Source organism: Novosphingobium gossypii, assembly GCF_050433305.1.
GTDB lineage: Bacteria > Pseudomonadota > Alphaproteobacteria > Sphingomonadales > Sphingomonadaceae > Novosphingobium > Novosphingobium gossypii.
Genome location: NZ_JBNPXM010000004.1, coordinates 1 through 230686 on the forward strand (window position 1 = coordinate 1; position 230686 = coordinate 230686).

Below are 230686 nucleotides of genomic sequence, written 5' to 3' on the forward strand. Positions count from 1 at the left end.
TGGACCACGGGCAGCGGCACCAGCTTCGAGCTGGCCGAGGGCACCTATACCGGCGTGCAGGTGCGCAGCACCGATGTGGCAGGCAACGTCAGCGCGCCCGCAGCGCTGGGTCCGGTGACGATCGATGTGACCATCATATCGCCCACCATAGAGCTTGCCAGCGACACTGGCGGTTCGGGCACCGATGGGGTGACGAGCGACGGCACGGTGACGGTCGGCGGGCTCGAACCGGGTGCGACGTTCGAATACAGCACTGACGGCGGAACTACGTGGACGGCGGGTAGCGGCGGCAGCTTCGAGCTGGCCGAGGGCACTTACACCGACGTGCAGGTGCGCAGCATCGACGGGGCAGGCAATGTCAGCACGCCAGCCGCGCTGGGGCCGGTCACGGTGGACACGAGTGTCGCGGCGCTTTCCGCAAGTCTGGCGACCGACAGCGGCGCTTCCCCAAGCGACCGCGTCACCAACGATGCGACCATCGTCATCGGCAATCTGGAAGCCGGGGCGACCTGGCAGTACAGCCTTGATGGCGGCACGACGTGGGCGACCGGTACGGGGACCAGCTTCGAGCTTGTCGATGGGGTCTATACCGGCGTTCAGGTGCGGCAGACCGACCTTGCAGGCAACGTCAGCACAGCGACGACGCTTGCGCCGTTCACGATCGATACGGCGATCGTGCCGCTGAGCGCGGTTCTGGTGAACGACACCGGAGCCAGCGGCAGCGATGGCGTGACCAGCGACGGCACCATTCTTGTCGGCGATCTGGAACCGGGCGCGACATGGCAGTACAGCACGGATGGCGGGGTGACGTGGGTGGCCGGCACCGGTAACAGCTTTGCGCTGGCCGAGGGTGTCTACACCGATGTGCAGGTGCGCCAGACGGATGTCGCGGGCAATGTGAGCACGCCCTTCTCGCTGGGCGCGGTGACGGTGGACAACACCGTGCCGGGGCCGCTGACCATCGCCCTTGTCAACGACACTGGCATCTCGGGAAGTGACCAGATAACCAGCGACGGGCGGGTTACGGTTGGCGGCCTGGAAGATGACGCGAGCTTTGAATACAGTCTTGATGGCGGCGTGACCTGGCAGGTCGGCACCGGCGATGGCTTCACGCTGGCCGAGGGTACATATGCCGATGTGCGGGTGCGCCAGATCGATCTGGCGGGTAACGGCGGCGGCGATGCATCACTGGGGGCGACCCGGGTGGACGCAAGTGCCGCAACTCCTGCAGTGGCGCTGGTGGCGGACACCGGAGCTTCGGGCAGCGATGGCGTGACCAACAACGGCGCAGTCGCGGTCAGCGGGCTGGAGGCCGGAGCGCGGTTCGAATACAGCCTCAACGGCGGCACCACCTGGCTTGCGGGAAGCGGAACCGGCTTCACCCTGGCTGCCGGAACTTACACGGGCGTGCAGGTGCGCCAGATCGATGTGGCCGGCAATGTCAGCGCGGTGGCGCAGCTGGGAACGGTCACGGTGGACACCACCGTCTCGGCTCCGACGCTGGCGCTGGCGGCGGACACGGGTACGTCACCTACGGACCTTGTCACCAGTGACGGCACCGTTGTGGTCGGTGCGCTGGAGGCCGGAGCCAGCTGGGAATACAGCATCGATGGTGGCACGACCTGGCTGGCAGGCACCGGCACGAGCTTCGAGCTTACCGACGGCACCTATGCCAGCGTGCAGGTGCGCCAGACCGACGTCGCAGGCAACGTCAGCACCACGACCTCGCTCGGCCCGATCGTGGTGGAAACGATGGCCGGCGACCTGACGGTCAGCCTGGAGAACGACACCGGCGCGTCTGCGGCGGACGGCGTGACCAACGACGGTACGGTTCTGGTCGGCGCGATCGAGGCTGGCGCGACGTTCCAGTACAGTCTTGATGGCGGCGCCACCTGGCAGGCGGGGACCGGCAGCAGCTTCGAGCTGGCGCCGGGCACTTACACCGACGTGCAGGTGCGACAGGTGGACGGCGCAGGCAACATCGGCGCAGCGACCTCGCTGGGCCGCGTCACGGTCGATACGACGTTGCCGGGCGCCCTGACACCGACGCTGGCGAACGACACCGGCGTTTCGGGCAGCGATCGCATCACCAGCAACGGCGCGGTGACCGTAGGCGGCATCGAGCCCGGTGCCCGCTTCGAATACAGCACCAATGGCGGCGTCACCTGGCAGGCGGGTACCGGGAACGGCTTCACGCTGACGCCGGGAACCTACACCGACGTGCAGGTGCGCCAGACCGATCTCGCGGGCAACCTTGGTCCCGCAACCTCGCTGGGTGCAGTGACGGTGGATGTGACCGTGGCGCCGCTGACGGTGGCGCTGGTCGCGGACACCGGGGTTTCCGGTACAGACCGGATCACCAGCGACGCCACCGTGGCGATCGGCAACCTGGAGGCCGGAGCCACCTGGCAGTACAGCCTGAACGGCGGTGCCAGCTGGGTCAGCGGTACCGGCGGCAGCTTCGAGCTGGCGGACGGCACTTACGCCAACGTGCAGGTGCGCCAGATCGACCGTGCCGGCAACGTCAGCAGCGCGACTGCGCTGGCACCGGTCACGGTCGATACCACGATCGTCGCGCCGACGATCGGGCTGGTCGCCGATACCGGCACGTCCCCGACAGACCGCGTGACGAACGACGCGACGGTGACGGTCGGCGGCATAGAGGCTGGCGCCACATGGCAGTACAGCCTCAATGGCGGCGCGACCTGGCTCGCGGGCAGCGGCGGCAGCTTTGAACTGCCAGAAGGCGTCAATGCCAGCGTGCAGGTGCGCCAGACCGACCTTGCGGGCAACGTCAGCGCCGTGGCGGTGCTGGCCCCGGTCACGGTGGACACCATCATAGCCGCGCCCACCCTGGGTCTGGTGACCGATACCGGCACGTCTGCGACCGATCGCATCACCAGCGACGGCACGGTCGTCATCGGCAATCTGGAAGCGGGCGCCACCTGGCAGTACAGCACTAACGGCGGCACGACCTGGATCAACGGCACCGGCACCAGCTTCGAACTGGCCGAGGGTACGTATTCCAACGTGCAGGTGCGCCAGACGGACCGTGCCGGCAACGTCAGCGCGGTGACATCCATCGGCGCGGTGACGATCGACTTCCCCGATGCGGTCAACGATGTCGCCAGCCTCAACATGGGGGCGCAGACCAGCGTCACCCGCCCGAGCGCGACCGACGGCAGCGTGACGGTGGTGGGCCTGCTGGAATCCGACATCGGCGCGGATGAAACCACCACGATCACCGTGCCGACCGACCGCACCGGATCGGTCCGTATCGAGGTCAGCCAGGCGGCCCTTGTCGCTGTGGCCGATGCGTTCCGCCTCGATGTGATCGATGCGCAGGGCAACGTGGTCTACTCGGCCGTGACGCAGAACTCGCTTGTGGGCGACGTCGCCGGGCTGAACGTGCTTGGCCTGACCGGGGACAACCGGCTTGTCGCTATCGTGGAGGGGCTGCCTCCGGGCGATTACCGCGTCGTCGTGCGCAACGATGAAAGCACGCTGGCGCGGCTGCTGGATACCGATGGCGGCGGCGTGTCCCTGACCGAACTGGGCCAGGCGGGCGTGGTGCTTGGGCCGCAGAATCAGACGCTGGTGCTGGATGCGGTGGAGCAGGCGCTGGGCGGCGGTGTGCTGGGTGCGACTGCGCGTGGCCTGCTGTCGACCACGCTGGGGCTGACGACCAATCTGGGCGTCGGCGGACTGGTGGGGATCCTCACCACCCTGCTCAGCAACCCGCTGATTGGCGCCCCGCAACTGCTTAACTCCGTGCTGGGTGCAGTGTCGAACACGTTGCTCAGCAACACGCTGACCCTGCTGCAGTCGACTTCGGTGACGACGCAGGTCACCGAGTATGAGTACGCCAACGAAACGCTGAGCGGCAACGCCATCCTCGGCAACGCGGCGGGCGGGCGCGATGATCTTGGCGGCGGCGCGGTGATCACGCAGATCACCAACAGCGACGGCACCACGATCGGCCTGCCGGGCAGCGGCACCATCTCCATTGCCGGCGAATACGGCGTCCTCACGATCTCTTCCAGCGGAGCGTACAGCTACGAAGCTTACGGCAACCCCAACTCCGTCGGACGCTCAGACGTCTTCACCTACACGCTGTCCGACGGTGTGGTGTCGGATACGGCGACGATCACCATCGGCCTTCAGGGCACGGCGGTGAGCGCCGGGGACGATGTGGCGTCGGCAGCGGTACGGTGGGTCAACGCGGCCAATAACGAGTTCTTCAACGCCAGCGGCACCATCGTCGGTGTCGTCCTGCCTACGACCTACGACAGCGCCCGGTTCGTCATCGGCAACAATCAGGCGGTGACGGGTTCGGCTACGATCGTGTCCACCGCCACCGTAGCGGGCAACGGCACGCTGCTGGTTCAGGAACTTGTCGGCACCACATGGACCACGGTCAGGAGCGTGAACTACACCGTGCTGGCCGGCGTGCTTGGCGAAGTGGCGCGCATTGACTTGTCCACCCTCGGCCTCGACGCGGGGACGTACAGGGTTCAGGCGACGTTGCGCGGGGTGCTGTCGGCAGTCACCGTCAACACCGACGTCAACGTCACGTATCTGGACCAGTTCGTCCACAACGGGTCCACCAACGCCACAGGCAACATCCTCACCAACGACCACCCCGGTTCGCTGCTGACGGAACTGGAGGTCTATAACCGCGCCACCGGCACATACCGCGATGTCGATATCGGCAACCCCGTCACGGTGAACGGGCTTTACGGCGCGCTTACGCTGAATGCGGACGGCAGCTATGTCTATCGGCCCTTCGACACGTTGCCGTACTTCAACACGCCGCGGGTCGACTCCTTCGATTATCATCTGGTCCATCCGTCGGGCCAGGTGGCCGAGGGAACGCTGGACGTCACGGTGCGGCCGAACGGAGCGGGCGTGACCAGCACGTTCCAGGCTTCGGCCTTCAGTGCCGAAACCGGCGGACTGGAAACCGACAGCGTGCACATCGACAGCCTGCTGGCGACGGCATCTGCCGATGAGCATGCCGCGCCGACCGCAAGAAGCGCCCCTGAACCGACGGGCATTACCGTCTACGACATGTTCGAAGGTCAGGGCACGCTTGAAAGCGTTCTCGACAACTACCTGAAAACCAGCCAGTCGCATGAAGATCACGGCACAAGTGCGGTGCCTAACCCAGCTAACGACGCATCGGACACGAGTATCGCTGCGGTACCCGAAGCAGATCCGCTGGGGTATCTCGTCCTACATCCGAATGATCCCAACGCAGATCAGTGGCATAACCAGTCTTTAATTTAGTAGAGGCTGACTGGAATATAGGGGTTTACCTTTAAGGTAAGCCCCTGCATTCTAGGGAAATTGATCGATCGTCCGGTATCGGGCGGCAGGAGGATTATGCGGCGGCAAGGGCGGGGCCGAGGAGCCACGTACTGGTTCTCATGTCTGATGCTGGTCGCGGGGGCCGGGGTGCCTTACATCGTCGGGGCGCAGACCATCGCCCCGAACGGGCCGCTGACGCTGGAAGATGCGGCACGCCGCGCGGTGGAATGGCACCCTTCGGTGCAGCAAGCGATAGCCCAGCTCAAGGCGCGCGGGTCCGACGTCGATGTTGCCAAAGCCGGCTATCGGCCCGAGATCAACGTCGGCACAAGCGCCGGTTATGACAACCTGACCGGATCGCGCTGGCGGCCACGCGCCAACATCTCCGCCACCCAGATGCTCTACGATTTCGGCAAGGTGTCCAGCACCGTGGCGATTGCCAAGGCGGGCACGCGGATCAGCGCCGCCGAAGTGCTGCTGGCCGTCGACGGTCTGGTGCGCGACACCAGCTATGCCATCATCGAGATCCAGCGTAACGCGGCGCTGCACCAGATCGCGATGGAGCAGATCGAGACCATCCGCGGCATCAGCCAGCTGGTCGATCAGCGGTTCCAGCGCGGCGCCGCCACACGCTCGGATGCGATCCAGGCGGTCGCCCGCGTGCAGTCCGCGCAGGCCACGATGGAGCAGATCGAGGCCGAGCAGCGGCGGTGGAACAGCAATCTTGCCCACCTTCTGGGGCAGGTCACGGCTCCAGCGGTTTCGACGGACATGCCCGAGCGGCTGCTTCACGCCTGCGAACAGGGCGAGCCGGACTGGGACAACATTCCTGCGATGATGCAGATCGCCGGTGCACGGGATCAGGCGAAGGCTGAACTGGACCTCAGCCGCGCGGAAGGGCTGCCTACCGTTTCGGTCGGCGCAGGGGCTTCCGGCGACGTCAACGATCCGTTCTCCCGCCGGGCCGAATACAACTTCGGCCTCAACGTCTCTCATTCGCTTTACCGTGGCGGGGCCAACCGGGCGCGCACGCAGGGAGCGGCCTATTCGCTGGGCGCGGCGGATGCCGCCGAAGCGGGCGTCCGCAATGAAGTCAGCCGGCAACTGTCGGAAGCGCAGCGGCAGGTGGACAGCCTGGGACAGGTCGTCACCACTTTGTCGGCGCGGCAGGACAGCATGCAGGAGACCGGAATGCTCTATCGCCTCCAGTACCTCGAAATGGGTACGCGCACTCTGGTGGACCTGCTCAACGCCCAGCAGGAACTGCATCAGGTGCGTTTTCAGCTTGCCAACGTCCGGCATGACCTGCGCCGGCTGAACATCGATTGCCTGTTCACCGCCGGGCAGGAGCGCGACGCCTTCCGCCTCAGCGGCATGGTCGTGGAAGGGGTGGCCCTGTGAGCGGCGCGGATAAAGCCGGCTTGAGCGAAGCGAATGGAACAGGCGCAAGCGAAGCGGATGAAATAGTCCTTAGCGAAGCGGATAAGAAGGACGCCGACTTCCGCGTCGATGCCTGGCTTGAGGCGTTCCGGCATGTCGCGCAGCATTACCGTATCCCCGTGTCGGCGCAGAACGCGCGTATCGCCGGGCTATGGGCCACGGACAAGGGCGACGAGGAGCGCATCCGCAATCTGGCGCGCGGCACGGGCCTGCGCGTGCGGATCGCGGCGGTGGACGGCTTTGCGATGACCAGCGGGCGGCTGCCCGTAATCGCCCAGCTGGCCAGCGGCGACCTGGCTGTCATCACCGCGATCAGTCTGGAGAACGACGCGGCGGTGATCGTCACGGGCGAGGGTGGGCTGCCCAACGCACTGTCGCTCGACGAGGTCGTCCGGCAGGCGGTGCGCTTCGTGATTGCGCGTCCCTCGCGCGCGGCGCCCGATGCCCGCGTCGATACCTACATCCGGCCCTATCAGGAACACTGGCTGCGTCGCACCCTGCTCAAGGATGCGCGTTCCTACACGCACGTCGCGCTGGCGTCGCTCATCACCAACCTGCTGGGTCTGGGCACCGTGCTGTTCTCCATGCAGGTCTACGACCGGGTGGTCCCGGCGGAATCCTACCCTACGCTCTACGTTCTGTTCATCGGCGTGATGATGGCGATCGTGTTCGATTTCATCCTGCGTCGCCTGCGCATGAGCATCATCGACGTGCTGGGCAAGCGCGCTGACCTGCGCGTGTCCGATCAGGTGTTCGGCCACGCCATTCGCGTCCGCAACCGCGACCGCCCGGCGTCCACCGGCACCTTCATTGCCCAGCTGCGCGATCTGGAGCAGGTGCGCGAACTGCTGACCTCCACCACGGTAGCGGCGCTGGTGGACCTGCCGTTCTTCTTCCTGTTCCTGGTGATCTTCTGGTTCATCGCCGGTTCGCTGATGCTGGTGCCGCTCGCGGGCCTGTTCCTGCTGATCGTGCCAGGCGTGCTGGCGCAGTCCCGCCTGCGCAGCTACGCCACCGAAGCCATGCGCGAATCCTCGCTGCGCAACGCCATGCTGGTGGAGGCGGTGCAGCGCTTGGGCGACATAAAAACGCTGCAGGCCGAAAGCCGGTTCCAGCAGCAGTGGAACCACTTCAACGCGGTGGCTGGTGAAGCGCAGCTCAAGCTGCGGGGCCTGACCAACGGGCTGACCGTATGGACCCAGAATGTCCAGAACATCGCCTATGCCGCCGTGATCTTCTTCGGTGCGCCGATGGTCATGAATGGAGACATGACAACCGGCGCGCTCGTCGCGGCCTCCATCCTCGGTTCGCGGATGATGGCACCGCTGTCGCAGATCACGCAGGTGCTCAGCCGGTTCCAGCAGGCAAAGGTCGGGATGAAGAGCATCGACCAGATCATGGCGCTGCCGGTCGACAACCCGGATGACGAACACCGCATCCAGGTGCCCTCGATTGCGGGCAACTTCGCACTGCGCTCCGCCGTGTTCCGCTATGGCGACGCCAATTCGGCGCCGGCGCTCAGCGTCAACGACCTGCAGATCGCCGCCGGTGAGAAGGTGGCGCTGCTGGGCCGGAACGGAGCCGGAAAGTCCACGCTGTTGCAAGGCCTGTCGGGCCTTCTCCATCCCGCATCGGGCGAAGTGCTGCTGGACGATCTGGCGCTTCACCAGATCGACCCCGGCGACGTTCGGCGCGACGTTGGCCTACTGACGCAGAACAGCCGCCTTTTTCACGGCACCCTGCGCGACAATCTGACGCTGGGCGCGCCGCAGGCCTCTACCGACGAACTGGTGGAGGTACTGACCATGGTCGGCGCCGACGAGTTCATCCGCCGCACGCAGGCTGGGCTGGAATACGTTGTGCAGGAAGGGGGAGAGGGGCTGTCAGGCGGGCAGGTCCAGTCGCTGCTGCTGGCGCGGCTGCTGATCCGCCAGCCCTCTGTCGTCTTGCTGGACGAGCCGACCGCGTCGATGGACGATGCCACCGAGCGCCAGTTCATTGACCGCTTCAAGACGTGGAGCGCCGATCGCACGGTCGTCATCGCCACGCACCGGCTGCGCGTCCTTGACCTCGTGGACCGGGTGATCGTGATCCACAATGGGCTCGTCACGCTGGATCAAAGCAAGGAGGAGGCGCTGCGAACCATGCAGGGCAAGGGGAGAGCAGCGTGAGCACCTGGGCGGACAGCGAGGACTGGCTCTTCGGCGAAGAAAAGGACAAGCGTTTCACGCTGGCCACGCGGATGATCTGGGCGGTCGCCGCGCTGTTCGTGGCGGGGTTCGTCTGGGCATGGTTCGGCGAACTGGACGAAGTGGCGAGCGGCACCGGCCGCGTCGTTCCGACATCGCGCGAACAGGTGATCCAGTCGCTGGAGGGCGGCATCCTGGCCAAGATGTTCGTGCGCCAGGACGACATCGTGGAGCCGGGACAGGTGATCGCGCAACTCGATCCCACGCAGGCCGGATCGACGGTGGAGGAAAGTGCCGCCAAGTATCACGCGGGGCTTGCCGCCGCCGCCCGCCTGCGCGCCGAGATCAACCGCACGCCCATCACTTTCCCCTCGGAACTGGACGATTATCCCGAGTTGAAGGCCAACGAAACCCGGCTTTACGAGGACCGGCGGCGAAGCCTTTCCAGCGCGCTCGCGCTTGTCGAGGAATCGCTGGCGCTCATCCAGAAGGAAGTCACGATCGGCGAATCGCTCATCGAAGTGGGCGCCGCCAGCAGCGTCGAGGTCATCCGCCTCAAGCGCCAGCGCGCCGATCTGGAGCTGAAGAAGAACGAACTGCGCTCTCAATATGTGGTTGAGGCGCAGCAGGATCTGGCGAAGGTCAACGAGGAAGTGACGGCGCTGGCACCGGTTGTGCGCGGTCGGTCCGATACCCTGAAACGCCTGACGCTGCATTCGCCGGTGCACGGCGTCGTCAAGAGCATCGAGGTGTCCACCGTCGGCGGCGTCATCCCGCCCAACGGCGAAGTCATGCAGATCATCCCGCTGGGCGACCAGTTGCTGATAGAGGCGCGCATGTCGCCTCGCGACATCGCGTTCATCCACCCCGGCCAGAGGGCCACCGTAAAGGTGACTGCCTACGACTATGCCATCTATGGCGGCCTGGAAGGCAAGGTCGCGACGATCTCTCCCGACACCATCCGTGACGAAGTGAAGCCTGAAATCTACTACTACCGGGTGTTCATTCGCACCACTTCGGACTCGCTCGTCAACAAGGCTGGCAAGCGGTTGCCCATCGTGCCGGGCATGATCGCCACGGTCGATGTGCATACGGGTTCGAAAACGGTGATGGAGTATCTGCTGAAGCCCTTCAACCGGGCACGCGAAGCCCTGCGAGAACGGTGAGTTCGAACGTGATATTCTTTCCGGTCAACGCAAATACATTCTAAATGGTTGTTTTTACTTAGGGGAAAATCCTGAAAAATAAATATGTTGTTAACGCCTGAAGCACAGGCTGAACCTTCGACGAAACGAAAGTGGCGTAACCCCCCTATGCCCTCCGCCAAGTCAAACGACCTCGATTTCAATGTTTCGCCCTCATCCCTGAGGACGGTGAAATCCCTTGCATCGGCCGCTCATGGCCGCAGCATCGAAGACCGCCAGCTCGTGGAATATGCGCGGCAGCTTCTGCAGGCCCGCAAGAAATTTGCCGCGCTCAGTCCCAAGGGGCTGTTCCGCGATTCCGCCTGGGACATGATGCTTGAGTTGTTCATCTCGGGCGAGGAGGGCGGCATCCTCTACGTCAAGCAGATGATGATCGCTTCGGGCGAATCCCCTGCTGCTGCGATGCGCCGGATCGACCGTCTGGACGATGCGGAATTCATCCGGCGCACTCCCGATGCGCTGGACCAGCGCCGGGTGATCGTCCGCCTGACGGAGCGGGGGCGCAGCGCCATGCTGGCGATGCTCAAGCACGTCTACGACCCGCCGCCGGCTGCCACACCGATCGCGTTCAATCCCCGCCGCTGATCAGATAGAACCGCTTCGGTGCCTTATCCGGCGGGCTGATGCCACGCGGCCAGCGCCTGTTCCAGATCGGCGATGAGGTCGCCCGGATCTTCCAGTCCTATCGACAGGCGCACGCCGTGCTGGCTCCCTTCGTGCGAGGGGGCGGGCGGCCATTTCATCGTGCTGCGATGGATGGACGGGTTGATGGGGATGGCCAGACTTTCGAACCCACCCCACGAATAGCCGATGCCGAACAGCGTCAGCGCATCGATGAAGCGGTTTCGCGCGGCGGCGTCGCTCCCCTTGAACACGAAGCTGAACAGCCCGCAGCCGCCGGTGAAGTCCCGCTTCCACAAGTCGTGGCCGGGGGCGCCGGGCAGCATCGGGCACAGCACCTGTGCGATCTCGGGCCGGGCGGACAGCCACTGCGCCACGGCCAGCGCGCTTTGCGCTTCGTGCGCCAGCCGCAGATGCAGCGTGCGCAGTCCACGCAGGGCCAGCGCGGCATCGTCAGGCGAGATGACGTTGCCCAGCTGCTGCGCCCGGTCGCGCAGCCTGGCATAGAGTTCTGGGCCGGCGCTGGCGCTGCCCATCATCAGGTCGGAATGGCCGCCGACGTGCTTGGTCAGGGCCATCAGCGTGATGTCGATCCCGTGCGTCAGTCCGGCAAAGCCCAGCGGACTGGCCCAAGTGTTGTCGAGCATCGACACGGCGCCCTTTTCGCCCGCGATGCGGGCAAGGGCGGGCAGGTCGCATACTTCCATCGACAGGCTGCCCGGCGCCTCCAGCAGCACCGCGCGGGTGCGCTCGCAGAAGGCGGCTTCGTAGGCCGCAATGTCCAGCGGGTCGAAGAAGCGCGGTTCGATGCCGAAGTCGCGCAGCAAGCCCGTGCCCATGGAGCGCGTCGGGTCATAGGCGTTGTCGCTGATGAGCACGACGTCGCCAGGCCGCAGAACCGTCAGCATGGCCCCGGCGATTGCGGCCACGCCCGAAGGATAGAGCACCGTACCCGCTGCGCCCGGTTCAAGCGCCGTCAGGGCATCGGCCAGCGCCCACTGCGTCGGCGCGCCCCGGCGGCCGTAGAAAAACCGCCCGTCCTCGTTGGTGCGCGGCCCCTGCGCCAGTGCGGCAGTGTCTGCGTAGAGGTGAGTGCTGGCGCGCCAGACGGGCGGATTGACCACTGGCCCCGTCCACTCCGGCCGCCGCCCGGCCCCTACGATGCGGGTTGCGGATTGAAGGTCTTCGGGGGACTTGCTGCTGGTCAATGTCATCTCCGCGCGGATCGTTTGGGCCTTGCGCAGGATGCTTTAGGCGATCCGGGCGCGGTAGGGGAAGAGGCCCTGAGGCGGGTTCAGCCCGCGCGTTGCAACGGGGCCGGGCTGACGGGATAGGCGCGTGCTGCCTCCACCTCGCGGGCGCCAAGGTCACGATGTTCGCGCGGGCCGGTATCGAGCCGCAGCGGTGCCAGCGCCTCTCCGCCTGTAAGACCCACGGTGAACACGCGGCGCACGGCAATGTCGCCCGCGAGCAGGCAGATGCGGACAAGCGGGACGAACAGCGAGGCAGTGGCCTGCCGCACGGGCCGAATGGCGCTGAGCGGCAACTGGATTTCGCCGCTCAGGGTGATGCTTTCACCGGCTGCCAGCGCAGGCAGGGGCTTGAGATGGGTCAGGGCTTCCAACGCGGGCGCAAGCTGGTCTTCCGGTGCGATTGCACCATGTGCGCCTATCATGTCGCCCACCAGGTGGCCGGCGGGCAGATCTTCGGTTGCGGTCACGGTCAGCCGGTACTGCAGCGTCGCATAGACCAGCGACAGACGCAGGCCCACCGGCTCGAACGCCAGATGGGCCGTTTCCGGTGCGGGAGCGGGTGTCGGGGCGGGGCCGGGGGGCGTCGCAACTGCAGGGACTGGGGCGGGTTCCTCCGCGCGATCCGCCTTTGCCGGTGTGACTTCGAGGGGAGCCTCCACGTCCTCGGCATGGCGGCGGCGAAGCAGCGCGATTGCGCCTGCGGCAAGGACGAGCAGAGCAACCGGAACAGCCCACCACCAGGTCGGCCAGCCGCTCGCATCGACTTGCGCCGCAGGAGCGGCCGCGACGGGAGGGGTCACAGTCGGAAGCGCTGCCGGGGGCACGGCGGAAACCGTCGGTTCCGGCGTTGGCGGGGTAGTCTCCTGCACCGGCGGCGTCGTATTGGCAGACGGCTGCGCCGCTGGCGATGCAATCGGACGCGGCGTTGGCGATGGGGCTGTGACCGGCGGCGTCGCGGATCGCGCTGGCGTGGGCCGTGGAGACGGTGCTGATGTCGGAGCCGGGGAAGGGCGCTGGCGGGCTGGCGACGCGCTCATCGAAGGGGCTGCAGTCGGGGGAGGGGGCGCAGGCACGATCACCGGCGGCGGCGTCGCTCTGCGCGGTTGCACTACCGGGTTCTGTGCGTCGACTGGTCCCTGATTGCGGGGCGTCGCGGTCGTCGTCGGCTCAGGCAGGCTCCAGGTGCCGCCGCCCTGCGCTGATTGCGCGTGCGCCGGAACGGCGGCCAAGAACAGCGCCACCGCAATGACGCGCGCCGGAATGATGTCGTAGCCCCTCATGATCTTCCAGATTTCGCCCTGCTTCGTGTGAACAGCGCGTTAATGCTTATCCCGCGCTTGGCAAGGGCGCGACGAGGCGTGGTGTGCCTGCGTTGCGGATGGGGTTGTCGTTCCTGCACTTGCATCGATGCGATTGTGAAGGCATGGCCGGGGCCATGACCGATACCCCCAACTCCCCTTCGATGCCCCTGCACCTGGGCCAGCAGAGTGCTCTGCCGGCTTCGCCCGAACAGGCGGTGCTGGATTACGTGCCCAACCCGCGCGTCGGATCGCTGTATCTGGTGCGCTTTGCCGCGCCCGAGTTCACATCGCTTTGCCCTGTCACAGGGCAGCCGGATTTCGCACATCTGGTGATCGACTATGCGCCGGGCGAGAGCATCGTCGAATCGAAAAGCCTCAAGCTGTTCCTTGGTTCGTTCCGCAACCACGCGGGCTTCCACGAGGATGTGACGGTCGGCATCGGCCAGCGCCTGTTCGACGAGATGAAGCCGAGGTGGCTGCGCATCGGCGGTTACTGGTATCCGCGCGGCGGTATCCCGATCGACGTGTTCTGGCAGTCCGATGCGCCGCCGGCGGGGCTATGGGTGCCCGATCAGGGCGTCCAGAGCTACCGCGGCCGGGGCTGATCTAGAAGCCCGCGCTGGCGAACTGGGCGCCGTTAACGCGGGTAAGATCGATGGTGCTCTTGCCGATGGAGGCCATCTGCCGGCTCGTCAGGCACTGGGCATAGACGGTCGGCGCCTCTGCCTTGCGTGCGGCTTCGGTGTCCAGCGCCTGGTCCAGCCCGGCGTTGCACTGATTACGCGTATCATAGGTCTGCACCGGCGTCTCCAGACGCTGGCAGGCCGTGCCGTCGTCCGAACAGGCGAACAGGGCAAGGGCGTAAAGGGTTGCGCTCATGGTGGCAGTCTCCTTTCAGTAAGAGAACGGCCCGGCGCAGGCATGTATCCCGGATTTCCGGCAGAAAAACAAATCCGCGCCGATTGAATCCGCGCTGGAACCAATCCCGCCGCAATGCGTAGTATGCGGCTCATGGACCAGACCAAAGCCAAGCTCATCATCCGCGAGGCGACTGTCGCCGACGCTGCCGCGATCGCCCGCCTGTCCGTCAAGGTCTATGGCAAGGCCGACGCTTTCACCCGGGCGGAAATCCGCGGGCAGGTGATCAACTTCCCCGAAGGCCAGTTCGTGGCCGAGTACGAAGGCAAGGTCGTCGGCCATTGCGCGACGATGATTGTCACCTCGGATCTGGCGTTCAAGCCGCACACCTGGGAAGAAATCAGCAATGGCGGTTATGGCCGCCCGCCCGCGCCCGAGGGCGACGTGCTGTACGGGTTCGAGGTCTGCGTGGACCCGGAATACCGCCGGCTGCGCATCGGCCAGCGCCTGTACCGCAAGCGGCGCGAGGTGTGCCAGTATTTCGAGCTGAAGGGCATCGCCTTCGCCGGCCGGATGCCCGGGTATTACCGCCGCAAGCGCGCCTACCCCGATCCGGCGGACTACGTGCAGGCAGTGCGCGAGAAGAAGATCCGCGATCAGGTCATCAACTTCCAGATGAACGAGGGCTACGAGCCGCGCGGCATCCTGCCCGACTACATCCCAACCGACCGCGAAAGCGGCGGCAACGCGGTCCTGATGTACTGGACCAACCCGTTGGCGCCGCTCGACACCGGCAAGGCCGTGCCCGGCCTGAAGGAGCGGGTGCCTTCCACCGTGCGCGTGGCGACGGTGCAGTTCCAGATGCGCAAGATTTCCACCATCGACGAGTTCGAGGCTCAGGTGGAATACTGGATCGACGTCGCCGCCGATTACGAGAGCGACTTCGTGGCGTTTCCCGAACTGTTCACGCTTGAACTGCTCTCCATCGAAGAGACGAAGCTGCAGCCGGTCGAGGCGATCGAGAAGATCGCCGAATACACCGAACGCTTCGTGGAGTTCATGCAGCGCATGGCGGTCAGCTACAATGTCAACATCATCGGCGGATCGCACCCCACCCGCGTGAAGCTGCGCGGCGGCAAGAGCGAAATTCGCAACATCGCCTATACCTTCCTGCGCGACGGAGCCGTGCACGAAACGCAGAAGCTGCATCCCACCCCGTCGGAACGGCGCTGGTGGAACATCAAGGGCGGTTTTGGCGCCAACGTCATCCCTACCGACTGCGGGCCGATCGGGGTGATGATCTGCTACGACAGCGAGTTTCCCGAACTGGCCCGCCACCTCGTCAACCAGGGCGCGCTGATGCTGTTCGTGCCGTTCTGCACCGACGAGCGGCGCGGGTATTTGCGGGTTCGTTATTGCGCGCAGGCCCGCGCGGTGGAGAACCAGTGCTACGTCGTTACGTCCGGCGTCGTGGGCAACCTGCCCAATGTCGAGAACATGGACGTCCACTACGCCGAAAGTGCGATCCTGACGCCGTCCGACTTCCCCTTCGCGCGCGATGGCGTGGCAGCGGATACGGCGCCCAACACCGAGACGATCGCAATTTCCGACCTCAGTCTGGATGCGCTGCTTACGGCACGCCAGTCAGGCGCGGTGCAGAACCTCAAAGACCGCCGCTTCGACCTCTACCGCGTCGAGTGGGCGCAGCACTGAGGGATCAGGCCGCTTCCGCCAACGGTTCGGAAGCGGCAGTTCGGCAATGTTCGGACAGGCGGTCGCGCAGCCAGACGGCGGCAGGGTCGCGGTGGCTGCGTTCGTGCCACAACAGCCAGTAGTCGAGGTGGCCCAGCGCATCAGGCGCGGCGCGCACGGCAAGACCCTGGGCATTGTCGCCGTGAGCCATCAGGCGCGAAGGCACGGCCATCACCATGTCGCCCGCCCGCAGCATGTCGGGGGCCAGCCCGAAATAGGGCACGCTGGCGGCGATCCGGCGCTTCCTGCCACCGTAGAGCGTCACCCGGTCGAGTTCCGCATCGCTGACGGTCAGGCTGAGGTGCTCATGTTCGAGGAACCGTTCGAGCGACAGGTCTTCCACTTGCGTCAGCGGATGATCGGGCCGGGTGACGCAGACGAACCGGTCGCGGAACAGGTGCAAGCCGTGTAGTTGCGACGGGTCGTGCTCCAGCCCGGAAACGGCAAGGTCGATGTCGCCCTGCGCCAGTGCGCGGTGCGCGGCGTGAGTGAGCGGCAGGATGTCGATCGAGATGCCCGGCGCCGCTTTGCGCAAGGCAGGCAAAGCGGGCAGCAGCACCGCAAGAACACCGAAATCGGTGGAGGCGACGCGGAACCGGCGCTCCACGTCTTTGGGGTCGAAGGTGTTCTCCACCAGCAACGCGGATGTGGAGGCGACCCATTCCGCCAGCTTGCCGACCAGTTCGTCGCCGCGCCGGGTCCGCACCATGCCCGCGCCCGAACGCAGCAGCAGCGGATCGTTCAGCGCATTACGCAGCTTGGCTAGCGAACGGCTGACGCTGGGCTGGCTGATACCCAGCACCAGCGCAGTGCTGCTGACGCTCTTGGTCTTGAGGAGGAAGGCCAGGACGAGCAGGAGGTTGGGGGACAGTGGTGGTAACATTGCGATGCAGTCGCAATATCAACAATCCTGCAACTGCGCCACGAGCCAATCCTTACAAAGTGTTGCCTGAAACGGGTTTGGCTCTCCGATCAGGTTGTTCCATCCACCGCCGTGCGCCCAAGGCTCGGGTCATCGGTGAAGAAGGAGTCGATGCCGGTCGCCACCAGACGGCGAATCAGTTCGACGCAGCCCCGGTCATGGCGCGCATTCTCGCCGCCCGGCCCCTGCAGGTCGGTCGGCAGAAAGCGGTTTTCCGGCCGCACCGTCCAGGTGGAGACGAGCAGTCCGGCCGCATGCGCATCGCGCACCAGCGTGGTCGGCTTGCCCAGCGCACCGGGCTTTCCGGCGGCATCGACGAACGGAATGATCCCCTGCATCGAGGGGGAAATCCAGTCGGCGTAGGTCTTCACCTCGGCAAGACCTGCCGGGGTGTGCATCCGGTTGTAAGTCAGCGTTCCCCCCGCTGCCGCCACGTCGGGCGGGATCATCTCGGTCGGTTCGGTCAACTGCAGAAGCTGCAGCTTGGGGTAAGCGCCGATGCGAGGCCGCAGCCACTTGAGGTTGGCCACTTCGAAGCTCTGCACGATGACGGCGGCGGTGGACAGGTAATGGCTCTTCGCCACCCGATCCAGAAAGCGCTGCTCCTGCGGCAGGCCGATTTTTGTGAAATAAGTGGAGTGCTTGATCTCGGGGATCAGGCCGATGGTCCGTCCGCGCGCGGCGGATTCGGCGGCGACGAAATCGGCGATCTCCTCCAGCGTGAGCAGCTGGAACTGCCCGTCGTAGCCACGGCTTTCGGGCCGCATCACACCAAGGCGTTCGATGGCGCGCAGGGTCTTGATCTCTGCCAGCGTGAAGTCTTCGGTGAACCATCCGGTGACGGTTTCTCCGTCGATCACCTTGGTGGTGCGCCGATCTGCGAACTCGGCGTGGTGGGCGACGTCCGTGGTGTCGGCGATGTTGTTCTCATGCCGGGCGATGAGCGCGCCGTCCCGCGTCGAGACGAGGTCGGGCTCCACGAAATCCGCACCCTGCTGGATCGCCTTGGCGTAGGAAGCGAGGGTATGTTCGGGCCGTAGCGCAGAGCAGCCGCGATGACCGATGACGAGCGGTTTCCTGAGCCCGGCTTGCCCGCCCGGCGCAGCCACGGCCTGGGGGGCAGTGGCAACGGACACTCCTGCTGCGGCAGCCGAAATCCCTCCGGCGCGGATCACGCCGCGGCGGGAAAGGGACGTATTCATCATGCTCGCAGCCTCGGTCATGGCTCATCTTTCAATATGTTGATCGCTAAAGAAAATTGCTCGTCGCCGGTAAGAAATCTTGATGACAGTATGGAGGCGCCTGCGGTGGCATCGGCAGGCCTTCGCCTGAATTGCGATCACTGCAAAGATTGCACGCAGCGAATGAGGGTTGATCCTATTGATACCGGTGTCATAAAGGTGGGGAACAGGTAATCAACAGGTTGCAAGGCGACGGGTAGGCATGATCCTCCCGCGTCTGGGAAGAGGAATGGACGTGAGGCACTCCCACCAGCGTATCGGGACGAAACTGGCGGCATCGCGGGTTGCACTGGCGATCGCCGGGCTGACGACGGCACTCTGGCTGGGCGGCGCGGGCGCGGCGCTGGCGCAAGATGGTGCGGCTTCGGCACAGAATAGTGGCCTGCTGTTCCACGCTGCGCTCGACAGCGGGTTCGATGCAGAGGTGGCGGGCGGCGCGGCCACGCCAAACTTCCGCAGCGACGTGTCCATCGTCAGCGACGGCGCCATTGGCGGGGCCGGGCGCTGGAGCGATGGCGGCTACGTGGCGTGGCAGGCGCCCGGCAACATGCTGGCCCAGCGCGGCACGCTGTCGTTCTTCTGGCGCAGCCACACGCCGGTGGGTGAGGCGCCCTTCGTGATCTTCCGCGCCAGTGCCGGGGACCATTCCAGCTGGGACATGGCGTTCCTGCGGATCGACTGGAACGGCCACGGCTTCGACGCCTTCGTCACCGATGCCAACCTTTCGCGCGTGCGCGTCAGCTGGAAACTGCCGGAAACGCTGTCCCCCGACGCCTGGCACCACATCGCCTTCGCCTGGGACGAGAGCCGGGGCGTGACGCTGTTCTGGGACGGGCGCGAAGTGGCGGCGAAGCGGCAGGCGGCTGACCTCGACATGGCACTGGACCAGTTCGGGCTGGCGGGCCGAGTCATCGCCCCGCATCAGGTGCAGAGCCGCTACAACTTCATGCGCGGCTCCGACCTCGACGACATCCGCGTCTACGACCACATGCTGGAAAGCGCGCAAGTGGCCTCGCTTGCGGCGCGGCAGCAAGTCTCCACCACGGCAGGCGGGTCGAATGCGCGGGCCGATCTGCGCGCTGCTTGGCTCCACCGATTTGGCTGGGACACGCAGAGCCCGCCGGTACTTGCCGATCCCGTCACCGTCGTGCGCAAGGTGGAGTTCGCGGACGCGAAGGATCTCAAGGAATGGATGTGGAAGGGCGTCGACGGCATCGCCGAAACGACCTGGCCCGGCGTCTACAACCGATCCCGCCTGCCGGGCCGCAACGACTATTTCGAGCTTCCAGACTGGAACGTCTACGTGGAGGGCGGCAAGACCTATGAACTGACCGTTCCGCAGAACGTCGCCTTCAACCGCGTGGAAATCCGCGGGGCGGCCTATGGCGCGCTGGAATGGTCGGCGGATGGCAAGTCGTCATGGCGCAAGGTGGCGAACCGGCCGCAGGGCATCGTGCGTTCCGTCAACGATACGCCGACGAAGACCGGCGGTACCCTGCGCTTCACCAACGTGATGCAGGAACAGCCGATCCAGGAAATCTGGGCCTATGACATTCATCCCGGCGAAGTGCCGAAGGGCACGTTCCAGCTAAGCTATACCGTCCGCGCCGACGCCGCATCCGATCTCGGCGCGCTGGAGCGGCTGAACGCACACATCGCCGGGCGCTACCCGGCGTCCGAACGCGCCACGGTGGTGGCCCTTCCCACGGGCGGGGTGAAGGCTGCGGTGGGCGCGGGCAGTGCCGGCACTTCGGGCACCGCGCGGCGCAGCGTGGACGATCTGCCGCTGGTCCATGTCCTGATCCCCTCCAACTTCGGCGATGCTCCTGCTGACCGGCCGCTGGCACGCGCTTGGAACTATGGGTGGGAGAACGCGCACGATGGGCTGGATGGTCTTGCCATCGACCTTCCCGCGATCGCCGCGAAGCCGGACGCCAAGGGGCTGATCCCGCTCGACATCCGGGTGAAGGATCCGATCTGGCCCGATCGCGACATGATCGACGTGCAGGTCTCCGTGCGGCCCGGACAGGCCCACACCCTGTGGCTTGACCTGCGTGACCGCATCCTGACCGCGGACAGCCTGTACCTGACCGTAGCCTCAGCTGCGCCCGACTTCGGGGCAAAGTCGCTGGACGGGATGACCGTGCGGCTGGTCTTCAAGGACCGCGCGGCGGCCAAGGCCGAACATGTCGCCGACCGCTTCAATCAGGTGAAGGACAACTGGGCCTTCCTGGTTGAGGAACACACGGCGTCGAAGCGGGCGGGCCTCTACCGCCGCCTCTACGGCGACATAACCGACCTGCTGCGCGTCGATCCCGACAATCTGGAGGCGCGCCGCTACTGGGCGGATATCGGCTATTCCGAAGACCAGCTGCCGCCCTTCGTCCAGCCTGAGCCGCCGGCAGGCCAGTCTCCGGCGATGCCGCTCTGGGCGTTCCGCCAGCTGGAAGATCTCAAGCTGACGCGCCAGTTCGTGAACTGGTGGATCGACAACCGGCAGGTGCCTTACGGCGATTTCGGCGGCGGCATATCGGACGATACCGACCTGACGCAACAGTGGCCGGGGCTGGCGCTGATGGGCGTCGATCCGGACAAGATCAACGTATCGCTGCGGGCGCTTTCGGACGCGGTCTACAAGAACGGCATGATCGTCGACGGGCTGAGCGCGATCACCACCGACGAACTTCACGTTTATGAGGAAGGCATCAATTCCGATGCCGAGCGGCTTTATCTGAACTGGGGAGAGCCCAAGGCGGTGGAGCGGATGATGGCCACCGTCAAGGCGCTGGGCCGGGTGATCCGCACCAATCCGGCGGGGCACATGCACATCTCCTCCAGCTGGTACGGCGGTAAGAAGATCTACAGCGACGAACCCTGGGCGTGGCAGAAACCCTATGGCTTCGTCATCATGCATACGCCCGTGCTGCTGGGCACGTTCAATGCGGACCCGACGGCACGCGGGCTGGTGACAGGCGTGATCGACGGCCTGCTGGCGCACGGCAAACAGGGAGCGGACGGGCTCTGGACGTTCCCCAACGACATCAGCTTCCCCCACGATACCGAGCGCGCGGGCGATGGCGGCGGCGCTTCGCTGCCGATGCAGTCGGCATGGGCGGCATGGCGCTTCACCGGCGACGACAAGTATCTGCGCCCGATCCTGGGCCGTGTGGGCAAGGACAACTTCGGCGCCCTGACCGAGATCAACGAGAACGCGTTGACCGTGCTCGGCAAGCGCGAAGCGGCGCGCGCCACGATGCTGCGCAGGGCTGCCGGGGGGGACGACTTCGCCCGGTTCGAAGCGTGGAACACCACCGGCGACAAGGCCTGGCTGGAGGCGCTGAACGCGCACGGCATCTCCGACAAGGCGCAGCACATGTATATGTATACGGAAGGCCACTGGTGGACCGACCGCGTCGATGCGCCTAACGAGCACCTTCAGCGTGAACGGCTGGGCGGCATCGCCCTAAAACGCAACCAGACCTACCCCGGCAACGCGGTCAGCTGGAACTTCGCTGACCCTGAAAGCGCGGTGAAGGTGGCGATCCTTGTGCGCGACGCTACGCCCGAGCGCTTTACCGTAGAAGCGTGGAACACCACCGCCGTCGAACAGCGCGCCGACATGGGCACATGGAACGTCGTTGCGGGCACATGGGAGATGACGCAAGGCGGCGTGACGCGCGATGTCGTGCTGGAGCGCAGCGGATCGCTGCCCGTTACCTTCGCGCCCGGCACCGCCACGCAGATGACCTTCCGCCTGAAGGAGAAGGCCCCCGTCCAGCCCGAGCACCGCCCTGACCTAGGCATCGGCACCGACGATGTGGTGCGCAAGGGCAACCGCCTGTCCGTCACCGTGCACAGCCTGGGTTCGGTCGCTGCGCCGGCTGGCACCGTCACGCTCGAAACGGCGGAGGGACGGGTGCTTGCCACTGCCGCCGTCCCGCCGCTGCCCGCGGCCGCCGACCTTGAGGCGAAGACCGCGACGGTATCCCTCACCGTTCCTTCCGGCGCGCCCGAGGTGCTACATGTGCGCGTTTCCACCGGCCAGCCTGAGGTGACGCGCCGCAACGACGTTGTGGTGCTGGGCGGAGGGGGCCGCTGATGCGCGCGCTGGCCACGATCGTTGCGCTGCTGGCGCTGCCTTTAGCAGCGCAGGCGCGCTCGGTGACGTGGACCTTCGACCGGCTCGATCGCGTTGGCGGATTGCCCACGCAAGTCATCGGCCAGCCCCTTGTCGAGGATGGCGCAACGGTGTTCGACGGGGTGGACGATGCCCTCTACCTCCCGCGCCATCCGCTGGCCGGAGCAAAGGCATTTACGGTGGAGGCGGTGTTCCGCCCGGACGGCGGCGCGTTCGAACAGCGCTGGCTGCACCTTGCCTCCAACGATCTGGCAAACCAGACGCGGCTGCTGTTCGAAATCCGGGTGGTAGGGCAATCCTGGTATCTCGACAGCTTCATCAAGGGGAAGGGCTATTCGCAGGTGCTGATCGACCCCGGCAAGCTGCACCCCGTGGGCCGCTGGTATCATGTGGCTCAGACCTTCGACGGCACGACGTATCGCAGCTACGTCAATGGCGTGCTGGAAGGGGAGGCGCAGGTGTCGGGCTTCGTCCCCCAGGGGCCGGGCAATGCCTCCGTCGGGGTGCGCTACAACCGCGTCAACTTCTTCCACGGCGCGGTGCGCGCGGCGCGCTTTACCGACCGCGCGCTGCCGCCCTCGAAGTTCCGGCTCGCACGATAATAGGCCATATTGCGTCATTGACACCGGTGACATAAATGGTAGCGCTAGCGTAAAGAAGATGTGGAGAGAGGCATGAAGTTGGACCGTCGAGAGGCTATGGTCGCAGGGATCGGTGTCCTGTCGTTTGCCAGCACGGGGGCTGCCACTGCGCAGGCCGCCGTTCCGGGCACGGCACCGGCCCACAAGGATGCCGCACCGGCGCAGTACCGCCGCGGGTTCGACAACCAGCGCATCGCCGATCTGGGCGACAGTCGCTATCTCAACCCGCTGATGGCGGGTGACCACCCGGACCCGACGATCGTCAGGCACGGGAAGGACTATTACATGACCTTCTCGACCTTCGATTCCTATCCGGGGCTGGTGGTCTGGCACTCGCGCGATCTGGTCAACTGGCGCCCGCTCACGGCCGCGCTGACGAAGAACCTGGGCTCAGTCTGGGCGCCGGACATCAGCTGGCATGGCGGGCGTTTCTTCATCTACTTCACGGTCAAGGCCAGCCCCAACGCGCAGTACGTAGTCTGGGCGGAGAAGGCAGAAGGGCCGTGGAGCGAGCCGGTCAGCCTGGGCCTCCCGGACCATATCGACCCCGGCCACGCAGTGGGCGAGGACGGTTCGCGCTGGCTGTTCCTGTCCGGCGGCGACCGTATCCGGCTGGCGGAGGACGGCCTTTCCACCGTCGGCACGGTGGAGCACGTCTACGACCCCTGGCATTACCCGGACGACTGGGACGTCGAGGGGTTCTCCCCTGAAGGCCCCAAGATCGTGCGGCATGGTGAATACTTCTACCTCGTCACCGCAGTGGGCGGCACGGCGGGGCCGCCGACGGGACACATGGTGATCGCAGCGCGCTCGAAGTCCATCCATGGCCCTTGGGAAAACTGCCCGCACAACCCCATAGTGCGCACCACCGACCTGTCCGAAGCATGGTGGTCGCGCGGGCATGCCACCCTGTTCGAGGGGCCGGGCGGGGACTGGTGGTCGGTCTATCACGGCTACGAAAAGGACTTCTGGACGCTGGGCCGCCAGACCCTGCTGGACCCGGTGACGTGGACGGCGGACGGCTGGTTCCGCATGGAAGGCGGCGACCTGTCGCGCCCGCTGGCAGCGCCCAAGGGTGGGAGCAAGGCCGGGCCGCATGGCATGCCACTGTCCGACGATTTCTCCACGCTGGAAATTGGCCGCCGCTGGAACTTCTTCAAGCCCGCCCCCGATGAGGCGAAGCGCGCGCGCGTGGCCGACCGGACCCTGCACCTGACCGCCAGCGGCACCGCACCGGTCAATTCCTCTCCTTTGCTGCTGATCGCAGGCGACCCGGCTTACGAATTCCAGTGCGAAATCGAGATCGACCCGGGCACCACGGCGGGCCTGCTGCTGTTTTACGATCAGCAGCTCTACTGCGGACTGGGCTTCGACGCGGACAAGTTCGTGACGCACCAGTACGGCATCGAACGGGGCCGCCCCGCCAATCCCCATGGCCGCCGCATGCTGATGCGCGTGCGCAACGACCGCCACATCGTATCCTTCCACACCAGCGCCGACGGCGGAAAGACGTGGAAGCGTTTCGACCGGGGAATGGAAGTATCCGGCTACCACCACAATGTGCGCGGCGGCTTCCTGATGCTGCGCCCCGGCCTCTACGCCGCCGGAAAAGGCGAAGCGCGGTTCCGCAACTTCCGGTTCCGGGCATTGTAGAGAGGCAAAAGCCCACCGTGTCGGATCACGTTCGCACGGTGGGTTTACCTCCGAAGTTATCCCAGCCGTACCAGCCGCTCCGCCGTCAGCAGATCGCAGCGGGGGCAGCCGAGTTGGGCCATGGCCGCTTCCAGTTCGGTGCGCAGCAGGTGGATGGCATGCGCCACGCCGGCCATTCCCGCCACCGCCAGCGCATGCATCACGGGGCGGCCCAGCAGCACGGCGCTTGCTCCCAGCGCCAACGCCTTGACCACATCGGTGCCAGTGCGGATGCCGCCGTCCAGCAACAGCGGCACACGGGCAGACGTCGCTTCCGCCACACTCTGGATCAGTTCCACCGGGCTGGGAAGACCGTCCAGAACCCGCCCGCCATGGTTGGAAACGATCAGCGCGTCGGCACCTTCGTCCACTGCGCGGGCGGCGTCCTCGCCCAGGAGCAGCCCTTTGACAAGGATCGGCAGAGTGGTGGTCTTCCGCAGCCATGCCAGATCGTGCCAGCCGGGCGCTGCTGCGGCCAGCGGGGTGCCCAGCAGGATCCGCCCGCCGGGCACCGCCGTCTGGCGGGGGCGCGGCATTCCGGCAAGGTTCACCGCCTCCACGCCCGGCGGCAACGCGATCCCGGCCGGCTTCAGCGCTGCGTCTACGGTCAGCACGATCGCCTCGTACCCGGCACTTTCGGCTCGGCGCACTAGTTGCAGGCTGTGTTCGCGATCGGGCTGGAGATAAAGCTGGAACCACAGCGGCGGCGGGGTGCCAAGGCTTTGGGCGGCGACGGCGATCTCCTCCAGCGACACGCTCGACAGGGTGCTGGCGATGAAGCCGGTGCCCAGCGCCGTCGCCGCGCGAACGCTGGCCAATTCGCCGTCGCAATGGGCAAGCCGCTGGTAGGCGAGCGGCGCCAGCAGCAGCGGCGCGGCATGGCGGCGCCCCAGCAGTTCGATCTCGGTGCTGCCGTCAAGGTCCGCCAGCGCGCGGGGCAGCAGGCCGATGCGCGCGAAGGCGGTGCGGTTTTCCGCGAGCGTAATTTCTGCCCCGGACCCTTCCTGGATGTGCCGCCAGACTTCGGGCGTAAGGTGCGCCTGGGCCCGACGCTCGTAGTCGGCCAGCGTGCGCAGGTCTGGCGGGATGGCCGGAAGCGGGGGCAGGTGGGTCACGTCGCCGACCATTGCCGCAGCAGGTTGTGGTAGACCTGCGTCAGCGTATCGACCGAGGCGTGATCGGGGTGGTCGGTGGCGATCTGCTGGATCGCGCCGTCCAACTCGAACATCAGCCGCCGCTTCTCGGCGGAGGCGACGAAGCTCTGCGTCCAGAAGAACGAGACGAAGCGCACGCCGCGCGTCACCGGCATGACCCGGTGCAGGCTGGAGCCGGGATAGACCACCAGGTTGCCCGCCGCCAGCTTCACGCTGTGAGTGCCGAACATGTCCTCGATGACCAGTTCGCCGCCGTCGTAATCGGCGGGATCGGAGAGAAACAGCGTGCCTGACAAGTCGGAGCGCAGGTGCTCCCCGGTGCCGGGTATCGGGAAGATCGCGTTGTCTACGTGGTTGCCGTAGTGTCCACGCCCGTCATAGCGTGAAAAGCGCGGCTGGAGCACTCTGGCAGGCAGGGCGGCGGCGATAAACAGCGGCGATTGCGACAGGCGCGCGAGCACGCGGTCGGCCAGCTGCTTCGCCAGTGGATGATCGAGCGCCAGTTGCTCGTTCTCCTTGACGCGCGCGGCGCGGTGGCCGGCGGTGGCACGGCCATCCGTCCAGTCTGCGGTTTCCAGCGCCGCGCGGATTTCGGCCACTTCCGCAGCGTCGAACAGTTCGGGGATTTCGATGACCATGCGGTCTCTATGCGCGCAATGATGCGCGACTGACAATGATTTGCAGCAGGTGGCGACCCGGCGGATGCACTCGGTTGGGCATCCGCCGGGTCGCAGCGTCCCTTACATCTTCGCGGTCAGCGTCAGGACCGCCGAGCGGGCATCGCCCGGAGTGGCCCAGCCGTTGTTGCGGATGCGCTGGAAGTAGAGCTTGTCGCCGATGTTCTTGACGTTGAGTTGCGCCGAGAAATTGGGCGAGAAGTCATACGACAGGAAGCCATTGTGAACGATGTAGTCCTTGGAATAGAGGACGGTCGGCACCGTGGCGCTCGGCGTGTTGAACGCGAACTTGCCCTGATAAGTGGCACCATACCCGATCGTCAGGCCGAACGGCAGGCGGTAGGTGGTGAACAGGCTGCCCGAATGCTTCGGCGTCTGGGTCAGCTGCGAACCGGCGGCATAGTCGATCGCGGTCGAATCCCGGTCGATAGAGCGGATGACCTTGCCCTTCAGGTAGGTGTAGTTCGCCGTGATCGACCAGTCCGGCGTGATCTTGCCGGTGGCGCCCAGGGCGATGCCATCCACACGCGACTTGCCGTCAAGCTGCTGGTCCGGCTCCACGGCGGGATTGGCCGAGGCGACCGCGTACTTGTTGCGCTCGTTGCGGAAGGCGGCGGCGGTCAGCAGCAGGCCGCCGTCGAACAGTTCGGCCTTGCCGCCCACTTCGTAGTTGCGCGCCGATTCCGGATCGATGCTGCAGGTGCCACCGACGACGCCGGGCGCCGACGTGACGCAGGCGCCGTTGACCGAGTTCTTCGATGGCGTCCGCGAATTGCCGTATGCGACATAGAGGCTGACTGCCTCGACCGGCTTGTAGTTCAGACCCACACGGTACGAGAACAGCGTGTTGGCGATCGTCGATCGTGCGAAGGTGGTCTGCTCGCCCAGACCATAGCGGACACCCGTGACGGTGCAGCCGCCGGCGGTCGCGCACAGCGTGTGCGTGTTGAACGAGCCGGTGTTGCGCTCAAGCCGCGCCCCGCCGCTCAGCTCGATCTTGCCCAGCTTCATCGTATCGAAGATATAGCCGGCGATGTTGGTCTGCTCGCCCGCCTGGTGCGATCCGGGGATGAAGTTCACCGGGCCGACGTATACGTTGCTGCCGTAGACCCGGCCTGCGGCGCCGGTGATGACCTCGTTCGGGTTGTCGATGTTGATGAGCGGGTATGTGCTGTAGACCACCGAGCCATCGGCGTTGCGCAGCGAGTTGCCGGTGTAGAGGTCGTACTTTTCCCAGGTGGCCGCGCCGCCGATCGTCACCGTGTGCTCGATCGCGCCGGTGTTGAACACCGCCTTGATGTCGAGCTGGTCGAACATCAGCTGGTTGCGGATGTCGCGGGTGTTGCCGCGCGGTCCGCCCGCCAGATAGTAGCCTGCCGGAACGGTCGCGGGGCAGGCGGCGCCGGTGGGCGTCAGGCCGGTGCTGAGGCAGTAGGTGCCCTGCGGCGGGCTGACGCGGGTGAGCTGGCGCGAATCCTGCCAGCGGGCGAGGTTGCGGATCGACACGGTGTCGCTGATGTCATGCTCGAAGATGCCGGTCAGCTGGTCGATGTTGATCTTCTGGCGGTCGAAGTTGCGATAGCCGAAGTAATCGCTGCGATGCACACCCTGAAGGAGACCCGAGTAGTACGGCACGCCGTACTGCGGGATGTTGTCGTCCTCCTGATGGACATACTGCAGCGTCAGGCGGGTGGGGCTGTCGATGCCCACGGTGATCGACGGTGCGACGCCCCAGCGCTTGTAGTTGTCGACATCGCGGCCCGGCACGTCGTTGCGGTGCCACATGGCATTCAGGCGAACGGCGACGAGGTCGCTGACGCGCTTGTTCACGTCGGCGGTGGCGCGGTAATATTCGTCCGTGCCGATCCCGGCCGTCGCGACGTAGGCGTCGTCGGCCTTCGGGCGCTTGGTGATGATGTTGATGTTGCCGCCCACCGAACCGGCGCCGGAAATCACCGAGTTCGCACCGTTGGTAATCTCGATCTGCTCAAGGTTGAACGGATCGGTTCTGGTGATCTGCGCGCTGTCGCGCACGCCGTCGATGGTGATGTCGTTGCTGGCGCTGTAACCGCGGAAGGTGATGTTGTCGCCGGGGCCGGTGCCGCCTTCGCCCGCGCCGAAAGTGACGCCCGGCACGGTCGAAAGAACATCGCGCAGCGTCAGCAGGTTCTGCTGCTCGATCACTTCGTTGGTGAGGACGGTGATCGTCTGCGGCGTATCGCGGACGGGGCGGGTGCGCTTGGGCGATTCAAGCCTGCGACCGGGTTCCTCGACGATGGCGCTGTCGCTGACGGTCACGCCGCCGAGGCTGCGCTCTTCGTCAGCCTGCTGGGCCAGCGCGTTGGTGGCGGCCATGGGCGCGAAGGCCGGCGCGATGCAGGACAGCGCCAGGAACGTGCGGCGGGCAGCCGACTTTTGTGACTTGATTGACATATCTTCCCCTCATGAAGCGTGACGACGCGGCTGATATTGAGAATAAGTCGCATTATCAAGTGACAATCTACAAATGTTGCATGCGAATTTCACATTTGATGCTGGATAGACAGTTCCAGGGTCAATCGGCGGCGGTCATGGATGCCAGCGCAGGGCTGATCCATTCCTCCACTTTGCCATCCAGCCGCGTGAGAGCGCGTACTTTCAGGTTTTCGCGTAAGGCGGCGGCCTGCATTGCAATCGGAGGAAGCACGCTCAGCGCAGTGGCCCATGCGTCCGCGAGCATTGCCGACGTATGCACCACGCTGACCGCCATCGCGTGCTCTACCGGCAGGCCGCTGCGGGGATCGATCGTGTGCAGCCCGCGCACATAGTCGCCTGACGTTGCAACGGCCAGCTGGTGCAATGCGATGCGAAATGGAGCGGCGGTCGCGTCGGGTGTTTCCAGATCCACCCACCATGGTTCGCCGTCCGGCTTCAGGCCGCGTCCGGCCAGTTCGCCGCCGATCTCGACCAGCGCGTGCTCGGAGCCTCGCTCGGCAAGCAGGGCCGCCACCGCATCGACCGCAAAGCCTTTTGCGATGCCCGACAGGTCCAGCCTCACCCCGCCGGGCTGGCACAAACGCGCGGTGTTGGCGTCATAGGCAAGCCTGACGAATCCCGATGCGGTGCGTGCCTGCACGATCTGCGCGCTTGTCGGGGGGGCTGTGGCAGGCACCGGTCCGTGCCCCCAGATGTCGACGAGCGCACCCGCAGCGGGGTCGAACGCCCCCGCCGATCGCTCTGCCACGTCAAGCGCGGCTTCCATGACTTGCGCGAAATCGGGGGGGAGGGTGAACCATTCCCCGCCCGGCGCGCGATTGAAGCGCCCGAGAAGCGAATCCGCGCGCCAGTGACTCATCTGGGCGAGAATGTCTTCCAGGCGGGCTTCGATGGCGCGCTGAACCGCAGCCCGGTCGAATCCCGGCGGCGCGCCCAGACGGACGCGCCAGCTAGTGCCCATCGTCTGGCCGCCCAGCTCGATTACGGGCAAGCCCTGCCGCCAGGTGGCGAAGCAGGCGGCGTCGATCTCGAGTGGAACGGCAAGGCGCATGGTATGTGGAAGGATCAGGGCGCGACGACTTCCACCGTGGTGGTGAAGGTCATGCGGCGGCCTGAAGCCTTCGCATCGGACGGCTTGGCGTCCTGGGCGCCGGCGCTCAGCCAGTACCAGCCGGCGACCGGCCACCTGACCTTGAGCACGCCGTCCGCACCCGTGGTCAGTTCCTGGGCATCTTCGGCCGCGCGGTACTTCTTGCCACCGGGGACTACGGTGACCTTGACGCCTGCAGCGGGCTTGCCGTCGATCAGGAAGCGGAACTGGCCTTCCTCGTCCGAAACGAGTTCGTCGGGATGCGTGATCGGATCGAACTCAAGCCCCTTGCCCGTCAGCGCCACCTTGGAAGGTTCGCCGGCGGTCAGATAGACGAAGTTGCGCGTGACCGATTCGGTCAGCTTCACATCAGTGGCGTTGGCCGGAATATCGGCGACCGTGGCCACCATCCGCATCGGCGGACGGGGTGCGCCTCCTGCTGCAGGAGCAGGTCCACCCGATGGAGCCTTGCCGCCCGGAGCACCGGCGCCCGGCCCCATCGGACGACCGCGCCCGCCCACGCGCCATTCCTCTCCATCGACCTTGAAGGTGCCCTGCAGGCCCGTGCGTTCCATGCCGACCTTCCACGTCCCGGCCTTGTTCAGCGCGACGTCGAAGGTGCCGCGATGGCGGCCCTTTGCGGCGTTCTCCACCTTGCCTTCGGTGCCGTCGGGCGCCCAGACGGTGACTTGCGCCGGGTCCAGCGCGACGTGGTCGGGGTAGAACAGGTCGTTCGACACCGCCGCGTCCACGGTGATGTATTCGTTGGTGCTGGCGACGTTGCTGGTCGACGGCAGCAGCCACATGCGGTGCGCAAGCGCAGGCGTTGCCAGCATGCTGGATGCCACGGCGGCGGTCAGGATGGAGCGGAAGCGCATTGATGTTCCCCTGTATGATTAAGAAGGTGGCGTAAGAAGTTACTTGACGGTGACGGTGCCCAGTTCGGTCCTGCCCGAGGCCGATCCGCCCTTGCCGCCAACGGTGAAGGGGACGGACACCAGTTCGCGTCCGCCCGTTTCGCGCGCGGCTTCCACCTTGAGGACGTAATCGCCCCTGGGCAGATTGGCCGGGATTGCGACGGTGTAGCTGCCGGGTGCCCGCGTCGCGCCGCTGAGGCCGTCAGCGGGCAGCTTGAGCGAACGGCCGCCCTTGCGCCACCAGGTGCGCAGGTCCGCCAGCCACTTGGTGCCCGGCTCCGCGCCGCGCTTCTTGAAGTCGTACCACACGAACAGGGTGCGCGCGTCGCCGCCCGCCGCCGGCTCCACCCAGCCTGCGACATAGGGCCGGTGGTATTCGGCCACCTTGACCTGCGGCACGGTGACCGTGACGGACGCGGCAAGGGCGGGCGTTGCGCTCAGAGTGACGGCAGTGCTGGCGGCCAGCAGCGGCAGCGCGGGGATGATCTTGGATCGTGTCATCGCGGGCTTTCTTGTCAGTGGATGAAAAGGAGAGCGAGCAGCAGCGGGATCAGCAGGCTGAGGCCCACCATCGGCCAGGTCATCGGCCGGTGCTTTGCGTGCAGCTGAAGAAGGAACAGGCCGGTGATGGTGAAGACCAGGCAGGCCACGGCGAACAGATCGATGAACCAGCTCCATGCGCCGCCGGTGTTGCGGCCCTTGTGCAGGTCGTTGAGGTAGGAGATCCAGCCCCGGTCGGTGACTTCCGCCTGCACTTCGCCCGTGGCGCGGTCTATGCTGACCCAGGCATCGCGGCCGGGGCCAGGCATGGCGACATAGACTTCGTCCTCAGCCGACCAGTCCGCCGCGTGGCTGGACGGGTCGAGCGGAACGGCGCCGGCCACTGCCGATGCGACATCGGCGGGCAGGGGATCGGTGCGGTCGCTCGCCGCCGGCAGTCTGGCCAGCAGAGCGACGGGCACTTTGCCCTGGCTACGGGTGACGGCAGGTTCGGCGCCGATGGAGGCGGCATGGTTCAGCGTGATGCCGGTCGCGGCGAAAAGCAGCATTCCGACGAGCGAGACTGCGGCGCTGACCCAGTGCCAGGTGTGCAGCTGCTTGAGCCAGAAGGCACGGGCCTTCTTGTTCTTCTTTTTCTTCGGCGCGGGCCGCGCGCGGGGCTGCGGGTTGGATTCCGAATCGGCGCCTGCCTTCCGGGCAAGATCGCGGGAAGCGCCATCGGGTCGGTCTATGATGTCGGCAGCTTCCAACGAGTCGCACCCCAAAATTTCAAGAAACAGGAGCAATCGTGCCGAAACCTGCCGCAGCAGGCGTTTCGGCACGCCGCTCCCTCTGGACGACCAGCTGCTTAGTGTATATGCAAATGCCTCGCAATAGAGGCTGGGCGGAGAACACAATTGGCGACAGTTGCCGTGCTGATGCCGGACGAAATGCGGTCTTCCCCGCGAGAAGAAGCGCGCGACGCGTACCTGGTTCACGATGGCGGTCCGCGTGCGAACGGCGGGGCTTCCGACGTGAGCGGAACGGCGGAACGCGCCGTCTATAGCCCCGCGCGCGCCAACCCCGCTGCCATGCTCGCTTCCGTGGCGATGATCCTGGGCATGGGCGCATGCCTGGCCACGCTCAACATCGTGTCCGCCCACAAGCAGCGCGCGCGCCTTACCGCCGTGGAGCTGCGCGATCTTGATGTGACACCGCCCCCGCCGCCCGAATTCACCAGGCTGGAGACCCCGCAAGCCGCAGTGTCGCACACCGTTGCGCCAAGGCCGATGATCGAGTTGCCCGGCCCCGGACCGCAGCAGGTGATGATCGATGCACCACTGCCGCCGCCGGAAGCGCCAGCCATGGTAAGCGTGGGCACCAAGGTCACTGCTCCGGCAGTCGTCGCTCCCCCGCCGTCCGCAACGCCGGTGGAGGGCGGGGATCTTGCCAGCAAGGTGATTTCAGCAAAGCCGCCGACCTATCCGATCGACGCGCGCCGCGCGCACGAGCAGGGCGTTGTAAAGCTGCTGTTGCTGGTGGGCACCGACGGACTGGTGAAGGACATCCAGGTCGCGTCAAGCAGCGGCAGCGCCCGTCTGGATGGCGCCGCCCTGCGTGCCGTCCGCCATTGGCGCTGGCAACCCACGATGAGCAACGGCACGGCCATGGCCGTGCGCGGCTATGTGACGATCCCGTTCGTGCTGACCGGCAAGGCGTAACGCCGCCGCCCTCAGGCGCCGTTCTGCAGCGCCGCCTGCAGGCTTGCCATAGCCTGTTCCAGCTGGGCGGCGCTGTAGGGCTTGTCGAGCCGTACCGTGGGCTGCTGTCCCGGCACAGGCTCGAACCCGCCGCTCGCTATGGCGACAGGAACGGAACGTGCCTTCAGTTCGGCAATGACCGGATCGGCCTTCTGACCGGCCAGATTCAGATCGACCACCGCGACGTCGAACTCTCCGGTACGGACGCCTTCCAGTGCGCCGTCAAGCGTTGCAAAGGGGCCGACCACTTCGCAGCCCAGGTCGATCAGCATTTCTTCGAGCAGCATTGAGACGAGGAATTCGTCCTCTGCAACCAGCACTCGCATGCCTTCGAACTGCGTCGTCACATCAGGCATTGGCGATCCTCGGGGAAAATACACGCATTGCGGCGCATTGCATGGCACACGCTATTGGCACCGGCATGCGCGTTGGGCAAGCGCCGGAAGCAGGCGGACGGCGGCATCAGCCTTCGATGATCTCGCGGATACGCCCGGCGAGAAGGTCCATGGCGAAGGGCTTGGTTATCATCGCCATGCCAGGCTCAAGGAAGCCGGCGGCAAGTGCGGCATTCTCCGCATAGCCGGTCATGAACAGGACTTTCAGCCCTGGGCGGCACGCGCGCCCTCCATCGGCGACCTGGCGACCGTTGAGGCCGGGCAGGCCGATGTCGGTCACCAGCAGGTCTATGCGGCGGTCCGACTGCAGGATGGCAAGGCCGGATGGCCCATCGCTTGCCTCGATTGCGGCATAGCCCAGTTCGTCCAGCGCCTCCAGGATCAGGCCGCGCACGACCGGTTCGTCCTCCACCACCAGCACCACTTCGCCGTGGCGCGCGGGGGGAGCGGCAAGGGCGTGCTGCGCATCCTCGGCGGCATCGTCCTCTCCATGGTGACGGGGCAGGTAGAGCTTGAGCGTAGTGCCGACGCCTTCCTCGGAATAGATGCGGGCATAGCCTTCGGATTGGCGCGCGAAACCGTAGATCATCGACAGGCCAAGGCCGGTCCCCTGGCCGATCGGCTTGGTGGTGAAGAACGGCTCGAACGCGCGCGCCGCCGTTTCGCGATCCATGCCAACCCCTGTGTCGGTGATCGCGATGCACACGTACTGGCCCGGCTTCACGTCACGCTCACGCGCGGCATAACGGCTGTCGAGGTGGGCGTTGCAGGTCTCGATCGTCAGCTTGCCGCCGCCGGGCATCGCATCGCGCGCGTTGATGACGAGGTTGAGGATCGCGCTTTCGAGCTGGTTGGCATCGCACCGCGTCAGCCACATTCCACCGGCCAGCACGAACTCCAGTTCGATATGTTCGCCCAGCGTGCGCCGCAGCATGTCCTCCATCGAGGCGATCAGCGGGTTGGCGCGCACCGGACGCGGGTCCAGCGGCTGGCGGCGCGAAAACGCCAGCAGCCGGTGCGTCAGCGCCGCTGCCCGTTCGGCGGAAGTCCGCGCGCCGGTCAGCCAGCGGTCGAGATCCTGGGTCCGGCCTTGCGCCAGCCGGTTGTGCATCACTTCAAGGCTGCCGGTGATCCCCTGCAGCAGGTTGTTGAAATCATGGGCGATGCCGCCTGTAAGCTGGCCGACCGCTTCCATCTTCTGGCTTTGCCGCAGGGCATCCTCGACCGCGCGCTGGTCGGTGATGTCGCGGCCAATGGCGTGGATGCGCCGCTCGTCCGGCACGGCGGTCCAGGCGATCAGACGATAGTCGCCGTCGCGCGTGCGATAACGGTTCTCGAAGGCGATGGTACGGCGCCCACCCGCCAGCTTGGCAACTTCGGCGGCGGTTGCGGCCAGATCGTCGGGATGGACGAAGGAGGCGATGCGGCGGCCCAGCATCTCGCCCTCGTGCCAGCCCAGCAGCCGCTCGGCGGAAGGGTTTACGGCGGTGATCGTGCCCTGGAAATCACAGACCAGCATCAGGTCGCGGCTGATCGTCCACAGGCGGTCGCGGTCCTGGGCATAGGCGGCTTCGGCCTGCTTCTGCGCCTCGATCTCTGTCAGGGTGCCGACCCAGGCCGTGATCGCCCCCTGCGTGCCGGTAAGCGGCAGAGCCCGCGCCAGATGCCAGCAATAGCTACCATGCCCGTCGCGCAGGCGCATCTCGGCTTCGAAGGTCTGCCCGGTCGCCAGCGCTTCGGACCACTTGGCCACGGCACTGTCGCGGTCGTCCGGATGGACCACGCGCGTCCACCCGTCTCCTTCCAGCGCGCCGCGCGGCTCTCCGGAATAGGCATAGGCGCGGTCGTTCAGCCAGTCGAAGGCACCGTCCGCGCGCGCGGTCCAGACTTGCGTGGGCATGTTCTGCGCCAGCGCGCTGAACTGTGCCTCGCTCTTTTCCAAGGCCTGCTTGGTGCGGGTGCGGTCGGTCACGTCGAGGACGGCACCGATCATGCGGATCGCGTTGCCTGCGGCGTCGAACTCGAAGCTGGACTTGCGCGAGACGATACGTTCCTCGCCGGTGTCGGCACGGTTGATGCGATATTCGACGTCGAGCGCCGTCTCGCCCGCATCGCGGCGCAAACGGGTGGATGACAAGTGCCGATCTTCGGGGATCACCAACTGTTCGAACAGTCCCGGGTCCATGGCTCCGCCCTGCGCCACGCCGAAGATGCGGCAGAACTCGTCAGTGCCTGAAACGGTGTTGCGGGCAATGTCGACAGAGAACAGGCCCACGCCGCCCACCACTTGCGCCCGGCTGAGCTGTTCTGCGCTCAGCCTGAGCGCTTCCTGCGCTTCATGCTCGAACGTGCGGTCGCGCATCATCTTGACGAGGCCGATGGCACTGCCGCCCGCATCGCGCAGCGGCGTCATTTCGCTCAGGCCCCAGAACCGCTCTCCGTCCTTGCGCAGGTGCCAGCGGGCATCGTGGGCGTGGCCGGTTTCCAAAGCCTCGCGGCGCTTGGCGGCGGGGCGGCCGGCGGCGCGGTCTTCAGGCGTGAAGAAGACGTCGATGGGGCGGCCTAGCATCTCCTCCTCGTCCCAGCCCAGCATGGCCGCAGCGCCTGAATTCCAGAGGGTGATGCGGCCTTCAAGGTCCGCAGCGACGATGCCGTAGTCGCTGGCGCCGTCCAGGATCTGGCGGTTGTAGTCCTCCCTCTCGCGCAGCAATCCCTCTGCACCGACGCGCTGGACATGGGCCCAGGATCGCTCGGTAACCTCGCGGATCAGGCTGAGTTCGTAGCCCGTCCAATGGTGCGGGACGCTGTCGTGGATGGCCATGAGCGCGGTCAGGCGGCCTTCCTTGATCAGCGGCATGCAGATCGTGGCGGCGATGCCGATGTCCTGAAACGTCCTGGCCTCTTCCGGGGCTATTTCGGTGGCATTGTCGTTGATGATCAGCGGGCGCCCGGCGGTAAGTTCCTGCACCGCCAGCTTCCCGAAATCCGCCAGCCGATAATGCCCGACGATCGACGGAGCGTCCGGTGCATGCCAATTGCCGCGGATGGTGAAACCATCCTGATCGGGGTCCATGTCGGCATAGGCGCAGTTCGACAGTCCCAGATGCTGCGCCGTCATCCGTGTGGTGATGGAAAGAATTTCTTCCGCGCGGCGGGAATCGGCCAGCGCGCTGGCCAATTCGTCAAGGAACCGCAGCCGGGCTTCGCGATCCTGCAGCGCCTGCCGGTCTTTGTAGGCATCCGTGATCTCGACGACGAAGGCGATAACGCCTGCGGGCGTTCCGTCGTCTCCGGGCACCGGGGAATAATCAAGGTTCAGCCAGACCTGTTCGGGCTGCCCGTTACGCCACAGCGTGAGCATGTAGTCGCGGTAGCTCAAGGTGCCGCCGGCAAGGCCCACTTTCATCACGTTGGCGTTGAATTCGGCGACTTCCTCCCACCCGTCGAGCACGTTGGAGCCGAGCAGGTGGCTGTTGCGGCCTCCCGCGAACTCGGCATAGGCGTCGTTGTAGATCATCACGCCTTCGGGCCCCCACAGGAGCACGATAGGGACCGGCGAAGGCAGCATCATCGCCACGGTATGACGCAGGCTGACAGGCCAGTCGGAGATCGGCCCGATGGGAGTGGCGGCCCAGTCGAACGTGGCGATCCGGCGCGACAGTTCTCCTGCGAGTCCCATGAACCCGTCACTGCCACCGTCACTGCGCGTCATGTTCCGACCGGTTTCCCTATACCCGCTGGCCACCCGCCAGCCGGGTCGGCTCGCAGCTACGCCGACCAACCCGCCAAACGCATCGCGCGCCGAACGGTTCCGCGTCAATCTCTTTAGTTGAAGGTTTCCCTTTCAGGATCAGCCCGCAGCGGCGCGTGGCACCACGGACAATCTGGCCGGATCCTGATTTTCCCACGGCTGCACCGCAAGGCGGGCGCGGTTGCGGCCCGCGCGCTTGGCATCATAGAGCGCGCGGTCGGCAAGGCTCTCTGCCATGAACAGGTCGCGCGTTTGGGGCGCAAAGGCGGCACAACCGATGCTGAGGGTGCCACTTCTATCCGCGCCCCGCCGGGCAGCGAACCCGGTGCACAGCGTTTCCGCCACACAAAGCCCTCGCGTGCTGCCAATGGACGGCAGCAGGACGGCGAACTCATCCCCGCCAAGGCGCGCGGCGATGGCACCGGCAGGCAGGTCGGTGCGCAGGAAATCGGCCAGCGTCACCAGCAGGCGGTCGCCCTCCTGGTGGCCGAAGCCATCGTTGATGGTCTTGAAGTTGTCGACGTCGATCAGCAGCAGCGTGCCGCCGCCCGGCAATGCGGCGGCGGTGCGCGCCTCGAAGCCGCGACGGTTGAGCAGGCCGGTCAGCGGGTCGCTTTCGGCAATGCGGTTCGCCCGGTCCTCGCGGCGGCGGCGCAGGGCACCGGCGATGGACATGGCCAGCGCCACTTCCACCAGAATGCCCTCGAACAAAGAAAGCGGGATGATCGCGCCGGAATAGCTCGACAGGTCGATGAAGGCACCGGGCGCGAACGCGCACAGCGCCTTGATCGTGTAGAACGATCCATGCGCGATGAAGGTGGACAGCAGCATCCGCGTTTCGGACGAGGCCTCGTGCCGCGCTTCGTACAGCAGCATCGCCGCGCGAAGCGAAAGCAGCGCGACGCAGGCCGCATTGAGGAACGACATGATCTGGTCGCGATCGCCCGGCAGCGGCAGCGGCATCGCCATCAGCAACGAACAGACCAGCGGCGAAAGCACCCAGGGCAGGCTCAGCCGCCGTCCTACAAATGCCGCAGTGCCATGCAGGAACAGCATGTGCGCCAGCGGCACCATGGAGTTGGACAGCCACACGCCGATGACGAAATCGCCCTGCATGCGCAGCGGCGCCAGCGTACAGCCGATCACGATCGACAGGAATCCCAAGGCGAAACTGCACAGGAAATCCTCGCGCAGGGACCGCCATTCTATCAGCAGAAACGCGGCCGCCACGAACGCGATCGCGTTCGACAGCAACAGCATCGTTTGTGAATCCACCGACATAGAACAGCAAGAACCCCTTCGCTGGTCCGCGTCTACGCGAATCTCCTAAACAAATGGTGCATTGGAACCGCCCGCAATCGGCATGACAGGCTGTTCGATCGCCATGGGCTTGCAACCATCGCGTGCGAAGGCCATTGCAAGCAATCATCCGGTCGAACGCACCTGCGCAGGCCAATCTGTCGGTAACCTATCCGGGGGACTCATCGCCTTGCGCGGCTGGATTCTTTTTCAGAACGAACTCGACCCGGCCATCCCCGAGGTGCCGGAGGTCTTCCGCTTTCAGGAAGCGGCGGGTGCACTGGGCATCGACCTGCAGGTGCTGCAGCCTCACCGCTTCGAACTGGTCGTCGGCAAAGAGGGCGACTGGGCGATGCAGTACGCGGGCCGCGCGATAGAGAAGCCGGATTTCGTGATCTGCCGCACCGGGGCGGAAACGGACTACTTCACGCTGGCACTGCTGCGCCATTTTCAGCGCCGGGGCGTGCGGCTGGTCAACGGACCCGCCACCATCGAGACGGTATCCGACAAGCTGCATACCTTGCAGACGCTCAACCGCGCCGGGCTGCCCATTCCGCGCACGATGCTGGGGACGTTCCCCATCGACATCGATCTGGTGGAGCGGGAACTGGGCTTTCCGGTCATCGTCAAGACGCTGAAGGGCACGCGCGGCGCCGGCGTCCTCAAGTGCGAGGATCGCAGCCAGTTCGAGGATCTGGCCGGCCTGCTGGAAAGCGCGGAGGCCAAGGCTGACTTCATCCTGCAGCACTACGTCCGCGCCAGCCATGGCCGGGACGTGCGTGTGCTGGTGGTCGGCGGGCGCGTCATCGCGGCGATGGAGCGTCGTTCGCTGACGGGCGGCTTCAAGTCCAACGTCTCGCTCGGCGGGGTGGGCGTCGCCTACAACCCGCCGCCGGAAATGGCCGAACTGGCGGTGCAGGCTGCCGATGTCCTCGAACTCGACATCACGGGGATCGACATCCTGTTCGACGAGGACGGCTATCGCATCTGCGAGGCAAATTCTGCCCCCGGCTTCCAGGGGCTGGAGCGCGCAACGGGTCTGGACGTGCCGACGGCGATCCTGGAATGGGTGCTTTCCACGCAGACCGACGTGCAGGAAAAGCGGCCCAAGCCGGCCGAAAGCACAGCGCTGGCCGACATGGTCTTCGGCGGCCGCTCCGGCCTGCGCGCGCTGACCGATCGGAATGCGGAGTTCCGCCCCTTTGCCAGCGCCGTTGGCGTGCGGATGCTGGCGGCGGGGATCGGGTGCCTGATGCAGGGCACGTTCCCGCGTCCGCTGGTCGATCGCCGCAGTCCGACGGGCATCGGCCTGCGCTCCCTGTTCGAAGGGCGCGCCAAGGTCGATCTCAGCGGCCTCAGCGACCGGGCGCAGGAACGCACTTTGCTGATCGTTCTGGCGGTGGCCATCTGGGCGGCGGTGTTGCCCTGGCTGGCCGGTGCCGAAGCGGTGATCAGCGGCGTGCTGTCGGTGCTGGCACTGACTTTCCCGGCGCTGTTCCTGCTGACATCGCCTGCGGGCCGGTTTGGTCGCGGAGGAGGACGCTGATGGACTGGACCGCAATTCCATGGCAGGCGCTTGCGCCGTTCATCGTCGCCGGGTTTCTTGCCGAACTGATCGACAGCGCGGTGGGGATGGGCTTCGGTGTCATCGGCAATTCGATGCTGCTGCTGCTCGGCCTGCCGCCTGCCGCCGCATCGTCGGTGACGCACATGGTCGAAGGTTTCACCAGCGGCGTTTCGGGCGCATCCCACGCCTTGCAGCGCAACATCGACTGGACTCTGTTCGGACGGCTGGTCATCCCCGGCATCGCCGGCGGGCTTCTGGGCGTCTGGGCGCTGTCGCACCTGAGCCTGTCCGTCCTTCGGCCGATCCTTCTGGTCTATCTGGCGGCGGTCGGCACGTACCTGATCTGGCGCGGTGCGCGGCGGGCACAGGCGTATCGCCGCATGCGCGGCGTCGGCGCGCTGGGCTTCTTCGCCGGGTTCCTCGATGCGTTCGGCGGCGCATGGGGCCCGGTGACTACCGGCAGCCTGATCGCGCAGGGCATGACCCCACGCATGGCCGTCGGCACCGTCAATGCAGCGGAGTTCTTCGTGACGGTGACGGTGCTTTCGGCCTTCATCGGCAGCCTGGGCCTGCAATCGGTGACGTTCGCCGCGCTGGGACTGTTCATCGGCGGCATAGTCGCTGCGCCGATCGGGGCCCTGATCACGCGCAGGGCACCTTCGCGCAGCCTGACGCAGTGGATCGGCGGCCTGATGATCGTACTCAGCCTGTGGGGCTTCGTCTCGCTGATCTTTGCGCCGTTGCCCCTTTTCGCGCGGATGTAAGGCGCCCCCCGCTCAGCACCACGGCAAGGCCGGGCGCCACTTTCAGCAGAGCCTGTGCCAGCACTACCACCGCGCCCAGGATCAGAAACGGCTGGACCACCAGATAGATCGGGTAGAGCGGCGATCCCAGCTTCCCGCTCAGCTTGCCCAGCATCGGTCCGAACAGCCAGATCAGGATCAGGTGGGCGCAGAAATAGAAGAACATGTAAGGTTCGATCCGGCGCAGCAGCGGCATGGCGCGGGTCTTTACCAGACGCCAGGCCAGCCACCACACCGCCAGCGACGCAGCCACACGCGCCACCAGATCGACGGCCGCGGTGGAGGCATCGTCAAAGGGACGTGCATCGCCCAGCGACACGTAGAGATGCAGGGGCATCATCACAGCGAACGGCAGCAGCGCGGCCACGGCGGGCCACTGCGCCGTCCGCTCTGCCCAATGGCCGCGCCGGGCGACGATGCCGATGGTGAAGAACATCAGGATCGATGCGCGTAGGATCACCGGCGGGCCAAGGCCCAGCACATGGCAGGCTCCCGCTGTCAGCGCGATCGCAGCCAGTACGGAAGACGGCAGGCGCACCAGCAGCGGCGCCAGCACCATGCACAGGAACAGGTCGCGCAGGAACGGCATCTGGACGTTGATGTCCGGCGGGTGCGTGACGATGAACAGCTCCTCCATCACCCAGCGGACCGACTGCGGCAAAGGCGCTGCCAGCCCGAACAGCCATGCCGCGCCCGATACCAGCAGGATCGCCAGCGCGTTCCACAGCACCATCGGCAGCAGGATCGTGCGCGCCTTGCGCGCAACGTGCGGCCCGAATTCGCGCGTGCGCGAAGAACCGGCGACCAGCCAGCCCGATATCAGCCCCAGCAGCGGCACCGCGCTGCGTCCGAACCCTTCCATCAGGATCCAGCGGAAGGTTTCCTGCGGCGTACCCCGCGCCAGTTCCAGATCGTGCCCCGCAAGCCCGGTCCAGGCATGGACGTAGACGATCCCGGCTATGCACAGCACCCGCGCCACGCGGATGGCGTCCGACCGGCGGCTCTGCATTTCGTTCAACGATTCAGGCAAGCAGCGTCCCGCCCATGATCATCCATCCTCCATGTGTGCACTTTTCATCATGGAAAAGTCGCGACAGGGAAAGTGGTTGCCTTGCGGCTAGAGTAGGGGACGCGAAGAGCCGGGGGGTCAGCCGCCGCGCGGTTCCACAACGCGACACAGCCCTTCCTGCGCGACGCTGGCGACAAGGGTGCCCGCCCGATCGTAGACGGCGCCGCGCGCGAATCCACGGGCATGACCCGCCCAGGGGCTGTCCATCGCATAGAGCAGCCAGTCGTCCACGCGCGGCGTTGAATGAAACCACACCGCGTGGTCGAGGCTGGCGACCTGGATGCCGGGCTGGAAGATGCCCTTGCCATGGGGAAGGATCGCCGTCGCCAGCAGCGCGAAGTCGCTGGCATAGGCCAGCACGATGCGCCGCAGGGCGTCGTCCGCCTCCATTGGCTCGATCAGCCGGAACCACAGGAACTGCCCGGGCGTCTCTGTCTTCTGCGATGCCGGAGGTCCGGGACGGATCTCGAACGGGGCAAGTCGGTCAAGCATGGTCTGCGGGAACTTCTGCCCGGCGGCGGCAAGTGCGGCCACCATTTCGGGGCACTGTTCGGGGCCGGGCACCTGCGGCATGGGGGCAGCATGGGCAAAGCCGCTCTCTCGCCGATGGAAAGAGGCCGCAAGGTTCAGGATCGGCCTGCCGCCCTGAAGTGCCACCACACGGCGGTTGGCGAAGCTGCCGCCGTCGAAGTCGCGCAGCACCTGATAGATGATCGGTCGGGTCGTATCCCCGGCCCGCAGGAAGTAGGCATGGAGCGAATGGCACTGTCGCTCTGCCCGTTCGCCCCCACCGCCGTTTATGTCGCGCGCGGCGGCGGCCAGTGCCTGCGCCACCACCTGCCCGCCGAACACGCGGCCCGGCCCTTCGGCTGCAGGAGCGCCCCGGAACAGGTCGGTGTCTATCTCCTCGACTTCGAGGAGGGCGCGCAGGTCGGATACGGGGTCAGTCATCGACGGCCTTTACCGGCGAACCTTCCAGCCAGGCAAGCGCCTGCCGTTCGATGGAGATGAGTTCATCCAGCGTCTGTTCGATCGCGCGCTTCTGCTTGCGCAGGTTGGCGATGCGTTCGTTCACCCGGCCCCGCAGCGCGCGGACCTGTTCGTGGTGTTCGGGATCGACGTCGTAAAGGTCGAGGAACTCCTTGATCTCGCGGATGGTGAAGCCCAGCCGCTTGCCGCGCAGGATCAGCTGCATGCGGCCCATTTCCCGCCGCGAATAGATGCGCGTCGTCCCCACCCGCTGTGGCGCGATCAGGCCCTTGTCTTCGTAGAAGCGCAAGGTCCGCATCGTCACGCCGAGCAGCGTGGCGGCTTCCTGGATGCCGAGCATCTGCGGAAGCTCAGGGGCGGCGGTGGCGTTCAAGCGGTGGTTCCTGCTTCGCGTTTTGCGGTTTCCTCGGCGACGAGGTCTTTCTTGGACAGCTTGCCGACCATCGTCTTGGGCAGCGAATCGCGAAACTCGATGGAGGCCGGGATCTCGATCTTGTTCAACCTTTCGCGCAGGAACGCCAGCAGGGTTTCCTGATCCAGAATGTCGCCCCCATGGAGCACCACGAACGCCTTGGGGGCCTGCCCGCGATAGGCGTCGGGGATGCCGATGACGACCGCCTCAGCCACCATGGGATGTTCGTAGAGCGCCTCTTCGATCACGCGGGGATAGACGTTGTAGCCGCCGCACAGGATCACGTCCTTGATCCGATCCACGAGGAACAGATAGCCGTCTTCGTCCAGATAGCCGATGTCGCCAGTCCGCAAGGCGCCGTAGATGAAGGTCTTCTCGGTATCCTCCGGACGGCCCCAGTAGCCCTGCATGATCTGCGGGCCACGAGCGCAGACCTCGCCCTTTTCACCGGGCGCGCAGACGCGGGTGGCGTCGGCGGGGTCGCGTATTTCCAGAGCGGTGCCGGGGAAGGCGGGGCCGCACGAGTTGTCCTTGACCAGCCCTTCCAGCGGGTTACAGGCGATGATCGGGCTGGCTTCGGACAGGCCGTAGCCTTCCACCACATTGACCCCGGTCTTCTCCTCGAACTCGCGCCGGACTTCCAGCGGCAGCGGGGCGCCGCCGGAAATGCACACGCGCACGTTGTCGAACTCGCCATGCAGCTGCTGGTGGTTGAGCGCGGTGTAGAGCGTGGGCACCCCGAAGAACTGCGTCGGCTTCGTGCGCTTGGCGGTGGCGAGGAAGGACTTCATCTCGAACCGGGGGAGCAGGATCATCTCCGCCGCGGTGTCGACCGAATAGTTCAGCACCGTGGTCAGCGCGAAGACGTGGAACAGCGGCAACACGCCTAGGGTGCGTTCCTGCTGTTCGGGCATGTGGCCGACATGGGCGATCATCTGCGCCGAGTTGGCGGCAAGGTTGGCATGAGACAGCATCGCGCCCTTGGGCACGCCCGTGGTGCCGCCGGTATATTGCAGCACCGCCAGATCGTTGGGCGAGCGGTCCACCGGGTCAGGCTGTGCATCGCGGGCGATGAGGTTTGCCCAGCGCGCATAGCGCAGGTCATGCGGTTCATGCGCGATGTCGTGGCGCTTGAACAACAGGAACGCGCGCCGCTTGATCGCGGGCAGGGCATCGGCAAAGGGGCAGACGACCACGCGCTTGAGGCAGGTCTTGCCGACCAGCGGCTCCAGCTTGGGCAGGCACAGGGCAAGGTCGGTGGCGATCATCACCTCGCAGCCGGAATCGGTGACCTGGTGCGCCATCTCGCGCTCGGTGTAGAGCGGGTTGAAGTTCACCACGACCGCGCCGATCCGCAGCACCGCGAAATAGGCGATGACGTAGTACGGCGTGTTGGGCAGGCACAGGCCCACGCGCGTGCCCTTGACCACGCCCAGATCCTGCAGCCCGCGCGCGGCGCGCCGGGACAGCGCGCCGATCTCCGCATAAGTCCACTTGCGGCCCATGAAATCGACCGCCGGCCAAGCGCCGTGGGCATCCACGGCATGGTCGAGCAGATCGGTCAGGAGACGCGGCGCGATCGGCGGCATCTCGTCCGTCGTTACAGGGGGGGTAGTGGCGGGAGCGACCCCGCCGATCGTCGCCGCGTGGATCATTAGAAGTGCATCCTTGCGCCAAGCGAGAAGACGAGGGCGGAAGCGTCGGTAAGCCGGCCATCGGTCACGATCGGCGTCTGCACCGGAGTGCCTGCGTACGCGGCGGTGATGCGGTCGATCGGGGCGTCCTTGAACGTGATGTACGAGGCCGCCGCATCGATGGTGAAGGCCGGGCTGGGCGAGTAGCTGGTGCCCGCCGAGAAGTTCCAGCGGTTGCTGTCAGGCACGCGCGCATCGCGGTTGCCGGTCTGCGTCGGAGTGATGCCGCGCTGGAAACCGGTGCGCAGAACCCACTGGGGATTGACCTGGTAATCGGCGCCGATGGCCCAGGTCCAGCTGTTGCGGTAGTTCTCGGGGATCGACTGGTTGAGCGGGGCACCAAGGTCGATCGAGTCGAACTCGCTCCAGCCCATGCGGACCACCTGTGCGTTTAGGGTCAGGCTCTTGCTCATCTGGGCGCGGGCGCTGCCGATGATCATCCACGGCGTGCTGAACGATGCCTTGGCGTCGATCACGCCGTTCTGTGCGGCAAGCGGGCCCTGCAGCCCTTCCAGCGTCACCGTGCCGTCCAGCTTGTGCTTGATCGACGACTTGTACGCGAAGCCGAGCGAGACGGGGCCTTCATGGTACTGCACGCCGGCCGACCAGCCCACATCCCAGCCGTTGCCCTTGAGCGTCTGGTGCCCGTCCGCCAGCAGCGGCGAGAGGTTGGGCAGGTAGTTGCCCAGCGTGGCATCGACATATTCGATGTTGGCCGCGCCGCCGATGTAGAGGCCCTTGGCCAGTTCCACCGCGATGGAGGGCTGAATGTCGTACGTGCGCAGCTTGGTCTTGTCCGCGCTGTAGCGCGCCCAGCTGTCGGCATCGTAATCCGTGGTGAACGAATAGGGCGCCGTCAGCGACAGGCCCACCGCCACGCGACCGAACCCGTAGGCGATCGCGCCCGACGGCAGGTAGCCGTTGTCGATCGGGTTCTTCGCAACCGGGTTGCCCCCGACCGATGCCGGGGCCCGCAGCGGGCGGACGATCACGGTCCCGTCATCGACGACCTTGCCGCGCGGCAGGATCGCGCTGGCCCGGATCGACGCTTCGCCGCCCTGCATGCCTGCGATCGACGCAGGGTTCCACCACAGGGAATCGACGCCGGTGTCGGCAGCTTCACCCGAGAAGGCGCGGCCCTGTCCACGGACGGATTGTTCCTGAAGATAGAAGGCCTGCGCGCTCGCCGATCCGCTCCACGCGAACGCGACGACGCTGGCCGCGCTGGCAAGAAGGATGCGGTTGGTGGTGCTGTTCATTCAATACTCTCCCTAAGCGACTGTTTTCGCGCTTTTACAACTCACGCGATGCTTACTTGATCCGGGTCCAGGTCTGCGTCTTGCACAAGGGCCACACGATGCAGCCCTTCAGCTTGAGCGTGTCGGCGCCTGCCGGAGTGATCGTGGCCTTGTAGGTGCCGCCGTCTTCCGGGTTGTAGATGGTGCCGCCCGTCCACTGCGCCCCGTCCTGCTTGAAGCCGCCCAGGATCTGCAGTCCCTTGAGGCGACGGTCGCGCTTGGACGCGTCCTTGTTCTTCACGTCCTTGAGGTCGGGGTTCTTCTGGATGTTTTCCGAATTGATCAGCTTGCCGCAGATCGAACCGCCGCAGCGTTCGATGTCCACCACGCCATGTTTCGATGGGGTACGCCACGAACCGGCCAGCGAACCGGCATCGGCTGCAAGGGCCGGGGCAGTGCCGGCAAGGGCGATGGAACCCAACGCCAGAATCGTAAGTTTAGTGAAGTGCATCTGCGACCTCTCCATCTCTCTCGCCCGGATTGTGATGGAATCCATGCCCCTGGCTTCGCAGGTGACGACCGATCCCTACCGGATGGACTCGGCATATCCCAAAAATTTCTTGACGTATAGGGAAAGATTCGCACCTTTAGGGAAGACGTTCGCGAGGACGAGGATCTTAATGGATTCGGCGCTCAAGCCGCACCGGTCCGCCCATGGAGAGAATGCATGCAAAGCGTCGTGATTGCGGGTTACGCCCGCTCGCCGTTCCATCTGGCAAACAAGGGCGCACTGGCCCGCGTTCGTCCCGATGACCTTGCCGCGCAGGTCATCGGCGGCCTGATCGCCCGCACCGGCGTTGAGCCTGCCGACATCGAGGACCTGATCGTGGGCTGCGCCTTTCCCGAAGGGGAACAGGGCCTCAACGTGGCGCGCCTGATCGGCCAGATCGCGGGCTTGCCTCAGTCGGTCGGCGGGATAACGGTAAACCGCTTCTGCGGTTCTTCGATGAGCGCGATCCACATCGCGATGGGCCAGATCGCGGTAGGCGCGGGCGAGGTGTTCATCTGCGCAGGCATCGAATCGATGAGCCGGGTGCCGATGAGCGGCTTCAACCCGCTGCCCAACCCGGCGCTTGCCAAGGCGACCGCCGCCTACATCGGCATGGGCGACACGGCCGAGAACGTCGCGACGCAGTACCAGATTTCGCGCGGCGAACAGGAAGCGCTGGCCGTGGGAAGCCAGAAGAAGGCCGCTGCCGCACGCGACTCGGGCAAGCTGTCTGACGAGATCGTCCCCATCGAGACAAAGGGCGGCACCGTCAGCGAAGACGGCACCATCCGCGCTGAAACCACCGCGGAAGGTCTCGCCGGTCTCAAGCCTGCCTTCGACGCCAACGGCACGGTGACGGCGGGCACGTCCTCCCCCCTGACCGATGGCGCCAGCGCGGTGCTGGTCACGACCGAGGACTATGCACGCGCGCACGGCTTGCCTATCCTCGCCCGCATCAAGTCGGTGGCGATCTCCGGCTGTGCGCCCGAGACGATGGGCCTTGGTCCGATCCTCTCCAGCCAGAAGGCATTGGAACGGGCTGGGATCTCTGCCGCCGACCTCGACGTGGTGGAACTGAACGAAGCCTTCGCGTCGCAGGCGCTGGCCTGCATCAGGGATCTGGGCCTTGATACCGCCAAGGTGAACATCGATGGCGGCGCCATCGCCATCGGCCACCCGCTGGGCGCCACCGGTGCGCGCATCGTCGGCAAGGCCGCGTCGCTGCTCAAGCGCGAGGGCGGCAGGTACGCGCTCGCCAGCCAGTGCATCGGCGGCGGGCAGGGCATCGCCACGGTCCTGGAGGCAGTGGAATGAGCGATCCTATCAAGAAAGTCTGCGTGATCGGTGCCGGCACCATGGGCGCCGGAATCGCCGCGCAGGTCGCCAATGCGGGCGTGCCGGTGCTGCTGCTCGACATCGTTCCCAAGGACGGCGCAAATCGCAATACGGTGGCTGAAGGCGCGGTGGCGAAGATGCTCAAGACCGAGCCTGCGCCCTTCATGAGCAAGGCGGCGGCGAAGCTGGTGGAAACCGGCAACATCGAGGATCACCTCGACAAGGTTGCGGAATGCGACTGGGTGATCGAGGCGGTGATCGAACGCCTCGACATCAAGCAGGGTCTCTACGCCAAGCTGGAAGCGGTGAAGCGTGACGGGACAGCCGTATCCTCCAACACCTCGACCATTCCGCTGGCGCAGCTGGTGGACGGGCGTTCGGACGCATTCAAGCGCGACTTCCTGATCACGCACTTCTTCAATCCGCCGCGCTATATGCGCCTGCTGGAGATCGTTACCGGCCCGGCCACCGATGCTGGTGTTGCGGGGAAGGTCGAGCGCTTTGCCGACGTGGCGATGGGCAAGACGGTGGTGAAGGCCAAGGACACCCCCGGCTTCATCGCCAACCGCATCGGCACGTACTGGATCCAGCTTGGCCTCAACGCCGCCTTCGATCAGGGTCTGAGCGTGGAACTGGCCGACGCCATCGCCGGCAAGCCGATGGGCGTGCCCAAGACCGGCATCTTCGGCCTTGTCGACCTTGTCGGCATCGACCTCATGCCGCACCTTCAGGCCAGCCTGACGTCCACCCTGCCCAAGGACGATCCGTACCACGCCATCGCTCGCAGCCACCCGCTGATCGAGAAGATGATCGGTGACGGCTACACGGGCCGCAAGGGCAAGGGCGGCTTCTATCGCCTGAACAAGGAGGCCGGTCGCCGCAAGGAGACGATCGACCTGGCGACCGGCGAATACCGTGAGACGATCCGCGCCGCCGGGCCATCCGGGAAGGCGGCCAAGGGCGATCTGCGCGCGCTGGTGGAAAGCAAGGGGCCGGTCGGCGATTATGCCTGGGCCGTGCTGGGCGGCACGCTCGCCTATGCCGCGTCGCTGGTGCCCTCGGCGGCGGACGACATCGTCGCCATCGATGACGCGATGAAGCTGGGCTACAACTGGAAGGCCGGCCCGTTCGAGATGATCGACAAGCTGGGCGCTGCCTGGCTGGCATCGAAGCTGGAGGCCGAAGGCGCTCCGGTGCCGGAAATCCTCAGGATAGCTGGCGATCGTACCTTCTACCGCGTGGAAAACGGCAGGCGCCAGTTCCTTGGCCTTGATGGCGAATATCGCGACATCGTGCGCCCCGAAGGCGTGCTCAACCTTGCCGACGTCAAGCTGGCGTCGAAACCCATCCTGAAGAACGCCTCTGCCGCGCTGTGGGATGTGGGCGACGGCGTGGTCTGCCTTGAATTCACCGGCAAGATGAACGCGCTGGACGGCGAGGTGATGAAGCTGATCGTCGAGGCGATCCCGCTTGTCGCGTCGAAGTTCAAGGCGCTGGTCGTCTACAACGATGCCGGTAACTTCTCGGCAGGCGCGAACCTGGGCCTGGCGATCTTCGCCGTCAACATCGCCGCGTGGAGCGAGATCGAGAAGCTCGTGGCGGGCGGACAGATGGCTTACAAGGGCCTGAAGTACGCGCCGTTCCCGGTGGTCGGCGCGCCTGCGGGCATCGCGCTGGGCGGCGGCTGCGAAATCCTGCTGCACTGCGACGCGATTCAGGCCCACGCCGAACTCTACATGGGTCTTGTCGAATGCGGTGTCGGCCTTGTCCCCGGCTGGGGCGGCAACGGCGAACTGCTCGACCGCTGGCAGAGCAATCCGGCGGTCCCCAAAGGTCCGATGCCTGCAGTGGCCAAGGTGTTCGAGACGGTGTCCACCGCCACCGTTTCGCGCTCGGCAGCGCAGGCGAAGGAACTGCTGTTCCTGCGCCGCGACGATGCCATCACCATGAACCGCGACCGCCTGCTCTACGATGCCAAGCAGAAGGCGCTCTCGCTGGTCGACGGTTACAAGGCGCCGGAGCCGCCGCACTTCCGCCTGCCCGGCGAAAGTGGCCGCACGGCGCTGTCGATGGCGGCGCAGGGCTTCCACAAGCAGGGCAAGGCGACTGACTACGATCTGGTGGTTTCGGACGAACTGGCGGGTGTGCTCACCGGCGGCGAGGCCGATCTGGTGGACGTCGTCAGCGAACAGGAACTGCTGAAGCTGGAACGCGAGGCTTTCATGCGGCTGGTGCGCAGCCCGCGCTCCGTAGCGCGGGTCGAGCACATGCTGGAGACCGGCAAGCCGTTGCGGAACTGACGATGGGGGAGGGTGGTATGCAGTACAAAGCGATCGTCCTCCCGCACCGTCACCCTGAACTTGTTTCAGGGTCCATCGGGCCGCTTGCTCGGCCGCCGGGGATCGCAAACCGCCGGGGCGGTTGGTGAAGCGACCTTCCGGGACAGACCGAAAAATGGACACTGAAACAAGTTCAGGGTGACGACGGATTTAAACGCAAGGTACGGTGCGATGGCCAAGACCATCACCGACCCGCGAGGAGAGTGACACATGCAAGTCTATGAGGCGCCCCTGCGCGACATGCGGTTCGTGATCCACGAACTCCATCAGGATGACGGCTTCGGCGATCTGGAGGCGCTGGAGGAATTCAGCCCCGATCTCGTCGATGCCGTGCTGGAAGAAGCCGCGAAGGTGGCGCAGGAGGTGCTGCTGCCGCTCAACCGGTCCGGTGACATCGAAGGCTGCACGCTGGAGAACGGCGTCGTTCGCACCCCCAAGGGCTTCAAGGAAGCCTACGACATGTTCCGCGAAGGCGGCTGGTGCGCGTTGGCATCCGACCCCGAATGGGGCGGGCAGGGCCTGCCCGAAGCGGTCAACAAGATGACCGAGGAGATGATCTGTTCGACCAACCTGTCGTTCAGCCTCTACCCCGGCCTGACGCACGGGGGCACCACCGCGATCGAGGCCTACGCCAGCGACGAGCTTAAGCAGTTCTACCTGCCGAAGATGGTATCGGGCGAATGGTCCGGCACGATGTGCCTGACCGAACCGCACTGCGGCACTGACCTCGGCATGCTGCGCACCAAGGCGGTGCCGCAGGCCGACGGTTCGTACAAGCTGAGCGGCGCGAAGATCTTCATCTCTGCGGGCGACCACGACCTTACCGAGAACATCGTCCATCTGGTGCTGGCGCGTCTGCCCGATGCTCCGGCAGGCGTGAAGGGGATCAGCCTGTTCCTCGTGCCCAAATACCTGCCGAAGGAGGATGGCACGCCCGGCCCGTCCAACGGTGTGTCGGTCGCTGCGATCGAGCACAAGATGGGACTCAAGGCATCGGCCACCTGCCAGCTGAACTTCGACGACTCCACCGGCTGGCTGGTCGGCAAGCCCAACAAGGGCATGGAGGCCATGTTCAAGATGATGAACACCGAGCGCGTCTCGGTGGGCGTCCAGGGCCTTGGCGTGGGAGAGGCGGCGTACCAGTCGGCGGTTTATTACGCGCGCGAACGTCTGCAGGGCCGCTCGCTTTCGGGCGTGAAGAACCCGAACGGCCCGGCGGACCCGATCATCGTCCACCCCGACGTGCGCCGGATGCTGATGACCATGCGCGCCTACAACGAGGGGTGCCGCGCGCTGGGCGGCTGGGTCAGCCGGGCGCTCGATGCTGAAAAGCACGCCACCGACCCTGCCGTGAAGCAGAACGCCGAGGATTTCATCGCCCTGATGACACCGGTAGTGAAGGCGCTGTTCACCGATCTTGGCCATGAAAGTGCGAACCTTGCGGTGCAGGTCTACGGCGGCCATGGCTACATCGCCGAAAGCGGCGTGGAGCAGTATGCCCGCGATGCCCGCATCGCGATGATCTACGAAGGCACCAACGGCATTCAGGCGCTCGATCTGGTGGGCCGCAAGATGCCTGCGCACATGGGCCGCTATCTGCGCAGCTTCTTCCACCCGGTGTCCAGCTTCGTCGAAGCCCACAAGGCGGACGAACAGTTCGGCCCGATGATCGCAGGCCTGGAAAAGGCGTTCGGCGCGTTGCAGCTGTCCACCGGCACCATCGCGCAGAAGGGCATGAAGGATCCGGAGGAAGCAGGCGCCGCCGCCACCGACTACCTTCGGCTGATGGGGCTGGTGGCGATGGCCTACTGCTTCGCCAAGTCGGCGCTGATCGCACGCGACCGGCTGGGTGAGGGCACCGAGGAGGCCGGGTTCTACAAGGCGAAACTGGCTACTGCACAGTTCTACTTCGACCGCATCCTGCCGCAGGCCACCGCCGCGTTCCTGGCGATAAAGGCGGGTAAGGCGTCGATGATGGCGCTGGACGACGCGGCGTTCTGAAGACGCCGTGACGCAGCGAACAATCCTCTCCGGGCTTGGCTCGGGGAGGATTTTTGCGTGAATGACGAATGCGTGTAAGAACGTCCCGGATGTCCGAACTCGCGATCGAACCCACCCCCGCCGCCCCACAACTTACCGACGCGATGCGCCTCAAGGCCATCGTTGCGGGATCGGCGGGTAACCTGATCGAGTGGTACGACTTCTACGTCTACGCCTTCACCGCGCTCTATTTCTCGTCAGAGTTCTTCCCCAAGAGCGATCCGCTGGTGCAGGTCATGGCGACCAGCGGCATCTTCGCCGTCGGCTTCCTGATGCGGCCGATCGGCGGGTGGTTCTTCGGGCGGTACGCGGATCGGCACGGCCGGCAGAATGCGATGGTAGTGTCGGTGCTGATGATGGGCGCTGGTGCGCTGCTGATCGCCCTGTTGCCGACGTATGCCACCATCGGCGCGGCGGCTCCGGCGCTGCTGCTGGTGGGACGCATGTTGCAGGGGTTCTCCACCGGCGGGCAGTACGGCACCGCCGCCACGTACCTGTCAGAGATCGCCGGGCCAAAGCGGCGCGGGTTCTGGTCCTCTTTCCAGTACGTGACGCTGATCGGCGGGCAACTGACGGCGACGCTGGTGATCCTGCTGCTGCAACAGCTATTGGGCGATGCGGGCATGAAGGCGTGGGGCTGGCGCATCGGCTTCCTGATCGGCGCCGCTGCTGCCGCGACCATCGTCGTTCTGCGCAACCACATGCACGAGACAGCCGGGGCGAAGGGCGCCAGGGAAGCCGGCAGCCTGACCGAACTGTTCCGCCATTCGACCCGCGCCTTCCTGATCGTGGCCGCGCTGACGGCGGGCGGCAGCCTGATGTTCTATTCGTTCACCACCTACATGCAGAAATTCCTGGTTCTGACGGTGGGCATGGCTAAGGAAACGGCGACGCTGCTGATGACGGCGGTGCTGATCGTGTTCATGATCCAGCAGCCGCTGATGGGCCTGCTGTCCGACAGGATCGGGCGCCGCAACAACATGATCGTGTTCGCGGTACTGGGCGTGCTGTGCACCGTGCCGCTGTTCAGCGCGCTGGAGGAGGTGCGCAGTCCCTTCGCCGCCTTCCTGCTGATAGCAGCGGGCATGACGATCTGCAGCTTCTACACGTCGATCAGCGGCCTGTTCAAGGCGGAGCTGTTCCCCGTCCATGTCCGCGCGCTGGGCGTGGGGCTGGCCTATGGCGTCGCCAATGCCATCTTCGGTGGCACGGCGGAGAATGTGGCGCTGGCCTTCAAGCAGGGCGGGCTGGAGCACGGCTTTTATTGGTACGTGACGGCATTCTGCGTCGTATCGCTGGTCGCTGCGCTGATGTTGCCCGATACGCGGCGTGACAATCCGCTGGGCAAGTGAGCCTGCTGTATACGCAGATGCATAGTTCTGCGCGCAGCGTTGAGCGCTGTTCATCAACGCGTGCAACGCCGGCATGATGGCGTAACGCAACTTAACGCGGCAATATGGGTTGAAGGTCACATAGGGCGCGTCCTGGGCAAGGAGGGCGCGAACCGGCTATGGCATACCCATAGTCGACCCTTATCAGGATGGTTCACCATGACAGAAGGATACGGAGCGATTTCCAGGCGCGACGTTCTCAAGACCAGCGCGACCGGTGCGGCTATCGCCGGCTCGCTCGGCCCGGGCAACATTGCCGTGGCGCAAGGCCAGGCCGATGCCCCGCCGCAGGCCACGGTCAGCCTCAAGATCAACGGCAAGCCTACCCGGCTTACGCTGGACACGCGCACCACGCTGCTCGACGCGCTGCGCGAACATGTCCGGCTGACAGGCACCAAGAAGGGCTGCGACCACGGCCAGTGCGGGGCCTGTACGGTCATCGTCAACGGGCGCCGCATCAATTCATGCTTGACCCTGGCGGTCATGCACGAAGGGGACGAGGTGACCACGATCGAAGGTCTCGGCGGTCCCGACAACCTGCATCCGATGCAGGCCGCCTTCGTGGAGCATGACGGCTACCAGTGCGGCTACTGCACGCCGGGCCAGATCTGCTCGGCGATCGCCGTGCTCGACGAAATCCGCGCCGGCATTCCCAGCCACGTCACCGAAGACGTATCGAAGGCCCCCGCCATGACGACGCTGGAAATGCGCGAGCGCATGAGCGGCAACATCTGCCGCTGCGGTGCCTATTCCAACATCGCCGAAGCCATGGCGCAGGTTGCCGGGCAGAAGTCGAAGGGGGACAAGGCGTGAAGCCCTTCACCTACGAACGCGCCACCAGCGCGCGCGACGCCGCTGCAAAGGCCGCCGCAACGCCGGGCGCGCGCTTCATCGCCGGTGGCACCAACCTGCTCGACCTGATGAAGCTGGAGATCGAGACGCCGACGCACCTGATCGACGTCAACGGTCTTGGCATGGACAGGATCGAGGCGATGGACGGCGGCGGCCTGCGCATCGGTGCGCTCGTGCGCAACACCGATCTTGCCGCCGATGCCCGTGTCCGCAAGGACTACGGCGTGCTGACCCGCGCGCTGGTGGCCGGTGCATCGGGCCAGTTGCGCAACAAGGCGACGACGGCGGGCAACCTGCTCCAGCGCACGCGCTGCCCCTACTTCTACGACGTCAACATGCCCTGCAACAAGCGTAAGCCCGGATCGGGTTGCGCCGCCATCGGCGGGTTCGCGCGGCAGCTCGGCGTGATCGGCACCAGCGAGGCCTGCATCGCCACGCACCCCAGCGACATGGCGGTGGCGATGCGCGTGCTGGACGCCTCGGTAGAGACGATCCGCCCCGATGGCACCACCCGCGCCATCCCGATCGCCAACTTCCACAAGCTGCCGGGCCAGACCCCGCATGTCGAAACGGCGCTGGAAAAGGGCGAGATGATCATCTCCGTCGCTCTGCCCAAGCCGGTCGGCGGCACGCACATCTACCGCAAGGTCCGCGACCGCGCGTCCTATGCCTTCGCTCTGGTGTCGGTCGCTGCGGTAATCGGGCGTGACGGCAAGGGGGCGGTGGCGCTCGGCGGCGTCGCTCCCAAACCGTGGCGTGTGGAGGAAGCTGACGCACTGCTGCCCAAGGGTTCGAAGGCCGTCGCCGACCGCCTCTTCGCCGGGGCCGCTCCGCATGAAGACAACGCGTTCAAGCTGACGCTGGCCCAGCGCACCATCGCCTCGGTCATCGCGGAAGCGCAAGGCGACAAGGGGATGGGCGCATGAAGTTCGATACTCCCGCAGGGACCAACCCGATCGACCGCATGACCGTGGTCGGCAAGCCCACCGCGCGCATCGATGGCCCGCTGAAGGTGTCCGGCCACGCGCCTTATGCGTATGAGCATCAGGACGTACCGGGCAAGCCAGCGTATGGCTACGTCGTCGGCTCTGCCATCGCCAAGGGTGCCATCCGTTCCATCGATACCGCGCGCGCGGAACGTGCGTCGGGCGTGCTGGCGGTGGTGACGCATCGCAACGCAGGCAAGATAACGAAGGGCAACTTCAACACCGCGATGCTGCTGGGTGGACCCAGGATCCAGCACTACCATCAAGCCATCGCCGTAGTCGTGGCCGAGACGTTCGAGCAGGCACGCTCCGCCGCTGCGCTGATCGACGTCGATTACGCGCGTGACGGTGGCGCCTTCGATCTGGCCGCCGCCAAGGTCGATGCGCCGGACGCCACCGGTTCGGACGCGCCGACTTCGGTAGGCGATTTCGCAGGCGCCTTCGCAGCGGCCCCGGTGCAGCTAGACCAGACCTACACCACGCCCGACCAGAGCCACGCGATGATGGAGCCGCACGCTACCATTGCAGCGTGGGAGGGAGAAAAGCTGACCGTCTGGAGTTCGAACCAGATGGTCGCCTGGGGCGCGGGCGACCTTGCCCGCACGCTGAACATACCCGCGCAGAACGTGCGCCTGATCTCGCCTTACGTGGGCGGCGGCTTCGGCGGCAAGCTGTTCCTGCGCTCGGACGTGCTCATGGCCTCGCTAGGCGCCCGTGCGGCGAAGCGACCCGTCAAGGTGGGGCTGCCCCGCCCGTTCATGGGTAACAACACCACGCACCGCCCCGCCACGATCCAGCGCATCCGGCTTGGTGCCGGACAGGACGGCAAGCTGACCGCGATCGGCCACGAAAGCTGGTCTGGCGATCTGGAAGGCGGCGGTCCCGAAACCGCGACGCAGCAGACCAAGCTGCTTTATGCGGGCGCCAACCGCATGACCGCGCTGCGCCTTGCCGTGCTGGACCTGCCCGAAGGCAATGCCATGCGCGCGCCGGGTGAGGCGCCGGGGCTCATGGCGCTGGAAATCGCCGTTGATGAGATCGCCGAGAAGCTGGGCATGGACCCGGTCAGGTTCCGCGTCATCAACGATACCCAGGTCGATCCCGAACACCCCGAGCGCCCCTTCTCCCAGCGCAATCTGGTGCGCTGTCTGGAAGAAGGTGCCGAGCGTTTCGGCTGGAGCCGGCGCAAGGCTCCGGGTCAGGTGCGCGAAGGGCGCTGGCTGATCGGCATGGGCGTGGCCGCGGCGTTCCGCAACAACCTCAACATGAAATCGGGCGCGCGCGTCCGCCTCAGCCCCTCAGGCCAGGTCACGGTCGAAACCGACATGACCGACATCGGCACCGGCACTTACACCATCATCGCGCAGACCGCTGCCGAGATGATGGGCGTGCCGCTGGCCAAGGTGACGGTGAAGCTGGGCGATTCCTCGTTCCCGGTCTCCGCCGGTTCGGGCGGCCAGTGGGGTGCCAACAGCTCCACCGCCGGCGTCTATGCAGCCTGCGTCAAGCTGCGCGAGGCGATCGTCGCCAAGCTTGGCCTCGGTCAGGGCGAAGCCACGTTCGAAAACGGCCAGGTCCGCGTCGGCAACCGCGCGGCAGACATCGCCGAAGCGGCCAAGGGCGGCGAGATCGTGGTGCAGGATTCAATCGAATTCGGCGACCTTGCCAAGAAGTTCCAGCAGTCCACCTTCGGGGCGCATTTCGTCGAAGTCGCGGTGGACCGTTATACCGGCGAAACGCGGGTGCGGCGGATGCTGGCGGTCTGCGCCGCGGGCCGCATCCTCAATCCCACCTCGGCGCGCAGTCAGGTGATCGGCGCGATGACGATGGGCGTCGGGGGTGCGCTGATGGAGGAACTGGCGGTCGACAAGCGCTTCGGCTTCTTCGTGAACCACGATCTGGCCGGATACGAAGTGCCCGTCCATGCCGACATTCCCCATCAGGACGTCGTCTTCCTCGACGAAGCCGACGACAAGGTCTCACCGATGAAGGCCAAGGGCGTGGGCGAACTGGGCCTTTGCGGCGTCGGTGCGGCGGTTGCCAACGCCATCTACAACGCCACCGGCGTGCGCGTGCGAGACTATCCGATCACGCTGGACAAGCACCTCGACCAGCTGGGCGAAGTGGTGTGATCTGATCTGTGTGTTCTCCCCATTTCTCCCGTAGCAAGTCATCGGGAGGAATGGGGAGGTAGCGCCAAACTCTGTCCCTGCATCCCGTCACCTTGAACTTGTTTCAGGGTCTGTCAGATCATCGGCACCGCAGCGCGGGATCGTCAGCGGCCCTTACGGCCCATTACTCCGTATACGCTTGCGCTATGGGCCCTGAAACAAGTTCAGGCAGACGGGCGTGAGGGCTAAGGGTTGCGCCTTAGCCATATCACCCTCAACCCGCCATCAGGACAGCATCCTGGGCACCGACATCGTGCGGATGGAGAACCGCGCGTCCGGATGTTCCACGCCTTGACGATGCGCCGAACGGTGCTGGACGACACCGTTCTTGCCGAAGCCTTCCACAACCGGGCGGTCGGTCTTGCTGGACAGCCACAGGCGCAGGAGGTGGCGCTTGCGCTGGGGTTCGGGCCAGTCGAAGAACTCGGTCCGCGAATGGAGCGCGGCATAATTCGACAGCCACTGAATATCGCCCGGACGAAAATCCATGGCGATCGCCATGCCGGGTTCGTAAGTGATCTCGTCGAAGAGGCGCAGCACCTCGATCTGGTCCGCGCTCAGCGTCGGCACTCCGGGATATTCCTGCGCAGTCAGGATGTAGAGCGAGCCGGCGTACATCGAGAACACGCCGTCCTTCACACTCACCACCGGTGAAGTATACGTGTCGGCGGGGGCCTCGGCGTCCTGCCGCCGCCAGTCCCAGTGGAACGGCTCCAGCAGCAGATGGGCAAGGTCGGGACGGCGGCGCAGGATTTCGTTGTAGATCTCCGCGCCCGACACCAGGCAGGACAGGCCACCTTCGCGCGCGCCGCGCAGGCACATCAGCGCCACGATGTCGGAACTGTCCGAATGGTAAACCAGCTTGTCCCGCACCTTGGACGATTTGGCAGTGGGGTCGTCCATGGTCTTGTCGCTGGTGGCATAGACATGATCGAGCAGGTCGCCCAACTCGTTCTGGCGGATCGGGTCGCCCATGTGCAGCCCCAGCACATAATAGATCGCGCTGGACAAGGCGTCTGAATAGAGGTCCGATCGAAGCCCCCGCACCAGCACGAACCCGCGCCCGAAATCGACATCGTGGCGCCAGACCTTCACCGCTTCTGCGCAGGCATCCAGCGGATAATCTGTCGCCTGCACGAAGCGCAGGTCGGGGTCTTCTTCAATGAAGCGCTTGCCAAGCGCTTCAAGCTCGGAGAGCTGCGCAAAATCCAGCACATAGACCCAGTCGTTCCCTTCCATGAGGCGATCTCCACGCCAGGCGGCGGCGGTGAGGACGGGACCAAGGGCAGCGGCTGGAACTTCGGCGACGGTCATGCGGCATCTCCTCTGGCGCTTGACCGTCTTCTAGCGACGTGGATGCGTCAGGTCTTGATGCTGGGCGCACGGTGACCTGCGCGTATCTTCACGCCGCGTGAATGTGATGCGGATTCTGGTGCAGTCGGTGTTTGACGGGCTTGGGCTGCAGATGGCGGCGCGGGCGTGCCGGGCGGCGTCCTTCGCGGGTGTCCAGCGTCGCGACGTGGATGGCGTGCCCGTTCATTTCGGCCGAAAGATCGCGGTGCAGGGTGCACACGGCGGGCAGGGCGGTGGTCAGCGTCTTCCAGATCGTCACGAGGGCGGCGATCCCGGCGAAAGCGAATAGAAACGATGCTACGATAGTCATGGCGAGCGACCTTGTTGTTCGTTTCGCGCCCCTGCCCTATGTCCTCCAATGTTCCCCTTGGGCACGAAACTTCAATGAAAACCGATGCTTGCTGCGTTAACAACTTATCACCAGCTTTGCCTTGAGAATACATCTGGGTACGACGGAGTTCCTCGACAAGGCCCCGAATCGCGCGGATTTGCCAATTTCGACGGTGAAATGACAAACCTTTGCGGTGAATTGGGACTGGATTTTATCCTGCGACAAGTCTAAGGGCGCCCCGTTCGCGTCAGATCGTCCGGAATCCTCCAGCGACTCGATGCGGCAATCCACATGGAAGGCGCACATACCGGTGCCGCTTGCGCGGTTCCTGCCTTCCAGAGGTTCAACCGGAAAGGAATTCTATTATGGCGGCTCCCGTCGTCACCATGTCGCAGCTGATCGAGGCCGGTGCCCACTTCGGACACCAGACCCACCGCTGGAACCCGCGCATGAAGCCGTACATCTTCGGTGCGCGCAACGGCATCCACATCATCGACCTGTCGCAGACCGTGCCGCTTTTTGCGCGCGCTCTCGAATTCGTCCAGTCGACCGTTCAGGCCGGCGGCAAGGTTCTGTTCGTCGGCACCAAGCGCCAGGCGCAGGAGCCGATCGCCCAGGCAGCGCGCGCCTGCGGCCAGCACTACGTCAACCACCGCTGGCTGGGCGGCATGCTCACCAACTGGAAGACCATCTCGGGTTCGATCAAGCGCTTCAAGGCTCTTGAAGAGCAGCTGGCTGGCGACACCGCCGGTCTGACCAAGAAGGAAGTCCTCCAGCTGACGCGTGAGCGTGACAAGCTGGAACTGTCGCTCGGCGGTATCCGTGACATGGGCGGCATCCCGGACGTGATGTTCGTGATCGACGCCAACAAGGAAGAGCTGGCGATCAAGGAAGCCAACGTCCTCGGTATCCCGGTCGTCGCCGTGCTCGACACCAACGTGAACCCCAACGGCATCTCGTTCCCGATCCCCGGCAACGACGACGCCAGCCGCGCCGTGCGCCTGTACTGCGAAGCGATCGCTCAGGCTGCGACCAAGGGTGGCCGCGCCGCCGTGGTCGACAGCGGTGCCGACATCGGTTCGTTCGACGAGCCGGTCGCCGAAGAGGCTGCTGTCGAGGCCTGATAGCCCGGCACGACGACTTTTTCGTCACGGAATTGTCGCGCGCCGGGTCCATTGGATCCGGCGCGCACCTGTTTCAAGCATCTGATTCAAGGAGCCTCCACAGGCTCCCCACCCAACAAGAGGATTTGAGCGATGGCTTACACCGCCGCTGACGTGAAGAACCTGCGCGAGCGCTCGGGCGCCGGCATGATGGACTGCAAGAAGGCTCTCGACGAGACGAACGGGGACATCGAAGCCGCGATCGACGCACTGCGTGCCAAGGGCCTTGCCGCCGTTGCCAAGAAGTCCAGCCGCACCGCGGCAGAGGGCCTCGTCGGCATCGCCGTGACCGGCACGAAGGGCGTCGCCGTCGAAGTCAACTCGGAGACGGACTTCGTCGCCAAGAACGACCAGTTCCAGGACTTCGTGCGCAAGACCACCGAAGCTGCCCTGAACGTGACCGGTGACGACATCGAAGCGCTCAAGGCAGCGGCCTATCCGGGCGGCGGCACGGTGACCGACGCGCTGACCAACAACGTCGCGACCATCGGCGAGAACCAGCAGGTTCGCCGCATGAAGACCGTCGAAGTGTCGGCCGGTCTCGTCGTTCCCTACATGCACAACGCCGCGGCGCCGAACCTCGGCAAGATCGGCGTGCTCGTCGCTCTGGAATCGGAAGCACCTGCTGCCGTTCTCGAAGGTCTGGGCAAGCAGATCGCGATGCACATCGCCGCAGCCTTCCCGCTGGCCCTCAACGCCGACGACCTCGATGCCGAGCTGATCGAGCGCGAGCGCAAGATCGCCCAGGAAAAGGCCGCTGAGTCGGGCAAGCCCGAAGCCGTGCAGGCCAAGATGGTCGAAGGCGCCGTGGCCAAGTACGCCAAGGAAAACGCCCTGCTGTCGCAGGTCTTCGTCATGGACAACAAGACCCCGATCCAGCAGGTCGTCGACCAGGCCGGCAAGGAAGCAGGCGCGAAGATCGTCCTCAAGGACTACGTGCGCTTCCAGCTGGGCGAAGGCATCGAGAAGGAAGTCACCGACTTCGCAGCCGAGGTGGCCGCAGCGGTTGCTGGCTGACCTCAGCCCTTCTTTGCTGAATAACGGACGGGCCGCAGAAGCATTGCTTCTGCGGCCCGTTTCGGTTTCGAGGCCCGGGCGTGGTGCCATGCGCCCACGCCTTCCATGATCCGGCCGCATCCGGGGATATGTGGATGGGCAAGGCCTATCTCACATAAAAAACATTCATGATTGACTCGTATCACCGTAGGCGTAGCCTGCTTCCTCGACCCGGCCAGAACCGGGCATAACCGGAGGCATCATGCGCGTAGAACTCGCACCACAGCCACAGAACCCGATCCCCGATCTGTCAGTCCAGTATTCGCCCGAACTCGTAAGGGCCGGAGGCGCCTTTGCCATGGCGCCCTACCAGCATTCGAAGCTGCCGCTGCGCCTGTTTGAGGCCTGCCGCATCGCCACCGCCGTCATCAACGGCTGCACCGTCTGTATGAACTGGCGGGCCCAGCGTGATCTGCGCATCCTCGGCTACGATGGCGGCGTGATCCTGCAGGACAATGCTCCCGGTGAAGCCCCGAACGAAGCAATGTATCAGGCCGTCCTGAACGACGATCTCTCTGCGCTTTCGGAGAAGGAGCGGCTCGCCGTGCGCTTTGCGCAGAAGATGGGCACCGATCCACGCGGACTCGGAGACGACGAAGCATTCTGGGCGCAGCTTAAAAGCGTGATGACCGATGCCGAGATCGTGGACCTGACGCACTGCGTCGCCGCATGGATGGCGATGGGCCGCGTGGCGCATGTTCTGGGCGTGGATGGGGTCTGTTCCATCGGCGGGCCTCTGGCGGAAGCAGCCTGAAGTTAAGGGAGAAGCAGGGGTTTACCACCCCTGCACCCCGTATATCGTCGATGTCGCGCGTGCAGCGGCGTTAGGCACTCGCTCTGCGTCGGGAGACATGAAAGCCTGCGGCACATTCTTCCTCGACAGCGCTGCGCGCACGACGACGACAGTTAAGGGGCCTGGGGCGATGGCCCCAGGACTTCCCTTTTCTTCTACTCAATAAGCCGCCGTAAACCTGCTTTTGGAATGCTTGTGCGCTTCCAGTTCATCCACCATCGCAATCGCGTAATCCGCAAAGCTGATCTTGCTTTCGCCAGCGTCGTCCGTGACCAGCTGGTCGCCGCCGGTGCGATAGTGGCCGGTGCGCGGACCGTCGAAGATCAGCGCGGCGGGGGAGAAGAACGTCCAGTCCACGTCGTCCACCGTGCGCAGGGTTTCCAGGAAGGCAACGCCGCCGACGGCAAAGGGCTTCCACTCGTCCGGGAAGGCGGGCGTATCGATCAGCTTGGTCCCGGGCGCGACTTCGAGGCTGGCGGCGCCCCCGGTCACAAGCATGCGCGGCACGCCAGCTTTGCGCACTGCAGCGAGAAGCGTATCGGTGGTATCGAAATGAAGGGCACTGATGACGGCATCTTTCCCGGTGATCAAGGCGGCTATTTCATCGACTTTGGATGCGTCTCCCGCGCTGACGGTGATGCCATCGCCGGTGGCGATGCGCTCGGGGTGGCGGGCAACGGCCAGCACGTCATGACCGCGCGCGGCGGCTTCACGGACGATCTGCGAACCAACATTGCCGCTGGCGCCGATGACTGCAATCTTCATTTCGATTCTCCACCAGGTATCTAATGGTGACCAGATGTGATAGAGGCCGACGTCATGCAAGAAGGCACTTTCACCGCACCCGGTTACCGCCGGGGAACCGTCTGTCCCGAGCCCGACGTCTTCGCGGCTGACTGCCCTACGCGGCTTCTGCTGGATCGCATCGCCGATAAATGGTCCGTTCTGGTGCTTACCGTGCTGGGGGAGGGAGAAGTTCGCTTCAACGGTCTGAAGCGCAGGATCGGCGGTATTTCGCAGAAGATGTTGAGCCAGACCCTGCGCTCGCTGGAGCGGGACGGGCTGGTGGTGCGGACAGTGACGCCGACGGTGCCGGTCTCGGTCAGCTATGCAACCACCGCGCTGGGGTGCGAACTGCTGCGGACCTTGCGCGGCATGGTGGATTGGGCCGAACGGCGCATGGATGCGGTGGCGCAGGCGCAGACCGCCTATGACGAGCGCGAGAGGCGATTGGCGCAGGCTGCCGGGTAAACCCCCGTTGCCAATTGGCGCGTGCGCTCCTAAAGCCGGGGCCATTCACGCCCACAGGAGACCCAGCGGCATGTCATCCCCCTACAAACGCGTCCTGCTCAAACTGTCGGGCGAGGTGCTGATGGGGAGCCAGCAGTTCGGGATCGATCCGGACTTCGTTGCCGAACTGGCAAAGGAAGTGAAGGCGGCCAAGGAAACCGGTCTTGAGGTGTGCCTCGTCATCGGCGGCGGCAACATCTTCCGGGGCATGGCCGGCGCCGCGCGTGGCATGGACCGGGCGCAGGCCGACTACATGGGCATGCTGGCGACCGTGATGAACGCGCTGGCGATGCAGAACGCGCTGGAGCAGCTGGGCGTCGAAACGCGCGTGCAGTCCGCCGTGCAGATGGACACGGTCTGCGAGCCGGTGATCCGCCGCCGGGCCGAGCGTCACCTTGAGAAAGGCCGCGTGGTCATCTTCGCCGCGGGCGTGGGCGCGCCGTACTTCACCACCGATTCCGGCGCCGCGCTGCGCGCTGCCGAAATGCGTTGCGATGCCCTGCTCAAGGGCACCAGCGTCGACGGCGTCTACGACAGCGATCCGAAGCGCAACCCGGACGCCAAGCGTTACGATTCCGTCGATTACGACACCGTCCTTGCCGACAACCTGCAGGTGATGGACGCCTCCGCCGTGGCCCTGTGCCGCGACAACTCGATTCCGATCGTCGTGTTCTCGATCCGCGAGAAGGGCAACCTTGCCACCGTTCTCGCGGGTGGTGGCACCAAGACGATCGTCCAGAAAGGAGCCTGACATATGGCCAAGTACGACAAGGCGGATCTCGAACGCCGCATGAAGGGCGCGATCGACGCGCTCAAGCACGACCTTTCAGGTCTGCGCACGGGCCGCGCTAACACCGCGCTGCTCGAACCGATCACCGTGACCGTCTATGGCAGCGCGATGCCGATCACCTCGGTCGCTACCATTTCGGCTCCGGAGCCGCGCATGTTGTCGGTGCAGGTGTGGGACAAGTCCAACATCGGGCCGGTGGAAAAGGCGATCCGTTCGGCGGGTTTGGGCCTCAACCCGATCAATGACGGCAACACCCTGCGTCTGCCGATTCCCGATCTGACCGAGGAGCGCCGCAAGGAACTGGCCAAGCTCGCCAGCTCCTACGCGGAAAAGGCGCGCGTCGCCGTGCGCAACGTGCGCCGCGACGGGATCGAGAACCTGAAGGCCGACGAGAAGAAGAAGGAAATCTCGGAAGACGACCGCAAGCGCGGCGAAACCGAAGTCCAGAAGCTGACCGACGAAATGGTGAAGGCTCTCGACGAAGTCTTCGCCGCCAAAGAAAAGGAAATCCTGGGCAAGTGAGGCGCGACCCGATCCGGGTGCGCCTCGCGACGAAGGGAGCCTGATGGCCAGCGACGAAACTCTGCGCGCCCGCCATGTCGCCATCATCATGGATGGTAACGGGCGCTGGGCGAAGAAGCGCCTGCTTCCCCGCGCGGTGGGTCACCAGCGCGGGGTTGAGGCGGTGCGCCGCGTCGTGCGCGGCGCGCGGGAGATGGGGCTGGAGGCACTGACGCTCTACGCCTTCTCTACCGAGAACTGGCGCCGTCCCGAGGACGAGATCTCGGACCTGATGAGCCTGATGAAGCGGTTCATCCTCTCCGACCTCGACGAATTCGCGTTGGCGGGCGTCCGGCTCAAGATCATCGGCGACTACAAGGCGTTCAAGCCTGACGTGGTCGAGCTGGTGGAGGGCGCGATGGCTCGCACCGCGCAGAATACCGGCACGACGCTGGCAGTGGCGCTGAACTACGGCTCGCAGGACGAGATCGCCCGCGCCGCCACCCGGGCCGCGGCCAAGGGCGCGATCACGCCCGAAACCATTGCCGCCGAACTCGACACCGCAGACCTGCCGCCGCTGGACCTGCTCATCCGTACCTCCGGCGAAGTGCGGCTTTCGAACTTCCTGCTGTGGCAGGCAGCTTATGCCGAGATGCTGTTCACCGATGTGCTCTGGCCGGACTTCACCGCCGATCATTTGCGTGACGCTCTGACGACCTTCACCACACGGGAGCGTCGCTATGGCGGGCGCTGAACCTCCGGCGAAGGGTACGTCCGACCTCAAGGTGCGGACCCGGTCGGCGATCGTCATGGTGCTGGTCGCGGGGGCTGCGCTCTGGTTCGGCGGGCCGGTATGGATCGCCTTCGTGGGCGCGGTATCGGTGGGCGTGCTGTGGGAATGGATCCGGCTGGCACGGCGCATCTCGCCGGGGCCAGGCGCGCGGGCGGCGTGGAATTTCGCGGGGATGCTCTATGTGGGCATTGGCGCGGCGATGCTGATGTTCCTGCACAACGCGGCCTTCACCGCTGCTCCGATCCTGACGGTGCTGGCAACGGTGATCGCGGTGGACGTCGGCGCCTATTTCACCGGACGCACCCTGCGGGGTCCGAAGATCGCGCCGTCGATCAGCCCGTCCAAGACCTGGTCCGGCCTGATGGGCGGCGTGTTCGGGGCGACCCTGGCGCTCTTCGCAGCTGCCCGGTTGTGGCAGGAAGGCGCGATACGCCTGACGCCGGACGTCTCTGCCGCCGATGCGGTATCGTGCTTTGGGACGCAGCCATGCTGGTATGCCCAGGCCGGCCTCCTGCCGCTGCTGGGCGTGTGCCTGGGGATGGGCGTGCTGATTGCCGTTTGCGCACAGGCGGGCGATTTCTTCGAAAGCTGGATGAAGCGCCGCGCGGGGTTCAAGGACTCGGGCAATCTCATTCCGGGGCATGGCGGTTTCTTCGACCGGGTTGACGGATTGCTGGCCGTGCTGTTCCTACTGGCTGTGACCATCGTGATCCTGTCCTGACCATGCGTACCCTGACCGTTCTGGGCGCCACCGGCTCCATCGGCGCATCGACGCTGGACCTCATCCGCCGCAACCGCGCGCAGTGGCGCGTCGTCGCCCTGACGGCGCATTCCAATGCCGTCGAACTGGCGAAGCTGGCGCGCGAGTTCGATGCCGAGGTCGCTGTCGTCGCGGACGAGGCGCACCTGCCCACCCTGCGCGAGGCTCTGTCCGGATCGGGCATTGAGGCGGCGGGCGGTCCTGCGGCTCTGGTCGAGGCTGCGGCGCGGCGCGCGCAAGTCACTCTGGCCGCTATCGTCGGCTGTGCGGGGCTGGCCCCCACGATGGCCGCGATCGAGCAGGGCGGCGTCATCGCGCTCGCCAACAAGGAAGCACTGGTTTCCGCCGGAGAGGTGATGATGGCCGCCGTGGCGCGGCATGGCGCCACGCTGCTGCCTGTCGACTCGGAGCACAACGCGATCTTCCAGTGCCTGAATGGCAACGACCGGGAAGACGTGCGCTGGATCACCCTGACGGCCAGCGGCGGTCCGTTCCGCGACTGGTCGATGGAGCGCCTTGCCGCCGCCACCCCGGCTGAGGCCGTGCGCCACCCCAACTGGGACATGGGCGCGAAGATCAGTGTCGATTCGGCGACCATGTTCAACAAGGGCCTCGAACTGATCGAGGCACACCACCTGTTCCCGGTTGGCCTGGATAAGTTGCGCATCATCGTTCACCCGCAGTCCGTGGTGCATTCGATGGTAGAATACCGCGACGGATCGACGCTGGCGCAGCTTGGCCCGTCGGACATGCGGGTGCCCATCGCTTCCGCGCTGGCGTGGCCGGCGCGCATGGAAACGCCGTGCGACCCGCTGGATCTGGCGGAAGTCGGTGAACTGACCTTCCGCAAGCCCGATGAAGTACGCTTCCCCGCAACGCGTCTGGCGCGGGAAGCGGCTCAGGCAGGCGGAGCGATTCCGGCAGTGCTCAATGCCGCCAACGAGATCGCCGTCGCGGCTTTCCTCGGCGGTCAGATTTCGTTCACGCATATCGCGGCACAAGTCGAAGATGTGCTATTGTCTTACGCACCGCCACCGCCGGGCTGCCTGTCTGACGTCCTCGACGTCGATGGAGAAGCACGGGCAAGGGCGCGGCTGCTCGTGAGCAGCACCTGAAGAAAGGCCAAGCTTGACTGGTTCCCCAGGACTATTGACGACGATCTTCGCCTTTCTCCTGGTGCTGGGGCCGCTGGTCCTGATTCATGAGCTGGGCCATTATCTGGTCGGCCGTCTTTTCGGGGTGAAGGCGGATGCCTTTTCCATCGGCTTCGGCAAGGAAATCGCAGGGTGGACCGACCGGCGTGGCACTCGCTGGAAGCTGTCGCTGCTGCCTTTGGGCGGTTATGTGCAGTTCGCGGGCGACATGAACCCATCAAGCGCGCCTAACCCCAACGATGCGCGCCTTTCGCCTGAAGAGCGGGCGCAGACCTTCCACTCCAAGCCGCTGTGGCAGCGCGCGCTGATCGTGCTGGCCGGCCCGATGACCAACTTGCTGCTGTGCGTGATCATCTTTGCCGGGTTCTATGCGATCTATGGCCGGATGATCGCAGACCCGGAAATCAGCGGCTTTGCGGATAATTCGCCCGCCGCGCAGGCCGGGCTTCGCCTAGGCGACCGGATCGTCGCCATCGATGGCGAAAAGGTGGAAACCGCGCAGGACGTGCCCGCCATCGTCCTCTACTACCCCGGCAAGACCCTGAATATCGCCGTCGAGCGTGATGGACAGACCATCGTGCGTCCGGTCAAGGCGGCGTCGCGCGAGTTGACCGATCAATTCGGCAACAAGGCACGCATCGGCGATCTGGGCGTGGAACTCATCCCGCCGATGGTGGGCGGCTTCTTCGGCGAATCGACTGCAGAGAAGGCGGGCCTCAAGGTCGGCGACCGGATCGTGTCGGTCGGCGGCACTTCCGTGGATGGATTCGACGACATTCCGCGCCTGATCCGCCCCAACGCGGGGCGCACGATCGACATAGCCGTGCGACGCGACGGCAGGCTCATCACCGTGCCCGTTCCGATCGGCCAGGGGAAGGCGCCGGACGAGCAGGGCCGTCTACAGTCGGTTGGGCAGATCGGCGTGATTCCGGGCCGTCTCGACAAGCCCGGCGTGATGCGTGCGATCGTGCTCGGCTTCGACCAGAGCATGAATGCGATCGGCAACATCGTGACGGGCCTCAAGCAGATCGTCACCGGCGATCGTTCGGTTCGCGAACTGGGCGGACCGATCAAGATCGCGCAGTATTCGGGACAGAGTCTGAGCCTGGGCTGGGCCTCTTTCGTCGAATTCGTCGCCTTCATCTCGATTAACTTGGCATTCATCAACCTCCTGCCAATCCCTGGCCTCGACGGCGGACATCTGGCTTTCTACGCGGCAGAACTGGTCCGACGCAGGCCTCTGGGTGTCCGCAGCCAGGAATGGGCCATCAGGACGGGCGTAGTGCTGGTGCTGGCACTGATGGTGTTCGTCACGGTCAACGATCTTGCCTCGTTGCCGATTTTCGCCCGGTAGGTGATTATCGGCGGTAAGCGGTTTTTGGGGGATAGCCCGCAGGGATTCAGTGGCGATCACAAAGTTGCCGGATTTTGTCTGCTTGATTGGACGCGCTCCATCGGGCAGATGGCTGCGATTGCCTGCGGGGCCGGGTGCTTCCCCTTAGGTAATCGTTCCAGGCCGGGTGGTCTGTTTTTCATCGCGAAAGCGAATACGGGATTTTGCGTAGAATGATCGGACGGGAATTGGTTCGCAGCACTGGAAGGCGCAGCGCCGGCGGCCTCTTGGGTTCGCAAGTCGCAGCAGTTCTTCTTGGAACCACCATCCTCTCGGTGATGCCGGTTGAGGCTTTTGCCCAGGCTGCGCCATCTTCGGGCAAGGCGGCCAGGCCTGCCGGCAAGCCGGGCAAGCGCACGCCGGTCCCGGCTGCGGCACCTGCCGCGCCTGCGCCTGCGGTCGTTGCGCCGGCCGAGCAGGGCCAGCCCATTCAGACCATCGTGGTCAAGGGTTCGGAGCGTCTCGAAGGGCAGACGGTGCTGTCCTACATCACCCTGCGTGCGGGCCAGCTCTATACCAAGGTGGCGGCTGACACTGCGCTCAAGGATCTCTACGCGACCGAACTGTTCAAGGACGTGCAGGTCGGCTTTGCCGACGGCGTCGTAACGATCACCGTTCAGGAAAACCCGGTCGTCAACCGCATCATTCTTGAAGGCAACAAGCGCATCAAGGACGACAAGATCCTGCCCGAGATCAAGGTCGCCCCGCGCCAGATCTTTACCCGCTCCAAGATCCGCGCCGACGTGGCCCGCATCATCGAGCTTTACAAGCGCCAGGGCCGCTATGCCGCTACGGTCGAGCCGAAGATGGTTGCGCTCGATCAGAACCGCGTCGACATCGTTTTCGAGATCACCGAGGGCGACAAGTCCAAGGTCCGCCAGATCAACATCATCGGCAACGAGCATTTCTCCGCAGGCGAACTGCGCGGCCAGATGGTGACCAAGCAGGCGCGCTTCACTCGTCTGTTCAGCTCGGGCACCAGCTACGATCCCGATCGCATGGCCTTCGACCAGCAGAAGCTTCGCCAGTTCTACCTGACGCAGGGCTATGCCGATTTCCGCGTGGTGTCGGCAGTGGCCGAACTCACCCCGGACAAGAAGGACTTCATCATCACGTATGTGGTGGAGGAAGGGAAGCGCTACAAGTTCGGCGACGTGAAGGTGGAAAGCCAGCTTCGCGAATTCGATGGCGACAAGCTGGCCGCCAGCCTGCCTATGCACAAGGGCGACTGGTACAACGCCAAGCAGGTCGAAGACACGATCGAGAGCCTGAACGAGACCGCCGGCGCCTTCGGTTACGCCTTCGCGGATGTGCGTCCGCAGTATGACCGCGACAAGGAAAACCTCACCATGGGGTTGACCTTCGTGATCCAGGAAGCGCCGCGCGTCTACGTTGAGAGGATCGACATCAACGGCAACACGCTGACCCAGGACAAGGTCGTGCGCCGTGAATTCCGCCTGGCGGAAGGTGACGCGTTCAACTCGGTTCAGGTCAAGCGTTCGACCAACCGCATCAAGTCGCTGGGCTACTTCCAGGAAAAGTTCGAGGTCGAGCAGAAGCCCGGCAGCGCCGAAGACCGCATTCTGCTGGAAGCCAACGTCGAAGAAAAGCCGACCGGCGAACTGCAGCTCTCGGCCGGTTTCTCCAGCCTCGAAAGTTTCATCTTCCAGGCATCGATCCGCCAGCGCAACTTCCGCGGGCGTGGCCAGACGGTGGGCCTTTCGGGCAGCATCTCGCGCTATTCCAAGAGCGTGGAGGCCAGCTTCGTCGAGCCTTACCTGTTCGACAAGAACGTGTCGCTGGGCGTGAACATCTATCGCCGCGACTTCAACAGCTTCAATTATTACAACACTAACCGCAACACGACCTACGAACAGTCGACCACCGGTTTCAGCGTTCGTGCGGGCGTGCCGCTGACGGAATATCTGACCGCCGTGGGCAGCTATACGCTGAACTATGACGACATCAGCCTGGGCAGCGAATACAACGACGCCAATGGCAATTGTGATCCGCTGATCGCTAGCCGTTATCTTTGCGATGCAGTCGGCAAGCGGCTCAGCTCCATCATCGGCGGATCGCTGATCTACGATACGCTGGACAACCGCATGCGCCCGACGCGCGGCATCACCGCTTCGGTCAATGTCGATTTTGCGGGCCTTGGCGGCGATGTGAAGTATGCGCGCATCCGCGCCAATGCATCCAAGTTCACCAACCTGGGCAAGGGCTTCATCTTCTCGCTCTCCGCAGAAGGTGGCGCGATCAAGGGCCTGTCCGGTCAGGACATCCGCATCAACGACCGCTTCTATCTCGGTCAGCCCCAGTTCCGTGGCTTCGCGATCCGCGGCGTCGGCCCGCGCGTGCTGCGCAAGTACATCACCGACGGTGTTGTCTCGACCGACCGCGACAACTGGCAGGACGACGCGCTGGGCGGCAAATACTACTACATGGGCCGCGCCGAGCTGGAGATTCCGCTGGGCTCCGGCGCGCGTGAGATGGGCCTGCGCCCGTCGATCTTCGCCGACGTCGGTGCCGTGTGGAGTGTCAAGCGTCCGGACCTGCTGAATTGCCAAAATGGGTGCGTTCCGACGTATTTCATCAAGGACGCCAACGGCGTAGATACCACCACGACCACGACATCGGCGACGGACACCAGTGGTCGCCAACTCACCGCCACCGGCAGCTATGCATACAACTTCGTCGAGGAATTCGTCGGTGATACGTGGAAGCCGCGTGTCGCCGTCGGTATCGGCGTGAACTGGAACTCGCCCTTCGGGCCGTTCCGCATCGACTTCTCGCGCGTGCTGCTCAAGCAGAACGGCGACGATCCCAAGGCATTCAACTTCAACGTGGGAACCCAGTTCTGATGACTACCAAGACCAAGTTCGTCGCGTTGGCCGCCGGCCTCGCGCTCGCCGCTGCTGCCAACCCCGCGCTGGCCGCCAAGAAGGACGCGGCTCCGGCTGCATCCGCCGCTTCGGGCGGCACCATCGTGCAGGGCCTGGGTGTTGCCAGCTTCGATGCGGTGATCGCCAACTCGAACGCGTACAAGACGGCTGAAACCCAGCGCCAGACCACGTTCAAGGCGCAGTTCGACCAGGCGCAGACCCGCCAGAACGCGCTCAACACCCAGATCAAGCCGCTGATCGACAAGTTCAACGCCGATCGCCAGGGCGGCAAGGCCACGCAGGCCTCGCTTGAGCAGCAGGCCGGCAGCATCCAGCAGATCCAGGAGAACGGCAAGGCCGAACTCCAGCGCATCCTGCAGCCGGTCGGCCTGTCGCAGGCCTATGTCAACGAGCAGATCGAAGACAAGCTGAACGACGCGGTGAAGGCGGCGATGACCAAGAAGGGCGTGTCGATCCTGATCTCGCCCGATGCAATCCTGGCTGTCAACGGCGGCGCCTACAACCTCAATCAGGACATCCTGAACGAGCTGAACACCGCGCTGCCTTCGGCGCAGCTGGTACCGCCCGCAGGCTGGGAACCGCGCCAGGTTCGCGAACAGCGCGCGCAGCAGGCCGCCGCTCAGGGTCAGGCCGCTCCGGCAGCCGCACCCGCCGCAGCACCCTCGGGTCGCTGATCGGAACCGCACGGGCATGAGTGACAAGACAGAAGTCGTGTACGATACCGCGAAGATCCTGGCGGCGCTTCCGCACCGCTATCCGATGCTGCTCGTCGACCGCGTCGTCTCGATTTCCGAGGAGGAAATCGAGGCGGTCAAGGCGGTGAGCTTCAACGAGGACTTCTTCCAGGGACACTTCCCCGGTCGTCCGATTATGCCCGGCGTCCTCCAGATCGAAGCGCTGGCACAGGCCGCGGGCATCCTCGCGATCGAGAGCCTCGGCCTCGCCGGTACCGGCAAGCTGGTCTATTTCATGGCCATCGAGGACGCGAAGTTCCGCGCGCCCGTCACCCCCGGCCACCTGCTGACGCTGCGCACGGGCTTCGTCCAGAAGCGTTCGCGCGTGTGCAAGTTCTGGGGCAAGGCTTCCATCGACGAAAAGGTGACCTGCGAGGTCAATTTCACGGCGATGATCGCAGACGCCTGATCGCTGGGCGCGGGGCCGGCTCCCAGCGTCACCCGTGATACCTGTTGCATTCCGGCGCGCTTCGCTGTAAGCGCGCCGCTTTCCAAGCCAGGCCGGTCGGAACCGGCCACATGCGAAAGAGACATACCATGAAGGCCGATACGCATCCCGACTATCACACCATCACGGTGCAGATGACCGACGGCAGCACCTTCCAGACCCGCTCGACCTGGGGCAAGGAAGGCGACACGCTGGTTCTGGACATCGATCCGACCTCGCACCCGGCGTGGACCGGCGGCAAGGCCCAGCTTCAGGACGGTGGCCGCGTGGCCCAGTTCAACAAGCGTTTCGGCGGTCTCTCGCTCAAGAAGAACTGATTGCGCGGGGCGCGATCGCCCCATGCATCAGTTCACGAAGAAGGCGGTCCTCGGGCCGCCTTTTTTGTTGCCTGCAACGCTCGGAAATTTCCCGACGAGTTGCGATTGCCTTTCATGTGCATGGCTTTAGGGTCGCTTGCAGACCACGCGGGACGGGGGAACGTCAATGCGTGCGGCTGCGTTCTGCAGCCATGCCGAAGAACCGGAGACATGAAATGAAGCGATCCTCCCGCATTCTCGCCGCCTCGGTGACCTTCATCACCATCGCTGGCGTGGCTCACGCCGCCGACAAGCATGCCGGCCATTCGGCAACGACGGCGGCTGCGGCGCCGATGGTTCACGCCGACCTGATCGGGCTGGACGGCAAGAAGATCGGCATGGTCATGTTGCAGGAAACGCCCGCAGGCGTTCTCGTCAACGCCGAGGCCAGGGGGCTTCCCGCCGGCGAACACGGCTTCCATTTCCACCAGAAGGGCCTGTGCGACACTGCGACCAAGTTCGACAGTTCGGGCGGTCACTTCACCGGTGGCGATCATCAGCACGGCTACATGGTCGCCACCGGCCCGCATGGCGGCGACATGCCCAACCAGACGGTCGGCGCGGACGGCGCGCTGAAGACACAGGTGCTCAATACGGGCGTTACCCTTTCAGGCGGCCCCAAGTCGCTGCTGGATGCGGACGGCTCGGCCTTGGTGATCCACGCTGGCATCGATGACTACACCAGCCAGCCTTCGGGCAATGCTGGCGGGCGCATTGCCTGTGCGGTGATCCCTGCGGCGAAGTAAGAACTGTTGCGACTGAGTTTCGACAGGCTCGGCCTGAGTCTGTCGAAACCCCACTGCTCAAACCCTCACCCCCAGGGTCGCTCACGATACCACTGCGTGATGACGTATTTGCGCCCCTTGCGTACTTTCATCGCGTGGTGGAGGGTGGCGGCATTGCCGCTGCCATCGGGGCGGCGGTTGTTCCAGCCGACCAGCTTCCCGACCTCGGGCTGGATCATCTTGTCGATGACCTTGAACCGCGTCGCGCCACCGGCCTCGACCTCGTTGAGGTAGATCATGAAGGTCCAGGTGCGTTGCCCCGCGACCGCGCAGTATTTCTGGAAGTCGGCGCTGTTCGGCTCGAAATAGTCGGTATGTGCCTTGAATTCCTGCCCCACCTCATAGCGTTGACCCTGCAGCGGTTCCGCATGGCTGAGCGGTATTCCCGAGAGGTCGGAAAGCGCCCGCGCAAGGGCGCCCACTATCGGATTATCGGTCGACAGGTCGCAGGTGGTGCTGGTGCGAAACGCGTCGTCGCCGTTGTAATCGGCAAGAGTGGAAGGGCGGTTGTTTCCCTCGATCAGCGCGACCAACTGCGCGCAGCGTTCCACGCTGAGGAACTCGCGCAGGATGAACAGTTCCAGCCGCGAAGAAGGGAAGCGGGCCGCGCCGGGATGAGCGAGCAATCTTGCCGCCGATGATTCGCCTGATCCGTCCATGCACGCACTCTAGCCACTGGCGCGGAAGAGGAAAATCGGCGCTGGGACGCGTCTGGCGAATATCCCCGAACGACAATTTCGCCGTGCATTCATTTTTGTTTTGCAAGAATCTCCATGCTGTGCAAAAGGCGCGCTCCCGCACCGGAACGCTTGATGTTCGGGTTTGCAGGACGCGGTGCTCTTCGGAGCGCGCTTGTGGCGATCGTAGCTCAGTTGGTTAGAGCGCCGGTTTGTGGTACCGGAGGTCGTGGGTTCGAACCCCATCGATCGCCCCATCTTTTCTCACCACACGTTGACTGTCCATCCGATTTCAGGCCGGACGCCGCACCGGGCGGGTATGAAATCCCCGATTGGCGAGGAAAAGCGCGGTGCTTTGATTTGAGCCACTTGCTCCTTTCAACCCGCACTATAGAACGCCCTTGTCATGCACGGCTTTGCCAATCCTGCCCGGTTCTTGCGCATCGCGCGCTGGCTCATGCCGCTTTGTATGGGGCCGGGGCTCGTCATCGCGGCGCTGGCGCTGGGATGGGGCCTTTTCATTGCCCCGGCAGAGCAGTTGCAGGGTGAGACCGTTCGAATCGTGTACCTGCACGTGCCCGCCGCGTGGCTGGGCATGGCGGGCTGGATGGGTATCGCCGCTGCCAGCTTTACCGAGCTCGTCTGGCGCCATCCGCTGGCGGGGATCGCCGCGCGCGCCTGTGCGGTGCCGGGGGCGGTGTTCACCGCCGTATGCCTGCTGACCGGATCGCTGTGGGGCCGTCCAGCCTGGGGCACCTGGTGGGTGTGGGACGGGCGGCTGACGTCGATGCTGGTGCTGCTCTTCCTCTATTTCGGGTGGATGGCGCTGTCGCAGGCGAGCGAGGCTGTCGACGGGGGGGCTAACCGCGCTCCGGCAATTTTCGGGCTGGTGGGCGCGGTGAACGTGCCGATCATCCACTATTCGGTGATCTGGTGGAACAGCCAGCACCAGCCGCCGAGCATCACCATGGGCAAGTCGGCCATGTCGGGCGATTTCCTCTGGCCGCTGCTGGCTGCGATGCTGGGCTTTACCCTGATCTTCGCAGGCTGCGTGCTGGCGCGCATGCGCGCGATCCTGGCGAACCAGCAGGCTGAGGCCCGTTTGCGGCGCAAGGCCCGCGCCGAAGTGGAAGCGTTCTGATGCGCGAGATGATGGATCCCTGGGCCTTCGTGATCGCAGCCTATGTAGTGGGCGTTGGCGCGACGCTAGGCATGGTGGCATGGTCGCTCGTGTCGATGCGCCGGGCCGAAAAGCGCCGCGATGCGGTGAAGGGGCGCTGATGGCGGGCGCACTCAAAGCCAAGCACCAGCGTCTGGTGCTGCTGATCGTGGCGCTGGTCGTCCTGATCGGCGCGGGGCTGCTGGCAGCCTGGGCGCTGCGCAATCAGGCAAGCTATTTCTACGTGCCGAGCGAGATCGTCGCCAACCCGCCGGAGGCCGACCGGGCGGTGCGCCTTGGCGGCATGGTGGAGAAGGGCTCGCTCAGGACCGAGGCGGACGGCGTTACCATCGATTTCGCCGTGCAGGACGGCAAGGCACGGGTGCCGGTGACTTTCAGGGGCATCGTGCCTTCCCTGTTCGTCGAAGGTTCGGGCGTCGTTGCAGAGGGCCGGATGCGGGCGGACGGCACGTTCGTGGCCGACAATCTGCTGGCCAAGCATGACGAGAACTACGTGCCCCGCGAAATGCAGAACATGACGAAGGAGCAGGCCAGGCAAGTGGTCGCCGAGACGAAATGATCGCGGAACTGGGTCTTGCCGCCTTGTGGCTGGCCGCCGCGCTGGCGGCGTTGCAACTGGTTTCCGGCGCCCTTGGCCTGACCGAGCGCGGCGCAGTGCTGGGCGGCGCGACGCGGCCTGTCGCCATGGTGCAGGGCATGCTGGCGCTGCTGGCGTTCGCGTGCCTGATCTACGTCTTCGCCGTAACCGACCTGTCGGTGAAGCTGGTCGCGCTCAATTCGCATGCGATGAAGCCGCTGATCTTCAAGATCGCGGCGGCCTGGGGCAACCACGAAGGCTCGATGCTGCTGTGGGTGACCGTGATGGGACTTGGCGGCGGCTTCGTGGCATTGGTGGAACGGCGGCTGCCCGAACGTACGATACTGGCGACCCTGGCGGGGCAGGCCTTTGTGAGCCTGGGCTTTTATGCGTTCCTGCTGATCGCCTCCAACCCGTTCGAGCGGCTTTCGCCCGCTCCGGCACAGGGCAACGGGCTCAATCCGCTGTTGCAGGATCTGGGCCTCGCGTTCCATCCGCCTACGCTGTACCTGGGTTATGTCGGCTTATCCATCGCGTTCAGCTTTGCCATCGGTGCGCTGGTGACGCGCGAGGTTGGGCCGGCCTTCGCCAAGGCCATGCGTCCGTGGGTGCTGGGGGCGTGGATTTTCCTGACGGTGGGCATAACCGCCGGATCGTACTGGGCCTACTACGAACTGGGCTGGGGCGGCTGGTGGTTCTGGGATCCGGTGGAGAACGCCTCGCTGATGCCATGGCTGGCCGCCACGGCGCTGCTGCATTCTGTCAGCGTGCTTGCATCGCGCAACGCCCTGCGCGCTTGGACGATCATGCTGGGCGTGGTGGCGTTCTCGATGTCGATGATCGGGACGTTCCTCGTGCGCTCCGGCATCCTGACGAGCGTGCATGCCTTTGCCGTCGATCCGCAGCGCGGCACTTTCATCCTGGCGCTGCTGGCGATCTACATCGGCGGGGCGCTGGTACTGTTCGGCCTCCGCGCAGCCACCGTGACCGAAGGAGAGCGCTTCGCCCTCGTCAGCCGCGAGGGGGCGCTGGTGTTCAACAACGTCATGCTGTCGGCGATCCTGGGGATCGTGCTTTTCGGCACCCTCTATCCGCTCTTCGCAGAGGCGATGGGGGCCAAGGTTTCGGTCGGGCCGCCGTACTTCAACCCGATGAGCGCGCTGTTCGCCGTGCCCATGTTGGTGGTGCTAGCGGTTGGTCCGCTGCTGCGCTGGCGTCGTGATTCGTTTGGGCGCATAAGTCTTGGGCTGGTGATCCCGGCTATGCTGGTTCTGGCGGCGGGCATCGGCCTGCTGGTGATCGGCGGCGTGGCGCTGCTGCCGTTCCTGGGGCTGGCGCTGGCGGTTGGGCTGGGCTGGGCAAGCCTCCTGCCGCTGAAGGGCCGCAACCTGCGCCGTACGCCGCTGCCGGTCTGGGGCATGGTGGTCGCGCACTTCGGGATTGCCGTTTCGCTGTTCGGCATGAGCAGCGAAAGCGCGTTCTCGATCGAGAAACTGGTGGCGGTGCGCGCGGGCGAGATCACACAGGTGGGGCCGTGGGGCGTCAAGCTGGACACGGTGGAGCCAATTGCCGGTCCGAACTGGACCGCGATGGAGGCCCGCCTGCTGGTGCGTTACGGCGTGGATGGCAAAGTGACGCGCATGGTTCCGCAATCTCGCAGCTTCTGGGCGCCACCACAGCAGACCAGCGAATCCGCCCTGCTGACCCGCTGGAACGGCCAGCTCTATGCGGTGCTGGGGGGCGAAGCGCCGAGGCTTGACGGCCAGCAGGCTGGCGACCAGACATCACGGGGCGGCCCGGGCGCGCGCTGGCAGCTGCGTTTGTGGTGGAAGCCGTTTGCGCCGCTGATCTGGATCGGTGGTCTGATGATCGCGCTGGGCGGTCTGCTGGCGCTGGTCGGACGGGTGGCTACCGACGTTCGCCGTATCATCGCCAAAGACAAGATCGCGTGGCGTCGTGAGAGGCAGGGGCGATGAGCACGCACTCCCCGCAGACTCCGCCCAAGGCGAGGGCTTGGGCCATATGGCTGCCGCTCGCGCTGTTTGTGGGCTTCGTGGTGCTGGTGATGATTGGGCTGCTGCACCCTGCGGACCGGACCGTCGCCAGCCAGTTGGTCGGAAAGCCCATGCCGCAGTTCAACTTGCCCGCTGCCGTGCCGGGCAGGCCGGGGCTGGACAGCAAGGTTCTGGCCAACGGGAAGCCGCATCTCGTCAACATCTTCGCCAGCTGGTGCATCCCCTGCCGGGTGGAGGCGCCGCAGTTGGGCGCGCTGGCGAAGGCGGGCGTGCCAATCGAGGGCATTTCCGTGCGGGACAGCGCGGTCGATCTGCAGGCCTTCCTGCAGGAGCACGGCGACCCCTTCCAGCGCATCGGTGCCGACGACGACGGCAAGGTGCAACTGGCGCTCGGCTCCTCCGGCGTTCCCGAAACATATGTCGTCGATGGCAAGGGGACGATCGTCTACCAGCACATCGGCGAAATCCGGCCCGAGCACCTGTCGCTGCTGCTGGAAAAGCTGAAGGAGGCGGGCCAGTGAAGCGCCTTGCAGTCCTGCTGGTGATGCTGGCCCTGGCAGCGCCCGTCTGCGCGCAGGAAGAACAGTCCACCGCGCCTTACGCCTATCGTCAGCTGAGCGACCCGGCCAAGGAGGCCCGTGCGCAGGATCTGATGGAAACGCTGCGATGCCTGCAGTGTCAGGGGCAGTCCATCGCCGATTCGGACGCGCCGATTGCCGGCTCCATGCGCAGCCTTGTGCGCGAACGCATCGCCGCGGGCGAAACGCCCGAACAGATCCGGGCCTGGCTGATCGAGCGCTATGGTGACTATGTCAGCTATGCGCCGCAGCTGACCGGGCTGACCTGGCCGCTGTTTGCGGTGCCGCTGGTGCTGGTGCTGCTTGCGGTGCTGCTGCTGCGCCGCCGCTTCTCGAACAAGGGTCGCGCGGCATGACGTGGATCTTCGTCATCGGACTTGCCGTGATCGTGGCGGTGGTGCTGATCTTCGTGCTCAAGGTGCCACGGGGGGCGCGAGAAGCGGTGGCATCGGCCTTGCTGCTGGGTATCGCCGGTTATGTCACGCAAGGGTCGCCCAGCCTTGCCGGCGCCCCGAGGGACGCAACCGAGCCGCCCTCAGCCGACCCGGCCGCGCTGGTCGAAATGCGCGCGAAAGTAACCAACAGCGGAATCCCGACCGGCAATCGCTGGATCGTGATTTCCGACGGACTTGCCCGCAACGGGCGCTACGGTGACGCTGCCGAAGTCCTGCGCGGCGCCATCTCGGACGATCCGAAAAACGCCGAGGCATGGCTGGCCCTTGCCAATGCTCTGGTCGCCCATGCCGACAACAGCCTGACGCCGCCCGCGCTCTATGCCTATCGCCGTGCGATCGATGCGGAGCCCGATGCGCCGGGCGCAAGGTTCTTCCTGGGCCTTGCCTATGCGCGCGAAGGCCGCCTGCCGGAGGCGCGCGCTTTGTGGCTGGAAGTTGTAAAGAACGCACCGGAAGATGCGCCATACCGACTTCCGCTGGCGCAACAGCTGATGAAACTGGACGAGGCGATCGCCCCCGAAAAGGCTGAAACCGCTCGCGAATCGGCACCTGTTCAGCCACCTCCATCGGTTCCCTGAACGGAACGTTGCTACTGCGGGCCAGCTTGCAAGTATCGTTGCGGGCCCCCATTCATGCTGCTAACGGCGCAAGTCTGCCGCAGCCGCTTCAGGCGGTTTGCGAGTCCATGACAGGACGCATGAATGAGTGATGCTTCAGCGGACACGCCCTATGTCCCTACGACGGCGGGTGAGTCTCATGGTTCGGGCCACGGTTCGGGCAACATCGCCAAGCTGGCACTTGGCGCGGTCGGGGTCGTGTTCGGCGACATCGGCACCAGCCCCCTTTATGCCTTTCGCGAAACCTTTGTCGGCCCGCACCCGCTGGCGATCGACGAACTGCACGTGCTCGGTGTCGTCAGCCTGATCTTCTGGTCGATGACGCTGGTGGTGTCGGTCCAGTACGTTGGCGTGCTCATGCGCGCGGACAACAAGGGGCAGGGCGGCAGTCTGGCCCTCGTTGCGCTGATTTCGGGTGTCATCCGCAAGTCCGGATACGGATCGCTGGTGGTGTTGCTGGGCGTCTTCGCGACGTCGCTGTTCTATGGCGATTCGATGATCACGCCTGCGGTGTCGGTGCTCTCGGCGGTGGAGGGCCTGACCGTCGTCCAGTCCGACCTTGCGCCGTTCGTGCTGCCGATCGCGCTGGTGCTGCTGATTGCGCTGTTCGTCATCCAGAAGAGCGGCACGGCCAAAGTTGGCGCGCTGTTCGCGCCGGTGATGGTGGTCTACTTCACCGTTCTGGCGGTGCTGGGAATCTACCATCTGGTGCAGATGCCCGAAGTGCTGGTGGCGCTGAACCCGTGGTATGCGATCCAGTTCTTCCTGACCGACAAGATCCTGGGCTTTCTGGCTCTGGGCTCGGTAGTGCTGGCGGTGACCGGCGCCGAAGCGCTCTATTCCGACATGGCGCACTTCGGGCGTGGGCCGATGCGGCTGTCGTGGTTCGCCTTCGTCATGCCCTGCCTGCTGATCAACTACTTCGGCCAGGCAGCGATGATCCTTGGGCTGGATGATGCGCAGGCGGCGGTGGCGATGGAGAACCCGTTCTTCAACCTCGCGCCCGAATCGTTGCGTCTTCCGCTGGTCATCCTGGCGACGGCGGCGACTTTCATTGCCAGCCAGGCGGTGATTTCCGGCGCGTTCTCCATCACGCATCAGGCCATGCAGCTGGGCTTCATCCCCCGCCTGTCCACCCGTCACACCAGTGAGCATGAAGCGGGACAGATCTACATCCCCTTCGTCAACTGGGCGCTGATGACCGGCGTGATCGTGCTGGTGCTGGTGTTCCAAAACTCGTCCAACCTCGCGTCCGCCTATGGTATCGCGGTAACCGGTGCGATGCTGATCGACACCTGCCTGATGGCGGTGCTGGTGGTCGTGCTGTGGAAGTGGAAGCTGTGGCTGGCGATCCCGTTCATGGCCGTGTTCTTCGTGGTGGATGGTGCGTACTTCGCGGCCAACGCCACCAAGGTGCCTGACGGCGGCTGGTTCCCGCTGATGATCGGCGGCATCGCCTTCACACTGCTGACGACGTGGAACAAGGGCCGCCGCCTCATGCGCGATCGCATGACGGAGGCCGCGCTGCCGCTAAACGTCTTCGCCAAGAGCGCCCATGGCAGCGCCGCGCGGGTGCCGGGGACGGCGATCTTCCTGGCCTCCAGCAATCTGGGCGTGCCATCGGCACTGCTGCACAACATCAAGCACAACAAGGTTCTGCACGAACGCGTGGTGGTGCTGACGGTGGAGGTACAGGACGGCCCCTATGTGGAGCCGGAAGACCGGTTCACCGTCGTCGATCTGGGTCAGGGGTTCTACCGTCTGACGCTGCGCTACGGCTTCATGGAAGAGACCGACATCCCCGCCGCGCTGGCCCACGCGCCGTTCTGCGGTGGCCCGTTCGAGATGATGAAGACCAGCTTCTTCCTTTCACGCCAGACGCTGGTCCCGTCCGAAAAGCCCGGCATGGCGATCTGGCGCGAAAAGCTGTTCGCATGGATGATGCGCAACGCCGCCAGCGCGATGGAATTCTTCCGTTTGCCTACGAACCGCGTGGTCGAACTGGGCAGCCAGCTGGAAATCTGAGGCTTCAGCGGCAGAACTTCGCGCCATCCGCTTCCAGATGGAAGTGGTTGGCGTGGGCCGCGTTGTAGTTGGGGCCCAGCGTCGTGCCGAAGCGCTTGCAGGCGCTGTCGTGCACAACGCGCAGGAAACGGCGTTCTTCCGTTGTGCCGCCGTTCCAGTCGCCCAGAACGGTGATGCGCCGCCCGTCGCCCAGGACAAAGCCCGACACGTCGATGGCGTTGGCGCTGGCATGGCCCGATCGCCGCGCGGTGCCGGCCACGTTGCGGCACGAATAGCTGCCGTATGTCTCGATCTTGACCAGCCGGCTGCCAAGGATCTGCTGCGCCGCGCGGTCCACGCCATATCGCGCCCAGGCGGCGAAGGGCGTTGCCGCCGCGCAGGTCACAGGGCCGAGGCCTGACACCGTGATCGTCGCGCTGTCGGTGTTGAGCGCGGCCAGCTTCACGCTGCCCACGGTGGAGCAGGCATTGCCATACCAGCGGTCCTCGACCGGCGAGAAGATCGCCCGTTGCGCGGTCAGCGTCGCCAGGCACTGGCGCAGTTCGGGGCGCGACGGGGCGGACTGCGGGCGATTCGCGCTGCGAGTCGGTTGCCGCTTCGACGGAGCCGGACGGTCGATGCAGCCGCTGACCAGGGCGCTGGCCGCCGCCAGCAGGGGGAAGGCGAACAAAATTCTACGCATGGGTTCAAGCTCATGGGGGGTGTGGCTTAACCTGCGCTTATCCGTGCCTTAGCGCGCGGCAGGGCGCCATCCACGCGCGACCGTTTTGCACAGAGTATTGGCCTGCAAGACGATTGACATCTGCGGTGGCGACATTAGGAGCGACCTCGGGCCACGCGGTCCCAACGCCGCGCGAGCTCTCTGCAAGGAGAGTCAGAAATGACTGATGTGATTAGCGTACCTGCGCGCAAACCTGCGCGTCCGCACTTCTCTTCCGGTCCCTGCGCCAAGCCGCCGGGCTATTCCCCCGAAAAACTGAACGTCGAATCGCTGGGTCGTTCGCATCGTGCGAAGATCGGCAAGACGCGCCTCGCTTACTGCATCGACCTGATGCGCGAAGTGCTGCAGCTGCCCGACACCCACCGCATCGGCATCGTTCCCGGTTCGGATACCGGCGCCTTCGAGATGGCCATGTGGACCATGCTGGGCGCACGCGGCGTAACGACGGTTGCGTGGGAAAGCTTCGGCGAAGGCTGGGTGACCGACGCTGCCAAGCAGCTGAAGCTCGATCCCACCGTCATCCGCGCCGATTACGGCCAGCTTCCCGATCTCACCCAGATCGATTTCAGCACCGATGTGCTGTTCACCTGGAACGGCACCACCTCGGGCGTTCGCGTCCCCAACGCCGATTTCATCCCCGACGACCGCGAAGGGCTGACCTTCGCTGACTCGACCTCGGCGGTGTTCGCCTACGACATCGACTGGTCGAAGATCGACGTCGGCACCTTCTCCTGGCAGAAGGTTCTGGGCGGCGAGGGCGGTCACGGCGTCCTCATCCTCGGCCCCCGCGCGGTCGAGCGTCTGGAAACTTACACTCCCGCCTGGCCGCTGCCCAAGGTGTTCCGCCTCGTTTCCAAGGGCAAGCTTGCAGAGGGCGTGTTCAAGGGCGAGACGATCAACACCCCCTCGATGCTGGCCGTCGAGGACGCGATCTTCGCGCTCGAATGGTCTAAGTCGCTGGGTGGCCTTGAAGGTCTGAAGGCGCGTTCCGATGCCAACGCCGCCGCTCTTGGCAAGATCGTCGAAGAGCGCGACTGGCTGGGCCATCTCGCCGCCGACGAGGCGACCCGCTCGAAGACGTCGGTCTGCCTGACCGTCGAAGGCGCCGACGCAGACTTCATCAAGAAGTTCGCCGCCCTGCTGGAAAAGCAGGACGCCGCCTACGACGTCGCCGGATACCGCGACGCCCCGGCGGGCCTGCGCATCTGGTGCGGCGCCACCGTCGACACGGCGGACATCGAGGCGCTCGGCCCCTGGCTCGACTGGGCCTACGCCACCGTCAAGGCCGAACAGGCCGTCGCGTAATCGAACGTAGTCCCGGACCTGATCCGGGACCGCTGGCCGTGCCCCGCTCACCTTTGGGCGGGGCGCCCGGCAGCAAAGTGTTCTCCTAAAGATCGCCCCCGCTCCCGGCTCAAGTCCGGGACGACGCGCGCAAGGATACAGACCATGACCAAGCCCAAAGTCCTCATTTCCGACAAGATGGACCCCAACGCTGCCCGCATCTTCGAAGAGATGGGCTGTGACGTCGACGTCATCACCGGCGAAACGCCGGAACAGCAGATCGCCCGAATCGGCGAATACGACGGCCTCGCGATCCGTTCGTCCACCAAGGTGACGAAGGAAATGCTGGCCGCCGCCAAGAACCTGAAGGTCATCGGCCGCGCCGGCATCGGCGTCGATAACGTCGACATTCCGGCAGCTTCGGCGCAGGGCGTCGTCGTGATGAACACGCCGTTCGGCAACTCGATCACCACTGCCGAGCACGCCATCGCCCTGATGTTCGCGCTGGCCCGCCAACTGCCCGAAGCCAACGCGCAGACGCAGGCCGGAACCTGGCCGAAGAACGGCTTCATGGGCGTCGAAGTCACCGGCAAGACGCTGGGCCTCATCGGCGCGGGCAACATCGGCTCGATCGTTGCCAGCCGCGCTCTTGGCCTGCGCATGAAGGTCGTCGCCTTCGACCCGTTCCTGACGCCTGAACGCGCCGTGGAAATGGGCGTGGAAAAGGCCGACCTCGACACGCTGCTGTCGAAGGCTGACTTCATCACGCTGCACACGCCGCTGACCGACCAGACCCGCAACATCCTCTCGGCAGAGAACCTCGCCAAGACCAAGAAGGGCGTGCGCATCATCAACTGCGCACGTGGCGGTCTGGTGGACGAAGCCGCGCTGAAGGAAGGTCTCGATTCGGGCCACATCGCGGGCGCCGCGCTCGATGTGTTCCAGACCGAGCCGGCCAAGGAATCGCCCCTGTTCGGCACCCCCAACTTCATCTGCACCCCGCACCTTGGTGCATCGACCACCGAAGCGCAGGTCAACGTGGCGCTTCAGGTTGCCGAGCAGATGGCCGACTTCCTCGTCAACGGCGGCGTCACCAACGCGCTCAACATGCCGTCGCTGAGCGCTGAGGAAGCTCCGAAGCTCAAGCCTTACATGAAGCTGGCCGAAGTGCTGGGTTCGATGGTCGGTCAGCTGACGATCGACTCGGTCCCGCGCATCTCGATCCACGTCGAGGGCGCTGCCGCCGAACTGAACCAGAAGCCGATCACCGCCGCCGTCCTCGCCGGTTTCCTGCGCGTCCAGTCGGATACGGTGAACATGGTCAACGCTCCGTTCCTGGCGAAGGAGCGTGGCCTTGAAGTGCGCGAAGTCAAGACCGAGCGCGAAGGCGATTACCACACCCTGATCCGCGTGTCGGTGAAGACCGAAGCGGGTGAGCGTTCGGTGGCCGGCACGCTGTTCAACAACGTCGAGCCGCGTCTGGTCGAGATGTTCGGCATCAAGGTCGAGGCCGAGCTTACCGGCAAGATGATGTATATCGTCAACGAGGACGCGCCCGGCTTCATCGGCCGCATCGGTACCCTGCTGGGCGAGAACGCGATCAATATCGGCACCTTCAACCTGGGCCGCCGCGAAGCCGGTGGTGAAGCGGTGCTGCTGCTCTCGGTCGACGGCGATCTGTCCGCCGACCTGCTGGAGCAGGCCCGCGCGCTGCCCGGCGTGAAGACGGTGAAGGCGCTGACGTTCTAAGCTCAGCTTCAACACAGGCTCTCAACGGAAAGGGGCTGGCGCGACGTGCGCCGGCCCCGTTTTCTTGACGAGCGCGCCGATTCTGTCGCCGTCGACAGAAAATTCGTCGGCAATCGTTGCAGGAGCAGTTCGGCGCATGCCGAAATGCACCTTTGCGCATTTTCCAAACAGGCTTTAAGGCGCGCCCATTATGCAGGAAAATGACCGCGATCTTCTGCCCGAGGGACTGGGCGACCGACTGGTGCAGCAGGCATGGGCCTCGCAGACGGTGCGCCGCGCCGCGCATGACGTGCTGGCAGGCCACGGCTACGCCCGCGTCGAGACCCCCGTGCTGGAGTTCGAAAGGGCGCTGGCGAGCCGCATGGCAGGCGTGCAGGTGCGCCGCATGTTCCGGTTCGTGGACCCGATCTCTCTGCGTACCCTGGCGCTGCGTTCCGACATCACCGCCCAAGTCGCGCGCATTGCCGCTACCGGGCTGGCCCATGCGCCGCGCCCGCTGCGGCTGTCCTATTCGGGGCAGGTGGTGACGATCAAGGGCGATGGTCTGGATCCTGCACGCGAACGCCTGCAGCTGGGCGCCGAACTGATCGGCAGCGATTCGACCGAGGGCGTGGCCGAGATCGTCGAGCTTGCCATCGAGACGCTGCGCGCTGCCGGGGCCACCGGCGTATCGGTGGACTTCACGCTGCCCGATCTCGTCGACACCCTCAGCGCCGGAACGCTGCCGCTGCCCTCGCAGAACATCGAGGCGGTGCGCCAGATGCTGGATGCGAAGGACGCAGGCGGGCTGGTCGATGCAGGCGGCGAGGCATACCTGCCGCTGTTGTACGCCGTCGGCCCGTTCGACAGCGCGATAGAGCGGCTTGCGGCGTTCGATGTCAGCGGTGTTCTGGCCAGCCGCATCGCCGCGTTGCGCGCCATCGCCGCGCGCGTGGGCGACAAGGCGCGGCTGACGCTGGATCCGTCCGAGCGCCATGGGTTCGAATACCAGTCGTGGTTCGGTTTCACGATCTATGCCGACGGAATTCCGGGCAGCATCGGGCGCGGCGGCACGTACAGCATCCTGGGCCAGACCGGGCGAAATCCGGAAGCTGCCACCGGTTTCTCGCTCTATCCCGATCCGCTGATCGAAAGCCTGTCCGCCGCTGGCGGGGAGGAGCGCCGCCTGTTCCTTCCGCTCGGCCACGACCGTGCCGTAGCGGGCCGGCAGCGCGCGATTGGCTGGGTGACGGTGGCAGCGCTTTCCGAAGCGGACGATGCACTTGCGCTGGGCTGTTCGCACCGGCTGGAGGGTGGCGAGGCGGTGGCGGTTTGAGCCTCGCCCCGACTACCCGCTTGACTACCCGCCTGCCTTCCTTTTAGGGCGCGCACGAAAAGCCGGGGCGCGGTTGCCCCACAGACAATCCATATCGCCGAGTCCTGTCGAAGGGCGTTATTGGATCCACCGTGGCAGGGTGGAGGAGTATATCCATGGCCAACGTAACCGTGATCGGTGCCCAGTGGGGCGATGAGGGCAAGGGCAAGATCGTGGACTGGCTCGCCAGTCGCGCGGATGCCGTGGTGCGCTTTCAGGGCGGCCACAACGCCGGCCATACGCTCGTCGTGGGCGATCAGGTCTACAAGCTGAGCCTGCTGCCTTCGGGCATCGTCACCGGCACCCTGTCGATCATCGGCAACGGCGTGGTGCTCGATCCCTGGCACCTCAAGTCCGAGGTCGAGAAGCTGCGCGGCCAGGGCGTGGAGATCAACCCCGAGAACTTCGCCATCGCGGACAACTGCCCGCTGATCCTGCCGGTCCACCGCGAACTGGACGGCCTTCGCGAAGCGGCGGCTGGCGCGGGCAAGATCGGCACCACCGGTCGCGGCATCGGCCCGGCCTACGAGGACAAGGTCGGTCGCCGCGCGATCCGCGTGTGCGATCTGGCGCATCTGGATGCGCTGGAGCCGCAGCTTGACCGCCTCTGCGCGCACCACGATGCGCTGCGCGCCGGTTTCGGCCAGCCTCCGATCGACCGCGAGGCGCTGCTGAACGAACTGCGCGAGATCGCGCCGTTCGTGCTGCAGTTCGCCCAGCCCGTGTGGAAGCGCCTGAACAAGGTGAAGAAGGCTGGCGCGCGCATCCTGTTCGAAGGCGCACAGGGCGTGCTGCTCGACGTCGATCACGGCACCTACCCCTTCGTCACCAGCTCCAACACCGTTTCGGGCACGGCGGCCAGCGGTTCGGGCCTTGGCCCGTCGGCGACCGGCTTCGTGCTGGGCATCGTCAAGGCCTACACCACGCGTGTCGGTTCGGGCCCGTTCCCGACCGAGCTTGAGGACGAAACCGGCCAGCGGCTGGGTGAGCGCGGCCATGAATTCGGCACCGTCACCGGGCGCAAGCGCCGCTGCGGCTGGTTCGATGCGGTGCTGACCCGCCAGTCCTGCGCGATCTCGGGCGTCACCGGCATCGCGCTGACCAAGCTCGACGTGCTCGACGGGTTCGAGAAGGTGAAGATCTGCACCGGTTACCGCCTGCGCGGCAAGGTGCTGGATTACTACCCCAGCCACGCCGCCGATCAGGCTGCGGTGGAGCCGATCTACGAGGAGATGGACGGCTGGCAGGGCACCACCGCCGGCGCCCGCTCGTGGGCGGACCTGCCCGCACAGGCGATCAAGTACATCCAGCGCGTGCAGGAACTGATCGAAACCCCTGTTGCGCTGGTGTCCACCAGCCCCGAGCGCGAGGACACCATCCTCGTGCGCGATCCCTTCGTGGATTGAGGACGATGCGGGGCGTCCTTCGGTTCGCCCCGCTGCTTCTGCTGCTCGGCGCTGCCAATCCGGCGCCTCCGTTTCCTGAAATCGACCTGATCCGTGTGCGGAAGGCGGCGCGGATCATGGAACTGTGGTCGAACGACAGCCTCGTCCGGGTCATCGAGCACATCCAGCTTGGCGACGAGCCGGTCGGCCCCAAGCGCTTCGAAGGTGACGAGCGAACGCCGGAAGGGCGCTATGTCATCGACTGGGGCAACCCCGACAGCGCCTATCACCTGTCGCTCCACATCTCCTACCCCAACGAGGCCGACCGGGCCTATGCGCAGGCGCGGCGACGATCGCCCGGCGGGATGATCATGATCCATGGGCAGCCCAACGGTCGCGCGGGCGTCCGCGTGCCGGGCGACTGGACCGATGGCTGCATCGCCGTGTCGGATGACGAGATAGAGGCGCTGTGGCAGGCGGTTCCGGACGGTACGCCGATTCAGATCAATCCGTGACATTCCGTTGTGCGTCGTCCCGGAGCCGATCCGGGACGACGCCAATCTCACCAGCGCCCGCCCAGTGCGCGGAACAGGTCCACTTGCGCAAAGGCGACGTCGCGGGTGGCGGCGGCGCTGTCGGCTTCGGCGCTGGCGAGCGTGCGCTGCGCGTCGAGGACATTCAGCGCGTCGATTTGGCCACGGCTCTGGCGGGCCAGGCTGACGTTGGCCGCGCGGTTTGCCGCATCGCGCGAGGCGGCAAGGCGTTCCTGCCGCAACAGGGCGTTGCGATAGGCCGACAGCGCCGTCTCCGTCTCTCCCAACGCGTTCAGCACCGCGCCGTCGAACGTGGCAAGGTCAGCCTTGGCGTCGGCGCGGGCGCCGCCGATGCGGGCGCGGATGGCTTCCTGATTGGGGAAGGCCCAGGAGATCAGCGGACCCAGCAGCCAGCGGAACGGGCCGCCGCCGATCACATCCATCGGGCCGACAGCCGTGGTGCCTACCGAGCCCCCCAGCGTGATCTTGGGGTAAAGGTCTGCCGTCGCCACGCCGATGCGGGCGGTGTCGGCGGCCAGGCGGCGCTCTGCGGCCTTCACGTCCGGACGGCGGGCCAGCAGGGTGGCGCCGTCGCCGACCGGGATCGGCGTGGCGATGCCGGGAGTGGTCGTGCGGGAGATCACGCCGTCGGGCAGATCCTGCGGCGTGCGCCCGGTCAGCACGGCGATGCGGAACAGCGCCGCGTCGCGCCGGGCCTGCAGCGTCGGGATGCTTGCGGCCTGCGCCTCGCGCAGCTGGGTCACGCGGATCACATCCAGCTTCTGGTTCAGGCCCCGCTCGAACCGGGCGTTGGTGATGCGTTCCGAACGGGCCAGCAGATCGACGGTGCGCTGGGCGACTTCGATCTGTTCATTGGCGCTGGTGGCATCGACATAGGCGCGCACGGTGTCGGCCACCACGGTCACGCGCACGGCATCGGCATCCTCCTGCGCGGCGGCAAGGTCGGCGCGGGAGGCTTCGATGCCGCGCTTTACGCGACCGAACAGATCGACCTCGTAGCTGACCGAAAGTCCGCCATCGACGCGGCGGCCTTCCCGGTCGAAGCCGGGCAGCACCGAGGCTTCGGATGCCCGGCCATATGTGCCGGTTGCGCTGATGTCGGTCGAGGGCAGGCGGTCGGCACGCGATCCGCGCAGGGCGGCGCGCGCCTTCTCGATGCGCGCCACGGCCACACGCACGTCGGTGTTGGCCGCCAGCGCGTCGGTGACGAGGCCGTCCAGCACGGCGTCGTCATAGAGCTTCCACCATGTGTCGTCAGGCGCGGCGGTGGTGACCTCGGCGCTCTGCACGCCGATGAACTGGGCCTGCGCCGAAGCGGGCGGGGTGGGGGCCACATGGTCCGGCCCGACGGCGCAGGCGGAAAGGGCGGTTGCGGCGAGCAGCGCCGCCAGAGTTTGCTTCATCATCGGATATGTCCTGTGTCGATGAAATTAATGGGGCGGGCCGTGACCCGCCCCATCGGCCTTATTCAGCCGGTACCGCGTGGAGATCGGCATGGGGCGGGCGCGGGCGGCGACGCAGCTTTTCCGCCAGCCGCCGGCACACCACGTAGAACGTGGGCGTGAACAGCAGGCCGAAGGCGGTGACGCCGGTCATCCCGAAGAACACCGCAGTGCCCAGCGCCTGCCGCAGTTCGGCACCCGCGCCTTGCGCGATCACCAGCGGCACCGCGCCCAGGATGAACGCGAAGCTGGTCATCAGGATCGGGCGCAGGCGGGTCTTGGCGGCGTAGACGGCGGCCTCGACGATGCCCATGCCCTGTTCCTCTTCGGCCTGCTTGGCGAATTCGACCACGAGGATCGCGTTCTTGGCGGCCAGCGCGATCAGCACGACAAGGCCGATCTGGGTGAGGATGTTGTTGTCCATGCCGCGCAGGTTCACACCTGCCATGGCCGCGAAGAGACACATCGGCACGATCAGCACGATGGCCAGCGGCAGGGTCAGGCTTTCATACTGGGCGGCCAGCACGAGGAACACGAACACCACCGCCATGCCGAAGACGATCGCTGCCGTATTGCCTGCAGTCACCTGCTGATAGGCGATGCCGGTCCATTCGTAGCTGTAGCCCGAAGGCAACGTCTCATCCGCGACCTTCTCCATGGTGGAGAGGGCCTGACCGGTCGAGAAGCCGGGCGCCACGCTGCCGTCGACTTCCACCGCCGGGTGCAGGTTGTAGCGCACCACACGGTAAGGACCGGTCTTGTCCTGGAAGGTCGCGACCGAACCGATCGGCACCATCGCGCCGCTGTTGGAACGGGTCTTCAGGTTGGCAAGGTCGGCGATGGAACCGCGGCTGCCCTGATCGGCCTGCGCGGTCACGCGGAAGGTACGGCCCAGCAGGTTGAAGTCGTTGACGTAGGCCGAACCGAGGTAGACCTGCAGCGTTTCGAACACGCGCTCAGGGGGGATGCCCAGCATGTCGGCCTTGCGGCGGTCGATGTCGGCGAACACGCGCGGGGTGTCCTGGTTGAACAGGGTATACACCTGGCTCAGATCCTTCTGCTGGTTGGCCTTGCCGAGCAGCCCGCCCGCAGCCTGTGCCAGCTGGGTGTAGCCGCGCCCTTCGTTGTCCTCCACGATCATGCGGTAGCCGCCCGGGGGGACGATGCCGTTGATGGTCGGCGGCGGAATGACGAGGACCATGGCCTTGTCGTAGCCCTCCAGCGCGTCCTGCGCCTGCTGCATGATCTGCGCCCCGGTAACGCCCAGCTTCTTGCGTTCTTCGAAGCTCTTGTACGGGAAGTAGATTGCCGCCGAATCCGGCGATGCCGTGCGCGAAGGGCCGTGGAACCCTGCGAACATCACTGCGCCGCGAATGCCCTTGATCGGCAGCAGACGCTTGGCGATGTCGCGCGTCACCTCGTCCGTGCGTTCCAGCGATGAGCCGGAGGGCAGGAATGCGGCGGCCAGGAAGTAGCCCTGATCCTGCTGCGGGATGAAGCCGGTGGGCGTGGCCCAGAACAGGCCCACGGTGCCCGCGATGAGGGCGGCATAAGTCGCCATCATCCGCAGCGGCGCCTTGACGAGGCGGGTGGTCAGGCGGGCATAGCCGTCGCTCATGCGGTCGAAGCCGTGGTTGAACTTGTCCGCACCAGACTGGAGCACACGGCGCCAGCGCGAGGCGTTAGGCCCGACCCGTTCCTTGTGCTTGAGCAGGAGCGCCGCCATCGCCGGCGAGAGCGTCAGCGAAAGGACCAGCGAGATCACGGTGGCGGTGGAGATCGTCACCGCGAACTGCTTGTAGAACGCGCCCGAGATGCCGGTGATGAACAGCGTCGGCACGAAGACCGCGCAGAGCACCAGCACGATCGCAACCAGCGCGCCGGACACTTCGTCCATCGAACGGCGGGCGGCTTCGAGCGGGGTCAGGCCCTCCTCGATATAGCGCTCCACGTTTTCGACCACGACGATCGCGTCATCGACGACGATGCCGATGGCGAGCACGAGGCCGAACAGCGAGAGGTTGTTGAGCGAGTAGCCCACCGCCATCAGCATGATCGCGGTGCCGACCAGCGAAACCGGGATCGCCAGGATCGGAATGATCGCGGCGCGCCAGTTCTGCAGGAACACCAGGATGACGAGCACAACGAGGATCACCGCCTCGAACAGCGTGTGATAGACCGCGTCGATCGACTGGCCGATGAACTCGGTGGGGTTGTAGATGACGGAATATTCCAGGCCCTTGGGGAACTTGGCCTGCATCGCGTCCATCTCTGCACGCACCAGCTTGGCCGTTTCCAGCGCGTTGGAGCCGGGGCGCTGCATCACCGCCATGACGACGGTGGGGTTGCCCGAGAGATAGGTGTTGGTGGTGTAGTCCTGCGCGCCCAGTTCCACGCGGGCGACGTCGCGCACGCGGACCTGATGGCCGTCGGCGTCGGTGCGCACGATGATGTCGGCGAACTGCTGCGGATCGGTCAGGCGACCCTGCGCCTCCACGCCGACCTGGTAGGCGTTGCCCTTGTCGAACGGCGGTGCCCCGATGGAGCCTGCGGAAATCTGCACGTTCTGCGCGCGCAGCGCGGCGACGATTTCACCGGCGGTCAGGTTCAGCTGCGCCGCGCGGCCCGGATCGATCCAGATGCGCATGCCATAGTCGCGCGCACCGAAAGTCTGCACGTCGCCCACGCCATCCAGACGGGCGAGGCGATCCTTGACTTGCGTCAACGCGTAATTGGAAATGTAATCGCGGTCATACGTGCCGTTCGGCGACTGAAGGTTGACCACCATCAGGAAGTCCGGAGACGCCTTCTTGGTGACGACGCCCATAGACCGCACCGCTTCAGGCAGGCGTGGTTCGGCGATGGCGACGCGGTTCTGGACCAGAACCTGTGCGGCATCGAGGTCGGTGCCGATCTTGAAGGTGACGGTGATCGTCACTTTGCCGTCGCCGGTCGACTGCGAATCCATGTAGAGCATGTCGTCGACGCCGTTGATCTCCTGCTCGATCGGAGCGGCGACGGTGTCGGCGACGGTCTCGGCAGACGCGCCGGGATACTGCGCGTTGACCGTGACGGTGGGAGGGACGATGTCCGGGTACTGGCTCACCGGCAGGCCGATGAATGCGATGGCGCCGACGATGGTGATGATCACCGCGACGACGCCCGCGAAGATCGGGCGGTCGATGAAGAAGCGGGAAAGTCGCATTGGGAGAGTGCCCCTTATAGGCGCGCATCGGACCGGGGATGCGAGCATACGTCCGCAACCTGGCGATCCGGCGCGCCGGTTGGCGCGAAAAGTAGGAACGGGTGTGCTGGTCCACTCCCCGCTTTGGGGGATTGGAACCGTCAGCGTGACCGGGGGTGGAACATCGCCGGTGAGGGCCGGGAGATTATGCGTGCCCCACCCCAGCCCCCTTCCCGGAAGGAAAGGGGCATCAGGTCATCTCAGTTGAACGTCGCCTGCGCCGCAGCCGGCTCTGCAGGCGCGGGAGCGGTTTCCACCTTGCCCGGCTGGATGCGGCCAATCTTGGTGGTGACCTTGGTGCCGGGGATCGCAGCCTGATAATTGGAGACGATCACGGTATCGCCCGCATCGAGGCCCGAGCGGATGACGCGAAGGTCATCCACCAGCGGCCCGACCTGCACCGGCTTGGCGGCAACGGTGCGGTCCTTGCCGACGACCATGACCACCTTGCGGGTCTGGTCGGAGCGTACGGCGGCGTCGGGTACCAGCGTGGCTTTGACGGTGCCGCCGTTGGCGAGGCGCATGTTGCCGAACATTCCGGGCGTCAGGAAGCCGTCCTTGTTTTCGAGGCTGGCGCGGACGCGGATGGTGCCGGAACTGGCGTTCAACCCGTTGTCGGTGAAGTCCAGCTTGCCCTTCCAGCGATAGTCCGCCTCGTCCTGAAGGCGCACTTCCACGTCGGGGGCAGCGCCCTTGGCCTTGTCGCGCTGCGCCTTGAGGAACAGCGATTCAGAAGCGTCGAACGTGAAGTAGATCGGGCTGACGGCGTTGATGGTGGTCAGCAGGGTGGCATTCGCTCCGGCATCGCCCGAGACGAGGTTACCTGCATCCACGCGGCGATCCGATACGCGGCCCGAGATCGGCGCGCGCACGGTGGCGAATTCCACATCCAGACTGCGCGAACGCACCCGTGCCTGTGCGGCGGCCAGTGCGGCTTCTGCGGCGCGCACGCGCGAGCGCAGGTTGTCGACTTCGCTGGCTGCCATCGCCTCGTCGCCCTTCAGTCCGGCGACGCGGGCATAATCGGAGCGGGCAAGGGCAAGCGTGGCGCTGGCCGATGCGGCATCTGCCTGCGCCTCGGCCAGAGACGCGCGGTAGGGGCGCGGATCGACCACGAACAGCGCCTGTCCGGCCTGAACATAGTCGCCGTCCCTGAACAGTACCTGCGTTACCGCGCCGGACACCCGCGGGCGTACCTCCACGGTCTTGCTCGGTGCGAAGCGGCCCACGTAGTCGTCCCACTCGGTCACTTCGCGCACCAGCGGATGGGCGACCTGCACGACCGATGGCGGCGGCAGTGCGGCGGCGGGTTCGGTGCCGCCCAGGAATTTCCAGCTCAGCCCGGCAACGGCGACGAGCACCAGCGCGCCGATGGCGATCTGGGCGCGCCGCGAGCCGGTGCGCTGCTGCAAGGTCTGATCGCTGGACGCATATTCGGCAGGAATCTCGAGTTTGGTCGCGACTGTCACGCGGCGATACTCCGGAAAGGGGGGCGATTTCGCCCGATGGTGTCGATGACGGCACCGATCTTGGCCTCGGAGTAACCAGCGTCGCGGGCCTCCTTCAGCGCCGAGACCGGCAGGGTATAACCATGGTGCCAGGCGCGCACGGACAGCCGGCGCAGCGCTTCGAGCCGCTCGTTGGCAAGCATCGGCGAAGGCGGCGTCGGGCCTAGGATCAGGCGCGCCAGCCAGCCCCGCTTGCGCTGCGTTTTCAGGGACTGCATCCCGTCGTTACGCGCCAGAGCGACGATCCGCCGCTCCATCAGGGTCAGCGCATCGACCGGGTGAGACAATGAAATCGGCAGCGCCTGCAACGCTGCATCGGTGAAGTCGATGAAGGCCATGTCCGTTGCTCCTGCGTAAGAAGGGCGAGTGGGGATGTGCCCCGGCGCACACCCCGGGACAGGGGGAAAGGGTGCGCACCGGGGCGGCCTCCGGCTCGGGGCAGCCGGAAGGGTTCGGGGACAAGGCTCTCCCGGCGCCGGACATGCGTATGTCCAGTCGTCGGCAGAAGCCGGTTGTGAGTCATCGAACTGCAAACCGCCCCCTAGTGAAGGATGGTGGGCCTGCAGTTGTCTGGCGGCCGGTCAGGACCGGTCGGTTGGGGAAATACCCGAGGCCGGGGGGAGGCGATTCGGGCGGTTCGTTTCTATACCAGACGGTATATATTCAGGTGAGAGTAACGTCAAGCAGGTTTCTGTACCGACCGGTAGATTAGCCCTCGGGAAAGGTTTTCAAGAGGGTGAATGCCGGTTGAACGAAATTTTTTCGCCGGCGCGAAAAATGCGGCATGTCAGCCGCGACGCTATCGGCCGCCCTTCCTCTACGGGGAAGGTGCGGTCTGCTTCAGCGCCCCGGCCACATCGCTAGGAAAGTGTCGACGCTGCCCTGCAGTTCTTCAGGTTCCGCACCGCTTTGGGCTTTTACCGAAAGGCCCTGAAGCACCGTGGTAAGGCAGCCGGCCAGCTTGGTGGGGCATACCGCGTCCGGCAGATCGCCTTCTTCGCGAGCCTGTTCGAAGCGCTTGATCACCGCCGCTTCCGACGAAGCACGGCGCTTGATGACATCCGCGCGGATCGAATCCGCCTCGGTCGAGCAGGCGACAGTGCTGATCACGCCAAGACAGCCATGGGGATCGCTCTTGCCGCAATGAGTCGCCAGCGCGCCGCTCAGCAGACGTTCGGCCACGCCGCGGGCCGTAGGTGCTTCCAACGCCTTACCCATGTAGGCCAGCTTGTCGCGCTCGTAGAGGTCCAGCGCCTTCTTGAAGAGCGCTTCCTTGTTCCCGAAGCAGGCATAAAGGCTGGGCTTGGTGATGCCCATCGCGTCCGTCAACTCTGCCAGCGATGCGCCTTCATAGCCGCGGCTCCAGAACACCCGCAGCGCGGCTGCAAGGGCCTCGTCAGGATCGAATTCGCGGGGACGGCCCCGGGATCCAGTGGGGCCCACGGAGGGTGCCGAACATTTCATACCGGGCGGTATATAGGTTTGGGGTCCGGCAGAGTCCAGTGTGACCGAACTGTCATTTTGGTGAGCTTTGCGGGTCATGGTTGAAAGCGTTGTAACCTTTGCTTCCTGTCGTCACCCTGAACCCGCGTCAGCCTCATCACCCCGGCAGCATCGTGCCGGTATCGATGAAGCGCTGGTGCCACGAAAGCGCCTCCGCCGGCAACGAAGGTGCATGGCGACCATAAGAGCCATGGTACGCACGGTCATAATAATCGCGCAGGGCGTCGCGATAGATCGGGTGCGCGCAGTTCTCGATGACCAATGCAGCCCGCTTGCGGGGCGTCAGGCCGCGCAAATCCGCCAGGCCCTGCTCGGTGACGAGCACCGCCACGTCCTGCATGATATGATCGACGTGCGCCGCCTGAGGCACGATGGCGGAAATCGCGCCGCCCTTGGCCGTGGACGGCGTCATGAAGATCGAGACATAGGCGTTCCGGGCAAAGTCGCCCGAGCCGCCGATGCCATTCTGGATGCGGCTGCCCATTACACATGTGGAATTGACGTTGCCGTAGATGTCCGCCTCGATCAGCCCGTTCATCGCTATGCAGCCCAGGCGGCGGATCAGTTCGGGATGGTTCGAGATTTCCTGCGGGCGCAGGATCATCCGGCTGCGATAGCGTTCCATTTCGGCGTTGATGCGCTCTGCAGCCTCCGGCGAAAGCGAGAAGGCGGTGGCCGATGCCATGCGCAGCTTGCCGGCGTCGATCAGGTCCAGCATCCCGTCCTGGATGACTTCGGTGTAGGCGGTCAGGTCGTCGAACGGCCCCTTGACCAGGCCGGTCAGCACCGCATTGGCGATGTTGCCCACGCCCGACTGGATCGGCAGCAACGATGCCGGCAGGCGCCCCTTGACTACTTCGTGAGACAGGAACTCGATGATGTGGTCGGCGATCTGCAGCGCGCTGTCATCCGGCGCGGTGAAAGGCAGGTTGCGGTCGGGCGCGTCGGTCTCGACGATGGCGACGATCTTGGCGGGATCGCACTGAAGCGTATCCTGTCCGATGCGATCGTCGGGGCGAACCAGGGGGATCGGTACGCGGTGCGGCGGCAGGGCAGTGCCGTAGTAGATGTCATGCACCCCTTCCAGCGCCGGGTTCTGCCACGAATTGACTTCAAGGATTACGGCTTCGGCGCGGTCCAGCCAGGTCTTGTTGTTGCCCACCGACGACGACGGCACCAGCGAACCGTCGGGCCGGATCGCCGTGACTTCCACCACCGCCACGTCAAGCGGGCCGAGGAACCCCTGCCAGGCCATCGGCGCCACCTGCGACAGATGCATGTCGAGATAATCCATCTCGCCCTTGTTGATGCGTTCTCTCGCGATGGGGTCGGAGTTGTAGGGCAGGCGCAGTTCGATGCCGTCTGCCTTCGCCAGCGCACCGTCAAGCTCGGGCCCGGTGGAAGCGCCGGTCCATACTTTCACCCGCATTGCGCGCCCCGCAGCATGTTCCGCTTCGATCCGTTCGGCCAGCGCCATCGGCACCGCCTTGGGATAGCCGGAGCCGGTGAAGCCGCTCATGCCCACGGTCTGGCCGTGGCGGATGAGCGCGGCGGCGTCGCTTGCGGACATGACCTTCGAACGCAGGTCGGGGCGGGCGATACGGTCTGTCATGAATGGCCTCTCATTGTCTCGCAGCCTTCTGGGCGCTGTAGCACGTTCTTCGATCCGTGCGTCGATGAACACAATAGCTCAATTCAGCACATCACTTGTGCTATATGCGTTCAGATGAGCGACCTGATGAGATCACTGCGCCTGTTCGTCCGCCTTGCCGAGGAAGGCAGCTTCTCCGCATTGGGGCGGCGCCAGAACCTTAGCCACACCACCATATCACGCGCCATCGGCGATCTGGAGGACCATTTCGGCATCCGCCTGTTTCAGCGCACCACCCGCCGCCAGACTTTGACCCGCGACGGCGAAAGGCTGCTGGAACATGCCGTGGCGATCCTGGATCAGGTGGGTATAGCGGAGGCGGACCTTGCAGGTGAAGTTGCCGCCCGTGGCCTTGTGCGCGTCGGAGTGACTACGGCACTGGGCCTGCATTATGCACAGCGGCTGGAAACCCTGCGCGTGGGGCACCCGGACCTGACAGTGGAGTTCCTGGTCGCGGATTGGCGCGAAGCGGCGGCAGGGGGCGGCCTGGATTTGTGGCTACAGGTGGGCGATGCGGACGCCGGGCATGGTATTGCGCTGGGATCCGTACCGCGTGTCTTGGTCGCTGCGCCCGATTACCTTGCGCGCCACGGTGATCCCGAGAATGCGGATGATCTGATGACGCACCAATGTCTGGTCTATGGATACGGCGCCCGCCCCGAGCCGTGGGTCATCGGCGGCAGGGAATTGCGCGTGACAGGCTTCCTGCGCGCCAACAGCAGCGAAGCTGTGCTCCGGGCAGTGCGGGGTGGGCTTGGTATCGGCCTGTTACCGGCAATCCAGGTGGCCGACGATCTGGCGCGCGGGCTGATGCAGCAAGTGCTGCCGACTGCCGCCATTGCGCCTTTGCCCATCTACGTGGCTACCGCCTTTCGCGGGATACGGATGCCGATGCGCGCGCAGGTTGTCATGGACTTCCTTGTCGCGGAGTTCCCCGTCGGGGCGGCATGATCCGCCGCGATCTTCGTCGGCCTTAGAACACTCCGCGCGAAGACAGCACCGCTGGAACCGTACGCAGGCAGATGGCAAAGTCATAGGCCGTCGATTTGCGCATGGCGTAAAAGGCGTCCAGGCGCACGCGGGTTTCGTAAGACACGTCGTTGCGCCCGCTGACCTGCCACAACCCGGTCAGGCCCGGCCTTACCGAGCAGTAGAACGCGAACCTGTCACCGTAGCGCGGTATCTCCGCTTCCACGATGGGGCGCGGGCCGACGATGCTCATGTGGCCGGCAAGGATGTTGAACAGCTGCGGCAGTTCGTCGAGGCTGCTCTTGCGCAGGATGTGGCCCAGCGGCGTGATGCGCGGGTCGCGGCGCAGTTTCTGATCGCGATCCCATTCGGTGCGCGCTTCGGGGCTGCTGGCCAGCAGTTCCGCAAGGACTTCCTGCGAATTGACCACCATGGTGCGGAATTTCAGGCAGGGAAACAGCTTTCCGTCCCGGCCAACGCGCCGCTGGACGAACAGCGCCGGCCCCGGCGTCGAAATCTTGATGGCGATGGCCGTGAGGATGAGAAACGGCAGGAAGACGAGCGCTGCCAGAAACGCCATCATCACATCGAACGTGCGCCCCAAGGCCGTTTGCGGCTGCACAAGAGCAGCTTCTGCGATGCTGGGCAAGGGAAGGGGCGGGGCGGCGGTGGTTTCCGGCTCCGGATTTCGGAACGGGTAAGCCGCCGGATTTTCATAGACGGTAAGCGGGATGGCCGGGCCAGTTCTCACCGTGTCGCGATACTGCGTCGAAAGAGCTTCCATTGAACCTACCCACCTGAACCAAGTGCAATCTCTAGGATTTCTGCGGCATGTTTTGGTTTACGGCATGGTAATAGAAGTTAAGGGGCGGTCAATAAGGCCTTGCTGCAATGCGGCATGACTATTTAGTCCGATTACAATCAAATGTGATCGATTTCGACAAGCGTGCGTTATCCGATTCGGCAAAATGCTCGGTACTTTGTCTCCGATGTTTGCTCCGTTGCGGATAGTTCGTAATTTTAATCGTTCGATTTGGATCATTTACCATGATGCTTTGGTCCATACAGGGACGAAGTGCAATCGATTGCTCGTCGAATGTTCAACTCGATCGACCGAATCGTGGTTAAGAGTTCTTGTCACAGCGAAATCCGCACCTCTTCTTTTAATGCTTTTCAGTCGGTGCCGAACGTCCTAGACGGCCGCACCCCCGGGGGGCCGCTGATGCGCGGCTGAGAGGTGGTCAGCAGACCACGACCCGCTGAACCTGATCCGGTTGACACCGGCGTAGGGAGGGCCAGCGGCGATCCATTGTTTCCGTTGCCCTCCGATTGGAGTGGACGCGACGTTATGATGGCCAAGTTCTCTATTGCCGGCACAACTGCTCTGGCAGTCCCGCTCATGCTGCTTGGATCGCCGGCGTGGGCAGCGGACGCGGAGAACGACGGCGGCACCGATATTCAGGTTATCGGTCATCCAGACCCTGAGGGCCTGCTGCCCGACCAGACCGCGCCCAAGGCGGTCAGCGCCATCTCCGCCGATTTCATCACCAAGCAGGCGCCGACGCTGAACGCATATCAGCTGGTGAACCTGCTGCCGGGCGCCAATGTCTCGACCAGCGATCCTTATGGCCTTTCCGCAACGTCCAGCCTGACGATGCGGGGCATGGGGCAGGACGCGATCGGCGTGCTCATGGAAGGAGCGCCGCAGAACGACATTGGCTACTACGTGGCATACCCGTCGCAGTTCGCCGACGCCGAGAACGTGCGGCAGGTGACGCTGGCGCAGGGGTCGGTGGACATCGATTCGCCCGTCGTCGGCGCCACCGGCGGCCTTCTGTCGCTGACCCTGGACGATCCACGCCCCGAAAGCGGCGCGCTGGTGAACCTGTCGGCAGGTTCGTATGACGAACGACGCGTCTTCGTACGGCTGGACAGCGGAACGATCGGGGCAACCGGCTTGAAGGCCTTCGTCTCCTATTCCAACAACCGCGCTGACAACTGGCGCGGTGCCGGGTACGACAAGCGCCAGCATGTGGACGCCAAGCTGCTGCGCGAATGGGGCGACGGCAACCGCGCCAGCATCGCGGTGTCGTACAACGATGCCAGCACATCGTCCTATCCCAGCCCGACGCTGGCAGACTGGAATGCGTCCGGTCGGGGGTTCAACTACGACCGCCGCTACACCCCCGGCAGCACCAGTTACTGGCGCCTGTACCGCAGCCCGTTCCGCAACATCTATTTCGCCGCGCCGGTGCATCTCAAGCTGAATGACCGGCTGACGTTCGACAGCACGGCCTACCTCCAGTTCGGCCACGGCAACTCGCCTTACGGAACGCAGCTGACCACCACGGGCAACTATCTGGGGACGGAGGAACTCACCCAGGCGGTATCGCTGCCGGGTGCCGTCGATGGCGTTGCTACGGTGCTGGGTAACTGGACCGGCAAGCAGGTGCGCATGGGCGACGTCAGCAAGCTGACGCTGCGGGCGGGCGCACACACGCTGACGGCGGGGCTGTGGTTCGATCGGGGTACCGATCGGGTGACGCAATCCTACACGTCCATCGACGACCGGGGCCGTCCGGTCGATACCTGGGGTTATCAGGACAAGGCGATCCGCACCGCCGACGGGCGGTTGCTGGCCTATGAGAACTTCCGCACGGTGATCGTCAACAAGGGCTTCTTCGTGGCCGACAGCATCGCGCTGACGCCCCGGCTGGGGCTGGATCTGGGCTTCAAGGGCGTGAGCGTGCTGCGCAACGGGCGCAATTATCTGCCGGGCCCGCAATCGCGCGTGCGGTTCGACAGTTTCGCCGCCCTGCCGCGCGCCGCCGTGCACTTTCAGCTGGATGACCGGCAGCAGCTGTTCGCCAACATCGCGACCAGCTTCCGTGCGCCCTCCGAATTCACGCTGTACGATGGCTATTACGGCGGCGAGGTTGTCAGCCGCGGCACGACTGCGCTCAAGAACGAATATTCGGTGTCGCAGGAACTGGGCTATCGCTACATCGGGCCAAGCCTGTCGTTCTCGCTGACCGCGTTCCATTACCACTTCCGCAACCGGCAGGTGGCGACGGTAATCGACAACGGCGGCGCGCTGGTGAATTCGACGATCAATGCGGGCAGCCAGACGTCCTACGGCCTTGATGGAGAGATCGATTATCGCCCGGCAAAGGGCATGAGCATCTATGTCTCAGGAGAGTATCTGCATGCCCGGCTGAACGATGACCTGCCGGTGGACGGGGATTACCTGCCGACCAGGGGCAAGCGCGCGGTCGCCAGCCCAAAGTTCCAGTTCGCGCTGGGCACGACTTACGATGATGGCCGGCTGTTCGGCAGCACCGCGCTCAAGTACGTGGGACGCCAGTATTCCACCTTCATGAACGATGAGAGCATCAAGGGCTACGCGACGCTGGACCTTGCAATCGGCGTGCATCTGGCGGGGCTGATCGACGCGCAGCGCATGGACCTGCGGCTCAACGCGATCAACGTGACCAACCCGCGCGTGCTTTCGGGTGTGCAGACGATCGGCAGCAACGCGCTGGATACAGTGGGCCGCAACGGCACCGTCATCGCAGGGGCCGCGCCGACATACTACATTGGCAGCGGGCGGGCCTTCGTGGCGACCCTGTCGCGCGCGTTCTGATGGAGGAGCGTGCGGTCCATCTGGTGCATGGCATGGGCACGGCACTGGAAACGCCGACCTGGCCGGCGATCACCGAGCCCGAGGCTGCGGCGATCCTGTCGCAGTTTCCGGCGGCGGGGCGACTGGCGGGGGTTCGCTGGCATTCGCCCCGGCCATTCTCCGCCGCGGCCATCGTGGCGACGGACAACGGCGAGTTCCTGGTAAAGCGGCATCATCGTCGGCTGCGCACGCCCAGCGCCCTGATCGAGGAGCACGCCTTCATCGCGCACCTGCGGGCGGCGGGAGCGCCGGTTCCGGAGGTGCTCACCACGCACGACGGGTCGGGGGCGGTGGTGCTGGACGACGGGACATACGAGATCCATCGCCGGTCGCCCGGCGCAGATATCTATCGCGACCGGCAATCCTGGACGCCGTTTCTCTCCATGGCGCACGCGCATGAGGCTGGCGCGGCGCTGGCGAGGCTGCATCATGCGGCGAAGGGCTTTGCCGCTCCGGCGCGCGGGCCGCATCCGCTGGTGTCCGGCTTCACGATTGTGCCTGCGCACGATCCTATGGCGGCGGTGGACGCCTACGTCGCCGCCCGACCGGCGCTTGCCCGGTTCCTGGCTGGTCGGCGCTGGCGAGCGGAACTGGGAACCCTGTTCACCGCGCTCGGGCAGGGGCTGGCGGAGCGGCTGGCCGGTGAGCCTCCGCTCTGGACGCATAACGACTGGCATCCATCCAACCTGCTGTGGTCGGCGAATGGCGGGGTCAGCACGGTGTTCGACTTCGGGCTGGCAACGCAGACCTGCGCGCTGCACGATCTGGCCATCGCGATCGAGCGCAGCGCCATTCCATGGCTCGACCTGCTGGACGGTGGCGACATGCATGGCGATGTGGCTGCCGCGCTCGCCATCCTTGGTGGCTACGTGTCGGTAGCGCCGCTGACCGCCATGCAGATCGACACGGTGGTGCGGTTGCTGCCGCTGGTCCACGTCGAGTTTGCGCTGTCGGAGGTCGACTATTTTGCAGGCGTGCTGGAAGACGATGCGCAGGCCATGATGGCTTGGCGGGACTATCTGGTGGGTCATGCTGAGTGGTTCGTTTCGGCACCGGGCCGCGCGTTCCTGAAGCAGGTGGCGAAGGGGGCGGGGCTGTGATGTCGGCGCTGGAGATCTTCGCGGTCGCCGTCAGTTTCCTCGGCATCTGGCTGACGGCCCGGCGCCGGATGCTGTGTTGGCCGGTCAATCTGCTCGCCTGCGCGCTTTATTTTCAGCTGTTCATGAACGTGCGCCTCTATTCCGACATGGTGCTGCAGGCGTTGTTCGGCGCGGCGATCCTCTACGGCTGGATCGCGTGGAAGCGCGGGCAGGACGATAGCGGTGAAGTCGTGGTGAGGTCGCTGCCGGTAGCCCATGCCGCCGCAGGGCTTGGCGCTGGGGCACTTGGCGGTCTGGCGATCGGCTGGCTGACCAGCCGTTACACCGACGCCGCGCTGCCGTGGATGGATGCCATGCTGAGCAGCTTCAGCCTTGTCGCCCAATACTGGACGGCCCGGCGGCAGGTGGCCAGCTGGCTGTTGTGGATCGCAGTGGACATCGTCTACGTGGGCATGTTCCTGTACAAGGGCCTGCTGCCCACGGCGGGTCTCTATGCGGCGATGATCGTGCTGGCGGTGATCGGTTATCGGCGCTGGCGAAAGGCTATGCGCGCATGACGATGTTTTCGGCGGTCCACCATGTCGCGCTGATCTGTACCGATTATGCCGTATCGCGCCTGTTCTACGCCGAGATCCTCGGCCTGCCCGTGTTGAACGAGGTCTATCGGGAGCAGCGGCAATCGTGGAAGTGCGACCTGCAGGTGGGCGACGTGCAACTGGAGCTGTTCTCGTTCCCTGATCCGGCAGCGCGACCTTCCTGGCCCGAGGCGGCTGGCCTGCGCCACCTGGCATTCGCCGTCGCCGACATCGACTCCGCCGTGGCGCACCTTCTGGCGCATGGCGTCGCCTGTGAGCCGATCCGGGTGGACCAGCATACCGGCGGCCGCTTCACCTTCTTCGCCGATCCCGACGGCCTGCCGCTGGAGCTTTACGAGCGCCCGCAGCCGGATTGACAGGCGGCGTTGCGCGGTGGAGGAGGCGGCGATGGAACAGCCGCTATACCGCCGCACGATGACATCGCCCGTAGGCCGGTTGAGCCTCATCGGCGGGGATGTGGGGCTGGTGGCGGTGCTGTGGGAGAACGACCGGCCCGGGCGCGTTCCCCTGTCGGAAGTGGCGGACGCGGATCATCCGGTGCTGGTCGCCACCGAAACCCAGCTGTGCGAGTATTTCGTCGGCACCCGCCGCAGCTTCGATCTGCCGCTGGATTTCCGAGGCACCGCCTTTCAGCGCAGCGTCTGGGCAGCGCTGCTGGAAATCCCCTTCGGCGAAACGCGCAGCTATGGCGAGATCGCCCGCGCGCTCGGCAGTCCGAGCAGCAGCCGCGCAGTCGGCGCGGCGAACGGGCGCAACCCCATCTCCATCATCGCCCCTTGCCACCGCGTGATCGGCAGGAACGGCAGTCTTACCGGCTTTGCCGGCGGGATGGAGGCGAAGGCCTGGCTGCTGGCCATGGAAGACGGTCAGCCACTGATGCTATGACATAAGGCCGATCTACTAATGCCGCCATCACGCCAACAGCAGGAATCCACGCGGGCGGCGCTCAGCCGATTGACACGGCGTTCCAACATGTATGATAACTCTCCTCAATGCGGTACAGCCGTAGGAGCGGAAGCGATGATCAGCCTCGCCAAAGCCGGAGGGAGACCCGAGCGTGTTCGAGAAGACCTACTACGCCACGCACCCTGACATGATGGACGGCGCCAGCAACGAAGACCTGCGCGACCGGCATCTCGTTTCGGGCCTGTTCCGTGATGGTGAGATCGTGCTGACGTATTCCCACGGCGAACGCTTCATCATCGGGGGCGCAGTGCCCGGGGCCGGCGTGCTGGCGCTGCCACCCCATGCCGAACCAGCCAGCGCAGCCGGCCATTCCCTGTTGGAAAGGCGCGAACTGGGCGTGGTCAACATCGGCGGGGGCGAAGGCACGGTGACCGTCGATGGAACCGTGACGACCCTCGCGAAGTACGAGGCGCTTTATGTTCCCATGGGGGCAAACGATGTCGCATTTGCAGGGGAAGGCGCGCGGTTCTACCTGCTGAGCGTTCCGGCGCACAAGGCGTATCCCCTGCGCAAGGTCGGTATGGCTGATGCCAACGTGATGCAGCGCGGCGACCTTGCCGGGTCCAACGAACGCACGATCTACCAGTTGATCCTTCCCCATACCTGCCAGAGCGCTTCGCTGTGCCTGGGGCTGACCCAGCTTCAGCCGGGAAGCGTGTGGAACACCATGCCGCCGCACGTCCACGAACGGCGTTCGGAGATCTACCTCTATTTCGATCTCGAAGATGACGATCGGGTGTTCCATTACATGGGGCAGCCCGACGCCTTGCGGCACATCGTCATGGAGAACGAAGAGGTGGTGATCTCTCCGCCGTGGTCAGTGCATATGGGGGCGGGGACGAGGAACTACACCTTCATCTGGGCGATGGCGGGGGAAAACCTCGACTACGAGGACATGAACGTGCTCGACGTCTGCCAGCTGCAATAAAACGGCGGCACTCACAAAGAATAACGTGCACGATTGAGGGAGAGCGAATTATGCGGATTGTGATGAGTGCACTTGCGCTGGCGCTGGCGGTGCCGGTCAGCGCCCAGACCAGCGTCGAGGTGGAGGACGCGCCTTCTGTGGTGGTCCATGCGGACAAGCCTGCGCCCACGTTTGACAAGCGCATCTTCGGCCAGTTTGCCGAGCATCTTGGCAGCGGCATCTATTCCGGCATCTGGGTGGGTCGGAACAGCAAGATCCCGAATGTCGATGGATACCGCAAGGATGTGATCGATGCCCTGAAGGCGATCCGCGTACCGGTAATCCGCTGGCCGGGCGGATGCTTTGCCGACGAATACCACTGGCGTGAAGGTATCGGCCCGCAGGCGAAGCGCAAGGTCAAGATCAACACGCACTGGGGCGGCGTGACGGAGAACAATGCCTTCGGCACGCATGAGTTCATGAACTATTCCGAGCTGGTCGGCGCAGAACCCTACGTGTCCGGCAACCTAGGCTCGGCGCCGCCGTATGAGATGGCGGAGTGGGTCGAATACATGACCTCGCCCACCGGCTCCAGCCTGGCGCAGGAGCGCGGCGCGAACGGGCGCAAGACGCCGTGGAAGCTGACTATGTTCGGCCTTGGCAACGAGCTGTGGGGCTGCGGCGGCGACATGAAGCCGGAACATGCGGCAGCACTGACGCGGCAGTATGGCTCTTTCGTCAAGCTCCCGGGCGGCCAGAAGCTGATGAAGATCGCCAGCGGCGCGAACTCCGGTGACCTCAACTGGACCGAAGTGATGATGCGGGATGCCGGCGACAAGATCGACGGGATCGGCGTACATTACTACACCATACCCGGCGACTGGAAGGCAAAGGGCGCCGCCACCGGCTTCGACGAAAACGCGTGGGCGCGCACCTTGGCCAAGACCATGCGCATGGAATCGATCATCACCGATCACGCCAAGGTGATGGACAAGTACGATCCGGCCAAGCGGGTCGCGCTCCTCGTCGATGAATGGGGCACATGGTACGATGTGGAGCCGGGCACCAACCCGGGGTTCCTCTACCAGCAGAACAGCCTGCGCGACGCGCTCGTCACCAGTCTGAACTTCGACGTCTTCGCCCGGCATACCGATCGCCTGCGCGGGGCCAACATCGCGCAGATGGTGAACGTGCTGCAGGCCATGCTGCTGACCGACGGCGCCCGCATGGTGAAGACGCCGACATACTGGGTCTTCGACATGTACAAGGATTATCAGGACGCGACAGTCCTGCCCGTCGATGTGCAGTCGGACTGGTACAACAAGGACGAATGGACCCTGCGCGCGGTCAGCGCCAGCGCGGTGCGCGATCCACGCGGCGTGCTCCATGTCGGCCTGACGAACGTCGATCCGCATCGGGAACGCACTGTCACCGTGCGCCTCGACGGGGTTTCCGGAAGCGCGGTCCAGGGGCGGGTGCTGACGGCGCAGGCGATCGATGCGCATAACACCTTCGAAGCGCCTGACGTGGTGAAGCCAGTTGCGTTCACCGGAGCGGTGCTGGCTTCGGGCGTACTGACGGTGACCCTGCCGGCCAAGTCGGTGGTCATGCTGGACGTGCGCTGACGCAGGCAAACTGAAGCGCCGGGCGCCCTCCATCCGTGGCGCGTCCGGCGCAACCAGCTCCTGGATCTTTCGGCAAAGCGCACTTGCACCCGACGGATGACGCATGGTAGCGCTATCTGACAGGCGCAGAGCCGAAGATACCAGGAGATGGATGTGTCGAAAATTCACCGGAGCCTGCCGCTGCTCGCCCTTGCAGCGGCCATTGCGGGCTGTTCTGCCAGTGATCCTGCAGCCACCGACACGCAGGCTGGCAATGAAGCGAAGGCCTCAAAGTATCTTTCGCAGCCGCTGGTCACCGAAATCTACACGGCGGACCCGTCCGCGCATGTGTGGAACGGCAAGATTTACGTCTATCCTAGCCATGACATCGACGGCCCCACGCCCGAGGACGATCTCGGCAGCCACTTCGAGATGCGTGATTATCGCATCCTGTCGATGGATCGCATCGGCGGCCCGGTGACGCTTGGCCCCGTGGCGCTGGACGTGAAGGACGTGCCATGGGCTGAAAAGCAGATGTGGGCGCCGGATGCCGCGTATCACAACGGCACGTATTATCTGTACTTCCCGGCCAAGGACAAGGCGGGCGCGTTCCGCATCGGCGTTGCTACCTCGAAAAGCCCGACCGGCCCGTTCAAGGCGCAGCCGCAGCCGATCAAGGGCAGCTATTCCATCGATCCTGCCGTGTTCACCGACGACGACGGCAAAAGCTACATGTATTTCGGCGGCATCTGGGGCGGTCAGCTACAGCGCAATGTCGGCGGCAGGTACGATCCCAACGGCTCAAAGACCGACCTGCAGGCTGACGACAAGCCCGCGCTGCTGCCCCGCATCGCCCGCATGAGCGACGACATGCTCGAATATGCTGAAACGCCGCGCGAAGTGCGCATCGTCGATGACAAGGGCAACCTGCTGCTGGGCGGCGACCACGATCGCCGCTTCTTCGAGGCGGCATGGATGCACAAGTATAAGGGCAAATACTACTTCAGCTACTCCACCGGCGACACCCACTATCTGGCCTACGGCATCGGCGACTCGCCTTATGGGCCGTTCACGTACAAGGGACGCATCCTGGAGCCGGTAGAAGGCTGGACCACGCATCATTCCATCGTTCAGTGGAATGGCAAGTGGTGGCTGTTCTATGCCGATACCCAGCTTTCCGGCCAGACCCGGCTGCGCAACGTGAAGGTCACCGAGCTGCACTACAACCCGGATGGCACGATCAAAACCATCAACCCCATGGTCCGCTGATGGTGAAAGGGGCGCCCGATCGGCGCCCCTTCTTCATTTCAGCAATCGCAGGGAGATCGCGTCTCCCATCGCCTTGTAACCGGCAGGGTTGGGATGGATCGCGTCCCCGACGTCGTAGGCCGGGTTCAGCCGATCCGGATGCGCCGGGTCGCGCATGACCGCGTCGAAGTCGATCACGGCGTCGAAGTGGCCCGGCTGGCGGATCCAGGCGTTGATCGCCTGTCGGTCGGCCTCGCTCGCTGCCGTCGGGTGGTAGTATTCCATGCCCATGAACGGCAGCAGCGTGCCGCCATAGACCTTGATGCCATGTGCGCGGGCGCGTGACACGATCTGCGCGTAGGCTCCGGTCACCTGCCTGACGAGCGCCGCATGCGCTTCGGGAGAAACCGGGGCATCTTTCGTCAGCATTCCGATGTCGTTGATGCCTTCCAGCAGGACGAGGTGCGTCACGCCCGGAGTTGAGAGCACGTCGCGGTCGAGCCGGGCCAGCGCATTGGGGCCAAGCCCGTCGAGCAGGACGCGGTTGCCGCCGATGCCCTGGTTGACCAAGGCCCGCCGCCCCGCCAGCCGGCGCGCCAGCACGTCGGTCCAGCGGTCGTTGCCATTGGTGGTGGAGCCGCGTCCGTCCGTAATCGAATCCCCTAGCGCCACAATGGCACCGGCGCCGCAACTGCGCACCTCCACGCCGGAAAGCAGATACCAGTGATCCACCGGTGTCGCGGCGGGAAGGGCAGCGTCTCGCGCATGATCTCCGCCGGTCCAGTACGAGGTGGCGCGCGATCCGGGGTGGCCGGTCTGTCGTTCGGGCAGTGCATCGACGTGCAGCGAAACGGCGAGATCGGTGAACGCGGCAAGGGGCATGGCGATGGGATCGGAGAGCCAGTCCGCACCCGCCGGGATGACGACGCTGTCCTTGCCGTCGAAGCGCAGTGGCGCCACTGACTTCGCGTCGATATCGGCCCGGCGAGGGTCAGGGGAACGCGCCAGCGATGCATTGGCGATCACCAGTGGTGTCTCGCCAAAAGCGTTCGACAGACGGATGCGCAACTCGGCTCCGGCTATGGAAGGGCGGACGATCTGGCGCAGGGTAAAGTCGCGGCGGGCAGCTTCGGGCAGTCGATCGTCGCCGTTGACCGGCAGTTGTGAAGATCCCCAGGCGCCGACCCACGGGCATGGGCCCGAAGCGGCATGAGCCATGGAAGACGCGCCAAGCGTCAGAACGGCGGCCAGTATCGTAAGGCTGCGGCGTATGGGCATGGACAATCTACCCCTCAAAAAGAAAGAGCCGGCATGAAGCCGGCTCGAAGTTGGTAGTCGGGAGGGTAATCAGAAATTGGCCCTGAGGCCCACCAGAACCTGACGGCCCGGATAGTAGACCGAGTAGGCGGCGTTGGAATATTCGAAGGTCGTGCGGATCGGCTCGTTCGTGATGTTCAGCACGTCCAGCGTCAGGCGCATGCCATTGTTCAGGAAGGGCAGCTGATAGCCTGCGGAAAGGTCCAGCTGGCCGCGTGCATCCGCACGAAGGTTGGCGCCCTGGATGTTGTTCTGCGGACCGTTCACCGCGATCGACTTGTCGTTCCACACGTAGTTCAGGCTGACCGAGAGGCCGTGGTTTTCGTAGAAGCCCTGAAGGTTATACGAATACTTGGACACGCCGGTGGCAACCAGGCCCGAAGAGGACGACTGGTCCAGCGTGGTGCCATTGGCCGAGAAGCCGAGGCCCTGCACCAGGAAGTCGAGCGGCTGAACCCAGGTCACTTCCAGACCCTTGATCCTCAGGTCAGACAGGTTGACCGGACGGTTGACGGTGATCGGCAGGTCCGCAATCGCGACGCCGGAGGACGCCGCACGGTTGCGCAGAGCATCCTGCTGCGTGGACAGCAGGCTGTCGAACGGAATGTTGAGCGAGCCGAAGCTGGCCTGTGTCGTCTGCGTTTCGGTGAAGCCCTGGATGTTCTTCATGAACGCCGAGATCCCGACGTAGCCGATGCCGCTGGTGTAGATTTCACCGCCGATGTCGTAGTTGTCAGAGGTGTAGGGCGTCAGGTCCGGGTTGCCGGCGCTGGCGACCAGCGCCGAGGGATCGGAGAATGTGATGCCCGGCAGGATCTGCCCTGCGTCCGGACGGGTCATGGTGCGCGATGCCGCAGCGCGCAGCTTGATCCGGTCGGTCAGGTCGTAGGTCAGGTTGATCGACGGCAGGAAGTTCTCGTAGTTGGACTTCGAGGTGATGTCGACGATGGTGGTGCCGACCTGGCTCGGTCCGACGACGACCTGACGGGTGTGCGCATAGCGCATGCCGGCATTCATGTGCAGGTCGCGGCCGAACAGCTGCGTGACGCCGTTAAGCTCGAAGTAGGCGCCCCAGACTTCCTCGTCCATGTCGCCGGTTGCGCCGCCGGTCACCGCGCCGCGGGCTTCGGGGGCGCTGTCGCGATACGATGCGTAGTTGGTCGCGTCCTTCAGAGCATCGAAGTCCGGCACGACGAACGCGTTGTAGCCGACGCTGCCGCTGGCCAGATGGCCGAAGTTGCTGACCGGGAAGGGGTTCAGGTACTGAGAAATGGCGCTGGTCGGCACCGATCCCGTCGCGCCGGTGCATCCGGCCCCGCAGACCGAAAGCTGATAGGCAGGGCTATTGTCGTAGGCGCGGATGGAGCGCTGAGCACGGTCGTAGGCGCCGCCGATCTTCAGGCTGAACTGGTCGTCACCGAACGTGGTGTCGAGGTGCGCGCCCTTGGTTTCGGTGCTGCGGCGAACCAGCTGAATGTTCTGGCGATACCACTGCCAGCCTGCGCCGGGGTTGTTCAGATCGATGTTGGTGGTGATGAGCGGGCGATTGGCCGCGCCGGTATTGTCGTAATAGACGTCCACGCCCGAATTCGGCGCTGTCTGGAACGCGAAAGTCGGCTGTTCGCGGAAGAAGCTGCTCTTCGACCAGTTGACGCTGGCTTCCACCTTGACGGTATCCGACGGCTGCCAGGTCACGCTGGGGTTGATGTTCCAGAACTTGGTGGTCTGCTTGAACAGGCTTGCTTCGAGGAAGAACGACGAGTTGGCGAACGTGCCGCTGGTGACGACGTTGTTGTCATCCACGGTGAGGTCGATCGGGATCATGCCGCCGGTCGCCTGGGCACCGGTGCCTGGGCCCGAGTTGCGGACCTGCCAGTTCATGTTGACCTTGGTGAAGTCACGCTTGGACCGCGCCCAGATGCCGTCGAGGGCAAAGTGCAGCTCGTCGCTGGGGCGCCATTCGAGCGAGGCAAGCGCCGAGATGCGCGAACGATCGCCGGTGGTCAGGCTGTTGCGGCCAAGGCGCGGCAGCAGCGCGGTGCTCAGCTGGCCACGAGTGAGGCCGGACGTCGCAACGACATCCACCGGCTGGCCGGCGACGAGGCCGTGGCCGGCATTGGCCGGGACGGTCGAAGCCCAGTTCCAGTTGTTGTTGCCGGCGTCGGTGCAGCCCGTGCCGCAAGGCAGGTTGCCATCGCCCCAGCCCACGGTTTCGAAGCCGTCTACGCGGGTCTTGGTCTTCACGCCAGCCACGCCGACGAGGATGCCGAAAGTGTCGGTCGTGTGGCTGGCAACCAGCGCGCCGCGCGGGCTGACCTTGCCATTGCTGTCGGTATACTGGCCCTGCGCGACGACAGTGACGTGCGTGCCTTCCTTGTCGAAGGGACGTGCGTTGCGCAGGTTGACGGTGCCCGCGATGCCGCCTTCGAGCGTCGAGGGCGAGGGGCTCTTCTGCAGGTCGAGGCGGGTGAAGAGTTCCGAAGGGAAGAAGTCGAGGTCGACTTCGCGATTGGCGCTGCCGCCATTGGTACCGCCGTCCGACGCCACCTGCAGCTGCGAGCCGTTCAGCAGCACGCGCGTGAAGCTGGGTCCAAGGCCGCGGATGGCGACCTGGGTGCCCTCGCCGGTGATGTCGCGGTTGAGGCGCACACCGGGCATGCGGTTCAGCGTTTCGGCAAGATTGGTTGCGGGCAGTTTGCCGATGTCTTCCGCGAAGATGCTGTCGCCGAAGGTCACGGCATCACGCTTGGCATTGGTCGCGCTCTGCAGCGAGCCGCGAATGCCGGTGACGATGATCTCCTCGGCCGATGCGTCTGCACCATCAGCTGCCTGAGTGGTAGCTGCGGTTTCCTGTGCCTGTGCGGCGGAACCGACAAACGGTGTGAGTGCGGCTGCACCCAGCAGCACGGCACGAACGGTTACGAAATTGCGTCGCATGGTATCTCAACTCCCTCCCAAGCGTCTGCGGCTGATCGTTCCAGCTCGCACGAGGCGCTGTCATTGCTAGCGCTATCATTCGTTCTTTATGCCTGCGAGATGGGCGCGTCAAGAAGAATGATAGCGTTATCTTTTACTTGTAGCTGTAAAGCTTTACGCGCTGGATTTGCCACTTTCCGGGGAACAGGCGGATATGGCGGCCCTGGTGAGTCTGGTCGCCGTTGAGCAGGCGTCCTGCCACCCACTTGCCGGTGGCGTCGTAGTGTCCCTCCCAGGCCGAATCGATCCCCGCCAGTGGCGTATCATTCGCCTTGGGTTTGAAGGTGACGGTGATGCCTTGGCCCGCGACGAGGTACTCCTCCGGGCCGATCTGGATGATGATGCCGCCCGCCGCAGCGATGGCGGCTTTTGCGGCGGAATTCGCCACGTCGGCACCGGGATTGGCGATGGGCTTTTGCAGATCGGCGTAAGAGATAGTGAAGCGGTAAGGGCCGACGTCTCGCATCTCGGGTTCGTAGACCAGCGTTTCGTCATAAAGCTGGCGCGGCTTGAAGCCGACCATGCGATCGGTGCCCTGCGCGTCAAGGATATAGGGCTTGAGCTGCTGAAGGATGCCGTAAGCGTCCTTCAGCGCGCCGGGATCCTCGTCGATGGAATCGATGGAGAACGGCCCGAACCCGATCGCGTCAAGTTGGCCGATCGCATAGAACGCGTTGGCCGGCGCGATGGGATTGTCCGAATTGTGTGCTTCGGGAATGAACAGCACGTTGTCGGGGCGCTTGTAGCGGTCCACGATGTCCACGAAGTTCGGGAAATAGATATCGGGCGCCAGGAAATCGAGGTTCGGCCCGCCCGCCTTCCACACGTCCAGCAGATGCGGCAGGGGTCCGCCGCTGGGGTATTCACCGGGCAGGCGGCCTGGGCGGTTGAGCGCCACGTTGACGTACATCGGTACCGGGTATTGCGCCTTGCCCGCAGCGGCCAACTGGTCGGCGAAGCGGGCGTAATGCCAGGCGGCGAACACTTCGGCGGCAGCGTCTCCGGCGCCGAAAACCTCTTCCCAGGTGCCGCTGGTGCGCGCGCCACGTTCCACCCACAGGCGTTGCATGGCAGGGACAAGGGTGTCCTTGTGGGCGACAAGGTAGTTCATCAGTTCGGCGGGCACTTGCTCACGGAAGGCCGCGTTGGCAGGCGCGCTGTAGTCGCGGGCGACCGGCAGCATGCCGATCTCGTTCTCAACCTGCACCATCAGGACGGTGTTCTGGGTCGCGTCCACTGCCTTGATGTGGGCCATCAGCGCAGCATAGGCACGCTGGTCGGCCTTGAGCGTATCACCGCCGAAAGTGGACAGGATTTCCACGCCTTGGCCATTGGGCAGGGCGGCGCGGGGGAAGCGCTGCTGGTCGCGCTTCACCCAGCTTGGCACATAAGTGGACATGGAATTCTTCCACGCGCCGAACCACAGTATCACCAGCTTGAGGTCGTTGGCCCGAGCCGCCTTGATCTGCGAATCGACCGAGGACCAGTCGAACCGGCCTTCGACCGGCTCGATCAGTTCCCACGACACCGGAGTTATCACGGTGTCGAGGTTCATGTCCTTCAGGCGCTTCCAGTGCGGTTCCATGTAGGTGGCGCTGGAAGCGGCCGAATTGCTGAGTTCGCCCGCGATCATCAGCGTGGGCTTGCCGCCGACGATCAGTTGTTTCGTATCGCCCTTGCTCTCCAGCCGAGGCGCATCAGCATGGGCGGGAGCGAACATGCTCATGGCGGCGGCCAGCATCGACGTGGCCGCCAGTGCGGTGCGTAAGGTCATCCTGTTGCTCCCGGGGATTGGTGTTGCGCGCTCTGATATCGCGGCAGGATCAGGTGGATAGTCGCCAGCGCCACCAGATAGGCGCAGGAAGCGACCAGGAAGATCGGGCCGTAGCTGCCCACCGTTTCCAGAATGACGCCGGCGAACTTGGCCATGAGCATGCCACCCACGGCGCCCGCCAGTCCGCCAAGGCCGACCACCGATCCGGTCATCCAGCGCGGCATCGTGTCACCGGGGAGGGCGTACAGGTTGGCGGAAAACCCCTGATGCCCGGCGCAGGCAAGGCCGATGAGCGCAACCGCCGTCCACAGGCTGGTCGCTTGCGGGGCAAGCGCGATCGGCACGGCGCACAGCGCGGCCAGCAGCATCGCGGTCTTGCGCGCACGGTTCAGGCTCCATCCGCGGCCCATCAGGCGCGAGGATGCCCATCCGCCCGCCACCGAACCGACATCCGCCAGCAGGTAGACCGCGATCAGCGGGGGGCCGAAGTCCATCATCTTGACGCCGAACTGCTTGTTGAAGAAGTCGGGCAGCCAGAACAGGAACGTCCACCAGACCGGGTCGATCAGGAAGCGGCCAAGCATGTAGGCCCAGGTCTGGCGATGGCGCAGGACGTCGCGCCAGCGAACCGGCTGCGCGGGTTCGACCGGGTCTGCCTCGATCCAGGCGAGTTCCTGTGCGGTCAGGGTCTTCTTGTCGCGCGGGCGGCGATAGAAGCCGAGCCACGCGGCCAGCCAGATCACCGTCAGCGCGCCGGTCAAGATGAAGGCCCAGCGCCAGCCCAGCGTCAGTGCGATGACCGGGACGACCAGCGGCGTCAGGATCGCGCCGACGTTCGACCCGGCGTTGAAGATGCCGATGGCCAGCGCGCGTTCGCGCTTGGGAAACCATTCATTGGTGGCGGCGATGGCGGCGGGGAATGTCCCCGCCTCGCCGATGGCCAGCGGAACGCGCGCCAGCAGCATGCCGCTGGTGCTGGTGAACAGCACATGCGCGATGTGCCCGAAGGTCCACAGCGCCACCGCCAGCGCATAGCCCGCCCGTGCCCCGATCCGGTCGATCAGCCGCCCAAAGAAGACGTAGGCGATGCCGTAGCCTGCCTGGAACCAGATCGCGAGGTCGGCATAGCCGCTCTCGCTCCAGCCATAGCGCGACTGCAGTTCCGGCTTGAGCGTGGGCAGGACCAGACGATCGACATAGCTGAGCACTACCGCCGCGAACAGCAGCGCGCAGACGATCCAGCGCACGCGCCCGGCAGGCTTGGCCGGACCCTGTGCAGAGGCGGCGGTGATGGCTTCCACCGTGCTCACCAGTTGTACATCGTGCCGTCTTCAAGCCGGTTCACCGGCAGGAACGCGCGCTTGTATTCGTAGCCTGCGGCCAGTTCCTCGTCGATGTCGACGCCGAGGCCCGGGGCATCGCCCGGATGCATCATGCCGTTTGCGAACGTGTAGGCATGGGGGAACACGGCGTCGGTCTCGGGCGTGTGGCGCATGTATTCCTGAATGCCGAAGTTGGGCACCGACAGGTCGAAGTGCAGCGCCGCGGCCATGCAGACCGGCGACAGGTCGGTGGCGCCGTGGCAGCCGGTGCGGATCTGATAAAGGTCGGCTAGCGCCGCGATACGGCGCAGGTGCGTGATGCCGCCCGCGTGGACCACGGTGGCGCGAATGTAGTCGATCAGCTGGTTCTGGATCAGATCCTTGGCGTCCCAGATCGAATTGAAGATTTCGCCCACGGCCAGCGGTGCGGTGGTGTGCTGGCGGATCAGCCTGAACGCTTCCTGGTTTTCCGCAGGCGTCGCGTCTTCCAGCCAGAACGGACGGTACGGCTCCAGATCCTTGCCAAGCCGACCGGCTTCGATGGGGGTCAGGCGGTGGTGGATGTCGTGCAGCAGGTGCACGTCCCAGCCCAGCGCCTCACGCGCGGCCTTGAAGAGTTCGGGCACGACGCGCAGGTATTTGGACGTGTTCCAGACGTTCTCCGTCGGCAGGTCCGCATCGGCCGGCTCGTAGAAATACTTATCCTTCGACACGCCGTAGGTGGACGCCATGCCGGGAACGCCGCACTGGAGGCGGATCGCCTTGTACCCCTGCGCCTGATAGTCCAGCGCGACCTTGATCGTGTCCTCGATCGTCGTGCCGTTGGCATGGCCGTAGACCATCACGCCTTCGCGGCTGGCCCCGCCGAGCAGTTGGTAGACCGGCAAGCCTGCGATCTTTCCCTTGATGTCCCACAGCGCCATGTCGACGGCGGCGATGGCGGTCATCGTCACCGGCCCGCGACGCCAATAGGCGCCCTTGTAGAGGTACTGCCAGACGTCCTCGATGCGATGCGCGTCACGCCCGATCAGGCAGGGGATGACGTGGTCAGCCAGATAGCTGGCCACTGAAAGCTCTCTTCCGTTCAGTGTGGCGTCGCCGACGCCGGTGGTGCCGTCATCGCAGGTGATCTTGAGGGTGACGAAGTTGCGACCCGGGCAGGTCACGATGACCTTGGCGTCTACGATCTTGGGCATGATGGTCCTCAGGCGATTTCGAGAGTTGCAGTTTGGAGGGCGGCGCTGCTGTTGCCGACCATGATGTCGAAAAATCCGGGTTCGACGACTTCGTGCATGTCCTCGTTCCAGAGGCTGAAGTCCGCCGGGCCGAGCGTGAATTCCACCCTGCGCGTCTCGCCGGGCTTGAGGGTGACACGTCGGAAACCGCGCAGTTCCATGACCGGGCGCGTCACGCTGGCCTCCTTGTCGTGGACGTAGAGCTGGACCACCTCGTCGCCTTCACGGCTGCCGGTGTTCGTCACGTCCACCGCGACGGTGACGGTGCCGGCCGCCGCGATGCGCGGGGCGGACAGGGCGGGCGCGCCGATGGTGAACGTCGTGTAGCTGAGGCCGAAGCCGAACGGGTACAGCGGCGCGGTATCGGTGAACAAGTAGCCGCGCTTGGCAGAGGGCTTGTGGTTGTAGAAGAACGGCACCTGACCCACGTCATGCACCACGGTAACCGGCAGCTTGGCGCCGGGATTGACGTCCCCGAACAATGCCTCGGCTATGGCGGTGCCACCTTCCTGGCCCAGATACCAGCATTCGAGGATGGCGTCGGCCTGCTCGGCCACGGTCGGCCATGAGGGCGGGCGGCCATTGAGCGCGACGACGATCACCGGCTTGCCGGTGGCCTTCACGGCGCGGAACAGGGCGTTCTGCTCGCCAAGGAGATCGAGGTCGGTACGGTCGCCGAGGTGGTTCTTCGCATAGCCTTCGCGGCTGGTCTGTTCGGTATCGCCGATCGCCAGAACAACCACGTCGCTGCCCTTGGCGGTTTCCACCGCTTCCGCGATGAGGGTGCGGTTCTTCGCCGGGTCGGCCAGCAGCACTTCGTTGGCCGAACGGTCCTCGCTTTGGGTGATATAGACGCCCTGCGCGAAGACGACTTCGGCCTTGCCCTTCAGCCGGGCCGTGATGCCCTGCACCAGATTGACGCTGGAACGCGGTTCGGATGAATAGCCGCCAAGGCGCGTGACGTTGGCGTTCGGCCCGATCACCGCGACGCGCTTGTGCGCACCGGCGGTCAGCGGCAGCACGCCGGTGTTCTTCAGCAGACAGATGGACTTGCGCGCGGCTTCCAGGGCCAGTGCCCGCGCTTCTGCATTGGCGGTGAGGCGGGCAGAGGCCTTGGGATCCACTGGCCCGGCCTCGAACATGCCCGCGCGGAACTTTAGCGTCAGCATGCGGCGGCACGCGGCATCGATGACCGAAATCGGCACCAGCCCCTTGCGCACTTGGTCTGCCAGCCCGCGATAGGCCTCGCCATCGGGCAGATCGGTGTCGACGCCGGCATGGAGGGCAAGCCGCGCGGCGCCTTGCAAGTCGGCGGCCAGGTGGTGGAATGTCGCCAGTTCGCCGATGGCGGCGTAATCGCTGACGATGGCCCCGTCGAAGCCCCATTCACCACGCAGAACGTCGTTCAGCAGCCAGCGGTTGGCATGGCTGGGAATGCCGTCGATCTCGTTGTAGGACGGCATGACGGCGGCGATGCCGGTGCGGCGCACCACTTCGCGGAACGGGGGGAAGAAGCTGTCGTACAGTTCGCGCTTGCCGAGCGGGGCGGGGGCGACGTTGTTGCCGGCTTCGGGCTGCCCATGGCCGGTCATGTGCTTGAGCGTGGCGAAAACCTTGCCTTCGGGCAGTTCCTTGCCGGGCCCCTGCAGGCCACGCACGGCGGCAACGCCCATTTCCCCGCACAGGTATGGGTCTTCGCCGAAGGTTTCCTCGATCCGGCCCCAGCGCGGATCGCGGGCGATGTCCACCACCGGCGACAGCGCCAGCGTGGAGCCGTGGGCGCGAACCTCGCGGCCGATGACCGACTGCACGCGCTCCACCAGCTCGGGATCGAAGCTGCCCGCCATGGCGATGGCCTGCGGAAAGCTGGTGGCCTCTGGCGCCATGTAGCCGTGCAGCGATTCCTCGTGGAACAGCACGGGGATGCCCAGGCCCGTCGCGCGTGCCCATTTCTGGGTAGCGTTGACGAAGGCTATGGTGTCGGCAGGCTTGCGCCAGCGTCCCGTCACTTCGGTGCCGGTGTTGTTCGCCGTGGCCGCGCCGCCCCGGTCGGACGGACGTGCGATCTGGCCGATCCCGTGCGGGTAGGCCGAGCTTGCGCGCGCGGGATCGAAGGCGCGATCGTCATCCATCACGTCGCGCTTGCGGGTGGACAGCGTGATGAGCTGGGCGACCTTTTCGTCCAGCGTCATGCGGCTCATCAGGTCGGCGATGCGCAAGTCCACCGGCGCCCTGGCGTCCTTGTAGACCGGCGCAGCTGCGCGCGCGGCAACGGGCATGAAGGCCAGCAGCGATGCGCCGCCGCTCCAGCCAAGCAGCGCGCGGCGCGTGACGGACAGGGACGAGCGGGCAGTCATGCCGCAGCCCCGGCACCCAGCGTGATTGCAGGCGCGACGTAATGATCGAATGCGCGAGGGCTTTCCACTTACCTTACTCCCAAAAGCCTGTTTCGGCTCGCCTTGTCCTGATTCGCCAAACAGCGTTGCTCAGGCCGGTATTATTGTGATAGCGCTATCTTTCGTGATAACGGCAAAGTTGTCAACCGGATTGGTCAGACAAAATAGAGGGACGGATTGGATGGAGAGGCGATTTTCGCGCACAGGTGCGTTGATGGCGGCGTTGCTGGCTGGCTCGGCGATGGCGTTTGGCGCGGCGCCGGGCACGGCACAGGCCAATGATGGTTACGACTTGTGGCTGTCGCCCGCCGCTGCACCTGCCGCGTCACCTGACATTCGCGTGATCGGCGATTCGGCCACGCTGAAGCTGGCTGCCGCCGAACTTCGCCGAGAACTGACCAGTTCGCCCCTGCCGATCGTGCTGGGCAAGGCGGATGCGCCGGACCTTGCCGGGTTGCGCCTGCCGCTCGCCGGGCTGGGAGCAGAAGGCTATCTGGTCCGCCCGGCCACGATTGCCGGACGCCCGGCGCTGGTGGTGACGGGGAACACGGACGCTGCCGTGCTTTACGGCGCCTTTGCCGCGATCCGGGCGCAGAAGATGGGGGCGGATCTTGCCGCGCTGGATATTAGCTCCGCGCCGAAGGTGAAGCTGCGCGTGCTCAACCACTGGGACAACCTCGATGGCAGCGTGGAGCGCGGCTATGCGGGGCAATCGCTGTGGGACTGGTGGACACTGCCGGACTTCAAGGATCCGCGCTATGCCGATTACGCCCGCGCCAATGCGTCGCTCGGAATCAACGGGGTGGTGCTCAACAACGTCAACGCTAGTCCGGTCAGTATGCGCGAAGACTACATCACCAAGGCCGCGGCGCTGGCGGAGGTGTTCCGACCCTGGGGCATCAAGGTCTACCTCTCCGCCCGCTTTTCCGCCCCAATCGAGCTTGGCGGATTGAAGACCGCCGATCCGCTGGACCCGGAAGTCCGCGCCTGGTGGAAGGCGAAGTCGGACGAGATCTACCGCGCAATTCCCGATTTCGGCGGGTTCCTGGTGAAGGCGAACAGCGAAGGTCAGCCCGGACCGCGCGACTATCATCGCAGCCATGCCGACGGCGCGAACATGCTCGCCGCTGCCGTCGCACCGCATGATGGCATCGTTATGTGGCGCGCCTTCGTCTATGCCGAAACCGATCCCGACGACCGCGCCAAGCAGGCCTATACCGAGTTCAAGCCGCTCGACGGCAAGTTTGCGGACAACGTGCTGGTGCAGGTGAAGAACGGCGCGATCGATTTCCAGCCGCGCGAACCGTTCCATCCGCTGTTCGGCGCGATGCCGAAGACGCCGATGATGCTGGAACTGCAGGTGACCAAGGAATACCTCGGCTTCGCGACGCACCTGGCCTACCTCGGCACCCTGTTCGAGGAAGTGCTGGAAGCGGACACCCGCGCGAAGGGCAAGGGTTCGACCGTTGCCAAAGTTGTCGATGGCGCGCTGGAAGGGCACCGGCTGACCGGCATGGCAGGCGTCGCGAACATCGGGCGCGACAGGGACTGGTCCGGCTCCACGTTCAATCAGGCCAACTGGTATGCGTTCGGGCGCCTCGCCTGGGATCCGACCCTGTCCGCCGAGATCATCGCGCGCGAATGGGCGCGGCAGACTTTCGGCAACGATCCGCAGGTCGTCGACACCGCCGTGGCCATCATGATGAAATCGCGTGAGGCGGTGGTCGATTACACCGGGCCGCTCGGTCTGGCGCACCTGATGGACACCGGCCATCATTACGGGCCGGGGCCGTGGGTCAACGAACTTGCCCGACCGGAATGGAACCCGACCTACTACCATAAGGCGGACCGGGACGGCATCGGCTTCGACCGGACGCGGACGGGCAGCAACGCCGTTTCGCAGTATGCCCCCGCCGTCGCAAGGCAGTTGGCAGACCCGCGCACCACGCCCGAAACCGAACTGCTGTGGTTCCACCACCTGCCGTGGGATTGGAAGATGAAGTCAGGGCGAACGCTGTGGACAGAGATGGTCGCCCATTACGATCGCGGCGTCGCCACGGTGGCGCAGATGCAGGCACAGTGGAACGGGGTAAAGGGCAAGGTGGACGCCGAGCGCTGGTCGAAGACCGCCACCTATCTCGCCATCCAGCACCGTGAAGCGCGCTGGTGGCGCGATGCAAGCCTGGCGTACTGGATGTCGGTGAACGGTCGCGCGCTTCCGGCAGGCAGCGCGGCACCAGAACACGATCTGGCATGGTACAAGGCCCAGCGCTTCCCGCTGGCGCCGGGGCAGGGGCACTGACAAGGCGTAGCGGGTGCGAGGGGGCGGGGCCCTCTCGCACCGGTAGGGCTGCCCGGTTAGTCCAGCTTTACCGTGATGGTCATGTCCAGACGCATGCTGGCGCCGGGCTCCAGCGCGCCGGCGCCAGACAGGCCTGCGTCGCGGTTGAATGCGTCGGGCATCGTGCTGGTCGGTTCCAGGCAGATGAAGTCTTCCCCCGGCGGGGCGAAGACATGCAGGAAACGCTGGCCGGGGGCGGAAAGCAGGACGTCGCCCCCCAGCGCCGCTGAGCCCGTCCAACCGAACCAGCAGTTATCGGTAAGGCGGGCTGTATGGGGCAGGGCGCCCTGCGCAAAGTCCCCGAAGCTGTCGGCAGATGCGGTTTCAGCCGGGATCATCCCCGCATCGTTCAGCCATACGCCATCCGCCCCGAACCGCAGCTTGGCATCCGCAGGCCGCACGAAGTAGGGGTGATGCCCGATCCCGCACGGCATCGGCCCGGCGGAGCAATTGGTGACCTTTAGCAGCACGCGCAGGCAATCGGGCTTCAGTTCGATGTGCTGGGTAGCGGTCCAGTCCCACGGCCAGTCGACGTCGGCGTCATGGGCACAGGCCAGCACGGCGCTTTCTTCCGCCTGGCTTTCCACCGACCATGCCTTGAGCCAGCCCAGACCGTGCAGCGGATGCGCGAAACCAGCGACGTTGCGTGGCAGGGAGTGCTCCTGCCCGGAAAACGTGAAACGGCCATCGGCAATGCGGTTGGCATAGGGCACCAGCGGAAAGCTGGCCGTTTCGAGCGGGTCGGTCGCGCCGTCCGGCGTCGGGCGCAGGATGGGGCGCCCGGCGATGGAGAAGCTGCCGATCGCCCCGCCCAGATGCGGCAGCAGCGTAGCTTCGCTGCTGCCGGAACGCAGGAGGATCAAGCCGCCATCTCCTCCAGCGTGCGGCCGCGGGTCTCGTTCACCAGCGCACGCACGAAGAAGAATGAAAGAAACGCGCTCACCGCATAGAACCCGTAGGTTACCGGCAGGCCAAGGCCTGCCGCCATCGCCGGGAAGCTGACCGAAATGGCGAAGTTGGCGATCCACTGCGCAAAGCCCGACACCGCCAGCGCGGAACCGCGAATCTGGTTGGGGAACATCTCACCCAGCATGACCCACATCACCGGACCCCAGCTGACGTTGAAGAACACGACATAGGCGTTGGCGGCGATCAGCGCGACAAGGCCGGTCTGGTCCGACAGGGTCAGGTGGCCATCCACGAAAGTTCCGCTGGCAAAGCATACCGCCAGTGCGGCCAGCGTCACGGTCATGCCCGCCGAACCGACCAGCAGCAGCGGCTTGCGGCCCAGCTTGTCCACCACCATGACGGTCACCAGGCAGGCCAGGATCGAAAGCGAGCCGGACAGGATGTTGATCAGCAGCGCGTCGCTTTCGGAAAAGCCGACAGACTGCCACAGCACCGCGCCATAGTAGAACACGATGTTGATCCCGACCAACTGCTGGAAAACGGCGAGGCCGATACCGGCCCAGACCAGCTTGCGCAGGCGACCGGTCCTGGGATCCTTGAGGTCGGCAAAGCTCGGGCGATGGTGGTCGGCGGCCACGGCAAGCAGGCTGCCGCGAATGTCGGCGACCATCCTTGCCGCCGTTTCCGCGCCGAAGATGCGGGTCAGCACGGCCTCGGCCTCGGCCTCGCGGCCACACGCGACCAGATAGCGCGGGCTTTCCGGGATCATAAACAGGGCGACAAGGTAGATCACCGCCGGGATCACCTGCATCCAGAACATCCAGCGCCAGGCCGGCAGGTCCAGCCACAGCGGGTCGGTGCTGGACCCGGCGTGGCGGGCCAGCGCCCAGTTGGCGACGAAAGCGCCGGTAAGGCCGGTGATGATCATGATCTGCTGCAGGCTGGAAAGCCGTCCGCGGATCGAGGCCGGCGTGACCTCGCTGATGTAGACGGGCGCCAGAACGCTGGCAGCGCCGACGCCTACGCCGCCGACCAGGCGGGCGATTATGAACAGCAGCGATGACGTGGCGGCACCCGCACCCAGCGCACTGATGACGAACAGCGCGGCGCCGATCATCATCACGGTGCGGCGGCCCCATACGTCGGCGAGACGCCCTGCAACGAAGGCGCCGATGGCACAGCCGATCAGGATCGCGCCGACGTTGAGACCGGTGCCCAGCTTGGACAGGTCGAACGCCTTCTCCAGCCCGTCCTGCGTGCCGTTGATGACGCCGCTGTCGTAGCCGAACATGAAGCCGCCGATTGTCGCCACCGCGACGATCATGGCGACGAAGGCCATGTTGACCTTTCCATCGTAATGCACGGACGCCTGCGCGCCACTCATGTCAACCGCCGCCATTCAATTCAGTCCTCTTCCCATGTCCTTGTGCGTGCGACTTTGTGCCTGCGACGTCTCGCTATATCGCCGGGTGTATCGGCGGAAGGCCCGGAACGTCTACCGTAAATGTGAACAGATCGCCCGCGTGAGGCTGCGCTGCAAGTTCTTCTCCCGACAGGCCTTTGCGGGCTGTCGTGGCGTAGACGGTGCGCAGATCGTCACCGCCGAACGCGATCTTGGTGACGTTGGCAACGGGCAGCCCGATACGTTCGATAAAGGTGCCGTTCGGCGCAAAGCGGGCCACACCCCATCCGCTGAACAGGCCGACCCAGACCACGCCGCTGCTGTCCACCACCGGCCCGTCGGGATAGCCCATGCCCTCGGGCACGCGCGCGAAAAGGCGGGCCTCTCCCGGCTGGCCGTCTGCCTGAACCGGCGCGGCGAGGATGGCGCGCTCCAGCGTATCGACCAGATAGACGGTGCGGCCGTCCGGCGAGAACGCAGGGCCATTGGTGATGACCATCGGTTCGGGCGACAGTGCCGTGCAGCTACTGCCGTGCAGGCGATAGTAGCCGCCGCTGGGCGCTTCCTCGGCATTGTCCATGGTGCCTAGCCAGATCGAGCCGTCGGGATGGACGGCGGCATCGTTCAGCCGGTTGCCTGGAACGTCCGGTTCCACCGCGTGAAGCAGGGTGAAGGTGGTGTCCTCGAACCGGTGGACACCCGCCTTGGCGCCGACCAGCAGCGCGCCGTCAGCCAGCGGGACGACCCAGCCGGGTTCCTCCGGCGCCTCGGTGCTCTCCAGCGTACCCGTTGCCGGATCAAAACGATGCAGCCGATGCCCCTTGATATCGACGAACCACAGGCATTTGCGCTGGGCGTCCCAGATCGGCCCTTCGCCCAGCGTGGCGCCGACGGTGACAGCGACTTCGGGCGTTCCGATCAGGGCCATCTCAGCGCCAGCCGGCATCGACGAAGTATTCGTGCCCGGTGCACATGCGCGCTTCGTCAGAAGCCAGGAACAGGGCCAGCGCCGCCACGTCCTCCGGCTGGATGCGCGCCTTGAGGCACTGTGCGTCGAGGATTTCCCGCTCGCCTTCGGGGGTGTACCACTTTTCCTGCCGGGGCGTCTGGACGTTGCCGGGAACGATGGCGCACACGCGAATGTTGCGCTCACCCAGTTCGCGGGCCATTGCGCGGGTCATGCCCTCGATCGCGGCCTTGGCAGTCTGGTAAAGCGAAAGCTGGTCCAGCGCCAGATGCCAGCTGATCGATCCGAAGTTCAGGATCACGCCGCTGCCCGCTGCTTCCATGTACGGCACCGCGGCCTGCGCGGCGAAGAACAGGTGGCGCAGGTTCACGGCCATGCGATCGTCCCAGTATTCGGGCGTCACATCTTCCAGCGCGTGGCGGTCGTCGTTGGCGGCGTTGTTGACCAGCACGTCGAGCCTGCCAAGCACCTCGTTCGCAGCGGCCACTTGGGCCTTCACGAAATCGAGATCCTTGAGGTCGCCCGCCACGAAGCGCGGGGTGAAGTCCACCTGTCCGTCAAGCGACGATACCAGCGCCTGCGAAGGTTCGGCGGCGATATCGACGAAGAAGACTTTCGCCCCCTGCCGCGCGAATGCCTCTACCAGCGCGGCCCCGATGCCGGATCCGCCGCCCGAGACGAACACGCCCTTGCCGACAAGCGATGGATAGCGCGCCACCTGGATCGCGGGCGCGGGAGTTGCAGTGGTCAGCATGGTGTTCCTTCGAAAGTCGGGCGGTCAGGCAAGGGCGTCGGCGCTGCCGACAAGGCCCCGCCGGGCCAGATTGCGGTAGAGCGCGGCAATGCCGGTTTCCCAGGCAGGTGCATCGCGCGAGGTGGTGACAGTGTTGACCAGCGTGCCAAGCCGGTCGCTGGAAATGGCCACCACGTCGCCTACCTTGTGCGTGAAGCCGCGACCCGGCGCATCGCGGTCCTGCGTCGGCGCGAAGAGGGTGCCCAGGAACAGCACGACGCCATCCGGGTACTGGTGTTCCGAAAAGCACTGGCGCAGCAGGTCGAGCGGCGGGCGGCTGATTTCCGACATCCGGCTTTCGCCTTCCAGCAGGAAGCCTTCAGGTCCGTCGATCCGCAGCAGCACCCGCGCATCTTCGACATCGGCGATGGTGTAACCGGCGTCGAACAGGCGCACGAACGGGCCCACCGAACAGCTGGCGTTGTTGTCCTTGGCCTTGCCCAGCAGAAGCGCCGAACGGCCTTCGAAGTCGCGCAGGTTCACGTCGTTGCCCAGCGTTGCACCCACGGCCTTGCCACGGGCGTCGGACAGGATGACCACCTCGGGTTCCGGGTTGTTCCACCCCGAATCCGACCGCACACCGATCTCCGCGCCCGACCCCACGGTGGAAAGCACCGGCGACTTGGTGAACACTTCCGCGTCGGGGCCGATGGCGACTTCGAGATACTGCGACCACATGCCGTCCTCGATCAGAGCGGCCTTGAGCGCCATGGCTTCGGGGCTGCCGGGGACGACGGCACGGATCGAACCGCCGATGCGTTCCTCAAGCCCGCTGCGCACGGCCTGCGCCTTGTCGGCATCACCGCGCGCACGTTCCTCGATCACGCGCTCCAGCGCCGATACCGCGAATGTAACGCCCGCCGCCTTCACGCACTGCAGGTCGATGGGGCTGAGGAGGGTGGCAGTAGCCAGAACCTCTTCCGCCGGACCGAGCGCAAGCCCCCGGTTCGCTTCGAAGCTACCGGTGTCAACGAGGTCCGAAACGGTCGCCGCAACGCCACTCATGTCATAGGCGATGCCGCGGCTCAGCAGTACCGGGGTTGGGCCTTCGCCCAGATCCAGACGGCCCAGAAACAGGCCTTCACGCCAATCGGTCGGAAGCATGGAGAGGATATCGGTCATATCAGGCATCCGTTCTCTTTATGGTGGAAGCTGTGCAGGCTAGGCGTTCGCGTCCATTATTGGCCCCCGGTTCGCTTCGCGTGATGGGAGCGCTATCACAATGTGATGCAATGTCAATGCGGGTCGCCGCATTGTGCAACGTCGAACCCGCATCACCGGCTTCAGTGGTTATGCCGCGGCGTCCTTTCCGCGATGCGTCGGTACTTCACCGCCATGTCCATGACCGCGCCGTCTGCCATCTGGCCGGTCTTTTCACGGAAGAGTTCCTCCCACGGCGTATGGCTTTCGGGCACTGGCGGGGGTGTCTCGGTCTTGCGGCGGGCGATCTCTTCATCATCGACCAGCGCGTTGCAGGTGCCGGCGTGGATGTCGATGCGGATGGTGTCGCCGCTCCGCAGCCATGACAGCCCGCCACCGGCTGCGCTTTCGGGCGAACAGTTGAGGATCGATGGGCTGTCCGATGTGCCCGACTGGCGGCCGTCCCCCAGCGTCGGCAGCCACTGCACGCCTGCGCGGATCAGCGCGTCGGGCGGCTGCATGTTGACGACTTCGGCCGAACCCGGCCACCCCTGAGGCCCGGCACCGCGCATGACCAGGATGCAGTCGGCGTCGATCTTCAGCGCGGGGTCGTTGATGCGGTGGTGATAGTCGTCGCCGCCCTCGAACACGATGGCTCGGCCCTCGAACACGCCTTCGGAACCGGGGCGCGACAGGTAGCGGTCGTGGAACTCCGTGCTGATGACAGAGGTCTTCATGATGCCGAAGTCGAACAGGTTGCCCGACAGGACCAGGAAGCCGGCCTTTTCGCGCAGCGGCTCGGCAAAGGGGCGGATCACCTCACGGTCGCGCGCTTCGCGGCCTTGCAGGTTTTCAGCCAGCGTCTCGCCGGTCACGGTCAGGCAATCTTCGGCCAGCACGCCCGCCTGCTGCAGTTCCCACATGATCGAGGGCACGCCGCCGGCGCGATGGAACCGTTCGCCAAGGAAGCGCCCGGCGGGTTGCATGTCGAGGATGAGCGGCAGGTCGTAGCCATGCTCGGTCCAGTCGGAGGCGGTCAGTTCGACGCCGGCATGGCGGGCCATGGCCATGATATGCGGCTGCGCGTTGCTGGACCCGCCGATCGCGCTGACGACGCGGATGGCGTTGAGGAAGCTATCGCGTGTCAGGATGTGCGACGGGCGCAGGTCTTCATGCGCCATCTCGACGATGCGGCGACCGGTTTCGTAAGCGTACTGCCCGCGCTCCCGATAGGGCGCGGGGATAGCCGCGCAGCCGGGCAACGACAGGCCCAGCGCCTCTGCCACGGCGTTCATCGTGGAGGCGGTGCCCATGGTGTTGCAGTGGCCCGCAGAGGGCGCACTGTCGCAGGCGCGCTGGAGGAATTCCTCCTCGTCGATCTCTCCGACGGCCAGCTTGCGGCGGCTGCGCCAGATGACGGTGCCCGAACCGACGAGGTCGCCTTCGTGCCAGCCGTCAAGCATCGGGCCGCCCGACAGGACGATGGCGGGAATGTCCACCGTGGACGCAGCCATGATTTGCGAAGGCGTGGTCTTGTCGCATCCGGTGGTCAGCACCACGGCATCGATCGGGTAGCCGTAGAGGATTTCCACCAGACCCATGTACGCCAGGTTGCGGTCCAGCGCGGCAGTGGGGCGGCGGCAGTTCTCGAAGATGGGATGGACCGGAAATTCCATCGCGATGCCGCCCGCGTCCCGGATGCCGTCGCGCACGCGCTTGGCGAGGTCCAGATGGATGCGGTTGCAAGGCGACAGGTCGCTGCCCGACTGCGCGATGCCGATGATCGGGCGGCCCGACCGAAGTTCGGCAGGCGTCACGCCGTAATTCATGAAACGCTCCAGATAGAGCGCCACCATGTCCGAGCGTGCCGGATCGGCAAACCAGTCCTGAGAGCGGAAACGGCGCGGGGCGGGCGTGTCCATCGCGATCAACCCAGCTTGAGGGTGCCGTCGATTCGGCGCGGGGCGTTCCACGGGTTGCCGTCCCGCAGGCCTTCCGGGATCAGGGCGGTGGGCAGGTTCTGGTAGCAGACCGGGCGCAGGAAACGCTCGATCGCCATAGCGCCGACAGAGGTAGTCCGCCCGTCGGAGGTGGAGGGGAACGGGCCGCCGTGGACCATTGCGTGGCACACCTCGACGCCGGTAGGCCAGCCGTTGACGAGGATGCGGCCGACCTTGCGTTCCAGCACCGGCAGCAGCTTTGCCGCGGCCGGTTCGTCCTCGGAGTCGAGGATCAGGGTGGCAGTCAGCTGTCCTTCGAGCGCGGCGATGACCTGCTGCGCTTCTGCCATGTCGGAGACGGTGACGACGAGCGAGGAGGAGCCGAAGACTTCCGCCCCCAACGCCGGATCGGCAAGGAAGTGCGCCGCCGTGGTGCGGAACACCGCGCCCTGCGCCTGGTAGGGGCCGGTAGGCTCTGCACCGCGCGCAAGCGTAGTGACGGCGGCGTGACCCGCCAGCGCGTCGACACCTTCGACATAGGCCGAATGGATGCCGGGCGTCAGCATGTCCTGCGCGGTGCTGGCGCCCATGGTCGCCGCGGCGGAAGCGAGGAAGGTGTCGAGATCGGGGCCGTCGATGGCGATGACCAGGCCGGGGTTCGTACAGAACTGCCCCGCGCCCATCGTCAGCGAACCGACGAAGGCAGCGCCCAGTGCTTCGGCCCGTGCGGCAAGGGCGGCGGGAAACAGCACGACCGGGTTGATCGAACTCATTTCGGCATAGACGGGAATCGGTTCCGCCCGCGCGGCGGCGGTGCGGATCAGGGCCATGCCGCCGGGGCGCGATCCGGTGAAGCCGACGGCCTTGACACGATGGTCGGCAACAAGCGCGGTACCCGCTTCGCGCGTGGCGGGAAGATAGGAGAACACGCCGTCCGGCAGATGGCACAGCGCCACTGCACGCTGGATGGCGCGCGCGACCAGTTCGCCGGTGCCTGGGTGGGCGGAGTGGCCCTTGACGATAACCGGACAGCCCGCCGCGAAGGCCGATGCAGTGTCTCCACCGGCCACAGAGAACGCAAGCGGGAAGTTGCTGGCTCCGAAGACGACCACCGGGCCCAGCGCCACCTTACGCGTGCGCAGGTCGGGACGGGGCAGAGGCGCGCGGTCCGGCAGCGCCGGGTCGAGGATCAGGCCAGCCCAGCTGCCTTCGCGCAGCACCTGCGCGAACAGGCGCAGCTGGCCGGTGGTGCGCCCACGCTCACCTTCCAGACGCGCACGGGGCAGGCCCGTCTCTGCCATGGCGCGTTCGATCAGAACATCGCCGATGCCGACGATCTCGTCTGCGATGGTCTCAAGGAACACGGCCCGCGTCTCCGGCTCGGCTTCGGCGAAGGCGATGGAGGCGGCATCGGCAAGGGCGCAGGCCCGCTCGACTTCAGCAAGACCGGCAGTGGCGAAGCGGGGTTCGAGCGCGTCTCCGGTGGCGGCTGCAACGGCGGTGTAGCCGGTTTCGGTGAAGGCTTCCTCACGCCCGATCAGCATGGCTCCGGTGATCATTCCTGTATCCTCTCGATAGTGGGCGGCCCCACCGTTGTCGTTGTATACGCGGCGCTATCCATGGCAGCTGCACGTTGGGCAAGGCTAGCTCCACCCATTAATTGATAGCGCTATCTTTCAGGATGAAACTTGTCAATCGCCTCATGGTCGTAGGGCGTATCGCACAGGCTGTCACTGCCCTGCGCCTGCGGGTAAACCATCGCACAGGTTGACCCCTCTTGCCATCTTGCCCCACACCGGCGCTGCTGCCGGATCGCATCGGCGGGCAAAGGATGGAGATGACGATGACCGCAGCGGACAATTCAGTGGTGCTTGACGAGGCTGGTCAGGTCTTCATCCTGCCGATCGTGGATGACGCGGCGGGCCGCGCCTACTTCCGCCGGGACGACGACGGGTATCTCGTTCTCACCCATACCGAAGTGCCTGAAGAGTTCGGTGGCCAGGGCATCGCTTCGCGCCTTGCACGAGGCGTCTTCGACATTGCGCGTGAACGCGGTTTGCGGCTCGTGCTCAGGTGCCCGTTCATGTCGGCATGGTATGCGCGGCACCCCGAATATGGCGATGTCGTGGCGGGCTAAAGACGCTTTGCGGAACGGCGCCCGACAACGGAAAATTAGGGAATAATCGTTAACCGTAATCCCCGGGGGCGCAATGGGCGTGCCGGGGACGAAAGCATGAGTGCTGTTGGATGGGACCGCTGCGACGCCGTGCTGGTGGTCGAACTGGAGCGTGCCGTTGCAGAAACGGGCAGCACTCTGGAAGCCTTCTGGCAGGCGGCGTCTTCGGGGTGGGCCCTGCCGCTGCGCGCGCTGACGGCTTCTCGCGATGGTGAGGGCCTGCGCCGCAATCTGGTTGCGGCGTCGCTGACGGCACCGGGGCGGCTGGCCTACTGTTCCGAAACGCTTGCATCGGTGACCGAATGGCGTCGGCGCGGTGGCCGGGTGGCGCTCGTTTCCGGACACCGGCAGTCGGTGGTCGATGCGGTGGCCGCGCATCTCGGCGTGTTCGACGAAGTGCACGGCCAGCTCGATGTGCTGGACGCGCGCCGCGATCACCTGACCCGGCTGTTCGGTCATGGCGGCTATGCGGAACTGGGCAACGATGTCCCGATCGAAGGGCTGCGGAATGTCCTCTCAGGGGTCGCTCTGGGCCTGCCGCAGACGGCAGACCCTGATGCGCGCAAAAGCCGGATGCCTGCGCATCTGCGGCTGCTGCGTCCGCACCAGTGGCTCAAGAACCTGCTGATCTTCGTGCCGATGATCGCTGCGCATGACCTGACCTTGCAGACTGTAGGCGGGGCGCTGCTGGCGTTCGCGGCGTTTTGTCTCATCGCGTCCAGCACATACATCCTCAACGATCTGCTCGATCTCAGCTCCGACCGCGTCCATCCGCGCAAGCGCAATCGCCCGCTGGCATCGGGCGCGGTGGACCTGCGGCACGGTACGCTGATGATGCCTGCGCTGGCGCTCGCCGGCGCAGCGCTGGCGCTGCTGTCCGGCCCCAAGCTGCTGGGCATGCTGGCGCTCTATTTCGTGGCGACCACCGTCTATTCATTCAAGCTGAAGCGTATCGTCGTGATCGACATCTGCATGTTGGCGGTGCTTTACACGATGCGCATTCTGGCGGGTAGCGTTGCGGCGGATGTGCCGTGCTCGGTCTGGCTGCTGGCGTTCTCGATCTTCTTCTTCTTTTCGCTGGCCGCAGTGAAGCGCCAGGCCGAACTGATCGACGGCATCGCGTCCGGGCTGGTGACGCTGCACGGGCGCGGATACCGGGCGAGCGACCTGTCGGTGGTAGGCAACATCGTCACCGCATCGGGCATGGTGTCGGTGATGGTGCTGGCGCTCTACACCAATTCCGCGCCGGTCATGCAGCTCTACAGCCGCCCCGAGATGCTGTGGGGTATCTGCCTCGTGTTGCTGTTCTGGAACAGCCGCGTTGCCATCCTGACCCAGCGCGGGGAAATGCACGACGACCCGCTGGTCTTCGCCGCCTGCGATCGGGTAAGCCAGCTGTGCGGCGTCGCCATCGTCGGCCTGGCCATGGCAGCCGCGCTGCTGTGAGCGGTGCCGCGCTGGTCCTGCGCTATACCCTGTTTGCCGTGATCGCGACGCTGGCGAACCTGCTGGTGCAGCGGCTGGTCCTTGCCGCCGCCGCACTTGTGTTGCCGATACCGCATGCGCTGGCCTACGTCGGTGCACTGGGTGCCGGGACCATGGCAGGGCTGGTGCTCAAGTATGTTTTCGACAAACGCTGGATCTTCGACGATCGCGCTACCGGGCTGAGCCACCACGGCAGGCAGTTCTCGCTCTACGTGCTGATGGGGCTGGCGACGACGGTTGTGTTCTGGGGCACCGAGACCGCGTTCTGGCTGGCCTTCGGGACGACCGTAGCCCGAGAGACAGGTGGCGTGCTGGGGCTTTCGGTCGGCTACGTCATCAAGTATCGCCTCGACCGCCGCTTCGTGTTCTCTACCGATACGGCGGGATTGGGGGCCGTCTGATGCTGTTGTCCGGTTGGGGACGGTTTCCGCGCGTGGAATGCCGCGTCCATCGTCCTTCCACGCAAGAGGCTTTGCGCGCGCTGGTCGGCACGCAGCCGTTGATCGCGCGCGGCAACGGGCGCGGTTACGGCGACTGTGCGGTGAACGCCGCGGCCACGATCGACATGCGGCGGTTCAACCGGATGCTTGCCTTCGATGGAGCGGCGGGTGTGCTGACAGTGGAAGCTGGTGTGCTGCTGGCAGACGTCATCAATGCCTTCCTGCCGCGCGGCTGGTTCCCTTACGTCACGCCGGGCACTCGGTTCGTCACGCTGGGCGGGATGGTGGCTGCCGACGTCCACGGCAAGAACCACCATGGCGAGGGCAGTTTCGGCCGCTATATCGAATGGCTCGACGTGATGGACGGGCAGGGCGAGGTGCGGCGTTGCAGCCGTACCGAGGAACCCGAACTGTTCGCCTGGACCATCGGTGGGATGGGCCTGACGGGGGTGATCCTGCGTGTCGCTTTCCGACTGCGCCGGGTGGAGAGCGGCTGGATCCGCCAGACCACGCTTCCGGCCCGGAATCTCGACACGGTCATGGCCATGTTCGAGGATCATGCCGATGCCACGTATTCGGTGGCATGGATCGACTGCCTGCGCGGCGGCAGCGGTTTGGGTCGCTCGGCATTGATGCTGGGCGAACATGCAGCGCCCGGTGATCTGGACGCGGCCCGGCGGGCGAATCCGTTCGCAATCCCGCGCGGGCGGACCCTGCGCGTGCCGTTCGATGCGCCGCAGTTCGCGCTCAACCCGCTGAGCGTTCGCGGTTTCAACGCGATGTACTACCGCCGCGCGGTGGCGGGGAAGGGGGAGTCGCTGGTCGGCTGGGCGAGCTATTTCTATCCGCTCGACGCATTGGCGGACTGGAACCGGATTTACGGTCGACGCGGCTTTGCGCAGTTCCAGTGCGTAATCCCCACTGAGTCCGCGCGTGCCGGACTGACCGCTTTGCTGCGCGAGATCAGCGCCAGCGGGCAGGGCTCTTTCCTGGCGGTGCTGAAGCGGATGGGGGCAGAGGAAGGGCCCGCATCGTTCCCACGCGAAGGCTATACGCTGGCGCTGGACTTTCCGGTCAAGCCGCGCACGCTGGCATTGATGGAGCGGCTGGACGCCATCACCCTTGACCATGGCGGGCGGTTCTACCTTGCCAAGGATGCGCGGATGAGCGCCGCCACGTTCGCGCGGTCCGATCCGCGCCACGCCGATTTTCGTGATTTTCGCGAACGCCGCGATCTGGCCGCGTTCCGCTCTGCCCAAGCAGAAAGGCTGCAACTGTGAGCACTTCCGTCCTGATCATCGGGGGCCGATCCGACATCGGGCTTGCCCTGGCCCACCGCTATGCCGCCGCCGGATATGCCGTGCAGCTGGCGGCGCGCAACGCGCAAGGGCTGGCGGCGGATGCTGCTGATATTGCGTTGCGGCATGGGGTGGAAGCGACCCTGCACGAACTGGACATTCTGGAAGCCGAGACCTTCGCGCCTTTCGTGGACGGCCTGCCGGTTCTGCCGAATGTGGCGATCTGCGTCGTCGGGCTGCTGGGTGAACAGAGCGTGTCGCAGCAGGATCCCACCGTCGCGGCGCGGGTGATGCGCAGCAATTACGAAGGTCCGGCCCTGATTACCGGCCTGCTGGCGGACCGTTTCGAGGCGCGCGGTACAGGCACATTGGTAGGCATCAGTTCGGTTGCCGGAGAGCGCGGACGTGCCAGTAACTACGTCTACGGTTCCGCCAAGGCGGGGTATACCGCCTTCCTGTCCGGCCTGCGCAACCGGCTGGCGAAGACCGGGGTTCATGTCGTCACCGTCATCCCCGGCTTCGTGCGAACGCGCATGACCGAAGGGATGGACCTGCCGCCGCGCCTCACCGCCGAACCTTCCGAAGTCGCAGCAGCGGTCTTCAACGCCACGGAAAAGCGGCGCGACGTGGTCTACGTCAAGCCTGTCTGGCGCCTTGTCATGGCCGTGATCCGCGCGCTGCCGGAACGGGTGTTCAAGAGCACCAAACTGTGATCCGCTGCCGCTCTGCGCTCGGTGAACGGCTGGGCGGCAGCAGGCCGCTGCTTTTAGGCGTCATCGTGGTTGGCTGCCTGCTGGCCCTGCTGTCCGCCATCCGGTTCCAGGCGCCCGAACTGCTGGGTCAGCACAAAGTGCTGACCGACTTCGACGCATTCTACATAGCCGGCCTTCTGGGTAGAGGCGGGCGCGTTTCGGAGGCCTATCATCTGGCCTCGCTGATCGCCGCGCAGAAGGTGGCCTACGGCACCACCAGCTTCATGCCCTGGACGTACCCGCCGCCATTCACGCTGGCGATGCAGTGTCTGGCCGCGCTTCCGTTGGGAGCGGCGTTCCTGCTGTTCTCCCTCGGCAGTTTCGCGCTATATCTTCGGGTTCTTTCCCGCATCGCCGGACAGTGGCTACCCGGCGTCGTGGTCGCGGTCACCCCGGCCATTATCCTGAACTTGCGGACCGGCCAGAACGGCCTGCTGATCGCGGGAGTGATCGGCGCATTCCTGCTGGCGTTCCGGGATGGCCGCAAGGTGGCGGGTCTGCCGCTGGGGCTGCTCATCATCAAGCCGCATCTGGCCGTGGGCGCCGGGCTGCTGGTGCTGCTGCACCGCCGATGGTCCGTGGTTCTGATCGCCGGGGCGGTGGGGCTGGTGTTGCTGACGATTTCGACCCTGGCCTATGGTCCTGCCGTATGGGGCCATTTCCGGGACGCCGTTACCGAAGCAGCCGGGTTTCTGGCCGCCGGATACTACCAGTTTTTCCGCATGAACTCCATCTACGCCACCGCGCATAGCCTGGGTGCAGGCCCGGCAGCGGCAATGGCGTTGCAGATCTGCGGCGCGTTCGCGGCACTGGGAACTCTGGCGTATGCATATTTCAAGGGCATCCCCTTCAACCGTCTTGCAGCACTGGCATGTGCGGCTTCCGTCTGCGTCAGCCCTTACGGCTACGACTACGACCTGACCGTACTGGGCGTGGGTGCCGCGTTCGTGATGCCGGATATTCTGGAGCGTGCCACCACCGGGCAGTTCCTTTCGCTGTCGGCTTTGATGTGGCCGGTTTGCGGGTACGGCATGGCCTGGACGGTCATTGCGAGCCGCGACGATGTGGGGTCCGGCGTGACGCTGGACGGGTCAGATACGGGCGTTGCCCTGATCGCGCCGGCACTGTTCGTGCTGTTCTGGCTGACCTTCCGCGTCCTTTCGCAGCCCCGCCCGGCGCACAATGCAGCACCTGTTTAATCTGACAGTCTCTCCCGACCCATCCGCTCGCTAGTCTCCATCGCGCGGCTGCACTTCGGTGCAGTGGCGGGAGCGCCCGGCCCGATACGATCAGGCGCCTGATGGGAGAGAGTGATGATCCGTCACGTCGTGATGCTCAAGTTCAAGGCGGACGCCGATCCGGCCAAGATCGACCTGTTCATCGAAGAGGTGAAGAAGCTTTCGCACCTCAACCGCGAAGTGCGCGATTACAGCCATGGCCGGGTCGTCCACACGCGCTTCCATTCGGGCGACTTCGATTTCGCCAACTGCTGCGACATCGACAGCTACGAAGCGATGGAGCGCTACATGTCGCACTGGTCGCACTTGCGGATGACGCCGTTCCTGCCCGACATCCTGGAGAACATGATCTCGTTCGACTGGGAAGTGGACTATCACGGCCCCGCGTTCGACGAAAAGCTCGCCGCCGAAGAGGCCGAGCGGGAGAAGGCGCGTGTGCTCAGGGTCCATGAAGATCCCGCAAAGGCCTATGTCCCCGAAGTGCGCGGCCAGACGCGCGAACGTGCGCGCGAGATGTGCGCCATCGCCGGCGTGACCCTGGCCGAGGACGAGGAGGAGATCATCGGTTCGGTCTGGGCACCCAACCGGATCATGTTCGTGACGCCCGAGGCGGGGACCGAGGTTCCGAAGGGTTCGCCGATCCATATCGGCATCACCGGCAACTGGCTGACCGGCCCCGCCGTCCCCGGCGGTGATGCGCCCGCCTGGTAGCGGGGCCGCCTGATAACGGGCCAACTGCCGCGACGTCGCCCATTGAGAGAGGATAACCGCCGTCATGCTCGTACTTGCCGGACATCTGAAAACTTCGCCACATCTTGTCGCAGACCTTGCCGCAGCGCTGCGGGCGCTGGTGGAGCCGACCCTGCGGGAACCCGGCTGCCTTGCCTATCACTTCGCGCTCGACGATCCGGCGGCAGGGACGGTTCTCGTCTACGAACGCTGGAGCGACGAAGCGGCGCTGGCTGCGCATCTGGGGCAGCCCGCGGTTCAGGAACTGCTGGGGGGCTGGGTAGACCGGATCGACATATCCGGCGTGCGCAAGTTCGACGCCGCCAACGAACGGGGCTTCACCGACTGAGCAGAAGCTGAATCGGGCGCCGGGAGACCCGGTCTTGCCCGCGCGGGAGAGAGACAATGATAAACCGCCGCATCGTACTCGCATCGCGCCCGACCGGGGTGCCCGTGCCGGACAACTTCCGCATCGAGGAAGTCGAACTGCCCGCGCTCGAAGACGGGCAGGTGCTGCTGGAAAACCGCGTCTTCGCCATCGATCCCGCCGTTCGCGGCATGCTGGACGACGTGAAGAGCTACCTGCCACCGGTGCCGCTGGACGGTTTGATTCCGACGATGGTGCTGGGCCGCGTGGTCCAGTCGCGCAATCCGGACTTCAGGGAAGGCGACTATGGCCGCGCCTTCATTGGTTGGGAGACGCATTCGGTGATCGCGCCCGGCAGCGTCGGGTTCGAGAACGTGCGCGTGGCCGACGACCTGCCGCTCACTGCCTATATGGGCGCCTGCGGCTGGTCCGGCATCACCGCCTACGTCGGCCTCAAGCGCTATGGAGAGATGCGCGCGGGCGACGAAGTGCTGGTCAGCGCTGCGGCAGGCGCGGTCGGCTCGGTTGCGGGGCAGGTGGCGCGGCTGTCCGGCTGCCGCGTCGTCGGCACCGTGGGATCGCCGGAAAAGGCGCGGCACATCGTCGAGGATCTGGGTTTCGACGGGGCGATAGACTATCGCGCCGCCGCCGATCTCGACGCCGAGATCCAGCGGCATTTCCCCAACGGCATCGACCTCTATTTCGACAATGTCGGCGGCGTCACGCTGGACACCGTGCTGCCCCGGATGAAGGCGTTCGGCCGCATCCCGGTCTGCGGCATGATCGCCAACTACAATCACCAGGCGGACCCCTACCGCGTGCGCAATTTGTGGCAGGTGCTGGTCAACCGCATCACCATGCGCGGTTTCCTGGCCTATGAAGCCGCCGACATGCTGCACGAGGCGGAGGAGGCGCTGGCGAACTGGGTGCGCTCTGGCCAACTGACCGCAACCGAGAACGTCGCGACCGGCCTCGATGCGACACCGGATGCCTTCATCCGCCTCATGTCGGGCGAAACCACCGGCAAGACGCTGGTGCGGCTGGACGACCGGGTATCGACCCTGCGCGACTGGAAGGCTCCGGCCCATGTCTGACGGCGCGCTGGCAGCCCTGATCGACAAGGCGCGGTTGACGGATCTTGTGGCCGAATACGCCAACCTGCTGGACTGGATCGACTGGCAACGGCTGGACACGGTGTTCTGGCCAGATGCGACGTTCGACTTCGGCATGTTCAAGGGAGACTTTGCCGCCTACCGCGCCTTCGTTGCCGAACTGGAGGAAGGCTATGCGCGGCGTCTACACATGTTCGGACTGCCGTCGATCTGGCTGACGGGAGACACCGCCCGGATCGATGCGACATGCGCCATCGTGTGCCGCACCGATGCGCCGTCGCCGGGAATCGATGACACGTTCTGGGGCCGATACCTGCTGACCGCGCAACGGCGCTCCGGGGAATGGCGGCTGTCTACGCTGACGTACGTGCTCAACCTGTTCGACCGGGTAGACCGTCAGGCGGACGACCGGGACATGCCGATGACCTTTGGCGACCACCTTGGCCCTGATCACCCGCTGGCAGCGGCATCGGCGGCGTGAAAAGAAAAATGGGAGACGGACGATGACGGAAGACAGCAGGTGGGATCTCGAAGCGGACGTTGTCGTTCTCGGTTCGGGCGGGGCGGCGATGACGGCGGCGATCGCGGCGCACGATTTCGGCGCCAGCGATGTCGTTATCCTGGAGAAGAGCGGGATGGTGGGCGGCACCACGGCGATGTCGGGCGGCATGCTGTGGATCCCCAACAACCCGCACCAGATCGCGGCGGGGCTGGAGGATACGGACGAGGATATCGTCGCCTATCTCGATGCACTGGCACCCGGCGCGCTCGATCCCGATACGCTGATGGCGTTCATGGAAAACGGGCCGGAGATGATCCGCTATCTGGCCGAAAAGACGCCGGTGCGCTTTCACGCCTATGCCGATTTCCCGGATTACCAGCCCTACCTGCCGGGCGCCCGGCCTGATGGCGGGCGCTCGCTGGATAACGAGGCGTTCTCCTTCGACCGGCTGGGCAAGTGGGCCACACGGGTGAACCCCACGAAGATGGCCTATCCGGTGCGCGGCAGCCTGATGGAGGCGATCAACGGCACGCTGGACGAAGCCACGCTGGCCGAGCGCGAGGCTGGCGACTATCGCGGGCTGGGGCAGGCACTGGCCGGATCGCTGTTCAAGGCCGTGCTGGATCGCAACATCCCGGTGGAGTTCGAAAAGCGGGCGCGCAAGCTCATCAAGGATGGCGACCGGGTGATCGGCGTCATTGCCGAAAGCGCGGACGGCAGGGACTTTCGCGTGCGCGCCCGTCGCGGCGTGGTCATCGCGACAGGCGGGTTCGAGTGGAACGAGGCGCTGGTTCGCACCTTCCTGCGCGGTCCCCTGACCGGGCCTGTCAGCGTGCCCGAGAACGAAGGCGACGGTTTGCTCATGGCGATAGAGGCGGGCGCGCAACTGGGCAACATGCAGCACGCATTCTGGCAGCAGAGCGTGCTGGAATTCAAACCCCAGCACCGCGACGCCAAGCCCAACTACATGCTGGGTTCGGACGAGCGTGCGCGGCCCGGCGCCATCCTGGTGAACCGCGCCGGCAAGCGCTTCGTCAACGAGGCGGCCAACTACAACGCGATGGGCAAGGCGCTGCACGCCTTCGACGCGGGCAACCATTCCTACGCCAACCTGCCGTACTGGCTGATCATCGACCAGCGCTATCGCGACAAGTATCCCACATTCAACACCCAGCCCGGATCGCCGCCGCCCTCCTACATGCTGCAGGCCGACACGCTGGAGGAACTGGCGGACAAGGCCGGGATCGACTCGCAAGGTCTGGTCGCCACCGTTGCCCGTTTCAACGACATGGTACGCAAGGGCCACGACGATGACTTCAATCGCGGCGATAATACTTATGATAACTTCTACATGTGGGGCGATGCCGCGTTCGATCCGCCTTACCGCACGCTAGGCGTCATCGACCAGGGGCCGTACTTCGCGGTGAAGATGGAATCGGGCGCGCTGGGAACGGCGGGCGGCCCGCGGACCAATGCCGACGCGCAAGTGCTGGACTGGAGTGGCAATCCGATCCCCGGCCTCTATGCAGCGGGCAACGCCATGGCGGCGGTGCTGGGTGAGGGGTATGGCGGCGCGGGCGGCACGCTGGGACCGGGCATGACGTTCGGCTACATCGCCGGGCGGCATCTCGGCAGGTACATCCCGAACCATTGACAGGGGCCGCCCGCCTTTACAGACCACTGCTCCCGCCTTACGTCCTCACCGGGATTCGAGGCGGGAGCTGTCACGTTGGTTGGTATGAAGGACGCCTTCGTGGCGGTGGACTGGGGAACGACCAACCGCCGCGCCTATGTGATCGAAGACGGCGCCGTCTTCGCCGACCAGCGTGACGACATGGGCATCCTGTCGGTTCCGGCAGGCGGATTTCCTGCCGAAGTCGCCATGCTGCGCGAACGGCATGGCGGATTGCCGCTGCTGCTGGCGGGCATGATCGGCTCCAACCGGGGATGGCATGACGCAGGCTATGTCGATGCGCCTGCATCCATGGCTGACATCGCCGCGCGCCTCATCCACCCCGAGCCGGATGTCGCCATCGTTCCCGGCGTCCGCCGCGATCGCGACGGGCGGCAGGACGTCATGCGCGGAGAGGAGGTCCAGCTGCTGGGTGCCATCGCCGCAGGTCTTGCGCCTGCCGATGCGCTGCTGTGCCAGCCGGGCACACACGCCAAGTGGGCCATCATGAAGGCAGGCGCGCTGGCCGATTTCACCACCGCCATGACAGGCGAACTGTTCGCCATGCTCAAGGCCCATTCGCTGATCGGCAGCGAGATGGCCGGCGCGGTCGATGCCGATGACGAGTTCCGCAAGGGCGTGGAGGCGAGCGCCGACCGTGATCTGCTTTCCGCGCTCTTCGGCGTGCGCGCTGCGTCGGTCCTTGGCGCCCGCGCACCGGGAGCGGCAGCCGCCTACGTCAGCGGTCTTTTGCTGGGCGCGGACTGCCGCGCCCGCGTGGCACCGGACCAGACCGTCCACCTGCTCGCCGATGGCCTTCTTGCCCGGCTTTACTCCAGCGCCATCGCCCTTGTCGGCGGCAAGCCCATCGTCGTCGACAGCCATGCGTCTTTCGTCGCGGGCATCGTCCAAATCCGGGAACTGACATCATGATCGACCTTGCCACCGCCCTTGCGCAGCTTCCCCTCGTCGCCATCCTGCGCGGCATCCGGCCCGACGAGATCGAGGCCGCTGCGGACGCGCTGGTGGAGGCGGGTTTCCGCCTTATCGAAGTGCCGTTGAACTCGCCCGATCCATTGGCCAGCATCGAAAAGCTGGCCCGCCGCGTGGGCGACCGGGCGATAGTCGGCGCGGGCACGGTGCTGACCGTGGATCAGGTGGCGCAGGTCCACGATGCAGGCGGGGCAATGATCGTTTCGCCCAACACCGACGTCGCGGTGATCGCGGAGAGCGCGCGGCGCGGCATGGTTTCGCTGCCGGGCTACTTCACGCCGACCGAGGCTTTCGCGGCGCTGGCGGCGGGGGCCAGCGGCCTCAAGCTGTTCCCGGCGGAAGCGGCGACCCCTGCCGTCATCAAGGCCCAGCGCGCCGTGCTACCCCGCAACGTGCCGCTGCTGGTCGTGGGCGGCATCTCGCCCACCAACATGGCTCCGTGGCGCGAGGCGGGGGCGGATGGCTTCGGCCTGGGTTCAGCGCTTTACAAGGTCGGTGCCACCGCACAGGAAATCGCCGCGAATGGCCGTGCTTTTGCGCAAGGCTGGGCGCAACTGCAGGCCGGATAAGCCGACAGCGCCGCGCGTAAGAATGTTTTTACGCGCGGTAACAATCTTTCGAGTTCAAACCGGCTTCGCATCGCGCTAGACCTCTTCTCAAAAGGAGAGGTTCAATGACGCATTTCGATTTCGCTCTGGGCGAAAACGCGGACATGATCCGCGAAACCACTGCCCGTTTCGCCGCCGATCGCATTGCTCCACTGGCGGCCGAGATCGACGCGAAGGACTGGTTTCCGCGTGATCTATGGCCGCAGATGGGCGAACTGGGCCTTCACGGCATCACGGTGGAGGAAGCGCACGGTGGCCTTGGCCTCGGCTATCTGGAACATGTCGTCGCGCAGGAGGAAGTGGCGCGCGCTTCGGCGTCCATCGGCCTGTCCTATGGCGCGCATTCCAACTTGTGCGTCAACCAGCTGCGCCGCTGGGGCAATGACGAACAGAAGCGCAAGTACCTGCCCCCGCTGATCTCGGGCGAGCATGTCGGCAGCCTTGCCATGTCCGAAGCGGGCGCGGGATCGGATGTGGTCTCGATGAAGCTGAAGGCCGAACGCAAGGGCGATCGCTACGTCCTCAACGGCACCAAGTTCTGGATCACCAACGCGACTTATGCCGATACGCTGGTGGTCTACGCCCGCACCGGCGAAGGATCGCGCGGGATCACCACCTTCATCATAGAGAAGGGGATGACGGGGTTCTCCATCGGGCAGAAGATCGACAAGGTGGGCATGCGCGGTTCGCCCACTGCGGAGTTGGTGTTCGATGATTGCGAGGTTCCCGAAGAGAACATCATGGGCCCGCTGAACGGCGGCGTCGAAGTGCTGATGAGCGGGCTGGATTACGAACGCACCGTTCTGGCCGGCATCCAGCTTGGCATCATGCAGGCCTGCCTCGACGTGGTGCTGCCGTACGTGCGTGAACGGCGGCAGTTCGGCAAGCCCATCGGTGCGTTCCAGCTGATGCAGGCCAAGATTGCCGACATGTACGTCGCGCTCAATTCGGCGCGCGCCTATGTCTACGCGGTTGCCCGTGCCTGCGATGCGGGCCGCACGACGCGTTTCGATGCCGCAGGGGCCATCCTGCTGGCCTCGGAGAACGCGATGAAGACCGCGCTGGAAGCGGTGCAGGCGCTGGGCGGTGCCGGTTACACGAAGGACTGGCCGGTTGAGCGCTACATGCGCGATGCCAAGCTGCTGGACATCGGCGCGGGCACGAACGAGATCCGGCGGATGCTGATCGGGCGGGAGCTTGTCGGCGTATGAACGATCCGGCACCCGGCGTGCCGCGCCTCAGGTCTGCGCTCTTCGTCCCGGCGGACAGGCCCGACCGCTTCGCCAAGGCAGCGGCCAGCGGCGCCGACGCGCTGATCCTGGACCTTGAGGATTCGGTCGCGCCCGATCGCAAGGGTTATGGACGCGCCGCTGTCGCCGAATGGCTGGCGGGCGAAAGGAAAGTGCCGGCCTTCGTGCGGGTCAATCCGCTGGACGGCGGCCTGATCGACGCCGACCTTGCAGCGGTGCTGCCGTGCCGCCCCGACGGCCTCGTGCTGCCCAAGGCGGAAGGCGCGGCCAGCGTCCATGCCCTCGTCGCCATGCTGGGCGCAGAGGCCTTGCCGATCCTGCCGATCGCCACCGAAACCCCCGCCGCGATCTTCCAGCTGGGCACGTACGCCACCGTCGCGCAGCATCTGTGCGGCCTGACCTGGGGGGCGGAAGACCTGCCCGCCGCCATCGGTGCCGCCACCGCGCGTGAGGCGGACGGCAGCTACACTGCTCCTTACGAGATGGTGCGCAGCCTGACGCTGTTCGCCGCCCATGCCGTAGGCGTGGCTGCGGTGGAGACCGTCTTCCCCCGCATCGACGCGCCCGATGCGCTTGCCGCCTATGTTGCCCGTGCCCGGCGCGATGGATTCACCGGCATGATGGCGATCCATCCCACGCAGGTCGCCACGATCAACGCAGGCTTCACCCCCAGCGCAGTGGAACTGGCGCATGCCCGCGCGGTCATCGCCGCCTTCGCCGCTGCGCCGGATGCCGGGGCGCTCAAGCTGGACGGGCGGATGATAGACCGGCCGCATCTGGTGCAGGCCCGTCGCATCGTGGCGCTGGCGGAGTAGTGCGCCTGTTTCCCCTTTGGCTGGTTTGACGTAGCGGCATCGCGTCTTTACCGGCTGGCCGCATGATCGCCCTGCTTTCTCCCGCCAAGACGCTCGACTTCGATCGCGCGCTGCCGCCGCTCGATGCCACCGTGCCGCACTTCGCCGAGGAAGCGGGCAGCCTTGCCCGTTCGGCGGCGAACCTGACGCAGAAGAAACTGGGCGAACTGATGCACATCTCGCCGCGCCTCGCCAAGCTGAACGCAGACCGCTTCCGCGATTTCGCCGATCTGCCCGAGCGGCAGGCGCTGTTCGCCTTTGCGGGCGACGTCTACACCGGCTTCGATGTGGATACGCTGGACGAAGCGGGCGTGATCTTCGCGCAGGACCATATCCGGATGCTGTCGGGACTTTACGGCCTCCTGCGCCCGCTCGACACTATCCGCCCCTACCGGCTTGAGATGGGCACGCGCTGGGCGCCGCGCCACAAGAAGCTGACCGACTGGTGGGGCGACCGCATCGCCGCCCTGCTGCGCGCGCAGGTGGAGGAGGAGGGCTCCGGCGTCGTCCTCAACCTCGCCAGCCAGGAATACTATGCCGCCGTCGAGGGCCGGCTGCGGGGGCTGCGCATGATCGAGGTGGAGTTCCGCGAACCCGGCCCGAACGGTCCGCGCTTCGTCAGCTTCAACGCCAAGCGCGCGCGCGGGATGATGGCGCGCTGGCTGTGCGAGCATCACATCACCGACATCGAAGCAATGCGTGGGTTCGACAGCGACGGCTATCGCTTCGATGCATCGGAAAGCGCGCCCGATCGCTGGCGCTTCATGCGGGGCTGAGCGCCACCGCCGAAAGCTCAGGAACCAGCGGCCTTCTCTTCGTCCAGCAGCCGCTTCCAGCGCGTGTCGAGGGCACGCGCGCCTGCTTTTCCAGCCTTCGATACCAGCGAAACCCCACGCAGGGCCAGATGGTGGCCGCCCAGCAGGCGGCCCGAAATGCTGTAGCCGACGTCATAGAGCGCGACGTCGCGATGAACCTTGCCGTCTACCAGAAAGCGGGTCGTGACCAGCACCGGCAGCTTGGCGTCTCCGCGACTATCATCGGGCAGTTTCGCCCCATTGCGGGCCTTCTTCAGCGCACGGTCGAACCATTGCGCTTCGATACGCGGCTCGCCGGTGGTTTCTACTGGCGCCAGCCCCAGCGCGGCAGGGAAAGCGATGGTCTGCCCCTGCACCGTCTGATCGGCGGAAGCGGGCTTGAGCATCAGCTTGTCATCGTCCGATCCCGTCGCCAGCAGGACGAGCGCGGCAGCCTTGTCGGCTGCCCGGTCGGCCTCGGCCACGCGGGTCGCCTCGCTGTCGTTGCGCTGGCTCCAGGAATTCCAGAGCGTCAGCCCGGAAATCGTCACCGCGATCACCGTCAGCACTTCACCCAGGGTGATCCATCGGCGGCGGATGGCGGCGGCTTCGACGGCGCGCGCTTCGGCCTTGGCGGCCTTTGATGCGGGTTCGGGGGAATCATCCTTCACGCAAAGGATTCGAACATTTGCCGCGCCCCGCGTCAAGGCCGCGACGACCGGGGCACCAGTCGTCGCGACCGCTGCCGGTGACAGGGGGCAGGCAGAACCTGATCCAATGGCAGCGATCGCACTATCGGATGAGGAGCCCGGCGATCCCATCCCGATTAAATGGAAAGGTGATTCCCCACCGTGTCCTTGCAATGGGTTTGCTGCGAACATATAAAGAACATATGTCGCAGCCATCGATCAAGGATCGTCTTGAAATTCTCGCCGACGCGGCCAAGTACGATGCGTCCTGCGCGTCGTCCGGCACGGCCAAGCGGAACAGCCGGGACGGGAAGGGAATCGGCTCAACCGAAGGGATGGGCATCTGTCACGCCTATGCCCCTGACGGGCGCTGCATTTCACTGCTCAAGCTGTTGCTGACCAACCACTGCATCTTCGACTGCCATTACTGCATCAACCGCAAAAGCTCCAACGTGCGCCGGGCCCGGTTCACGCCGCAGGAAGTGGTCGATCTCACTCTCTCGTTCTATCGGCGCAACTATATCGAGGGGCTGTTCCTGTCCTCCGGCATCGTCAAATCGTCCAGCCACACGATGGAACAGATGATAGAAGTGGCTCGTATCCTTCGGGAAGAGAACGATTTTCGTGGATATATCCACCTCAAGACCATTCCGGAGGCCGATCCCGAACTGGTGGCGCAGGCGGGGCTTTGGGCAGACCGCGTATCCATCAACGTGGAATTGCCGACGACCATCGGCCTGGCCCGGCTGGCACCCGACAAGAACGGCGCGACGATCGAAGGTGCGATGGGCAAGCTGTCGGGCGCGATCGTGGAGGCGCATGATGCGCGGCGGCGGTTTCGCAAAGCGCCGCAATTCGCGCCTGCCGGACAATCGACCCAGATGATCGTCGGCGCGGATGGGGCAAGCGATTCCGAGATCGTCGGTAAGGCGAGCACCCTGTACGACCGCTTCAGCCTCAAGCGCGTCTACTACTCCGCCTTCAGCCCGATCCCTGAGGCAAGCGCCGTTCTCCCGCTCAAGCGGCCGCCACTGATGCGGGAACATCGGCTGTATCAGTCGGACTGGCTGATGCGGTTCTATGGCTTTGCCCCGCGCGACGTGCAGCAGGCAGCGGATGCAGACGGCATGCTGCCGCTCGATATCGATCCCAAGCTGGCGTGGGCGCTGAAATTCCGTGAGAGTTTCCCGGTCGATCTCAACCGCGCTCCGCGCGAAGCGATGCTGCGGGTGCCGGGGCTGGGAGTGAAGGCGGTGGACGCGATTATCGTCGCGCGGCGGCATCGCACCATCCGGATGGAAGACCTGGCGCGACTGACGGTATCGGTCCGCAAGCTGCGCCCTTTCGTGGTCACGGTGGACTGGCGCCCCACTTTGCTGACGGATCGGGCGGACCTTCGCGCGCGGCTCGCTCCGCCGGCGCACCAGATGGAACTGTTCGCGTGATCGCCGCCGCTCTGGCCGAGCCTGACGATTTCGAGGAATGGCGCGCCGAAGCGCGGCGGCTGGCTGCGGCGGGGGTGGCGCCTGAAACGGCCGCATGGAGCGACGGCGACGGAACTGCTGATCTGTTCGCGGCGCCGCCGCCAGCGTCTTCGATGGCGGAACCTACCGGGCGCGAGGTGCGGGCGAACCGCGCCTTCATCGACCTTGCCCGCAGCGTCATCCTTCATTCCGATCCCGTCCGCCTTGGCCTGCTCTATAGCGTGCTGTGGCGGCTGCAGACGCAACCCCGCCTGCTTGACGACGTAGCCGATCCCGATGTGGTCGCGCTGGAGCGGCTGGCCAAGCAGGTTCGCCGCGACATTCACAAGATGCGCGCCTTCGTGCGTTTTCGCGTCGTTGCCGACGAAGACGGCGTGGATCGCTATGTCGCGTGGTTCGAACCCGAGCACCGCATCGAGCGCGCCAATGCGGAGTTTTTCGTCAACCGGTTCGCCAGCCAACGCTGGTCGATCCTGACCCCGCGCCTGTCGCTGCACTGGGATGGCGCGGCTTTGCTCGAAGGTCCGCCCGCCACCCGCAGCGATGCGCCGACCGAGGATGGCGTGGAGGAACTATGGTTGGGATACTATCGTTCGATCTTCAACCCGGCGCGGCTAAAGGTGGGCATGATGGTGAAGGAAATGCCGCGCCGCTACTGGAAGAACCTGCCCGAGGCGGGCCAGATCCCCGATCTCATCGCCGGGGCGCACCGAAGGGAAGCCGCGATGATCGCCACCGGCGCCAACCTGTTCGAAAGCGAACCAGCCCCGGCGTCGCTGGCCGCCGTGGCAGAAGGCATAACGCAGTGTCGCCGCTGCCCCATCGGTTGCAACGGCACCCGCGCGGTAATGGGCGAAGGGTCGTCCAGCGCCGTCCTGATGATCGTTGGCGAACAGCCGGGTGACAACGAGGAACGGGAGAACCGCCCCTTCATCGGGCCGGCGGGGCAGTTGCTGGACCGCGCGCTGGAGGAAACCGGCATCGAGCGGCAGCGCGCCTATGTCACCAATGCGGTAAAGCATTTCAAGTTCACGCCGCGCGGCAAGCGCCGGTTGCACCAGACACCCACCGCAGGGGAAATCGACATCTGCCGCTGGTGGCTGGACGGCGAACGCGCGCTGATCAAGCCAAAGGTGGTGCTGGCGCTGGGCGCAAGCAGCGCTCGTGGACTGCTCGGTCGCACCCCGGCGATCGGACGTGAGCGTGGCAGCGCCATCGCCCTGCCGGATGGAACCACGGTGTGGTTGACAGCGCACCCAAGCTATCTGTTACGGCTGGACGGAGATGCCCGAGAGCGGGAACATGACCGCTTTGCACAGGATCTTGCGGGCTTGTCTCAGTTGCTCAGGGCTGGCTGAGCGTCAGCCTGCGGCAGCGTAGGGCTTGCGGTTGACGGTGACGCCATCGAACGCCAGACGCTCCACTCCCGTGTGAGTCAGCTCAGGGTCTTGAAGGTTCAGATCAGCGTTCCGGATCGTGATGTCGTGAATATGTGTCTGGCCCGGATTGGGGCGGATCGTACCGAACGCGCCGAAATTGCCCCTTATGCCGTCCAGAACGACATTGCGGACGACTGACTTGGGCGGCTGATGTCCATCGAGGTTGCGGTACTGACTCCATGGCTCGATCGAGAGGATGGTTCCGCCTTTATTTTCGAGGGTTATGTTGCGTACTTCAACGTTCTCGTAAGTCTGCGGCGTGTCTGGGCGCAGTTTCATGCGCAGGAGGACGATGTCGCCGGTCACTCGGCAATCCTGCATGGAGACGTTGCGAACGATAGTGGCTTCGCTGCCGCAGGCGAGGGCGTGGTGCCCCCGGCGGAAATGGCATCCGACGATGCGCAATCCATCCACTGGCGGGCTGCTGACGTCCTGCAGGGCACGCGGGCCTTTCGATCCCTTGGCCGCGATGCAATCGTCCGTGACGGAGAAATAGCAGCCGTCGACGGTAACGCGGCGGCAACTATCCACGTCGATCCCGTCCGTGCTGGGAGCCTGTCGATAATCGTCGGGAACCTCGAAGCGGGCACGCCGCACGAGGACGTTCTCACAATCATAAAGGTGGAGGTTCCAGAACTGGGAATCCTTGAACGTGACGCCTTCCACCACCACTCCGCGCGAGTTCTCGATCAGGGCCAGCCGGGCGCGGGGCAGACCCAGGTTCGGGAACTCATTCGGGTTGGGCGCGGCGTTGCGCAACGCCCAGAAACGATCCCAGATGGGCCGCCCGGCTCCATCCAGGGTGCCTTCACCGGAAATATGAAAGCCGTGGCACGCCTTCGCGTTGATGAGCGCCGGGGTGAACGATGGCTCGAAATGCCCTTCGATCCGGGTGCGTTGCGGCGGGAAATGCGTCATGTCGGTGGTGCAGCGAAGCACCGCGCCACGGTCGAGGTGCAGGTTGACGCCGGGCTTGAAGAACAGCGCGCCACTGACGAAGACGCCTGCGGGCACCACCACCGTTCCGCCGCCCTCATGCGCGCAGGCATCGATGGCGGATTGGATCGCGGCGGTGTTGACCATGGCACCGTCAGCCACGGCGCCGAAGCGGGTGATGGGCACCTTGCGGCTTCCTTTCGCTTGCGCGGGCAAGGCTGCGGAAAGTGCCAGCGGCGCACCGAGGAGCGCCGTGGTGACGTGACGGCGCGTGGCTTGTGTGATGCCCATCGTGTCTTCCTTCTCAGGCGTTGGCGCGGCGTTCGGCCTCAAGCTGCTCTAGCGACTTGCCCTCGTTCCGGGGGGCCCACAGCGCGCCGATGAGGCCGCTGATGACGAGGAAGCCGGTGAGAATCCACGCCAGGTTCGTGAAGCCGGTCGCGTTGAGCATCGGCACGAAGAAGCTGAATACGCCCAGCGCGATGCGCACGATAGCAAAGCACAACCCTTGCGCGGTGGCGCGAAGGGCGGTGGGGAACTGCTCCGAACTCCACAGCTGGAAGAAGCTCTGCGCGCCGAAGCCGCCGCCGAACTGCAGCAGGAAGACATGGACGAGAGCGACCGGAATGGTCAGCGGGAACACGGCCAGCAGCGCCATGCCAACGACCTGGATCAGCGCGGAGATGATGAACAGTGTGCGCTGGTTCACCTTGTCCGAAAGCTTCATGAACACGAAGTAGACCGACAGCATGGCGACGAAGAACGAGATCGCCTGAATCGCGACGCTTTGCGCCTGGGTGGCCGCGCCGACGGTCCGAAGGATGTAAGGGAAGAAGAAGCCGTTAGTGCCCGCCCACAGGTTCCAGAACCCGTACATCCCCGCGAGGCCGAGGATCGAGGCGAGGTAGCGCCCCTTGAACAGCGACGAGAGCGGCGGCGGCGCGGCTTCGGATTTCTGCGCTTCGACCCAGCGCTCTGATTCCTTCATGCGCGAGCGAAGCAGGGTTAGGCCCAGCGCGATGACGACCAGATGCGCAAAGACGATCCGCGCGCCCAGCACGCCCAGCGACGTGAGCGCCAGACTCATAAGCAGCACCACGACCGGGCCGAGATACCACAGGCCCTGTGCCACGCCCGAATGCTTGCCGCGGCGGTCATCAGGCGCCTGCTCTGCGATCAGCGACCAGCTGGCGGGAATGTCCGCGCCCACTGCAAGGCCCACGACGAGGAACCCGGCGACGATCATCCACGGCGCGACCGCGAAGACCAGCATCGACATGCCAGCCGCGTAGATCAGCATGTCCCACTGGTATATCTTCTTGCGGCCCAGCTTGTCGCACAGCCAGCCACCTACGAACGCGCCCACGCCCGCGCCGATGGCGTTGGGGCCGAAGGCGGCGATCAGGCCGACGAAGTCGTTGGAGAGATGATAGGTTTCCTGCCACAACGCCAGCGCGGCAGAGCCCGCGACGATGGATCCTGCGTCGATGTAGTTCGCAAGACCGGCCAGGATCGTGTCCCGCCAGTTGTCCTGCTCTTTGCCGCCGCTCATGCCTTCCACTCTCCCGCAAGTATCGTTCTGTCTATCTCGGTTATCCGTGTGGCGCCGGTGAGCGCCATGGCGACCCGCATCTCGGCCTCTATCAGCCGCAGCATCCTGGCCACCCCCGCCTGTCCATCGGCAGCGAGGGCCCAGGCCCATGCGCGGCCCAGCAGCACGCCCTTCGCCCCAAGCGCGAGCATGCGCACCACGTCGAGGCCGGAGCGGACGCCGCCATCGGCCAGCACCGTCAGCCGGTCTCCCACTGCATCCACGATGGGCGGCAGGGCGCGGGTGCTGGACAGCACGCCATCGAGCTGGCGACCGCCGTGGTTGGATACGACGATGCCGTCCGCGCCCACTTGCGCCGCCTCGCGCGCGTCCTCCGGATCGAGAATGCCCTTGATGATGAGCGGGCCCTTCCATTCTGCCCGGATGAAGTCGAGGTCGCGCCAGTCGATGGCGGGGTCGAAGTTGTTCCGCATCCAGGCGAAGAAATCCTCGATCCCGGTCCTGCCCTTGAGCACGGGCGCAACGTTGCCCAACGTGTGAGGGCGGCCATGGATGCCAACGTCCCATGCCCAGGCGGGCCGCGCGGCTGCCTGACCGAAGCGCCAGAGCGCGCCCTTCAGGCCGCCCGATCCCGCCAGTCCGGTATGGTAATCGCGATAGCGACTGCCAGGCACCGGCATGTCCACGGTGAATACCAACGTCGAGCAGCCTGCCTCCACTGCCTGCGCCAGAAGGTCTTTCATGAATGCGCGGTCGCGGATCATGTAGAGCTGGAACCAGAATGGGCGGCTTGCCGCTTTGGCGACTTCCGCGATGGCGCAGGCGCCCACGGTGGACAGCGTGAAGGGGACGCCTGCGCCCTCGGCGGCGCGCACCGCCTGCGCTTCGCCGCGACGGGCGTTCAGGCCCGCCAGACCGATCGGCGCCAACGCTACGGGCAGGGCCAGCTTCTGGCCGAACAGCTCGGTCGACAAATCGAGGTCGGCGACGTTGCGCAGCACCCGCTGGCGCAGTGCCAGATCGGCGAGATCGGACACGTTGCGGCGCAGCGTCGCCTCTGCGTAGGAGCCGCCGTCTATATACTCGAACAGGAACCGCGGCAGCTTGCGGCGCGCCGCTTCGCGAAAGTCCGGGATGGAAGCCGTAATCACGCGAGGATTCCGGCAGGTGCCTTTGCCACCGCGTCGCGCCATGCGTCGCGATAGCCAAAAAGGTCACCCTCCAGCGGCTTTACCTGCGTCAGGCCGCCATCGGGCCGCAGCTCCGGATCGACAAGGCGCAGCGCGCCGAACGACACGTCATTGTGCGCGTTGGCGACGAAGACCTGCGTATCGGGGCGCAATGCCGCCAGCGCGCGTACGAATACCTCGGCCTCGGAAAAGCGTCCCTCGATCAGCAGCCGGTCGCGTGATCCGATAAGGTCGAGGGCGGTGTCGGCCACCAGCGCAGCGTAAAGGCACACGGCGGCGCGGCGCGCATACCAGGTGCCCTGCCATTCCACCGGCGCGTTGACCCAGCGAGCCTCGCCGTCAGGGTAGGGGCCGAAGCCGGGGGCCAGCGTCGGCATCATCATCGTGCGGCGGCGCAGCAGCGCGGGCACCTCGGCCATCAGCCGTGGCTGGTCCGGCTTGATGTCGATGCGGCGGGTGTCGAGCTGGATGATCGTCTCGATCTCGCGCCCACCCATGAACCGCGCCGAGGGGACCGCGCGGCCATAGGCGTCCACGTTGACCAGCGTATCGCGCGCCTCGGGCAACGAAGCGATGGGGAACGCCTCTGCGGCAAGGCGCATGGCGATGAACCAGGTGCCGGTGGACAGGATCGTTGCTTCATGCCCGGCAATGTCGGGGAAGCCGCGTGCCGCGAGCAGGGCGGCATTCGAATCGTGAAGGCCAGCCAGCACTTTCGTCGTCGCGGGCAGGCCGGTCTGCGCTGCGATATCAGGGCGCAGGGTGCCGATGACGTCACCGGCGCGGACCACCGGCGCGAACCGCTCCGCCCAACCCAGCCGCTGGGCCATGGGGGAGAACGCACCTGGCTCGGGCGACCACAGATCGGTGTGGCAGCCCAGGCTCGTCACCTCGCTGACGGCGGTGCCGCTGAGGAACCACGCCCAATACTGAGTCCAAGGCAGCAGCGTGGCCGTGGCCATGGCTTCGGGATGCCGCTGCGCGCTCCACCACACCTGCGCGCCCAGGTTCAGGCCATCGGGCAGGGGCGGCGACCCGGTGAGAGCGAAGGCATCGCGCTGCCCACGGTAGGCGGCCATGACGTCGGCGGGAATCGCCTGCTCGTAATCGAGGGGCGGGAACAGCAGCTCGGGCGAATGCTCGTCAGCCCCCCCGATCGCAGCGAAGCCCGCACCATGCGCCACGGGAATGATAGCCTCCACCGGCTGCCCTGCCCAGCCGCGCAATGTTGCCAGCAGCCACTCACCGATCCCGTCCGCATCGAGGCAGCGCACGCCGTCCCGCTCGCACGGCGCATTCGGGCGGACATGGCGGTCCACCATCTCGCCCGAGCGTGTCCAGAGCGACACTTTGCTGAGGGTCTTGCCGATGTCGACGACGATGAAGTTGCCGGTTCCTGTCATTCTCTCCGCCATGTTTGCCATGGTATTGTGTGATTGCTTATGAGCGATTAGTATCGAACTGGATTGAACCTGAAAAGAGGAAATGTTAGAGGGTGCCCATGGATACGATCATCGCTCCCGCTTCAGACGCGAACTCGAACCCGGCGAATTTCCCTGCAAGTTCAGGCGCAATTCCCTTCGCTGTCCCGACCAGCCGTTGGGACGACTCGGCAGCGGCGCAGTTGTCCCCGCCCGAACTGCTGCTGTACCGCTCCAACCTTCTGGGATCGGACCTGACTGTTACCAACTTCGGCGGCGGTAATACGTCCGCCAAGCTGGAGGAAGTGGACCCGCTGACCGGCGAAACGGTGGAGGTGCTGTGGGTCAAGGGTTCGGGCGGCGACATCGGTTCGATGAAGCTGGACGGTTTCGCCACGCTCTACCAGCAAAAGCTGCTCGGACTTGAGCGGCATTATGCCGGCCCCGAAGACGACGACAAGATGGTCGGCTACCTGCCGCACTGCACGTTCAACCTGAACGGTCGCGCTGCGTCCATCGATACGCCGCTCCATTCGCTGCTGCCTTTCGCGCACGTCGATCACGTTCACCCCGACGCGATCATCGCGCTGGCCGCCAGCTCGGGCGGAGAGGAAGCGACGAAGGCGATCTGGGGCGGCAAGATCGGCTGGCTGCCGTGGAAGCGCCCCGGCTACACGCTGGGTGTGCAACTGCGTGACTTCGTGGCCGCCAACCCCGGCGTCGAAGGCGTCATGCTGGCGGGCCATGGCATCATCTGCTGGGCCGACAGCGCCAAATCCTGCTACGAACACACCATCGACCTGATCGCCGATGCGGCAGCTTATCTTAATTCCAAACTTGCCGAAAAGCCCGCCTTTGGCGGCGCGGTCACTCACCCCGCCGACGACCGTGCCGCCATCGCGGCCGACCTTATGCCCCGCCTGCGTGGCCTGATGACGGGCGCCCGGCGTAAGGTCGGCCATTTTTCGGACGATGCCGAAGCGCTGGAGTTCGTGAACTCCGCCGACTTCCAGCGTCTGGCGGATCTGGGCACGTCCTGTCCCGATCACTTCCTCCGCACCAAGATCGCACCGCTGACGCTCGATCCCGCAAGGCTTCAGGACGGCGCTTATTTGGCCGGAAAGATCGCCGATTACCGCGATCTTTATGCCGCGTACTACGACCGCTGCAAGCGCCCGAACTCTCCGGCGATGCGCGATGCCAACCCGGTCGTGGTGCTGGTGCCCGGCGTGGGCCGCATCACGTTTGCGACCGACAAGACCACCGCGCGCCTCGCCGGTGAATTCTATGGCAACGCCATCAACGTGATGCGCGGCGCCGAGGCGATCGGTGACTACATTGCGCTGGACGAACAGGAAGCCTTCGACATCGAGTACTGGCTGCTCGAAGAAGCCAAGCTGCAGCGCATGCCCGCGCCCAAGCCGCTGGTCGGCCGGGTGGCGCTCGTCACCGGCGGCGCTGGCGGCATCGGTGCGGCAACGGCGGCGCGGCTCATGGCCGACGGTGCCTGCGTCGTCCTCGCCGACCGCGACGGCAACGTGGTGGAGGAAGTGCGCGCCGGTTTCGCAAAGCAGTTCGGCAAGGACGTGGTCCGTGCCGTAACCTGCGACGTGACGGATGAAGCGCAGGTTGCAGATGCCTTTGCCCTTGCCGCACGTGAGTTCGGCGGGCTGGACATCCTCGTCGCCAATGCTGGCATCGCCTCCTCCGCGCCGATCGAGGAGACGACGGTCGAATTGTGGGATCGCAATTACGACGTTCTGGCGCAGGGCTATTTCCTGACCAGCCGCGCCGCCTGGCCGCTGCTCAAGGGGATGAAGGAGCAGGGCGGCACTTCGGTGGTGTTCATCGGGTCGAAGAACGGTGTCGCTGCCGCTACCAACGCCAGCGCCTATGCCTCCGCCAAGGCCGCCGCGAACCACCTGGCCCGCTGCCTTGCCCTGGAAGGCGCGCCGCACGGCATCCGCGTCAACGTCGTCAACCCGGACGCGGTCATCAAGGGCAGCCGCATCTGGGACGGCGATTGGCGCAAGGAACGCGCGGGCGCACACGGCATCGACACGGGCAAGGAACTTGAGGAGCACTACCGCCAGCGCTCGATGCTCAAGCGCGACGTGCTGCCCGCTGACATCGCCGAAGCGGTCTATTTCCTTGCGGGGGACCAGTCGGCCAAGTCCACCGGCAACATGATCAACGTCGACGCGGGCAATGCCCAGGCATTCACGCGTTGACGGCGTTTACCCGTTGATTTGCGCAGGGAAGGCGGACACCCTCCGAACCATTCGTCTTCCCGCATGACTGGCGCCGGGCCGCTCCAAATCCGGTCCGGCGCCACCTTTTGAAAAACAATTCGAGGATCGCCATGACTGCACTGCCCATCTCAGACGAGCTCATCGCTGACGCCAACGCGCGCGCTGCCGACGCGCTGGAAGACGATTACGCCTCGCTCGGGCGCAAGCTGGAGCGCTCCGGCATTGCCATCGACGCGATCAAGGACAAGGTGGCGAGCTTTTCCGTGGCGGTGCCCAGCTGGGGCGCCGGTCGCGGCGGTACGCGTTTCGCGAAGTTCCCGATCGCGGGAGAACCGACCAACATCCACGAAAAGCTGGAAGACTGCGCCGTCATCAACCAGCTTTCACGCCTCACCCCACGCGTCTCGCCGCACTTTCCCTGGGACAAGGTGAGCGATTACAAGGGTCTGCGGGAAGAAGCCGCCAGCCTTGGCCTTGGCTTCGATGCGGTGAACTCCAACACGTTCCAGGACCAGAAGGACCAGGCGCAGACCTACGCCACCGGCTCATTGTCCTCCACCGTCGCCGCCACGCGCCAGCAGGCCGTGGAACACAACATCGAATGCATCGAGATCGGCCAGCAGCTCGGTTCCACCGACCTCACCGTCTGGGTGGGTGACGGCACCAATTTCCCCGGCCAGCAGGATCTCGGCCGCAGCCTCGACCGCTATCTGGATGCGGCGGCACAAGTCTACGCTGCACTGCCTGACGACTGGCGCATGCTGCTGGAACACAAGATGTTCGAGCCGGCGTTCTATTCCACCGTCATCAGCGACTGGGGTTCGTCGATCCTGGCGGCGCAGGAACTGGGCCCCAAGGCCAAGTGCCTGGTCGATCTTGGCCACCACGCGCCCAACGTCAACATCGAACAGATCGTGGCGCGCCTCCACCGCTTCGGCAAGCTCGGCGGCTTCCACTTCAACGATAGCAAGTACGGCGACGATGACCTCGATTCGGGGTCGATCAACCCACACCAGCTGTTCCTGGTGTTCAATGAACTGGTGGAGGCGGAACTCGCGCCTCGCGACGGGTTCAAGCCCAGCTACATGATCGACCAGTCGCATAACGTGACCGATCCGATCGAATCCATGCTGTCGTCTGCGGAGGCGATCGGATCGTGCTACGCCAAGGCGCTGCTGGTCGATCGCGAAGCGCTGCATCTGGCGCAGGAAGCCAACGACACGATGATGGCCTTCCAGGCGCTGCGCCGGGCCTACAACGTCGATGTCAGCCCGATCCTCGCCAAGGCGCGCGTCGAAGCGGGCGGCGCGGCGGACGTTCTGGCGGTCTACCGCGAAAGCCGCTGGCGCGATCGCAAGGCACAGGAGCGCGCCGCCGTGGGCCTGGGCGCAGGTATTGTCTGACGGATTCGCACGCGGATGAGTAACGGCGCAACCCGTCGCTCATCCGCGTGGCATCCTGCACCTTTGCCACATTGTGCATTGCTATTCTGAATTGTATGAAGGCTTGACGGGCGCAGCATTGCCGCTGCCGATGCAAGAACGATACAGGCGAGACGCAGGATGGACGATACATCCCCTTCAGAGGGATCGGTGAAGGGCGCGCAGACGCTGATGCGGGCGCTGGACATTCTGGACGAAGTGATCGCCGGACCGATCCGGGCTGCGGATCTGGCGCGCAAGCTGAACGTCAGCAAGACCACGGCGCATCGTCTGGTACAGGCGCTGCGCTCCCGCGGATATCTCTCGGTGACCAAGGATGGTTTTGCGCTTGGTCCCAAGCTGTTGCAACTGGGTGTTCATGCCACCGAGCAGATCGACTTCGTGCGGGTTGCGCGGCCTTTCATGGAATCGCTGTCCGACCGGACCGGTTTCTGCGTCTTCGTGGCGAAGCGTGAAGGGGACTGGTCGCGCCATCTGGATCGCGTCACCGGGCGCCAGCGGCTGCGCGTGGCTACGGCGCCGGGCGACCGGCGGCTGATTGCGGAAACCGGGCTGGGCAAGGCGCTGCTGCTCGACGACGACGAAGCCAGCTGGGAGCGGTGCTATCGGCTGGCATTCGGCGAAGCTGTCACGCCGCGGCGCCTCGCCGGGTTCATCAAGGAAATGCGCGAACATGCTGCGCGCGGCTATGTGGCGCACGACAGCGAACTGGGCGATGGCGTGCGCTCCATCGCAGCGCCCGTGCGCGGCGCGCGCGGGGAAATCTGCATCGCCATCAGCATCGCCAGCGCCGCGCATTACCTGACCGACGAGATCGCGCCTGACCTGACAGCGCGTATCCTCGAAACCGCCGGTCAAATCGGTGCAGCGGTGGGTCACAGCGCCTAAATGGCATGACGGTTCCGCATGTCGGAACCGGTTTTCAGAAGGTGAATTTGGTTTCCGACACCAGTTTTTGCCAGGCGGCACGGTCGGCAACGTCGCCGGCGCGGTTCCATGCCGATCCCATGTAGTAAGTGAAGGGCTTTCCGGGCTGCACGCGCACCAGCATCAGGTAATTCTCCGCGTCCTGCGCGAAGCCGATCAGGATAGCGGGATCGACCGCAACTGCGATGCCCAGTGCGCCGTGGGCGGCGTCTTCAGGTTCCCAATACGTCATCCTGCCGGATGCCTTGTCCTGATCGAGGAACCCCTTGCCGTTCTTCCCGACTTTGCCGATGCCGATGGCGACGGTCAGCGGCTCCGCGCTGTCTGAATTGAGCGTCGAGCGCATCCGGGTGAAGTGCGAGCCGAGTGGCAGCGCGAACTCGCGCGTTTCCCAGACCTTGCGTACCACATCGACGGGCCACGGTTTGTAGGTGGCGGAAAAGCGGGCGACGCTGCCGCCGGTTTCCTCGATCCGGTACGTAGCGAAATTGCGGCTGGTCCACAGCTTGTTGTCGTACCAGATGCCAAGACCTCCGGCGCCGCGTGTGCGGCCGACATCGTAGAAGTCCAGCCCTTCGCCGCGATCGACGTGGTAGTTGGGGAACTTGAGCTGGCGATCCATGAACGGCCAGCGCACCCGTTTGGCCCATACGTCCACGCCCGAACCTGACGGCGCTTCCGCCTTTTGCAGGGCGGGGCCGTATATGCGGTGCGCGACAAGGTCGTTTTCCCACAACAGGTCGTCCATGCGGTCCGGTGCGAAGCGGGCGACGGCGCGGGGGCGGCGTTCGGCGGGCGTCGGTGGGGCCAGTGGCTCGATCGTGGAAGGGCGCCCGGTGGCGGCAGGGTCGTAGGCAAGAGCGGCGACGGCCTTCATCTCCGCTTCGCGCCTGGCGATTTCGGCCGCGCCGGTCACGGTCTTCGGGGCGGGGGGCAGGGGGGTGGTCGCGGCGATGACCGCAGCGCTGTCCCTGGCCGGCTCGGCTTCGGGCAGGCTGCGCGCCGGGGCGGAGAGGTTCGCCATCTCCAGCGTCGCTAGAATGTAGGCGCCGTTGGCGTAAGGGCCGGTATCCTCCGGGCGGGTGTGTACCGGCTGGTCGCCGGTTTTCTGCGCGGATCCCAGTTGCCCGTTCGGCAGTATCTGGCGGTTGAGTGCGGCCCAACCCTTGCGCACCTTAGGCAGGTAGACGGTGCGATCCAGAAGGCCGTGATTGACACCCCAAGCAAGGCCATACGTCAGCAGCGCGGACCCGGAAGTCTCGGCTTCCGGATAGGCCTCTGCATCCAGCAGGCTGGAACTCCACAGCCCATCGTCGCGCTGCAGCCGGGCGATGCTGCCGGCCAGCGTGCGGAACAGGTCCATGTAGTATGCGCGCCCTTCGAAATCGGCAGGCATCGCCTCGATCCACCGGGCCAGGCCGGCCAGCACCCAGCCGTTTCCGCGCGACCAGTAGATGGGCTTGCCGTTGCGCTCCGTCTTTCCGGCGAAACGCTCGTCCCGCAGGAACAGGCCGTGCTGCTGCACCCACAGGCGGCTGGCAGTGCGGCGCCACTCCTTGTCAGCGGCGATGATGTATTTGCGGTCGCCGGTGATCGCGGACATGCGCGCCAGCACTGGCGGCGCCATGAACAGGGCGTCGCACCACCACCAGACCAGCGCCTTGGTGTCTTCCTTGCGTGCAAGGTGCGGCACCTGCCAGTCGAGCCGTTGCTGGAGCGGCATCAGCACGCCTTCGATGCCGCGCCGCGAATAGAGTTCCTGATAGAGGTCGCCCACCGCAATGTCGTCGGCGTTGAGCATCGTCGGGCCGGACTTCGCACCGCGCACGGCATAGTTGTAGTGCTCGGCGATCATCGTCAGGAAGCGCAGCGTCTCGGGCCGGTCGCTGACGCGCGCAAGTCTGGCGGCGCCGACGTAGTAGACCGCCGAAACCCAGTTGGGCGCCATCGCATCCAGCGCGCCGCCGGTGGACAGCGGGATCGGCTTTTGCGCCATGTCCGCCATCTGCGCCGCGTTCACGTACTCCGCCGCTGCCAGAGCCTCTGCGCGGGTGGGCGTGCGAATGCCTTCGCTGTCCAGCCGGGGCCGGGGCAGCGCGCGCAACCACGCCGCCTCGACCCCCGCGCCTGCCGGTGGGGCCTCCGCGGCCGCAAGGGCCGCACGGCACAGCAGGGCGCTCGCCAGAAGGATCGAAGGCCCCAAGCGGACGGTGCGGCGGCTTTCCACGGTCACTCTCCCTTATCCGATCAGAACGATGCCCGCACGCCGAACAGGAATTCGCGCCCGAAGTGGCGGTAGTTCGATACGCGGTCGGTGGCATCGACGTAGCGGTCGTTGTATTCGTCAGTCAGGTTGACTGCCTCGACGGACAGCTTGATGGCATCGGTCAGCTGGTAGGACACCGAGGCGTCGATGTTCAGCGTCGAGTTGATGCCTTCCTCGGTGTTGTTGTTGCCGCCCGGGAACGCGACGAGGTAGCCGTCGCGGTACGCTGCCGATACGCGCGCGCTGAAGCGCTTCGTCTCGTAATAAAGGGTGGCGTTGTACATGAATTTGGACTGCCCGGTCAGGCGGTTCTTGCCGTAGTCGCCGTAATCGACCTCAGCGTCCACGAAGGTCACGTTGCCGATGAAGCCGAAGTTCTTCAGCGCGCCGGGGAGGAAGGTGAACGGCTGCTGGTACTGCACTTCCAGGCCTTTGAGCGTGCCGCCCTTGCCGTTGATCTTGCGCGTCACTTCGAAATCCTCGTCGGGCGAGGCGGGAGTGCCGATTAGCAGACTGTCGGGCAGGCCAAGGCTGGCCCAGGGCACGACGTCAGTGACGGTGGTGATGAAGCTGTCGATCTTCTTGTAGAACACCGCGGCGGCGATCAGCGATTCCGGCGCAAAGTACCATTCCACCGAAGCATCGAAATTGGTGGCACGGAACGGATCGAGCATCGGATTGCCATACGACACGCGCCGCGTCGGGGTAGAGAGGCTGCCGCCCGGCGTCAGATCGCCCAGCGACGGGCGGGACATGACCTTGGCCGCGCCCAGGCGCACGACGAGGTTGCTGGCCGGCTCTATCGCCAGGTTGAACGAAGGCAGCCAGTCGTTGTAGCTGTTCTTCACCGTCACGTAGTCGGTGTTGAGGAAGCCGGACGACGTCGTGCCGGTATGGGCATAGCGCAGGCCCACGTTACCGCGCACCACCAGATCGGCCACCCGCGTATCGAAGTCCGCCTGTATGAACAGGCCCTTGTCGCGCTCCTTCACCTCGCGCGTGCCGTTGTAGGTGGGCACCAGCGGGTCGTCGTACGTGCTGAGGAAGTCGTTGATCTTCCAGATGTCGGGGGTGATGTAGTTGAGGTCCGTGCCGGCGGGGATGTTCAGCCCGCCCTTGATCGTCTCGATCTTGCCCAAGTTGGAGACGTCGGTGGCGCGATCCGCGCCTGACAGGGTCGATACCGCCTGCTGGAATCCGAACGTGTCGAAGCCATAGGTGCGGTATTCGCCGCCGCCCTTGATGGTGATTTCATCGCTGAGGTCGTATTCGAGGGCACCGCCGGCGGTCTTGAGCCGGTAATCCGCGCCGCCTGTGCTCTTGCGCCATTCGGTCAGCGTGAAGTTGCGGCCATCGGTGACGTCGAAGCCGTAGGAAATCTGCGGCAGGCGATCGTTGCCGCGGAAGTCGTAGGTGTATCCGTCCATGTTGAAAGCGTCGAACATGTAGGACACCGACAGCGGCGTGCGCGCCTTTGAGTGGGACGTGCCCAGCTTGATGCGCGCGCGGAAGCGGTCGGTGAAGGCATGCTTGGCGTTCAGCGACAGCTGCATGAACTGGCTTTCATCGCGCGAGAAGCCGTTCTCCGAACGCACGTCGACATTGTCGAAGACGCCATAGGAGATCACGTTCTTGGTCGGGTCGATCTCGTAATCGCGCACGACCGTTTCGCGAACGCCGCCGGCCGAGCGGCTGAAGCTGATCGCCTCGATGTTGGGGCTTTCGGCCTCTTGGTTGAAGCGCGAGAACAGGCCGTCCAGTGTGACCTCGGTGCCTTCGGTCGGCTTCCACTGCAGCGATGCGGTCAGGCCCAGGCGGTCTTCGGAGAATGAGCCGATCGTGTAGCGGGGGATGCGCGGGTAATAGGCCGACAGCAGTTCGCTGCGTTCGGCAGCGGTGGTGCAGGTCACGCAGCCTGCGAAGTTGTTTCCCGCGCCATAGGCCGCCGCAGGGTCGCCGCTTTGCCAGCGGGTGGTGTTGAAGCTTTCGCTGGTGGGCTTGCGTTCGCTGTAGGCGACGGAGACGAGCGCGCCGAAGGTTTCATCCGCGTTGGCCCAGCTGAGCAGGCCGGCGATGCGGGGCAGGGCCTTCTTGGACAGGTCGTTGTACGATGCCTGTGCCGAAAGCGCACCGTGGATCCCTGCGCCGAAGTCCAGCCCGCGCCCGGTCTGCAGGTCCACTGTGGCGCCGAGCGAGCCTTCCTCGATTTCGGAGGACTGGGTCTTGCGCACGGTGATCGAGTTGAAGAGTTCGGACGCGAAGATCGAGAAGTCGAAGCCGCGGCTGCGGTTGGAGCCGATGGCGGCCTGCGCTTCAAGCCCGTTGATGCGGACGCGGGTGAAGTCTGAGTTGAGGCCGCGCACGCTGATCGTGCGTCCCTGGCCGCCGTCGCGCTCGATGGTGACGCCCGGCAGGCGCTGGATCGATTCCGCCAGGTTGAGGTCGGGGAAATCGGCCATGTCTTCGGCAAGGATGGTATCGACCGCGCCCGCTTCGCTGCGCTTGATGTTCAGCGCCTTGTCCAGACTGGTGCGAAAGCCCGTGACAATGATGTCCTGCGCGGTAGCGCCATCAGCTGCGACGGCATCGGCGGCGGGGGGCTGCGCCGTGGGTGCGTCCTGCGCCGAAGGCTGGATCGTCTGTGCCGCAGCGGGGGCACACGAAAGCGCCAGCATCACGGCCATTGCAGATGCCGCTGGCGTCAGGCGGACCCGCGTGTCGAGACCTTCGTGCATCGTCTTCTCCTCTCCATGCCGGCGATCTTTGGCACCGGTGTCATTCAAGGATGTATGACAACTTTTGATTGCTTGCAATCATTATGTGACTGTCGCGGATGCTGGGAAATTGCACTTTGTCGACGATACTCGCCCGTCTGCCGTTCAATGCAAAGCAAAAGTCATGAATGATGTGTGATCCTTTGTGAATGAAAGGCATCACATCGAATCACTTCAGGCCGGGGCTTTCGGGCCGGATGCCAGATCCACCATGTAGACGTGGTTGCGGCCGTGCATGTTGGAGCAGAACACCACGTACCGTCCATCGGGAGTGAACGTCACGTTCGGCTCAAGGCGGTAGTCGTGCGCCGTCATGTCCACCAGCCGTACCGGGCGCATGACCTGCGTGGCGATCAGCTCGGCCTTGTCGCTGTCAGGGTCCGCATCGGGCACGGGTTCGGGGTGCAGCAGGACCAGCCATTTACCGTCCGGCGCATGGGCGACCATGTCCGCATCGCCGCCGTCGCCCACGTAGAGCCTGCCGTCTGCGGAGCGGTTGAAGTGCACGGACCAGTCGTTGCGCTCCACCCGTCGCCACGCTCGTGCGCCGGTTTCCAGATTGACCGATGCGACCCAGAACACCTGCCCGCGCGGGGTCTGGAGGTCGTAGTACACCTCTTTGCCGTCCGCGCCGAACCATTCGTGGCCGAAGATCTCGAAGTTCATCGTGCGCTCGTGCAGCTTGCGCAGGTCGGTGCCGTCCGCGCGCATCGTCCACATGCGATCGACCCGGTGCCATGGCCCTTCGTGGCTGAAGATGATGCGCTGCGGATCAGTGGGCGAGAACTGGGTATGCCCGATCCACTCGTTGGTCCGGTGCACCACCTTGCGCTCTCCGGTGCGCAGATCCAGCGTGAAGATTTCCATGGGATAGCGGGCCGCCCATCGTTCCAGCATCCGCACGCCCTTGGCCCGTGCGAAGTTCAGCGGTTTGCCGTCAGGGCCGTTGGCCGCATATTCCGCCTGATCGAAGCGGCGGTTGCGCGGATCGCGCACGCTCGGCTGGAGCGGCTTAGATCCGTAGGCGACGAAACCCAGCATCAGCGTATCGTCTGCATTGGCGGCGTTGATCTGCCCCGCTGGGATGCGCCCGATGCGCCGCGGCTTGCCGCCGTCTGCGGATATGGCGAAGATCGTGCGCGGACGGTCCATCGGCTGCGCCTCGCCCGGATCGCTGACGGAATAGTAGACCGTGCGCGAAGTGCGGGCGGTGAACAGCAGGTCCGCGTGCGGATCGGCCACCAGTGTGCGCAGTGCGCGGGAGGCAAGGTTCACCGTGGTTATGCCGGCGGGAGAGGACATGACCATCAGGTCGCCCTCGGGCGTGAAGCTGTTCTTGTAGAAATAGAGCTTGCCGCCGCCGCCATCGGGGCTGAGGCGCAGCACGCGATAGCCGGTCTTCGGGTCGGTCCACTCTCTGGGCGCCGACGCGACAGGGGTGACCGGCGGCTTGGCCTGTGCCCCAACTTTCACGGTCTGCGGCAGGGCCGCTGCCACGGTTCCAACCGCCAGCCCCTTGAGCAGGCCCCTACGCGTCCGGTCTTCCATCATCGTTCTCTCCATCGGATCACGGCGCGGGGGCGATACCCTCGACGCGCACTTTCCAGCCGTTCTTCGGGAAGCCGGGTGCGTGCCCGGCAGAGCCGTCCCAGCCGCCCGCCATCAGCCCTACCGCCATCAGCAGCGCTCCGTTCGACGGGAAGTACGTTTCCGCCGCGCGCTTGTAGCCCGGCCCGTCCGGGTTGCTGGCCAGCGCCACTCCGCCCGCTCCGCCAGAGACGGGGACAAGGTCTTCGGCATGGGCATCGAGGTGGACGCGCGGGGTCATGCCGGTGGGCCCCCACTGGTTGTTCCTGCGATCAGAAAACAGCCAGTCCACCGCCTTTTCCGGCTGCCCCAACCGCGCCGCGGCCATCGCCAGCATCGGGAAATCCCAGCCCCAGGTCTGCCGCAAGTCCCAGTCGCTTTCGACCGCAGCCAGCGTGCGGCGCATGGCTGCCGGGTCTATCCGGGCGCCGGGGATGAACCCGTAGGCCATCAGGAACGAGGGGTGATCGCGGTTCCTGCAAGGCGCGGCATCCGCATGGCCCCGGCATTGCGCGGAGGCCGCCGTGGTCCAGAAGTCCGGAATGGTGGCAACCGGAAGGTACAATCCGTCCTGCATCGGCGGCGGTGCGAAGCGACGCAATGCCGCGTCCCATTCAGGCTTGCGGGCAAGACCCCGCCGTTCACGCCACTGCTGCGCCACGTCCAGCGCCCAGCGGAAATACTCCAGCTCGAACGTCGGGTTGGCCGTGGTCAAGGGATCGTAGTTCTCCTGGGCCGGGATGAGCGGCGGCCCCAGGTTCAGCCGTCCATCGGCGTCGGTCGGCCAAGAGGCGAGGAGGTCTGCCGTCGCCTCGACCATCTCGGCATAGCGCGCCAGCAAGGCCTGCTCGCCATCCGTGCCTGCACGCGCGCGGCGGACGAGTTCGGCCATCAGCACCGGGTGCGGTTGCTGCCACATGATGAAGGGCGACACCAGGCTGGGGCTGTTGCGCCCTTCCGGCCCGACCATCTTGGGCCACCAGGCGCCTTTCACGCGATGCCGCGCCGCTTCCTCGCGCGCTTGGGGCAGGTGCGCGACGTACCAGGGCAGGCTGCGCTCAAGCAGTTCGGGATGGCCCCAAAGCGCCTGCCAGGCGGAGTGCCAGGGGTGCATCTCCAGATGGAACTTGCCGAACCAGCTGTTGGAGAAAAGCCCTTCCTCCTGCGGCGGCAGTTCGCCCGCGCCGTTGATTGCGGAGAGGTATTGCGAGAGCACCACCCGCCGTTCCAGTTCGCGGGCGCGTGAATCCGTGCTCCCCGTGAAGTCGACTGCGCCGCCCCGGCTCCAGAACCGCTTCCAGTGCCCGGCAACGTCCTGTGCGATCGCCCCAGGAGCAGGAAAAGGCTTACGCGCCTGGTCACGATCGAAGCTGACGACGAGGCGCAGTGTCTGCGCCTTGCCCTGCGCAGTCACCGTGTCGTTGCCGTCGAAGGCGAGGGCGCCCGTGCTTTCCACGCTGGACCAGTATCGCGTGTCATCGATGTCGCGCCGCAGGTGGATGGCGTCGGGCCTGCTGTCCAGGATATGCGTGGTGCCGCCCGCGCCCCATCGCGAAGGGTCGGGGTTGATGCCTTCGCTCACGCCGGGCCAGCGTACCGAAAGGCCCAGCCGCCCGGATTTCGCAAGGGCAGAGACGACTTCCACCGCCACCGCATCGCGCCCCGGCAGAACGCGCGTGACCACGGTTACGGGGACGCCCTGATAGGCAAAGCGGCTGGTCAGCGTGCCGGTCCACATGTCCAGCCGCTGCCGGGTGTCGGAAACGGCATCGAAGCGCGGCGCTTTGCCGTCCACAGTCAGGGCGACCCGACCGAGCGAAATCCGGTGCGGATTGGCGCGCAGCGAGTTGAGCGCCGGATTGCGTTCTGCATCGCTCCACGCGCGCATCCAGGCATAAGGCTGCTCGCCACGCCCCGGAACCGCGACCTGAACCAGGCCGTCCTTCTCCGTATATCCTTTGCTGTTGGGGAAGCTGTGCCAGGCCCATTGCGCCATCGTCAGCAGCGGAGCGAGGGCGGAGTAGCGTTCGGGGAAAGTCTGCAGGCCGGTGATGTCTGCGGTGAAGCCCAGATCGCCGTTGCCCAGCATGACGGGGGCGTGAGGGTCCACCTTCGTCAGCACCGGATCGTGCCGTCGGACCAGTGCTTCGCGGTCGATCGGCTCGGCCTGCGCTGTGCCCGTCGCCAGAAGCAGGGCGCAGGCAGCGCTCCAGCGCATCCGGCCATCGATGATGTGCGACAGGATCATGCTCTCCACTTTCGGCTTCTTCTCTGGCGTTTCCGCCGTCAGTCATCATACATGAGTAACCGGTGTCAATGCATGATCGTAAAAACTCCATAGTTGTACGATAACTTTGTCAATTTCCGTCTTTTCGATGGAGAACCGGCGTGTTAGCGCCATTAGCGAAACAGGCGCTCGGTCCAGATCGGGATGACAACCGGATCGAGGAACGCCTTCGCCAAGGGAGAGCGCGCATGAAGTCCGTCGTCAGATCCATAGGCCTTAGCGCCGTTTCGGCCTTTGCCATGTCGGCGCTGACCGTCGCGCCGGCAGGCGCGGGCGTGATCGCGATCAACCAGCCCGCGCTGACGTTGACGGAAGAACGCATCGGCACTTTGCCGGATGACCGGCAGGCCGTGTGGCGTGCCTATCTGCTGCGTTCGAAAGCGCAGATGCGGGTGGATCGCCAGTCGCTGGTAAGTGAACTTAAGCCCGGCCAGACGCCGCCCGCGCCGCCACAAGCGGTCGGCCCTTCGCAATACAACATGCCTCTCGACAAGCCGGCGGCATGGTACAAGTCTGCAGAGGCGCGCCATATCGCCGACACTATGGTCAGCTTCCAGACCCCGGCAGGCGGGTGGAGCAAGAACCAGAACCGCGCCGGTCCCGCGCGGCTGCCCGGCCAGCGCTATGGCAACGATGCCGAGACTATGGTGCAGGATCCCGGCAACTTCGATGCGCCTTACGACCGGTTCTGGACTTTCGTGGGAACGCTGGACAACGACGCCACCACTACCGAAATGCGCTTCCTTCAGCGGGTGGCTGCCGCGTTTCCCGGCGAGGACGGCGCGCCTTATCGCGAGAGCATCGTGCGCGGAGTGCAGTATCTGCTGGCGGCGCAGTACCCGAACGGCGGCTGGCCGCAGATCTGGCCGCTGGAGGGCGGCTTCCACGACGGCATCACCTTCAACGACAACGCCGTGGCCAAGGCGGCCATGTTGCTGCAGGACGTTGCGAACAGCCCCGGCTATCGCTTCGTGCCGCAGTACCTGCGTCGCGACGCCGGGGCCGCGGTGGGCCGGGCTGTCGACGTGATCCTGGCGGCGCAGGTACGACAGGGCGGCAAGCTGCTGGGCTGGCCGCAGCAGGTCGATCCGCTGACGCTGGAACCGATCTCGGCCCGCAATTACGAACCCCGCTCCATCGCCAGCGGCGAGACGACCGATGTGCTCATCTTCCTGATGAACCAGCCTAACCCGTCACCTCAGGTGCGCGCGGCAGTGGAGGGTGGCGTGGCCTGGCTGAAGGACGTGGCGCTCTACGATCACGCCTGGGAAAAGGTGGGCGACGAAGGGCGCAAGCTGTTCCCCCGCAAGGGCGAAGGGCCGCTGTGGTCGCGCAACTACGATGTCGTCACTGGCCAGGCGATCTTCGGCGACAAGGATCGTTCCATCCACGACGACGTCAACGAAATCTCGATCGGGCGGCGCAACGGGTACAACTGGTGGGTCACGGTCCCCAAGGACGCGCTGGCCGCTTACGATAAGTGGCGCTTTGCCGCAAGGAAGGGCTGACCGGCCCCCTCAGCCTGCTACGGCAAGCGGCGTGTCAAGCACCAGCAGCAGGCGAGACACGCCCGTTCCGAAAATAGGCGGCGATCGGTGCAGGATGCGCGGCGTTTCCACCAGCACACGCCCCTTGAAAAGCCCGACGTCGCCTGCGCGCAGCTGATGGATCGGCGCCGCGGCGTCGGGCCTGCCATCGGGGTCTGCCTCGATCCACTGGGTGCCCGGTTCCGTCAGCGGCACCAGCAGCCGCGCCTCGACATGGTCCATGTGGAACTTTCGGCAGGCATCGGTCTCGACGACTTCCAGCCTGATGCGCACACCGTCGCTGTCCATGATCCGTGCAAAGCGCTGTGCATGGGCGATCACTTCCCCCGCCAGTGCGACGGTGCATGCGTGGTCGGGATAGTTCGCCGCTGACAGCATCGCGGGCAGGCCGTTTAGATCCGCCAGCGCCACCGTCTCCTGCACATCGTCGATCTCGTCGCAGTCCAGTTCGTCCAGCCAGTCCAGCGCCGCCAGGCGTGGCCGTCGCCACAAGGCAAGATGGACGGATTCATCCCGGATCCGATCGAGCACAGTAGGCTCGTCGTCCGCGATCCACGAAGAACGCGAGCCAGCGGCCGAGGGGCAATTGCCGCCGATGGGAGGTGTTGCTGCGACTTTGATACCGGCGAAAACCATGCGAACCCTTGAAAAGTAAAAGATGATATATCATTACATAAAAGTGAAAGCGCATGGAAGGGATGAAATTGAAGCTGGATCGCAAATCGCTCGTCGGCGATTGGCTCGATGGCGCTGCCACATGTGCCTCTGCGGCATGCCTTGTGCACTGCCTGGTTCTACCGCTGGCTGTTGCGCTGTTGCCGGCGCTGGCGGAGCACTTCGATCCGGGGGAGGGGTTTCATACCCTGATCCTGCTGTTCGCGATCCCCACCAGCGCGCTGGCGCTTGTTCCTGGTTGGCGACGTGGTGGCGCTGTCGGGCCGCTGGCGACCGGAGCAGCGGGACTGGCGCTGATGGGACTGGGTTTGGCGGTGCCTCACCAGACGTTCCTTGAAACGGCGGTGACGGTATCGGGCAGCCTGCTTGTCGCAGCTGCTCATTTCGCCAACTGGAAGAAGCGTCGCGCGCATTGCGGTCCGGGTGGCGCGCACGAGCAGCAAGCCGGGTGCCGGTGCCGGTCCTGACATCATCGCGCCCACAGGCAGGAACATTTCGGCGCCTCCGCCATTCTTGCAGTGCCGTCAAAATGTTTCTGGAGTGTAACTATGCCTTTGCCGAGATCGCCGTCAGGCGCGTCTGCGATACCCGCCCTGATCCTCGGCATAGTGATGGCGGCAATCGGGCTGGTTCTTGCGATTGGCGGCATCTGGCTGGCAGTGCTGGGCGGTTCGGCCTACTATGTGCTGACTGGCGTTGCCATGTTGGTCGCGGGCGCCTTGTTGTTTCGGCGCAAGATGCTGGGCGGGTGGCTGTATTGCGCAATCTTCGTGCTGACGGTCATCTGGGCGTTCGCGGAAGTGGGCGCAAACAACTGGGCGCTGGTGCCGCGCGTGATCGCGCCGCTGGTGCTGCTGGTGGCGACGCTGCTGGTGATGCCGACGCTGACGGTGCGCCCCGGACGCTGGAAGCTGGGGCTGGGCACCAGTGCGATCGCGCTGGTGCTGACGGCCGTCACGGGGTTCATCTTCGCGCGCATGGCCGATACCGGCCCGCAATCCGCACTGCCGGGGCTGCGCTTCGAGATGAACGATCCCTCGCTGGCGAGCGTGGGTGACGACTGGCCCGCCTACGGTGGCACCGATGCCGCGCGGCGGTTCTCTCCGCTGGGCCAGATCACGCCGGATAACGTGAAGAACCTCAAGCGGGTATGGCTGGCCCATACCGGGGACATGCCTTCGTCCGCAAAGATCGCCAAGACTTACGGCGGTGAGAACACGCCGCTGAAGATCGGCGACATGCTCTATGTCTGCACGCCCAAGAACAGGGTGCTGGCGCTGGATCCTGCCACCGGCAGGCAGCGCTGGAAGTTCGACCCGAAGGTGCCTGACGACGCCATTCCCTACACCGCCGCCTGCCGCGGCGTGAGCTATTACGCCGTACCGGGCGCTGCCGCAGACCAGCCTTGCGCCACGCGCATCGTCTTTGGCACGCTCGATGCGCGGCTGTTCGCCATCGACGCGCGCACGGGCGCACGCTGCGCCGCGTTCGGCACCAATGGCGAAGTCGATACCAGGATCGGCATGGGTGACACGCCGCCTGGCTACGTCTCCATCAACTCGCCGCCGACCATCGTGCGCGGGGTCGTGGTCACCGGGCATCAGGTGCTGGACGGGCAGGACCGCTGGGCGCCTTCCGGCGTGATCCGGGGTTACGACGCCGTCACCGGCAAGCTGCGCTGGGCCTGGGACATGATGCACCCGGACTGGAACGGCTACCCGCCCAAGGGCCAGACCTGGTCGCGTGGCACGCCCAACATGTGGACCATCGCCAGCGGCGACGAGCAGCTTGGCCTGGTTTACCTGCCGATGGGCAACGCGGCGGCGGATTACTATTCCAGCCTGCGCCGTCCGCAGGAGCGTGACTTCGCGACGTCGCTGGTGGCGCTGGACGTCACGACCGGCAAGCCGCGCTGGAAGTTCCAGGCCGTGCGCGACGACGTGTGGGATTACGACTTCGGCGCGCAGGCGACGCTGGTGGATTTCAAGGGCACGCCGGCGCTCGTACTGCCGTCCAAGCAGGGCGACATCTACGTGCTGGACCGCCGCACCGGTCGTCCGCTGACGCCCGTAGGCAGCATCAAGGCACCCGGCGGCGGAGTGGAACCGCAGCAGCGCGCCGCGACGCAGCGCGTGAGCTTGTGGCATACGCTGCGCAAGCCGGACCTGACCGAGCGGGACATGTGGGGCATGTCGCCGATCGACCAGATGGTCTGCCGCATCCAGTTCCGCAAGGCGAGCTACAAGGGCTTCTTCACGCCGCCTGAGAGCGACCGTCGATCCATCGAATATCCCGGCTACAACGGCGGCACCGACTGGGGCGGCATCGCCGTCGATCCGCGTCGCGGGGTGATCGTGGCGAATTACAACGACATGCCCAACTACGTCCGCCTCGTCCCCCGCGCTGAAGCGAACAGGAAGGGCTGGGCGCCGCGCGATCAGGCCCGCGGCAACATCGGCGGCGCTGAGGGTGCGGGCGATCCGCAGGCGCACACGCCGTACGCCATCGACGTGAATGCCGGCTGGCGCCTGCCGCTGACGGGCATGCTGTGCAAGCAGCCTCCTTACGGCGGGATCCGCGCCATCGACATGGCAACGGGCAAGACGATCTGGGACAAGCCGCTGGGCGAGGCGCGCACGAACGGGCCTTTCGGCATCCCGTCCATGCTGCCCTGGACCATCGGCACGCCCAACAACGGCGGCTCGGTCGTCACGGCGGGCGGCGTGATCTTCGTCGCTGCGGCCACCGACAACCTGATCCGGGCGATCGACCTTCGTACCGGCAAGGTGCTGTGGAAGGATGTGCTGCCGGCGGGCGGTCAGGCGACGCCAATGACATACATGGTCAACGGCAAGCAGTACCTCGTCATCGTTCCGGGAGGCCACCACTTCATGGAAACGCCGATCGGGGACCAGGTGGTCGCCTATGCCCTGCAGTGACCAGGGCCGGATGAAGGAAATTGGCGCGCTAACGTGACATTTTGGTGCCGCGGGGTTGCCCCCCGCGCGTACCGGCCCCTAAGCTGCCCGGAACATCAGCTACATGGAGCGGGGTTTTGGAGACAGTTTCGATCGTGTTATTTCTGCTGCTGGCGGTCGTCGTCAGTGGCGCCGTTGCCAGGATGCTGCCGTTTTCCGTTCCCACGCCTTTGGTGCAGATCGCGCTGGGCGGAGTGATCGGGCTCTCCACCTCGCACCGGGTCGACCTCGATCCCGAACTGTTCCTGTTCTTGTTCCTGCCGCCGCTGCTGTTTCTTGACGGCTGGCGCATCCCCAAGGACGAATTGCTCAAGGACGCCTCCACCGTCGTCGAACTGGCGCTGGGGCTGGTGCTGATGACGGTGATCGGGATGGGCTTCCTGATCCACTGGATGATCCCGGCGATGCCGCTGGCGGTGGCCTTCGCCCTGGCGGCGGTCGTCTCTCCCACTGACCCGATCGCGGTGTCTGCCATCGCGGCGCGCGTTCCGATTCCCAAGCGCATGATGCACATCCTCGAAGGGGAATCGCTGCTGAACGATGCGTCGGGCCTCGTCTGCCTGCGCTTTGCCGTGGCGGCGGCGCTGACGGGCACGTTCTCTGCCGGAGCGGCAACGCTGAACTTCGCGTGGGTGGCGGGCGCGGGCCTGGCTATCGGCGTGGCGGTGACGCTGGCCGTGACGCGGGCCAAGGCGTTCGTCACCAAACGCTGGGGAGAGGATACCGGCTCGCAGATCCTGGTCAGCCTGCTGATCCCTTTCGGTTCCTACCTGCTGGCAGAGCATGTCCACGCTTCCGGCATCCTTGCCGCAGTCAGCGCCGGCGTGACGATGACCTTCGCTGAAATCTCGCGCCAGGCGCTGGCGGTGACGCGGATGCGCCGCAATTCGGTTTGGGACATGATCCAGTTCACCCTGAACGGCATCATCTTCGTGCTGCTGGGCGAACAGATGCCTGCCATTCTCGCAGGCGCGAAACAGACCGTGGCGGCCACCGGCCACAGCGATCCGTGGTGGCTGGCGGTCTACATCCTCGTCATCGTGGCGGGTCTGGCAAGCCTGCGCTTCGCATGGGTGTGGGCTTCGCTGAAGTTCACGATCCTGCGCAAGGCGCGCCGGGGCATCGGCGTGCAGAGCCCTGACTGGCGGCTTACGGCGGCCACTTCCGTAGCGGGCGTGCGCGGCGCGATCACGCTGGCCGGTGTGCTGACGCTGCCGCTGACGCTCAACGACGGCACGCCTTTCCCCACCCGCGATCTGGCGATCTTCCTTGCTGCGGGCGTGATTGTCGTCTCCCTGCTGCTGGCCAGCGTGGCGCTGCCGTTCCTGCTCAAGGGCCTGGCCATGCCGCCCGAACCCGCGCGCCAGGCCGAGGAGGACGGTGCCCGCATCAGTGCCGCCGAAGCCGCGATCAAGGCGATAGAACGGCATCAGCACGCCCTGGCCGAAGGGCGCAGCGATGCCGACATCTACGCGGACGCCGGCGGCGAGATCATGGACCTCTATCGCGAACGCATCGATGGCCTGGGCGATCGACCAACGGGAGAGGGCGCGAAAAAGGGGGAAAAGCTGGCGCGCGAGTTCCGGCTGGTCGGTGTCCGCGCAGAACGGGCCGCGCTTCTGGATCTCGTTCGATCGCGGCAGATCAGCGGATCCACCGCACGCAAGCTGACCCGCGAACTGGACCTTGCCGAGGCACGCTACATCGGCTGAGGATCGGCCAGCAGGCCGTGAAGCGCGCCGGGCGTCGCGCCGCGCCGCTCCAGTTCGGCCAGCGTCTCTGCCGCCATCGCGCGATAGGCGGGCAGCAGGTCGGGATCGTGCGTGGCCAGCGCGGCAAGGTGGCCGCCCACGGTGCCGCCGTCGCCGCGCAGCACCGGCCCGCTCAACGCCGCAAAGCCGTTGGCAAGGCTGTTCTCCAGCGCGGCACGGACCAGAGGCGCGAGCAGTTCGGCGGGCTGCACGACCCCGGCTGCGGACAGTGCCCCCATCGCGCCCGACAGCAGCGTCACCAGATGGTTTGCCCCATGGCACAAGGCGGCGTGATAGAGTGGCCTGTGCGCCTCCGCGATCTCGACCGAGACACCGCCCAGTGCCTCGACGATGGCGTGAGCAAGGGCCATGGCCTGCCGATCGGGCGCGGTCACGGCAAAGCGGGCACCGGCCATGCGTGTCACTTCCGCAGCAGGATCGCCGGTGAAGGTCATCGCCGGATGCACCGCGGCAACGCTTGCGCCTGCGCGTTCCAGCGGCTCCAGCATAGCCGCGCCGCTGCCCCCGCTGACGTGGAAGACGAAGGGGCGGTGCACCATCGGCAGGGCTGCTGCATCTGCAACGATCCCGGTGATCGCATCGTCAGCCACCGCGATCGCGATCGCATCGCATCGGGCCATCAGATCGGCCAGCGAGGATGCGACTGCGCCACTGGCCAACGCACCAACCCGTTCCGCGCGTTCCGGGGAACGACCCCATACCAGCGGCGAAGCCTTGCCTGCTGACCTAAGCGCAACGGCCAGCGTCTGCGCGACACGGCCCGTGCCGACGATGCCGATCTGCCTGAAGGGAAACTCCTGCGTCATGGTGCCCGCATAGCGTGGTGTCGGCGAAGTTGCACCCCGGCGTCAAAGGCGCCTACACAGGGACACACACAGGAACGGTGAACGACATGATCGAGATGGTGATTGAACAGCGGCGCCGCAGCCTTGGCGGAGGTCTGGACGTTGGCCGCGTCCTGCCGTTCGGCAAGCGGCGGATGGTTGGGCCCTTCGTGTTCTTTGACCACATGGGGCCGCTTGACGTTGCGGCAGGCGTGGACCGCAGCCTCGACGTGCGGCCCCATCCGCACATCGGACTATCGACGGTGACGTACCTGTTCTCCGGCGAAATCATGCACCGCGACAGCGTGGGATCGCATCAGGCGGTGCGCCCGCGCGAAGTGAACTGGATGACCGCAGGTAGCGGGATCACGCATAGCGAGCGGTTCGAGAAGGCCAGGGCCGAAGGCGACCATCTGCACGGTATCCAGGCCTGGGTCGCTCTGCCCGAAGCCGACGAGGAGATTGCGCCGTCATTCTCGCACCATGCAGGCGACGACCTGCCCCAATGGACCGAAACGGGCCTGCGTGGCCAGCTTATCGCCGGAAGCGCTTACGGCCTGACGGCCAGCGCCCGCATCCATTCGCCGTTGTTCTACGTGCATCTCGACCTTGACGCGGGCGCCTCGGCCGAAATCCCCGAAGGCTACGCCGAGCGGGCGGTCTACGTTGCCACCGGCGCGGTCGAAGTCGACGGCGCCCGTTATGAAGCCGGGCGGATGCTGGTGTTGGGCAAGGACGTGTCCCGCGTTCAGGCGGTCCAGCCTTCTACCGTGATGCTGCTCGGGGGTGAGCCGCTGGGAGAGCGGTTCCTCTACTGGAACTTCGTTTCATCCTCGCAGGACCGGCTGCGGCAGGCGGCGGAAGACTGGAAGGCGGGACGCATGAAGCTGCCCGATGCGGACGACCAGGAGTTCATTCCGCTTCCTGACGATCCATTTCTGAAACCGCCCGCGATGTCCTGAGCGGCGTGTCATCGGCGGTTGGATGGATTGCGTTTTTCGCATGCCTGTCGGGTTTCATTATGCTGCAGTGCACCTATATGGTGGGGTAGCGAAAGCCCGCAGCCGATGAATGCTCCGAATACGGGCATTCGATCAGGTCCATCTTGAGGCCCGTCCGCAGGAAAGTCGATCATGCACCAGCCCCGCCATTGCCCACAGGCCCCATGTTGAGGCCGCGCCGGCGTGGCATTGCTTCGGTCAATGCCGAAGTGCGCGACGGGATCGTTCCCGCCGCCGGCGCGCTGGCGAAGACGCACGATGCGGGGCCTGCGGAATCGAGCGGAAACTATCGGCTGGTGGCACTGATCGTGGCGTCGGCGCTGTTTATGGAGTTCGTCGATTCGACGGTCCTGGCAACGGCGCTGCCCACCATGGCCCGCGATTTCGGCGTGCGCCCGCAGGAGATGAGCGTCGCCCTGACCTCATACCTACTGGCGCTGGCGATCTTCATTCCCGCATCCGGGTCGCTGGCGGACCGTTTCGGGTCGCGCACCGTGTTCCGCCTGTCGATCCTGTTGTTCATGTTCGGCAGCTTTGCCTGCGGACAGTCGCGAACGCTGGAGATGATCGTCCTCTCGCGCTTCGTCCAGGGCATGGGCGGCGCGATGATGATTCCGGTGGGGCGGCTGGTGCTGCTGCGATCCGTTGCCAAGAAGGACATCGTCAACGCGATGTCGTGGCTGCTGGTCCCTGCGCTGATCGGGCCGATCCTGGGGCCGCCGCTGGGCGGTTTCATCGTGACGTACCTCGACTGGCGCTGGATATTCTACATCAACCTGCCGGTGGGCGTGCTGGGCTTCTATCTGGTTGGACGGTTCATCGCCAACTTGCGCGAGGACGATCCGGGGCGTTTCGACACCATCGGGTTCATCCTCAGTGGCGTTTCGCTGGGCTGCCTGCTGTTCGGGTTCGAGATGGTCAGCCGTCCGGGCGAGGGGGCCCTCGCAGGGGGGCTGGTCGGCATCGGGCTTGTTGCCGGTACGGTCTATGTGCTGCATGCGCGCAATCGCAAGGGGGCCATTCTGGACCTGCAGTTGCTTCGCGACCCGACATTCCGGCTGTCCGTCATCGCCGGTTCCATCACCCGCATCACGCAAGGCGCGCAGCCGTTCCTGCTGCCCCTGATGATGCAGGTGGGCCTTGGCATGAGCGCTGCCCAGAGCGGTACGATCACGGTCGCCACGGCGATGGGATCACTGGCGATGAAGAGCTTCGCCCCCCGCATCCTGCGGCGGGTCGGCTTCCGTCGGGCGCTGATCTGGAACGGGGTGATCGCGACGATCGGCTATGCGGTATGCGGACTGTTCGGCCCAGGCTGGCCAACATGGGCGATGTTCACGGTGCTGCTGTTCTGCGGCTTCTTCATGTCCTTTCAGTTCACCGCCTACAACACCATCGCTTACGATGGCATAGACAAGCAGCAGATGAGCAGGGCCACCGCGTTCTACTCCACCTTCCAGCAGCTGATGCTGTCGCTGGGCATCTGCGTGGCGGCGATGGCGCTGCATCTGGCCATGGTGGCGCGCGGCGATGCGGCCCCCACGCTGCGCGATTTCTCCGCGGCGTTCTGGGTGGTCACGGCCGTTTCGTTCACCGCCACGTTCTTCAACCTGCGCTTTGCTCGGGATGCCGGAGCGGAGATTAGCGGCCATACCCCAGGCAGCAAGGAATAGCGCTCGGCCAACTGATGCAGGTCGCAGACGAAGATATCCTCCTGGCCGGCTTGAAATCATGACGATAGGTTCATAACGGTGGCCTCGACATTTCCTACTGCTGGAGACAGACTTGCCCCGGAAAGCCGCCGCTCGCGATACCGCGTCCAAGCCCCGGCAGAACCGGGAACCTGCAATGGGAGATCGCTATCCGGCCCTGCTGGATGAGCAGATTCTGAGCGGGCAAGGCCGAAGTGCCCGCACCCGAGCGAAATTGCTTCGTGCTGCTTTCGAAATGCTGGCCAATGACGATGTTTCCGCCATCACGGTTGCAGGTGTCACGAAAAAGGCCGGCATCGCCGTGGGTACGTTCTACCTTCACTATCCAACCACCACAGATCTGATGCTGGAAGTATTCGGCGGATTCGCCGAGCACGACATAAAGCCGGCCCTGCCAACCAGTCGCATGGGGAGCGGGCTTTTCTCCGAAATGAAAGCTGAATTCGTCGAGATTGTGGCCGCGTTCAGGCGTCGCCGCAAATTCTTCCGCGCGATGTTCACGTTCAGACGGCAGGAAGAGCGCGCAAACGAGATGTGGCTCAGATATTCGGCACGGTGGGCGGCAGAACTATCGGCGGCGGCCATGAGCGCGAAGCCCACGCCTGATGGTTTTCCGGAATTCGCAGGGCACGCAGCCACGGCTTTCGCCGATGAGATCATGACGCGCATCTACATCGACGACCTGTTCGGCGCCGCTTTTGCAGAAGACGAGGCGAACGATGAACGTGTTGCCGAACTTCTGGCTTTCAGCCGACAGAGACTGCTTTACGGCGTAGATCCCGACCCCTCGTTGATTACCATCAACGGAATTGCTGGCTTGAGTCCCCCCGTCACGAATGGCTGACCTGGGAAGCAGTCGGCTCCGTTGGCCGCAACAACTTGTGCCTTCGGGGCACTTACGCCTCGCGGCGCCTAGGGCGTTGCCTTGCCTGAGGGGCAGAACCCTTCCGATTTCGAGGTCGTTTGGCGGGCAGCGTATCTGCCGTTCTCTCTGAGCATCAGTAACGCCCGACCGACATCCCCTTGAAATGAACCTGTCTTCATATATTGCTGCCGGGCGCGAGGAGTGGTCCGTCAATCGGTCGCAGCGCTGCAAACATTTATGGAGAAAACATGCGATACCTGATTACGGCCTTCAGCTTGCTCGTGGGCCTTTCTCCCGTTCCCGCATGCGCTGCGGACGCAGCTGTGGCGAATTCACCTGCAGCAGTAGCCGACACGATGCGCGCGATGTTCGCGGCCTTGGCTGTCGATGATCGGCCCGCTCTCGATCGCGTATTGGCTGAAAATTTCTATGCCTACGATGGCGGCCATGAAATGAATGCCGATGATCTTTTCAAATACGTCAAGTGGCGGCACGATACGGGAACTCAATATACCTGGTCGATAACCGAGCCGCGAGTCAATATATCCGGAGATCTGGCCACGATCACTTACAAGAACCGGGGGGCAATTTTCGACGCTTCGGGAAAAGTTCCGATGACTTGGCTGGAGGCAGGAATCCTGCGCTTGCGGAACGGGCAGTGGCGCATTGAATTTGTGGATTCGACGCGCATGCCATTGGCCCCCGGCACCGCAACAGCCACAATTCCCGACAGTTCGCCAAAGCCGACCTATCGCAATTGAGCGAACACCCCTGCAGTTGGGCAGCAGACACTGAAGTGTCATCAACCAACTCTAAGTGAATCAATATTCAGTTTGATTCGCGCGGCTGCAATCTTGGTTTAAGCCGAGTGTCGTGCGGGCCGGGTTCCACTCAGGGGTATTTTCAGATGACAATGACGTTCGGCCATCGCGCTTCGGCGATGGCCATGACTTTGGCGATTGCTGCCGGAGCCGGTTCGGCCCATGCGCAGGGGGACGGTAACCACGTCGACGACGGATCGACCACGGACATCGTGGTAACGGCCAACCGTCGCGAACAGCGCCTTCAGAATGCTCCGCTAAGCATTTCGGCGATCGGTGGCGCCACCATCCAGCGGCAGGGCATCGAAAGTATCGAGGATTACGGCAACCGGATACCCAACCTTGCATTCCAGGCTGGCGACAGCACGCGGACCGATCTTCAGACCAGCGTGGAAATCCGCGGTGTGAGCGGGAGCGGAACAACCGGCTTCTACATCGACGATTCGCCGCTGGTGGCCAATCTCAACCCCCGCGTCATCGAACTTGACCGTATCGAAGTACTGCGCGGGCCGCAGGGCACTTTGTACGGTGCGCGGTCGATGGGAGGCACCATCCGGTACATTACCCGCCAGCCAGACCTGGATCGCTTCGAAGGGCAGGCCCACCTTCAAGGCTCCTGGACCGCCGGCGCCGGATCACCCAATGAGAAGGTGGATGGGGTCATCAATATTCCCGTCGTGCCGGGAGTCTTTGCCCTGCGGGCATTGGCTTTCGTCGAACATGACGCGGGTTGGCTGGATCGGGCGCCCTCTGAAAACGCGCCGGCGAAGTTTCCGACCCGCCGGAATTTCAATGATGCAAGCTATGCGGGAGGGCAGATCGCAGCACTGATTTCCCTCGATGAAGGACGGCTGACGATCGCGCCGCGCTTTCTTTACCAGAAGACGACCCGCGGTGGGCGCAGCGAAGCCGACTATGAAGCGGGCAACACGGTCAACTCCCGCCTGTTCGACATCAACGAGGTCGGTGGCAGCGACTGGAAACTGGGCACGCTGACTATCGGATACCAACTGCCCTTCGGCGACATCACGGCGGCGACATCGTATTTCGATCAGCACGACGAGGATCTTGAAGACGGTTCCGAGTTCCTGAACGCAAATTACAACAGGAACGCCGATCCGGTGCCCGGCTACCTCCATGCTTACGGTCGCAGCAAGATATTCTCGCAGGAGTTGCGCTTCACTTCAGAATTCGATGGGCCGCTGAACATCACCACTGGCGCTTTCTATCAGAACAGCAAGACGCTGACAGCCTTTCCCGCACAATCGATGCTGCCGGTGACGCCGCTTCTGTTCGAGCTTGATCGCCCCACCACGGTCACTGAAGCCGCCGTGTTCGGGGAAGCCAGTCTCAAGATCACACGCGGCTTGTCGATGACGGCAGGCGTCCGTCACTTCGATAACAAGGTCGATTATTCCTCCTTGTCTAAGGGCCTGCTCGGCGACAATCGCCTCTACACCGGCGTGCAGAAGGAGGCAGGCTTCACGCCCAAGTTCGGCATCCAGTACACGATCGATGATGACCACATGCTCTACGCCAATGCGGCAAAGGGCTACCGCGTCGGCGGGGTTAACTCGTTCGCTGCAGGGCGCTGCGATGCCGGCTTCGCTGCGATCGGCACGACGGAAGACCGCGCTCGAGGTTACCGGTCGGACCAGCTCTGGAGCTACGAGCTCGGTGCGAAGACAAGCTGGTTGGATCGTCGGCTGACGCTGAACGCAGCGGCGTTTCAGATCGACTGGAAGGACTTGCAGCAGCGCCTTGGTCTGGGATCCTGCGGTTTTTCCGCGACGATCAACGTCGGCGCCGCCCGCAACCGCGGCGGCGAACTGGAAGCCAGCTGGCAAGCGGCCAAAGGTGTCGCCATCTCGCTTGGAGGTGGCTATACGGATGCCATCATCACAGATAACGGCGGCCTCAACGGCACTCGCGCGGCGCAAATAGGATCGCGCGTGCAGAACGTCCCCAAGTGGACGGTGAACGCGGGACTGGACATTGACCGCGACATTGCCGGACGGCCCGGCTTCCTTCATCTGGATTACGCCTATGTCGGTGACAGCTACAACGCCCGTAACACGCCCCGCACGCGCTCATCCTACAGCATTGTAAATGCCCGTCTCGGCGTACGCATCGATATGGTGAACCTTGCTGTGTTCGCGAGCAATCTGACGAACAAGGCGGCGGATATGGCAGATGTGCCACCCTTGATCGGTCAATATGCAGGCCGTCCCAGGATTGCCGTGAACACGCCCAGGACGATCGGCATCGAAGCTCGTATCGCATACTAGCAGCCAGGCGCGAAACCCACCGGCCTCCGAGTGGTCGGTGGTGAGGCGTTCAAAAAGGGCATGTCCTGACCGTATCCGCTTTCAGGCGAGCAAAGCGGGCGATCGCCTGCGGGGCCATTCTCGACGAAGGCGGATCAAGCGGCAGCAATGCTATCTTGCGCCAGGGCTGGGACATATGCGGGCAATCGCCGCAAAGAGCGTGCATGCGCTCATCGGTTCCGCCGCGATCCTCCGGAATATGCCAGACTAACGTGCCGATCTGCGTCGCCCCAAGTGTGCGGTCGTGGCGCTATCCGCTATCGCTCAGGTCCGGGTCGCCCTGTTTGCGGATGGTTCCATGCTGACTTGAGCCCGGTTCTGCCAACGGCGCTGGCAGGATACGAACAGAAACCGGCAACTTTGTAACACCGATGTAACAAGTCTTCCCCAACGGGCCCCTGCGACACGGAACATGAGCGGGGTCAATAATGCGTTCGATATCAGCGATTTCGCTGGCGATGGCGGCTGCCTGTCCGCTGAGTGGCGCGGCGCCGCAACCCAAGTGCGACCACACGCCCGAACAGCGCTCCGATCTCACCGTAGTCCTGCCTGAGCCGCCCGTGCCCATCGGCTGCACGGGCTGAGGAGCGCCTTTTCAATACCGTTCGTCACCGACCCGGCCGGCAAGCGGCCGACGGGCAACATCAACCCTGGGGTAATTCGCGACATGAAGACTGAACTGAAAAGCCTGCGCCGCGCAGCGCCATTCCTGATTGGCGCCGCCATCGCTGCGCTCGTCGCAGTGCCGGCTTCCGCCCAGACCGCCGTCCAGGCAACGCCCGACGCTGCAGAAGACGTCGCGGATGAGATCGTGGTTTCAGGGTACAGCGGCAGCCTGAAGAAGGCGATCGACATGAAGCGCGACACGATCGGCTTCTCGGACTCGATCATCGCCACCGACATCGCTGACTTCCCCGACCAGAACCTGTCCGAAGCGCTCCAGCGCCTGCCCGGCGTCACCATCGAGCGCGACAAGGGCCTGGGCACCCGCGTCAACGTGCGCGGCCTGCCGAGCGAGTTCACCTTCGTGTCGATCAACAAGCTGGCGACCGCGTCGGGTTCGGGCGGACGCGACGTGGAATTCGACATCTTCGCATCGGAGCTGATCCAGTCGGTCACCGTGCAGAAGTCGCCCACGGCGGCGGATGAGGAAGGTGGCATCGCCGGGTCGGTCGCGATCCGCACAGCACGCCCGTTCGACCAGCCGGGCCTGCGCCTCGTCGGTTCGGCGGAAGCGGCGTACAACTCGATTTCGCAGAAGGTCGATCCGAACTTCTCTTTCCTTGCCAGCGACACGTTCGGTGATTTCGGCGTGCTGCTTTCGGTCGCCAAGCAGCAGCGCACCAACCGCACCGATTCCAACTCTGGCATCAACTTCCGCCCGATCTCGCGCTGGACCGACAAGGGCAATGCCCAGACCACGCAGACGCTGAACGTGCTGCAGCGTGACGCCGGCATCACTCTCGGCGATTTGAAGAACAAGGACGAAGTCAACCGCGTCGTCTTCATCGACAAGGTCGGTGACCGCCTGTACCTCAACGATCAGGATCGCCTCGGCGTGTCGGGCTCGCTTCAGTACAAGCCGAGCGACCAGTTCAGCCTCAGCTTCGACGCCTTCCTGGGCTCGTACAAGACGCATGAGGACGAATACGATGCCGCCGGCTATTCGGCATCCAGCACCTCGGCGCTGGACGGTATCTACGACTACGACGACACGACGCTGTCAGACGACGGCATCGTTGTCATCCGCGATGCGGCCTACACCCGCACCCAGCATGAATTCCTGAGCAAGGAATACATCAACAAGACGGACTATCGCCAGTTCGGCGGAGAAATGAACTGGGATGCCGGCAGCTGGCACATCGACCTTGTCGGCGGCTATTCGGGCGCCAAGAAGACGCTCGACTATGCCAACCTCAAGCATGTCGCCTACGCGCCTTCGCGCACGCGCTTCACCGATAACGGCGGCGAAACGATCCCGAGCGATGCCGCCGGCACCATCGACATGTATAATGCGCCCGGTGCGTACCTGTTCGAAGCGTATGAAACCACGCGCGAGAAGATCAAGGACGACAAGTACGCCGCCCAGCTCGACGTTTCGCGAAAGTTCGAGATCGCCGGGTTCGAAGCCCTGAAGCGCGTCAGCTTCGGCGGTCGCTACACCAACAAGGCCAACGAACGCTGGTATGGCGAGGAGAAGCTGCAGGGTCCGACCCGCGGCAGCACCGCATGGCTCAATACCCGCAAGCTGTCCGATAGCCCGCTGGAAAACGTGACCGGCATCATCGGCGGCCAGTCATATCAGGTCCGCGATCTGAACTGGCAGATGATCTCGAACGACTACGCGCGCAGTTCCTTCCGTCCAGACGGCTTCGTCACGCCGTTCCAGGACAGCAACTACTACAAGGTGCGTGAAGAAACCTTCGCCGGCTACGCGATGATCGACTTCCAGTTCGACCTTGGCCCGGTGCCGCTGCTTGTGAATGCGGGTGCCCGCTACATCAACACCAAGGTGAAATCCGAAGGCTTCCACCAGGTCCAGAACGAGGACGGTACCACGGGCTACACGGCCGCGCCGATCTCCAGCACTGGCCGGTACAGCAAGCTCCTGCCGGCCATCAACCTGCGTGCCGAGATCACTGACAACCTGCTGATCCGGGCCGCCGCATCGCAGACGCTGATCCGCCCGGCGCTGACCGATCTTGCCTACAAGCGCACGGCCAGCTTCAACAACTTTCGTTTCACCGACGGCAACCCCGGCCTGAAGCCGACGTATGCCGACCAGTGGGAAGTGGGCGCGGAGCAGTACCTGGGCAACGGCGGGATCGTCTCGGCCTCGTACTTCTGGAAGAAGATCAAGGGCGTCGTCCAGAACCAGATGACCGGCATCGTCCCCGACGTGACGAAGTACAACGCCAACGGCACGATCGACGGCGTCTATGACTTTGAGGTCTATCAGCCGGTCAATGCCGAAGGCTCGTACACTGTCAGTGGCGTGGAACTGGCAGCTGTGATTCCGTTCGGGATGATCACCTCGGCGCTGGACGGCTTCGGCGTCAACGCCAACTACACCTTCCTCGACAGCTCGCTGACCGGCCAGTCCGACCTTGGCATCCCGACCTCACCGATCGGCCTTGCGGACAACGTCTACAACGTCACCGTCTACTACGACAAGGGCCCGATGGGCGCCCGCCTGTCATACAACCGCAAGGGCGAGTACGTCGAGTACATCCAGAACAACATGTATCCGGTCTACCGCGATGCCTACGGCCAGTTCGATTTTGCCGTGAGCTATCAACTGACCGACAACTTCCGTCTGGAAGTTCAGGGTATCAACATCACGAATGAGGCGACCAAAGGCTACACCATGGACCCCTCGTTCCCTACCATGAACGAAAAGTCGGGAAGCCGCTGGACCGTAGGCGTTCGCGCCCAGTTCTGACCCGGTAACCGTTCCGGCATCACCGTGAAACGGAAGGGGCGGCTCCGGATGGGGCTGCCCCTTTCTTTTGGTTCGTCGATGGTGAAGGTCGCATCGGATCCACGCGGAACCGGGCCCGAAGCCGGGCAGGCGATCGCTGGAAAGTGCATCCAGTGGGGTGAACCTCGGCCGTCCGCGCCGAAGCCAGGTGTCCCGCTTTGATAACCACGGTCCATAAGGGTGGTATGCGGGAGCGTGAAGCTTCGCTAGAGCGGAAAATCACAAAGGTGCACGAGACCACGACCCATGGCAACTCGCGACCGCTATCAAGGTCCTGCTATATGTACACGGCGCCCATTACCGACTTCCCGCTCGCGTGCGCGACCACGCCGTTTCTGAGTGACGGGGGAGAGTGCGGGAGGCTGATGGCTGGCCGGGACTGGTCTTCTACCTCGCTTGGTCCGATAGAGCTTTGGCCGCGCTGCCTCACCAGCGCGCTCTCCATACTTCTGCGATCGCGGGTGCCGATCGTCATGCTGTGGGGACACGATGGCGTCATGTTGTACAACGACGCCTATTCGGAATTTGCCGGCAGTCGCCACCCGGCCTCGTTAGGGTCTAACGTCCGGGAAAGCTGGCCTGAACTTGCCGGTTTCAATGACACGGTGATAGCCAAGGCCCTTGCGGGAAACACGCTGCACTATCGCGATCACGAACTTACCATCCTGCGCAACGGCGCGCCGGAAACGGTCTGGATGGACCTTAACTATTCGCCGGTGGTGGATGAGGCCGGCGTGCCGGCCGGGGTCATATGCTTTCTGGCCGAAACCACCGAAAAGGTCGCGGCAGAGCGGCGTGCCGCATTTCTGCTGGCACTTTCCGACGAACTTCGGCCTCTTACCACGCCTGCCGACATAATGAACCGGACTGCTGAAAGGCTCGGCGAACTCCTCGATGCAAGCCGGGTCTTCTACGCGGAGATCACCGACGCAGGCATGATGACCGTCGAGCGTGACTATTCGCGCGGCGTGGAATCGATCGTTGGCGCGCACTCGCTCGCGTCATTCGGGCCGGACCTGCTCGCCGCCTACCGCGCGGGAGAGCCCGTGGTGGTGCGCAATGTGGGCGGAGACGAGCGGTTGAGCGCACCGGCGCGCGCGGGCCTTGCCTCGCGGCAGGTCGGCGCGTTCATCGATGTCGTCCTTTTCAACGAAGCCCGGTGGGTCGGGCTTCTGGCAGTCCAGAATGCAAGCCCGCGCATCTGGAGCCCGGCTGAAGAAAAACTGGTTCAAGAGGTCGGCGAGCGCGTCAGGGTTGCGATCGAGCGGGTCCGAGCAGAGCGTGACCGCTTGTGGGATCTTTCGCAGGACATGTTGGCAAGAGCGGACTTCGCGGGGATGATGTCCGCGGTCAATCCGGCCTGGAGCAAGGTGCTGGGATGGAGTGAAACCGAACTGCTGACCCGGGGTTACGCCAACTTCATGCATCCCGACGACGTGGGCTCTTCTACAGATGCGATAGCGGGCATGACGGTGACCGGACAGCCTGCGCGCTTTGAAAACAGGGTGTCCACCCGCGATGGTGGCTGGCGCCATATCGAGTGGACGGTCGCACCCGAACCCGATGGCGAGAACTTCGTCGCAGTAGGCCGCGATCTGACTGACACCAAGGCTCGCGCGGCCGAACTGGACACCGCCAGGGAAGCGTTGCGCCAGAGCCAGAAGATGGAAGCCGTCGGTCAACTCACCGGCGGCATCGCGCATGACTTCAACAACATGCTGACTGGCATCATCGGCAGCCTCGACCTCATCCGGCGCAACATCGGCGCTGGAAGGCCCGAACGCGTCGATCGGTACATCGACGCGGCAAACGCATCCGCGCAGCGTGCAGCCGCTCTCACATCGCGCCTGCTCGCATTCGGCAGACGCCAGTCACTGGATCTGCGTGCCGTCGATATCAACGCGCTCGTTCGCAGCATGAATGAGTTGGCGGATCGAACGCTCGGGGAGCAGACGGTTCTCGAGACCTATCTGAACCCGGATCTTTGGGTCGCATCGTCGGACGTAAACCAGTTGGAAAGCGCTTTCCTCAACTTGTGCATCAATGCTCGCGATGCGATGCCTGACGGTGGCAAGCTTGTCGTGGAAACGGACAATGTCAGCCTGGACGAGCATTACGTCAGCAACCATCCGGGTCTGGCTTCAGGCGAATACGTGGTGCTCAGTGTAAGCGACACAGGGATTGGCATGTCGCCCGCTACCCTCGAAAAGGTATTCGAGCCTTTCTTCACGACGAAGCCGGTTGGCCAGGGTACCGGCCTTGGTCTGTCGATGATCTACGGGTTTACCAGGCAGTCTGGTGGGCATGTGCGCATCTACAGTGAACTGGGAGTGGGTACGACCGTCAAGCTTTTCATCCCTCGGTCTCACGAGGGCACTGAACCAGTCCATGCCTCGAAAGCCGAGATCGTCAGCGGGCAAGGTGAGACCGTGCTGGTCGTCGAAGATGACCCGTCGGTCCGCCTCATCGTCACCGAGGTGCTGGGCGAAATCGGTTATGGCGTCATCGAAGCGTTTGACGCCACGAGCGCACTGCCCATCCTGGAGTCAGGCAGAGCCATCGATCTGCTTATCACCGATGTCGGCTTGCCCGGGATGAACGGTCGCCAGCTTGCCGAAATTGCCCGCAAGAGCAGGCCGCAGCTCAAAGTGCTCTTCATTACCGGGTACGCCCGGAATGCCGCAGTGCGATCGGGTTTTCTGGACAAGGGTATGGACATGCTGACGAAGCCGTTCGCCATGGACGAGCTCGCAATGAAGATCCGGGATGTTTTCGATGGCTAAGGGACGATGTCATTCAGCCTGCAAAGTCACCGTCCCGAACTTTTTCTAGCGTAAGTCCTGCAGGGTGGTGGCCGATGGCGTCATCGCGTCAGCGGCGATCTGGACAGAGATGTGGATACGGATGGCAAAGGTGGTCGATGGGCAGCATCTCCATCGTTGACCCGGATGGGGGTAGCATGGCGGATCGGACTTTCGCGATCAGGTTCCTGAACCCCGGCGTTCAAGCCTCGGCATTCGCGTCAACTGACATGCGTCACCGGTTGTGTGCACATTGATGCATGGGCAATGAAACGTCATGGTCAGGTTACGCAACCAACGACTGTTGATTGTGGTTGATGCTCCCGAAAGTGGCCGTCCTGGCTCACTGATACGGAGGATTTTCATGAGGGCACTATACCTTGCGCCTTTGGGCGTAATGGCGCTTGCACTTGCAGGCCCGGCATTCGGGCAGGATAGCGATGCAGTCGATTGGACTGGCCCGTATGTTGGCGGCTCGATTGGCTATACGTTCCAGAAAAGCGACAACAACGAGCACCTTCGCTTCGATACCAATGCCGACGGAAACTTCAACGACACGATCAGGACGGCCACCGGCGCGAACGCGTTCTCGCCGGGCACATGCGGCGGGGCTGCGCGTGGATCGACGCCGGCCAGCGGCTGCCGGGGCGATAAGGACGCACTGAGCTGGATGGGCCACGTGGGCTACGATCGTCAGTTCGGCAGCATCGTTGCAGGTGTCGTCGCCGAGGCAGGCAAGACGTACATCGACGACGCGGTCAGCGAATATTCGACGACGCCGGCCTACTACACCATGCGTCGCCAGATCGACTGGAACGGCAACTTGCGCGCCCGGCTTGGCGTCACCACCCGCAGTGGCATCATGCCTTATGTGACCGGCGGTCTGTCCTACGCCAGAGTGAACAACAGCTTCGCCACCAGCAATGGGGCTAACAGCTTCACCGAAGTGAACCGCAAGGAGGACGCATGGGGCTGGAACGTCGGCGGCGGCGTCGAAGCGAAGGTTGCGCACAACTTCTCGATCGGGGCGCGCTATCTGTGGACGCGATATAATACCGGCGATTATCGCGTCGATGTCGGCGCCGGCACGGCTCCGGCGACCAACCCGTTCCGCATCACCCCGTCGGGCGGAGCCAGCATCGAACGTGGTGACAAGTTCGATACCCAGAGCGTCATGGTGACCAGCAGCTTGCGCTTCTGATCACGCTGATCTGAGGGCAGTTGCGAAAATCCTGCCGATGGGATTGCGGTATACTCCGGTTCACGTCTTGATTTCGGGAATGGAGGTGGTCTGCCGGAATGCCACCGGCAGCGGAGTAAACTCGGCACGCGTCAGCTAGCCCGGGGATGTGTGAGGACGGTACTTGTTTTAGTCCGGTCCTCCACATCTACCTTGCTCCCGGCATTGGTGGGAGACAACAGCGAAATTTGACTACATTGACGGACACGGCCGATTTCGTCGATGATGACGCGCTGCTACTTCGACGATAAATGCTGCATGCTGTGCCAAACCTTTCAACACTCACCGTGCCTGCGAAATGGCTTTTGGCACTAGCACTCATGGGCGCCCCTGTGCCCCTGCTGGCGGATGGCGACCCGACTTCGGGTGTGGAGCGTGCCTACGAATTCGATATTCCAGCGCAGTCGCTCGAGAGTGCTCTGAACCAGCTTTCGCGCGCGTCCTCCGTATCGATCCTCAACGACAGCGCGACAGTTGCGCGCAAACGCAGCCTTGCCATCAAGGGACGCATGACTGTGCAGGAAGCCGTGCTGCGGCTTCTAAAAGGGACCGGTCTTCGCGCCCGCTTCACGGCCGGCGGCGCAATCGCAATCACCCCCGGGGCAAAGGCGGAAATAGCCCTCGACCGTATCGAGGCGGTGGACCGTCCGACGATCCGTAGCCTGAAACAAGAGCCCGCATGGATTGCCTACGCGGAAAAAGTGCAGGCACGTATCCGCACCGGCCTGAGCGCAGACAGGGAACTTGCCCGGGGCCGCTATGACGTCCGCATCAAGGTTTGGCTCACGCGGGACGGTAAGGCCATGCGTGTCGAACTGGCCCGCTCTTCGGGAGAAAGGGAGCGCGACGCCCGCCTTCTTCGCCTTGCCGACGGCATGACGATGGACGATCCACCTCCGCCCAACCTCCGACTGCCGATGACGCTTGAATTTCGGGTACGCTGAAAGAAGGGCGTTCTTCAGCCGGAAGTCATTGTAACGTAACAAAACGCGACTTTAGGACGTTGTCCTTTGCTGCCGAGGGACGGACGGGGGCGTTACGTCGTGTTCAACGGGTATCGAGCAAGGTGGAGGGCTGGAAGCGCCACGTTGGCCGTTCACACTGCAGTGGCACTTGTCCTCCTGATCGACGGAGCCTTCACAGCGGAAAGACGCGGCGTCGATCGTGCCGACACGCACCTGACGGCCATCACGTTCGCGCTGCAACCTGCTGCTGCGCCACGGGAGCAGCCGGACAAAACCCCAGCAGAAGCGGCAGCAAAGCGGGCGTCGCTGCAGTCTGCCAACGCGCCCGAGAACGGCACGAAGCAACTGGCCGAGCCCGTGCCGCGAAAACCTGGCGATTTGAAAGAGACGCCTGTCGATCTGCCGTCGCAGTCCGACTTTCTTTCCTTCCGTGGTCGTCTGATCGAACATATCCGTCCGTTTCACAATTACCCTGATGCCTTGCGGGGAAGGGGTGAGCGCGGCGTGGTGCTGGTCGGCTTCATGATGCAGCGTGACGGCGCGGTCCGTGAAGTCTGGGTCGAATCGAGTTCCGGCTCCAGCGATCTGGACGCGGCTGCGCTGACTACCATCCGCAAAGCACAGCCGCTGCCGATCATCCCAAGCACGTTGCCCGAAGCGCTGACGATGACGGTTCCGTTATCCTATACGCCTGCAAGATTTTCGATTCTGCAATGAGCGAAGAAGCGACCGAGGGGCCGAATTCGCGACTGCGCGCTGTCATTGCGCGGCGCTATGGCTACATGATGTCGCGCCTGTCCGCTTCGCTGGGATCCCGCGATCTCGCCCAGGACGCATTGCACGACGCCTTCGTTCGCCTTGAGCGCGCGCAAATTGCGCAAGACCTGCGGGAGCCGACGTCTTACCTGCTGCGGATGGCCACTAATATCGCGTACAACCGAATACGGCGAGACAGTCGGTTGATCGGGTCCGATGAAATGCGCGAAATTCTGGAAATTCCGGATGAGAACCAGAATCCCGAAAGTGCCGCGCAGCAGAGTTCTGAGATGAAGGCTGTCGAGCACGCCATGCATATGCTGCCTGAACGCCGTCGCACGATCTTGACGCAAGCCTGGCTGGACGAGCGATCTACTGCCGATCTGGCGCATGAACATGGCATTTCGGTCCGCATGGTGCAATTGGAGATAAAGGCTGCAGTCGAACAGATTCGCGCTATGGCGGCTTCGCCCAACGTAATTCCGTTTCGCAAAGACGATCGTAAAGTGTCCTAGAGGTATGAGACACATGCGGCAGCTTTTCCGATCGGGGCGAAGGTAAGGGATTTGACCGAGCGAACCACGCAATTGAAAGCGGACGACGCGCTCAGCCGAGAGGCTGATGCGTGGGTGATGCTCGTTGCGTCGGGTGCAGCCACGCGCGGCGATGCGAAGGCGCTGGAGGAATGGCGCGCGCGCAGCGCTGCGCATGAAGCTGCGTTTCGCGAAGCCTCGCGCCTGTACCGCGCGATCCGGATCGCTGGTGAACGGATGCGCGCGGATGAAGTGCAGCCGACCGGTGGATTTCTGGAGAGAACGCTCGCAGCGCCCGCAGCCATGCCGCGCAGGCAACTGCTGCAAGGCGCGATGGCGGCTTCGGCGGCGGGCATTGGCGTGCTTTTCGGAGGGCAGTCGCTCGGACTGTGGGGCGGTGAACAGTCGGCCCAGTTCGTGACCCGCAAAGGGGAGCAGAAAGTCGTCCAGCTTGGGGATGGCGCCCGGATCGAGTTGAATACCGATACCCGGCTGTCGCGCCGCCCCGATCTGGGTGAACGCTCTGTGGAATTGTTTGGCGGCGAAGTGATGCTGACAGTGCCCCACCGGGGCAGAGCGCCGGCGGTGGTGCTTGCCGGGGCGGGGCGCACTGTCTCGAACGGTGGACGCATCGCCTTGCGATGCCGGGATGACAGCGTTTCGGTCACATGTCTTGCGGGCGCGGTCGCCGTCCAGATCGGCGGGGTCGAACGTGGCGTGCTGCCGGGGCAACAGTTGCGCTATGACGATCGCGGCTTCGGAGAGATCGCCAGCGTCGATCTTGAGATGGTCACGGCATGGCGCAACGGTACGCTGGTTTTCCGCCGTGCCCGCGTCGACGAAGTGATTGATGAAATCGGCAGGTATCGCGATGGCCGGATCGTGATCGCCAATCCTTCCCTTGCCGGTCGGCGCATTGATGGAACCTTCCATATGCGTAACGTCGATCAGATCTTCGATCAGCTCAAATCGGTGTACGGTACGAGTGTAACGCACCTTCCTGGCGGTCTTGTCCTTCTGACTTGAAGGTCATTCGGCAGCAGCAACACTGCGTCCTGAAAAAATTTCGATCGGCATTTCGCCAAAGGCCTTGCCGTTTGTCCTTATGGAAAGGGCAAGTTTTGACAGTCCGGCGATGGGGTCCGGATTCTTGGATTGATACAGAGTCGTTCGGGTCGGAAGCAGAATCGGCCCCATCATCACATTTCTGACGCTCCGGCTTCGAGGCATCCGCTTCGGGGATCGAGGCGGTGCGTGCGGCAGATTGGCTTTAGGGGGTAGTGTTGGGTCGGTTGAAATTGGCGCATGTCAGCCATATCGCGATTGCGCTCGTGATTGCGGTATCTTGCCCTGCAAATGGTCAGGAGGTGTCGTCGTCGGGTACGGCGTCTGCATCGTTTGCGATCCATGTTTTCAAGGTGCGTGGCAACAAGCTTTTGTCGGCTGATCTGGTTGAGCGTGCGGTGTACCCTTTCATGGGTCCGGGTCGCAGCGAGGCGGATGTCGAGAGTGCGCGGTCTGCGTTGCAGAAGGCGTTCGAGGATGCGGGGTATGTCGCGGTTTCGGTGGTGATCCCCGAGCAGGCGGTGGACGGCGGCGTGCTGATGCTGGAGGTTCAGCCTCAGGCGATCGGTCAGGTGGTGGTCGAGGGCGATGTGCGTCATGCGGACAGGGTGAAGGCGCAGGCGCCTTCGCTGACGCCGGGGGCGACGCCAAACCTTGCGGCATTTCAGCGTGACGTGGTGGCGATGAACGGCAAGGCGAGCCGCAAGGTGACGCCCGAGCTGAAGGCCGGGGTGGCGCCGGGCACGCTGGACGTGGTGCTCAAGGTGGAGGAGACATCGCCGCTGCATGTCTCTGCGGAACTGAACAACTTCTCCTCTGCGGCGACGAGCGACCTGCGGGCGTCGGCGACAGTGCGCCATGACGACATGTGGGGTCGGGGCGATTCCCTGAGCCTTTCAGCGCAGACGGCGCCGCGCCGCACGGACGATGCGCTGGTGTTCTCGGCCAATTACCTGATGCGTCTGGGGCAAGGCACGCAGCTGCTGCTTTACGGGGTGCATTCGGACAGCGACATCGCCGTCATCGGCGGCACCAGCGTGATCGGCAAGGGCGATATGGCAGGCGTTCGCCTGATCCGATCGCTGGGCAGCGCCGAGGGGTTCTATCACTCGCTGACGGTGGGCTTCGACTGGAAGCACTTCAAGGAAGACGTGCTGCTGGGTTCGGACCGTGCCTCGGCGCCGATCGAATACTTCCCGGTCACGGCGTCGTGGCGTGGCGACTGGACGGGGGACCGACGCAATACCGATCTGACTCTGTCGGCGACGATGGGCCTCCGCGGGATCGGCGACGGGTGGGAACGCTTCGATGCCAAGCGCTACATGGCGCGACCCAGCTTCCTGGTGCTGAAGGGCGACGCCAATCACACGCAGGACGTGCTGGGGACCTTTCAGGTCTACGGCCATGTCAGTGGCCAGTGGTCGGGCGGGCCGCTGATCAGCAATGAGCAGTTCAGCCTTGGCGGCATGCAGAGCGTGCGCGGTTACTTCGAGAGCGCGGCGCTGGGCGACTGGGGCGTGGCGGCGCAGATCGAGGTGCGTACGCCAGACTTTGCTGAACATCTCGGACCGCTGGAAGAGCTGCGGCTCCACGCCTTTGCCGATGGCGGACTTGCTGGAATCCATCAGGCGCTGCCGGGTCAGGCCGACAGCTTCCGCGCGGTGAGCGTGGGGCTGGGCGGGCGGGTGCGCGTGCTTCGCTATCTCAATGGCGCGCTCGATGTGGGTACGCCGCTTATCTCCAACTCCGACAGCCGGTCGGGGGACATCTTCGTACGCTTCCGCATTCTGGGGGAATTTTGATGACGACGTTCTTGAAGATGGGTGCGCTTGCCGGTGCGATTGCGCTGGGCGCGATGACCGCGGCCACGCCCGCCCATGCCTGGTGGGAGGCGGACTTTGCGTACCGCACGAAGCTGAACCTCAACACACAGGCTGCGGGCGTGACCGGCGAAGTGGCGCGTGCGCCGGTGCTGGTACGGCTGCATCAGGGCAACTTCAACTTCGCCGATGTAAAGCGGGACGGTTCGGACCTGCGCTTCGTGGCCGGAGACGATCGCACTCCGCTCAAGTTCCATATCGAGAAGTGGGACGCGGCAGGCCAGCAGGCGCTGGTGTGGGTGGACGTGCAGGGTCTGGCGCCGGGGCAGGCAAGCGCGATCTATGCCTACTACGGCCACAAGGACGCCAAACCGGGTCAGGACGTGGCGGGCAGCTTCGCGCCCGAATACCGCGCGGTCTACCACTTTGGCGGGGAGGGCCAGATCAAGGACGTCACCGCCAATGCAGTTGCCGCAGGCGGCGCTAACCAGCGCGAGGACAATGGCCTGATCGGTGCGAGCCTGACGCTAGATGGCGCGACTGCGTTGACGGTTCCGGCTTCGCTCTTCGTATCGGGTCCGCTCTCGGTAAGTCTGTGGGTCAAGCCTGCATCGGACGGGACGTTGTTCGCGCTGCCGGGTGCGGTGAGCCTGGTGAGTGAAGGCGGGCAGTTTTTCATCGATCAGGGCGGCAGGCGTTCTGCCGGTGCGCCGCTGGCGGCGGGGACCTGGGCGCATGTGGCGCTGGTCAACGACGGCAAGGTGAGCAAGCTCTACGTCAATGGCCAGGGAGCAGGGGAAGTCGCAGGCGCGCTCAATGCCGTGAACGGCGATGCGGTGTTCGGGCAGGGTCTGTCAGGCACGATCGACGAACTGCGCGTGGCGGGCGCCGCGTTGCCGCAGGCGATGTTCCAGCTGGCGACGGCAAGCGAGGGCCAGTCGGCGAAGCTGGTGCTGGCGGACACGGCGGAGCAGGTGGAGACCGGCGGCGGGCATGGCTACTTCCGCATCCTGTTCGGGGCGCTGACGGTGGATGCGTGGATCGTCATCGCGATCCTGGGCGTGATGCTGTGTCTTGCGGTATGGACGATGATTGCCAAGCATATGCTGTTCGGCCGGATCGAGAAGGCAAATGCGCTGTTTCTCGATGGCTACCGGGCGCAGGCGAAGCGTTCGAGCGATCATGACGGATTGCCGGCGTTCGATCCGGGACCGGGTTCGGAAGGCTCGACGCTGGCGGGCCTGTACCAGCTTGGCCGCCGCGAACTGGGCGAGCGCCTGAAGGAAGGCCGTTCCACCGGGAGCCGCTTTGCGATCCGCGCGCAGTCGATAGCGGCGATCCGCTCGGCGCTGGATGCGCAGCAAGTGATGGACAACCAGAAGCTGCAGGAGCGCATGGGCCTGCTCACCAACTCGATCTCGGGCGGTCCGTTCATCGGTCTGGCGGGCACCGTGCTGGGCGTGATGATCACCTTCGCGGCCGTGGCGGCTGCAGGTGAAGTCAACATCAACGCAATCGCGCCGGGCATTGCCGCCGCGCTGCTGGCGACGGTGGCCGGCCTGGTCGTCGCGATCCCCTCGATGTTCGCGTACAACGCGCTGCTGGTGCGTTCGAAGAAGATCGTGGCGCATGGCCAGATCTTCGCCGACGAACTGGAAAAGCGCATCGCGGAAACGTGGCAGGATGTTCCCGCCGCGCAGGCCGCAGCCTGAACCCGATAGAAAGAAGGAGTTCAGGTCATGGCGATGCAGATCGGCGACGAGGACAAGCCGTACAACGAGATCAACGTCACGCCGATGATCGACGTGATGCTGGTGCTCCTCATCATCTTCATCCTGCTGACGACGGCAGCGGTGCAGGGGATCAAGGTGGACCTGCCCAGTGCAAGTTCGGCCAAGCCGCTGGAGGCGCGGAAGAGCCGGGTGATCGCGGTTGCCGATGACGGCACTGTCTCGATCGATGCGATCCCCGTCTCGATGAGCGAACTGGAAGGGCAACTGCGGACTTCGATCGCCAACACGCCGGACCTTGCGGTGATCCTGCGCGGAGACCGGGCGGCGCAGTATGACAAGGTGATGCAGGTGCTCGACTTGTGCTCGAAGGTGGGCGTGCCCAGCCTCGGCATGGCCAGCACGCGGCCCCCTGCTTCGGCATCCGGTGGAGGTGCGTAATGGTTGCCCTCGCCCTTGATGGTGGCGGGTCTGGTCCACGCGGCGGGGGCGGCAAGCTCCCGCTGGGCTGGATCGCGCTGGCCGGCGGCCTGACGCTGGTGGGCTTCCTGGTGTGGTCGCTGCTGAGCGCGCAGCTGGTGAGTAAGCGGCCCAACGAGATGAAGACCACGCAAGTCGTGCTTCCTCCACCACCGCCACCTCCTCCTCCGCCACCCAAGCCGCAGGAGAAGCCGCCCGAGCCTGCCGATGCGCCGCCGCTGGAACAGCCGCAGGACACCCCCCCGCCGCCCGATCAGGCGCAGCAGTCCTCCGAGCCGACCGTGGGCGACAGTGCCATGACCGCGCGCGAAGGTGCAGGGCCCAGCAACTACGGTCTTGCCGTGGGCAACGGATCGGGCACCCGCATCGGCGGACGTCCGGGTGGCAGCGGCGATGGCTATGGCGCTTATGCGCAAGTGGCGCTCAGCGCGATCCGGCTTGCCACCCAGTCCGACCGTGAACTTGCCCGGGGACGCTATACCACGCGGCTTGCGGTCAGTGTCGATGAGGCAGGGCGGATCACCGATGTGCGGGTGATCGGCACTTCGGGCGACAGCCGCCGTGACGAACGGCTGCGCCGGGTGCTGGCCGGGCTGCAACTGGCACGCCGTCCACCACCAGGGCTTCCGGTTATGCGGATCGAACTGAATGCCAGAAGTGGCGGGTAAGCATCCGAAGACTGCGACCCGGACTGCTTCCTCTTCTTCCTCCTCCACGGCGGCCCGATGCGCCTGCCTGCAGATCACTTCCCAGGGGTAAAATTTGCAATGACCCAAGTTGTTCGCCTCAAGTCCATGCTGATGGCCTGCGTGGCCGTCCTGTCCGCTTCTCCCGCGCTGGCTCAGGACGCGGCCAGCCAGACGGCCATCGATCCCCGGTTGCTGGTCGAGCAGCTGGTGGCCGAAGGAATCCTGACGCAAGCCCAGGCCGATCGGATGATCGCCAAGGCGACGGTGCCGGTTCCTGTGGCGCAGGCTCCTGTTACCACCCCGGCTCCTGCCCTTGCAGGCGGTATCGACGCGGACGGCGTCCAGACCATCCCTTACGTACCGCAGGTGGTGCGCGACCAGATCACCGAGCAGGTGCGCACACAGCTTGCCACGCAGGCGCAGACCGAAGGCTGGGCCAAGCCCGGCGAAACGCCCGAGTGGACCCGCCGCATCAGCCTTTACGGTGACGTGCGCGCCCGCTTCGAGCGCCGCTTCTTCGATCGCGGCAATGCGGACATCTTCCCCAATTACGGCGCGATCAACGAAGGCGATCCGCAGAACATCAACCCCAACACCCCCGGCTACATCCCGCCTGCCTTCCTCAACACGCTGGCCAACCGCAACCGCGCCCAGCTGCGCGCGCGCCTTGGCGTGAGGGCGAAGATCGACGATTGGATCGGCGCCAACATCCGCCTTGCGACCGGCAACGACCGCACGCCGGTCTCGACCAACCAGACGCTGGGCGCCTTCGGCGGCGGCGGCTATCAGGTGTGGCTTGATCGTGCCGCGATCAAGCTGACGCCGGTGAGGGATGTGGACATCCAGCTGGGCCGCTTCGGCAACCCCTTCTTCACCACCGACCTGATGTTTGACCCGGACATGGGCTTTGACGGCGTGGCCGTCTCGGGCCGAGCGAAAGTGAACGAGGGGCTGACCTTCTTCGGGACGGCAGGCGCCTTCCCGGTGTTCAACACCGCGCTCAACTTCGGCTCGCGCAATGCGCCTGCCGTCGATGAAGACGGCGACGACAGCTATCCGGGCGTGCGCGGCGCGTACAAGAGCCAGGACAAGTACCTGTTCGCAGGGCAGGCGGGCGTCGAGTTCCACCCCAGCGACAAGATCGCCGTGCGACTGGCCGGAGCCTACTTCGCTTACGACAACGTCGAGGGTCGGGTCTCTGCCCCTTGCGAATACTATGAGGTGACCTGCTCCACCGATGCGACCCGACCTGCCTTCCAGCAGTTCGGCAATACCGTGTTCCCGATCCGCGACGTGATCCCCGACCCGCTCAATCCGACCACCAGCGTCGAGAACCAGTTCTTCGGCCTGGCATCGAAGTTCCGCGTGCTCAATGTCCATGGAGCGATCGACTTCATCCCCTCAGACAAGTTCGGCATGCGCCTTGAGGGCGACTTCGTGAAGAACCTGGCGTGGAACCGCGCCCGTGTAGCATCGCGTGCGATCAACAACCTGGGACCGCAGACGACCATCCCCGATCCGAACAACGCGAACGGCACGATCGTGCAGGATGGAACCTACATGGGCGGCGACACCGGCTGGCAGGCCCGACTGACGGTGGGCTCGGCCCTGAGTCTCAACACCGATGGCGATGCCGACATGGAACGCGGGGGCTGGAACCTGATGTTCGCCTATCGCCGCCTGCAAAGCGATGCGATCCTGGATGCCTTTGCCGACAGCGACTTTGGCCTTGGCGGCACCAACGTGAAGGGCTGGTACGTCGCGGGCAACTACGCGATCGGCCACAACACGATGGTCGGCGGGCGCTGGATATCGTCCGACGAGATCGCCGATGCGCCGCTCTCGGTCGACCGTCTGTTCGTCGACCTCGTGACGCGGTTCTGATCGGGCGCGTCCGGCACGAGGGTCTGCCATGTTCACCGGGACACTCCTCTTCCTTGCCGCCTCTCTGCAGGCGCAGGCCCGTTTCACCCGGGCCGGTCAGCACCGGGCGCATGCGGGGCCGGCGCATGCAGAGAGGCGGCAGGGTACAAGCCCGGCCTCGTTCGTTCCTCTCTCCGGACGGGGCCGGGTGATCCGGCACATGGCTGACCAGTGTACGACCATCCAGCGTACGATCATCCGGCGCATGACCATTCGTTGGACGGTCATGCCGGCCCTTCTGGCGGTGGCTGCCATGCTCGCCCCTGTGAACGTGGCAGCCACCGCCGCCGATCCGCCGCAGACACGACGCGGCGGATCGGCACCCGGGGCACCGCGCTGCGTATCGGTGGAAGTGGACGGCTACGGCGCCGGTTCCGCAGACTGTATGGCGCACAGGCTGGAACAGGCTGCTCGTACCGCGCAGGCCAGGGCGCGCTCTACGATCGAGGTTCCGGTGATCGACGCGACATCGCCCGACGTGCGTACCGGCGTTGCCAACCAGACTGCCACGCGCCAGCGCATGGGCAATACCTTCGGCACTTCGGTGCAGCCCCAGCGGCCTTATCGGGCGCCCCCTGCGCCCCGGCCCGGCGGGCGGCCATGAACTGCCTGCCACGCCATTGCGACGGGTCCGCCTGTCACCTTGCCGACCTTGCCGACCTTCTTCCCGAACATAGCGCGGGTACGCCCCCATCACCGGGCGCCCGCTGGCTTTCTGCGGAGTGCATCCGATGACCAAGACCCGCTCGCCCCATTCCTCATCACCACGTCCCAATCCTCTGCGCAATGCCCTGCTCATCGGCGCTTCGGCCACTTCGCTGATCGTCCCGGGGCTGATCGTCTCGGGCGGGGCACTGGCGCAGAGCCGGGTGTTCTCCGGGCGAGGCGGCACAGCCGATCCGGCGGCAGCCGCAGCAAATGCCGCCGCTGCACAGGCAACCCGCGCCGCGCAGACCAGTTCGGCAAGCCAGCGCGCGCTCGAAGCCTTCCGCCGCGCCGCACAGAGCCGGGCCACCATGAGCGCTGCCCAGAACGCCGCGCGCTCCGCCGCTCAGGCTGCCCAGTCCGGCATCGCCAACGGCCTTGCGCAGGGCGGCCTGCAAGTGGCGAACGGCGTCGCCACCGATCCCTCGCTGTGGGTGGGCGCCAACGGCCCGGCGCAGACCACCGGCGCCGATGGCCGCACCGCCGTCACCATCGACCAGACCCAGCAGAAGGCCATCCTCACCTGGGACAGCTTCAACCTCGGGCGCGAAACCGACCTCACCTTCAGACAAGGCGGCGCCGACTGGGTCGCGCTCAACCGCGTCACCGATGCCAGCGCCGACCCCACGCGCATCATGGGTTCGATCAAGGCACCCGGCTCGGTCTATATTCTTAACCGCAACGGCGTGATCTTCGGCGGCACTGCGCAGGTCAACGTGCGCAACCTCGTTGCCGGCGCGGCCAACATCACCAACGACCAGTTCCTCAACCGGGGGATATACTCCGCGCTGTCAGGGTCCAACTACCTGGCCGCTTTCACCGATGCAGGCGGAGCGGTGAAGGTGGAGGCGGGCGCGCGCATCACCACCAATGCGCCCACCTCGGTCACGGCGGGCGGCGGTTTCGTGATGCTGCTGGGCAGCACCGTGACCAATGCAGGTTCAATTTCCACGCCCAGGGGCCAGACGCTGCTCTCCGCCGGCGACGACTTCATCGTGCGGCGCGGCTACGGCACTGCGGAAAACCTCTACTCCACCACCCGCGGCAACGAAGTGCGCGGGCTGATCGATGCCGGCAGCCGCGCAGGCACCGTCGCCAACACCGGCCAGATCGAGGCGGCGCAGGGCGACATCACCCTCGCGGGCCGCACCATCCGGCAGGACGGCGTGCTCTATGCCACCACCTCGGTCAACCAGCGCGGCACCATCCACCTGCTGAACTCGGCCAGCGATGCTGAAGGCTCGGTGACGCTGGGCAAGGACAGCCTGACGCTGATCGCCCCCGAGACCGGTTCCACCGAGACCGCGCTTGACGGCCAGCGCGATGCGCTGATCGCCGCAAGCGACAAGGCCAACCTCCAGCGCGGCACCACCACCACCGGCGGCTTCGACGATCGCTCGCTGCTCGCCGACCGGGTTGACCAGAGCCGCATCGAGATCGTGACCGGTGGCAACGTGCTGTTCGAGGGCGGCTCTCAGACCATGGCTAACGGCGGCCAGGTGGCGGTACAGGCCAGCAAGGGCCGCATCACCGTGGCCAGCGGCGCCAGCATCGACGTCTCGGGCGTGATGGGCGTCTCGCTCGACATGGCGTCCAATTCGATTCTGGTGAACGTGCAGGGCAACGAACTGCGCGATAGCCCCGCCAACCGAGATGCCACCGGTACTGCGCTCAAAAGCCGCAACGTGTGGGTCGACGTGCGCGATCTGGTCCTGCTGCCCGACGGCACCGGCGGCTACGAAGGCGATCGCTGGTACACCCGTGGCGGCCTGCTCGAACTGGGCGGCTATATCGGCAACACCGCGCATACCATCGGCGAATGGGCGGCGGTGGGCGGCACCATCACCCTGGCGGCCAACGAAGTGGTGGCGCAGCAGGGCGCCGTGCTCGACATCTCCGGCGGCAGCCTCGACTATGCCGGAGGCTACGTCCGGTCCAGCCTGCTGCTGGGCGCGGACGGGCGCATGTACGACATCCGCAATGCGCCTGCCTGGATGAAGTTCGTCAGCGTCGGCAACGCTTTCCAGCGCAAACACGACCGCTGGGGCGAGCAGTACACCCAGACCTATGCTAGCAAGCTCTTCTCGCGCAGCACATCGAGCCGCTGGGAAGACGGCTACTCCGTCGGGCGCGATGCCGGCAAGGTCATCCTCTCCACCCCCACCGCGCTGATGGAAGCCAACATTCTTGCCGAAGCCTTCCAGGGCGAGCGGCAGATCCAGGCGCGCACCGACGGCCTGACGGACGGCTACAAGGCCGGCCAGTACACCGCCGCCAGCGCAGGCAGTCTAGCCGTTGGCCGCTACGACGCCTTCGGCCGGACCGACCTGTTCGACACCGACATCCGCATCGGCGACATCGCCGACGTAACCGCCGGCCTCGCAACCAGCGACGCCCTGGCCGAAGACCGCATCGGCACCGTATGGCTCGACGCCGCCCGCCTCAACGCACAATCCCTCGGCCGTATCGAACTCGGCACCCGCGCCGCGGTCACCATCGAAAGCAACATAACCCTCGCCAACGGTGGCACGCTCGATATCACCGCCCCCACCATCGACATCAACGCAAACATCACCGCAAAAAGCGGAAGTATCCGGGCAAGCAACGTGTTCTCGCCGCAGTTGGCGGAAACCGGAGCACAGGCCCTGATGCTGGACGGCAAGGCAGGCGTGTCCATCGCCGCCGGCGCCATCCTGGACCTGCGCGGCGTCTGGACCAACGGTTTGGACGGCACTCCCCTTTTCGGCCTCGCCGATGCCGATGGCGGATCGATAACGCTGCAATCGACACAGGACGTCGTTCTTGGCGAAGGATCGCTGATCGACGTTTCCTCAGGCGGCGCTCTGCTTGAAAACGGCAGTTTCGTGGGAGGGCACGGCGGGAACGTTATCCTCCAGGCCGACTACGAGGAAGCGGTCGGCAGCACCAGCGGCAGGCTGTCTCTGGCTGGCACGGTCACCGGGAACGGCGCGGCGGGCGGCGGCAAGCTGCTCGTGCAATCGCGGGCGATCCGCATCGGCGACCCCGTAGCGACAGCGGAAGAGGCGGCGACGGTGCTGAATGCGGACCTGTTCGCTTCCGGTTTCAGCGACTACGAAATCGTGGGCAATCGGCGGCTTGAAGTGGCCGAAGGGACAAGTATCGATGCGGCGATGCCGGTCTACCGGCTCGGCGCCAACGCGGGAACGGTCGCCAGCAACGGCGATCCTGCCGCAGCGCTGGAACTGTGGACGCCGCCGCTCTATCAGGAAAATCCGTTGAGTGGCCTACTGACCCAACGGCAGGGCGCATCGCTTACGCTGCGCAACAGCAGCGTTCTGCGCGCGTTGGGCGACGTGGACGATGTTAACCTGACCATCGGCAAGGGCGCGCGCGTAACCGTCGATGCTGGACGGCGCATCGGGCTGACCGGCCCGGGTTCGATCGCGATGCATGGTACGTTGCAGGCCGCGGGTGGCGACATCGAAATCGTCCAAAGCGGCTTCTCGGTTAACGAACTCAGCGGGGCGGCCGGCGTGCCCGAGCCCACCGGACAAACGATCTGGATCGGCGAGGACGCCCTTATCGACGTGGCCGGTCGCAGCGTCACGGCAGTGGACGCTCAGGGGCGGCGCTATGGTATTGCAGGCCAAGGCGGCACCATCACCATCGGCGGTGCGATCGATCATGCGACGGGCAAGGCAGGTGGCGGCACGAACTTCGTCGTCATCCGCGAAGGCGCGCTGCTTGACGCATCGGGGTCACAGGCGAACCTGGACATCAGTGGTGCACGCGGCGTTGCTGTAGCCGGCAGTGGCGGCACGATTTCGCTGGGATCGCTTTTTGGGCTCTATCTTCATGGCGACATGAAGGCCGCGGCGGGGGGCTCGGGTGCGGCGGGCGGCACGCTCGACCTGTCTCTGGGAACAACGCTGATCAGCACCAGCCAGCCCAGCCCGTTGCTATCCACGCCGCGTGAAATGCTGCTGAGCAGCACCCGCAAGGACATCGATCAGTTCGGCGCAATGACGCCGTCGGAGGCTGCCGCCAGCCTCGTCTATGGCCACGGCGCCATCTCCATGGACCAGATCACCGAAGGCGGCTTCGGCAGCCTGGGACTGGCAGTCCGTGGGCAAGTGAGCTTCACCGGCGACATCGATCTTTCGCTGGCGCAGGGAGTGCACCTTTACGCCCGCTCGCTGGCGTTGGCCGAAAGCGCACATGCCGGCAGCCGGATCACGATCAGCGCACCATACCTGCGCCTGGCGGGTGCGGCGCCGATCGTCACCAATATCCCCGGATTGGCCGAAGCCTCCATCGGTGGCACCTCCACGCGCGAGACCGAAGCCAGCCTGACGTTGAACGGCAGCCTGATCGACTTGCGCGATGAAGTGAACTTCGGCGCAAACGGCACTCTGCCACGGCCCGGCGGCACGTTCGCCTACGATCGGCGAGACTTTGCGCGCGTGGCCCTCAACAGCATCGGCGACATCCGCGTGGCAGGCGGAGGTTACGGCTCGATGCGCCTTAATGTCGCTCATGCGCTGGAGATGACCGCAGCGCAGATTTATCCCACAACCCATGCCGCTGGCCAGTTCTCCGCCGACACCATCCGCATCGGGCGCAGCACCGAAGCGTTGCCTGCCGTCCCACAATCGGTGTTCGGCAGCCTGATGTTCGAAGCCAGCTCCATCGAGCAGGGCGGCGTTGTCCGTGCACCACTGGGTACGGTGCAGTTCGGCCGGACCGGCCTGGATCCTACCCGGACTATCGACCTGCTGGACAGCAGCGTCACGTCGATCAGCGGCAACGGGCTGGTGATGCCTTATGGCGGCACCGTCGACGGCATTCGCTACGATTACGATGGCAAATCCCTTGCCGATAGCCAGTTGGGACGCACGAACCTCAGCCCGGGGCTCACGTTGAACGGCCAGGCCATCACGGTCGACGCCAGCGCCGTGATCGACGTGTCGGGCGGCGGCACGCTGAATGGAGCCGGCTTCATCAGCGGACGCGGTGGTTCGGTGGACGTGCTGCGCCATGCCATGGCAGAGGTTAATCCGGGCTTCCCCATCAGCAAGGTGGGCAATGAGGTCTATGCGTTGGTGCCTTCACACACTGGTCCCGCTCCGCTGGCGCCCGACGCCGGCGCCGGCGACCCTCTGATCGGCCAGCAGATCACGTTGAGCGATGCCGTACCGGGCCTGCCGGCAGGCACCTACACGCTGATGCCATCCACTTACGCGTTGCAGAAAGGTGCATTCCGCATAGAAATCGCGGCGGCGGACCTTCGCAGTCCGGCCACGGCGCCCGTCGATCTGAAGAACGGGTCGCATGTGCTTATGGGCCGGCTGGGAATTGCCGGAACCGCAGTGCGCGAAGCGCTGGCGCGGCAGGTGATCGTGACGCCCGCTTCCGTCGTGCGCACCTATTCGCTCTATAACGAGACCGACTACGAGGCGTTCGTGCTGGCCGATGCGGCCCGCCGCTCCGCACCCCGCATTCGCCTGCCGCGGGACGCTGGGCAACTGGCGATGAACTTCGAGGTAAACCGCACCGACAGGCCCAGCCTGACGTTCGAAGGAGCCCTGCGCAACGCTCCCGCCAAGGATGGTTGGGGCGGCCAGGTGGCGCTGCGTCCGGCAACCGGCTCGCTCGAAGTCGTTGCCGAGGGCACAGGGGCGACTGCGGGGTTCACCGGCATTACGCTGGAAGACGGCGATATCAACGCGCTGCATGCCGGTCGCCTGCTGATCGGCGGAACCGCCGAGCAGAACAATGGTACCAGCGAGATCGCCTTCAAATCCTCCGCACGCGACATCGCCGTGCGCAGTGGTGCGACGCTTCTGGCAGGGGACATCTTCCTTGTCAGCGGCCTGATGAACGGCGCGATCACCGTGGAGCAGGGCGCGATTCTCAACACGGTGGGCAAGGGGCGTCCGGGTCAGGACAGCAGCGATGGTTTCATCTTCGCACCCGGCACAAACAGCGTCTTCGCGGTAGGCAACAGCATCATGACGATGCGCACTACGAGCGACGGCAGCAACGGCTTTGGGCCAGGTCGGATCGACATCGGGACATGCGCGCTGGTGTGTGCGGGAGAGACGCAGCTCTATTCCGAAGGCACCATAGTGGCCGCCACCAACAAGGCGTTCACGTTCGGTAACGGCATGCGCTATGGCACGCGCAACCTGACGCTGGCCGTGGGCGGCATCAACGTAGGCACCGACGAATCCCTGGCTGCGGCCCGCAGCGCAGGCATTCTGCCAGCGGGGCTGGAACTCAACCAGACTGTGCTCGACCGCCTGTTGCAAGGCGACACCACCACTGGCGCGCCGGCGCTGGAGACGCTGGTGCTCACGGCCCGTGATTCCATCAACTTCTTCGGCACCGTTACGCTCGATACGATGGACGCGGCGACCGGCAAGTCCAGGCTTGCCAATCTGGTGATGACCAGCGGTGGTATCTACGGCCATGGCACAGCTGCGGACGTGGCGACGATCCGCACCGGAAACCTGTTCTGGAACGGCGGCATCCTTGGCGTCGAATCCACTGCGAACCCGGCGATTGTTCCGACTGGCAATGCATCCTGGAACGGTGGCATCGGGGAAGCGCCGTCCGTGGTGGCGGGCGGCGCGGGAAACGGCAGCGGATCGCTGATGGTGGACGCACAGCGGATCGAATTCGGCTTCGGGCCAGACACCGTCACTTCGATGACCGCGCGCGATCGCCTCGCGCTGGGCTTTGCGACTGTCAACCTGACGGCCAGTGAACGCGTGACGGCAAACCACGTCGGGACGTTCGCCGTCTATCAGGCACAAAGCGCGTTCGTGCCCGGCAAGGGTTTCACGTACTCAGGCGGGGATCTCAACATCGTCGCGCCGCTCGTCACAGTGGGAGCGGGTGCGAGCAACACCATCAAGGCAGGCGGCGCAATTCGCCTGACCGGCACCGGTGCGGCGGCGGGTGCGGCCGATCTTGGCGGTACACTGGCGATCTCGGGCCGGACGGTGACGGTGGACACCGCGATCATGCTGCCCTCGGGCAAGCTGACGCTTTCCGCGATGAACGACCTGACGCTGTCGGGCGCTTCGCGCATCGACGTGGCGGGTCGCGAAGTGCCGTTCGACGATATCAGTCGCTACAGCTGGGGCGGCGACGTGGTGTTGACCAGCACCTTGGGCAATATCCGGCAGGATGCGGCCTCGGTGATAGACATGTCCGCCCGCTTCAACAACGCGGGGCGCCTGATGGCGACCGCGCTGGACGGTACTGCCGGGCTCATCGACCTGCAGGGCAGCATCCTTGGCGCCAGCAGCGGCGAGTATGACGCCGGCGGCACCATCGTGCCCTACCAGGGCGGCATGGTGGATTTGCGCGCGCAGAAACTGGGCGATTTCGCCGCGCTCAACACGCGCCTGAATGCGGGCGAGGTATTCGGCGCTCGCGCCTTCCAGATCAAGCAGGGCGATCTGACGATCGGCAACGAACTGAAGGCCCGCTCAATCAGTCTGTCGCTTGACGGTGGCGCATTGCTCGTCACCGGCAAAGTCGATGCCAGCGGAGCGCAAGTGGGCAGCATCCGCCTTCATGCCGCGCAAGGTCTGACGCTGGCCGGGACGGCACAGCTTGATGCGCACGGCACGCTGCTGCGCGTAGACAGCTACGGCAAGATCATCGACAGTCCCAATCGCGCGATGGTGGAGCTATCCTCGGGCAGCGGCATGCTGGCCCTGCAGGCGGGGGCGCGGATCGATCTGCGCCACGGCACCGCAGCGGCGGTTGGCTCGGGAGCGGGCCAGCACGACGGCAAGGCGCGCGGTACGCTCGAACTCAATGCGCCGCGTCTGGGAACGAACGATGTCGCCATCGACGCGAGCGGCCCGCTATCGATCGTGGGCGCGCGGTCCATCGCGGTCAACGCGGTGCGCAGCTACGGCGATGCTGAGCTGAACACGGGCACGGAATCCACCGTGGATGGCAGGCCCTACCACAGTATCGATCAGGCCTGGATGGACCGGCGGCACGATGAGAACACCGCCTTCATCGACGCAGCGCTGAACAATACCGGGTTGATGGGCGGCAAGCTGGCCGGCCTGAACAACGCGGCCTATGCCAACGCCTTCCACTTGCGGCCAACCGTGGAAGTGGCAAGTTCGGGCGACCTCGTCGTCAGCGGCGACATCGACCTTTCGGAATACCGCTACGACGGCGTGAACCCCACCTTCGTGCGTAACGAGGCCATAGCCGGCTCTGGCGAAATCGGATCGCTGGTGCTGCGTTCGGGCGGCGATCTTACCGTTTTCGGATCGATAACCGACGGCTTCATAACTCCGCCTGACGATATGCCGGAGAAGGACGGCTGGGTGCTGCTACCCGGCGAGCAACTGTTCAATACCCCGATCGTGGTGCCGCGCGACGGCATCGTGCTGCACGCAGGCACGCGCTTCAACGCCGGCGGTACACTGAACTACGAAGTGACACTGCAGGGAATGACCGTAGCGCAAGGGACACGCTTGCCGAACTCGGCGGCACTTGCCGATACGGTGACGCTGCCGGCAGACACCGTGCTTTCGGGTGACATCCTCAACGCTGATGGCACCATCGCTCATGCGGCCGGCACGCGTCTGATCGATGCCACCGTGCTGCGTCCGGGCATGGTGCTGGGCGCAGGCACGGTGCTGGTGGTGGCGACGCCGCTTGGGCAGATGGTCTGGCCCAAGGACGTCCCGCTGCCGCACCGGCCGGAAGACACGGTCACGAGTTCCTCGCTCGATACCGTGAGCATCGCCGAAGCGGTGACGCTGCCGATGGGTGGGTTGATTCCGGCCGGGGCAAGGCTGGAACTGGGTGCGGGCGTGGAGAAGGTGGACCTGCGCTCTGAAGGCGGCCTCACGTATGCCCTGGCGCCGATGCTGCCCGAAGGCTCGCAAAGCTGGAACATCCGGCTTGTGGCGGGGGCAGACCTCGGCGCGGCGGACAACCGCCTGACCAATCCCAACGCTGCGCATGGCAGCCTGATACTGGCCGACACGCACTTCGGCATGACCGGAAGGCCGGTCAGGACGGGAGGTGAGCCCACGATGACGGAGGAGGGCGCCCTGGCTCTTATCGGCGATCCGTCCTACGCGGGGCTGACCCGCGCGGAAATCGAAGAGAAAGCTACTGCGGAGTTCGGCTTTCCTGTCACGTTCGAAATTCTGGCAGGCCAGTCTTTCGCGGACTTCTGCAGTTCCGGGGGCAACTGCACGGCCGGGGGGCCGCTGATCCTGACCGAAGAAGGCGCGCTCTCGCTGATCGGCGATCCCAGCTATGCGGGACTGCTGCCTCAAGAGTTCAGCGACAAGATGCTGGCGGACTTCGGCTACCCTTTCACCATGGAGGAATTCTTCGGAATTCCCATGGCCGATCTCTGCGCGTCCAGTCCGGCTTTCTGCACATATGGCGGCGGTGATCTGAGCTTCCAGTACACGCCCTCGAATGCAACGCTCAGCGTGTTGCGCACTGGCACCGGCGACCTCGACCTGATCAGCGCCCGCGACCTTGCGGTCCGCTCTCTCTACGGTGTTTACACGGCGGGAACTTCCAGCCTCAGCCTGGCCGATGCGCGGGCGAGCGGCGTCGATGTGGTGCGCCCGACCACCGTCGGGTCTACCATCGTAGACAACCCAGGGCATCAGCAATATGTCGACGGCTCGGAGCAGAGCCTCTACCGTGCCTGGTATCCCGATCAGGGCGGCAATCTCAGCCTGACCGTGGGCGGCGACCTGACGGGTGATCTGCTGGGCCGCAGACTCGGCGGTACGCAGGTCGTTGGCGAAAGGCAATTCGCCAGCAGCGATGTCGGCAACTGGCTGTGGCGCCAGGCAAGCGCACAGGGCACGGGTGCTGCCACTGCATGGTGGATCAACTTCGGCACTTACGCCAGCGCGTCGGAGATCGATGGCACTGTGGGCTTCACCGGCTTCGGCACGCTGGGCGGCGGCAACATCGACGTGCGGGTCGGCGGGGACGCGGGCCTGATCGAACCGCAAGGTGCAGTGGGTTACGACGCCGCCACGCGCAGCCAGGGACTGGTTCTGGCGGTGGCATCGACCGGGCGGGTGATTGACGGCGAACTGACGCAGACGGGCGGCGGCGATATTGCCGTGCGTATTGGCGGCGGTCTGAACCCTGCGCTTTCCGCAAGCGGCTTCGGCAGCCGCCGGCACGACCTCAACGGCAAAATCGTCAACCTGCGCGGCACGGTGCAGGTTGACGCCGGTGGCATGGGCTGGCTGGAGCCCACGTTCGGCGCTGCCATCGGCCGCACCCACGACCCCTTTGCCGTGACCGGAGCCAGCGCAGGGGGCGGCATCGTTCTGACCCCGGGGGATGCCACCGTCCGCCTCAACACCCGCGCCAACCTGGTGCTGGGCAGCGTGACGGACGCGGGCCGCGTGCAACAGCGTAACGGCGGAGCCTTCGTTCTCGCCAGCGGGCGAACGGACGGTCCGGCTACGATCAGCGGCACCGGAGGCAGCTTCAACTGGTTTTCGCTGTGGACCGACCGCACTGCGGTGGACGTCTTCGCGGCAGGCGGCAGCCTCAACCCGTTCACTGCCTCCGCAGAGATAGGGTTTGGAAGCCCCAATCCCTTACGCGCCAGCGACGTTGCGCCCACCGATGGTCGTTACGTCTATCCATCCATCCTGCGCGCAGTGGCAGGCAGCGGCAACATCGTCCTGGGTGGCAACGCCTATTCGCTTATGCTGGCTCCGGGTTCGAAGAGTGAGCTCGAACTGCTAGCGGGCAACTCGATCTTCGCGCGTGGTCTGGCGATAACTCCGTCGAGCGCCGACATGTCCTCGCTGGTTACGCCGTTCAACCCTGGTACGAGCTTCGCCGGCCAGATCGGTGATCTGTACTACGATACAGGCATCGGCATGGGACCGGCAATGAAGACTTCCGGCACGTTCCCGCTGTTCGGATTCGGATACAACACGAGCGGCAATACATCCGGCGCTGCGGAGCCGGTCCGTTTCTATGCGCGCGAGGGGGACATCGCCGGACTGCGAACGGGCGAGATTCTGACCTTCGGGTTGGAAGGCATCACCCTGTATGAAGGCGCAAGACCGGTCTGGATGAAGGCCGGGCGCGACATCGTGGACAGTGGCACGCGCCTGAGCCAACCCGGACAGCTGCCGACCGAAATCTCTGGGTCCGTTTTGGACACCGCTACCGGCAACCTGTTCGTCCATACCCGAGACACCGACGTCTCGCTGGTCCACGCAGGTCGCGACATTCTGTTCAGCTCGTTCGCTGTCGCAGGGCCGGGCACACTGGAAATCATGGCCGGGCGCGACCTGGTGATGGAAGACGTGGCATCGGTGACCAGCATTGGTCCGATCGTTGCGGTCGATGCGCGACCAGGCGCCTCGATCGCGATGGCAGCGGGCATGGCCAATAGCGTGGACTGGGGCGCAGTGCGCAGCCGCTACCTCGATCCGGCGCGGCTTGCCGATCCGCAGTTTCCGCTCGCTCACCCGAACAATGCGAGCAAGGTTGCCAAAGTCTACGACGCCGAACTGGCTGCCTGGCTGGGGGAACGCTATGGCTTCAGCGGAACCCGAGCCGAAGCATTGGACAGGTTTGATGCGCTGGCGCCGGAACAGCAAAGGATCTTCCTGCGCGAAATCTACTATGCCGAAGTGCGTGAGGGCGGCCGCGAATACAATGACCCCGATAGCCCGCGCTTCGCCAGCTACTTGCGGGGGCGTGAGATGATAGCTGCGCTGTTCCCCGATGCCGACGCCAGCGGGGCGGAGATCGCACGACCCGGAGATATCCTGATGTTCGGTGGCGCGGGCGTGCGCTCCAATTTCGGCGGCAATATCGAGATGATGGCACCAGGCGGCCAGATCGTGGTGGGCCTGCAAGGCGAAGTGCCCCCCGCAAGCGCGGGTGTGGTAACTCAGGGTCAGGGCGACATCCGCCTGTTTAGCGAAAAAAGTCTGCTCCTGGGCCTTTCGCGCATTCTGACGACGTTCGGCGGCGACATTTTCGCCTGGTCGGAAAAAGGCGACATCAACGCCGGGCGGGGCGCAAAGACAACGGTGCTCTATACCCCGCCATTGCGCACGTATGATCCGTTCGGCAATGTACGTCTTTCGCCCCAGGTACCTTCAGCAGGTGGCGGAATCGGTACACTCAACCCGATCCCGGAGGTTCCGGCAGGCGACATCGATCTGATCGCGCCGCTCGGCACGATCGATGCGGGCGAAGCGGGCATTCGTGTCTCGGGCAACATCAATCTTGCCGCGTTGCAGGTGCTCAACGCCGCAAATATCCAGGTGCAGGGTAACGCCAGCGGCATCCCGCAAGTTGCGGTGGTCAACACCGGCGCGCTAACGGCTGCGTCGTCAGCCACGGGCGCCATCGCCGCTCAGGCAGCCCAGCTTGCAGAACGGGCACGGCCTCAGCCACTGCGCGATATCCCTGCGATCATTACCAGCCGCCTGATCGGCTTTGGCGACGAGTGACCCTGAAAAGGCGGCTTGCGCCACCCTTGCACTCCACGGGAGCAATCTGACGTGACTTCTTCTACCCCGACAGTTTCCACGCCGGCAGCGCGCCTGCCCCTGTTCTACCGCAACCCTGTCGCGCTCTCTTCCGCAACGCATGCCGACTGGCGGCTTGAGGCAGGCGACGCCAGCTTCGCAGCCGAAGCCTCGCATATTCCAGTGTTGATCAGCGAGATCGTCTCAGCCGCGCGCAGCTATCCGCTGGTCTTTGCTGCCGACGATACGCAACCCGTCGCCCTCCTGGGCCTGGAGGCGCGCAATCTGTTCGTCGAAGCCGGGCGCTGGTCAGCGGGGAACTATGTTACTGCCTACGTGCGGCGCTATCCTTTCGGCATCATCGCCACAGTCAATCCAGAGGGCTACGCTCTGGCGATCGATGCCGCTTCCGACCGCATCGCATCGGAAGCGCAGTCGGGCACGCCGCTGTTCGAGAACGGTGAGCCGTCCGATCTGACACGACAGGCACTGGAATTCTGCAAAGCCTTCCAGAGCGATATCGCCGCCACCCGCGCTTTCGCCGATGCTCTTGCCGGGCAGGATCTGCTCATCGACCGTCGTGCCGATGCGACGCTCGCTGATGGCCGCACGATGGGTCTTGACGGCTTCCGTATCGTCGATGCCGAGAAGTTCGCGGCGTTGCCGGATGCCGTCGTGCTCGAATGGCATCGCAAGGGCTGGCTCGCGTTGATCCATTTCCATCTGGCGTCTTTGGATCGTTTCACGGTGCTCCTTGAACTTCAAGCGGCCCTTTTCGCGTCAGAAAGCGCTGCCGAAGACACTGCTTCTGTTCCTGAACTGGCCAATTCGTAAAGGCTTGCGCATGTGTCGCTCCGTTCTTTCCGCATCGGCTTTGATTGGCCTCGTGCTCGCTCCGGCCGCCGCTGGCCAGACGACCGTTCCGCCGGCACCCGCCGGCCAGGCCCTCGGCGGGCCGGTAGTCTCCGGGGTTTGCCTGCTCTCGCGTGAGGCGATCTTCGCCAATGCAGCTATCGGCAAGGCCGCTTCCACCCGCCTGTCGGAGTTGGCCCGCACTGCCCAGACAGAGATCGACGCTCAGCGCAAACCGCTGGGGGAGTTGCAGGATGGGCGCGACGATGCCCGGACCAAGTCTCGCAGCGAAGCGCTTACCACCAGCTGGCAAGCGCTTCAGCTCAAGGCGGACCACAATGCCCGCGAACTCGCCGCCACCCGTGCCAAGGCTTTGGAGATCATCGCAGCACAGGCCCAGCCGGTGATCGCGCAGGTCTATGGGCAGAAGAAGTGCGGCCTCTTGCTTGATCGGGGAACCGTCCTGGGCGGCAACTTCGCCAACGACCTTACGCCAGATGTGGTGAAGGGCTTGGACGCCCGGGTGCAGACGATCAACTTGGAGCGCGAACGGCTGCCGCAGCAGGCCGATACCACGGCAACTGGACCGCGCTGATCCCATGAAACTTGGCAGAAACTGCAAGCCCATTGTTCGCGCGATTGCGGGCCTCGGGCTGGCGCTACTTGTCGGCGAGCGCGTCGAAGCGCGCGGGGTTACCGCTGTGGATGCCCCGGCGGAGTGGCTGAGCTATGCACAAGCGGCAACAACATCGATTGAAGCCCTGCTGCGCACCGAAAGTCAGACGGCGCTGCGCCTGAAAGCCGCGCTTGCGAAAGCGGACGGCGGGGTGCCTGTCGTGCTCAAGGTCTGGGTTGATCGCAAGAGCGTGATCGAGCGGGTCGAATGCGCTGGCCTCTCCACCGATCAGGCGCGGACGGATCTGCAGGCGCGGACGGATCTGCAGGCGCGGACGGATCTGCAGGCGCAGACGATAGGCCAACGATTACCCGGCAAGATGCCGAAGGGCATGATGCTGCCTCTGCGCATCGCCTTGCAACTGGAAGCGCCTGCGCCGGGTGTCTGACGAATGCCCCCTCGAAGGCTGCTGGGGGAAACGCGCTTATAATGAATTGTATGACGCCGCCACCATGAAAGCTGAGGCCCGGGCGGGATGCCTCCAGCAGTCGCGTAGCCCAGCCTCATCAGGCTCTTCGCCGTGCTACAGTAGGCGACATAAAGCGCTCAAAACATTGCGGATCAACCCATCTGCGCTGACGAGCTGCATTTTGAAGTAGGAATTGTTGCCCTGTTTGAAGTTGCCCTGACCATCCCGGTTCTATGTTCACAGCCATCTCAGCTTTCTGAACCGCAGGTAGAGTACGAGGCAGATGAACGCTATCGCGGCAAGCACGATGGGATATCCGTAGCGCATCGACAACTCGGGCATGTGCTGAAAGTTCATGCCGTATATGCCGGCAATCGCAGTCGGAACGGCAAGGATAGCCGCCCATGCGGCCAATTGTCGCGTAATCGCACCGGTGCGTTGCTGTTCGAGGAGATTGCTGAATTCGAAGACGGAATTGAGCACTTCCTTCAAACCGTCTGCCATGGCCTGAACCCGCCGCACGTGATCGTTTACGTCGCTGAAGTACGGTTTGGCCTCTTCGTCTATGCAGGGCAGTTCAGCGCGAAGGAACTTGGCCGCCACTTCGCCCATGGGTACCAGCACGCGCTGGAATCGGATGATTTCACGGCGCAGGCTGAATATCCGTATGATTTCTTCACGGTCGAGAAAATTGTCGATGGTGCGCCGTTCCATTGACAACGTGTCTTCCTCAATCGTCTCTATGATCGGAAGATAGCCGTCCACGACATGATCGAGAATGGCGTGGAGCACATAATCGGCCCCCTTCTGGAGCATGCCTGGATTCTGCTCCAGTTGTCCGCGCAGCTTCGAGAATTCGCGCTCGTTGCCATGGCGCACGGTGATGATGTGGCTATGGCCGACGAAGATCGAAATCTCGCCGTAGTGTATCTTGTCGCCAATAAGTTCAGCCGTGCGGGCTGTGACGAAAAGCTGATCGCGGTACACATCGACCTTGGGTATCTGCTTGCCGCTTATCGCATCTTCGACCGCAAGGGGGTGCAGGCCGTACTGCTCCTGCAGAAGACGCAGATCTTGGGGCGTGGGATCAAGGAGGCCGATCCAAACAAATTCCGATCGATCGTCCGGGCAATGCACTTTTTCGGTTACAGCAATCTCCCGGACGCGCTGCCCGTTTCGGTACAGGACTGCTGCGACTACGCTCATGATGCCTTGGCTCCGGGATCCGACATTCGGGATATGGGAAGAAGCGCGGGGAAGGGGGATTTGCTCCGGATGTATTTCGAAACCCTCCGAACGATTTAGCCCAGGCCGGGGCGGCACAGCATCTCTCGCCGCCGCCTCGCCAAAGAAGGGCATCGTACCGGAACGGCGGATCAATCTTCCATCTCTTCACGCATCTTCGCGCTGCTCAAGCCCGATCGCTGCCATGGCGCGAAATGCTGACGGGCAAATGCTGCCTGATCGAGCCGGTCGGCGACTACCGCAAAACGATCGCCGTCCACCAGCACCTCGGCCGCCAGGGCCCGGCAGTTGTATGTGGAGGCCATCGTCGCCCCATACGCGCCGACTGTGTGGAAGAACGCCAAATCTCCAGGAGACAGCTGGTCGATATGGCGGTCTCGGGCGAAAGTGTCGCCTGTTTCGCAGACAGGGCCGACGATGTCGGCGATCATCTGCGAACCGTTTGGACGGACGGCCGAAAACTCGTGCCATGCATCGTAAAGCGCAGGACGCATCAGGTCGTTCATCGCCGCATCGACGATCACGAAAGGATGTGCCGGTCCCGGCTTGACCCACAGTACGCGGGTCAGCAGAATCCCGGCTGCGGCTGCAATGAAGCGGCCCGGCTCGAAGGTGAGGGATACATCCCAGTCCTTGGTGACGTGGGCCACCATCGCTCCATAAGCGGCAATGTCCGCATCGCACTGCCCCTTTCTGTATGCGACACCCAGGCCCCCGCCAAGATCGACATGGGTGAGGACATGGCCGCGCTTGCGCAAGCCCGCAAGCAGCGCACCTACCCGCTCGTAAGCTGCCTGCAACGGTGCAAGGTCCAGAATCTGACTGCCGATATGGACAGCCAGGCCGCGCAGTTGCAATCCGGGTAACGTGGCAAGCCGATCATAGATAGTCGGCGCATCATTTATCGGGATGCCAAATTTGCTGCTGGCTCTGCCTGTCGTGATTTTCGCGTGGGTCGCGGCATCGACATCGGGATTGACGCGAAGAGTGGCCGGGGCACAGTAACCGCGTTCTGCGGCCAATTGTGCAAGCATCTCCCCCTCGGCTTCCAGTTCGAGGTTGAACTGGCCCACGCCCGCATCGAGGGCGGCCTGAAGCTCACGCCGCGTTTTTCCTGTCCCTGAAAAGACGATATCGTGTGCATTCATTCCGGCGTCCAGGGCTGCGGCAAGCTCACCCCCGGAGACTATATCGGCTCCATAGCCCTCCTCAGCCAGGACACGCAGTACGGCACAATTCGGGTTGGCCTTGACGGCAAAGGCCAAGTGCTTGTGCGGAATACCGCCGAGCGCATCGCGAAATCGGCGGGCCGACAGGCGCAGGGTCTGCGCCGAATATACATAGGTCGGCGTGCCTGTCGCCTCCGCGATGGTGGTCAGTGGAACGGCTTCGGCGTGCATCACGCCGCCTGCCAGCCTGAAAGACGGCATAGAACATGCTTTCTGGTTGAAAATCAGGGGCGGCGCTTTGCTGCCCGTTGTTGCCGCCGGGAGCGGATGAGTTCGGGAAGCTTGCGATGACGACCGCTTTCGATGCGCCAGGCCCACATCACCTTCTTGCCCCGAAGAAGAAAGACGATCCCGGCCAAGGACGTAGCCAGCAGCAACAAGGTGAGCATTCCGCGCAGCCCGCTCGCATCGCCGGGGATGAGAAGCTCCGCACACGGAGCGCCGACGAGCAGAACGGCGCCCAGTCCCCGCCAGTGACGATCCTGGCGTGTCATCCCAATCGGCCCTGAGATCGAACACCTTTCGCAAGCGCCAGACGGGCTGCGCGCACCACTGCGCTCTGGAGTCGGTCAGAACGCTGCAAGGGAACGTGATACAGGACGATGTCGACAGGGAATTCGGCTTCGACTTCCAGTTGCACCAAAGGTTCGGCAACTTCGAACTCGATGCCGATGCCTGTATCGTGCAGCAGATGCGATCGCCAGCGCGCCTCCTTGATGGCGGCGCCGTTGCTGTCTGCACCCAGACCCTCGACAGCGAGGAAGCCGAGGGCGCGAGCCTCGCGCACTGCATGTATGAGCAAGGCGCCATCGCCGCAATTGACATCAACTATGCGTATTGCTCGGCGCCCCGCTTCGTGCAGGCTTCGGAGGTGGGAGACAAGGGCCGGCCAGCGCGGATCGACCTCCGCATCCTCGCCGCGCAAGGCATCGCCAAGGCTGACAACAGGCCAAGGTGGCCGCCCTACGGTCACGAGAGAGTAGTGCATGGACGTTCTCCCGGATCAGGCCGCATGGGCGATGGCGGGCATGCCCGGCACCTGCGCGTTCACGGCAGCAGGTGCAGCCCAGTCGGTGGTAAAGACGATCCGCGCGCCGGGGTAGGCATGGATCTCCGAGCGGGCGAACCGCCACGCGGCCTCGCGTGAGATGAATCGGCCTTCAAGCAGACCGTTGCTCTCACGAACATGCCAAAGACAATGGGCCTGCTCGCCGATGTATATGATCGAGCCGCGTTGGTCAGGCTCCGGAATATGGGGGGACTTGGTCACGAGATGCTCCTGAAAGCTTCTAGCACTGCCGGCATCCAGATATACTGTCCGACGCAGAACAAGGTACGGGCCACGGGATATGTATTCCAGATCGAGATGCCACGCGCTGCGTTGAATCTTCGTTGAAATCTGCCCGGAGATATTCGCGTCAACGGTATGCGGATCAAATGGATCGAGCCTTTTCTCGATCTCGCATTTCTATTCCGATGTGCATAATTCGTTCGCTCCTTCATTGCTGGAGCAGTATCCATGTTCTCGGGTTCAATTCCCGCCTTGCCCACGCCGTTCACTTGTGACGGTATCGACGAGAGTGCGCTTCGCGATCACGTGTCATGGTTGATCGAGGAAGGGTCTTCCGGTCTGGTCGCATGCGGGACGACAGGCGAGGCAACAAGCCTCTCCGAGCCCGAGTACCAGCGCGTGCTGAAGATCGTCGTATCAGAAGCGGCCGATCGGGTGCCGGTAGTCGCCGGATGCGGCACGCCGAGTACTGCCACGACGCTGCGGCATATGCGGATCGCGCAGGATGCAGGCGCGGCGGCGGCCATGATTGCGCCGCCATACTATGTGAGGCCCGACCAGAACGGGATCATCGCTCATTATTCCGAGCTTGCCCGGCGCTGCGGCCTGCCGATCGTAATCTACAATGTGCCCACACGCACAGGCGTGGACATCGCGCCCGACACAATGGGCTTGCTTGTAACCATGCATCCTGGGTCGTTCGCAGGATTGAAGGATGCCACCGGAGCGATCGAGCGCGTGGCACTACAACGGGATTTCTGCGGAGAAGAGTTATCGCAGTTGTCTGGCAATGACGAAACAAGCCTTGGCTTCATGGAAGCGGGCGGGGTGGGCTGCATATCGGTCACCGCCAATGTCGCCCCCGGCCTGTGCGCGAAATTTCACGAGCTTTGCAGGCGGCATGATTATCAAGGTGCTGCGCAGATCAATGAAGCCCTGTTACCGCTACACCGCGCGCTCTTTCTGGAAGCCTCTCCGGCTCCGTTGAAATATGCAATGCAACGGATTCGGGTGGCTTACCCGTCAACGTTGCGACTGCCGATGATCGAGATTGGCAGAAAGACGAAGGCCGCGATCGACGGCGCACTGATCGCAACACGTCCTGAGGCATGACATGCCGCCGGCCAATCGATCGCGCTGGCATCGACTGTATGTTTTGAACCCCCGCAATACCGCCGAATTTAAGAGATCTTAGACCTCCTTGTTAGGCAGCAGGGAGTGGCTTGCCTAATGCATGCCAAATGTTTATGCCAATAAACATAACAAGCAGGAATGGAGAGGGCGAGTTGGTTGGAAAAATGTTCATACCAATTTTGCTGATTGGCTCCAGCCCGGTATTTCCGGCCATGGCTCGAGACTATCTTGTCCATACATCCGCCGACTATGCGGAAGTTTTGCCGAAAGTGCGGGCCGGCGATGTCATCCGGCTTGCAGATGGGGAGTGGAAGGATTTCCAGATCGTCTTCGAAGCCCATGGGCGTGCGGGGCAGCCGGTTACGCTGGCGGCGCAGACCGCGGGAAAGGTGGTTCTGACCGGAGCGTCCAGCCTGAAGATGGCGGGCGAGTGGCTGGTAGCTTCCGGGCTGGTATTCCGCGACGGCGCCGCTGCGGGCGACGAGGTCGTCAGTTTTCGTCGTGATTCGCGTCGCGTCGCGGTGCATTCGCGGGTGACCGAGATGGTAATCGACCGATTCAACCAGCCCGACCGCCGCCGCGAGGATCGCTGGGTCTCGCTCTACGGCCATGACAACCGCGTTGATCACAGCTGGTTTGCAGGCAAGGGCAATGCGGGGGTGACGCTGGCGGTGATCCGCCCCAAAGGCCAGCCAGAGGCCAACCGCCACCGGATCGATCACAACTATTTCGGTCCGCGCCCGCCGCTCGGCTCAAACGGCGGCGAGACGATCCGCATCGGCACCAGCGACGAATCTCTCTCGGACTCACTCACCACCGTTGAGGCAAATGTGTTCGACCGCTGCGACGGTGAGGTGGAGATCGTCTCCGTAAAGTCCGGCGGCAACGTGGTGCGCGGCAACCTGATCCTGCAGTCGCAGGGTTCGATCGTGCTGCGCCACGGCAATGGCAATCTGGTGGAACGCAACGTCTTTTTCGGAAAGGGCAAGCCGCATACGGGCGGGGTGCGCGTCATCAACGTGGGCCAGATCGTGCGCGACAACTACATGGAAGGGCTGGCAGGCACCACGTTCACCAGCGCAATCGCGGTGATGAACGGTGTGCCCGGCTCGGCGATCAACCGCTACCATCCCGTGACCGGCGCGCTGATCGCCAACAACTCCATACTGGATGCCGCGCGGATCACGCTGGGCGCAGGCGCGGATGCGGAGCGTTCGGCACCACCGCACGACAGCCGCTTCACCGGTAATCTCGTGACCGGATTTGGCGCCTCCCCCTTCGCAATCGAGGCGGACGTCAAGGGGATTGCCTTTACGGACAACGCGGCAAGCGCGCAGGTCCCCGCCGAACTCGCTTCGGGCTTCACCACCGGGCCGATCGCTCTGAAACGTGCCGCCAACGGACTGCTTTATCCCAGCGATCCGGCGCTGGCGAACCGGGGCGCGCCTCGCGATCTGGTTCCGGTCACGCTGGCGCAAGTCGGGCCGGCCTGGTACGCCAAGCCCGCGCCTGAAATCGCTTTCGGATTGGGGCGCACGATCGAGGCGCGCCCGGACACGCTGGAAGCCGCTGTCTCCACCGCGAGAGCCGGGGACGTGATCGCCCTTGCCGCCGGGCGCTACACCGTTCGTGCCCCCCTTCGCATCGCCCTGCCGGTGACCGTCTCGGGGCCAAGGAACGCCACGATCGCCTTCACCGGCCAGACGTTGTTCGCGCTGGCAGAAGGCGGCCGCCTGCGCCTGCAGGGCTTGACGATCACTGGCGATCAGGCCCCCCGCCGTGAAGGCAACGCGGTGGTCCGTTCCGCGCCGACCTCGACCATTGCCAATTATGCGGTGGAGATCGAGGACACCGATTTCGTCGGGATGGAGGCTGCGCCGGGATTCGATATCCTCGCCACCACGCCCGCCACTTTCGCCGATCACTTGAGCCTGCGCGGCGTTACCGTTTCCGGCCTTTCGGGCGCGGTGCTGGCCGCCGATGCGGAGACTGGCGGTAAGGGCCTCTACGCCGCCGAGCGCATGACCATCGCCGATTCCCGCTTTGCGCGGGTGGGCGTGCTGGCGCGGGTACTGCGCGGCGGGACCGACGAAAGCACCTTCGGCCCCGAAGTGGAAATCACCGGCAACTCGGTGGATGGCGGCGGCCCGGAACTGCTGGCGCTGTCGGGCGTGCAGTCCGCGCTGATCGCCCGCAACACCTTCCGCAAGGCGGGCCAGATCGCCGTTTCCCACAGCGTCGGCGCGCCGCTCACCCGTATCTTGGACAACCGTTTTGTCGATACCCCACAGCCGCAGATCGCGCGGCTCTACCCGCAGAGCACCCCGCAGGTTCAGGTATCCGGCAACGTCAGCGGCGGAGACGCATCATGATCGCACGAGGCTTTCTTCTGGGCGCGGCGCTGGTCGCTACGGCACCGCTGCCCGCACTTGGGGCACCCCCCGCAGACGACGCGCACCCGGTCCTGACCGACGCCGCCGCACTTTCCGGCCTTGGCGCGCAGGCTGAGCGTTATCCGCTATTCGCTGCGGAACTGTCGCGCGTGCGCAAGGCGGTGGATGCGGCGATGAAGGCGGGGATCGACGTGCCGGTGCCCAAGGATCCGGGCGGCGGGGCCACGCACGAACAGCATAAGCGCAACTACACGGCGCTTTACGGCGCGGGCCTGCTGTACCGCATCACTGGTGATAAACGCTATGCGGACTACGCGCGCGATCTGCTGCTGGCTTATGCCAAGCTCTACCCCGGCCTTGGCCCGCACCCCGCCGCCGCCAACCAAGCGGCAGGCCGCCTGTTCTGGCAGAGCCTCAACGATTCCGTCTGGCTGGTCTATGGCATCCAGGGATACGACGCGGTGCGCGGCGCCCTGACGCCACAGGACCGCAAGACGATCGACGAACAGGTGTTCCGCCGGATGGCGACGTTCCTGTCGACCGAATCGCCCAAGGTCTTCGATCGCATTCACAACCACGCGACATGGGCCAATGCCGGCGTCGGCATGACCGGCTACGTGCTGCGCGATCAGGATCTTGTCGACAAGGCGCTGAAGGGCCTCGACAAGAGCGGCAAGGCCGGGTTCCTGCGCCAGCTGGACCTGCTGTTCTCTCCCGACGGCTATTATGCCGAAGGGCCGTACTACCAGCGCTATGCCCTGCAGCCCTTCGTGATCTTCGCCGCCGCAATCGACGCGAACGAGCCACATCGGCGCATCTTCGAATATCGCGACGGCGTTGTCCTGAAGGCCATCCGCACCTCGATCCAATCCACCTACGACGGCTATTTCTTCCCCTTCAACGACGCCATGCCGGACAAGAGCCTCAAGACCGAGGAACTCTATCAGGCAGTCGCGATCGGCTATGCCAAGACGCACGATCCAGCGCTGCTTTCCATCGCGCAGTGGCAGGGGCGTACCGTCCTGACGCCCAAGGGGCTGGAAGTGGCGCGCGATCTGGCGGCGGGCAAAGCGAAGCCATTTCCCTTCGCCTCGGTGCTGCTGCGCGACGGGCCGGATGGTACTGACGGGGGCATTGCCGTGCTGCGCGACGGGGCTGGCGCCAGGGATCAGGTGCTGGTTGCCAAGAACACTGCGCAGGGCATGGGCCATGGCCATTTCGACCGGCTGAACTGGATCCTTTACGATAACGGGCAGGCGATCGTCACCGATTACGGTGCGGCGCGTTTCCTCAACATCGAGGCCAAGGACGGCGGGCGCTACCTGCCGGAGAACGAGAGCTGGGCCAAGCAAACCGTCGCGCACAACACGCTTGTGGTGAACGAGGCCAGCCAATTCGACGCCAACTGGAAGAGCGCCACCGCGACGCCGCGCCAGCTGTGGTTCAACGGTGATGGACCGACGAAAGCTTCAATCGCCGAGATGGCGGGCGCTTATCCGGGCGTCACATTCCGTCGCGCGCTGGTGCAACTGGCGGTGGAGGGGGGGAAAAGCCCGCTTGTGCTGGATTTGCTGCGCGTGCAGGGCGACAAGCCAGCACGCTACGACCTGCCACTGCATTATGCCGGGCATCTGATCGACACCGGCTTTTCGTTGAAATCCAACGTCACCGCCCGCCCGGTGCTGGGCAAGGCTAACGGCTATCAGCACATGTGGGTGGATGCGACCGGGACGCCAGGCGCGGATGAGGGCGTCGTCACCTGGATCGAGCACGGGCGCTTCTACAGCTACCGTGTCGCCACCCCGGGCGTGTCGATCATTTTGGGCGAAAGCGGCGCCAACGACCCGCGCTTCAACCTGCGGCGCGAGCCGTTCATCGTCCAGCGGCTGGATGGCGCGCGCGACGCCGCCTTCGTCAGCCTGCTGGAGCCGCATGGCCGCTACGATGCTTCGGCGGAGACAACGACCGGCAGCGCGAGCGCCGTGCGCAGCTTCACGCACCGCCGCGAGAACGAACTCGACGTGGTGACGATCGGCTGGCGCAGCGGGGCTTCCACTGTGGTCGCGGTATCCGGAGATACCGATCCCACCCATGCCCATTCGCTGGTTCTGGGCGGGGTCAAGCAAAACTGGAACGGGCCGATCGGGCGCTTCGAGATGCCGGGAAGCGCCACCAGGACTGGAGGCAAATCCAAGTGAGGAACCTGCGCTGGATGGTCATCGCCCTGATCGGGCTGGCGACCGTCATCAACTATATCGACCGCAATGCGCTGGCGGTGATGTGGCCCGCCGTCTCCAAGGAGATCGGCGCGGACAAGTCTGACTATGCGCTGCTGGTGACGGTATTCATGCTGGCCTATGCCTTCGGACAATCGGCCTTCGGCAAGATCTTCGACGTGATCGGTACACGGCTGGGCTTTGCCGTCTCGATCCTGTTCTGGTCGCTGTCGATCGGGGCGCATGCGCTGGTCCGCTCGCTGGGGCTGCTGGCGCTCCTGCGCGTTACGCTGGGGGTCAGCGAGGCGGGCAACTGGCCGGGCGCGGCCAAGGCCAATGCGCTGTGGTTCCCGCAGAAGGAGCGTGCGCTGGCGCAGGGCGTGTTCAACGCCGGGGCTTCGCTGGGCGCAATCGTCTCCGCGCCGCTGGTGGCGCTGCTGTTCACCGCCTTCGGCTGGCGCGCGACGTTCCTCGCGATCGGCGTGCTTGGCCTGCTGTGGCTGGTGCCCTGGCTGTTCCTCTACCGCGCCGACCCGGAGAGTAACCCGTGGCTGACCGAGGCCGAGCGCGCGTATATCCTGGGTACACGAGAAGCGCAGGCTGCCCGCCCCGAAGGTTATGCTCCCGGCTGGGCGCAGATGCTGCGCCACCGGCAGAGTTGGGCGATCATCGCAAGCCGCTTCTTCCTCGATCCGGTCTGGTGGCTGTTCGTCTCGTGGCTGCCGATCTATCTGGCGGAGACCTTCGGCTTCGACGTCCAGCAGATCGGCCTGTTCGCCTGGGTGCCGTTCGTTGGCGCGATGGCGGGGAGCCTGACGGGCGGCTGGCTGTCAGGCGCGCTGATCGCGCGGGGGCGAACGGTGAACTTCGCACGCAAGTGCGCGATCACGCTGGGCGGGCTCATCATGCTGCCGCCGCTGCTGCTGACGATGCATGCTGCCAGCCCGCTCTATGCGGTGCTGTTGATCGCGGTGATCCTGTTCGGCTTCCAGATGGCGATCAACAACATCCAGACCCTGCCTGCCGACTATTTCGCGGGCGGGACCGTCGGCTCGCTGGCAGGGCTGGGCGGCACGGCGGCGGTGGCGGGTACGCTCGTCACCACCTGGCTCGTGCCGGGCATGACCAGGGTCAGCTACGCCCCGATCTTCGCGCTGGCCGCCGCGCTGGTGCCGCTTTCCCTGCTGTGCATCTGGCTGCTGGGCGGCCAGATCGAACCTCTAACTCCATCGAACACTTCTCAAAACAAGGGCTGAATCCATGCGTTTCAAGGACAAGACCGCCATCGTCACCGGCGGCGGCCGCGACATCGGCAAATCGGTATCGCAATACCTCGCTCGTGAGGGTGCGAAAGTCGTCATCAACTACCGCAGCAACCGCGAGGAGGCCGAGCGTACTCTTGCCGAGATCGAAGCCGAAGGCGGCACGGGCCTGATCCACCAGGCCGACGTCGCCAGTGCGCAGGACGTGGCGGGGCTGGTATCCGCCACCGTCGAGGCGTTCGGCGGCATCGATTTCGTCGTCAACCTCGCGGGTGGCATGGTCGCGCGCAAGACGCTGGCCGAGATGGACGAGGCGTTCTTCGACCATGTCATGGACCTCAACCTCAAGTCTGCGTTCCTGGTCACCAAGGCCGCGCTGCCGCACCTTTCCAAGGGTAGCGCGATCGTCAACGTCGCCTCGCTGGCGGGCCGTGACGGTGGTGGTCCGGGCGCTAGCATCTATGCCACGTCCAAGGGCGCGCTGATGACGCTGACGCGCAGCTGGGCGAAGGAGCTGGGACCGCAGGGCATCCGCGTCAATGCCGTGTGCCCGGGCCTGATCGGCACCAGCTTCCACGACATCTTCTCCAAGCCCGAGGGCCGCGCTGCCACGGCGAACAACACCCCGCTGCGCCGCGAAGGCCATCCTGACGAAGTGGCGACAGCCATCGGCTTCCTGCTGTCCGAAGAGGCCGCTTTCCTGACCGGGGTAAACCTCGACATCAACGGCGGACTGGCCTTTTCCTGAAGGGAACAAGAGGATGACGCGCAAGGCATGGGTGGTCGCGGCAATTTCTGTGGCCCTGCTGGGGACGGGTACAACCGCGCAGGACTCGAACACCAACAAGGGACGCACGGTGCGGACCGACGCGAAGAAGCTTGCGGTCGACAAGATCGTGCTGGTCGGCGATTCCACGATGGCGCCGATGAGCGGTTGGGCCTCGATGTTCTGCGCTCATCACGTGAAATCCTCTACGGCCTGCCTCAATCTGGGGCGCGGCGGACGCTCAACGCGCAGCTATCGGCAGGAGGGATCGTGGGATCTCGCCCTCGCCGAAGCAGGCGTGCCGGGCTACCGCCGCACGTTCGTGCTGATCCAGTTCGGCCATAACGACCAGTCCTCGGTCGCCGAGCGCTGGACCGAGATGGATACCGAGTTCCCCGCAAACCTGCGCCGCATGGTGGAGGAAGTCCGTCAGGCGGGCGGGGTGCCGGTACTGCTAACCCCGCTGACCCGGCGCGACTTCGTGAAGGGACGGCTGAACAACACGCTTGAACCATGGTCGGCTAAAGTCCGCGCAGTCGCTGCCGCGCTCAAGGTGCCGCTGGTTGACCTTAACGCGGCCAGTGCGGCGGTGGTGCAGGAGATGGGCCCGGTGCGATCGATGGCGCTGGCGCAAGCGGCACCGAGCGATGCCGAGCGACACCAGGCGGGTACCGGAACGACCCTGAAGGCACGTCCGGCTGCCGAGGCGCGGCTTCCCGATGTACCGACCACGCCTGACGGACCACGCGGCCAGTTCCAGCGCAAGTTCGACTACACGCACCTCGGCGAAGAGGGCGCTGAACTCTTCGCGGGTCTCGTCGCGCGCGATCTTGCGCGGGCTGTAGCGGAACTGCGCAGCCAGATTGTACCATGAATCCACAAAGATGTTCATACCAATTGGTATGAAATAATGGATTGACTAAAAAATAATAATTGGTCAGAAAATAATCAAAGACCAAAAGGGAAGAGGAATCATGATGTCGTGCCCTGTTCGCGGCCGCTCCCGCCGCACCATCCGTTTCTGCCTGCTGGCCGGTACCGCCTTCATCACTGCGCCCGCGCTGGGGCAGGAGGCGCAGCCAGTTGCTCCGCCGCAGGACTTCGACGGCGCCTCTGCGCAGGACATCATCGTCACCGGCCTTCGGGAAACACTCCAGACCTCCATCAACGAAAAGCGGCGCGAAACCGCGATCGTTGACTCGCTCTCGTCCACCGAGATCGGCGACCTCCCGGCGCTCTCGGTGGGCGAGGCGATCCAGACCATCACCGGCGCGACCACGCACCGGGAAAAAGGCGGCGCTTCGGAAATCTCGCTGCGCGGCCTGGGCTCGTTCCTCAGCAACACGACCTTCAACGGCCGTGATGCCTCCAACGGCAGCGGCGACCGTGCGGTGAACTTCAACCAGTTCCCGTCCGAGCTCATCAACGGCATCAAGATCTACAAGACCCAGCAGGCCGATCTTGTCGAAGGCGGTGTGGCGGGCACGATCGAACTGGGCACGATCCGTCCGCTCGCCTTCAAGAAGAGCCGAATCCAGCTGGACTTCAAGACAAACTACAGCCCCTATCAGGACCGCATCCGGGGGTCGAGCGCATGGGGCTGGCGCGGCACCGCCAGCTACGTCGACCAGTTCGATGCGGGCGCGCTGGGTGAAATCGGCATCGCGCTGGGCGTCCAGCGCAACAAGACCAACAACCCCGAAGAGACGTATGCCGCCAGTTCCACCTGGGTGGCGTGCAACCCCGGCATTTCGGTGCCGAACGGCAACTGTTCGGAAGTAAGCCGCGAACAGGCTGCCGCCGGAACCCCCTTCGCGCTCGTCCCGAACGCCGCGACGTACCGCCAGATCAGCGAGAGCGACAAGCGCGATGCGATCTTCGGCGCGGTCCAGTGGCGTCCCAGTTCGACACTCGAAATCAACCTCGACGTCCAGTATTCCAAGCGCAACTACGCCGAGGACCGACGCGATCTGAACCTGTCGGAAATGCGCTATGGCCTGAGCAACCTGGCCTACGACGAGAACGGCGTCATCACCCACCTCGAAGGGCGTACCTCGCTGGAAGCGGTGGGAACCCTGCTGGAGCGCGACGAGGAATACCGCGGCGGCGGATTCAACGTCGAATGGCGCCCGGCGGATCGGCTGACGATCAAGACCGATGCCTCTTACTCGCGCACCGTGCGCACCGACGTGGAGCGTTCGGTCCGCCTGCGCACCGACCCGCTAGACATCTATGGCAATCCCACCGCGATCAACAACCAGCGCGTCGGCTATATCTATGACGTGGCGCCGGGCAGCTATGCGCCCACCCTGACCATCGACCCGCGCTTCGACGTCAACGACCATGCGCTGTTCAGCGACGACGCCCGTCTGCGGCGCGACGAACTGCAACGCCGCAACCGGATCATCGCCGGGCGTCTGGATGCGACCTATGAGCTGGACGGGTTCCTGCGCAGCGTGGCGGCAGGTGCTCGCTGGACCGAGCAGACCTATTCGGACTACGACGACCGCGTCGAGATCACGCAGGACAGCCGCGCCATAGACCGCGATGTCAACCTGGCCTGCCGCACCGCCTTCCCGCAGAACGACTATCTTTCCAACGCGCCGGGCAACCAGCTGTCCAGCTGGGCGACGTTCGACCCGGTCTGCCAGTTCCAGGGCTATCTAGGGACCGAGGATCCCGGCCGCAATGCCGATGTCCGTTCGGTCGCCAACCGCGACGTCACCGAGCGCACTCTGGCGGCCTACCTGATGGCGAACTAC

General features: G+C 65.0%; 176 protein-coding genes, 1 tRNA gene and 1 riboswitch (1 of these 178 cut by a window edge). Of the genes, 114 read left to right on the top strand and 63 right to left on the bottom strand.

What is annotated here, in order from left to right; all coding sequences use genetic code 11:
- The 5 genes from GGR40_RS09480 to GGR40_RS09500 form a co-directional block, all read left to right on the top strand.
- On the top strand, positions 1-5289 hold a 5289-nt coding region (locus GGR40_RS09480), incomplete at its 5' end, for a beta strand repeat-containing protein (protein ID WP_429275991.1).
- Positions 5290-5436: 147 nt separating this feature from the next.
- Positions 5437-6711 carry a TolC family protein gene (locus tag GGR40_RS09485; protein ID WP_429275992.1) on the top strand — a complete coding sequence of 425 codons (1275 nt, stop codon included), beginning with the start codon at positions 5437-5439 and terminating at the stop codon, positions 6709-6711.
- Positions 6712-6731: 20 nt separating this feature from the next.
- Positions 6732-8921, top strand: a complete 2190-nt coding sequence (locus GGR40_RS09490) for a type I secretion system permease/ATPase (protein WP_429275993.1) — start codon at positions 6732-6734, stop codon at positions 8919-8921.
- Complete coding sequence (locus GGR40_RS09495; protein ID WP_429275994.1) at positions 8918-10105, top strand: HlyD family efflux transporter periplasmic adaptor subunit; 1188 nt, start codon at positions 8918-8920, stop codon at positions 10103-10105. Before GGR40_RS09490 ends, GGR40_RS09495 begins: the two co-directional genes overlap by 4 nt.
- A 207-nt stretch (positions 10106-10312) precedes the next feature.
- Complete coding sequence (locus GGR40_RS09500) at positions 10313-10729, top strand: MarR family transcriptional regulator (RefSeq protein ID WP_429275995.1); 417 nt, start codon at positions 10313-10315, stop codon at positions 10727-10729.
- 23 nt (positions 10730-10752) lie between these two features.
- Here GGR40_RS09500 and metC read toward each other — a convergent pair whose 3' ends face one another.
- Positions 10753-11979 (bottom strand): cystathionine beta-lyase, encoded by a 1227-nt coding sequence (gene metC / locus GGR40_RS09505; RefSeq protein ID WP_429275996.1) that lies wholly within the window; start codon positions 11977-11979, stop codon positions 10753-10755.
- Between the two features lie 80 nt (positions 11980-12059).
- Positions 12060-12818 (bottom strand): hypothetical protein, encoded by a 759-nt coding sequence (locus GGR40_RS09510; protein WP_429275997.1) that lies wholly within the window; start codon positions 12816-12818, stop codon positions 12060-12062.
- A gap of 635 nt (positions 12819-13453) precedes the next feature.
- On the opposite strand from GGR40_RS09510, the gene queF reads away from it, so the two are divergent.
- Positions 13454-13924, top strand: a complete 471-nt coding sequence (gene queF, locus GGR40_RS09515) for a preQ(1) synthase (protein WP_429275998.1) — start codon at positions 13454-13456, stop codon at positions 13922-13924.
- A gap of 1 nt (position 13925) precedes the next feature.
- Here queF and GGR40_RS09520 read toward each other — a convergent pair whose 3' ends face one another.
- The gene (locus GGR40_RS09520) at positions 13926-14198 is read right to left on the bottom strand and encodes a hypothetical protein (RefSeq protein ID WP_429275999.1); all 273 of its coding nucleotides are present in this window, start codon (positions 14196-14198) and stop codon (positions 13926-13928) included.
- Between the two features lie 132 nt (positions 14199-14330).
- On the opposite strand from GGR40_RS09520, the gene GGR40_RS09525 reads away from it, so the two are divergent.
- On the top strand, positions 14331-15890 hold the full coding sequence (locus tag GGR40_RS09525; protein WP_429276000.1) for a carbon-nitrogen hydrolase family protein: 1560 nt from the start codon (positions 14331-14333) through the stop codon (positions 15888-15890).
- Positions 15891-15894: 4 nt separating this feature from the next.
- Here the strand turns inward: GGR40_RS09525 and GGR40_RS09530 are convergent, their stop codons facing one another.
- Both GGR40_RS09530 and GGR40_RS09535 read right to left on the bottom strand, forming a co-directional pair.
- Complete coding sequence (locus tag GGR40_RS09530; RefSeq protein WP_429276001.1) at positions 15895-16812, bottom strand: LysR family transcriptional regulator; 918 nt, start codon at positions 16810-16812, stop codon at positions 15895-15897.
- Positions 16813-16901: 89 nt separating this feature from the next.
- Positions 16902-18056: a glycerophosphodiester phosphodiesterase family protein gene (locus GGR40_RS09535; protein WP_429276002.1), complete on the bottom strand. Its 1155-nt coding sequence runs from the start codon at positions 18054-18056 to the stop codon at positions 16902-16904.
- A 271-nt stretch (positions 18057-18327) separates the two neighbouring features.
- Between GGR40_RS09535 and GGR40_RS09540 the strand changes: the two genes are divergently transcribed.
- The 3 genes from GGR40_RS09540 to GGR40_RS09550 all read left to right on the top strand — a co-directional run bounded on the left by GGR40_RS09540 (position 18328) and on the right by GGR40_RS09550 (position 24524).
- Positions 18328-22191, top strand: a complete 3864-nt coding sequence (locus tag GGR40_RS09540) for a LamG-like jellyroll fold domain-containing protein (protein ID WP_429276003.1) — start codon at positions 18328-18330, stop codon at positions 22189-22191.
- Positions 22191-22832, top strand: a complete 642-nt coding sequence (locus GGR40_RS09545; protein WP_429276004.1) for a LamG domain-containing protein — start codon at positions 22191-22193, stop codon at positions 22830-22832. Before GGR40_RS09540 ends, GGR40_RS09545 begins: the two co-directional genes overlap by 1 nt.
- A gap of 72 nt (positions 22833-22904) precedes the next feature.
- Complete coding sequence (locus GGR40_RS09550; RefSeq protein WP_429276005.1) at positions 22905-24524, top strand: family 43 glycosylhydrolase; 1620 nt, start codon at positions 22905-22907, stop codon at positions 24522-24524.
- A gap of 56 nt (positions 24525-24580) precedes the next feature.
- Here the strand turns inward: GGR40_RS09550 and GGR40_RS09555 are convergent, their stop codons facing one another.
- The 7 genes from GGR40_RS09555 to GGR40_RS09585 all read right to left on the bottom strand — a co-directional run bounded on the left by GGR40_RS09555 (position 24581) and on the right by GGR40_RS09585 (position 31970).
- Positions 24581-25690 (bottom strand): alpha-hydroxy acid oxidase, encoded by a 1110-nt coding sequence (locus GGR40_RS09555; RefSeq protein ID WP_429276006.1) that lies wholly within the window; start codon positions 25688-25690, stop codon positions 24581-24583.
- Complete coding sequence (locus GGR40_RS09560; protein WP_429276007.1) at positions 25675-26355, bottom strand: Fe2+-dependent dioxygenase; 681 nt, start codon at positions 26353-26355, stop codon at positions 25675-25677. Before GGR40_RS09560 ends, GGR40_RS09555 begins: the two co-directional genes overlap by 16 nt.
- 102 nt (positions 26356-26457) lie before the next feature.
- Positions 26458-28827: a TonB-dependent receptor gene (locus tag GGR40_RS09565; protein ID WP_429276008.1), complete on the bottom strand. Its 2370-nt coding sequence runs from the start codon at positions 28825-28827 to the stop codon at positions 26458-26460.
- A gap of 121 nt (positions 28828-28948) precedes the next feature.
- On the bottom strand, positions 28949-29920 hold the full coding sequence (locus GGR40_RS09570; RefSeq protein WP_429276009.1) for an FAD:protein FMN transferase: 972 nt from the start codon (positions 29918-29920) through the stop codon (positions 28949-28951).
- Between the two features lie 14 nt (positions 29921-29934).
- Positions 29935-30837 (bottom strand): DUF4198 domain-containing protein, encoded by a 903-nt coding sequence (locus tag GGR40_RS09575; RefSeq protein ID WP_429276010.1) that lies wholly within the window; start codon positions 30835-30837, stop codon positions 29935-29937.
- A gap of 39 nt (positions 30838-30876) precedes the next feature.
- Positions 30877-31377: a DUF2271 domain-containing protein gene (locus GGR40_RS09580; protein ID WP_429276011.1), complete on the bottom strand. Its 501-nt coding sequence runs from the start codon at positions 31375-31377 to the stop codon at positions 30877-30879.
- Positions 31378-31391: 14 nt separating this feature from the next.
- On the bottom strand, positions 31392-31970 hold the full coding sequence (locus tag GGR40_RS09585; RefSeq protein ID WP_429276247.1) for a PepSY-associated TM helix domain-containing protein: 579 nt from the start codon (positions 31968-31970) through the stop codon (positions 31392-31394).
- Between the two features lie 324 nt (positions 31971-32294).
- Here GGR40_RS09585 and GGR40_RS09590 point away from each other — a divergent pair, with 324 nt between their 5' ends.
- Positions 32295-33077 carry an energy transducer TonB gene (locus tag GGR40_RS09590; RefSeq protein WP_429276012.1) on the top strand — a complete coding sequence of 261 codons (783 nt, stop codon included), beginning with the start codon at positions 32295-32297 and terminating at the stop codon, positions 33075-33077.
- 11 nt (positions 33078-33088) lie between these two features.
- Here GGR40_RS09590 and GGR40_RS09595 read toward each other — a convergent pair whose 3' ends face one another.
- From GGR40_RS09595 to GGR40_RS09605, 3 genes are all read right to left on the bottom strand, one after another.
- Entirely contained in the window at positions 33089-33472 is a 384-nt protein-coding gene (locus GGR40_RS09595) for a response regulator (protein ID WP_429276013.1), read from the bottom strand.
- A 106-nt stretch (positions 33473-33578) separates the two neighbouring features.
- A complete protein-coding gene (locus GGR40_RS09600) occupies positions 33579-37223 on the bottom strand; it encodes a PAS domain S-box protein (RefSeq protein ID WP_429276014.1) in 3645 nt (1214 codons plus the stop codon).
- A 138-nt stretch (positions 37224-37361) separates the two neighbouring features.
- Entirely contained in the window at positions 37362-38522 is a 1161-nt protein-coding gene (locus GGR40_RS09605; RefSeq protein WP_429276015.1) for a GGDEF domain-containing protein, read from the bottom strand.
- A gap of 229 nt (positions 38523-38751) precedes the next feature.
- Between GGR40_RS09605 and GGR40_RS09610 the strand changes: the two genes are divergently transcribed.
- Positions 38752-40107, top strand: coding sequence for an ATP-grasp domain-containing protein (locus GGR40_RS09610; protein ID WP_429276016.1), 1356 nt, complete (start codon positions 38752-38754; stop codon positions 40105-40107).
- Positions 40107-40892 (top strand): sulfite exporter TauE/SafE family protein, encoded by a 786-nt coding sequence (locus tag GGR40_RS09615; RefSeq protein ID WP_429276017.1) that lies wholly within the window; start codon positions 40107-40109, stop codon positions 40890-40892. The genes GGR40_RS09610 and GGR40_RS09615 overlap by 1 nt, the downstream gene beginning before the upstream one ends.
- On the opposite strand, the gene GGR40_RS09620 is transcribed toward GGR40_RS09615, so the two are convergent.
- The 6 genes from GGR40_RS09620 to GGR40_RS09645 all read right to left on the bottom strand — a co-directional run bounded on the left by GGR40_RS09620 (position 40831) and on the right by GGR40_RS09645 (position 46845).
- A complete protein-coding gene (locus GGR40_RS09620; protein WP_429276018.1) occupies positions 40831-41961 on the bottom strand; it encodes an acyltransferase family protein in 1131 nt (376 codons plus the stop codon). The two genes, GGR40_RS09615 and GGR40_RS09620, sit on opposite strands and share 62 nt — an antisense overlap.
- A 117-nt stretch (positions 41962-42078) precedes the next feature.
- The gene (locus GGR40_RS09625; RefSeq protein WP_429276019.1) at positions 42079-42951 is read right to left on the bottom strand and encodes an acyl-CoA thioesterase; all 873 of its coding nucleotides are present in this window, start codon (positions 42949-42951) and stop codon (positions 42079-42081) included.
- Positions 42944-43330 carry a MerR family transcriptional regulator gene (locus tag GGR40_RS09630; RefSeq protein ID WP_429276248.1) on the bottom strand — a complete coding sequence of 129 codons (387 nt, stop codon included), beginning with the start codon at positions 43328-43330 and terminating at the stop codon, positions 42944-42946. Before GGR40_RS09630 ends, GGR40_RS09625 begins: the two co-directional genes overlap by 8 nt.
- 29 nt (positions 43331-43359) lie before the next feature.
- Positions 43360-45057 (bottom strand): long-chain-fatty-acid--CoA ligase, encoded by a 1698-nt coding sequence (locus GGR40_RS09635; RefSeq protein WP_429276020.1) that lies wholly within the window; start codon positions 45055-45057, stop codon positions 43360-43362.
- Positions 45057-46355 (bottom strand): OmpP1/FadL family transporter, encoded by a 1299-nt coding sequence (locus tag GGR40_RS09640; protein ID WP_429276021.1) that lies wholly within the window; start codon positions 46353-46355, stop codon positions 45057-45059. The genes GGR40_RS09635 and GGR40_RS09640 overlap by 1 nt, the downstream gene beginning before the upstream one ends.
- 52 nt (positions 46356-46407) lie before the next feature.
- Positions 46408-46845, bottom strand: a complete 438-nt coding sequence (locus tag GGR40_RS09645) for a DUF2147 domain-containing protein (protein ID WP_429276022.1) — start codon at positions 46843-46845, stop codon at positions 46408-46410.
- A 216-nt stretch (positions 46846-47061) separates the two neighbouring features.
- Between GGR40_RS09645 and GGR40_RS09650 the strand changes: the two genes are divergently transcribed.
- From GGR40_RS09650 to paoC, 7 genes are all read left to right on the top strand, one after another.
- Positions 47062-48198, top strand: coding sequence for a thiolase family protein (locus tag GGR40_RS09650; RefSeq protein WP_429276023.1), 1137 nt, complete (start codon positions 47062-47064; stop codon positions 48196-48198).
- Positions 48195-50519 carry a 3-hydroxyacyl-CoA dehydrogenase/enoyl-CoA hydratase family protein gene (locus tag GGR40_RS09655; RefSeq protein ID WP_429276024.1) on the top strand — a complete coding sequence of 775 codons (2325 nt, stop codon included), beginning with the start codon at positions 48195-48197 and terminating at the stop codon, positions 50517-50519. Before GGR40_RS09650 ends, GGR40_RS09655 begins: the two co-directional genes overlap by 4 nt.
- A 249-nt stretch (positions 50520-50768) precedes the next feature.
- Entirely contained in the window at positions 50769-52559 is a 1791-nt protein-coding gene (locus tag GGR40_RS09660; protein ID WP_429276025.1) for an acyl-CoA dehydrogenase C-terminal domain-containing protein, read from the top strand.
- Positions 52560-52648: 89 nt separating this feature from the next.
- Positions 52649-53950: an MFS transporter gene (locus tag GGR40_RS09665; RefSeq protein ID WP_429276026.1), complete on the top strand. Its 1302-nt coding sequence runs from the start codon at positions 52649-52651 to the stop codon at positions 53948-53950.
- Positions 53951-54148: 198 nt separating this feature from the next.
- Positions 54149-54802 carry an aldehyde dehydrogenase iron-sulfur subunit PaoA gene (gene paoA, locus GGR40_RS09670; protein ID WP_429276027.1) on the top strand — a complete coding sequence of 218 codons (654 nt, stop codon included), beginning with the start codon at positions 54149-54151 and terminating at the stop codon, positions 54800-54802.
- Positions 54799-55767 (top strand): FAD binding domain-containing protein, encoded by a 969-nt coding sequence (locus GGR40_RS09675; RefSeq protein WP_429276028.1) that lies wholly within the window; start codon positions 54799-54801, stop codon positions 55765-55767. Before paoA ends, GGR40_RS09675 begins: the two co-directional genes overlap by 4 nt.
- A complete protein-coding gene (gene paoC / locus GGR40_RS09680; RefSeq protein WP_429276029.1) occupies positions 55764-57959 on the top strand; it encodes an aldehyde oxidoreductase molybdenum-binding subunit PaoC in 2196 nt (731 codons plus the stop codon). Before GGR40_RS09675 ends, paoC begins: the two co-directional genes overlap by 4 nt.
- Positions 57960-58223: 264 nt before the next feature.
- On the opposite strand, the gene GGR40_RS09685 is transcribed toward paoC, so the two are convergent.
- Both GGR40_RS09685 and GGR40_RS09690 read right to left on the bottom strand, forming a co-directional pair.
- Positions 58224-59312, bottom strand: a complete 1089-nt coding sequence (locus GGR40_RS09685; RefSeq protein WP_429276030.1) for a TauD/TfdA family dioxygenase — start codon at positions 59310-59312, stop codon at positions 58224-58226.
- An 88-nt stretch (positions 59313-59400) separates the two neighbouring features.
- On the bottom strand, positions 59401-59661 hold the full coding sequence (locus GGR40_RS09690) for a hypothetical protein (protein WP_429276031.1): 261 nt from the start codon (positions 59659-59661) through the stop codon (positions 59401-59403).
- A 386-nt stretch (positions 59662-60047) separates the two neighbouring features.
- Between GGR40_RS09690 and rpsB the strand changes: the two genes are divergently transcribed.
- The 3 genes from rpsB (at position 60048) to GGR40_RS09705 (ending at position 62655) form a co-directional block, all read left to right on the top strand.
- Positions 60048-60806 carry a 30S ribosomal protein S2 gene (gene rpsB, locus GGR40_RS09695; protein WP_429276032.1) on the top strand — a complete coding sequence of 253 codons (759 nt, stop codon included), beginning with the start codon at positions 60048-60050 and terminating at the stop codon, positions 60804-60806.
- 132 nt (positions 60807-60938) lie between these two features.
- Positions 60939-61862: a translation elongation factor Ts gene (gene tsf / locus GGR40_RS09700; protein ID WP_429276033.1), complete on the top strand. Its 924-nt coding sequence runs from the start codon at positions 60939-60941 to the stop codon at positions 61860-61862.
- Positions 61863-62103: 241 nt separating this feature from the next.
- Positions 62104-62655: a carboxymuconolactone decarboxylase family protein gene (locus tag GGR40_RS09705; RefSeq protein ID WP_429276034.1), complete on the top strand. Its 552-nt coding sequence runs from the start codon at positions 62104-62106 to the stop codon at positions 62653-62655.
- A gap of 198 nt (positions 62656-62853) precedes the next feature.
- Here GGR40_RS09705 and GGR40_RS09710 read toward each other — a convergent pair whose 3' ends face one another.
- Positions 62854-63459, bottom strand: a complete 606-nt coding sequence (locus GGR40_RS09710) for an NAD(P)-dependent oxidoreductase (protein WP_429276035.1) — start codon at positions 63457-63459, stop codon at positions 62854-62856.
- A gap of 54 nt (positions 63460-63513) precedes the next feature.
- On the opposite strand from GGR40_RS09710, the gene GGR40_RS09715 reads away from it, so the two are divergent.
- From GGR40_RS09715 to GGR40_RS09770, 12 genes are all read left to right on the top strand, one after another.
- Complete coding sequence (locus GGR40_RS09715; RefSeq protein ID WP_429276036.1) at positions 63514-63945, top strand: winged helix-turn-helix transcriptional regulator; 432 nt, start codon at positions 63514-63516, stop codon at positions 63943-63945.
- 70 nt (positions 63946-64015) lie between these two features.
- Entirely contained in the window at positions 64016-64735 is a 720-nt protein-coding gene (pyrH, locus tag GGR40_RS09720) for a UMP kinase (RefSeq protein WP_429276037.1), read from the top strand.
- Between the two features lie 3 nt (positions 64736-64738).
- Positions 64739-65296 carry a ribosome recycling factor gene (frr, locus tag GGR40_RS09725; RefSeq protein ID WP_429276038.1) on the top strand — a complete coding sequence of 186 codons (558 nt, stop codon included), beginning with the start codon at positions 64739-64741 and terminating at the stop codon, positions 65294-65296.
- A gap of 43 nt (positions 65297-65339) precedes the next feature.
- Entirely contained in the window at positions 65340-66029 is a 690-nt protein-coding gene (uppS, locus tag GGR40_RS09730) for a polyprenyl diphosphate synthase (RefSeq protein ID WP_429276039.1), read from the top strand.
- Positions 66016-66789 (top strand): phosphatidate cytidylyltransferase, encoded by a 774-nt coding sequence (locus GGR40_RS09735; RefSeq protein ID WP_429276040.1) that lies wholly within the window; start codon positions 66016-66018, stop codon positions 66787-66789. Before uppS ends, GGR40_RS09735 begins: the two co-directional genes overlap by 14 nt.
- A 2-nt stretch (positions 66790-66791) precedes the next feature.
- Positions 66792-67943, top strand: coding sequence for a 1-deoxy-D-xylulose-5-phosphate reductoisomerase (locus tag GGR40_RS09740; protein ID WP_429276041.1), 1152 nt, complete (start codon positions 66792-66794; stop codon positions 67941-67943).
- 13 nt (positions 67944-67956) lie between these two features.
- Positions 67957-69336, top strand: coding sequence for an RIP metalloprotease RseP (gene rseP, locus GGR40_RS09745; protein WP_429276042.1), 1380 nt, complete (start codon positions 67957-67959; stop codon positions 69334-69336).
- 212 nt (positions 69337-69548) lie between these two features.
- Positions 69549-72239 (top strand): outer membrane protein assembly factor BamA, encoded by a 2691-nt coding sequence (gene bamA / locus GGR40_RS09750; RefSeq protein ID WP_429276043.1) that lies wholly within the window; start codon positions 69549-69551, stop codon positions 72237-72239.
- Positions 72239-72955 (top strand): OmpH family outer membrane protein, encoded by a 717-nt coding sequence (locus tag GGR40_RS09755; protein ID WP_429276044.1) that lies wholly within the window; start codon positions 72239-72241, stop codon positions 72953-72955. The genes bamA and GGR40_RS09755 overlap by 1 nt, the downstream gene beginning before the upstream one ends.
- Before the next feature lie 16 nt (positions 72956-72971).
- On the top strand, positions 72972-73424 hold the full coding sequence (gene fabZ, locus GGR40_RS09760; protein ID WP_429276045.1) for a 3-hydroxyacyl-ACP dehydratase FabZ: 453 nt from the start codon (positions 72972-72974) through the stop codon (positions 73422-73424).
- 128 nt (positions 73425-73552) lie between these two features.
- Complete coding sequence (gene rpmE / locus GGR40_RS09765) at positions 73553-73780, top strand: 50S ribosomal protein L31 (protein ID WP_232494211.1); 228 nt, start codon at positions 73553-73555, stop codon at positions 73778-73780.
- A gap of 215 nt (positions 73781-73995) precedes the next feature.
- Entirely contained in the window at positions 73996-74565 is a 570-nt protein-coding gene (locus GGR40_RS09770; RefSeq protein ID WP_429276046.1) for a superoxide dismutase family protein, read from the top strand.
- A gap of 65 nt (positions 74566-74630) precedes the next feature.
- Here the strand turns inward: GGR40_RS09770 and GGR40_RS09775 are convergent, their stop codons facing one another.
- Positions 74631-75263 carry a prolyl hydroxylase family protein gene (locus GGR40_RS09775; protein WP_429276047.1) on the bottom strand — a complete coding sequence of 211 codons (633 nt, stop codon included), beginning with the start codon at positions 75261-75263 and terminating at the stop codon, positions 74631-74633.
- Positions 75264-75461: 198 nt separating this feature from the next.
- Between GGR40_RS09775 and GGR40_RS09780 the strand changes: the two genes are divergently transcribed.
- The 9 genes from GGR40_RS09780 to GGR40_RS09820 all read left to right on the top strand — a co-directional run bounded on the left by GGR40_RS09780 (position 75462) and on the right by GGR40_RS09820 (position 82728).
- Positions 75462-75538: transfer RNA gene (locus GGR40_RS09780), tRNA-His, on the top strand.
- A gap of 149 nt (positions 75539-75687) precedes the next feature.
- Positions 75688-76422 carry a heme ABC transporter permease CcmC gene (gene ccmC / locus GGR40_RS09785; RefSeq protein WP_429276048.1) on the top strand — a complete coding sequence of 245 codons (735 nt, stop codon included), beginning with the start codon at positions 75688-75690 and terminating at the stop codon, positions 76420-76422.
- Positions 76422-76562 carry a hypothetical protein gene (locus GGR40_RS09790; RefSeq protein WP_429276049.1) on the top strand — a complete coding sequence of 47 codons (141 nt, stop codon included), beginning with the start codon at positions 76422-76424 and terminating at the stop codon, positions 76560-76562. Before ccmC ends, GGR40_RS09790 begins: the two co-directional genes overlap by 1 nt.
- Positions 76562-77020 (top strand): cytochrome c maturation protein CcmE, encoded by a 459-nt coding sequence (ccmE, locus tag GGR40_RS09795; protein ID WP_429276050.1) that lies wholly within the window; start codon positions 76562-76564, stop codon positions 77018-77020. Before GGR40_RS09790 ends, ccmE begins: the two co-directional genes overlap by 1 nt.
- Positions 77017-79014 (top strand): heme lyase CcmF/NrfE family subunit, encoded by a 1998-nt coding sequence (locus tag GGR40_RS09800; protein WP_429276051.1) that lies wholly within the window; start codon positions 77017-77019, stop codon positions 79012-79014. Before ccmE ends, GGR40_RS09800 begins: the two co-directional genes overlap by 4 nt.
- A complete protein-coding gene (locus GGR40_RS09805; protein ID WP_429276052.1) occupies positions 79011-79574 on the top strand; it encodes a DsbE family thiol:disulfide interchange protein in 564 nt (187 codons plus the stop codon). Before GGR40_RS09800 ends, GGR40_RS09805 begins: the two co-directional genes overlap by 4 nt.
- A 23-nt stretch (positions 79575-79597) precedes the next feature.
- Positions 79598-79987: a cytochrome c-type biogenesis protein gene (locus GGR40_RS09810; protein WP_429276249.1), complete on the top strand. Its 390-nt coding sequence runs from the start codon at positions 79598-79600 to the stop codon at positions 79985-79987.
- Complete coding sequence (locus GGR40_RS09815) at positions 79984-80664, top strand: tetratricopeptide repeat protein (protein ID WP_429276053.1); 681 nt, start codon at positions 79984-79986, stop codon at positions 80662-80664. Before GGR40_RS09810 ends, GGR40_RS09815 begins: the two co-directional genes overlap by 4 nt.
- A gap of 123 nt (positions 80665-80787) precedes the next feature.
- Positions 80788-82728 carry a potassium transporter Kup gene (locus GGR40_RS09820; protein WP_429276054.1) on the top strand — a complete coding sequence of 647 codons (1941 nt, stop codon included), beginning with the start codon at positions 80788-80790 and terminating at the stop codon, positions 82726-82728.
- A 4-nt stretch (positions 82729-82732) separates the two neighbouring features.
- Here the strand turns inward: GGR40_RS09820 and GGR40_RS09825 are convergent, their stop codons facing one another.
- Positions 82733-83410: an extensin-like domain-containing protein gene (locus tag GGR40_RS09825; protein WP_429276055.1), complete on the bottom strand. Its 678-nt coding sequence runs from the start codon at positions 83408-83410 to the stop codon at positions 82733-82735.
- Between the two features lie 198 nt (positions 83411-83608).
- On the opposite strand from GGR40_RS09825, the gene GGR40_RS09830 reads away from it, so the two are divergent.
- The 5 genes from GGR40_RS09830 to GGR40_RS09850 all read left to right on the top strand — a co-directional run bounded on the left by GGR40_RS09830 (position 83609) and on the right by GGR40_RS09850 (position 89736).
- Positions 83609-84754 (top strand): phosphoserine transaminase, encoded by a 1146-nt coding sequence (locus GGR40_RS09830; RefSeq protein WP_429276056.1) that lies wholly within the window; start codon positions 83609-83611, stop codon positions 84752-84754.
- Between the two features lie 144 nt (positions 84755-84898).
- Positions 84899-86482 carry a phosphoglycerate dehydrogenase gene (serA, locus tag GGR40_RS09835; RefSeq protein ID WP_429276057.1) on the top strand — a complete coding sequence of 528 codons (1584 nt, stop codon included), beginning with the start codon at positions 84899-84901 and terminating at the stop codon, positions 86480-86482.
- 190 nt (positions 86483-86672) lie between these two features.
- Entirely contained in the window at positions 86673-87797 is a 1125-nt protein-coding gene (locus tag GGR40_RS09840; RefSeq protein WP_429276058.1) for an ATP phosphoribosyltransferase regulatory subunit, read from the top strand.
- 155 nt (positions 87798-87952) lie between these two features.
- Positions 87953-89242 (top strand): adenylosuccinate synthase, encoded by a 1290-nt coding sequence (locus GGR40_RS09845; protein ID WP_429276059.1) that lies wholly within the window; start codon positions 87953-87955, stop codon positions 89240-89242.
- 5 nt (positions 89243-89247) lie between these two features.
- Positions 89248-89736, top strand: coding sequence for a L,D-transpeptidase family protein (locus GGR40_RS09850; protein WP_429276060.1), 489 nt, complete (start codon positions 89248-89250; stop codon positions 89734-89736).
- Between the two features lie 47 nt (positions 89737-89783).
- Here GGR40_RS09850 and GGR40_RS09855 read toward each other — a convergent pair whose 3' ends face one another.
- The 6 genes from GGR40_RS09855 to GGR40_RS09880 form a co-directional block, all read right to left on the bottom strand.
- Positions 89784-91181 (bottom strand): efflux transporter outer membrane subunit, encoded by a 1398-nt coding sequence (locus tag GGR40_RS09855; protein WP_429276061.1) that lies wholly within the window; start codon positions 91179-91181, stop codon positions 89784-89786.
- Positions 91182-91239: 58 nt separating this feature from the next.
- On the bottom strand, positions 91240-94422 hold the full coding sequence (locus GGR40_RS09860) for an efflux RND transporter permease subunit (protein WP_429276062.1): 3183 nt from the start codon (positions 94420-94422) through the stop codon (positions 91240-91242).
- A gap of 239 nt (positions 94423-94661) precedes the next feature.
- Positions 94662-95930: an efflux RND transporter periplasmic adaptor subunit gene (locus tag GGR40_RS09865; protein ID WP_429276063.1), complete on the bottom strand. Its 1269-nt coding sequence runs from the start codon at positions 95928-95930 to the stop codon at positions 94662-94664.
- Positions 95927-96307, bottom strand: a complete 381-nt coding sequence (locus GGR40_RS09870) for a hypothetical protein (protein WP_429276064.1) — start codon at positions 96305-96307, stop codon at positions 95927-95929. Before GGR40_RS09870 ends, GGR40_RS09865 begins: the two co-directional genes overlap by 4 nt.
- Before the next feature lie 502 nt (positions 96308-96809).
- Positions 96810-97433, bottom strand: coding sequence for a TetR/AcrR family transcriptional regulator (locus tag GGR40_RS09875; RefSeq protein ID WP_429276065.1), 624 nt, complete (start codon positions 97431-97433; stop codon positions 96810-96812).
- A gap of 136 nt (positions 97434-97569) precedes the next feature.
- Complete coding sequence (locus GGR40_RS09880; protein WP_429276066.1) at positions 97570-99084, bottom strand: acetyl-CoA hydrolase/transferase family protein; 1515 nt, start codon at positions 99082-99084, stop codon at positions 97570-97572.
- Between the two features lie 114 nt (positions 99085-99198).
- Here GGR40_RS09880 and GGR40_RS09885 point away from each other — a divergent pair, with 114 nt between their 5' ends.
- Positions 99199-100074 carry a LysR family transcriptional regulator gene (locus tag GGR40_RS09885; protein ID WP_429276067.1) on the top strand — a complete coding sequence of 292 codons (876 nt, stop codon included), beginning with the start codon at positions 99199-99201 and terminating at the stop codon, positions 100072-100074.
- Positions 100075-100096: 22 nt separating this feature from the next.
- Here GGR40_RS09885 and GGR40_RS09890 read toward each other — a convergent pair whose 3' ends face one another.
- Positions 100097-100876: a sugar transferase gene (locus tag GGR40_RS09890; protein WP_429276068.1), complete on the bottom strand. Its 780-nt coding sequence runs from the start codon at positions 100874-100876 to the stop codon at positions 100097-100099.
- A gap of 415 nt (positions 100877-101291) precedes the next feature.
- A riboswitch (TPP riboswitch) is annotated at positions 101292-101401 on the top strand.
- Positions 101402-101491: 90 nt separating this feature from the next.
- Between GGR40_RS09890 and GGR40_RS09895 the strand changes: the two genes are divergently transcribed.
- The 8 genes from GGR40_RS09895 (at position 101492) to GGR40_RS09930 (ending at position 110216) form a co-directional block, all read left to right on the top strand.
- The gene (locus GGR40_RS09895) at positions 101492-103735 is read left to right on the top strand and encodes a TonB-dependent receptor (RefSeq protein ID WP_429276069.1); all 2244 of its coding nucleotides are present in this window, start codon (positions 101492-101494) and stop codon (positions 103733-103735) included.
- Positions 103735-104874 carry a phosphotransferase enzyme family protein gene (locus GGR40_RS09900; RefSeq protein ID WP_429276070.1) on the top strand — a complete coding sequence of 380 codons (1140 nt, stop codon included), beginning with the start codon at positions 103735-103737 and terminating at the stop codon, positions 104872-104874. Before GGR40_RS09895 ends, GGR40_RS09900 begins: the two co-directional genes overlap by 1 nt.
- Positions 104874-105431, top strand: a complete 558-nt coding sequence (pnuC, locus tag GGR40_RS09905; protein ID WP_429276071.1) for a nicotinamide riboside transporter PnuC — start codon at positions 104874-104876, stop codon at positions 105429-105431. Before GGR40_RS09900 ends, pnuC begins: the two co-directional genes overlap by 1 nt.
- A 2-nt stretch (positions 105432-105433) precedes the next feature.
- Positions 105434-105826: an SMU1112c/YaeR family gloxylase I-like metalloprotein gene (gene gloA2 / locus GGR40_RS09910; RefSeq protein ID WP_429276250.1), complete on the top strand. Its 393-nt coding sequence runs from the start codon at positions 105434-105436 to the stop codon at positions 105824-105826.
- 31 nt (positions 105827-105857) lie between these two features.
- Positions 105858-106355, top strand: a complete 498-nt coding sequence (locus GGR40_RS09915) for a methylated-DNA--[protein]-cysteine S-methyltransferase (protein ID WP_429276072.1) — start codon at positions 105858-105860, stop codon at positions 106353-106355.
- A gap of 172 nt (positions 106356-106527) precedes the next feature.
- A complete protein-coding gene (gene kduI / locus GGR40_RS09920; RefSeq protein WP_429276073.1) occupies positions 106528-107364 on the top strand; it encodes a 5-dehydro-4-deoxy-D-glucuronate isomerase in 837 nt (278 codons plus the stop codon).
- 50 nt (positions 107365-107414) lie between these two features.
- A complete protein-coding gene (locus GGR40_RS09925) occupies positions 107415-108968 on the top strand; it encodes an alpha-N-arabinofuranosidase (protein ID WP_429276074.1) in 1554 nt (517 codons plus the stop codon).
- 153 nt (positions 108969-109121) lie between these two features.
- Positions 109122-110216, top strand: coding sequence for a glycoside hydrolase family 43 protein (locus tag GGR40_RS09930; protein WP_429276075.1), 1095 nt, complete (start codon positions 109122-109124; stop codon positions 110214-110216).
- Between the two features lie 33 nt (positions 110217-110249).
- On the opposite strand, the gene GGR40_RS09935 is transcribed toward GGR40_RS09930, so the two are convergent.
- The 6 genes from GGR40_RS09935 to GGR40_RS09960 form a co-directional block, all read right to left on the bottom strand.
- The gene (locus GGR40_RS09935) at positions 110250-111473 is read right to left on the bottom strand and encodes an SGNH/GDSL hydrolase family protein (protein WP_429276076.1); all 1224 of its coding nucleotides are present in this window, start codon (positions 111471-111473) and stop codon (positions 110250-110252) included.
- Positions 111474-111542: 69 nt separating this feature from the next.
- Positions 111543-114449 carry a TonB-dependent receptor gene (locus tag GGR40_RS09940; RefSeq protein WP_429276077.1) on the bottom strand — a complete coding sequence of 969 codons (2907 nt, stop codon included), beginning with the start codon at positions 114447-114449 and terminating at the stop codon, positions 111543-111545.
- A 133-nt stretch (positions 114450-114582) separates the two neighbouring features.
- On the bottom strand, positions 114583-116262 hold the full coding sequence (locus GGR40_RS09945; protein ID WP_429276078.1) for a GH35 family beta-galactosidase: 1680 nt from the start codon (positions 116260-116262) through the stop codon (positions 114583-114585).
- Positions 116259-117572 (bottom strand): MFS transporter, encoded by a 1314-nt coding sequence (locus GGR40_RS09950; RefSeq protein ID WP_429276079.1) that lies wholly within the window; start codon positions 117570-117572, stop codon positions 116259-116261. Before GGR40_RS09950 ends, GGR40_RS09945 begins: the two co-directional genes overlap by 4 nt.
- Positions 117569-118780: a D-mannonate dehydratase ManD gene (gene manD / locus GGR40_RS09955; RefSeq protein WP_429276080.1), complete on the bottom strand. Its 1212-nt coding sequence runs from the start codon at positions 118778-118780 to the stop codon at positions 117569-117571. The genes GGR40_RS09950 and manD overlap by 4 nt, the downstream gene beginning before the upstream one ends.
- An 8-nt stretch (positions 118781-118788) precedes the next feature.
- A complete protein-coding gene (locus tag GGR40_RS09960) occupies positions 118789-121176 on the bottom strand; it encodes a glycoside hydrolase family 3 N-terminal domain-containing protein (protein WP_429276081.1) in 2388 nt (795 codons plus the stop codon).
- A 253-nt stretch (positions 121177-121429) separates the two neighbouring features.
- Here GGR40_RS09960 and GGR40_RS09965 point away from each other — a divergent pair, with 253 nt between their 5' ends.
- Positions 121430-123517, top strand: coding sequence for an alpha-glucuronidase family glycosyl hydrolase (locus GGR40_RS09965; RefSeq protein WP_429276082.1), 2088 nt, complete (start codon positions 121430-121432; stop codon positions 123515-123517).
- A 56-nt stretch (positions 123518-123573) separates the two neighbouring features.
- Here GGR40_RS09965 and GGR40_RS09970 read toward each other — a convergent pair whose 3' ends face one another.
- The 7 genes from GGR40_RS09970 to GGR40_RS10000 form a co-directional block, all read right to left on the bottom strand.
- Positions 123574-124419, bottom strand: coding sequence for an aldose 1-epimerase (locus GGR40_RS09970; RefSeq protein WP_429276083.1), 846 nt, complete (start codon positions 124417-124419; stop codon positions 123574-123576).
- Entirely contained in the window at positions 124416-125864 is a 1449-nt protein-coding gene (locus GGR40_RS09975) for a sugar porter family MFS transporter (protein WP_429276084.1), read from the bottom strand. Before GGR40_RS09975 ends, GGR40_RS09970 begins: the two co-directional genes overlap by 4 nt.
- A 58-nt stretch (positions 125865-125922) precedes the next feature.
- Positions 125923-126795 (bottom strand): SMP-30/gluconolactonase/LRE family protein, encoded by an 873-nt coding sequence (locus GGR40_RS09980; protein ID WP_429276085.1) that lies wholly within the window; start codon positions 126793-126795, stop codon positions 125923-125925.
- A gap of 1 nt (position 126796) precedes the next feature.
- Positions 126797-127588: an SDR family NAD(P)-dependent oxidoreductase gene (locus GGR40_RS09985; RefSeq protein ID WP_429276086.1), complete on the bottom strand. Its 792-nt coding sequence runs from the start codon at positions 127586-127588 to the stop codon at positions 126797-126799.
- 24 nt (positions 127589-127612) lie between these two features.
- On the bottom strand, positions 127613-128758 hold the full coding sequence (locus tag GGR40_RS09990) for a fumarylacetoacetate hydrolase family protein (protein WP_429276087.1): 1146 nt from the start codon (positions 128756-128758) through the stop codon (positions 127613-127615).
- 152 nt (positions 128759-128910) lie between these two features.
- Complete coding sequence (locus GGR40_RS09995) at positions 128911-130689, bottom strand: IlvD/Edd family dehydratase (RefSeq protein WP_429276088.1); 1779 nt, start codon at positions 130687-130689, stop codon at positions 128911-128913.
- Between the two features lie 5 nt (positions 130690-130694).
- A complete protein-coding gene (locus GGR40_RS10000) occupies positions 130695-132266 on the bottom strand; it encodes an aldehyde dehydrogenase (NADP(+)) (RefSeq protein ID WP_429276089.1) in 1572 nt (523 codons plus the stop codon).
- Positions 132267-132544: 278 nt separating this feature from the next.
- Here GGR40_RS10000 and GGR40_RS10005 point away from each other — a divergent pair, with 278 nt between their 5' ends.
- From GGR40_RS10005 to GGR40_RS10080, 16 genes are all read left to right on the top strand, one after another.
- Entirely contained in the window at positions 132545-132844 is a 300-nt protein-coding gene (locus tag GGR40_RS10005; protein WP_429276090.1) for a GNAT family N-acetyltransferase, read from the top strand.
- 96 nt (positions 132845-132940) lie between these two features.
- Positions 132941-134329: a UbiA family prenyltransferase gene (locus GGR40_RS10010; RefSeq protein WP_429276091.1), complete on the top strand. Its 1389-nt coding sequence runs from the start codon at positions 132941-132943 to the stop codon at positions 134327-134329.
- Positions 134326-134769 carry a GtrA family protein gene (locus tag GGR40_RS10015; protein WP_429276092.1) on the top strand — a complete coding sequence of 148 codons (444 nt, stop codon included), beginning with the start codon at positions 134326-134328 and terminating at the stop codon, positions 134767-134769. Before GGR40_RS10010 ends, GGR40_RS10015 begins: the two co-directional genes overlap by 4 nt.
- On the top strand, positions 134769-136088 hold the full coding sequence (locus GGR40_RS10020; protein WP_429276093.1) for an FAD-binding oxidoreductase: 1320 nt from the start codon (positions 134769-134771) through the stop codon (positions 136086-136088). The genes GGR40_RS10015 and GGR40_RS10020 overlap by 1 nt, the downstream gene beginning before the upstream one ends.
- Positions 136085-136819, top strand: coding sequence for an SDR family oxidoreductase (locus GGR40_RS10025; RefSeq protein WP_429276094.1), 735 nt, complete (start codon positions 136085-136087; stop codon positions 136817-136819). The genes GGR40_RS10020 and GGR40_RS10025 overlap by 4 nt, the downstream gene beginning before the upstream one ends.
- The gene (locus GGR40_RS10030; protein ID WP_429276095.1) at positions 136816-138057 is read left to right on the top strand and encodes a glycosyltransferase family 87 protein; all 1242 of its coding nucleotides are present in this window, start codon (positions 136816-136818) and stop codon (positions 138055-138057) included. The genes GGR40_RS10025 and GGR40_RS10030 overlap by 4 nt, the downstream gene beginning before the upstream one ends.
- A 114-nt stretch (positions 138058-138171) precedes the next feature.
- Positions 138172-138807, top strand: coding sequence for a Dabb family protein (locus GGR40_RS10035; RefSeq protein ID WP_429276096.1), 636 nt, complete (start codon positions 138172-138174; stop codon positions 138805-138807).
- A gap of 64 nt (positions 138808-138871) precedes the next feature.
- Positions 138872-139174, top strand: a complete 303-nt coding sequence (locus tag GGR40_RS10040) for a putative quinol monooxygenase (RefSeq protein ID WP_429276097.1) — start codon at positions 138872-138874, stop codon at positions 139172-139174.
- Between the two features lie 56 nt (positions 139175-139230).
- Complete coding sequence (locus tag GGR40_RS10045) at positions 139231-140286, top strand: NADP-dependent oxidoreductase (RefSeq protein ID WP_429276098.1); 1056 nt, start codon at positions 139231-139233, stop codon at positions 140284-140286.
- Entirely contained in the window at positions 140279-140785 is a 507-nt protein-coding gene (locus tag GGR40_RS10050; protein WP_429276099.1) for a nuclear transport factor 2 family protein, read from the top strand. The genes GGR40_RS10045 and GGR40_RS10050 overlap by 8 nt, the downstream gene beginning before the upstream one ends.
- Positions 140786-140807: 22 nt before the next feature.
- Complete coding sequence (locus GGR40_RS10055) at positions 140808-142460, top strand: FAD-binding protein (RefSeq protein WP_429276100.1); 1653 nt, start codon at positions 140808-140810, stop codon at positions 142458-142460.
- A gap of 84 nt (positions 142461-142544) precedes the next feature.
- Positions 142545-143411: a 2-dehydro-3-deoxygalactonokinase gene (locus GGR40_RS10060; RefSeq protein WP_429276101.1), complete on the top strand. Its 867-nt coding sequence runs from the start codon at positions 142545-142547 to the stop codon at positions 143409-143411.
- Positions 143408-144040 carry a 2-dehydro-3-deoxy-6-phosphogalactonate aldolase gene (locus GGR40_RS10065; RefSeq protein WP_429276102.1) on the top strand — a complete coding sequence of 211 codons (633 nt, stop codon included), beginning with the start codon at positions 143408-143410 and terminating at the stop codon, positions 144038-144040. Before GGR40_RS10060 ends, GGR40_RS10065 begins: the two co-directional genes overlap by 4 nt.
- Positions 144041-144144: 104 nt before the next feature.
- Entirely contained in the window at positions 144145-145290 is a 1146-nt protein-coding gene (locus GGR40_RS10070; RefSeq protein ID WP_429276103.1) for an isovaleryl-CoA dehydrogenase, read from the top strand.
- Complete coding sequence (locus tag GGR40_RS10075; RefSeq protein ID WP_429276104.1) at positions 145287-146144, top strand: HpcH/HpaI aldolase/citrate lyase family protein; 858 nt, start codon at positions 145287-145289, stop codon at positions 146142-146144. The genes GGR40_RS10070 and GGR40_RS10075 overlap by 4 nt, the downstream gene beginning before the upstream one ends.
- A 62-nt stretch (positions 146145-146206) precedes the next feature.
- A complete protein-coding gene (locus GGR40_RS10080; protein WP_429276105.1) occupies positions 146207-146959 on the top strand; it encodes a YaaA family protein in 753 nt (250 codons plus the stop codon).
- Positions 146960-146976: 17 nt separating this feature from the next.
- On the opposite strand, the gene GGR40_RS10085 is transcribed toward GGR40_RS10080, so the two are convergent.
- A complete protein-coding gene (locus GGR40_RS10085) occupies positions 146977-147648 on the bottom strand; it encodes a hypothetical protein (protein ID WP_429276106.1) in 672 nt (223 codons plus the stop codon).
- A 221-nt stretch (positions 147649-147869) separates the two neighbouring features.
- On the opposite strand from GGR40_RS10085, the gene GGR40_RS10090 reads away from it, so the two are divergent.
- Together GGR40_RS10090 and GGR40_RS10095 are read left to right on the top strand one after the other, a co-directional pair.
- Positions 147870-149111 carry a putative DNA modification/repair radical SAM protein gene (locus GGR40_RS10090; protein ID WP_429276107.1) on the top strand — a complete coding sequence of 414 codons (1242 nt, stop codon included), beginning with the start codon at positions 147870-147872 and terminating at the stop codon, positions 149109-149111.
- A complete protein-coding gene (locus tag GGR40_RS10095) occupies positions 149108-150508 on the top strand; it encodes a UdgX family uracil-DNA binding protein (RefSeq protein WP_429276108.1) in 1401 nt (466 codons plus the stop codon). Before GGR40_RS10090 ends, GGR40_RS10095 begins: the two co-directional genes overlap by 4 nt.
- A 3-nt stretch (positions 150509-150511) precedes the next feature.
- Here GGR40_RS10095 and GGR40_RS10100 read toward each other — a convergent pair whose 3' ends face one another.
- The 4 genes from GGR40_RS10100 to GGR40_RS10115 are packed head-to-tail and all read right to left on the bottom strand — an operon-like array spanning position 150512 to position 155682.
- Positions 150512-151816 (bottom strand): glycoside hydrolase family 28 protein, encoded by a 1305-nt coding sequence (locus GGR40_RS10100; protein ID WP_429276109.1) that lies wholly within the window; start codon positions 151814-151816, stop codon positions 150512-150514.
- 13 nt (positions 151817-151829) lie between these two features.
- Positions 151830-153077: an MFS transporter gene (locus tag GGR40_RS10105; protein WP_429276110.1), complete on the bottom strand. Its 1248-nt coding sequence runs from the start codon at positions 153075-153077 to the stop codon at positions 151830-151832.
- Positions 153074-154228 (bottom strand): FMN-dependent L-lactate dehydrogenase LldD, encoded by a 1155-nt coding sequence (lldD, locus tag GGR40_RS10110; RefSeq protein ID WP_429276111.1) that lies wholly within the window; start codon positions 154226-154228, stop codon positions 153074-153076. Before lldD ends, GGR40_RS10105 begins: the two co-directional genes overlap by 4 nt.
- Positions 154225-155682, bottom strand: a complete 1458-nt coding sequence (locus GGR40_RS10115) for an FGGY-family carbohydrate kinase (protein ID WP_429276112.1) — start codon at positions 155680-155682, stop codon at positions 154225-154227. The genes lldD and GGR40_RS10115 overlap by 4 nt, the downstream gene beginning before the upstream one ends.
- Positions 155683-155768: 86 nt before the next feature.
- Here GGR40_RS10115 and GGR40_RS10120 point away from each other — a divergent pair, with 86 nt between their 5' ends.
- The 3 genes from GGR40_RS10120 to GGR40_RS10130 all read left to right on the top strand — a co-directional run bounded on the left by GGR40_RS10120 (position 155769) and on the right by GGR40_RS10130 (position 160270).
- Entirely contained in the window at positions 155769-157919 is a 2151-nt protein-coding gene (locus GGR40_RS10120) for a bifunctional rhamnulose-1-phosphate aldolase/short-chain dehydrogenase (protein WP_429276113.1), read from the top strand.
- A gap of 131 nt (positions 157920-158050) precedes the next feature.
- On the top strand, positions 158051-159343 hold the full coding sequence (rhaI, locus tag GGR40_RS10125) for an L-rhamnose catabolism isomerase (RefSeq protein ID WP_429276114.1): 1293 nt from the start codon (positions 158051-158053) through the stop codon (positions 159341-159343).
- 159 nt (positions 159344-159502) lie between these two features.
- Positions 159503-160270: an IclR family transcriptional regulator gene (locus GGR40_RS10130; RefSeq protein ID WP_429276115.1), complete on the top strand. Its 768-nt coding sequence runs from the start codon at positions 159503-159505 to the stop codon at positions 160268-160270.
- 34 nt (positions 160271-160304) lie between these two features.
- On the opposite strand, the gene GGR40_RS10135 is transcribed toward GGR40_RS10130, so the two are convergent.
- The 4 genes from GGR40_RS10135 to GGR40_RS10150 all read right to left on the bottom strand — a co-directional run bounded on the left by GGR40_RS10135 (position 160305) and on the right by GGR40_RS10150 (position 169184).
- The gene (locus tag GGR40_RS10135) at positions 160305-162542 is read right to left on the bottom strand and encodes a glycoside hydrolase family 88 protein (protein ID WP_429276116.1); all 2238 of its coding nucleotides are present in this window, start codon (positions 162540-162542) and stop codon (positions 160305-160307) included.
- Between the two features lie 14 nt (positions 162543-162556).
- Entirely contained in the window at positions 162557-165310 is a 2754-nt protein-coding gene (locus GGR40_RS10140) for a TonB-dependent receptor (RefSeq protein WP_429276117.1), read from the bottom strand.
- Positions 165311-165523: 213 nt separating this feature from the next.
- Positions 165524-166900, bottom strand: a complete 1377-nt coding sequence (locus GGR40_RS10145) for an oligogalacturonate lyase family protein (protein WP_429276118.1) — start codon at positions 166898-166900, stop codon at positions 165524-165526.
- Between the two features lie 16 nt (positions 166901-166916).
- A complete protein-coding gene (locus GGR40_RS10150) occupies positions 166917-169184 on the bottom strand; it encodes a hypothetical protein (protein WP_429276119.1) in 2268 nt (755 codons plus the stop codon).
- Positions 169185-169411: 227 nt separating this feature from the next.
- Here GGR40_RS10150 and pelA point away from each other — a divergent pair, with 227 nt between their 5' ends.
- The gene (gene pelA, locus GGR40_RS10155; RefSeq protein WP_429276120.1) at positions 169412-170731 is read left to right on the top strand and encodes a pectate lyase; all 1320 of its coding nucleotides are present in this window, start codon (positions 169412-169414) and stop codon (positions 170729-170731) included.
- A 9-nt stretch (positions 170732-170740) separates the two neighbouring features.
- Here the strand turns inward: pelA and GGR40_RS10160 are convergent, their stop codons facing one another.
- A complete protein-coding gene (locus tag GGR40_RS10160; protein ID WP_429276121.1) occupies positions 170741-171301 on the bottom strand; it encodes a DUF1826 domain-containing protein in 561 nt (186 codons plus the stop codon).
- 158 nt (positions 171302-171459) lie between these two features.
- Here GGR40_RS10160 and GGR40_RS10165 point away from each other — a divergent pair, with 158 nt between their 5' ends.
- The 3 genes from GGR40_RS10165 (at position 171460) to GGR40_RS10175 (ending at position 176135) form a co-directional block, all read left to right on the top strand.
- On the top strand, positions 171460-171912 hold the full coding sequence (locus tag GGR40_RS10165; protein WP_429276122.1) for a MerC domain-containing protein: 453 nt from the start codon (positions 171460-171462) through the stop codon (positions 171910-171912).
- A gap of 81 nt (positions 171913-171993) precedes the next feature.
- A complete protein-coding gene (locus GGR40_RS10170) occupies positions 171994-174384 on the top strand; it encodes a membrane-bound PQQ-dependent dehydrogenase, glucose/quinate/shikimate family (RefSeq protein WP_429276123.1) in 2391 nt (796 codons plus the stop codon).
- Between the two features lie 116 nt (positions 174385-174500).
- Positions 174501-176135, top strand: a complete 1635-nt coding sequence (locus GGR40_RS10175; protein ID WP_429276124.1) for a Na+/H+ antiporter — start codon at positions 174501-174503, stop codon at positions 176133-176135.
- On the opposite strand, the gene GGR40_RS10180 is transcribed toward GGR40_RS10175, so the two are convergent.
- Entirely contained in the window at positions 176123-177001 is an 879-nt protein-coding gene (locus GGR40_RS10180; protein ID WP_429276125.1) for a Rossmann-like and DUF2520 domain-containing protein, read from the bottom strand. The genes GGR40_RS10175 and GGR40_RS10180 overlap by 13 nt on opposite strands.
- 86 nt (positions 177002-177087) lie before the next feature.
- Between GGR40_RS10180 and GGR40_RS10185 the strand changes: the two genes are divergently transcribed.
- From GGR40_RS10185 to GGR40_RS10245, 13 genes are all read left to right on the top strand, one after another.
- The gene (locus GGR40_RS10185) at positions 177088-177981 is read left to right on the top strand and encodes a pirin family protein (protein ID WP_429276251.1); all 894 of its coding nucleotides are present in this window, start codon (positions 177088-177090) and stop codon (positions 177979-177981) included.
- A 203-nt stretch (positions 177982-178184) separates the two neighbouring features.
- Entirely contained in the window at positions 178185-179693 is a 1509-nt protein-coding gene (locus tag GGR40_RS10190; protein ID WP_429276126.1) for an MFS transporter, read from the top strand.
- A 175-nt stretch (positions 179694-179868) separates the two neighbouring features.
- Entirely contained in the window at positions 179869-180576 is a 708-nt protein-coding gene (locus GGR40_RS10195) for a TetR/AcrR family transcriptional regulator (RefSeq protein ID WP_429276127.1), read from the top strand.
- 269 nt (positions 180577-180845) lie between these two features.
- The gene (locus tag GGR40_RS10200) at positions 180846-181358 is read left to right on the top strand and encodes a nuclear transport factor 2 family protein (protein ID WP_429276128.1); all 513 of its coding nucleotides are present in this window, start codon (positions 180846-180848) and stop codon (positions 181356-181358) included.
- A gap of 146 nt (positions 181359-181504) precedes the next feature.
- Complete coding sequence (locus GGR40_RS10205; RefSeq protein ID WP_429276129.1) at positions 181505-183706, top strand: TonB-dependent receptor; 2202 nt, start codon at positions 181505-181507, stop codon at positions 183704-183706.
- A 467-nt stretch (positions 183707-184173) separates the two neighbouring features.
- Entirely contained in the window at positions 184174-184329 is a 156-nt protein-coding gene (locus GGR40_RS10210; protein WP_429276130.1) for a hypothetical protein, read from the top strand.
- An 83-nt stretch (positions 184330-184412) separates the two neighbouring features.
- Positions 184413-187187 carry a TonB-dependent receptor gene (locus GGR40_RS10215; protein ID WP_429276131.1) on the top strand — a complete coding sequence of 925 codons (2775 nt, stop codon included), beginning with the start codon at positions 184413-184415 and terminating at the stop codon, positions 187185-187187.
- Positions 187188-187507: 320 nt separating this feature from the next.
- Entirely contained in the window at positions 187508-190009 is a 2502-nt protein-coding gene (locus GGR40_RS10220) for a PAS domain S-box protein (RefSeq protein ID WP_429276132.1), read from the top strand.
- A gap of 382 nt (positions 190010-190391) precedes the next feature.
- On the top strand, positions 190392-191228 hold the full coding sequence (locus GGR40_RS10225) for an outer membrane protein (protein WP_429276133.1): 837 nt from the start codon (positions 190392-190394) through the stop codon (positions 191226-191228).
- 371 nt (positions 191229-191599) lie between these two features.
- Positions 191600-192211: a TonB family protein gene (locus tag GGR40_RS10230; RefSeq protein ID WP_429276134.1), complete on the top strand. Its 612-nt coding sequence runs from the start codon at positions 191600-191602 to the stop codon at positions 192209-192211.
- Between the two features lie 162 nt (positions 192212-192373).
- Positions 192374-192949: a cell envelope integrity protein TolA gene (locus tag GGR40_RS10235; protein WP_429276135.1), complete on the top strand. Its 576-nt coding sequence runs from the start codon at positions 192374-192376 to the stop codon at positions 192947-192949.
- Complete coding sequence (locus GGR40_RS10240) at positions 192946-193503, top strand: RNA polymerase sigma factor (protein ID WP_429276136.1); 558 nt, start codon at positions 192946-192948, stop codon at positions 193501-193503. Before GGR40_RS10235 ends, GGR40_RS10240 begins: the two co-directional genes overlap by 4 nt.
- Positions 193504-193554: 51 nt before the next feature.
- Complete coding sequence (locus tag GGR40_RS10245) at positions 193555-194547, top strand: FecR family protein (protein WP_429276137.1); 993 nt, start codon at positions 193555-193557, stop codon at positions 194545-194547.
- 3 nt (positions 194548-194550) lie between these two features.
- Here GGR40_RS10245 and GGR40_RS10250 read toward each other — a convergent pair whose 3' ends face one another.
- Positions 194551-194721 carry a hypothetical protein gene (locus GGR40_RS10250; RefSeq protein ID WP_429276138.1) on the bottom strand — a complete coding sequence of 57 codons (171 nt, stop codon included), beginning with the start codon at positions 194719-194721 and terminating at the stop codon, positions 194551-194553.
- 167 nt (positions 194722-194888) lie between these two features.
- On the opposite strand from GGR40_RS10250, the gene GGR40_RS10255 reads away from it, so the two are divergent.
- The 10 genes from GGR40_RS10255 to GGR40_RS10300 all read left to right on the top strand — a co-directional run bounded on the left by GGR40_RS10255 (position 194889) and on the right by GGR40_RS10300 (position 216367).
- Positions 194889-196388, top strand: coding sequence for a ShlB/FhaC/HecB family hemolysin secretion/activation protein (locus GGR40_RS10255; RefSeq protein WP_429276139.1), 1500 nt, complete (start codon positions 194889-194891; stop codon positions 196386-196388).
- On the top strand, positions 196388-198118 hold the full coding sequence (locus tag GGR40_RS10260; RefSeq protein ID WP_429276140.1) for a DUF2341 domain-containing protein: 1731 nt from the start codon (positions 196388-196390) through the stop codon (positions 198116-198118). Before GGR40_RS10255 ends, GGR40_RS10260 begins: the two co-directional genes overlap by 1 nt.
- 27 nt (positions 198119-198145) lie before the next feature.
- Entirely contained in the window at positions 198146-198577 is a 432-nt protein-coding gene (locus tag GGR40_RS10265) for an ExbD/TolR family protein (RefSeq protein ID WP_429276141.1), read from the top strand.
- Positions 198577-199284, top strand: a complete 708-nt coding sequence (locus GGR40_RS10270; RefSeq protein ID WP_429276142.1) for an energy transducer TonB — start codon at positions 198577-198579, stop codon at positions 199282-199284. The genes GGR40_RS10265 and GGR40_RS10270 overlap by 1 nt, the downstream gene beginning before the upstream one ends.
- A gap of 99 nt (positions 199285-199383) precedes the next feature.
- Complete coding sequence (locus tag GGR40_RS10275) at positions 199384-201189, top strand: putative porin (protein ID WP_429276143.1); 1806 nt, start codon at positions 199384-199386, stop codon at positions 201187-201189.
- Between the two features lie 199 nt (positions 201190-201388).
- Entirely contained in the window at positions 201389-201832 is a 444-nt protein-coding gene (locus GGR40_RS10280) for a hypothetical protein (protein WP_429276144.1), read from the top strand.
- A 127-nt stretch (positions 201833-201959) separates the two neighbouring features.
- On the top strand, positions 201960-214433 hold the full coding sequence (locus GGR40_RS10285) for a filamentous haemagglutinin family protein (RefSeq protein ID WP_429276145.1): 12474 nt from the start codon (positions 201960-201962) through the stop codon (positions 214431-214433).
- Between the two features lie 51 nt (positions 214434-214484).
- Positions 214485-215285, top strand: coding sequence for a SapC family protein (locus GGR40_RS10290; protein WP_429276146.1), 801 nt, complete (start codon positions 214485-214487; stop codon positions 215283-215285).
- A gap of 10 nt (positions 215286-215295) precedes the next feature.
- Positions 215296-215898 carry an OmpH family outer membrane protein gene (locus GGR40_RS10295; RefSeq protein ID WP_429276147.1) on the top strand — a complete coding sequence of 201 codons (603 nt, stop codon included), beginning with the start codon at positions 215296-215298 and terminating at the stop codon, positions 215896-215898.
- Between the two features lie 106 nt (positions 215899-216004).
- Positions 216005-216367 carry a hypothetical protein gene (locus GGR40_RS10300; protein ID WP_429276148.1) on the top strand — a complete coding sequence of 121 codons (363 nt, stop codon included), beginning with the start codon at positions 216005-216007 and terminating at the stop codon, positions 216365-216367.
- A gap of 258 nt (positions 216368-216625) precedes the next feature.
- Here GGR40_RS10300 and corA read toward each other — a convergent pair whose 3' ends face one another.
- The 5 genes from corA to GGR40_RS10325 form a co-directional block, all read right to left on the bottom strand.
- Positions 216626-217594: a magnesium/cobalt transporter CorA gene (gene corA, locus GGR40_RS10305; RefSeq protein ID WP_429276149.1), complete on the bottom strand. Its 969-nt coding sequence runs from the start codon at positions 217592-217594 to the stop codon at positions 216626-216628.
- A gap of 170 nt (positions 217595-217764) precedes the next feature.
- Positions 217765-219063, bottom strand: a complete 1299-nt coding sequence (gene lysA / locus GGR40_RS10310) for a diaminopimelate decarboxylase (RefSeq protein WP_429276150.1) — start codon at positions 219061-219063, stop codon at positions 217765-217767.
- Positions 219064-219086: 23 nt separating this feature from the next.
- Entirely contained in the window at positions 219087-219356 is a 270-nt protein-coding gene (locus GGR40_RS10315; RefSeq protein WP_429276151.1) for a hypothetical protein, read from the bottom strand.
- The gene (locus tag GGR40_RS10320; protein ID WP_429276152.1) at positions 219353-219850 is read right to left on the bottom strand and encodes an SAM-dependent methyltransferase; all 498 of its coding nucleotides are present in this window, start codon (positions 219848-219850) and stop codon (positions 219353-219355) included. The genes GGR40_RS10315 and GGR40_RS10320 overlap by 4 nt, the downstream gene beginning before the upstream one ends.
- 15 nt (positions 219851-219865) lie before the next feature.
- On the bottom strand, positions 219866-220132 hold the full coding sequence (locus GGR40_RS10325; RefSeq protein ID WP_429276153.1) for a hypothetical protein: 267 nt from the start codon (positions 220130-220132) through the stop codon (positions 219866-219868).
- A gap of 249 nt (positions 220133-220381) precedes the next feature.
- On the opposite strand from GGR40_RS10325, the gene dapA reads away from it, so the two are divergent.
- The 7 genes from dapA to GGR40_RS10360 form a co-directional block, all read left to right on the top strand.
- Complete coding sequence (gene dapA, locus GGR40_RS10330; RefSeq protein ID WP_429276154.1) at positions 220382-221266, top strand: 4-hydroxy-tetrahydrodipicolinate synthase; 885 nt, start codon at positions 220382-220384, stop codon at positions 221264-221266.
- A gap of 233 nt (positions 221267-221499) precedes the next feature.
- A complete protein-coding gene (locus GGR40_RS10335; RefSeq protein ID WP_429276155.1) occupies positions 221500-223659 on the top strand; it encodes a chondroitinase-B domain-containing protein in 2160 nt (719 codons plus the stop codon).
- Entirely contained in the window at positions 223656-225878 is a 2223-nt protein-coding gene (locus GGR40_RS10340; protein ID WP_429276156.1) for an alginate lyase family protein, read from the top strand. Before GGR40_RS10335 ends, GGR40_RS10340 begins: the two co-directional genes overlap by 4 nt.
- A complete protein-coding gene (locus GGR40_RS10345; RefSeq protein ID WP_429276157.1) occupies positions 225875-227152 on the top strand; it encodes an MFS transporter in 1278 nt (425 codons plus the stop codon). Before GGR40_RS10340 ends, GGR40_RS10345 begins: the two co-directional genes overlap by 4 nt.
- Before the next feature lie 4 nt (positions 227153-227156).
- Positions 227157-227906 (top strand): SDR family NAD(P)-dependent oxidoreductase, encoded by a 750-nt coding sequence (locus tag GGR40_RS10350; RefSeq protein WP_429276158.1) that lies wholly within the window; start codon positions 227157-227159, stop codon positions 227904-227906.
- Positions 227907-227919: 13 nt separating this feature from the next.
- Positions 227920-228798: a rhamnogalacturonan acetylesterase gene (locus GGR40_RS10355; protein ID WP_429276159.1), complete on the top strand. Its 879-nt coding sequence runs from the start codon at positions 227920-227922 to the stop codon at positions 228796-228798.
- A 100-nt stretch (positions 228799-228898) separates the two neighbouring features.
- Positions 228899-230686, top strand: partial view of a TonB-dependent receptor gene (locus tag GGR40_RS10360; protein WP_429276160.1) — the 5' portion only. It continues 1080 nt past the right edge of the window; only the first 1788 of its 2868 coding nucleotides appear in the window; the start codon lies at positions 228899-228901; its stop codon lies off the right edge, out of view.

Excerpts from the sequence above, each read along its gene's own strand:
- GGR40_RS09485 (WP_429275992.1), top strand. The coding sequence starts at position 5,437 with ATGCTGGTCGCGGGGGCCGGGGTGCCTTACATCGTCGGGGCGCAGACC.
- metC (WP_429275996.1), bottom strand. The coding sequence starts at position 11,979 with ATGACATTGACCAGCAGCAAGTCCCCCGAAGACCTTCAATCCGCAACC.
- queF (WP_429275998.1), top strand. The coding sequence starts at position 13,454 with ATGACCGATACCCCCAACTCCCCTTCGATGCCCCTGCACCTGGGCCAG.
- GGR40_RS09520 (WP_429275999.1), bottom strand. The coding sequence starts at position 14,198 with ATGAGCGCAACCCTTTACGCCCTTGCCCTGTTCGCCTGTTCGGACGAC.
- GGR40_RS09525 (WP_429276000.1), top strand. The coding sequence starts at position 14,331 with ATGGACCAGACCAAAGCCAAGCTCATCATCCGCGAGGCGACTGTCGCC.
- GGR40_RS09530 (WP_429276001.1), bottom strand. The coding sequence starts at position 16,812 with ATGTTACCACCACTGTCCCCCAACCTCCTGCTCGTCCTGGCCTTCCTC.
- GGR40_RS09535 (WP_429276002.1), bottom strand. The coding sequence starts at position 18,056 with ATGATGAATACGTCCCTTTCCCGCCGCGGCGTGATCCGCGCCGGAGGG.
- GGR40_RS09545 (WP_429276004.1), top strand. The coding sequence starts at position 22,191 with ATGCGCGCGCTGGCCACGATCGTTGCGCTGCTGGCGCTGCCTTTAGCA.
- GGR40_RS09550 (WP_429276005.1), top strand. The coding sequence starts at position 22,905 with ATGAAGTTGGACCGTCGAGAGGCTATGGTCGCAGGGATCGGTGTCCTG.
- GGR40_RS09555 (WP_429276006.1), bottom strand. The coding sequence starts at position 25,690 with ATGGTCGGCGACGTGACCCACCTGCCCCCGCTTCCGGCCATCCCGCCA.
- GGR40_RS09560 (WP_429276007.1), bottom strand. The coding sequence starts at position 26,355 with ATGGTCATCGAAATCCCCGAACTGTTCGACGCTGCGGAAGTGGCCGAA.
- GGR40_RS09565 (WP_429276008.1), bottom strand. The coding sequence starts at position 28,827 with ATGTCAATCAAGTCACAAAAGTCGGCTGCCCGCCGCACGTTCCTGGCG.
- GGR40_RS09570 (WP_429276009.1), bottom strand. The coding sequence starts at position 29,920 with ATGCGCCTTGCCGTTCCACTCGAGATCGACGCCGCCTGCTTCGCCACC.
- GGR40_RS09575 (WP_429276010.1), bottom strand. The coding sequence starts at position 30,837 with ATGCGCTTCCGCTCCATCCTGACCGCCGCCGTGGCATCCAGCATGCTG.
- GGR40_RS09580 (WP_429276011.1), bottom strand. The coding sequence starts at position 31,377 with ATGACACGATCCAAGATCATCCCCGCGCTGCCGCTGCTGGCCGCCAGC.
- GGR40_RS09590 (WP_429276012.1), top strand. The coding sequence starts at position 32,295 with ATGCCGGACGAAATGCGGTCTTCCCCGCGAGAAGAAGCGCGCGACGCG.
- GGR40_RS09595 (WP_429276013.1), bottom strand. The coding sequence starts at position 33,472 with ATGCCTGATGTGACGACGCAGTTCGAAGGCATGCGAGTGCTGGTTGCA.
- GGR40_RS09600 (WP_429276014.1), bottom strand. The coding sequence starts at position 37,223 with ATGACGCGCAGTGACGGTGGCAGTGACGGGTTCATGGGACTCGCAGGA.
- GGR40_RS09605 (WP_429276015.1), bottom strand. The coding sequence starts at position 38,522 with ATGCTGTTGCTGTCGAACGCGATCGCGTTCGTGGCGGCCGCGTTTCTG.
- GGR40_RS09615 (WP_429276017.1), top strand. The coding sequence starts at position 40,107 with ATGGACTGGACCGCAATTCCATGGCAGGCGCTTGCGCCGTTCATCGTC.
- GGR40_RS09625 (WP_429276019.1), bottom strand. The coding sequence starts at position 42,951 with ATGACTGACCCCGTATCCGACCTGCGCGCCCTCCTCGAAGTCGAGGAG.
- GGR40_RS09630 (WP_429276248.1), bottom strand. The coding sequence starts at position 43,330 with ATGCTCGGCATCCAGGAAGCCGCCACGCTGCTCGGCGTGACGATGCGG.
- GGR40_RS09635 (WP_429276020.1), bottom strand. The coding sequence starts at position 45,057 with ATGATCCACGCGGCGACGATCGGCGGGGTCGCTCCCGCCACTACCCCC.
- GGR40_RS09640 (WP_429276021.1), bottom strand. The coding sequence starts at position 46,355 with ATGAACAGCACCACCAACCGCATCCTTCTTGCCAGCGCGGCCAGCGTC.
- GGR40_RS09645 (WP_429276022.1), bottom strand. The coding sequence starts at position 46,845 with ATGCACTTCACTAAACTTACGATTCTGGCGTTGGGTTCCATCGCCCTT.
- GGR40_RS09650 (WP_429276023.1), top strand. The coding sequence starts at position 47,062 with ATGCAAAGCGTCGTGATTGCGGGTTACGCCCGCTCGCCGTTCCATCTG.
- GGR40_RS09655 (WP_429276024.1), top strand. The coding sequence starts at position 48,195 with ATGAGCGATCCTATCAAGAAAGTCTGCGTGATCGGTGCCGGCACCATG.
- GGR40_RS09660 (WP_429276025.1), top strand. The coding sequence starts at position 50,769 with ATGCAAGTCTATGAGGCGCCCCTGCGCGACATGCGGTTCGTGATCCAC.
- GGR40_RS09665 (WP_429276026.1), top strand. The coding sequence starts at position 52,649 with ATGTCCGAACTCGCGATCGAACCCACCCCCGCCGCCCCACAACTTACC.
- paoA (WP_429276027.1), top strand. The coding sequence starts at position 54,149 with ATGACAGAAGGATACGGAGCGATTTCCAGGCGCGACGTTCTCAAGACC.
- paoC (WP_429276029.1), top strand. The coding sequence starts at position 55,764 with ATGAAGTTCGATACTCCCGCAGGGACCAACCCGATCGACCGCATGACC.
- GGR40_RS09685 (WP_429276030.1), bottom strand. The coding sequence starts at position 59,312 with ATGACCGTCGCCGAAGTTCCAGCCGCTGCCCTTGGTCCCGTCCTCACC.
- GGR40_RS09690 (WP_429276031.1), bottom strand. The coding sequence starts at position 59,661 with ATGACTATCGTAGCATCGTTTCTATTCGCTTTCGCCGGGATCGCCGCC.
- rpsB (WP_429276032.1), top strand. The coding sequence starts at position 60,048 with ATGGCGGCTCCCGTCGTCACCATGTCGCAGCTGATCGAGGCCGGTGCC.
- tsf (WP_429276033.1), top strand. The coding sequence starts at position 60,939 with ATGGCTTACACCGCCGCTGACGTGAAGAACCTGCGCGAGCGCTCGGGC.
- GGR40_RS09705 (WP_429276034.1), top strand. The coding sequence starts at position 62,104 with ATGCGCGTAGAACTCGCACCACAGCCACAGAACCCGATCCCCGATCTG.
- GGR40_RS09710 (WP_429276035.1), bottom strand. The coding sequence starts at position 63,459 with ATGAAGATTGCAGTCATCGGCGCCAGCGGCAATGTTGGTTCGCAGATC.
- GGR40_RS09715 (WP_429276036.1), top strand. The coding sequence starts at position 63,514 with ATGCAAGAAGGCACTTTCACCGCACCCGGTTACCGCCGGGGAACCGTC.
- pyrH (WP_429276037.1), top strand. The coding sequence starts at position 64,016 with ATGTCATCCCCCTACAAACGCGTCCTGCTCAAACTGTCGGGCGAGGTG.
- frr (WP_429276038.1), top strand. The coding sequence starts at position 64,739 with ATGGCCAAGTACGACAAGGCGGATCTCGAACGCCGCATGAAGGGCGCG.
- uppS (WP_429276039.1), top strand. The coding sequence starts at position 65,340 with ATGGCCAGCGACGAAACTCTGCGCGCCCGCCATGTCGCCATCATCATG.
- GGR40_RS09735 (WP_429276040.1), top strand. The coding sequence starts at position 66,016 with ATGGCGGGCGCTGAACCTCCGGCGAAGGGTACGTCCGACCTCAAGGTG.
- GGR40_RS09740 (WP_429276041.1), top strand. The coding sequence starts at position 66,792 with ATGCGTACCCTGACCGTTCTGGGCGCCACCGGCTCCATCGGCGCATCG.
- bamA (WP_429276043.1), top strand. The coding sequence starts at position 69,549 with ATGATCGGACGGGAATTGGTTCGCAGCACTGGAAGGCGCAGCGCCGGC.
- GGR40_RS09755 (WP_429276044.1), top strand. The coding sequence starts at position 72,239 with ATGACTACCAAGACCAAGTTCGTCGCGTTGGCCGCCGGCCTCGCGCTC.
- fabZ (WP_429276045.1), top strand. The coding sequence starts at position 72,972 with ATGAGTGACAAGACAGAAGTCGTGTACGATACCGCGAAGATCCTGGCG.
- rpmE (WP_232494211.1), top strand. The coding sequence starts at position 73,553 with ATGAAGGCCGATACGCATCCCGACTATCACACCATCACGGTGCAGATG.
- GGR40_RS09770 (WP_429276046.1), top strand. The coding sequence starts at position 73,996 with ATGAAGCGATCCTCCCGCATTCTCGCCGCCTCGGTGACCTTCATCACC.
- GGR40_RS09775 (WP_429276047.1), bottom strand. The coding sequence starts at position 75,263 with ATGGACGGATCAGGCGAATCATCGGCGGCAAGATTGCTCGCTCATCCC.
- ccmC (WP_429276048.1), top strand. The coding sequence starts at position 75,688 with ATGCACGGCTTTGCCAATCCTGCCCGGTTCTTGCGCATCGCGCGCTGG.
- GGR40_RS09790 (WP_429276049.1), top strand. The coding sequence starts at position 76,422 with ATGCGCGAGATGATGGATCCCTGGGCCTTCGTGATCGCAGCCTATGTA.
- ccmE (WP_429276050.1), top strand. The coding sequence starts at position 76,562 with ATGGCGGGCGCACTCAAAGCCAAGCACCAGCGTCTGGTGCTGCTGATC.
- GGR40_RS09800 (WP_429276051.1), top strand. The coding sequence starts at position 77,017 with ATGATCGCGGAACTGGGTCTTGCCGCCTTGTGGCTGGCCGCCGCGCTG.
- GGR40_RS09805 (WP_429276052.1), top strand. The coding sequence starts at position 79,011 with ATGAGCACGCACTCCCCGCAGACTCCGCCCAAGGCGAGGGCTTGGGCC.
- GGR40_RS09810 (WP_429276249.1), top strand. The coding sequence starts at position 79,598 with ATGCTGGCCCTGGCAGCGCCCGTCTGCGCGCAGGAAGAACAGTCCACC.
- GGR40_RS09815 (WP_429276053.1), top strand. The coding sequence starts at position 79,984 with ATGACGTGGATCTTCGTCATCGGACTTGCCGTGATCGTGGCGGTGGTG.
- GGR40_RS09820 (WP_429276054.1), top strand. The coding sequence starts at position 80,788 with ATGAGTGATGCTTCAGCGGACACGCCCTATGTCCCTACGACGGCGGGT.
- GGR40_RS09825 (WP_429276055.1), bottom strand. The coding sequence starts at position 83,410 with ATGCGTAGAATTTTGTTCGCCTTCCCCCTGCTGGCGGCGGCCAGCGCC.
- GGR40_RS09830 (WP_429276056.1), top strand. The coding sequence starts at position 83,609 with ATGACTGATGTGATTAGCGTACCTGCGCGCAAACCTGCGCGTCCGCAC.
- serA (WP_429276057.1), top strand. The coding sequence starts at position 84,899 with ATGACCAAGCCCAAAGTCCTCATTTCCGACAAGATGGACCCCAACGCT.
- GGR40_RS09840 (WP_429276058.1), top strand. The coding sequence starts at position 86,673 with ATGCAGGAAAATGACCGCGATCTTCTGCCCGAGGGACTGGGCGACCGA.
- GGR40_RS09845 (WP_429276059.1), top strand. The coding sequence starts at position 87,953 with ATGGCCAACGTAACCGTGATCGGTGCCCAGTGGGGCGATGAGGGCAAG.
- GGR40_RS09850 (WP_429276060.1), top strand. The coding sequence starts at position 89,248 with ATGCGGGGCGTCCTTCGGTTCGCCCCGCTGCTTCTGCTGCTCGGCGCT.
- GGR40_RS09855 (WP_429276061.1), bottom strand. The coding sequence starts at position 91,181 with ATGATGAAGCAAACTCTGGCGGCGCTGCTCGCCGCAACCGCCCTTTCC.
- GGR40_RS09860 (WP_429276062.1), bottom strand. The coding sequence starts at position 94,422 with ATGCGACTTTCCCGCTTCTTCATCGACCGCCCGATCTTCGCGGGCGTC.
- GGR40_RS09870 (WP_429276064.1), bottom strand. The coding sequence starts at position 96,307 with ATGGCCTTCATCGACTTCACCGATGCAGCGTTGCAGGCGCTGCCGATT.
- GGR40_RS09875 (WP_429276065.1), bottom strand. The coding sequence starts at position 97,433 with ATGAAATGTTCGGCACCCTCCGTGGGCCCCACTGGATCCCGGGGCCGT.
- GGR40_RS09880 (WP_429276066.1), bottom strand. The coding sequence starts at position 99,084 with ATGACAGACCGTATCGCCCGCCCCGACCTGCGTTCGAAGGTCATGTCC.
- GGR40_RS09885 (WP_429276067.1), top strand. The coding sequence starts at position 99,199 with ATGAGCGACCTGATGAGATCACTGCGCCTGTTCGTCCGCCTTGCCGAG.
- GGR40_RS09890 (WP_429276068.1), bottom strand. The coding sequence starts at position 100,876 with ATGGAAGCTCTTTCGACGCAGTATCGCGACACGGTGAGAACTGGCCCG.
- GGR40_RS09895 (WP_429276069.1), top strand. The coding sequence starts at position 101,492 with ATGCTGCTTGGATCGCCGGCGTGGGCAGCGGACGCGGAGAACGACGGC.
- GGR40_RS09900 (WP_429276070.1), top strand. The coding sequence starts at position 103,735 with ATGGAGGAGCGTGCGGTCCATCTGGTGCATGGCATGGGCACGGCACTG.
- pnuC (WP_429276071.1), top strand. The coding sequence starts at position 104,874 with ATGTCGGCGCTGGAGATCTTCGCGGTCGCCGTCAGTTTCCTCGGCATC.
- gloA2 (WP_429276250.1), top strand. The coding sequence starts at position 105,434 with ATGTTTTCGGCGGTCCACCATGTCGCGCTGATCTGTACCGATTATGCC.
- GGR40_RS09915 (WP_429276072.1), top strand. The coding sequence starts at position 105,858 with ATGGAACAGCCGCTATACCGCCGCACGATGACATCGCCCGTAGGCCGG.
- GGR40_RS09925 (WP_429276074.1), top strand. The coding sequence starts at position 107,415 with ATGCGGATTGTGATGAGTGCACTTGCGCTGGCGCTGGCGGTGCCGGTC.
- GGR40_RS09935 (WP_429276076.1), bottom strand. The coding sequence starts at position 111,473 with ATGCCCATACGCCGCAGCCTTACGATACTGGCCGCCGTTCTGACGCTT.
- GGR40_RS09940 (WP_429276077.1), bottom strand. The coding sequence starts at position 114,449 with ATGCGACGCAATTTCGTAACCGTTCGTGCCGTGCTGCTGGGTGCAGCC.
- GGR40_RS09945 (WP_429276078.1), bottom strand. The coding sequence starts at position 116,262 with ATGACCTTACGCACCGCACTGGCGGCCACGTCGATGCTGGCCGCCGCC.
- manD (WP_429276080.1), bottom strand. The coding sequence starts at position 118,780 with ATGCCCAAGATCGTAGACGCCAAGGTCATCGTGACCTGCCCGGGTCGC.
- GGR40_RS09960 (WP_429276081.1), bottom strand. The coding sequence starts at position 121,176 with ATGACTGCCCGCTCGTCCCTGTCCGTCACGCGCCGCGCGCTGCTTGGC.
- GGR40_RS09965 (WP_429276082.1), top strand. The coding sequence starts at position 121,430 with ATGGCGGCGTTGCTGGCTGGCTCGGCGATGGCGTTTGGCGCGGCGCCG.
- GGR40_RS09975 (WP_429276084.1), bottom strand. The coding sequence starts at position 125,864 with ATGGCGGCGGTTGACATGAGTGGCGCGCAGGCGTCCGTGCATTACGAT.
- GGR40_RS09980 (WP_429276085.1), bottom strand. The coding sequence starts at position 126,795 with ATGGCCCTGATCGGAACGCCCGAAGTCGCTGTCACCGTCGGCGCCACG.
- GGR40_RS09985 (WP_429276086.1), bottom strand. The coding sequence starts at position 127,588 with ATGCTGACCACTGCAACTCCCGCGCCCGCGATCCAGGTGGCGCGCTAT.
- GGR40_RS09990 (WP_429276087.1), bottom strand. The coding sequence starts at position 128,758 with ATGCCTGATATGACCGATATCCTCTCCATGCTTCCGACCGATTGGCGT.
- GGR40_RS09995 (WP_429276088.1), bottom strand. The coding sequence starts at position 130,689 with ATGGACACGCCCGCCCCGCGCCGTTTCCGCTCTCAGGACTGGTTTGCC.
- GGR40_RS10000 (WP_429276089.1), bottom strand. The coding sequence starts at position 132,266 with ATGATCACCGGAGCCATGCTGATCGGGCGTGAGGAAGCCTTCACCGAA.
- GGR40_RS10005 (WP_429276090.1), top strand. The coding sequence starts at position 132,545 with ATGACGATGACCGCAGCGGACAATTCAGTGGTGCTTGACGAGGCTGGT.
- GGR40_RS10010 (WP_429276091.1), top strand. The coding sequence starts at position 132,941 with ATGAGTGCTGTTGGATGGGACCGCTGCGACGCCGTGCTGGTGGTCGAA.
- GGR40_RS10020 (WP_429276093.1), top strand. The coding sequence starts at position 134,769 with ATGCTGTTGTCCGGTTGGGGACGGTTTCCGCGCGTGGAATGCCGCGTC.
- GGR40_RS10035 (WP_429276096.1), top strand. The coding sequence starts at position 138,172 with ATGATCCGTCACGTCGTGATGCTCAAGTTCAAGGCGGACGCCGATCCG.
- GGR40_RS10040 (WP_429276097.1), top strand. The coding sequence starts at position 138,872 with ATGCTCGTACTTGCCGGACATCTGAAAACTTCGCCACATCTTGTCGCA.
- GGR40_RS10045 (WP_429276098.1), top strand. The coding sequence starts at position 139,231 with ATGATAAACCGCCGCATCGTACTCGCATCGCGCCCGACCGGGGTGCCC.
- GGR40_RS10050 (WP_429276099.1), top strand. The coding sequence starts at position 140,279 with ATGTCTGACGGCGCGCTGGCAGCCCTGATCGACAAGGCGCGGTTGACG.
- GGR40_RS10055 (WP_429276100.1), top strand. The coding sequence starts at position 140,808 with ATGACGGAAGACAGCAGGTGGGATCTCGAAGCGGACGTTGTCGTTCTC.
- GGR40_RS10060 (WP_429276101.1), top strand. The coding sequence starts at position 142,545 with ATGAAGGACGCCTTCGTGGCGGTGGACTGGGGAACGACCAACCGCCGC.
- GGR40_RS10065 (WP_429276102.1), top strand. The coding sequence starts at position 143,408 with ATGATCGACCTTGCCACCGCCCTTGCGCAGCTTCCCCTCGTCGCCATC.
- GGR40_RS10070 (WP_429276103.1), top strand. The coding sequence starts at position 144,145 with ATGACGCATTTCGATTTCGCTCTGGGCGAAAACGCGGACATGATCCGC.
- GGR40_RS10075 (WP_429276104.1), top strand. The coding sequence starts at position 145,287 with ATGAACGATCCGGCACCCGGCGTGCCGCGCCTCAGGTCTGCGCTCTTC.
- GGR40_RS10080 (WP_429276105.1), top strand. The coding sequence starts at position 146,207 with ATGATCGCCCTGCTTTCTCCCGCCAAGACGCTCGACTTCGATCGCGCG.
- GGR40_RS10090 (WP_429276107.1), top strand. The coding sequence starts at position 147,870 with ATGTCGCAGCCATCGATCAAGGATCGTCTTGAAATTCTCGCCGACGCG.
- GGR40_RS10100 (WP_429276109.1), bottom strand. The coding sequence starts at position 151,816 with ATGGGCATCACACAAGCCACGCGCCGTCACGTCACCACGGCGCTCCTC.
- GGR40_RS10105 (WP_429276110.1), bottom strand. The coding sequence starts at position 153,077 with ATGAGCGGCGGCAAAGAGCAGGACAACTGGCGGGACACGATCCTGGCC.
- GGR40_RS10115 (WP_429276112.1), bottom strand. The coding sequence starts at position 155,682 with ATGGCGGAGAGAATGACAGGAACCGGCAACTTCATCGTCGTCGACATC.
- GGR40_RS10120 (WP_429276113.1), top strand. The coding sequence starts at position 155,769 with ATGGATACGATCATCGCTCCCGCTTCAGACGCGAACTCGAACCCGGCG.
- rhaI (WP_429276114.1), top strand. The coding sequence starts at position 158,051 with ATGACTGCACTGCCCATCTCAGACGAGCTCATCGCTGACGCCAACGCG.
- GGR40_RS10130 (WP_429276115.1), top strand. The coding sequence starts at position 159,503 with ATGGACGATACATCCCCTTCAGAGGGATCGGTGAAGGGCGCGCAGACG.
- GGR40_RS10140 (WP_429276117.1), bottom strand. The coding sequence starts at position 165,310 with ATGCACGAAGGTCTCGACACGCGGGTCCGCCTGACGCCAGCGGCATCT.
- GGR40_RS10145 (WP_429276118.1), bottom strand. The coding sequence starts at position 166,900 with ATGATGGAAGACCGGACGCGTAGGGGCCTGCTCAAGGGGCTGGCGGTT.
- GGR40_RS10150 (WP_429276119.1), bottom strand. The coding sequence starts at position 169,184 with ATGATCCTGTCGCACATCATCGATGGCCGGATGCGCTGGAGCGCTGCC.
- pelA (WP_429276120.1), top strand. The coding sequence starts at position 169,412 with ATGAAGTCCGTCGTCAGATCCATAGGCCTTAGCGCCGTTTCGGCCTTT.
- GGR40_RS10165 (WP_429276122.1), top strand. The coding sequence starts at position 171,460 with ATGGAAGGGATGAAATTGAAGCTGGATCGCAAATCGCTCGTCGGCGAT.
- GGR40_RS10170 (WP_429276123.1), top strand. The coding sequence starts at position 171,994 with ATGCCTTTGCCGAGATCGCCGTCAGGCGCGTCTGCGATACCCGCCCTG.
- GGR40_RS10180 (WP_429276125.1), bottom strand. The coding sequence starts at position 177,001 with ATGACGCAGGAGTTTCCCTTCAGGCAGATCGGCATCGTCGGCACGGGC.
- GGR40_RS10185 (WP_429276251.1), top strand. The coding sequence starts at position 177,088 with ATGATCGAGATGGTGATTGAACAGCGGCGCCGCAGCCTTGGCGGAGGT.
- GGR40_RS10190 (WP_429276126.1), top strand. The coding sequence starts at position 178,185 with ATGTTGAGGCCGCGCCGGCGTGGCATTGCTTCGGTCAATGCCGAAGTG.
- GGR40_RS10195 (WP_429276127.1), top strand. The coding sequence starts at position 179,869 with ATGGGAGATCGCTATCCGGCCCTGCTGGATGAGCAGATTCTGAGCGGG.
- GGR40_RS10200 (WP_429276128.1), top strand. The coding sequence starts at position 180,846 with ATGCGATACCTGATTACGGCCTTCAGCTTGCTCGTGGGCCTTTCTCCC.
- GGR40_RS10205 (WP_429276129.1), top strand. The coding sequence starts at position 181,505 with ATGACAATGACGTTCGGCCATCGCGCTTCGGCGATGGCCATGACTTTG.
- GGR40_RS10210 (WP_429276130.1), top strand. The coding sequence starts at position 184,174 with ATGCGTTCGATATCAGCGATTTCGCTGGCGATGGCGGCTGCCTGTCCG.
- GGR40_RS10215 (WP_429276131.1), top strand. The coding sequence starts at position 184,413 with ATGAAGACTGAACTGAAAAGCCTGCGCCGCGCAGCGCCATTCCTGATT.
- GGR40_RS10220 (WP_429276132.1), top strand. The coding sequence starts at position 187,508 with ATGTACACGGCGCCCATTACCGACTTCCCGCTCGCGTGCGCGACCACG.
- GGR40_RS10225 (WP_429276133.1), top strand. The coding sequence starts at position 190,392 with ATGAGGGCACTATACCTTGCGCCTTTGGGCGTAATGGCGCTTGCACTT.
- GGR40_RS10240 (WP_429276136.1), top strand. The coding sequence starts at position 192,946 with ATGAGCGAAGAAGCGACCGAGGGGCCGAATTCGCGACTGCGCGCTGTC.
- GGR40_RS10250 (WP_429276138.1), bottom strand. The coding sequence starts at position 194,721 with ATGATGGGGCCGATTCTGCTTCCGACCCGAACGACTCTGTATCAATCC.
- GGR40_RS10260 (WP_429276140.1), top strand. The coding sequence starts at position 196,388 with ATGACGACGTTCTTGAAGATGGGTGCGCTTGCCGGTGCGATTGCGCTG.
- GGR40_RS10265 (WP_429276141.1), top strand. The coding sequence starts at position 198,146 with ATGGCGATGCAGATCGGCGACGAGGACAAGCCGTACAACGAGATCAAC.
- GGR40_RS10270 (WP_429276142.1), top strand. The coding sequence starts at position 198,577 with ATGGTTGCCCTCGCCCTTGATGGTGGCGGGTCTGGTCCACGCGGCGGG.
- GGR40_RS10275 (WP_429276143.1), top strand. The coding sequence starts at position 199,384 with ATGACCCAAGTTGTTCGCCTCAAGTCCATGCTGATGGCCTGCGTGGCC.
- GGR40_RS10280 (WP_429276144.1), top strand. The coding sequence starts at position 201,389 with ATGGCTGACCAGTGTACGACCATCCAGCGTACGATCATCCGGCGCATG.
- GGR40_RS10285 (WP_429276145.1), top strand. The coding sequence starts at position 201,960 with ATGACCAAGACCCGCTCGCCCCATTCCTCATCACCACGTCCCAATCCT.
- GGR40_RS10295 (WP_429276147.1), top strand. The coding sequence starts at position 215,296 with ATGTGTCGCTCCGTTCTTTCCGCATCGGCTTTGATTGGCCTCGTGCTC.
- corA (WP_429276149.1), bottom strand. The coding sequence starts at position 217,594 with ATGAGCGTAGTCGCAGCAGTCCTGTACCGAAACGGGCAGCGCGTCCGG.
- lysA (WP_429276150.1), bottom strand. The coding sequence starts at position 219,063 with ATGCCGTCTTTCAGGCTGGCAGGCGGCGTGATGCACGCCGAAGCCGTT.
- GGR40_RS10315 (WP_429276151.1), bottom strand. The coding sequence starts at position 219,356 with ATGACACGCCAGGATCGTCACTGGCGGGGACTGGGCGCCGTTCTGCTC.
- GGR40_RS10320 (WP_429276152.1), bottom strand. The coding sequence starts at position 219,850 with ATGCACTACTCTCTCGTGACCGTAGGGCGGCCACCTTGGCCTGTTGTC.
- dapA (WP_429276154.1), top strand. The coding sequence starts at position 220,382 with ATGTTCTCGGGTTCAATTCCCGCCTTGCCCACGCCGTTCACTTGTGAC.
- GGR40_RS10335 (WP_429276155.1), top strand. The coding sequence starts at position 221,500 with ATGGCTCGAGACTATCTTGTCCATACATCCGCCGACTATGCGGAAGTT.
- GGR40_RS10340 (WP_429276156.1), top strand. The coding sequence starts at position 223,656 with ATGATCGCACGAGGCTTTCTTCTGGGCGCGGCGCTGGTCGCTACGGCA.
- GGR40_RS10350 (WP_429276158.1), top strand. The coding sequence starts at position 227,157 with ATGCGTTTCAAGGACAAGACCGCCATCGTCACCGGCGGCGGCCGCGAC.
- GGR40_RS10355 (WP_429276159.1), top strand. The coding sequence starts at position 227,920 with ATGACGCGCAAGGCATGGGTGGTCGCGGCAATTTCTGTGGCCCTGCTG.